The organism is Devosia crocina (assembly GCF_900116545.1).
GTDB classification, from domain to species: Bacteria; Pseudomonadota; Alphaproteobacteria; order Rhizobiales; family Devosiaceae; genus Devosia; species Devosia crocina.
Genome location: NZ_FPCK01000001.1, coordinates 964,808 through 1,195,493, shown reverse-complemented (window position 1 = coordinate 1,195,493; position 230,686 = coordinate 964,808). Strand labels below are relative to the sequence as shown.

The 230,686-nt window shown below is 60.8% G+C and carries 212 protein-coding genes, 2 tRNA genes and 2 other RNA genes (1 of these 216 only partly in view); 78 read left to right on the top strand and 138 right to left on the bottom strand.

Annotation, left to right across the window (positions count from 1 at the left end):
• Positions 1-35: 35 nt before the first annotated feature.
• Both uvsE and BM364_RS05545 read left to right on the top strand, forming a co-directional pair.
• Positions 36-1,070, top strand: coding sequence for a UV DNA damage repair endonuclease UvsE (gene uvsE, locus BM364_RS05550; protein WP_092421970.1), 1,035 nt, complete (start codon positions 36-38; stop codon positions 1,068-1,070).
• Between the two features lie 154 nt (positions 1,071-1,224).
• Entirely contained in the window at positions 1,225-1,644 is a 420-nt protein-coding gene (locus tag BM364_RS05545; RefSeq protein WP_092421967.1) for a YciI family protein, read from the top strand.
• Positions 1,645-1,733: 89 nt separating this feature from the next.
• Here BM364_RS05545 and dksA read toward each other — a convergent pair whose 3' ends face one another.
• The gene (gene dksA, locus BM364_RS05540; RefSeq protein WP_092421964.1) at positions 1,734-2,150 is read right to left on the bottom strand and encodes an RNA polymerase-binding protein DksA; all 417 of its coding nucleotides are present in this window, start codon (positions 2,148-2,150) and stop codon (positions 1,734-1,736) included.
• 163 nt (positions 2,151-2,313) lie between these two features.
• Positions 2,314-2,736 (bottom strand): flagellar assembly protein FliX, encoded by a 423-nt coding sequence (locus BM364_RS05535; protein WP_175528473.1) that lies wholly within the window; start codon positions 2,734-2,736, stop codon positions 2,314-2,316.
• A gap of 248 nt (positions 2,737-2,984) precedes the next feature.
• Here BM364_RS05535 and BM364_RS05530 point away from each other — a divergent pair, with 248 nt between their 5' ends.
• From BM364_RS05530 to BM364_RS05515, 4 genes are all read left to right on the top strand, one after another.
• Positions 2,985-4,109, top strand: a complete 1,125-nt coding sequence (locus BM364_RS05530; RefSeq protein ID WP_092421958.1) for a flagellar basal body P-ring protein FlgI — start codon at positions 2,985-2,987, stop codon at positions 4,107-4,109.
• Complete coding sequence (locus tag BM364_RS05525) at positions 4,109-4,426, top strand: rod-binding protein (protein WP_092421955.1); 318 nt, start codon at positions 4,109-4,111, stop codon at positions 4,424-4,426. Before BM364_RS05530 ends, BM364_RS05525 begins: the two co-directional genes overlap by 1 nt.
• Positions 4,426-4,896 carry a hypothetical protein gene (locus BM364_RS05520; RefSeq protein ID WP_092421952.1) on the top strand — a complete coding sequence of 157 codons (471 nt, stop codon included), beginning with the start codon at positions 4,426-4,428 and terminating at the stop codon, positions 4,894-4,896. The genes BM364_RS05525 and BM364_RS05520 overlap by 1 nt, the downstream gene beginning before the upstream one ends.
• 212 nt (positions 4,897-5,108) lie before the next feature.
• Positions 5,109-5,432 (top strand): hypothetical protein, encoded by a 324-nt coding sequence (locus BM364_RS05515; protein ID WP_139232489.1) that lies wholly within the window; start codon positions 5,109-5,111, stop codon positions 5,430-5,432.
• Positions 5,433-5,558: 126 nt separating this feature from the next.
• On the opposite strand, the gene BM364_RS05510 is transcribed toward BM364_RS05515, so the two are convergent.
• The gene (locus BM364_RS05510) at positions 5,559-6,359 is read right to left on the bottom strand and encodes a flagellin (protein WP_092421947.1); all 801 of its coding nucleotides are present in this window, start codon (positions 6,357-6,359) and stop codon (positions 5,559-5,561) included.
• A gap of 726 nt (positions 6,360-7,085) precedes the next feature.
• On the opposite strand from BM364_RS05510, the gene BM364_RS05505 reads away from it, so the two are divergent.
• The 3 genes from BM364_RS05505 (at position 7,086) to flaF (ending at position 10,060) form a co-directional block, all read left to right on the top strand.
• Complete coding sequence (locus BM364_RS05505; protein WP_092421944.1) at positions 7,086-9,146, top strand: flagellin N-terminal helical domain-containing protein; 2,061 nt, start codon at positions 7,086-7,088, stop codon at positions 9,144-9,146.
• Between the two features lie 166 nt (positions 9,147-9,312).
• Positions 9,313-9,750 carry a flagellar biosynthesis repressor FlbT gene (flbT, locus tag BM364_RS05500; protein WP_092421941.1) on the top strand — a complete coding sequence of 146 codons (438 nt, stop codon included), beginning with the start codon at positions 9,313-9,315 and terminating at the stop codon, positions 9,748-9,750.
• Positions 9,689-10,060, top strand: coding sequence for a flagellar biosynthesis regulator FlaF (flaF, locus tag BM364_RS05495; RefSeq protein ID WP_092421938.1), 372 nt, complete (start codon positions 9,689-9,691; stop codon positions 10,058-10,060). Before flbT ends, flaF begins: the two co-directional genes overlap by 62 nt.
• Positions 10,061-10,235: 175 nt before the next feature.
• Here flaF and BM364_RS05490 read toward each other — a convergent pair whose 3' ends face one another.
• The 4 genes from BM364_RS05490 to BM364_RS05475 all read right to left on the bottom strand — a co-directional run bounded on the left by BM364_RS05490 (position 10,236) and on the right by BM364_RS05475 (position 17,080).
• Complete coding sequence (locus BM364_RS05490; protein WP_092421935.1) at positions 10,236-12,401, bottom strand: hypothetical protein; 2,166 nt, start codon at positions 12,399-12,401, stop codon at positions 10,236-10,238.
• Between the two features lie 12 nt (positions 12,402-12,413).
• Entirely contained in the window at positions 12,414-14,279 is a 1,866-nt protein-coding gene (gene flgK / locus BM364_RS05485) for a flagellar hook-associated protein FlgK (protein ID WP_092421932.1), read from the bottom strand.
• Between the two features lie 214 nt (positions 14,280-14,493).
• Positions 14,494-15,828: a flagellar hook protein FlgE gene (locus BM364_RS05480; RefSeq protein ID WP_092421929.1), complete on the bottom strand. Its 1,335-nt coding sequence runs from the start codon at positions 15,826-15,828 to the stop codon at positions 14,494-14,496.
• A gap of 247 nt (positions 15,829-16,075) precedes the next feature.
• Positions 16,076-17,080 (bottom strand): LacI family DNA-binding transcriptional regulator, encoded by a 1,005-nt coding sequence (locus BM364_RS05475; protein WP_092421926.1) that lies wholly within the window; start codon positions 17,078-17,080, stop codon positions 16,076-16,078.
• 352 nt (positions 17,081-17,432) lie between these two features.
• On the opposite strand from BM364_RS05475, the gene BM364_RS05470 reads away from it, so the two are divergent.
• From BM364_RS05470 to BM364_RS05430, 9 genes are all read left to right on the top strand, one after another.
• A complete protein-coding gene (locus tag BM364_RS05470) occupies positions 17,433-18,377 on the top strand; it encodes a dihydrodipicolinate synthase family protein (RefSeq protein ID WP_210186388.1) in 945 nt (314 codons plus the stop codon).
• A 62-nt stretch (positions 18,378-18,439) separates the two neighbouring features.
• Positions 18,440-19,393 (top strand): phosphoglycerate dehydrogenase, encoded by a 954-nt coding sequence (locus BM364_RS05465; protein ID WP_092421924.1) that lies wholly within the window; start codon positions 18,440-18,442, stop codon positions 19,391-19,393.
• An 18-nt stretch (positions 19,394-19,411) separates the two neighbouring features.
• Entirely contained in the window at positions 19,412-19,957 is a 546-nt protein-coding gene (locus BM364_RS05460) for a TRAP transporter small permease (protein ID WP_092421921.1), read from the top strand.
• A complete protein-coding gene (locus tag BM364_RS05455) occupies positions 19,957-21,231 on the top strand; it encodes a TRAP transporter large permease (RefSeq protein ID WP_092421918.1) in 1,275 nt (424 codons plus the stop codon). The genes BM364_RS05460 and BM364_RS05455 overlap by 1 nt, the downstream gene beginning before the upstream one ends.
• A gap of 46 nt (positions 21,232-21,277) precedes the next feature.
• On the top strand, positions 21,278-22,282 hold the full coding sequence (locus tag BM364_RS05450; RefSeq protein WP_175528471.1) for a TRAP transporter substrate-binding protein: 1,005 nt from the start codon (positions 21,278-21,280) through the stop codon (positions 22,280-22,282).
• A gap of 143 nt (positions 22,283-22,425) precedes the next feature.
• Complete coding sequence (locus tag BM364_RS05445) at positions 22,426-23,292, top strand: ATPase (protein WP_092423913.1); 867 nt, start codon at positions 22,426-22,428, stop codon at positions 23,290-23,292.
• 69 nt (positions 23,293-23,361) lie between these two features.
• The gene (locus BM364_RS05440; RefSeq protein ID WP_092421912.1) at positions 23,362-24,270 is read left to right on the top strand and encodes a homoserine O-succinyltransferase; all 909 of its coding nucleotides are present in this window, start codon (positions 23,362-23,364) and stop codon (positions 24,268-24,270) included.
• A gap of 94 nt (positions 24,271-24,364) precedes the next feature.
• A complete protein-coding gene (locus BM364_RS05435; RefSeq protein WP_092423911.1) occupies positions 24,365-25,816 on the top strand; it encodes a YcjX family GTP-binding protein in 1,452 nt (483 codons plus the stop codon).
• Complete coding sequence (locus BM364_RS05430; RefSeq protein ID WP_092421909.1) at positions 25,813-26,844, top strand: YcjF family protein; 1,032 nt, start codon at positions 25,813-25,815, stop codon at positions 26,842-26,844. Before BM364_RS05435 ends, BM364_RS05430 begins: the two co-directional genes overlap by 4 nt.
• Here the strand turns inward: BM364_RS05430 and BM364_RS05425 are convergent.
• The 11 genes from BM364_RS05425 to BM364_RS05375 form a co-directional block, all read right to left on the bottom strand.
• The gene (locus BM364_RS05425; RefSeq protein WP_092421906.1) at positions 26,824-27,582 is read right to left on the bottom strand and encodes an EAL domain-containing protein; all 759 of its coding nucleotides are present in this window, start codon (positions 27,580-27,582) and stop codon (positions 26,824-26,826) included. The genes BM364_RS05430 and BM364_RS05425 overlap by 21 nt on opposite strands.
• 94 nt (positions 27,583-27,676) lie before the next feature.
• On the bottom strand, positions 27,677-28,000 hold the full coding sequence (locus BM364_RS05420) for a 2Fe-2S iron-sulfur cluster-binding protein (protein WP_092421903.1): 324 nt from the start codon (positions 27,998-28,000) through the stop codon (positions 27,677-27,679).
• A 217-nt stretch (positions 28,001-28,217) separates the two neighbouring features.
• A complete protein-coding gene (locus BM364_RS05415; RefSeq protein WP_092421900.1) occupies positions 28,218-29,243 on the bottom strand; it encodes an NAD(P)/FAD-dependent oxidoreductase in 1,026 nt (341 codons plus the stop codon).
• A 163-nt stretch (positions 29,244-29,406) separates the two neighbouring features.
• Positions 29,407-30,681 carry a phosphoadenylyl-sulfate reductase gene (locus tag BM364_RS05410; protein WP_092421897.1) on the bottom strand — a complete coding sequence of 425 codons (1,275 nt, stop codon included), beginning with the start codon at positions 30,679-30,681 and terminating at the stop codon, positions 29,407-29,409.
• 176 nt (positions 30,682-30,857) lie between these two features.
• A complete protein-coding gene (locus BM364_RS05405; protein ID WP_092421894.1) occupies positions 30,858-32,516 on the bottom strand; it encodes a nitrite/sulfite reductase in 1,659 nt (552 codons plus the stop codon).
• Positions 32,503-32,832, bottom strand: coding sequence for a DUF2849 domain-containing protein (locus BM364_RS05400; RefSeq protein WP_092421891.1), 330 nt, complete (start codon positions 32,830-32,832; stop codon positions 32,503-32,505). Before BM364_RS05400 ends, BM364_RS05405 begins: the two co-directional genes overlap by 14 nt.
• Entirely contained in the window at positions 32,829-34,223 is a 1,395-nt protein-coding gene (gene cysG, locus BM364_RS05395; protein ID WP_092421888.1) for a siroheme synthase CysG, read from the bottom strand. Before cysG ends, BM364_RS05400 begins: the two co-directional genes overlap by 4 nt.
• A 223-nt stretch (positions 34,224-34,446) precedes the next feature.
• Entirely contained in the window at positions 34,447-34,767 is a 321-nt protein-coding gene (locus BM364_RS05390; protein WP_092423909.1) for a 2Fe-2S iron-sulfur cluster-binding protein, read from the bottom strand.
• 87 nt (positions 34,768-34,854) lie between these two features.
• Complete coding sequence (locus tag BM364_RS05385; RefSeq protein WP_092421885.1) at positions 34,855-36,024, bottom strand: class I SAM-dependent methyltransferase; 1,170 nt, start codon at positions 36,022-36,024, stop codon at positions 34,855-34,857.
• Complete coding sequence (locus tag BM364_RS05380; RefSeq protein ID WP_092421882.1) at positions 36,021-37,622, bottom strand: peptide chain release factor 3; 1,602 nt, start codon at positions 37,620-37,622, stop codon at positions 36,021-36,023. The genes BM364_RS05385 and BM364_RS05380 overlap by 4 nt, the downstream gene beginning before the upstream one ends.
• 182 nt (positions 37,623-37,804) lie before the next feature.
• On the bottom strand, positions 37,805-38,200 hold the full coding sequence (locus tag BM364_RS05375; RefSeq protein WP_092421879.1) for an Hpt domain-containing protein: 396 nt from the start codon (positions 38,198-38,200) through the stop codon (positions 37,805-37,807).
• 331 nt (positions 38,201-38,531) lie between these two features.
• Here BM364_RS05375 and BM364_RS05370 point away from each other — a divergent pair, with 331 nt between their 5' ends.
• Positions 38,532-44,990, top strand: coding sequence for an apolipoprotein A-IV repeat region-like domain-containing protein (locus BM364_RS05370; protein WP_175528470.1), 6,459 nt, complete (start codon positions 38,532-38,534; stop codon positions 44,988-44,990).
• A 61-nt stretch (positions 44,991-45,051) separates the two neighbouring features.
• On the opposite strand, the gene BM364_RS05365 is transcribed toward BM364_RS05370, so the two are convergent.
• The 5 genes from BM364_RS05365 to acs form a co-directional block, all read right to left on the bottom strand.
• Positions 45,052-46,248, bottom strand: a complete 1,197-nt coding sequence (locus tag BM364_RS05365) for an MFS transporter (protein ID WP_092421873.1) — start codon at positions 46,246-46,248, stop codon at positions 45,052-45,054.
• Positions 46,249-46,351: 103 nt separating this feature from the next.
• The gene (locus BM364_RS05360) at positions 46,352-47,413 is read right to left on the bottom strand and encodes a glycosyltransferase family 4 protein (RefSeq protein ID WP_092423907.1); all 1,062 of its coding nucleotides are present in this window, start codon (positions 47,411-47,413) and stop codon (positions 46,352-46,354) included.
• Between the two features lie 90 nt (positions 47,414-47,503).
• Positions 47,504-48,289, bottom strand: coding sequence for a UDP-2,3-diacylglucosamine diphosphatase (locus BM364_RS05355; RefSeq protein ID WP_092421870.1), 786 nt, complete (start codon positions 48,287-48,289; stop codon positions 47,504-47,506).
• Positions 48,290-48,378: 89 nt separating this feature from the next.
• Complete coding sequence (locus tag BM364_RS05350) at positions 48,379-49,461, bottom strand: glycoside hydrolase family 3 protein (protein WP_092421867.1); 1,083 nt, start codon at positions 49,459-49,461, stop codon at positions 48,379-48,381.
• Between the two features lie 168 nt (positions 49,462-49,629).
• On the bottom strand, positions 49,630-51,582 hold the full coding sequence (gene acs, locus BM364_RS05345) for an acetate--CoA ligase (RefSeq protein ID WP_092421865.1): 1,953 nt from the start codon (positions 51,580-51,582) through the stop codon (positions 49,630-49,632).
• Between the two features lie 152 nt (positions 51,583-51,734).
• Here acs and BM364_RS05340 point away from each other — a divergent pair, with 152 nt between their 5' ends.
• Positions 51,735-52,301, top strand: coding sequence for a hypothetical protein (locus BM364_RS05340; protein ID WP_092421862.1), 567 nt, complete (start codon positions 51,735-51,737; stop codon positions 52,299-52,301).
• 138 nt (positions 52,302-52,439) lie between these two features.
• Here the strand turns inward: BM364_RS05340 and BM364_RS05335 are convergent, their stop codons facing one another.
• The 5 genes from BM364_RS05335 to BM364_RS05315 form a co-directional block, all read right to left on the bottom strand.
• A complete protein-coding gene (locus BM364_RS05335) occupies positions 52,440-53,762 on the bottom strand; it encodes a lipopolysaccharide biosynthesis protein (protein ID WP_092421859.1) in 1,323 nt (440 codons plus the stop codon).
• The gene (locus BM364_RS05330) at positions 53,759-54,928 is read right to left on the bottom strand and encodes a lipid II:glycine glycyltransferase FemX (protein WP_092421856.1); all 1,170 of its coding nucleotides are present in this window, start codon (positions 54,926-54,928) and stop codon (positions 53,759-53,761) included. Before BM364_RS05330 ends, BM364_RS05335 begins: the two co-directional genes overlap by 4 nt.
• A gap of 110 nt (positions 54,929-55,038) precedes the next feature.
• The gene (locus BM364_RS05325) at positions 55,039-55,734 is read right to left on the bottom strand and encodes a YjbE family putative metal transport protein (protein ID WP_092421853.1); all 696 of its coding nucleotides are present in this window, start codon (positions 55,732-55,734) and stop codon (positions 55,039-55,041) included.
• A gap of 203 nt (positions 55,735-55,937) precedes the next feature.
• Positions 55,938-56,013 (bottom strand) — tRNA-Lys (locus BM364_RS05320).
• 183 nt (positions 56,014-56,196) lie between these two features.
• Positions 56,197-56,409: a hypothetical protein gene (locus tag BM364_RS05315; RefSeq protein WP_139232488.1), complete on the bottom strand. Its 213-nt coding sequence runs from the start codon at positions 56,407-56,409 to the stop codon at positions 56,197-56,199.
• Between the two features lie 283 nt (positions 56,410-56,692).
• Between BM364_RS05315 and BM364_RS05310 the strand changes: the two genes are divergently transcribed.
• Positions 56,693-57,799 carry a pyridoxal phosphate-dependent aminotransferase gene (locus tag BM364_RS05310; RefSeq protein ID WP_092421847.1) on the top strand — a complete coding sequence of 369 codons (1,107 nt, stop codon included), beginning with the start codon at positions 56,693-56,695 and terminating at the stop codon, positions 57,797-57,799.
• On the opposite strand, the gene BM364_RS05305 is transcribed toward BM364_RS05310, so the two are convergent.
• The 8 genes from BM364_RS05305 to BM364_RS05275 all read right to left on the bottom strand — a co-directional run bounded on the left by BM364_RS05305 (position 57,793) and on the right by BM364_RS05275 (position 64,817).
• The gene (locus BM364_RS05305) at positions 57,793-58,731 is read right to left on the bottom strand and encodes an endonuclease/exonuclease/phosphatase family protein (protein ID WP_092421844.1); all 939 of its coding nucleotides are present in this window, start codon (positions 58,729-58,731) and stop codon (positions 57,793-57,795) included. The two genes, BM364_RS05310 and BM364_RS05305, sit on opposite strands and share 7 nt — an antisense overlap.
• 7 nt (positions 58,732-58,738) lie before the next feature.
• Entirely contained in the window at positions 58,739-60,298 is a 1,560-nt protein-coding gene (locus tag BM364_RS05300) for a 2-isopropylmalate synthase (protein ID WP_092421841.1), read from the bottom strand.
• A gap of 117 nt (positions 60,299-60,415) precedes the next feature.
• Positions 60,416-60,538 carry a hypothetical protein gene (locus tag BM364_RS18750; protein WP_280140622.1) on the bottom strand — a complete coding sequence of 41 codons (123 nt, stop codon included), beginning with the start codon at positions 60,536-60,538 and terminating at the stop codon, positions 60,416-60,418.
• A 95-nt stretch (positions 60,539-60,633) separates the two neighbouring features.
• Positions 60,634-61,518, bottom strand: a complete 885-nt coding sequence (locus BM364_RS05295) for a PhzF family phenazine biosynthesis protein (protein ID WP_092421838.1) — start codon at positions 61,516-61,518, stop codon at positions 60,634-60,636.
• Between the two features lie 6 nt (positions 61,519-61,524).
• A complete protein-coding gene (locus BM364_RS05290) occupies positions 61,525-62,016 on the bottom strand; it encodes a heme-degrading domain-containing protein (RefSeq protein WP_092421835.1) in 492 nt (163 codons plus the stop codon).
• A gap of 105 nt (positions 62,017-62,121) precedes the next feature.
• A complete protein-coding gene (ilvC, locus tag BM364_RS05285) occupies positions 62,122-63,141 on the bottom strand; it encodes a ketol-acid reductoisomerase (protein ID WP_092421832.1) in 1,020 nt (339 codons plus the stop codon).
• Positions 63,142-63,169: 28 nt separating this feature from the next.
• Positions 63,170-63,817, bottom strand: coding sequence for a TetR/AcrR family transcriptional regulator (locus tag BM364_RS05280; protein WP_244542777.1), 648 nt, complete (start codon positions 63,815-63,817; stop codon positions 63,170-63,172).
• 115 nt (positions 63,818-63,932) lie between these two features.
• Positions 63,933-64,817 (bottom strand): alpha/beta hydrolase family protein, encoded by an 885-nt coding sequence (locus tag BM364_RS05275; RefSeq protein ID WP_092421826.1) that lies wholly within the window; start codon positions 64,815-64,817, stop codon positions 63,933-63,935.
• Positions 64,818-64,960: 143 nt separating this feature from the next.
• Here BM364_RS05275 and BM364_RS05270 point away from each other — a divergent pair, with 143 nt between their 5' ends.
• Positions 64,961-66,085 carry an NADH:flavin oxidoreductase/NADH oxidase gene (locus BM364_RS05270; RefSeq protein WP_244542776.1) on the top strand — a complete coding sequence of 375 codons (1,125 nt, stop codon included), beginning with the start codon at positions 64,961-64,963 and terminating at the stop codon, positions 66,083-66,085.
• A 136-nt stretch (positions 66,086-66,221) separates the two neighbouring features.
• Positions 66,222-66,641: a hypothetical protein gene (locus BM364_RS05265; protein WP_139232487.1), complete on the top strand. Its 420-nt coding sequence runs from the start codon at positions 66,222-66,224 to the stop codon at positions 66,639-66,641.
• Positions 66,642-66,664: 23 nt separating this feature from the next.
• Here the strand turns inward: BM364_RS05265 and BM364_RS05260 are convergent, their stop codons facing one another.
• A complete protein-coding gene (locus BM364_RS05260) occupies positions 66,665-68,587 on the bottom strand; it encodes a potassium transporter Kup (protein ID WP_092421820.1) in 1,923 nt (640 codons plus the stop codon).
• A gap of 158 nt (positions 68,588-68,745) precedes the next feature.
• Positions 68,746-69,360, bottom strand: coding sequence for an NADPH-dependent FMN reductase (locus BM364_RS05255; RefSeq protein ID WP_092421817.1), 615 nt, complete (start codon positions 69,358-69,360; stop codon positions 68,746-68,748).
• A gap of 315 nt (positions 69,361-69,675) precedes the next feature.
• On the opposite strand from BM364_RS05255, the gene BM364_RS05250 reads away from it, so the two are divergent.
• The gene (locus tag BM364_RS05250) at positions 69,676-70,002 is read left to right on the top strand and encodes a hypothetical protein (protein ID WP_092421813.1); all 327 of its coding nucleotides are present in this window, start codon (positions 69,676-69,678) and stop codon (positions 70,000-70,002) included.
• 23 nt (positions 70,003-70,025) lie between these two features.
• Here the strand turns inward: BM364_RS05250 and BM364_RS05245 are convergent, their stop codons facing one another.
• The 3 genes from BM364_RS05245 to BM364_RS05235 form a co-directional block, all read right to left on the bottom strand.
• Positions 70,026-70,772 carry a pyridoxine 5'-phosphate synthase gene (locus BM364_RS05245; RefSeq protein ID WP_092421810.1) on the bottom strand — a complete coding sequence of 249 codons (747 nt, stop codon included), beginning with the start codon at positions 70,770-70,772 and terminating at the stop codon, positions 70,026-70,028.
• 89 nt (positions 70,773-70,861) lie between these two features.
• A complete protein-coding gene (gene ilvN, locus BM364_RS05240; RefSeq protein WP_092421807.1) occupies positions 70,862-71,416 on the bottom strand; it encodes an acetolactate synthase small subunit in 555 nt (184 codons plus the stop codon).
• Positions 71,417-71,437: 21 nt separating this feature from the next.
• Positions 71,438-73,207, bottom strand: coding sequence for an acetolactate synthase 3 large subunit (locus BM364_RS05235; protein WP_092421804.1), 1,770 nt, complete (start codon positions 73,205-73,207; stop codon positions 71,438-71,440).
• Positions 73,208-73,552: 345 nt separating this feature from the next.
• Between BM364_RS05235 and BM364_RS05230 the strand changes: the two genes are divergently transcribed.
• Complete coding sequence (locus BM364_RS05230) at positions 73,553-75,049, top strand: inorganic phosphate transporter (RefSeq protein WP_092421801.1); 1,497 nt, start codon at positions 73,553-73,555, stop codon at positions 75,047-75,049.
• Here the strand turns inward: BM364_RS05230 and BM364_RS05225 are convergent.
• The 4 genes from BM364_RS05225 to BM364_RS05210 form a co-directional block, all read right to left on the bottom strand.
• Positions 75,039-75,509 carry an NUDIX hydrolase gene (locus tag BM364_RS05225; protein ID WP_092421798.1) on the bottom strand — a complete coding sequence of 157 codons (471 nt, stop codon included), beginning with the start codon at positions 75,507-75,509 and terminating at the stop codon, positions 75,039-75,041. The two genes, BM364_RS05230 and BM364_RS05225, sit on opposite strands and share 11 nt — an antisense overlap.
• 95 nt (positions 75,510-75,604) lie before the next feature.
• Entirely contained in the window at positions 75,605-75,820 is a 216-nt protein-coding gene (locus tag BM364_RS05220; RefSeq protein WP_092423903.1) for a cold-shock protein, read from the bottom strand.
• A 287-nt stretch (positions 75,821-76,107) separates the two neighbouring features.
• The gene (locus BM364_RS05215) at positions 76,108-76,383 is read right to left on the bottom strand and encodes a glycine zipper domain-containing protein (RefSeq protein ID WP_092423901.1); all 276 of its coding nucleotides are present in this window, start codon (positions 76,381-76,383) and stop codon (positions 76,108-76,110) included.
• A 79-nt stretch (positions 76,384-76,462) separates the two neighbouring features.
• The gene (locus BM364_RS05210; RefSeq protein ID WP_092421795.1) at positions 76,463-76,816 is read right to left on the bottom strand and encodes a DUF423 domain-containing protein; all 354 of its coding nucleotides are present in this window, start codon (positions 76,814-76,816) and stop codon (positions 76,463-76,465) included.
• Between the two features lie 68 nt (positions 76,817-76,884).
• Between BM364_RS05210 and BM364_RS05205 the strand changes: the two genes are divergently transcribed.
• The gene (locus BM364_RS05205; RefSeq protein WP_092421792.1) at positions 76,885-78,300 is read left to right on the top strand and encodes an MATE family efflux transporter; all 1,416 of its coding nucleotides are present in this window, start codon (positions 76,885-76,887) and stop codon (positions 78,298-78,300) included.
• Here BM364_RS05205 and miaA read toward each other — a convergent pair.
• The gene (miaA, locus tag BM364_RS05200; RefSeq protein WP_244542775.1) at positions 78,293-79,189 is read right to left on the bottom strand and encodes a tRNA (adenosine(37)-N6)-dimethylallyltransferase MiaA; all 897 of its coding nucleotides are present in this window, start codon (positions 79,187-79,189) and stop codon (positions 78,293-78,295) included. The genes BM364_RS05205 and miaA overlap by 8 nt on opposite strands.
• Before the next feature lie 27 nt (positions 79,190-79,216).
• Between miaA and serB the strand changes: the two genes are divergently transcribed.
• Positions 79,217-80,089: a phosphoserine phosphatase SerB gene (gene serB, locus BM364_RS05195; protein WP_092421786.1), complete on the top strand. Its 873-nt coding sequence runs from the start codon at positions 79,217-79,219 to the stop codon at positions 80,087-80,089.
• A 425-nt stretch (positions 80,090-80,514) separates the two neighbouring features.
• Here serB and hflC read toward each other — a convergent pair whose 3' ends face one another.
• The 9 genes from hflC to BM364_RS05150 all read right to left on the bottom strand — a co-directional run bounded on the left by hflC (position 80,515) and on the right by BM364_RS05150 (position 87,286).
• Positions 80,515-81,663: a protease modulator HflC gene (hflC, locus tag BM364_RS05190; RefSeq protein ID WP_092421783.1), complete on the bottom strand. Its 1,149-nt coding sequence runs from the start codon at positions 81,661-81,663 to the stop codon at positions 80,515-80,517.
• A gap of 2 nt (positions 81,664-81,665) precedes the next feature.
• Positions 81,666-82,769, bottom strand: a complete 1,104-nt coding sequence (gene hflK / locus BM364_RS05185) for an FtsH protease activity modulator HflK (protein WP_092421780.1) — start codon at positions 82,767-82,769, stop codon at positions 81,666-81,668.
• Between the two features lie 63 nt (positions 82,770-82,832).
• Positions 82,833-83,357 carry a dihydrofolate reductase gene (locus tag BM364_RS05180; RefSeq protein ID WP_092421777.1) on the bottom strand — a complete coding sequence of 175 codons (525 nt, stop codon included), beginning with the start codon at positions 83,355-83,357 and terminating at the stop codon, positions 82,833-82,835.
• The gene (locus tag BM364_RS05175) at positions 83,354-83,839 is read right to left on the bottom strand and encodes a GNAT family N-acetyltransferase (RefSeq protein ID WP_092423899.1); all 486 of its coding nucleotides are present in this window, start codon (positions 83,837-83,839) and stop codon (positions 83,354-83,356) included. Before BM364_RS05175 ends, BM364_RS05180 begins: the two co-directional genes overlap by 4 nt.
• Before the next feature lie 11 nt (positions 83,840-83,850).
• Entirely contained in the window at positions 83,851-84,858 is a 1,008-nt protein-coding gene (locus BM364_RS05170) for a DUF4424 domain-containing protein (RefSeq protein WP_092421774.1), read from the bottom strand.
• Positions 84,859-84,936: 78 nt separating this feature from the next.
• A complete protein-coding gene (locus BM364_RS05165; RefSeq protein WP_175528469.1) occupies positions 84,937-85,266 on the bottom strand; it encodes a nucleoside triphosphate pyrophosphohydrolase family protein in 330 nt (109 codons plus the stop codon).
• Entirely contained in the window at positions 85,263-86,057 is a 795-nt protein-coding gene (locus BM364_RS05160) for a thymidylate synthase (protein ID WP_092421771.1), read from the bottom strand. The genes BM364_RS05165 and BM364_RS05160 overlap by 4 nt, the downstream gene beginning before the upstream one ends.
• An 88-nt stretch (positions 86,058-86,145) precedes the next feature.
• The gene (locus BM364_RS05155) at positions 86,146-86,700 is read right to left on the bottom strand and encodes a YkgJ family cysteine cluster protein (protein WP_139232486.1); all 555 of its coding nucleotides are present in this window, start codon (positions 86,698-86,700) and stop codon (positions 86,146-86,148) included.
• Between the two features lie 55 nt (positions 86,701-86,755).
• Complete coding sequence (locus BM364_RS05150; protein ID WP_175528468.1) at positions 86,756-87,286, bottom strand: thermonuclease family protein; 531 nt, start codon at positions 87,284-87,286, stop codon at positions 86,756-86,758.
• A 54-nt stretch (positions 87,287-87,340) separates the two neighbouring features.
• Here BM364_RS05150 and ssrA point away from each other — a divergent pair.
• From ssrA to BM364_RS05135, 3 genes are all read left to right on the top strand, one after another.
• Positions 87,341-87,697, top strand: a transfer-messenger RNA (tmRNA) gene (gene ssrA, locus BM364_RS05145).
• A 117-nt stretch (positions 87,698-87,814) separates the two neighbouring features.
• Complete coding sequence (locus tag BM364_RS05140) at positions 87,815-88,306, top strand: SspB family protein (protein ID WP_092421765.1); 492 nt, start codon at positions 87,815-87,817, stop codon at positions 88,304-88,306.
• A 7-nt stretch (positions 88,307-88,313) separates the two neighbouring features.
• Positions 88,314-88,547, top strand: a complete 234-nt coding sequence (locus BM364_RS05135) for a ribbon-helix-helix domain-containing protein (protein WP_092421762.1) — start codon at positions 88,314-88,316, stop codon at positions 88,545-88,547.
• Here BM364_RS05135 and BM364_RS05130 read toward each other — a convergent pair.
• On the bottom strand, positions 88,531-92,154 hold the full coding sequence (locus BM364_RS05130) for an AsmA family protein (protein ID WP_092421759.1): 3,624 nt from the start codon (positions 92,152-92,154) through the stop codon (positions 88,531-88,533). The two genes, BM364_RS05135 and BM364_RS05130, sit on opposite strands and share 17 nt — an antisense overlap.
• Before the next feature lie 315 nt (positions 92,155-92,469).
• Here BM364_RS05130 and BM364_RS05125 point away from each other — a divergent pair, with 315 nt between their 5' ends.
• The 3 genes from BM364_RS05125 (at position 92,470) to BM364_RS05115 (ending at position 97,540) form a co-directional block, all read left to right on the top strand.
• Complete coding sequence (locus BM364_RS05125) at positions 92,470-94,803, top strand: ATP-dependent helicase (RefSeq protein ID WP_244542773.1); 2,334 nt, start codon at positions 92,470-92,472, stop codon at positions 94,801-94,803.
• 78 nt (positions 94,804-94,881) lie between these two features.
• Complete coding sequence (locus BM364_RS05120; protein ID WP_092421753.1) at positions 94,882-96,627, top strand: GGDEF domain-containing protein; 1,746 nt, start codon at positions 94,882-94,884, stop codon at positions 96,625-96,627.
• Positions 96,628-96,670: 43 nt separating this feature from the next.
• Positions 96,671-97,540 (top strand): 50S ribosomal protein L11 methyltransferase, encoded by an 870-nt coding sequence (locus BM364_RS05115; RefSeq protein ID WP_092421750.1) that lies wholly within the window; start codon positions 96,671-96,673, stop codon positions 97,538-97,540.
• 191 nt (positions 97,541-97,731) lie between these two features.
• On the opposite strand, the gene BM364_RS18745 is transcribed toward BM364_RS05115, so the two are convergent.
• Positions 97,732-97,863, bottom strand: a complete 132-nt coding sequence (locus BM364_RS18745; RefSeq protein ID WP_268905699.1) for a hypothetical protein — start codon at positions 97,861-97,863, stop codon at positions 97,732-97,734.
• 118 nt (positions 97,864-97,981) lie between these two features.
• The gene (locus BM364_RS18740) at positions 97,982-98,116 is read right to left on the bottom strand and encodes a hypothetical protein (RefSeq protein ID WP_280140621.1); all 135 of its coding nucleotides are present in this window, start codon (positions 98,114-98,116) and stop codon (positions 97,982-97,984) included.
• A gap of 107 nt (positions 98,117-98,223) precedes the next feature.
• Here BM364_RS18740 and BM364_RS05110 point away from each other — a divergent pair, with 107 nt between their 5' ends.
• Positions 98,224-100,038, top strand: a complete 1,815-nt coding sequence (locus BM364_RS05110) for an aminopeptidase P family protein (protein WP_092423893.1) — start codon at positions 98,224-98,226, stop codon at positions 100,036-100,038.
• A gap of 52 nt (positions 100,039-100,090) precedes the next feature.
• On the opposite strand, the gene BM364_RS05105 is transcribed toward BM364_RS05110, so the two are convergent.
• From BM364_RS05105 to rsmH, 22 genes are all read right to left on the bottom strand, one after another.
• Positions 100,091-100,555: a DUF3828 domain-containing protein gene (locus BM364_RS05105; protein ID WP_092421747.1), complete on the bottom strand. Its 465-nt coding sequence runs from the start codon at positions 100,553-100,555 to the stop codon at positions 100,091-100,093.
• A 17-nt stretch (positions 100,556-100,572) separates the two neighbouring features.
• On the bottom strand, positions 100,573-102,774 hold the full coding sequence (ligA, locus tag BM364_RS05100; RefSeq protein ID WP_092423891.1) for an NAD-dependent DNA ligase LigA: 2,202 nt from the start codon (positions 102,772-102,774) through the stop codon (positions 100,573-100,575).
• 103 nt (positions 102,775-102,877) lie between these two features.
• Positions 102,878-104,548, bottom strand: a complete 1,671-nt coding sequence (gene recN, locus BM364_RS05095; RefSeq protein ID WP_092421744.1) for a DNA repair protein RecN — start codon at positions 104,546-104,548, stop codon at positions 102,878-102,880.
• Between the two features lie 211 nt (positions 104,549-104,759).
• The gene (locus BM364_RS05090) at positions 104,760-105,602 is read right to left on the bottom strand and encodes an outer membrane protein assembly factor BamD (protein WP_139232485.1); all 843 of its coding nucleotides are present in this window, start codon (positions 105,600-105,602) and stop codon (positions 104,760-104,762) included.
• Between the two features lie 87 nt (positions 105,603-105,689).
• Positions 105,690-106,646 carry a UDP-3-O-acyl-N-acetylglucosamine deacetylase gene (gene lpxC, locus BM364_RS05085; RefSeq protein WP_092421738.1) on the bottom strand — a complete coding sequence of 319 codons (957 nt, stop codon included), beginning with the start codon at positions 106,644-106,646 and terminating at the stop codon, positions 105,690-105,692.
• Between the two features lie 111 nt (positions 106,647-106,757).
• The gene (gene ftsZ / locus BM364_RS05080) at positions 106,758-108,431 is read right to left on the bottom strand and encodes a cell division protein FtsZ (protein ID WP_092421735.1); all 1,674 of its coding nucleotides are present in this window, start codon (positions 108,429-108,431) and stop codon (positions 106,758-106,760) included.
• Between the two features lie 285 nt (positions 108,432-108,716).
• Positions 108,717-109,196, bottom strand: coding sequence for a hypothetical protein (locus BM364_RS05075; RefSeq protein ID WP_092421732.1), 480 nt, complete (start codon positions 109,194-109,196; stop codon positions 108,717-108,719).
• A gap of 107 nt (positions 109,197-109,303) precedes the next feature.
• Complete coding sequence (locus BM364_RS05070; RefSeq protein WP_092423889.1) at positions 109,304-109,870, bottom strand: NADPH-dependent FMN reductase; 567 nt, start codon at positions 109,868-109,870, stop codon at positions 109,304-109,306.
• A 107-nt stretch (positions 109,871-109,977) separates the two neighbouring features.
• Positions 109,978-110,361: a winged helix-turn-helix transcriptional regulator gene (locus tag BM364_RS05065; protein ID WP_092421729.1), complete on the bottom strand. Its 384-nt coding sequence runs from the start codon at positions 110,359-110,361 to the stop codon at positions 109,978-109,980.
• A gap of 30 nt (positions 110,362-110,391) precedes the next feature.
• Positions 110,392-111,705, bottom strand: a complete 1,314-nt coding sequence (gene ftsA / locus BM364_RS05060) for a cell division protein FtsA (protein WP_092421726.1) — start codon at positions 111,703-111,705, stop codon at positions 110,392-110,394.
• Entirely contained in the window at positions 111,702-112,583 is an 882-nt protein-coding gene (locus tag BM364_RS05055) for a cell division protein FtsQ/DivIB (RefSeq protein WP_092421723.1), read from the bottom strand. Before BM364_RS05055 ends, ftsA begins: the two co-directional genes overlap by 4 nt.
• Positions 112,571-113,491 carry a D-alanine--D-alanine ligase gene (locus BM364_RS05050; protein WP_092421720.1) on the bottom strand — a complete coding sequence of 307 codons (921 nt, stop codon included), beginning with the start codon at positions 113,489-113,491 and terminating at the stop codon, positions 112,571-112,573. The genes BM364_RS05055 and BM364_RS05050 overlap by 13 nt, the downstream gene beginning before the upstream one ends.
• A gap of 178 nt (positions 113,492-113,669) precedes the next feature.
• On the bottom strand, positions 113,670-115,085 hold the full coding sequence (murC, locus tag BM364_RS05045) for a UDP-N-acetylmuramate--L-alanine ligase (protein WP_092421718.1): 1,416 nt from the start codon (positions 115,083-115,085) through the stop codon (positions 113,670-113,672).
• A complete protein-coding gene (murG, locus tag BM364_RS05040; protein ID WP_092421715.1) occupies positions 115,082-116,197 on the bottom strand; it encodes an undecaprenyldiphospho-muramoylpentapeptide beta-N-acetylglucosaminyltransferase in 1,116 nt (371 codons plus the stop codon). Before murG ends, murC begins: the two co-directional genes overlap by 4 nt.
• Positions 116,194-117,360 carry an FtsW/RodA/SpoVE family cell cycle protein gene (locus BM364_RS05035; RefSeq protein ID WP_342028839.1) on the bottom strand — a complete coding sequence of 389 codons (1,167 nt, stop codon included), beginning with the start codon at positions 117,358-117,360 and terminating at the stop codon, positions 116,194-116,196. Before BM364_RS05035 ends, murG begins: the two co-directional genes overlap by 4 nt.
• Positions 117,361-117,526: 166 nt before the next feature.
• Entirely contained in the window at positions 117,527-118,318 is a 792-nt protein-coding gene (locus BM364_RS05030) for a DUF4394 domain-containing protein (protein ID WP_244542772.1), read from the bottom strand.
• A 124-nt stretch (positions 118,319-118,442) separates the two neighbouring features.
• Positions 118,443-119,528, bottom strand: coding sequence for a phospho-N-acetylmuramoyl-pentapeptide-transferase (mraY, locus tag BM364_RS05025; protein ID WP_092421709.1), 1,086 nt, complete (start codon positions 119,526-119,528; stop codon positions 118,443-118,445).
• A 27-nt stretch (positions 119,529-119,555) separates the two neighbouring features.
• Positions 119,556-120,947 carry a UDP-N-acetylmuramoyl-tripeptide--D-alanyl-D-alanine ligase gene (locus tag BM364_RS05020; protein ID WP_092421706.1) on the bottom strand — a complete coding sequence of 464 codons (1,392 nt, stop codon included), beginning with the start codon at positions 120,945-120,947 and terminating at the stop codon, positions 119,556-119,558.
• Positions 120,948-121,139: 192 nt separating this feature from the next.
• Positions 121,140-122,585 (bottom strand): UDP-N-acetylmuramoyl-L-alanyl-D-glutamate--2,6-diaminopimelate ligase, encoded by a 1,446-nt coding sequence (locus BM364_RS05015; RefSeq protein WP_092421702.1) that lies wholly within the window; start codon positions 122,583-122,585, stop codon positions 121,140-121,142.
• Positions 122,585-124,321 (bottom strand): peptidoglycan D,D-transpeptidase FtsI family protein, encoded by a 1,737-nt coding sequence (locus BM364_RS05010; RefSeq protein WP_092421699.1) that lies wholly within the window; start codon positions 124,319-124,321, stop codon positions 122,585-122,587. The genes BM364_RS05015 and BM364_RS05010 overlap by 1 nt, the downstream gene beginning before the upstream one ends.
• On the bottom strand, positions 124,321-124,704 hold the full coding sequence (gene ftsL, locus BM364_RS05005) for a cell division protein FtsL (protein ID WP_092421696.1): 384 nt from the start codon (positions 124,702-124,704) through the stop codon (positions 124,321-124,323). The genes BM364_RS05010 and ftsL overlap by 1 nt, the downstream gene beginning before the upstream one ends.
• Positions 124,701-125,702 (bottom strand): 16S rRNA (cytosine(1402)-N(4))-methyltransferase RsmH, encoded by a 1,002-nt coding sequence (rsmH, locus tag BM364_RS05000; RefSeq protein ID WP_092421693.1) that lies wholly within the window; start codon positions 125,700-125,702, stop codon positions 124,701-124,703. The genes ftsL and rsmH overlap by 4 nt, the downstream gene beginning before the upstream one ends.
• A gap of 209 nt (positions 125,703-125,911) precedes the next feature.
• Here rsmH and BM364_RS04995 point away from each other — a divergent pair, with 209 nt between their 5' ends.
• From BM364_RS04995 to BM364_RS04985, 3 genes are read left to right on the top strand one after another with little or no spacing between them, the layout of a single operon-like run.
• Positions 125,912-127,405, top strand: a complete 1,494-nt coding sequence (locus BM364_RS04995; protein ID WP_092421689.1) for a sensor histidine kinase — start codon at positions 125,912-125,914, stop codon at positions 127,403-127,405.
• Positions 127,402-127,845 (top strand): response regulator, encoded by a 444-nt coding sequence (locus tag BM364_RS04990; protein ID WP_092421686.1) that lies wholly within the window; start codon positions 127,402-127,404, stop codon positions 127,843-127,845. Before BM364_RS04995 ends, BM364_RS04990 begins: the two co-directional genes overlap by 4 nt.
• Before the next feature lie 3 nt (positions 127,846-127,848).
• Positions 127,849-128,883, top strand: coding sequence for a histidine kinase dimerization/phosphoacceptor domain -containing protein (locus BM364_RS04985; protein ID WP_092421683.1), 1,035 nt, complete (start codon positions 127,849-127,851; stop codon positions 128,881-128,883).
• Between the two features lie 132 nt (positions 128,884-129,015).
• On the opposite strand, the gene BM364_RS04980 is transcribed toward BM364_RS04985, so the two are convergent.
• From BM364_RS04980 to katG, 10 genes are all read right to left on the bottom strand, one after another.
• Complete coding sequence (locus BM364_RS04980; RefSeq protein WP_092421680.1) at positions 129,016-130,296, bottom strand: saccharopine dehydrogenase family protein; 1,281 nt, start codon at positions 130,294-130,296, stop codon at positions 129,016-129,018.
• Positions 130,297-130,341: 45 nt separating this feature from the next.
• Positions 130,342-131,442, bottom strand: coding sequence for a carboxynorspermidine decarboxylase (gene nspC, locus BM364_RS04975; protein ID WP_092421677.1), 1,101 nt, complete (start codon positions 131,440-131,442; stop codon positions 130,342-130,344).
• 212 nt (positions 131,443-131,654) lie between these two features.
• Positions 131,655-131,792 carry a hypothetical protein gene (locus tag BM364_RS18380; protein WP_175528467.1) on the bottom strand — a complete coding sequence of 46 codons (138 nt, stop codon included), beginning with the start codon at positions 131,790-131,792 and terminating at the stop codon, positions 131,655-131,657.
• 148 nt (positions 131,793-131,940) lie between these two features.
• Positions 131,941-132,323: RNase P RNA component class A (rnpB, locus tag BM364_RS04970), an RNA gene on the bottom strand.
• A gap of 45 nt (positions 132,324-132,368) precedes the next feature.
• Complete coding sequence (locus BM364_RS04965; RefSeq protein WP_244542771.1) at positions 132,369-133,205, bottom strand: J domain-containing protein; 837 nt, start codon at positions 133,203-133,205, stop codon at positions 132,369-132,371.
• Between the two features lie 23 nt (positions 133,206-133,228).
• Complete coding sequence (locus BM364_RS04960; protein ID WP_092421671.1) at positions 133,229-134,107, bottom strand: hypothetical protein; 879 nt, start codon at positions 134,105-134,107, stop codon at positions 133,229-133,231.
• 120 nt (positions 134,108-134,227) lie between these two features.
• The gene (gene metF / locus BM364_RS04955) at positions 134,228-135,124 is read right to left on the bottom strand and encodes a methylenetetrahydrofolate reductase [NAD(P)H] (protein ID WP_092421668.1); all 897 of its coding nucleotides are present in this window, start codon (positions 135,122-135,124) and stop codon (positions 134,228-134,230) included.
• Complete coding sequence (locus BM364_RS04950) at positions 135,117-136,079, bottom strand: ArsR/SmtB family transcription factor (RefSeq protein WP_244542770.1); 963 nt, start codon at positions 136,077-136,079, stop codon at positions 135,117-135,119. Before BM364_RS04950 ends, metF begins: the two co-directional genes overlap by 8 nt.
• Before the next feature lie 129 nt (positions 136,080-136,208).
• Complete coding sequence (locus BM364_RS04945) at positions 136,209-137,345, bottom strand: DUF2336 domain-containing protein (protein ID WP_092421662.1); 1,137 nt, start codon at positions 137,343-137,345, stop codon at positions 136,209-136,211.
• 164 nt (positions 137,346-137,509) lie between these two features.
• Positions 137,510-139,726, bottom strand: coding sequence for a catalase/peroxidase HPI (gene katG / locus BM364_RS04940; RefSeq protein ID WP_092421659.1), 2,217 nt, complete (start codon positions 139,724-139,726; stop codon positions 137,510-137,512).
• Positions 139,727-139,819: 93 nt separating this feature from the next.
• Here katG and BM364_RS04935 point away from each other — a divergent pair, with 93 nt between their 5' ends.
• Complete coding sequence (locus tag BM364_RS04935) at positions 139,820-140,728, top strand: hydrogen peroxide-inducible genes activator (RefSeq protein ID WP_092421656.1); 909 nt, start codon at positions 139,820-139,822, stop codon at positions 140,726-140,728.
• Between the two features lie 120 nt (positions 140,729-140,848).
• Entirely contained in the window at positions 140,849-141,298 is a 450-nt protein-coding gene (locus BM364_RS04930; RefSeq protein WP_092421653.1) for a host attachment protein, read from the top strand.
• 122 nt (positions 141,299-141,420) lie between these two features.
• Here the strand turns inward: BM364_RS04930 and BM364_RS04925 are convergent, their stop codons facing one another.
• The 17 genes from BM364_RS04925 to BM364_RS04835 form a co-directional block, all read right to left on the bottom strand.
• Positions 141,421-142,254: an alpha/beta fold hydrolase gene (locus tag BM364_RS04925; RefSeq protein WP_092421650.1), complete on the bottom strand. Its 834-nt coding sequence runs from the start codon at positions 142,252-142,254 to the stop codon at positions 141,421-141,423.
• Positions 142,248-142,580 carry a hypothetical protein gene (locus BM364_RS04920; protein WP_092421647.1) on the bottom strand — a complete coding sequence of 111 codons (333 nt, stop codon included), beginning with the start codon at positions 142,578-142,580 and terminating at the stop codon, positions 142,248-142,250. Before BM364_RS04920 ends, BM364_RS04925 begins: the two co-directional genes overlap by 7 nt.
• On the bottom strand, positions 142,577-142,915 hold the full coding sequence (locus BM364_RS04915) for a hypothetical protein (protein ID WP_092421644.1): 339 nt from the start codon (positions 142,913-142,915) through the stop codon (positions 142,577-142,579). Before BM364_RS04915 ends, BM364_RS04920 begins: the two co-directional genes overlap by 4 nt.
• 140 nt (positions 142,916-143,055) lie before the next feature.
• Positions 143,056-143,433: a response regulator gene (locus tag BM364_RS04910; RefSeq protein ID WP_092421642.1), complete on the bottom strand. Its 378-nt coding sequence runs from the start codon at positions 143,431-143,433 to the stop codon at positions 143,056-143,058.
• Positions 143,426-144,868 carry a PAS domain-containing protein gene (locus BM364_RS04905; RefSeq protein WP_175528466.1) on the bottom strand — a complete coding sequence of 481 codons (1,443 nt, stop codon included), beginning with the start codon at positions 144,866-144,868 and terminating at the stop codon, positions 143,426-143,428. Before BM364_RS04905 ends, BM364_RS04910 begins: the two co-directional genes overlap by 8 nt.
• Positions 144,869-144,969: 101 nt before the next feature.
• Positions 144,970-145,548: a DUF6969 family protein gene (locus BM364_RS04900; protein ID WP_092421637.1), complete on the bottom strand. Its 579-nt coding sequence runs from the start codon at positions 145,546-145,548 to the stop codon at positions 144,970-144,972.
• A gap of 424 nt (positions 145,549-145,972) precedes the next feature.
• Positions 145,973-147,187, bottom strand: coding sequence for a YeeE/YedE family protein (locus tag BM364_RS04895; protein ID WP_092421635.1), 1,215 nt, complete (start codon positions 147,185-147,187; stop codon positions 145,973-145,975).
• A gap of 168 nt (positions 147,188-147,355) precedes the next feature.
• Positions 147,356-148,261, bottom strand: coding sequence for a sulfurtransferase (locus BM364_RS04890; RefSeq protein WP_092421632.1), 906 nt, complete (start codon positions 148,259-148,261; stop codon positions 147,356-147,358).
• Positions 148,262-148,605: 344 nt separating this feature from the next.
• A complete protein-coding gene (ettA, locus tag BM364_RS04885; protein WP_092421629.1) occupies positions 148,606-150,261 on the bottom strand; it encodes an energy-dependent translational throttle protein EttA in 1,656 nt (551 codons plus the stop codon).
• Between the two features lie 125 nt (positions 150,262-150,386).
• On the bottom strand, positions 150,387-152,558 hold the full coding sequence (locus tag BM364_RS04880) for an FdhF/YdeP family oxidoreductase (RefSeq protein ID WP_244542769.1): 2,172 nt from the start codon (positions 152,556-152,558) through the stop codon (positions 150,387-150,389).
• A 184-nt stretch (positions 152,559-152,742) separates the two neighbouring features.
• A complete protein-coding gene (gene ppk2, locus BM364_RS04875) occupies positions 152,743-153,678 on the bottom strand; it encodes a polyphosphate kinase 2 (RefSeq protein ID WP_092421626.1) in 936 nt (311 codons plus the stop codon).
• A 94-nt stretch (positions 153,679-153,772) separates the two neighbouring features.
• Positions 153,773-154,588 (bottom strand): ABC transporter permease, encoded by an 816-nt coding sequence (locus BM364_RS04870; protein ID WP_092421624.1) that lies wholly within the window; start codon positions 154,586-154,588, stop codon positions 153,773-153,775.
• Positions 154,585-155,376: an ABC transporter ATP-binding protein gene (locus BM364_RS04865; RefSeq protein WP_244542768.1), complete on the bottom strand. Its 792-nt coding sequence runs from the start codon at positions 155,374-155,376 to the stop codon at positions 154,585-154,587. Before BM364_RS04865 ends, BM364_RS04870 begins: the two co-directional genes overlap by 4 nt.
• A 154-nt stretch (positions 155,377-155,530) precedes the next feature.
• A complete protein-coding gene (locus tag BM364_RS04860) occupies positions 155,531-156,550 on the bottom strand; it encodes an ABC transporter substrate-binding protein (protein WP_092421621.1) in 1,020 nt (339 codons plus the stop codon).
• Between the two features lie 180 nt (positions 156,551-156,730).
• Positions 156,731-157,648, bottom strand: a complete 918-nt coding sequence (locus BM364_RS18735) for a hypothetical protein (RefSeq protein WP_210186387.1) — start codon at positions 157,646-157,648, stop codon at positions 156,731-156,733.
• Positions 157,649-158,060: 412 nt separating this feature from the next.
• Positions 158,061-158,987, bottom strand: coding sequence for a response regulator (locus tag BM364_RS04840; protein WP_092421612.1), 927 nt, complete (start codon positions 158,985-158,987; stop codon positions 158,061-158,063).
• Positions 158,974-162,345, bottom strand: coding sequence for a hybrid sensor histidine kinase/response regulator (locus BM364_RS04835; protein WP_092421609.1), 3,372 nt, complete (start codon positions 162,343-162,345; stop codon positions 158,974-158,976). The genes BM364_RS04840 and BM364_RS04835 overlap by 14 nt, the downstream gene beginning before the upstream one ends.
• Positions 162,346-162,585: 240 nt before the next feature.
• Here BM364_RS04835 and urtA point away from each other — a divergent pair, with 240 nt between their 5' ends.
• From urtA to urtE, 5 genes are all read left to right on the top strand, one after another.
• Positions 162,586-163,884, top strand: coding sequence for an urea ABC transporter substrate-binding protein (urtA, locus tag BM364_RS04830; protein WP_092421606.1), 1,299 nt, complete (start codon positions 162,586-162,588; stop codon positions 163,882-163,884).
• 176 nt (positions 163,885-164,060) lie between these two features.
• Entirely contained in the window at positions 164,061-165,668 is a 1,608-nt protein-coding gene (gene urtB / locus BM364_RS04825) for an urea ABC transporter permease subunit UrtB (protein ID WP_092421604.1), read from the top strand.
• Positions 165,669-165,825: 157 nt separating this feature from the next.
• Positions 165,826-167,016 (top strand): urea ABC transporter permease subunit UrtC, encoded by a 1,191-nt coding sequence (gene urtC, locus BM364_RS04820; RefSeq protein ID WP_092421601.1) that lies wholly within the window; start codon positions 165,826-165,828, stop codon positions 167,014-167,016.
• Positions 167,017-167,021: 5 nt separating this feature from the next.
• Positions 167,022-167,771, top strand: a complete 750-nt coding sequence (gene urtD / locus BM364_RS04815) for an urea ABC transporter ATP-binding protein UrtD (protein ID WP_092421598.1) — start codon at positions 167,022-167,024, stop codon at positions 167,769-167,771.
• A complete protein-coding gene (gene urtE / locus BM364_RS04810) occupies positions 167,768-168,472 on the top strand; it encodes an urea ABC transporter ATP-binding subunit UrtE (RefSeq protein WP_092421595.1) in 705 nt (234 codons plus the stop codon). Before urtD ends, urtE begins: the two co-directional genes overlap by 4 nt.
• Positions 168,473-168,527: 55 nt before the next feature.
• On the opposite strand, the gene BM364_RS04805 is transcribed toward urtE, so the two are convergent.
• Positions 168,528-168,881 (bottom strand): hypothetical protein, encoded by a 354-nt coding sequence (locus BM364_RS04805; protein ID WP_092421592.1) that lies wholly within the window; start codon positions 168,879-168,881, stop codon positions 168,528-168,530.
• Positions 168,882-169,108: 227 nt separating this feature from the next.
• Between BM364_RS04805 and BM364_RS04800 the strand changes: the two genes are divergently transcribed.
• The 13 genes from BM364_RS04800 (at position 169,109) to ureG (ending at position 177,869) form a co-directional block, all read left to right on the top strand.
• Positions 169,109-169,810: an urease accessory protein UreD gene (locus BM364_RS04800; protein WP_244542767.1), complete on the top strand. Its 702-nt coding sequence runs from the start codon at positions 169,109-169,111 to the stop codon at positions 169,808-169,810.
• A 9-nt stretch (positions 169,811-169,819) separates the two neighbouring features.
• The gene (locus BM364_RS04795) at positions 169,820-170,122 is read left to right on the top strand and encodes an urease subunit gamma (RefSeq protein ID WP_092421587.1); all 303 of its coding nucleotides are present in this window, start codon (positions 169,820-169,822) and stop codon (positions 170,120-170,122) included.
• Between the two features lie 10 nt (positions 170,123-170,132).
• Complete coding sequence (locus tag BM364_RS04790; protein WP_092421584.1) at positions 170,133-170,711, top strand: HupE/UreJ family protein; 579 nt, start codon at positions 170,133-170,135, stop codon at positions 170,709-170,711.
• Between the two features lie 11 nt (positions 170,712-170,722).
• A complete protein-coding gene (locus BM364_RS04785) occupies positions 170,723-171,028 on the top strand; it encodes an urease subunit beta (RefSeq protein ID WP_092421581.1) in 306 nt (101 codons plus the stop codon).
• Positions 171,029-171,127: 99 nt separating this feature from the next.
• A complete protein-coding gene (locus tag BM364_RS04780; protein WP_092421577.1) occupies positions 171,128-171,547 on the top strand; it encodes a hypothetical protein in 420 nt (139 codons plus the stop codon).
• 127 nt (positions 171,548-171,674) lie between these two features.
• A complete protein-coding gene (gene ureC, locus BM364_RS04775; RefSeq protein WP_092421574.1) occupies positions 171,675-173,384 on the top strand; it encodes an urease subunit alpha in 1,710 nt (569 codons plus the stop codon).
• Complete coding sequence (locus BM364_RS04770) at positions 173,384-174,517, top strand: tetratricopeptide repeat protein (RefSeq protein WP_092421571.1); 1,134 nt, start codon at positions 173,384-173,386, stop codon at positions 174,515-174,517. Before ureC ends, BM364_RS04770 begins: the two co-directional genes overlap by 1 nt.
• 105 nt (positions 174,518-174,622) lie before the next feature.
• Positions 174,623-175,051, top strand: a complete 429-nt coding sequence (locus tag BM364_RS04765; RefSeq protein ID WP_092421569.1) for an MliC family protein — start codon at positions 174,623-174,625, stop codon at positions 175,049-175,051.
• 6 nt (positions 175,052-175,057) lie between these two features.
• Positions 175,058-175,648, top strand: coding sequence for a hypothetical protein (locus tag BM364_RS04760; protein WP_092421565.1), 591 nt, complete (start codon positions 175,058-175,060; stop codon positions 175,646-175,648).
• A gap of 19 nt (positions 175,649-175,667) precedes the next feature.
• Positions 175,668-176,138 carry an urease accessory protein UreE gene (locus BM364_RS04755; RefSeq protein ID WP_092421563.1) on the top strand — a complete coding sequence of 157 codons (471 nt, stop codon included), beginning with the start codon at positions 175,668-175,670 and terminating at the stop codon, positions 176,136-176,138.
• Positions 176,135-176,791, top strand: coding sequence for an urease accessory protein UreF (locus BM364_RS04750; RefSeq protein ID WP_092421560.1), 657 nt, complete (start codon positions 176,135-176,137; stop codon positions 176,789-176,791). Before BM364_RS04755 ends, BM364_RS04750 begins: the two co-directional genes overlap by 4 nt.
• Positions 176,788-177,219 carry a DUF3995 domain-containing protein gene (locus BM364_RS04745; RefSeq protein WP_092421557.1) on the top strand — a complete coding sequence of 144 codons (432 nt, stop codon included), beginning with the start codon at positions 176,788-176,790 and terminating at the stop codon, positions 177,217-177,219. The genes BM364_RS04750 and BM364_RS04745 overlap by 4 nt, the downstream gene beginning before the upstream one ends.
• A 17-nt stretch (positions 177,220-177,236) precedes the next feature.
• Positions 177,237-177,869, top strand: a complete 633-nt coding sequence (ureG, locus tag BM364_RS04740; protein ID WP_092421554.1) for an urease accessory protein UreG — start codon at positions 177,237-177,239, stop codon at positions 177,867-177,869.
• Positions 177,870-177,882: 13 nt separating this feature from the next.
• Here ureG and BM364_RS04735 read toward each other — a convergent pair whose 3' ends face one another.
• From BM364_RS04735 to BM364_RS04695, 9 genes are all read right to left on the bottom strand, one after another.
• Entirely contained in the window at positions 177,883-178,611 is a 729-nt protein-coding gene (locus tag BM364_RS04735; protein ID WP_175528465.1) for a metallophosphoesterase, read from the bottom strand.
• Positions 178,608-180,617 (bottom strand): glycogen debranching protein GlgX, encoded by a 2,010-nt coding sequence (glgX, locus tag BM364_RS04730; RefSeq protein WP_092421548.1) that lies wholly within the window; start codon positions 180,615-180,617, stop codon positions 178,608-178,610. Before glgX ends, BM364_RS04735 begins: the two co-directional genes overlap by 4 nt.
• Before the next feature lie 10 nt (positions 180,618-180,627).
• Positions 180,628-182,259: an alpha-D-glucose phosphate-specific phosphoglucomutase gene (locus BM364_RS04725; protein WP_092421546.1), complete on the bottom strand. Its 1,632-nt coding sequence runs from the start codon at positions 182,257-182,259 to the stop codon at positions 180,628-180,630.
• On the bottom strand, positions 182,240-183,700 hold the full coding sequence (gene glgA / locus BM364_RS04720; RefSeq protein ID WP_092423879.1) for a glycogen synthase GlgA: 1,461 nt from the start codon (positions 183,698-183,700) through the stop codon (positions 182,240-182,242). Before glgA ends, BM364_RS04725 begins: the two co-directional genes overlap by 20 nt.
• Positions 183,700-184,971: a glucose-1-phosphate adenylyltransferase gene (gene glgC, locus BM364_RS04715; protein ID WP_092421543.1), complete on the bottom strand. Its 1,272-nt coding sequence runs from the start codon at positions 184,969-184,971 to the stop codon at positions 183,700-183,702. Before glgC ends, glgA begins: the two co-directional genes overlap by 1 nt.
• A 56-nt stretch (positions 184,972-185,027) precedes the next feature.
• Positions 185,028-187,217 (bottom strand): 1,4-alpha-glucan branching protein GlgB, encoded by a 2,190-nt coding sequence (glgB, locus tag BM364_RS04710; protein ID WP_092421540.1) that lies wholly within the window; start codon positions 187,215-187,217, stop codon positions 185,028-185,030.
• Between the two features lie 99 nt (positions 187,218-187,316).
• Positions 187,317-189,788 carry a glycogen/starch/alpha-glucan phosphorylase gene (locus BM364_RS04705; RefSeq protein ID WP_092421537.1) on the bottom strand — a complete coding sequence of 824 codons (2,472 nt, stop codon included), beginning with the start codon at positions 189,786-189,788 and terminating at the stop codon, positions 187,317-187,319.
• A 95-nt stretch (positions 189,789-189,883) separates the two neighbouring features.
• Positions 189,884-191,737 (bottom strand): monovalent cation:proton antiporter-2 (CPA2) family protein, encoded by a 1,854-nt coding sequence (locus BM364_RS04700; protein WP_092421534.1) that lies wholly within the window; start codon positions 191,735-191,737, stop codon positions 189,884-189,886.
• 97 nt (positions 191,738-191,834) lie between these two features.
• Positions 191,835-193,082, bottom strand: a complete 1,248-nt coding sequence (locus BM364_RS04695) for an AI-2E family transporter (RefSeq protein WP_092421531.1) — start codon at positions 193,080-193,082, stop codon at positions 191,835-191,837.
• A gap of 139 nt (positions 193,083-193,221) precedes the next feature.
• On the opposite strand from BM364_RS04695, the gene BM364_RS04690 reads away from it, so the two are divergent.
• The gene (locus BM364_RS04690; protein ID WP_092421528.1) at positions 193,222-194,163 is read left to right on the top strand and encodes a nucleoside hydrolase; all 942 of its coding nucleotides are present in this window, start codon (positions 193,222-193,224) and stop codon (positions 194,161-194,163) included.
• 13 nt (positions 194,164-194,176) lie between these two features.
• Here the strand turns inward: BM364_RS04690 and BM364_RS04685 are convergent, their stop codons facing one another.
• Complete coding sequence (locus BM364_RS04685; RefSeq protein WP_092421525.1) at positions 194,177-194,371, bottom strand: hypothetical protein; 195 nt, start codon at positions 194,369-194,371, stop codon at positions 194,177-194,179.
• Positions 194,372-194,433: 62 nt separating this feature from the next.
• Entirely contained in the window at positions 194,434-196,014 is a 1,581-nt protein-coding gene (locus BM364_RS04680; RefSeq protein WP_092421522.1) for an ABC-F family ATP-binding cassette domain-containing protein, read from the bottom strand.
• A gap of 182 nt (positions 196,015-196,196) precedes the next feature.
• On the opposite strand from BM364_RS04680, the gene BM364_RS04675 reads away from it, so the two are divergent.
• Both BM364_RS04675 and BM364_RS18370 read left to right on the top strand, forming a co-directional pair.
• On the top strand, positions 196,197-196,808 hold the full coding sequence (locus BM364_RS04675; protein WP_092421519.1) for a LysE family translocator: 612 nt from the start codon (positions 196,197-196,199) through the stop codon (positions 196,806-196,808).
• Positions 196,809-196,888: 80 nt separating this feature from the next.
• Positions 196,889-197,047 (top strand): hypothetical protein, encoded by a 159-nt coding sequence (locus BM364_RS18370; protein ID WP_175528464.1) that lies wholly within the window; start codon positions 196,889-196,891, stop codon positions 197,045-197,047.
• A gap of 16 nt (positions 197,048-197,063) precedes the next feature.
• Here the strand turns inward: BM364_RS18370 and BM364_RS04665 are convergent.
• Positions 197,064-197,139 (bottom strand) — tRNA-Ile (locus BM364_RS04665).
• Positions 197,140-197,327: 188 nt separating this feature from the next.
• Here BM364_RS04665 and BM364_RS04655 point away from each other — a divergent pair.
• Positions 197,328-199,853, top strand: coding sequence for a response regulator (locus BM364_RS04655; protein WP_244542766.1), 2,526 nt, complete (start codon positions 197,328-197,330; stop codon positions 199,851-199,853).
• A gap of 369 nt (positions 199,854-200,222) precedes the next feature.
• Here BM364_RS04655 and BM364_RS04650 read toward each other — a convergent pair whose 3' ends face one another.
• Positions 200,223-201,563: a DUF4214 domain-containing protein gene (locus tag BM364_RS04650; protein ID WP_175528463.1), complete on the bottom strand. Its 1,341-nt coding sequence runs from the start codon at positions 201,561-201,563 to the stop codon at positions 200,223-200,225.
• Positions 201,560-202,216, bottom strand: coding sequence for a zinc metalloprotease (locus BM364_RS18360; RefSeq protein ID WP_175528462.1), 657 nt, complete (start codon positions 202,214-202,216; stop codon positions 201,560-201,562). The genes BM364_RS04650 and BM364_RS18360 overlap by 4 nt, the downstream gene beginning before the upstream one ends.
• Before the next feature lie 201 nt (positions 202,217-202,417).
• Between BM364_RS18360 and BM364_RS04645 the strand changes: the two genes are divergently transcribed.
• From BM364_RS04645 to phoB, 7 genes are all read left to right on the top strand, one after another.
• On the top strand, positions 202,418-203,173 hold the full coding sequence (locus tag BM364_RS04645; protein WP_092421507.1) for an IclR family transcriptional regulator domain-containing protein: 756 nt from the start codon (positions 202,418-202,420) through the stop codon (positions 203,171-203,173).
• 270 nt (positions 203,174-203,443) lie between these two features.
• The gene (locus BM364_RS04640; protein ID WP_092421504.1) at positions 203,444-204,460 is read left to right on the top strand and encodes a PstS family phosphate ABC transporter substrate-binding protein; all 1,017 of its coding nucleotides are present in this window, start codon (positions 203,444-203,446) and stop codon (positions 204,458-204,460) included.
• A gap of 77 nt (positions 204,461-204,537) precedes the next feature.
• Positions 204,538-205,917 (top strand): phosphate ABC transporter permease subunit PstC, encoded by a 1,380-nt coding sequence (pstC, locus tag BM364_RS04635; RefSeq protein ID WP_092421500.1) that lies wholly within the window; start codon positions 204,538-204,540, stop codon positions 205,915-205,917.
• On the top strand, positions 205,914-207,269 hold the full coding sequence (gene pstA / locus BM364_RS04630) for a phosphate ABC transporter permease PstA (protein WP_092421497.1): 1,356 nt from the start codon (positions 205,914-205,916) through the stop codon (positions 207,267-207,269). The genes pstC and pstA overlap by 4 nt, the downstream gene beginning before the upstream one ends.
• 69 nt (positions 207,270-207,338) lie before the next feature.
• Positions 207,339-208,121, top strand: a complete 783-nt coding sequence (pstB, locus tag BM364_RS04625; RefSeq protein WP_244542827.1) for a phosphate ABC transporter ATP-binding protein PstB — start codon at positions 207,339-207,341, stop codon at positions 208,119-208,121.
• A 22-nt stretch (positions 208,122-208,143) separates the two neighbouring features.
• The gene (phoU, locus tag BM364_RS04620; RefSeq protein ID WP_092421494.1) at positions 208,144-208,854 is read left to right on the top strand and encodes a phosphate signaling complex protein PhoU; all 711 of its coding nucleotides are present in this window, start codon (positions 208,144-208,146) and stop codon (positions 208,852-208,854) included.
• Positions 208,855-208,959: 105 nt separating this feature from the next.
• The gene (phoB, locus tag BM364_RS04615) at positions 208,960-209,661 is read left to right on the top strand and encodes a phosphate regulon transcriptional regulator PhoB (RefSeq protein WP_092421491.1); all 702 of its coding nucleotides are present in this window, start codon (positions 208,960-208,962) and stop codon (positions 209,659-209,661) included.
• Between the two features lie 6 nt (positions 209,662-209,667).
• On the opposite strand, the gene BM364_RS04610 is transcribed toward phoB, so the two are convergent.
• The gene (locus tag BM364_RS04610; protein ID WP_092421488.1) at positions 209,668-210,807 is read right to left on the bottom strand and encodes a GGDEF domain-containing protein; all 1,140 of its coding nucleotides are present in this window, start codon (positions 210,805-210,807) and stop codon (positions 209,668-209,670) included.
• A gap of 187 nt (positions 210,808-210,994) precedes the next feature.
• On the opposite strand from BM364_RS04610, the gene BM364_RS04605 reads away from it, so the two are divergent.
• The gene (locus tag BM364_RS04605) at positions 210,995-211,921 is read left to right on the top strand and encodes an MYG1 family protein (protein WP_092421485.1); all 927 of its coding nucleotides are present in this window, start codon (positions 210,995-210,997) and stop codon (positions 211,919-211,921) included.
• Between the two features lie 122 nt (positions 211,922-212,043).
• Positions 212,044-212,286: a 30S ribosomal protein S21 gene (gene rpsU / locus BM364_RS04600; protein ID WP_092421482.1), complete on the top strand. Its 243-nt coding sequence runs from the start codon at positions 212,044-212,046 to the stop codon at positions 212,284-212,286.
• 52 nt (positions 212,287-212,338) lie between these two features.
• Here the strand turns inward: rpsU and BM364_RS04595 are convergent, their stop codons facing one another.
• From BM364_RS04595 to BM364_RS04580, 5 genes are all read right to left on the bottom strand, one after another.
• Entirely contained in the window at positions 212,339-212,590 is a 252-nt protein-coding gene (locus BM364_RS04595; protein ID WP_139232484.1) for a hypothetical protein, read from the bottom strand.
• Positions 212,591-212,738: 148 nt separating this feature from the next.
• Positions 212,739-212,993 carry a hypothetical protein gene (locus tag BM364_RS18155; RefSeq protein ID WP_139232483.1) on the bottom strand — a complete coding sequence of 85 codons (255 nt, stop codon included), beginning with the start codon at positions 212,991-212,993 and terminating at the stop codon, positions 212,739-212,741.
• 45 nt (positions 212,994-213,038) lie between these two features.
• Entirely contained in the window at positions 213,039-213,245 is a 207-nt protein-coding gene (locus tag BM364_RS04590) for a cold-shock protein (protein WP_092421476.1), read from the bottom strand.
• Positions 213,246-213,449: 204 nt separating this feature from the next.
• Positions 213,450-213,911, bottom strand: coding sequence for a YaiI/YqxD family protein (locus BM364_RS04585; protein WP_092421473.1), 462 nt, complete (start codon positions 213,909-213,911; stop codon positions 213,450-213,452).
• Positions 213,912-215,543, bottom strand: coding sequence for an MFS transporter (locus BM364_RS04580; protein WP_092421470.1), 1,632 nt, complete (start codon positions 215,541-215,543; stop codon positions 213,912-213,914).
• A gap of 214 nt (positions 215,544-215,757) precedes the next feature.
• Between BM364_RS04580 and BM364_RS04575 the strand changes: the two genes are divergently transcribed.
• Positions 215,758-216,255, top strand: coding sequence for a DMT family transporter (locus BM364_RS04575; RefSeq protein ID WP_092421467.1), 498 nt, complete (start codon positions 215,758-215,760; stop codon positions 216,253-216,255).
• The gene (locus BM364_RS04570; RefSeq protein WP_092421464.1) at positions 216,252-216,674 is read left to right on the top strand and encodes a DMT family transporter; all 423 of its coding nucleotides are present in this window, start codon (positions 216,252-216,254) and stop codon (positions 216,672-216,674) included. The genes BM364_RS04575 and BM364_RS04570 overlap by 4 nt, the downstream gene beginning before the upstream one ends.
• A 60-nt stretch (positions 216,675-216,734) precedes the next feature.
• Here the strand turns inward: BM364_RS04570 and BM364_RS04565 are convergent, their stop codons facing one another.
• On the bottom strand, positions 216,735-218,174 hold the full coding sequence (locus BM364_RS04565) for an aldehyde dehydrogenase family protein (RefSeq protein ID WP_092421461.1): 1,440 nt from the start codon (positions 218,172-218,174) through the stop codon (positions 216,735-216,737).
• 46 nt (positions 218,175-218,220) lie between these two features.
• Positions 218,221-219,372, bottom strand: a complete 1,152-nt coding sequence (locus BM364_RS04560) for a fumarylacetoacetate hydrolase family protein (protein WP_092421458.1) — start codon at positions 219,370-219,372, stop codon at positions 218,221-218,223.
• Between the two features lie 186 nt (positions 219,373-219,558).
• Here BM364_RS04560 and BM364_RS04555 point away from each other — a divergent pair, with 186 nt between their 5' ends.
• Positions 219,559-220,272 carry an SIMPL domain-containing protein gene (locus BM364_RS04555; RefSeq protein WP_092421455.1) on the top strand — a complete coding sequence of 238 codons (714 nt, stop codon included), beginning with the start codon at positions 219,559-219,561 and terminating at the stop codon, positions 220,270-220,272.
• A gap of 158 nt (positions 220,273-220,430) precedes the next feature.
• On the opposite strand, the gene BM364_RS04550 is transcribed toward BM364_RS04555, so the two are convergent.
• The gene (locus BM364_RS04550) at positions 220,431-221,261 is read right to left on the bottom strand and encodes a sulfite exporter TauE/SafE family protein (RefSeq protein ID WP_175528460.1); all 831 of its coding nucleotides are present in this window, start codon (positions 221,259-221,261) and stop codon (positions 220,431-220,433) included.
• Positions 221,262-221,263: 2 nt separating this feature from the next.
• Complete coding sequence (locus BM364_RS04545) at positions 221,264-221,683, bottom strand: secondary thiamine-phosphate synthase enzyme YjbQ (protein ID WP_092421449.1); 420 nt, start codon at positions 221,681-221,683, stop codon at positions 221,264-221,266.
• A 255-nt stretch (positions 221,684-221,938) separates the two neighbouring features.
• Between BM364_RS04545 and BM364_RS18730 the strand changes: the two genes are divergently transcribed.
• The 5 genes from BM364_RS18730 to BM364_RS04520 all read left to right on the top strand — a co-directional run bounded on the left by BM364_RS18730 (position 221,939) and on the right by BM364_RS04520 (position 227,380).
• The gene (locus tag BM364_RS18730) at positions 221,939-224,212 is read left to right on the top strand and encodes an OmpA family protein (protein ID WP_280140620.1); all 2,274 of its coding nucleotides are present in this window, start codon (positions 221,939-221,941) and stop codon (positions 224,210-224,212) included.
• A 272-nt stretch (positions 224,213-224,484) separates the two neighbouring features.
• A complete protein-coding gene (locus BM364_RS04535) occupies positions 224,485-224,835 on the top strand; it encodes a hypothetical protein (RefSeq protein ID WP_092421446.1) in 351 nt (116 codons plus the stop codon).
• Positions 224,836-224,981: 146 nt separating this feature from the next.
• Positions 224,982-225,668: a tellurite resistance TerB family protein gene (locus tag BM364_RS04530; protein WP_092421443.1), complete on the top strand. Its 687-nt coding sequence runs from the start codon at positions 224,982-224,984 to the stop codon at positions 225,666-225,668.
• Between the two features lie 112 nt (positions 225,669-225,780).
• Positions 225,781-226,821, top strand: coding sequence for an LLM class flavin-dependent oxidoreductase (locus tag BM364_RS04525; RefSeq protein WP_092423871.1), 1,041 nt, complete (start codon positions 225,781-225,783; stop codon positions 226,819-226,821).
• Position 226,822: 1 nt separating this feature from the next.
• Positions 226,823-227,380 carry a hypothetical protein gene (locus BM364_RS04520; RefSeq protein ID WP_092421440.1) on the top strand — a complete coding sequence of 186 codons (558 nt, stop codon included), beginning with the start codon at positions 226,823-226,825 and terminating at the stop codon, positions 227,378-227,380.
• Here the strand turns inward: BM364_RS04520 and BM364_RS04515 are convergent.
• The 6 genes from BM364_RS04515 to rpoD all read right to left on the bottom strand — a co-directional run.
• Positions 227,369-227,590, bottom strand: coding sequence for a hypothetical protein (locus tag BM364_RS04515; protein WP_092423869.1), 222 nt, complete (start codon positions 227,588-227,590; stop codon positions 227,369-227,371). The genes BM364_RS04520 and BM364_RS04515 overlap by 12 nt on opposite strands.
• 69 nt (positions 227,591-227,659) lie before the next feature.
• A complete protein-coding gene (locus BM364_RS04510) occupies positions 227,660-227,953 on the bottom strand; it encodes an HlyU family transcriptional regulator (RefSeq protein ID WP_092421437.1) in 294 nt (97 codons plus the stop codon).
• A 3-nt stretch (positions 227,954-227,956) separates the two neighbouring features.
• A complete protein-coding gene (locus BM364_RS04505) occupies positions 227,957-228,250 on the bottom strand; it encodes a DUF2442 domain-containing protein (protein ID WP_092421434.1) in 294 nt (97 codons plus the stop codon).
• Entirely contained in the window at positions 228,251-228,532 is a 282-nt protein-coding gene (locus BM364_RS04500; protein ID WP_092421431.1) for a DUF2442 domain-containing protein, read from the bottom strand.
• Positions 228,522-228,791, bottom strand: a complete 270-nt coding sequence (locus tag BM364_RS04495; RefSeq protein WP_092421428.1) for a DUF4160 domain-containing protein — start codon at positions 228,789-228,791, stop codon at positions 228,522-228,524. The genes BM364_RS04500 and BM364_RS04495 overlap by 11 nt, the downstream gene beginning before the upstream one ends.
• 14 nt (positions 228,792-228,805) lie before the next feature.
• A protein-coding gene (gene rpoD / locus BM364_RS04490; protein ID WP_092421425.1) for an RNA polymerase sigma factor RpoD crosses the window boundary here: on the bottom strand, positions 228,806-230,686 show its 3' portion. Its footprint extends 180 nt past the window's final position; the window shows 1,881 of its 2,061 coding nt (coding positions 181-2,061); its start codon lies beyond the right edge, outside the window — the gene reads right to left on this strand; it ends in the stop codon at positions 228,806-228,808.

Here is a 230,686-nt window from a genome sequence, read left to right as displayed (position 1 = left end):
GCAGCACCGGCATTGCCTCTTCTGGAGGTAATGCGATGATCCCCAATCCGCTCAGGCTCGGTTTTCCCGTCAAGGTTGTTGGAAATCCGGCGCTCAAAAGCAATGACACGCGCCGGTCCCAATCCAATCCGCATTTGCGAGTATCGCTGACCTATCTCGACGAGATCTTCGACTATCTGGTCAAGCATGACATCCGCATGTACCGCATGTCCTCAGATCTCGCTCCCTACGCCACCCATCCTGACATGCCGCAGTTCCATTCCATGGTGCAGGACTCTGCTGCCGACCTTGCTGCAATCGGAAAAAAGGCCAGGTCTCTCGATCTTCGCCTGTCATTTCATCCCAGCCAGTTCATCGTGCTCAACAGCCCCGATCCGGGCTTGATCCGTAAAAGCGTCGCCGATCTGGTCAGCCAGGCCGAGATGCTGGACCTTATGGAGCTGGGACCAGAGGCGGTGCTCGTTGTTCATGTCGGCGGCGTCTACGATGACAAACTCGCTGCACGCCAGCGCTGGATCGACACATGGCCCACACTGCCGGAACCCGTTCGCCGCCGCCTCGTGCTCGAAAATGACGACCTGCGGTTCTCCTGTGCCGATGTTCTTCACATTCACGAGCATACCGGCGTTCGCTTGATCTTCGATCATCAGCACTTCTGGTGCCTCAATCCCGAAATGCTCGACCTGCGGGAAACCGTGTCGAAAATGCTGGCCTCTTGGCCCTCCCATGTTCGACCCAAGATCCATTTTTCCTCACCGCGCACCGAACTGCGCCAGTTGACGCGCAAGAACCGCAAGACGGGCAAGAATGAGACCGTCAACGTATCCCCGGTCTGGACCGGCCACGCCGACTTTGTGAACCCATTTGAATTCACCACCTTCATGCGTGTCGCTGAGGGACTGGAATTCGATGTCATGCTTGAGGCAAAGTCCAAGGATCTGGCCCTCGTGCGCCTCCGCCCAGATCTCTTGCGCTACGCCCCGGACGTCGCGGCACGTTTCGGCCTTTCGGCAAACCAGCAGCAATCATTTGAAGCGGAAGAAGCCGGGCTGATGGAACAGGAGGCCTGAACGCCCGACTACGCACGTCCAGAAAAATCAGGCTGGCAGGATCAGCCTAGCGTTGATGGAACCTGCTGTGTTTTCTGTTTCGCTATTGTCGAAACCCGCTCCTCCGGTTCGTTGCCTATGATCAAACCACTTGCGGCGCCAAAAGGAGAACGAGATGCGTGTCATGGTATTCGTCAAAGCCACCGTGGAAAGCGAAGCAGGGATCATGCCCGAGACCAAGCTCCTCGAAGAGATGGGGCGCTTTAATGAAGAGCTGATCAACGCAGGCATCATGCTTGGAGGGGACGGCCTCAAACCGACCAAATACGCAAAGCGCGTCGAGTTCGACGGGCCGCGCCGCACGGTAACGGATGGTCCTTTCACCGAAACCAAGGAACTGGTCGCCGGCTACTGGATCTGGCAGGTGCGCGACATGGACGAAGCCGTCGAATGGGTCAAACGCTGCCCCAATCCGATGCTGTCGACGAGCGAAATCGAAATCCGCCCCGTCTTCGAAATGGCCGATTTTGCCGAGCAGATGTCGCCCGAGGCAGAAGCGATCCACGCTCGTACCAGCGAACGCGTGGGACGGTAACACCCGCGCGCACGCATCGACAAAAGGTCTTGTTGAGCGACTGACGATCGCCGCCAGCACAAAGAAAAGCCCGCTTGCGCGGGCTGATCTTATTCGTCGCGATAGACTTTTTCCCGACGCTCGTGCAACTCCTGAGCCTCCAGGCTCAGCGTCGCCGTCGGCCGGGCATCGAGCCGAGCGATACCGATCGGATCTCCAGTCTCTTCGCAATAGCCATAGGTGCCATCTTCGATGCGCTTGAGCGCGGCATCGATTTTGCCGATCAGCTTGCGCTGGCGATCACGCGTGCGCAGCTCAAGCGCCCTGTCGCTTTCCGAGCTGGCCCGATCGGCCATGTCCGGATGGTTCTGGCTTTCTTCCTGCAGGTTCTCCAGCGTCCCCCGGCTCTCGCGCAGAATATCGTCTTTCCACGTCAGCAGCTTTGAACGAAAATATTCGCGCTGCCGCGGATTCATAAACGGCTCGTCTTCACTCGGCCGGTATTCAATAACTTCAACCGAAGACATCAGCAGATTCTTCTCCAATGCACCCTCGGCGGCCTATATAGGCTTGCTATCACCACCGGGCAAGCGAACTTGTTACAAAGGCTTAACCAACAAAAGCCCCTACCTGTCAGGCGCATAGCGCAAGACTGACAACATTTGATGAACCTTAAGTTTTGCTCCCGCCCTAAAGCGGTGGAAACAGGCCCTGCTTGGCAAGCTCCACCCGCACGCGCAGTTCGATATCGTCGAGCACGGCATCAAGCCCGGGCTCTGTGCGATCGCGGAAAACACTGAGCTCCAACACCAAAGCCTCGAGCCGGTCGACGGTGATCTCACCCACAAGCAGGTCCGCCTTGATTCCATCAAGAAGATCGAGCAATGCCGACCCGTGCTTGACGGCCTTGCGGCGCCGCCCCGAGGTCGCGTCCTCCACGCCCTGAAGCGCGAGAATGGCATCGAGCGGAGCGACAGGCGCGACTGAACTGGGCCGGGCGGCGCGCTGCGGCGCTGCCACATCCGCCATGGTAAAGGTGCCCCCCGGGCTAAATTTCCCCACCGCGCCACGCGCAGATACATTGGCCATCCGATTGGCGGATTCAATACGCACGGACTGACTCACCCCCAGCAATTCCTGTCGCAGGCAAAATCTGCCCGACATGGTTAATGCCCGCTTAATGTCCCCGGCAAGAATTGCAGGGCACGGCGAAAAGCACCAGGTTCCGCAGCTGAAACGACTGAATTAGATCACGCAGATCAATTACTTAGCGACGTAGATTCACTCTGGCACGCTTCTGGCATTAGGTGTGACGAACTGCAGCGCCATGGGGATGGCACTGCCTCAGACCGGGGAACGTCATGCCGCACCATCTCTTCCGAAAAGGCCTTGCCGCAGCGCTCTGCGCCGCGCTTTGCCTCATGCCGACAGCCCATGCGTACGCCGCGCCGGCTCGCATCAAGGACATCGTCCAGGTCGAAGGCATCCGCGAGAATCAGCTGGTCGGCTACGGCCTAGTCGTCGGCCTCGACGGCACGGGCGATAGCCTCAACAATTCCCCGTTCACGCGCCAATCCCTGCAATCCATGCTGGAGCGCCTCGGCGTCAACACGGCCGGCGAAAACGTCCGCACGGCCAATGTGGCGGCCGTCATGGTCACTGCGAGCCTGCCGCCTTTTGCCGCGCAAGGCTCGCGCATGGACGTCTCGGTAGCCGCCCTTGGCGATTCCGATAGCCTTCAGGGCGGCACCCTGCTTGTGACTCCGCTGCTGGGCGCCGATGGCGAAGTCTATGCCATTGCCCAAGGGCCGGTTGCCATCAACGGATTCAAGGCTCAGGGCGATGCCGCCTCGATCGTATCGGGCGTTCCAACCACCGGCCGCATTTCTTCCGGAGCGCTGATCGAGCGCGAAATCGGCTTCGAGCTGGCCTCCCAGCACACCCTGCGCCTTTCCCTGCGCAATCCCGATCTCACCACGTCCCGCCGCATCGCCATGGCAGTCAACGATTTCATCGGCGCCCCCACGGCCGTGCCCGAAGATCCGGCAACCGTGCGCCTGACCCTGCCTCATGGCTTCAACGGCAATATCGTCGATCTTCTCACCGACATCGAACAGTTGATCGTCCAGACTGATCAGTCCGCCAAGATCGTCATCGACGAAAACAGCGGCATCATTGTCATGGGCAAGGATGTTCGCGTTTCCGCCGTCGCCGTGGCTCAGTCCAATCTCACCGTTAGCATCGCCGAAAATCCAGAGGTCGTGCAGCCCGCGCCGTTCAGCAATGGCGTCACCGCCGTCGAGCCGAATACCGAACTCAACGTCACCCAGACCGACACGGCCCTCCAGATGATCAACCAGACCGTGTCGCTTCAGGAACTGGTCGATGGCCTCAACGCACTCGGCATCTCGCCGCGCGATCTGATTGCCATTCTCCAGGCGGTCAAGGCCACGGGCGCCCTCCAGGCCGAAATCGAGGTGCTCTGATGGAAACCACCGTCCACGGCATCAAGACCACGCTGCCTCCAAACCAGATCGCACGCCTCCAAAAACAGGCCGAAGACTTCGAAGGCGTTTTCCTCAACCTCCTGACAAAGGAGATGTTCGCCACGGCCAAAAGTGAAAACGGCTTTGGCGGCGGCTTTGGCGAAGACACCTGGCGGTCGATGCAGGCTGAGCAACTGGCCAACACCATGGCCCAAAACGGCGGTTTGGGAATCGCCGATCAGATCCTGGGGGACATGATCGCCCTCCAGGAAGCCAACCAGAACAACAGTTCGCGTAACACGGGAGTATATCGTTAATGTCCGCAGCAGCAGATCGCATCGCCTCGCTTGACAGCCTGCCCGCGCAGGATCTGTGCAATCAGGCTGAAGAATCGCTTCAGGCCCTGGTCACCATCATGAACGAGGAAACCACCCTGCTCCGCGCCGGCCGTTTTCGCGATGCCGCAGGTCTCACCGCCCAGAAAACCCAGCTGGCTCAGGACTATGTGGTTTTTGCCCGCTCCGTGCAGCGCCAGACCGATCGACTGCTTGCCGAAGCGCCGGAATCGCTCGATCGGCTGCACCAGAACCACGACAGCCTTGCAACGCAGATGGCGGAAAACCTGCGCGTCATCGCCACGGCCAAGACACTGGCCGAAGATATCCTGGTCGATGTTGCCGACAGCGTCGGCGCCAAGGACCGTACCCGCACCTACGATCAGTCCGGCGAAGTGCGCCTGCCTCGCGCTGCATCCGCTCGGGGGATCGCGATCAACCGCGCACTATAAGTGAGGTTTGCCGCGGCGCTTCCACCCTTGTGGTAAGCCCTCCAGAAGGAGCGCGAGCAACGCTTTCGGCCAGGGGCCTTCGCAGAAGCGAGGGCCCTTTTTATTTGGGCAAAGCCGACAACTGTCTTCAAATGCCGTGGTTTAAGCCAATGCTCTTCAAACGAAACTGCCCATAGCCTGACTTCGGCCAATTCTGGCCGGAGGACAGGATTATGAGCGCCAGAATAGCGCCGCGAGCCGAAACGATGGGCATCGGCTTTTCGCCCCACCTGCCCCGTTTCGCGCGAAACAACGACCGCAAACCACCCACACCCGACGAAAGCCAAACGCAAGCTCGGCCTGATGCACCAGATCATGCTGTACCGAGCGCTTTCGAACACGACAGCATTCTGCCGGCGCAGACCCTCTTCGAAACTTCGCTTCTTGCCAACCGGAGCAGCACCGGCCATTTCAGCCCCGAAGACGCCTTCCTGCGTCTGCGCCAGGATTGGTCCCCGCCCCTCAGTTCTTTCCCGCTGACCGACAAGACCATCTAGAAGCGCTATCACCTAATCAACCAGCCCGGTCCTCTGACCGGGTTTTTTCTTGCCCGCTTGCGCACGCACAAACGAAAAAGGCCCACCATGAAGGTGGGCCAAGTTCGTCGCAGTAAGGCTTGCGATTTAGCGGAGCAGGCGCAGTGCGGTTGCTTCGTTGGACTGCATGATCGAGAGGGCGGTCGACGCCATCTGCTGGCGGGTCTGGAGCGCCATGAGGTTGGCAGCTTCAGCATCCATATCGGCGGCGGTCAGTTCCGACGCGCCTGTCTTCAGGATGTTTGAAAGCGCGTTGTTGAAGTCCTTGCGGACGCTGATCAGAGCCTGGCTGGTACCAAAAGAGGCAGCCGCAGTTTCAAGAGTGTCGCTGAAGGTGTTCAGGGCGGTGACAGAGGCCTTGATATTGTCCTCCGTCGCCCAGTCACCCGCCACAGCAGCGACGCTACCGACAGCGATGCCCTCGATTGTAGTCTTGCTGCTACCGTCTTCACTCAAGGTAACCGTGATATCCTCTTCATTGAGAAGGTTTGTTCCGTTGATCTTTGAGTCAGTCACCACTTTTGAGATTTCGGCAGTCAGGGTGGTGAATTGCGCGGCTAGTGCCTTGCGGGCATCAGCGTCGGAGGTGGAGAGGGCCTGACCAGTCAGTGCGCGAGCCTGCTTGACGATGCCCTGAATGCCCTTAATACCTTCACTTGCGGCCTTCAGCGCAGTCTGCGCATTGTTGACACCATCAGAAAGAGTATCGATTGCAGCAGCACGCCCATCCATCTTGGATGCAGTAAAAAACTTCGAAACGTTATCCAGAGCAGTATTCACTGCTTTACCAGTGGCCAGACGCTTCTGAGATACTTCCATCTGATCTGCAACATTACGGAGAGCAGTGAGACCGAAGCGGGTGGACGATGCGAGATTGACTGCGGACATTGTTTGGACTTCCTGTACCAGATCTTGTTTTCGTCCGGCGTTTCTTGCCGGCGAGATCAGGTTTAGGGTTCAAAACCTGCCTGCCCCTCTCGGCAAAACAGGCAAATTGATTCAAATTTTATCGATTGTTGGTCCGCAGCGTTTTGCCGGTCTGAGAGAGCAGCCACTCCCAGGGGCACGAAGAAGCTATCCATCTTGCTCCCGGCTCCAATGCCCTCCTCTATTATCTCCCCATCACCGGCGCGGGCAGGACTGCATGCGAACCAGGGCCGGTGAGCCAGCGCGCCCCGTTCGCATGGGGAAGCACGTTCTGGCACCGGCCGACCCTGCGATTCCGGAGCTGTCCGAAAAACCGGCGCCGGAGGCAGGTCTATCACTTCAAAAAAATCAATCAGAGGCGAACCTTCCTCCGGCCCTGACCGCCTGAGGAAAAACGGACGCGGCTGCGCTGTCCGGCGCTTCGCGCTGCCGATTCCATTCGCCCCGCTTCCGCCTCTCCCCGTCAGCAGCGCATGTTCACACAACTTCAACGTCGTGCGTTAAGGGACAGTCGTCCCGCAACACAGCCGGAAAGCAGCGCAAAACCTGCAATTCCCGCGGCGCAGTCGGGCTTTACGGACTGGGTAAAGACTTCCGCAATTTAAGAAGATTTTAGCGAGTTCGGGTCATTCTGCACATGCCTCAAGGATTGAGGCCTAGCACCACACGTCCAGAAGGAAAACCAGTATGGGTTCCGACGTCTCTCTCTCAAAAGCCGTTCGCGCGAATCTTTTGAGCCTCCAGAACACCGCCTCGATGATGGACAAGACGCAGTCGCGTCTCGCCACCGGCAACAAGGTGAATTCTGCCCTCGACAACCCGTCGAACTTCTTCACTGCCTCGGCGCTCAACAGCCGCGCCGCGGACATGAGCAACCTGCTCGACTCCATGGCCTCGGGCATCAAGGTCATCGAAGCCGCCAACAACGGCATTACCGCCCTGACCAAGAACCTGGAATCGATGCAGTCCACCCTGCGTCAGGCCCGTCAGGACAAGACCTTCCAGACCAAGTCCTTCGAAGTCAACGATCTCAGCGAGATCTCGATCTCCGGCGGCCAGTTTGGTGACGCAGCTGTCAACATCAGCCTAGCAGATGCGACTGTGCCCGGCGTCAAGGCCGAACTGACCACCACTGCAGCAACAGCTTACCTCGGACCTGTCTCGGCACCCGATAGTGCAGCTGGTGCCGGTGCACGCACCATGCTTGACAAGACAGGCATCGCTGACACCAACACCATCACTGTTGCTGGTGTGACCGTAACTGCCACAACGGCCAACCTGGCCGACGACACCACCTTTGCGGCCGCTATTCAGGCTGCGCTGGATGGCAGCGCCGAAGCTGGCAAGTACACGGCGACTGCCGGTACTGGCAGCAATGCAGGCAAGATCATCATCGAGTCCGTTGATCCTGCTGTGGAAGCCGCAGAAGTCGATGTCTCGGCTGCTGGGACGGTCGCTGTTAAGGGCGCTGCCGAGTTCAACTATTCTGACGTTCCCACCTCGATCACTGTGGGCGGCCGCACCATCTCGACCGGCGCCACTGCTGCCGAATTCGTTGCAGCTCTTAAGGCTGATGGGCTGGCTAACGGCTACGATGTTACCTATGACGCCGACAGCGGCGACATCAAGCTCGAGAACCTCGACTTTGGTGGCACTGCCCCCGTTGTTGCTGGCATCGATCCCGCCGATGTCGCCACGACTACGGTTGTTGCGGGCGCTTACACCACTGAAGTTGCGGCTGCGAAGCACGAGTTCACTGTGTCTTATGATGGTAAGACTGCAGACATCACCATCGGCGGCGTAAAGGCCGGCGCGAATGCGCTCGACATCAAAAACTGGCAGGATGCAACACTTGCCTCTGTCGCAACGCAGCTCGAAGCCAAGGGAATCAACAACGTCGTTGGCACCTTTGACGAAGACGGTAAGTTCTCGCTGGTCGCCAAAACTGCCGAAGCAAAGACCCTGGCTGTTTCAGGCCGTGACTCTGTCGCTCTCTTCGGCACCAATGGTGTAAACACCGGCGTTGCTGAAAAGAGCGAGCTGAACGCAACCAAAACCGTCGATAAGTTCGTGGAACTGATCAACCGCGATCATGGTGGCAAGGTTCGTGCTTCCAACGACAACGGCAAACTGCGTATCGAGAATCTCTCCACTCAGGAACTCGACATCGGCGTCGATCTCAACGGCAACGATGCACCGGTCGCCAGCAAGATCGATGGCAACTCGGTTCGCTCGAACCTGTCCAAGCAGTTCAACGAACTGCGCGACCAGCTCGACAAGTTGGCCGATGACTCCTCGTTCAATGGTATCAACCTGCTGCGTGGCGACAAGCTGAAGATCACCTTCAACGAGTCCGGCACCTCCTCGATCGATATCCAGGCCAAGGACAAGAACGGCAACGTTCGCGGTATCAACGCCTCGAACCTGGGCGTGGACAGCCTCGTGGCTGAAGATCTCGATACCGATGAAGCGATCGACGCTTTCCTCAGCAAGCTCTCTTCCGCTCTGACTGAACTGCGCTCGCAGGCTTCGGCTTTCGGCTCGAACCTGTCTTCGGTCGAGAACCGCCAGTCGTTCACCAAGAACATGATCAACACGCTGGAAACCGGCGCGGCGAACCTGACCTTGGCTGATACCAACGAAGAAGCAGCCAACCTGCTGGCCCTCCAGACCCGCCAGCAGCTGTCGTCCTCGGCCCTGTCCATGGCTTCCCAGCAAGACCAGGCTGTGCTGCAGCTGCTGCGTTGATCGCAACGGCATCTCAGGAACTGGAAGGCGGGCCACAAGCCCGCCTTCTTCTTTTTGCGCCATAGTCAGGGAGAATCGCCACACTGGCGCCGCAGCCATTCCGCTGCTAACTAATGAAAAAAGCCCGCCAGACGAGCGGCGGCATTCCCAGAACAGGAAACCAGACATGTCCCTCAAGGTCGAACTCAAGCCCGGCGAGCGCCTGATCATCGGTCAGTGCATCATCACCAATTCCGACCAGCGCACGCGCCTCTTTATCGACGGCAAGGCCCCTATCCTGCGCGAAAAGGACATTCTGACCATTGCCACGGCGGACACGCCGGCAAAACGCATCTACCTGGCCGTACAGCTGATGTATCTCGAGGACGATACCTCGCGACTGCGCGAAGAATATTTCAAGCTTGTCAACGAGATAATACAGGCAGCTCCGTCGATGATCACGCTGATCAACGGGATCAACAACGAGATATTAACCGGGGCGCTATACAAAGCTCTCAAGGCAGCCCGCAAGTTAATTCAGTACGAACAGGACCTTCTTGCAAATGTACCATCAGGGAGCGCAGGCATACCAACAGGTGGCCCGCAAAACGGAAGCCCCGCGTGATCGCGAAGCAAATTTGCTTTCCCGTGCGGCTTCGAATCTCCAGCTTATCCACGATGCCTGGGAGCTGAAGCAAGATAGCCTCAACGAGGCCCTGCTGTTCAACCGTCGCATCTGGAACATCTTCCTCACCTCCGTTACCCGCGAAGACAACCCGCTTCCTGCCCCTGTTCGTCAGAACATCGCCAATCTCGGCCTCTTTGTGATGAACGAAACCCGTGAGCTGCACATCGAGCCGGCCAAGGCCAAGCTCCTGCCGCTGATCAACATCAATCGCCAGCTGGCCGCCGGCCTGCGCGGCGCCGAGAGCTGAGTTTCTCCCTTATTCACGGTTGCCTAGACGCAACGATAATGGCCTCCGGATTGAACCGGAGGCCTTTTTGTATGCGCAGTCGCTGACATCATGACTCCCAGAGCAAAAAGAAAGGGGCGCCGCAGCGCCCCTGACCATGTCGAACCTTCTAGCCCTATATCGCGCCCTCTGGCGCTTACTTGAGGTAGTTGACGAGGCTGAGATTAGCCACCGAAGCGGTGGTTTGATAACTCGCTTCAAGACGCGTCTTGAGCGCCAGAAGCTGCATCGCCGTTTCCTCCATCGTCACGGTCTCGATATCGCCAAGCAAAGACTCAAGCTGCCCTGAATATGCGATATTGCGTTCGGAGGCGCGGCCGACAGTCGCCTTGGTGACACCCAGTTCGAGCGCGATGCGTTCCACCGAACCCTCATTGGTCGCCGTGTCGGCCGACATCGCCTTCATCTGCCGCTCGACCATCGCGCTGAAGCGACCTTTCGCAGTCGGATCATCGTTCCGATATTCCGCTACGCTCATGGCCGCCAGCGTCTTGACCATGGACAGCAAGCCATCTTCGTTGGCGCGAACGCCATATCCCACCTTGGTCGCATCATCGACTTGCGCGGTGGCAGACATGCGCGGATTGGTCGAGGCGATTTCTCCAGTGTACCAGACGACGGTTCTACTGGCACCGTTTTCGAGTGCGGTGCCCGCTGCGTTAACACGCTTTGGAATTCCATCTTCGGCGAAGAAATCGTTGGTCGCTGCAAAAGTCGAAGCAGAGACGAGCTCGGTCTTGGCGGTATCATCGAGCTTGAGGCGCAGCGCGGCAGCGAAGTTCGCAGCGGTTTCGGCAGGATCATCGGAGATACGGAACTGTCCAAGGCCAGGGTTTTCATCAACCGCAGACAGCTTGATGGTGGTCGAGGTGCCGTCAGGCATCTTGACGCCGAAGGAAACAGACTCTCCTGCCCGGACCTTGCCCGTGAATGTGATGCTCGGATTGGAAGCGGGGGTAACGGTCGACTCACCGACCGTAGTCGAGATCGAGGTGATCTCACTGAAGCCGAAGACCCCAGAGCTAGCACTCAGCGCCACGGTTGCGCCGGTCTGGTCAACATCCAGACGGCCGGTATGCACGCTGGCCTGAAGGTTCCCCAGCTGGTTCTTGATAGCAGCGTCGAGGGCTTGCATCGTTTCGGCACGTGTGGCGCCGATGGCGAACTCATTCGCCGCCGGCGTTCCCGATGCACGAGCAGTGAGTGTGATGGTCTCGAATGTCTTGTCAGGCTTCTGCACCGTTATACTCAGCGTTTCGCCTGCAACGGGATTGCTCGCCAATTTAATACCGAGCTGCGCGCTGCCATCGGCATCGCCCTTGATTGTGATGGCCGAGTTGTTGGTGGTGATCGAGGAGAAGCTGTCGAGATCGCCTTCGAGAGCGGTCAGGGCTTCGTGAAAGTTTTTCGCCGTGGCAGATGGATCCCCCGGCACGCGCACATATTCGCCGACCACCGCAGGGTCAGAAAGCGTGGTAACAGCCGTCATACTTCGGGTTTGCGCTGCGGTTCCATCCTGGCGCTTGAGAGTCACGATCACCGTCGCATCATCAGCAGGCACCGCCGAAAAATACGAACTGTGGTTGATCGGGTTAGCCGTCGGCCCCGACGTCTTGATACCGCTTGCTGCTCCGGGCGTGGGAGTGCTGGACGAAATCGAGGTCAGCTTGTAATCGAGCTTGTCGAACATGGCCGATGACACGCTCAGGTAATTCCCGTGAGGACCGCTGATCCGCGTATTCGGCAACCCCAGATCGCCGAGATCAACCGTCTCGGCTGTTCCCAGATCAGCCCGGTTCCGCTCATTGACGACTGTCTTGAAGCCATCGAGCGGTCCCTGACCATTCATGATCAGGTCCATCGACTTGACCGGCGGGGCGTCGGTCTTGTTGCCGCCCATCATATAGCGGCCAGCCACGCTCAGATTGAGCGTCTCGAGGAGCTGGGAAAGCCGGTTCTCTGAATCCTTCTGCAGGCTGGCCATAACCAGCCCGTTTTCGCCAAAGCTCGTCGGCGTCGCCGAGTTTCGCGTTTCTGACTTGAGGCTGTTGAGCGAGGTGAAGGCCTGGTCGAGGAAACTCAGGCGCAGGTTCACCGTATCGATATTGTTGGCGAACGAATCGAGCTTGGTCAGGCGCCCGCGCGTGGCGAGGGACACGGTGCGGTCATTGCCCATTTCAGCCAGGTTCTGCGCCTTCTGGCCATTGCCCAACTGCGTCTGCAGCTTGCCCAGCTGCCCCTGCATGGTCGAGATCGCGCTATAGCCAGCCTTGACCGGATACATGGATTTGTTGATCAGCATCTTTGCGATCCCTTACCTGAACGACTGCATTAGGGTGTCGAGCAATTCCTGCACGACGGAAGCGACCCGCGCATTGGCTGCATATGCGTTTTGCAGCTCCATCAACCGCGCCACTTCCTCGTTGATATCGACCCCATAATTGGCTTCCATGCGCGAGCTGATTGCGTCGAGCGTCTGCCGATTGGTCGCGTCGGCATTCAACGCTGTCTGGATGGTGCTGCCCTGGAACTCGACCAGCTGATTGACCATATCGGTCAATGTCCCACTCATGCGGAAGCCGCCATTCTTGGCGCCTGCGGACGAGTTCGAGCCGAAGCGTAGCGAGTTGAACTGATCGACGAGATACTCAACCCGCTTGCTGTCGCCCGACGCAGTATTGGCATCGTATTTAACGAGCAGGTTGTTGTCCTGAACGACCGCCGGATTGATGGTGATCCGCCCGGCAAAGCCGAGGCGCTGGCCCTTGCCACCAAGGGAATTGGTAAAAGGCTGACCATCGGCGTCGAGAAAGAGCGGAAGTCCGAGATCGCCATCAGCCAGATCGCTGGCCGTCCAGCGGGAAGTAGCCGATATAACCGTTGGCGCGCCGGCACTGCTGCGGATCTCCAGCGTCGAAGCAGGCGTGCCGGCCGAAAATTCTGGGCCAGAGTTTGTCGCGGACCAGCCATTGAGGCTCGTGAGGATGTCGTCCATGTGCGTTGCCGTCGGGAAGCCTGCCCCACCTTGGACGCCGATCACCTTCATGCCATTGCTGTCAGGCGACCTCAGCGGTAGCTTGGTCGGATCATCCACACGGACGATACGCGCCGAGTAGTCATTGCCGTCCGATCCACGATACTTGAAAACGACATCGTCTCCGTCCTGCAAATTGGACAGATCGACGTCAAAACCTGTTCCATTGGACGTTCCCGGCGTCTGCACAGTCGAAAACACCTGCGAGAGCCCCGCCGCAATATCGTCGAGCTGCCGCTGCGCTTCCTGCAGCGTCGTATCGCGCATTTGGACAAGCGCGCCCATAGTGCCGGACCGGATGGCACCCTCTTTGACGAGATCGACCCGCGTGCCGTTCGGCGTTTCGAGGATCAGCTTGCCGACGCCACTCTGGGAGTCATCGATACTGAATTCCGAAGTCGGGGTCAGCGAACCAGCCTGCTCGAAACGCAGGAGCGAGGGTTTGACGTCGAGCAGCGACGCACCTGACAGCGTTGCCAGCCGAACCGTGCCGTCTGGATTGTAATCGACCCGCAGGTCCATCATTTCGGAAAGGCCTGACACAAGGCGATCGCGCTGGTCGAGCAGGCTGTTGCGCGTATTCTTGTCCACGCCATAATCGGCGAGAACCATGTTCACATCGGCAAGTGAAGTGAGCATGGAATTGATCTGGTCGACATTGGAGGCCATGCGCGTCTCGGTCTCGCGGCGCATCGACTGCACCTCCTTCGAGAGTCCGTTCAGCGTATTGGCCATGTCCCCGGCCTTGTTCACCACCTCGGCGCGGGTAGCATAGTTGTCGGGACTGGTCGCCAGGGCATCGAGTGCGTTCTGCAGATTGCCCAGCATCGTGTCGAGCGAACCCGCACTGCCTGGCTTTCCGAGCGAAGTCTGCAGGCGATCAAGGAAAGTCGCCTGCGTTGCCGTGAACGCCGTCGTCGGCAGTTGCTTGGTGTAATAGTTTTGCAGGATCGGATCGAAAGCGCGGTTGACGTCTCCCGCGCGAACATAGGAATTGTCCCCGCGGCCAACCTCGACGACGTTAAGCGTCTGCTTGTGATAGCCGGGCGTGCCGGCATTGGAAATGTTGCGGGAAATGACTTCCAGCGCCGTCTGGCTGGCCTTGAGGCCTGAAAGGGCGTTCCCGATCGCGACTGTCAAACCCATTGCGGGTCTCCTTGGAAGCGCAGCCTCTGCAAGGCGCTATCGCACCAGCAGAATTCGCGAGGATTCACTGAAACAGCGAGTCCCGACGCAAGCGCCGGGACAGGGGAGAAAAAGGGAGTGGAAACGCATTGCAGGCCCAGGCGAGGCGTTGACCGGCCAGACAGCCCGTAAGGCCGGTCAGAAGATGCAATCCACTCCAAAGACATCGTAAGCCTCAGCGGATCATGCTGAGCGCTTCCTTGAGCATCTCGTCGGCCGCCGTCACGATCTTGGTGTTGGCCGAATAGGCCTGCTGGGTGACGATCAGCTTGGTGAATTCTTCGGAGATATCGGTGTTGGAGGCTTCGGTGGAGGAACCCACAATGCCCCGGCCGGTCTGATCCATGATCGGCTCGCCTGACTCGGAGGTCGCTGTGTAAGCACCGCCATCACCACGCTTGAGCGCGTTGGCGTTGGAGAAGGTTGCCGTCACGATCTGGGCGACTGCTTTGGTCTCGCCATTGGTGTACGAAGCCACGACCTGGCCATCATCGGAAATACCGACCGAAATGAATTCACCGGCACCAAAACCGTTCTGCTTCAGCGTGGTCGTCGTCGCCATACCGCTGTTATCGGCAAAGGAGGTCATGCCCTTTGAGCCGTGGCTGAGCGTTACGTCGCCAAGAAGGGCTCCGTTCACCTCAAGATCTTCGATGGTAACTGTTGCCGGATTGGGGGCCGCAGCCCCGCCTATCTGAGTAAGCACGCCGCCTTCATAGCCGTAGTCATTAACCTTCTTCCAAGCCACAAGCGCATCGGGATCACTGCTCGCAGCATAATAGAGAGACCACGTTTCAGGACTGTCGTTGGAAGTTTTAGCCCATCGCATTTGAACGTTGATAGGCTCACCCGTGGAGTTGTAAGTCGTAATGCCGCCCCCGGAGATCGACTGAGCAACAAAAGCGTCCGCTTGAGCACCAGCAGGGATTGCGCCCCCCAGATCCTGAATATCTTCAGAGAGAAGTTCGCTGCCCAACTCTGCAGGATTGTACGCCGTAGTCTTAGGCGTTTTGGGCAAGTTCAACTGATAGTCTATAGTGGTAGTCGCCTTCGCGGGCAGGAACGACTTCTCAATCTGGATGGGCTTCGCCACAGAGCCACTGACAACCCCGTTCTCCATATCCAGACCCGTCAACCGATACCCCGCGCCGTTGACGAGGAAGCCGTTCCGATCCACCTCGAAATCGCCGCGGCGGGTATAGAAAGTCCCCGGGCTACCATCAGCCTTCTGCGTGACAAAGAAGCCGTTGTTGTTGAGAGCCATATGGGTCTCGGTGTCGGAATTCTGGATGTCGCCGCGCACGGTATTCATGGAGCGCGAAAAAGCCGACACCGCGCCGGCAACCTGGGTCTTGACCGGCGCGTCGGGGATCATGTCGAGGAAGCTCGTATCGATGCGCTTGTAGCCGATGGTCTGCGAATTGGCGATGTTGCCGGAAATGTTCTCCATGGCGTGCGACTGAGCCTTGAGGCCCGAAACTGCACTTTGAAGAGCGCCAAAAATACCCATTTAAAACTCCAGTTCCCCAAAAGACGCAGCGAGCGCCTGTTTGCCCAGACCAATGCAAGGGGAATGCCAGACTTTTAAATCGTTGAATTCAAATGAAGATTGCGGCTTGGTCTGGTCGAGAAAGGCGCGACAGTCGGCAGAAACTGGACTCCAGGCTGGCAAGATTTGCCGTGTTCTCTCCGCTGCTGACACAAGGATCGGTGAGTGCTGCCACTACCCGCCTCGCCTTAGAGGCAAGACATCCCTGCTACCCGCGGTAGACCGTCAGGTCGGTGGCGATCAGAAAGGTATGATCGACCGGTTGTTCCTTGCGCATGAGGTGCGCCAAAGTGCTGAAAGCACGGCTTGCGATCTCCGTCTCGTTCTGGCGCACGACGAAAACCGGGTTGGGTAGGTAATCGATGATCGCCGAATAGGCGAATGTTCCAACAACCAGCGAAGCAGGGACAGCGCCGAGCCGATCGCGGACAGCGCGCATCGCGCCGTGAAAGATGGGCAGCGAGCCGAAGATCAAGCCGCCGGGCAGTTCACGGGCCTCGCCCAGCAAGTCGACGATCAAGGCATAGCCACCCTCTTCGCTGTCGATCATCGAAGGGCGTTTAGAAACCCTCACGCCGGACTGCTCCGCCGCAAGTGCCGTGCGTTCTATGCCCCTGGCACGCAGAGCAGTCGTCGGGTTGCTGAGCGGCCCTGAGAAAAAGACGATGTCCTTCGCGCCTGCAGAAAGAACATTCTCCGTCAGGACGCGGGCGCTAGCCAGATGATCACTGCTCACGAGGTAACCCTCGTCGCCCTCGAAGTGACGATCGATCCTGACGATCGGCATCTCGGCTTTCCGTCCTGCTCCGAGCCCTGTTCTAGGAGGCTCGCACGGGGTCAGGATCACGCCATCAACCCCGCGGGCAGCGAAATTTTCAATCGCCAGCCTCTCTACCGCAGGATCTTCGCCAGTGGATGCGGTAACGAGGACAAAGCCTTCGTGGCGACACTGGCGCTCGAGTGCAGAGGCTAGTCGGGCAAAGAAAGCATTTGCGATGTCCGGCACGATCAGCGCCACTGTGTGGCTCCTGGCGAGCTTCAGACTCCGCGCCGCCTGGTTATAGCGATAGCCGTGTTCGGCGATGAAACTCTCGATGGCGGCCTTGGCCTTTGGGCTGATCCTGTAGTCGTCGGCCTTACCATTGATGACCAGGGTGACGGTTGTTCGAGAATAGCCTGTCTCGGCGGCTATTTCCTTGATCGTCTTCGGCATGAAGTTTCAAATATCCATCTGGTCTAGACAGGCGCGCTCGCGATTTCCGCTTGCGGCTGCAACTTAATTTGTATTGGCGCAGCAGTCGCTTGGCAACGTTCGCCGCGGCACGTCCTGAACGAGTTTTCCCCGCCAAGGGTGGAGCCCTGGCCCTCTTGTCTTGCCGTGCCGTTTTCGCTAGAGAGCCTTTGCTAACTTGTGTGAGCAAGAATTAGCAGGTGAGGAGTTCATCTCAAAGCCCATCTGTGTTCGGCGCTTGAAAACGCTTCAGCACAGACGTGCTTTCGCCTTCCTAGAAGGACGAACTTGAATGGTCTTCACGCCTCTTCCGATGAGACATAGGTACGAACCGTTGACCGCTTCCGCTGCTGAACTTGACCGCCACTCCGGCATCTGGCCGGTTATGCTGACCCCTTTCCGGGACAACTTGGAGATTGACTGGCGCTCGCTCGAGCGGCTCGTCGACTGGTATATCGAGAACGGCGTGCATGGCCTTTTTGCCAACTGCCAGTCGAGCGAGATGTTCTTTCTCTCGGACAAAGAATCCGTCGAGCTCACACGTTTCATCGTGGACTATGCCGATGGCAGGGTCCCGGTGGTCGCTTCGGGCCATACCGGCAACACCTTCGCCCATCAGGTCGAGCAGCTTCATGCCATCGGCGAGACAGGCGTCGACAGCGTCATTTTGATCTCCAACCGTTTGGCGACAGCTGATCAGTCCGACGAGATGGCGCTGGAGTGGTTGCAGCGTCTGACCGAGGCAGTTCCCGAGCCCATGACGATGGGCGTTTATGAGTGCCCCTACCCCTATAAGCGCTTGCTTTCTGATGCTGCCGTGGAATGGTGCGCCAAGTCTGGCCGCTACACCTTCGTCAAGGACACGTGCTGCAACATCGACACCATCCGTCGGCGCCTCAAGCTGATCGAGGGGAGCAAGCTGCACCTGCTCAACGCCAATGCGCAGACCCTGCTCGACACGCTCAAGGCAGGCGGTCACGGCTATTCCGGTGTGATGGCGAATTTCCACCCAGCACTTTATGTGTGGCTGGTCGAGAACTGGCGCAATGCCCCTGAAAAGGCCGAGACGCTATCGGAAATCCTGACGCTCGCCGCCCTTACCGAGTATCTCGACTATCCGGTCAATGCCAAGGACTACCATAAGCAGATTGGCACCTTTGAAAGCCGGATCTGCCGCAGCCGTCCCATTGGCAGCTACGATGCCCTGCATTTCCCGACCACTGTCGCTCAGATGCAAAGCCTTGCTGCCCGCTGCAAGGACCTGATCGGTCTTTCCTGATCATGCGTGGCGGGGCCGCGAGGCCTCGCCCCCCTTCTGGTACAAGTTCCGAGGAAGCGATTTTGACACGTACCGTTCTAGTTACCGCCACCAATTACTCGCGCCTCTGCAGCGAGGGCAAGGCTCTGCTCGAAGCCAACGGCTGCCGTGTGATCGAGAATGACTTTGGTCGTCCCATGACGTTCCAAGAGCTGTCCGATCGAGTTGGAGATGCCGATGCAGTTGTCGCTGGTGTCGACACCTGGAACGACGATGTCTTCGCCATCGCACCTCGGCTCAAGGTGATTTCCCGCTTCGGCGTCGGCGTCGACAATATCGATGTGGAAGCCGCCCGGGCTCGCAACATCAAGGTGACCAATGCAGCAGGCGGCAACGCCAATGCCGTTGCCGAACTGACGATTGGCCTGATCATCTCGGCAATGCGCGGCATCCCGGAGCTGCACGCCTCGACACGCAAAGGGGCATGGGACAGGTTTGTCGGGGAGGAACTCATCGGCCGCACCGTTGGCATCCTCGGCTTCGGCAACATCGCGCAGAAAATTGCAAAGAAGCTGAAGGGTTTCGAGGTCAAGGTTCTTGCCTACGACAAATTCCCCAATGCGGAAGCGGCGAACGCTCTCGGGGTTGAACTCGTCGATGCCGACACAGTACTGACGCAGTCCGACATCGTCTGCACGATGCTGCCCAGTCTGCCGGAAACCCGCCAATTCATGAACGCGGATCGGTTCGCAATGATGAAGGACGGAGCTTACTTCATCAACACTGCCCGCGGTGCGCTGGTCGACGAGACGGCCCTCAAGTCCGCGCTCGACACCGGGAAACTGCGGGGCGCCGCAATCGACGTCTATGAGCGCGAGCCCACAGATGCAACAAATCCGCTGTTCCAGGCGGCCGGTCTCGTCACGACACCGCACACGGCAGCGGAAACCTACGAAACCTACAGCAGCATCGGCGTGCTGACAGCGCAGGCTGTCATCGATGCCCTAGAGGGGCGTGAGCCCCGTAATCTCCTCTGAACCCTTGAGGTGCGAGCCATGCCGGTTCTCACATTTATTGACCGCAAAACCGAAAACTACCTGCTCACCGCAATCCTTGTAACCATTTCGGTGGTTTTGGTGGTGCAAGTTTTCATGCGCTACTTCGTCAACAGCCCACTGGTCTGGGCTGAGGAACTGGCGCGATATCTGCTGGTTTGGTGCACCATGATCGGCACCAGCCTGGCGGTCCGTGAGTCCCGGCACATCGTTGTGGATTTCGCACCGGTCCTGTTCGGACCTCGATCGGTGGGGATCTTCCGGCTGATCTCCATGGCCGGTATCATCGTCTTCAGCATCGTCGTCATCTACTACAGCGTACCCTTCGTACAGCGCGTGCAGCAGATGAACCAGCTCTCGCCCTCGCTAGAAATCCCCATGTGGTGGGTCTATCTGGCTCTGCCGGTCGGAGCGGCTGCGTCGATCCTCCGCGCTATCCAGCAAGTCTACCTGCAGCTTCGCTATGGCCTTGCTACGCCAGAGCCAGAGGTGGCGGAGGTGCCGCCCGTCGCTGCATCGCAAATCCAGGACAAGGCAGGCCGCTGATGTATCCCGCTCTCGCTCTAGGTTCCTTCCTCGTCCTTCTCTTCCTGACAATTCCGATCGCAATCTCGATCGGCTTGGCAGCGTTTGTTCCTGGGTGGTTGGGGGCACCTGTCAATCCGAGTCAGGTGATCCGCACGATCGTCACGGCCCTTGATTCTTTTCCTCTACTCGCCGTGCCGCTCTTCATGGTGGCGGGCGACATCATGACCGCAGGCGGCCTGGCCCGGCGTCTCTTCAATTTCGCCGATGCGATCCTGGGCCGTTTGAATGGCGGTCTTGCAATTTCGACGGTTGCCGCGTGCATGCTGTTTGGGGCCATCTCTGGCTCCTCGCCTGCAACGGTCGCCGCGATCGGTGCAATGGCGATACCGCTCCTGACAACCAACGGCTATGACAAGCGCTTCGCCACGGTCCTCGTGGTGACCTCCGGCACGCTTGGGGTTATCGTTCCGCCCTCGATCCCCATGATCATTTACGGCATGGCAGCGAATGTTTCGGTCAGCGAACTGTTCCTTGCCGGCATTGGTCCCGCATTGGTCATCGGCGGTCTTCTGATGGCCTATGCCTTTTGGTACGGCACGCGCAACAAGCACAAGATCCGGACGACTGCTGGCGACATTCCGTTCTTCCAGGCGATCCGCAGCAGCTTCTGGGCGCTGCTTGCCCCCGTTGTCGTCCTTGGCGGCATCTATAGCGGCATTTTCACACCCACAGAAGCCGCAGCGATCGCGGTTGCCTATAGTGCCTTTGTCTCGATCTTCGTGTTCCGCGAGCTGACCTTCCCCGAATTGATCCGTGTCGTCGGACGCACGGCGCTAACCATCGCGCCGATCCTGATCATCACCGGCACTGGCGCGGCATTGGGACGAGTTCTCAATCTGCTGGGCGTCCCAACAATGCTCGGCAGTTTCGTGTCCGATATCGTCAGCGAGCCGTTGATGTTGCTGTTGCTTGTCAATGCCATCCTGCTGCTCGTGGGCATGGTGATGGAAACCCTGGCCGCGATCATCGTGCTCACGCCGATCCTCCTTCCCGTCATGCTGATGTTTGGCGTCGACCCGATCCACTTCGGTATCATCATGACCATCAACCTGGCGATCGGCTTCGTCACCCCGCCCGTGGGCGCAAACATCTTCATCGCCACTCAGCTGACCAAGCTGGGGCTCATCGAAATCTGCAAGGGCCTGCCAATCCCGTTGACCTTGCTGATCCTGGGTCTAGCCATCGTTACCTATATTCCAGCCGTCGCCCTTTGGCTGCCAGCGGTGTTCTAGGTCCCAATCATCCATGTCTACAAACAACCTAACCGGGAGAGAGACCTTGCGTGTTTCCAGTTTCATGATCAGCGGCGCCATGATGTCGGCCCTTGCCCTCGCCACGCCGGCCCTGGGTCAGGACTACACCATGATCATGGCGCACACCCTGTCTGACACCAACCACCCGATCTACCAGGCCTTCCAGCGCCTCGAGACTGAGATCGAACAGCGTACTGACGGCCGGATCGACGTTCTGGACCAGGGCGGCGGCGCACTGGGCAGTGATCGCGAGATCATGGAGAGCACCATTTTCGGTGACATCCAGTTCGGCCCCATGTCGAGCTCGGCTGCAGTGCAGTTCGTTCCCGAACTCGCCGTGTTTGACATTCCATACGTCATGCCCAGCGACACCGAAGCGCGCTACCAGCTGCTCAATCAGGGTCCGCTGGCCGACGCAATCGGCGCCGCCATGGAAGCCAAGGGGCTCAAGTTCATGGGCATCATGGATGGTGGTTTCCGTAACCTGACCACCAAGAACACTGAAGTGCACACGCCCCAGGATATCGCCAGCGCCAACCTCCGCGTGCGAGTCCAGGAGAACCCGATTCACATCGCGATCTGGCGTGACCTCGGCGCTGCGCCCACGCCCATCGCCTTCACCGAACTCTACGGCGCCCTGCAGCAGGGCGTGGTAGACGCGCAGGAAAATCCCTACGGCCATATCCTGAGCCAGCGCTTCTATGAAGTGCAGGACTACCTGATCAACACCAACCACATCCTGCTCGCCAATGTAAGCGCTGTGAGCCTCGAGTGGTACAACACCCTGCCCGAAGACCTGCAGGCCGCACTGGACGAAAGCTTCGAAGTTGCCACCCGCTACCAATGGGATGTGCAGGCCGAACTGCAGGACAGCCAGCGCGCCGAACTCGAGCAGCATCTCACCGTGATCGACCTCACCCCGGAAGAACTCGCCTTGTTCCAGGAACAGACTGCTGGTGTCGTAGATATGGTGCGCGAGCGTGCGGGCAACGAGATCGTCGACACGCTGATGAACAATCTCGCCGACTGATCCGGCGTTAGCTCTGTTCAGGATGGCGCGGATGATCTCATCCGCGCCATTTTCGTTTTGGCCACCGAGCATCTCCCCTACACTTGCCGGCACGCTTAGTTTAAGGCATGCGCGAGAAGACGCCTCTAGAGAAAAGCCCTGCAATGCTGTTTGATACGCCTGATCAGTTCATCAATGCGCCGCGCCGGGCTGTCACCGTCTTTGGCATGGCTGGCGTGGGCAAGACGCGACTTTCCAACCTGCTGAGGAGGGATCGCTGGTTTCATTTCTCCGTCGACTACCGCATCGGCACGCGCCACATGGGCGAATACATCGTCGACAACTTCAAGGCGGAGGCGATGAAGGTGCCGTTTCTGGCGCAGCTGCTGCGCTCGGACTCGATCTATATCTCGTCCAACATCACCTTCGACAATCTCGACCCGCTCTCCACCTACCTTGGCACACCGGGGGATCCACGAAAGGGCGGGCTCCCGCTGAGCGAATACCAGCGGCGGCAGGAACAGCACCGGGTGGCCGAGATTTCTGCCCTGCTCGATGTTCCTCACTTCATCGATAGGGCTAAGGCGCTCTACGGTTACGATGACTTCATTGCCGATACCGGCGGTTCCCTGATCGAGGTCATCGATCACAGCGATGCCGGTGATCCGGTGGTGCAAACTCTGGCGGCGAACACTCTGCTGCTCTACATCCGTGGAACGGACAAGGATGCCACTGAGCTGGTTCGGCGGTTTAAACAGAACCCCAAGCCCATGTATTACCGGCCAGCGTTCCTCGTTGAGAAATGGGCCGAGTTCAAGCACATGAACGGCATACTCGAAGACGATGATGTGGACCCGGCTCAGTTCGGCGCTTGGGGATTCGAAGCTTTGCTTCACGATCGCCTGCCCCGCTATCAGGCTCTAGCCGACAACTTCGGCTATACAGTTGAAGCATCGGATCTTGCGATGGTGCGCGATGGCGACGAATTCGTCGACCTTGTTGCGGCAGCGATCGAGAAGCGAATGCGCTAGCGCGTACCCTCATTAGGGACGCGCCAAGGCATTGAATCCGCACGCAACGACCGGTCCTGAGAGGCTTACATGCCCATCCGCATTCCCGACAACCTGCCTGCCCGCAAGACGCTGGAAGAAGAGGGCGTCAACGTCATGGATTCCAGCCGTGCTGCACGGCAGGATATCCGCCCGCTCGAAATCGGCCTCCTTAACCTGATGCCAAATAAGGAGCGGACCGAAACCCAGTTTTCACGGTTGATCGGCGCCACTCCGCTGCAGGTGAACCTCAGCCTAGTTCGCATCACCGACCACCAGGCCAAGAACACATCCGAGGAATATCTCAAAACCTTCTACCAGACCTGGGACGAAGTCCGGGGACGCAAGTTCGACGGCTTCATAGTGACCGGGGCGCCTATCGCGCACATTCCTTTCGAGGAAGTACGCTACTGGAACGAGATGCTGGAGATTATGGCCTGGACCCGCACCAATGTGCACCACACCATGTTCATCTGCTGGGGTGCCCAAGCGGCGCTTCACCATTTCCATGGGGTCAGGCGCTACCGGATGGAAGAAAAGGCGTTTGGCGTTTTCCGCCACCGGATCGTTGGGCCGCGATCGCCCTTTTTGCGTGGCATGTCCGACAGCCCGATGATCCCTGTTTCGCGCTACAACGATATCGAGCGCACGAGCGTGGGCGATGATCTCGAAGTGCTGATCGACAGCGATGTCGGTCTTTGCATGCTCGGCGCCAAAGAAGGACGTTCGGTATATTTCCTGAACCACCTTGAATACGACAATCGCTCGCTGGCTGACGAATACGAGCGCGATGTGAAGGCAGGGCTCGATCCTGCGCTGCCAGCCAACCTCTTCCCTGAGGGAGATGCATCGCTTGAGCCGGAAAACCGCTGGCGCAGCCATGCTCACCTGTTGTTCCAGAACTGGATCAACGAAATCTACCAGTCGACCCCCTACGAGCTGGAAGCGATCGGGCGCTAGAGGCGGGATTTGATGGCACCGGCGCTGCCAGGAGCGGCGCTGGGCTTGATCCGTGTCCGCACCGTCCTATCTTGTCAAAGAAGAGGACATCAGCTTGCCCCAACCGCCGACGACCATCACCGACGAGCTGGGCATCGCCCTTGCCAATCTCACCGACAGTGCAACCGGGGTTTTAACGCCCACATTGCGCCTGGGCGTGACTGGTCTCAGCCGCGCAGGCAAGACGATATTCATCACGGCTCTGGTCCACAATCTGCTCACCCAAGGACGGCTGCCCGGGTTTGGCCCTTTGGCCGAAGGTCGGTTCATCGGCGCCAGGCTTGCCGAATACCCCGACGCCACCATACCCCGCTTTGCCTATGAGCAGCACCTGGCGGCCCTCACTGGCCAACCTGCCGTATGGCCGGAAAGCACACGGCGCATTTCTCAGCTGCGCATCGTGCTCAAATACCAGTCTGCCAAGTGGTGGAGCGGACTGTCGGGGCCTGCAACGCTCAACCTCGACATCGTCGATTACCCGGGCGAATGGCTGCTGGACTTGCCGCTCCTGGGGAAAAGCTTCAGCGAGTGGAGCGGCGAGGCGCTTGAGCGGGCACGCCAGCCTGGGCACGCCCAAGAAGCGGAAGGCTTTCTGACCGAACTCGAAAGCACCGACCCACTCAAGTCCGCCAACGATCCCGATGCGGAACGGCTGGCGGCAGCCTTCACCTTCTATCTGCGCCGCAGCCGCGAACACGGTGCCCTCTCTACACTGCCGCCGGGTCGCTTTCTCTTGCCCGGAGATCTAGAGGGATCACCGGCATTGACCTTCGCGCCGCTGCCGCGGCCGGCCCAGCCGATCCGTGGTACGAGCCTTTACGCAATGCTTGAAAACCGGTTCGAAGCCTATAAGGCGCAGATCGTGCGCCCGTTCTTCCGTGATCATTTCGCTCGTCTCGATCGGCAGGTCGTGTTGGTCGACACCCTACGCGCCCTCAATACTGGAGCCGTAGCCGTTGCCGATCTCGAAACCGCCCTCACTGCCGTCTTGGCCTGCTTCCGGCAAGGTGACGCTAACCCCCTCCTCCGGCCGTTCAGCCGCCGTATCGACCGTATCCTTTTCGCTGCCACGAAGGCGGACCATGTGCATCACAAGAGCCACGACCGGCTGGAAGCGATCCTCAACCGTCTTGTCGGCAACGCTGCCAAGAGGGCCAGGTTCGCCGGCGCCGCAACGCGCTCGCTCGCTATCGCCGCCATACGTGCGACCAATGAAGGCACGATCCGCGAAGCAGGCGAGTCATTGCCGACCTTGATCGGCACTCCGATCGCCGGCGAGAAGCTCGATGGTACCGTCTATGACGGCAAGACGGAAATAGCGCTGTTCCCCGGAGACTTACCAGAGCGTCCTGATTCACTTTTCGAAGATGGCACACCCGTCGCGTTGAACTTCCTTCGCTTCACGCCGCCGCAGAAACTGGAAAGCAATGCCGACGGAGAACCGGTGCTGCCGCACATTCGCTTCGATCGTGCACTGGACTATCTCATTGGAGACCGAATGGCATGAAGCGTCCAATTGCCCGACCGACAGAGGTCTCTCAATCGCCAGTTGCCCCATCGCGCGCGCCCCGAGCCTTTTCCGCCGCTGAAGCCGAGCTGGTCGAGGCGTCGTTCGAGGAGGGACCCGAACCTGATCTCGTTGGGCCGCCGCCGCGCCGGATGGGGTGGCTAGGCAAACTTGCCTGGGCTTCGGGCGGTATTCTGATGTCCGCGGGAGTGGCTCTCGCGGCTGACAGGCTGATCCGGGACCTGTTCTCACGCTATGAGTGGCTTGGCTGGGCCGGGCTAGGGATACTCGGCGCCTTTATCGTTGCCATCGCCGCTTTGATTGCACGAGAGATATTCGCGCTTCGACGACTACGGGTTCTTGATACCCTCAAGTCGGAAGCGGCGCTCGCGAGAGCCAATGACGATACGAAACTTGCCGTGGGTGTTGTCGATCAGTTGCTAGCCATCTATGCCGACCGGCCGGACCTCGCCAAAGTCCGCGAAGCGGTCAAGACCAACGTGCCGCACATGTTCGATGGCGCCGAAATGGTTGTCCATTCTGAGCGCAGCCTCATGTCTCCCCTGGATGCACGAGCCAAAGCGCTCACCGCTGCATCGGCACGGCGGGTCGCTTTGGTCACGGCCGTGTCACCCCGCGCGCTGATCGATGTAGCCTTCGTCATCTACGAGAGCGTGCGTCTGGCTGGGGCGATTGCAGCGCTCTATGGAGCACGGCCAGGACTGTTGGGTTTCTGGCGCCTCACAGGCTCGGTGCTCGCGCATCTAGCGGTCACAGGCGGCTTGGTACTTACTGACGGCGTCGTCGAGCAATTGGTAGGCCAGGGCATTGCGGCGAAGCTATCGGCTCGACTCGGCGAGGGCGTGGTGAACGGCTTGATGACGGTTCGCGTCGGCATTGCCGCCATGCGCGTCGTCAGACCGCTCCCCTTCTCCACCCTGCCCCAGCCTATGGTGCGCGATTTCATCCCCGAACTGGTTAAGGTGACCAGCGATATGGGTCGGGGCTCAAGCAGCGAGCGGCAATAGCGGCTGCTCGAACCTTTCCAACTGCGGCCGGGCGAAATAATAGCCCTGGAACAGCGAGATACCGGCGCTACGCAGCGTCATCAGTTCAGCTTCGGTCTCCACCCCTTCGGCCAGAACGGCGATATCCATCTGACGCGCCATGGTGACGATACTTGCGATGATCGCCTGGCGCGCGGATGAGGCGTCGATGCCGCGAAGCAGTTCCATGTCGATCTTGATGAGGTCGGGCTGGAATTTGGCCAGCAGCCCAAGTCCGGCATAGCCGGCGCCGAAATCATCGAGCGCCGTCATGAAGCCCATGCGTTTGTACTCGGCAACGATGTTGGCGACATGGTCCGCATCGGTCATGCGCTCGTTTTCCGTGAACTCGAACATGAGCCGGTTGGGATTGAACTGTACGCGCGCGGCTGCAGCCAGTGTCGCGCGAATGCACGCTTTCGGCTCATAAACTGCATTCGGCATGAAGTTGATGGACAAGCGCGCGTCCGACGCGGCCGGGAGGTTCAAACCGGCAAGCTCGATAGCTTTGACCCGGCATGCCTGATCGAAAACATAGCGGTTGGCTTCGGTCACAGCGGAAAGCACGCTGCCGGCGCCCTGGCCTTCCGTTCCGCGCACAAGTGCTTCGTAGCCCCAGACCTTGCCGGCAGCGAGGTCTATGATGGGATGAAACGCCATAGTAAATGCGACGGGAAAATCTTCGCCGCCGCGGCAGCCTTGGCATGATGTGCCGGACATTTATAACCTATGTTATTATTCTGATTGAGTATTCTCTCAATCATGAAGCATAGGTCTTAATGCTTACCGAAGGGGCGGCGAACGTCTTGTTCAATCAACCGTCCTTGGCGGCGCTCTGTGCCAGGGTCAGCTTGAGCCCATCCAAAGCGTCCGAGCACAATATCTGGCAAGAAAGGCGCGAGTTCGGCTTCACGTCGCCGACGCTGTCGAGCATGTCTTCCTCCTCATCGCTTGGCGCGCCCACTGCATCGAGCCAGTCCGGATCGACATAGCAATGGCACGTCGCACAGCTCAGAGCGCCACCGCACTCCGCCTTGATGTTGAGGCCCCAGTCTCGAATGACTTCCATGACGCGCCAGCCTTCGAGCCCTTCGAGCTCGTGCACGTCGCCTGCCTGGTCGGTAACGGTAATTTTCATGGAGCGCTCCTCAACAGCGCGAAGGCCTTAGCCTTCATAGGGGCGAGAAGGCAAGTAGGACATTGGTTTTTGGCGTTGCAACACGGCATCACGCATTACGATCCTCCGGCGGTCACCCCGGCGCAGGCCGTGACCCCATCTTGATATCTCGGGATGGGCCCCGGCCTGCGCCGGGGTGACATCGCATGTGGGGTAGGATCGAGCGACTTGGTAAGGCTTACGCCACGCCGAGCTTCTTCTGCAGCTTGGTGGAGCTGGTGGTGTACTGGAACACGACGCGCTCGCCAGGCGAGACGATCGCTTTTGCAGCCTGGGCCATCAACGCCGCTTCGTGGAAACCCGAAAGGATGAGCTTGAGCTTTCCGGGATAGGAGTTGATGTCGCCAATTGCGAAAATGCCGGGAACCGAGGTTTCGAACTTTTCCGTATCGACAACGATGGTGTTGTCGTTGAGTTCAAGGCCCCAATCGGCAACTGGGCCCAGTTTCATGGTCAGTCCGAAGAACGGCAGGAGGCGCGTCGCCGGAATGGAAAGATCGCCCGCCTCGGTCGTGAGGTGCACGTGGTTGATCTGGCCGTTCTCGCCGTCGAGCTTGGCGATCTGGCCGAGCTGAAAGTTGACCTTACCCTCGGCTACAAGTTCCTTCATCTTGTTGACCGAGGCCGGTGCTGCCTTGAAGGCATCGCGACGGTGCACCAGCGTAAGTGTGCGCACGATGGGCTGCAAATTGAGCGTCCAGTCGAGCGCGGAGTCACCGCCGCCGACGATCACGACATCCTGCCCGCGAAAATCTTCCATTCTGCGGACGGCGTAGAATACCGACCTGTTTTCGTACTGCTCGATTTCGGGCACTGGAGGACGCTTCGGCTGGAACGAGCCTCCTCCGGCTGCGATGACGACAACCTTGGTGAAGAAGGTTTCGTCAGCGTCGGTCTGAAGCTTGAACGAGCCGTCGTCGAGTTTCTCGATCGAATTGACCATGCGCGAAAAATGGAACTCTGGCGAAAACGGCGCGATCTGCGCCATCAGGTTGTCGGTCAGCTGCTGGCCGGTGACCACCGGGAAGCCCGGAATGTCATAGATCGGCTTTTCGGGGTAGAGTTCGGCGCATTGGCCGCCCGGGCGATCCAGAATGTCGATGAAATGGCATTTGATGTCGAGCAACCCGAGTTCGAAAGCCGCGAACAGGCCGCAAGGGCCAGCGCCGATGACGACAACGTCGGTGGTGATCTCAGTGCTCATTTATCTCTGCCTTGGCGAACTTCAGTCCGCGATCATATTTGGCGTCATTCCCGCGGAAGCGATCATCTCCTTGCGCGAGGAGAGAGATGCCGATTTAGCGGGGATGACGCAGTGTAAGAAGGAAATCCGGGATGGATTACCTGAACAACGCGCTCCACTTAGCCTAGGAAACGCGGCGAAGGAAGGGGCGCGTCCCAACCGGTACTTCGGCAACGCCGACAGGCTGGTAGAACAGCGCCATCTCAGGCAAACGGTTCTCGATCAGCGCCTGGCGGGTCGGCTCGTGGGTCACCACGAGAGCATTGAATCCACAGCGGCGCATGTGTGGAATCTGATCTTGAAGGACATCGCCTATAGCCCTGATTTCACCAGCATATTTGAAGCGTTCGACAAGAAGCCGCGCCGTCGAATACCCGCGCCCATCCGTGAAGGCCGGGAACTTGATCGCGACCGAAGCGAAGCGCGCGAGATCGTCTGCAACTTCCTCGATCTTCTCGCCGGGTGAGACTAGGAGGCCCAACGGATGAGGGTTGGCGAGATAGTCGGCACGGTTGGCCAGGAACTCGGGCAGTGGAACGTGGACGTAACGCGCTTCGGACGCCTTCGTGCCTTCTACCCAATCCTTGAATGGATCCTGGATGAAGGCACCATCTTTCCAGAGCGTGTGGCGGGAAGCTGCAGTCATCGGGTTCGCGATCGCTCCACTGAAATCGTAATGGATGCCGCATTCCTTTTTGTTGAGGCCGCGCCACCGTCCGGCACGCGGATCCTCTCCCTCGGCAACGATCGAGGTGCAGGGTGCGCAGCCAATGGATTTGTAGCCTTTGGCATAGAGCGGATGCTCGGGCAAGTTGTGCTTCTGGCGGTACTCGATGACATCGGCGTCCGAGAAATAGGCGAGCGGATTGACCTTGATGCGATCATCGCTCGTCAGCTCGAAATGCGGCAGCACGCCGCGTTCCCTGGTTTGGTAGCGCTTACGCCCCGTGACCCAGCCGCCATATTGTTCTGTGACGGGCTCAAGCGGCTCAGTCTTGCGGATGTGGCAGCACGAATCGGGATCGCTCTCCCAGAGGTTGCCATTAGGATCGAACCGCGCCACGTCATCGGCACTGGGATGAATGGCGTGCACATTGATCAAGCCAAACTGCTTTTTGAGGGTCTCGACATAGGCCAGTGTCTCGGGAAAATGCTTGCCGGTCTCAAGAAAATAGACCGGCATTGATGGATCGACCTGGGCCACAATATGAAGGAGCACCGCCGAGTCAGCACCGAAAGACGAGACGATGGCGAGATCTCCCGGCAGCACGTCGGACACTGCGTATCGCAGCACGCCCGCGGCGTCCATTTCGTCGAACATGCCGTTGAGCGCGAGGATCCCCAGCGCCTTGAGCTTGTCATGAGCCGCTTGCGCGGGAGCAAGTTTAGGCAGTCCCATGGGATTTCTCCATAAGCACGGAGCCTTCAATTCTTCTCCCCCTCGGGGAGAAGGTGGCGCGCAGCGCCGGATGAGGGGGACGCTTCAGCGAGAGTGGAGAAATCCCCCTCGCCGACTCGGCTTTGCCGAGCCACCTCTCCCCGAGGGGGAGAGGAACAGAAGCATCGCGTGTGCCGTTAAGCATTGCCGTACAACGCCTCCTTGAACGGCGCTTCCCCTACGCGGCGGTATGCGTCGATGAACGTCTCGCTCTCGCTGGTTCGCTGCGAAATATAGAAATCGACCAGCTTTTCGATGGCGCCCGGCACGTTCTCCGCTTCAAATCCCGGTCCGATGATCTTGCCGACTGAAGCCTGCTCGGTGGCGTCGCCGCCTAGCGTGATCTGATAAAGCTCGCCGCCCTTCTTTTCCACGCCGAGGATACCGATGTGGCCCACATGGTGGTGACCACAGGCGTTGATGCAGCCCGAGATCTTGATCTTGAGTTCGCCGATTTCCTTCTGGCGTTCCGGCTCGGCGAACTTCTTTGAAATTTCCTGCGCGATCGGAATCGAGCGGGCGTTGGCCAGCGCGCAGAAGTCGAGGCCTGGGCAGCAGATCATGTCGGTGATCAGATTGTTGTTGCCCTCGGCGAGACCTGCCGCCACCAGCGCGTCGTAAACCCTGCGCAGATCCTTGAGCGCAACATGGGGCAGAACAAGGTTCTGTTCGTGCGTCACCCGCAGTTCGTCGAACGAAAACTGCTCGGCCAGATCGGCGACAACCTCCATCTGCGCATCAGTCGCATCGCCCGGAGCGCCGCCTACCGGCTTGAGGGAGATCGTCACCGAGACGTAGCCAGGCTGAATGTGCGCGTTGATGTTGTTGTCGAGCCAGCGGCCATAGGCGGGGTCGACAATGGATTCGTAGGCGACATCGATCTGGGTCAAGGCCTGCGGCTCGAAAATCGGCGGCGCAAAATAGGCGCTGATACGATCAACTTCTTCGCTCGGGAGGGTCAGGACGCCGCCACGCACTTCGGCAAACTCGGCTTCGACCTGGCCCTTGATGCTTTCAAGGCCCTCTTCATGTACCAGGATTTTGATACGCGCCTTGTACTTATTGTCCCGGCGACCATAGCGGTTGTAAACGCGCATGATGGATTCGAGATAGGCCAGCAGGTGCTCGTTCGGGACGAAGCTATTGATGAGCTTGGCGATCATCGGGGTACGGCCGAGACCGCCCCCCACCCAAACTTCCCAACCGATCTCTCCGGCAGCATTCACCGCCGCTTGTAGGCCGATATCGTGGAAACGAATGGCCGCGCGGTCATGTGGCGCACCGGTGATGGCAATCTTGAATTTGCGCGGCAGATACGAGAACTCGGGATGAAGGCTCGACCATTGGCGCAAGATTTCTGCCACCGGCCGTGGGTCGATGATCTCATCGGCAGCAGCGCCGGCAAACTGGTCTGTCGTGACGTTGCGAATGCAATTGCCGGACGTCTGGATCGCGTGCATCTCGACCGAAGCCAGCTCCTCGAGGATCACAGGGATATCCTTGAGCTTGGGCCAATTGTACTGAATATTCTGGCGCGTGGTGAAGTGGCCATAGCCGCGATCGTAGACACGCGCGATGTGGGCGAGCTTCCGCATCTGGCGGCTCGACAGCGTGCCATAGGGCACCGCGACACGCAGCATATAGGCATGCAGCTGCAGATAGAGCCCATTCATGAGCCGCAGCGGACGGAACTGGTCCTCCGAAAGCTCGCCGGTAAGGCGACGCTTCACCTGATCGGCAAATTGCGCTGTGCGACCTGCGACGAATGCCGCGTCGAATTCGTCATATCGATACATGACCGTCCTCACCCAAATGCTGGCGGTCGTAAGCCTGCCCATTGAGACTAAGCGGCGCGGTGGGGCCTGCCGCACGAATACGTTCGCGGAGACGCTTCGGCACGATCTCGCCGTCGACCACCTCCACTTCCTCGATCTCGAGGCTGATGATGCGGCCGGTCGCCTTGGTAGCGGCCAGAGCAGCATCGCGCTCGGCTACGTCTTCTTTGGCGAAGAGGCGAGCCAAATGGAGGCCCTCCACCCATGTGTCACCCCTCGACAGATAAACCGTCGCGCCGGACGTCAACTCGTTGCCGGTTAGAATTTCCTTGCTCATGCTACTTTGAAACTTTCCGCATTCCTGGCTACGGCCTCAACCCAATCGCCATGCGCGACAGCACGGCCGACGAGGATAACGGCAGGACCGTCATCGAACTCGACCGCGCCTTGCGCAAGATCACCCAAACTTCCTGCATAGGACCGGCTATCCGCCCGTCCTGCGTTCACTACGATACCGATCGGCAGATCCGCCTCTGCACCAGCCGCCAGAAGGCGGCCCGCTGTTTCCGCCGCGATCGACTTGCCCATGTAAAGCGCAAGCGTCAGCCCGGTTAGCGATAGCGCCGCCCAATGCGCCAACTCACTGTCTTCAGCACCATGTGCGGTAGCCACTACTAGCCCCGTGGATACCTTCCGCAGCGTCACCGGCGTTGCTGTGTCTGCTGCAGCCGCGAGCGCCGCTGTGACACCGGGAACGATCTCGAAACCTATTCCAGCGCTCTGCAGCGCATCAATCTCCTCGCCGGCACGGCCAAAGACCATGGGATCACCGGATTTGAGGCGCGCCACCTTTTTACCTTCACTGGCAAACCGCACGATCAAGGCGTTGATCTGCCCCTGGGTAAAGCTGTGATTGCCCTTGGATTTACCGACAGGGATCTGCTCGGCATCGCGGCGTCCCATCTGGACCACCTCTGCCGGCACAAGCTGATCGTGAACGATGACGTCCGCTTGCTGGAGATAGCGTTGCGCGCGCAACGTCAAAAGGTCGGCAGAGCCGGGACCGGCCCCGATCAACCAGACAACGCCCTCTTGCTTTCCACCGTCGAGGTGTCGCACAAGCATCGCATTGGCGACGTCGTGACCATCCCCCTTGTCGAGAGCACTCTGGATTTCAGGGGACGCCACAAGGTCCTCGTAGAACCGGCGTCGCGACGGGCCATCCTGAATCAAGCTCTCAACCTTGCCGCGCAAAGCACCGGCAAGACTCGCGATTTTTCCGATCCCCGGCGCCAGCAAGGCTTCAATCTGCGCGCGGACCAGTCGGGCAAGCACCGGCGCATCGCCTTCAGTCGAAATAGCGACTACCAGTGGGGCACGATCAACGATGGACGGGGTATAGAAGTCGCATTCGCTTGGCACGTCCACGACGTTCAGGGGAATGTTGAGCCGGCGCGCCTCAGTCATGGCCAGAGCGCCGTCCGGCCCCTCATCGGCTACAAAAACAAGCGCCGCACCGGCAATGTCTTGTGCGACGATAGGGCGCTCGAAAACGGTTACCTCATAGCCCGTGAAATCAGTCTCCACGTGCCGCGCGTAAATCTCTATAGAAGCAGTAGTCTTAGAGACCAACCGGACCTTGTTAAGGGCTTCGTCGGTGCCGCCGACGATAATGATACGCTTGCCCTTGACGATGAAGCTCAACGGAAATGTGTTGAGGCGGGTCATTCTGGTCCTAGTCTGAGAGTTGCAGCAAATTATTCCATCGCCGGCTGGTGCTGCAAGCTGCTGATAATCAGAAGCTTTTATATTTCCTCCCGCACAGGCCGCTTAGAACACCTCCAACGTCAGCGTACGGCCGCGAGTAAAATAGTTCGACAAAAGAGGACGTCTTGAAACGCCGAAGGCGCCCATAGGCGCCTCATTCACAGGTCAGCAGTAAGCAGTCTGCTTAGCCCTGGCGGCTCGGCACATGAAGAACCAGACCGTCGAGTTCATCGCGCACCTTGATTTGGCAGGAAAGCCGGCTTGAATCCTTCACGTCGAATGCGAAGTCGAGCATGTCTTCTTCCATCATGGAGGGTCCACCAACTGCTTCGCGCCAATCGTCCCCAACATAGACGTGGCAAGTGGCACAAGTGCAGGCACCGCCGCACTCGGCGACGATTCCAGGCACAGCGTTGATGATGGCCGTTTCCATCACTGTGGCGCCGTTTTCGGCTTCCGTTTCGATACGTTCGCCGTTGGTTGTAACAAAGGTGATCTTGGTCATGTGTCTTTCGGCTTGCTGTTCACAGCCGATATAGCCGCTCAAGAGGATATGGGAAAGACGCTGACGGCATAGGCGCCCATCACCGCATCAGACACCCAGCAAGCCTTCGAGATAGTGCTTCTCGATGCCGAACATCGCCTTGACCTCCCCCACGCGTCGCATTGCTGCCTCTCGCGAGCCTGCGCGGCCCTTTTGCGCAACAATCAGATTGTTCTTCGGCGTATGGGCATCCGAAACGAATTCAAACACTTTGGTTCTGTATCCAGACGCTTCAAGCAACAGGGCGCGTAATCCGTCGGTCACCATCTCCGCCTGCTTCTCCAGGAAGGTGCCATGGCGGAGCAGGAAGTCGAGGCGAGTGTCCGCTGTACCCTCTTCCATCTGACGCCGCACCTGCTTGTGACAGCAAGGCGCAACCGCGATCAGTTCCGCACCGGCGCGAATGCCTTGGTAGATCGCATCGTCAGTGGCCGTATCGCAGGCGTGAAGAGCAATCACAGTGTCAGCACCAGTTGCGTCATAGTCGAGGATCGAACCAGGCACGAAATGCAGATTGCTGAAGCCGCTTTCCTGCGCCAGACGATTGCCATCCTCGACCAGCTGTGGCCGGAGTTCGACACCGTAAATCTCAGCTCTTGTGGCAGTCCTCTTGAAATGGTCGGCCAGGGCGAAGTCGAGATAGCCCTTGCCCGCGCCCATATCCACAATTCGTGGATGATCAGGGGAAAGCTCCTGAATCAAAGGCGCAAAAATTTCCACCATCTTGTTGATCTGGCGGAACTTGTCCTGAGAGGCTGCGAGGATCTTTCCGTCGGCGCCAGCAAGACCCAGCGCCTTCATCCACACCTTGCCACCGCTTGCAAGCGGGCGGTTCTTGGCGCGGTCATGACTTGCCTCAACCGCGTCACGCCCGGTGACTTCGGTTTTCTTCAGTCGGTATTTATCACCCTGGCGCTCGAACTGCAGATCGTAATCCGTCGTTTCGATCCTGGCGCTTCGATATTCTCCAGAGAGGCCGCTCCGTACAAAGCTCATGGCTTCATCGACGGTCAGGTTCTTGGTGATGTCCCGAGTCTTGTACCGATAAACGAAACTAAGCCGCTCCCCGGCATTCAAAAGGACCTTGCGCGCCTCGATACCCTTCAGCTCCGCCTCCGGGCCATGATAGCCGCCAAGCTTCAAGCGCGTGATGGACCCGTCGATGAAGGCGGTTTGCAGCGCCAGAACGAATTCTTCGATGCGATCGGGTGCGCTCAATGTCGCTCCTTTGTGGTGAGAAAATCGATCTTCGGCCAATCCTGTTTGGCTCGATCGGCCCACCACGCGTTCTGCGCAAGGAAGACCGGAGCATTGTTCCGATCCTCTGCCATGTTCATCTTCTGGGCGGTGATGAAGCGCTTGAGCTCGTCTGGATCGTCACACTCGACCCAGCGCGCCACCTCATAGCCCATGGGCTCAAACGTAATCGGCACGCCGTATTCCTTGGCGACACGGCTGGCCAGAACTTCGAGCTGGAGCTGACCGACAACGCCAACGATCCAGTCCGCACCCACCATGCGCCGGAACACCTGCGTGACGCCCTCCTCTGCGAGATCGGAAAGCGCCTTCGACATCTGCTTGGTTTTCATGGCATCGGTAAGGCGCACGCGACGGATGATTTCGGGCGCGAAATTTGGAATACCCGTGACATTGTATGTTGCGCCTTCTGTAAGCGTATCGCCGACCGACAGCGTGCCGTGATTGGGGATGCCTACGATATCGCCGGCGACAGCTTCTTCTGCCAGTTCGCGATTATTGCCAAAGAAGAACATCGGATTGGCCACGGCCATGTCCTTGCCGGAACGAACGTTCTTCAAGCGCATGCCGCGCGTGAACGTTCCCGAACAGAGCCGGACAAAAGCGATACGGTCGCGGTGATTAGCATCCATGTTCGCCTGGACCTTGAAGACAAAGCCGGAAACCTTCTTCTCATCGGGCGAAATCGGCGAGGGCAAAGCCGGCTGCGGACGAGGCTCCGGCCCCCAATCCCCCAGCGTGCGCAACAATTCGGCGACACCAATACCCTTGAGCGCTGAACCGAACAGGACCGGGCTCATGTGCCCTTCATGAAAGGTCGTGAGATCAAACTCGGGCAGCATGGCGCGGGCCATCTCGAGAGTTTCGAGCGCTGTCAGAAATACTGGATCGTCAACAAGGCTCTCGACCTCAAGCAGATCTTCCAGCGCCTCGAATTCAGCGAGCGTCTTCCCCTGAGGCGTTACGACTCGCTTTTCCAGAAGATCGATATAGCCGCGAAAATCGACGCCCTGCCCCACTGGCCACAGGACGGGGGTCAGGTCGAGCGCAAGCTTGCCCTGGATTTCATCGATCAAGTCGAGCGGCGCCAGACCCTCACGATCTACCTTGTTGATGAATGTGATGATCGGAATATCGCGCAGGCGACACACCTCGAAGAGCTTCAGCGTCTGACTTTCGATACCCTTAGCCGCGTCGATCACCATGATCGCTGCGTCAACGGCCGTCAGCGTGCGGTAGGTGTCCTCGGAAAAGTCAGAGTGACCCGGCGTGTCCAGCAGGTTCATGGTGAGCCCATCGAACTCGAAGGTCATCACCGAGGATGAGATCGAGATGCCGCGCTGCTGCTCCATTTCCATCCAGTCCGACCGGGTGGAGCGGGCACCGGATTTGCCTCGCACTGCGCCAGCTTGCTGGATCGCACCGGCAGCCGACAGCAGTCGCTCGGTCAGCGTGGTCTTGCCTGCGTCCGGGTGCGAGATGATCGCGAAGGTCCGGCGGGTGCGGAATGGTTCGAGCGTGTGCCGGGCGTGACCCTCGGCGGCGGTGGACAGGGACATGAAATCTGCTGAATGCTATGTCGCATGCGCAACGGCGCAGCGAAGACCAAGATCATATGGGGCGCTCTATAGAATCTGGCAACCGCGCGGTCAAACGCGGCCTCGAATTCCCATAAGTCTTGTAGAAGGCATAAGAGAGAGCAGGATCACAGTCCAAAGGCTGCGGATCGGGACTCGGCTTTTCAGGCCTCTTCTGTCGCTAGAACCCGATCGATAAAAGCTCGCACGTCTTCGATCACGAGACCAAGATCGTCAATCCGCTCCTGAGTCAGCGGGCGTCCGCTGCGTATCTCGCGTTCCATTGACTTGGTCGTTTCGGCCAGCCCTGATGCGCCGACCCCGCCCGCTGCGCCCTTGATTGAGTGGAGGATCAAGGCAATGTCGTCGAAACTGGCGGCCAGACGCAAACGCGCATGATAGTCCCCCAGAGTGGCATCGAAGAGCCGCAGCATCTCGCATTCGAGCGCGTGGTCGCCGAGGCACTGCTTGGCCAGGTGCACGAGATCAACAGGCCGGGTGGCAGGCGAATAATCGCCGAGCGCCGTATCTACCTGCACCGCAACGCTACCGGAAGCCATCTTGCCTGCTCCTTGCCCGGAATGGATGAGGGTTATGCTAACGGGTGCTCATAAACAGCTCCTTAAGCCCCAACTTTGCCTTTCTTTCACGGTTTGAGGCTACCGTTTCCACGCGAAAATTAACCTTTAGGTAGGAAATCGTTCGGTTTGCATCAAATTGGATGTAATACTGAATGGTGAACGAGCGCGCGGCGGCGGACGAGTTCAGGATAGCGATGCATTTGCATCGAATTGTTCCTGTTTGGCCATGAGCCCGGAAACGGCTCAGGGTCTATTCTCCTTCGAAATCCCGCCATGTCGCTGTGGTGCCGACGCGAGAGTTGTAAAGAGTATGGCCAATAATCAGAACACCCAGAACGACCCAGCCGCGTTGGCCTTTTCGGCGGTTGAAGACGCCCTCAAGGATTCGGTGTTCAGCCTCGACCCCGCCAACAAGCCCAAGCAGGACCGCAAGCCTGCCGATCAGCCGCGCACCGAGCGCCTGCGGGCAGCCGACAAGATTGCGCAACAGGCCGGTTCGGTGGCAAATGACGATCGCGCCTCCACCGCTCGCCTTCTCTATGGATTGCAGAACCGTTCTTCGGCAACACCCACATGGCTGGCAACGGTCCTCTCCATTCTCTGGATCGCTGTAGCCGGCACCGCTGCGGCCTTCCGCTATGGACCGGAGATGGCCAATTTCGGCCAGTTCGCGGGGTCTATAGAGTTTATCGCTATTGTCGCGATCATCGTTCTGCCGGTTCTTGGCTTCTTCGCTGTGGCGACCCTGATCCGTCGCGCGCAGGACCTGCGCAACGCTGCTTCTTCCATCACCCAGGCAGCTATCCGCCTTGCCGAACCCGAAGTCACGGCTGCCGATAAGGTCGCGTCCGTTGGTCAAGCCGTGCGCCGCGAGGTCAACGCTCTTGGTGACGGCCTCGAGCGTGCGCTTTCGCGCGCCGGCGAGCTTGAGGTGATGATCCACAACGAAGTGACCGCGCTCGAACGGACCTATTCGGATAACGAGTCGCGAATGCGCGCACTTATCGCCGAACTGGCCAGCCAGCGCGAAAGTGTGCTCACCAATACAGAGCGTGTGCGCGAAGCGATCACTGAGAGCCATACAGGACTCGTTTTCGATCTCGACATGATCAGCCAGCGCATCGCCGGCACGATCGTTGAAAGCGGCGGCACCCTCACCCGCGCACTCGAAAGCGGTGGTGAAGCACTGAACACCGCATTCTCCGAGCGATCGGAGAACTTCACCCAATTGATGGACAACCGGTCCACCGATTTCCTTGCAGCACTGGATCAGACCTCCGACCGCGTCAGCGGCGTCGTTGGCGATGCCGCCGCAAACGTTACGACCAACTTCGAGACGCACACGCGCAATTTTACCGCTGCCATCGAGCGCCACATCCAGGCACTGACCGAAACGCTCGACAGCCGCGCGGAAACGATCGGCGGTTCGCTCGACTCTCAAACTGTGATGCTGACTTCGGCAATCGAAGACAAAACAGATGCCCTCGCCAACCTCCTGGCGATCAATAGCAACCGCCTCATCGAGCAATGGGGTGAACGCGGCGACATGATCAATCAGGCTCTCGCTGCGCTTGGCAACCGCGTGGGCGATGACGTGACCGGGCGCGCTCGTGAAGCCGAGGCCATGCTTGGTGCGCTCTCGCGTCAGCTGGACGAATCCGTGTCTATCCAGCTCAACGCGCTTGAAAGCCGGCTACAGTCTGCCCTGATCGAAATCAACGGCGCTCTGGATGATACGTCCGAGCGCGCCCGGGTCACCCTGTCCTCGGCAGGCGCAGACTCGCTGAACCAGTTCGATAACCGCATGAGCGAAATCACCGGCTTGCTGGATGATCGTCTCGGGGCCCTCGACAATGTCATTGGCGACAAGGGAGAGCAGTTGCTGAACCGGCTCGAAGCGCATGGCACGAGCTTCGAAACGCGGGCCAATGTCCTCGAGATGGCGTTGAACGAAGAATCTGGCCGCTTCAACGACGTTGTTACGCAGCGTACCCGCGAGATGAATGAAGTGATCGGCGCAAAGACTGCCGCGATCACCGAAAATCTCAACAGCCGCACGCGTGAGATCTCCGAACGTCTTGATACCTACGCGGAAACACTCAATGAGGCTCTCGACAGCAGGACTGGCCGTATCGACACGGTGCTCAACACGCGCGTCGAAGAAATCGGCCAGGCAATTGCATCCGGTGCCGAGACGCTGGAGCACACCCTTGCCGGACGTGGTGGCGAGCTCAGCGAAAGCATCCGCCGCCGGTCGGAAGAGCTTGGCACCACGCTCGTTAACACCACACAGGCGTTCGATGAGACTATCGCTGCGCGCAGCCAGCAGCTCAGCGACTCGCTGTTGCAGCGATCCCAGGCGCTTGGTGAAACGCTTGCCAGCAGCGCCCAGTCGATCGACCAGACGATTGCAGCGCGTAGCCAGGAGCTCAGCAGCTCCCTCCTCCGCCGTTCGCACGAGTTGAGCGAAACGCTGGCGACCAATGCACAGTCCCTTGATCAGACGCTCGCTCTGCGCAGCGAAGAACTGACAGGTTCGCTGGCTCAGCGCAGCCAGGAACTGAGCGAAACGCTCGCGACCAATGCGCAGTCCCTTGATCAGACGCTCGCTCTGCGCAGCGAAGAACTGACCGGTTCGCTTGCTCAACGCACTCAGGAACTGAGCGAAACCCTGGCGACCAACGCACAGTCGCTTGATCAGACGCTCGCACTGCGCAGCGAAGAACTGACTGGTTCGCTTGCTCAACGCACTCAGGAATTGAGCGAAGCGCTCTCGACCAACACCCAAGCTCTCGACCAGACAATTTCTGCTGGTAGCCAGCAGATCACCGAAGCACTCGTTCTTCGCTCGCAGCAACTCGGCGAGACCCTGACAACCAATACTCAGGCTCTCGACCTGACCCTTGCTGCGGGCAGCCAGCAGATCACCGATGCACTGATGCTTCGTTCCCAGCAGCTGGGTGAGACCCTCGCCGAGAATACTCAGGCTCTCGATCGGACGATCACCTCGGGTACCGAGCAACTTGGCGCAGCACTGACCCAGCGTTCCCAGGAACTGGGCGACACGCTCAGCACCACGGCCCAGTCTCTCGACCAATCCATGAGCTTCCGCAGCCAGCAGCTGCGCGATTCCCTTGTTCGCCACACCCAGGAAATCGGAGACACGCTCGCGACCAACACTGAGTCGCTTGACCAGACACTTTCCTTGCGCAGCCTCGAACTCACCGAGAATCTGCGCCAGCGCGCAGATGAACTCAGCGAGTCGCTGTCGACCACCACCCAGTCGCTCGATTCCACCATTGCCGCACGGAGCGCTGAGTTGAACGAGTCGATCCGCCAGCGTTCCGAAGAGCTCGGCCAGACCCTGACTGTCAGCACGCATACGTTCGATCAGGCCATCGCGGGACGAACCCAGCGCCTTGCGGACACCCTCTCCGAACGCACGAATGCGCTCTCGCTCGAAATCGAAAGCCGCACCGGCACCCTGGCTGGTCAGCTGCAAGAGCGGACGGAAACGCTTGCCAGCACGCTTGACGAAAAGCAGGCGCAGTTTGCCGCTGCGGTTGACGAACGTGCAGGCCGCTTCGTCGCCGATCTTGATACGCGCGCCGACGAAATGACTGGCGCGCTCGACACGCGGACTGCTGCAATGACGGGCGCTCTTGATGCTCGTACTGCGGCAATGACGGCTGCGCTTGAAGCTCGCACCGCCACCATGTCCGGTGCTCTCGACACCCGCACCAGCGAACTGAACTCCTCGTTCGAGCGCACCACTGCCGAACTTGCCGAAGTTCTTGATAGCCGTACACATGAACTCGCAACCACCGTGGGCACACGCACCCAGCAGCTGTCCGCCGCCCTTGCCGTTCGGACGCAGGCCCTGTCTGATACCCTTTCTACCCACACCAACTCCATGGGTGAGACGATTGGGCTGCACACCGCCGAACTCGCCCAGACGCTGGATCAGCACAGTGCCGCCGCACGCGAGTCGATCGATGCTTCCCTGCGCGGCGTGACTGAAACCATGTCGACGCGCCTCGGCGAGATGTCGGACACCGTGGCTGGCAAGGTGGCCGAAGTCGGTACCGCCATGTCCGATCAGTTGACCTCCGCTCTTGGCAGGGTCGATGTGGCACAGGCAGGCGTGACCTCGCGCATCGAAGCGGCCAGCGCCAGCTTCGATGAGAATGTGCGCCGCGCGACCGAGATCGTCGAAACCGGCGTCAATGCCGCGCGCCAGTCCATGGTCGATCTTGTCGACAAGCGGCTGGGCACTCTACCCGAGGCCATCACTGCCCGCGCCGATATCACGGCCGAGCGCCTTGCCTCGCTTAATGCTTCGATCAACACCTCCATCACTCAATCGATGGCGGATCTCGAAGCCGGTGCCGACCGGATCGAAGAAACCATTGCAACACGGATCACGTCGGCAACCCACGCGATCTCCGACGACGTCGAGGCAACGGCAAACCGCATGGACACTGCTGTGCGTGGTGCTCTCGAACAGATCCGTCTCGCCGCCGGCTCCATCGACGACATCGTCTCAGTTCGCGCCGTCAACACGGTCGACTCCATCGAACGCCGCCTCAGCGAGATCAACCAGTCCGTCGAGAGCCATACCGGCGAATTCGCAGCCCTTGTCGATCAGAAGTCGAACGAGCTGCAATCCGCTCTTCGCGGCCACGGCAACCTGCTTCGCGAAGCGCTCGAAAACAACTCGCGCGACGCCGAAGAGCTTATGGCCGCCTCTTCGAGCCGCATCCTCACCGACGTTACCGCAGCACTCAACAAGCTCAACGACTCGAACCTGCTGCTTCAGCGCGTTCTCGATGCCTCGACCACGAATCTGGCAACGCTCGAAACCTCGATTGCCCAGCAGACTTCGAACTATGCCTCGACCATGCGCGACGCCATGGGCCAGACTGAAGAGGCGGGCTTGATGGTCAGCCAGCATGTGGGTGCTCTCCAGAACACCATCCGCGGCATGGTGGACGAATTCGCCAACATTCTGGGTAAGCTCGATGTCGAAGTAGTCAGCATGTCGCAGGCTTCACGTGCACTCGAAACCACAAGCTCCGACGCGCTTGAAACGCTTGAGGAACGCCGTGGCGCCATGGACGCCCTCGCCCACTCCTTTGCCACGCGCGCCGACGATATCGACAACCGTATGCGGCTGTTCGCTCAGTCCATCGCCGACACCGTCAACGACACGGAACGCCGCATGATTGCAGCGCGCCGCGCCATGGACGAGGCACTGCAATCGACCAGCCTCACCGTCAGTGACACTCTGGCGAACACGACCAACACGATCACGGAAGCGCTCGAGACCGCCAGCAGCCGTGTCAACGATTCGCTCTATGTCACAAACGAGCGGTTTACCTCGACGCTCAACGAGCGGACGGCTCAGGTTGATGCTGCAGTGCAGCAAGCCGCCGAGGCTGCAGCCATGGCACTCAATCAGACCTCCTCCTCTGTCCGCTCTGCGCTGTCCACTCAGACCAGCCAGGTCAATGCGGCTCTGGAAGACAATGCCAACCGCGTCAGCGATCTCCTCGCTTCGACGGCGGGCGGTGTCACCGATGTCCTCGGCACCACCACCAGCACCTTGGCCGACACGATCGCAGAAACCAGCCAGTCGGTTCGGGGCGCCATCGCGGCCAACACCGGACAACTGCGCCAGGCCATCGATCAGTCCACCAGCGTCTTCCGCGAGGCTCTCGACTCGACTTCCGAAGACGTCAACGGGCGCCTTGGCGATTTCCGCGAGACGGCGGAAGGCGAAAGCCGCCGCGCCAATGCAGCACTTCAGGAAGCTCAGCGCCGCCTGGTCGCCGAGATGCAGCAGGCTATCGAAGAAGCAACGCAGCGCTTCGGCGAAACCGCACGCGCCATGCGCGAAACAGCCCGCGAGGTTGGTCACGAACTCGAATCGACCCGTGCTGAACTCGCTCGCGGCGTGAACGAGTTGCCCGAGGAGACACGCGCCAGCGCTGCCGCAATGCGTCGCGTCGTGGCCGAACAGATCGAGGCACTTTCCGAGCTCAACGCCATTGTCCGCAGCCAGCCTGCTACCCACGATCTCACCGATCGTCGGGGCACGGCACCCCGCGCTTCAGCACCGGCACAGCAGCCTGAACCGGCGCCTTACCAGCCACCTCGCCAGGCCGAAACCGAGCAGCGCCGTGCAGAGCCGTCTGCCCAGACGCTGGTCGATCCAATCCGCACCCGCGTTGCCGCCGAACCAGTTCGTGCGACAGCTCGCCCCGCTACGCCGGTGCAGCCAACGCCGGCTCCCGCGCAGGCACAACCGCAGCCCGCTCAGCGCCCGGCTGCTCAGCCGCAGCGCCAGGAAACCGAAAACGGTGAAGGCGGTTGGCTGCGTGATGTTCTGCGCAACGCGTCGGCCAGTCAGGCAGGCGCACAGCAGCCAAGCCAGGGTCTTTCCACGCTCACCGAAGACATCGCACGCGCGATCGACGATGCCGCGTTGTCGGATGCTTGGGGCCGATATCAGGCGGGCGAGTCAAACGTGTTCTCGCGTCGGATCTACACCCTCACGGGTCAAGGCACCTACGATGAAGTTCGCAAGCGCCTCCAGCGCGACGCCGATTTTGCTCGTACCGCGCAAGCCTATATGAGCGACTTCGAGCAACTGTTGAAGCGCGCTGCAGCCGGTCCGCGCCCCGCAGCCGAAACTCGCGAATACCTTCTGTCTGATCGCGGCAAGGTCTACACGACCCTCGCACACGCGAGCGGACGTCTCAGCTAGGCTGAGAGCAGCAAACAAAAGGCCCCGGAGCGATCCGGGGCCTTTTTCATGCAGTGGACTCTCAGCGCAGTGCATCTTTGGGCGGACGCAGCCGCAGCGACAGCAATACGCAGCCGATGGCGATGGTGCACATCACGGTGGATGAGAAAAACGCTGCTGCGCCGAACCACTCGACCAACCAGCCGAACGCGATCAGCATCACCATGGCGGCGGCCTGATTGAGCATGTTGGCAAAGCTCTGCGCCTCAGCGGCATTGGATTCGTGGGTCCAGTTGGCGATGAAGTGCACAACCCCGAAATAGCCGAGACCGAAACTGAGCGCGTGCAGCAACTGCACCGCGAAAAGCGCTTCGACAGGTGGGGCAAAGGCGAGGATGGTGAAGCGCACCAAACCCGCAACACAGGCCACCAGGATCATGTTGCGCGCGGTCACCCTGCCGCCGAACCGCCGCCATGCAAACATCAGCACAGCCTCGCCAACTGCGGCAGCACCCAAGAGCGGACCCAGAAAATAGTTGGCGATCCCCTGCTCGTGCCACAGCAAGGCGCCGAAACTGCCCATCACCGAATTGCTCGAGTTCACAAGCGCAAAGGCTACGAGAGGCAACACGAACCAAAGCTGCAGGGAGTCGCTCAGCTTGGCGCGTGTCTGCGGCGCGGACTCCACGCCGGCAATGGTTGGTTGATGAGCTGGCGCCCTGAAGCGGGGCAGCAAGAAACCGATAGCAGCGCGAAGCAGCGTCATTGCGAAGTAGAGCGTGACGAACGCACCTGAGCCCCAAAAGGTCAACAGAAGACCCAATCCCGTGGCGCCAGCGATGTAGCCGACAGTCGCCCATGCGCGCACGGCGCCGAAGTCTGTGCCGTTACGCTGCGTCATGCGCACCGTTGCCGCATCCATGATCGGGGGGACCAGGCCATTGCTCATGCCCGCCAAGGCCCAGATCAGGAGAATGCCCCAGAATTCGGAAATGAAGTAAAGCCCGATTGGCGCAATGGCCGAGGCCACGGAAATCACGATGATCGCCGTGCGCCAATCGTCGGCTCGATCCGCAACCCGCCCGATGATCATGTTGAGCAAAAGCAAACCCAACATGGGCAAGGCGTTGATGAGGCCGATTTGATCGGCTGGAATGCCGTGCTCGCTCAGCCAGATACCAAGAAAAACCGAGGCCACTGCCCCCGGAAGATAGACGGTAAATTGATAAAGAGAAGCACGCGCTTCAGGTGAGGAGAGGCGCGACGAGACGGAAGACATGGGACAGGACTCCGAGGCACGACCAGCGCCCCGTATCCTTCACTGCCCCGCAGCGTCTTTCATTGCAAGAGCATTCCCGCGCTCAAGTGCAACGTTTTAAATTCTAGATCGCCGTCGCCAAATGAGGCAATCGAGCGGTGGCGGGCACGAGCCCATCGAGGAATTGCCGGGCGCTTGCAGCCCAGGTGAAACTCTGTGCATGCGCGCTGGCATCTTCCCGCTTGAGCAGCAATGCTTGTCTTACGGCGCTTTCGAGATTTTCATCGACGACCCCTGCCCGTTTGTCTGTCAGAACGTCTCTCGGACCGGTGACCGGAAACCCAGCAACCGGGATTCCGCAGGCGAGCGCCTCGGTGATCACGTTACCGAACGTATCGGTGCGGCTGGGAAAGACGAGAACATCGGCGCCCTGATAGGCCTCGACAAGCGCCGAACCGTGCAGGTAGCCACAAAAGATTGCATCCGGGTAGAGCTTTTCAAGGCGGGCGCGATCTGGCCCATCGCCTACCACGATTTTGGTGCCGGCTATCTCCAGGGAGAGAAACGCCTCTATGTTCTTTTCGGCCGCCACGCGCCCTACATAGAGAAGTCGTGGACCTCGAAAGTGCTGGAAAGTGGCCGACCTGCCCGGTTTGAACCGCTCCATGTCCACACCGCGCCCCCAGAGTTGGAGATGCGGGAATCCGCGCGCAGCCAGGTCATCGCGGAGCGACGGTGTCGGCACCAGTGTATTCCCAGCCGGCTCGTGGAACCAACGCAAGTAGCCGTAGCTCCACTCCTCCGGCACTGGTAACCGCGCCGATACATACTCGGCGAAGCGGGTATGAAAGCTGGTCGAGAAGCCCTTGCCACGTTCGATGCAAAATTGCCGCGCCAGGAGACCAAGCGGCCCCTCTGTCGCGATATGGATATGGTGAGCTCTCGCATGCGCCATACGGTGAAACACCGCCCGGCGAGACGCTAGCGACAGGCGGATCTCTGGATATGTCGGAACTGGAACAGTCCAGAAAGCTTCGGGAGTCAGATAGTCGACCTGATGGCCTCGCTGCCGTAGCTGCTTGCCCACGCTTTCCAATGTCCGGACGACACCATTGATTTGAGGTCGCCAAGCATCCGTAACGATGAGAATACGGCGGGGTGGAACAAGCGAAACGAGATTGGCCATGGCGGCACCGCGCAAGCTGATTCAGGCTTGGCCAGCCTGCACCCGGCAAATTGCGCTTCCGTGACCGATCCGCGACAATGGGGCGAAGGCTCAGCGTGCCCGTGCACGGCGCGCTTCGCCCACTACCATCTCCGTCCACTTGATCAACTCGAACGTGCCGTCGTGATTTTCCGCCACGGCCGTGCAGCTCTCGACCCAATCGCCCGTATTGATGTAGTGGATGCCCATGCGATCGTGCATGTCAGCGAAGTGGATGTGCCCGCAGATGACGCCATGAACACCTGATTCCCTGGCCTCGTGGACTAGAGCCTCTTCGAAGCGCCCAATGACCGAGACGGCGTTCTTGACCTTCTGCTTGGCCCAGGCGCTGAGCGACCAATATTGCAGCCCCAGACGTCGGCGCACCCAGTTGATGACGATATTGACTCGCAGCGCCAGGTTATAGGCCCAGTCGCCCACATGAGCGAGCCACTTGGCGTTCATCACTACGACGTCGAATTGATCACCGTGAATGACGAGATACGTGCGTCCCGTTGCCGACGTATGCACGGTGCGGTCGACGAGCTCGATTTCACCGAAATAGGTGCCCAAATACTCGCGCAGGAACTCGTCGTGATTACCCGGGAGATAAACAATGCGGCTACCGGCCGACGCTTTATCGAGCAGGATCTGCGTCAGGACGTTGTAGTCCTCTGGCCAGTGCCAGGCCTTGGCGAGGCGCCATCCGTCAAGGATATCGCCAACAAGATAGATTGTCTCGGCATCGTGGAGCCGGAGAAAATCGATCAACTGCCGCACCCGTGTCGGCTTCATGCCTAGATGCACGTCGGAGAGGAACAGCGCCCGGACGCGCCGGACCTCGCGGTCATCCGTCATTGCCCTCTGCCCTCCAGATTACCGGCGCACCTTATATTCGCACGGCAACAGAAGGAACCGGCCTGCGCACAAAGAGGTGGAAAGCTTGATTAGTTCAGGCTTTCCTTGAGAGACACAATGCGCCTGTAGCTCTGTTCGATCCGCTGGGCGAATTCGGGATCAGACGCCGCCTCGTCAACCAGGATCTGCAAAACTTCGCCGGAGAGCCCGGGCCGCTGATAGCCGGTATTGGAAAATAGCAGAATATCCATGCCTGCCTTGACGCCCTCGATCACCGTCTCTTCAAGAGTGAAGTGGTCGCGGATCGCACCCATCTCGAGATCGTCGCTGATGACGACGCCATCGAAACCGAGATCGGTGCGCAGCACGCCTTCGATCCACCGGCTCGATAGCGAGGACGGAGTTTCACCGTCACCATCTGCATAGGTGTCATGGTAGAGGTGCCCAACCATCACCATGTCCACAACCCCTTCCCCAATCAGCTCACGATAGGGCTCGAGTTCAGCTTCGTCCCAGGTCTTGCTGATATCCACAAAACCCTCGTGGCTATCGGCTGTAGAAGACCCATGGCCGGGAAAATGCTTGAGCGCAGTTGCTAGGCCCACGGAATGGTGTGCATTAATGAAAGCGCGATCATAGGCGATCACGGTTTCCGGATCGGCACCGTAAGCGCGGCCGAACTTGGCGATCACCTGGTTATTGGGATTGGTGTTAAGGTCGGCAACCGGACCGAAATTGACCGTAAAGCCATTTTCGGCGATGCCCTCCGCCATCCGGGCATAGATCGCCTCGGCTGCGGCGGGATCGTTCTGGGTCGCAATGACTGAAGCGCGTGGGATCTCTGTGAACCCTACATCCTCCGTCAGCCTTTCGACCGCGCCACCCTCCTGATCGAGCGTGATGAAGGGAGGCAAGTCAGGCGATGCAGCCCGGAAGGCCTCGTTCATCGCCTGAACATTAGCAAGACTCGTGACGTTCTTTTTCAGATACATCACACCCCCGAGACGACCCGCAGCAAGCTCATCCACGATTGCGCCTACGCTGGCATCATCGGCCGAAGTTCCGTCGAAGCCGATGACGATCATTTGCCCCGCCATTTCCTCGATCGTAGCGGCATGAACCGGAGCAACAAGGACAAGGGCAGCAAAGGCTGTAGCGAGATAGGGGCGCAAGGGCGGGCTCCGGGCGAATCTGTTCGCGCAGAGTGATCACGAAATGGGGGCGAGACAATGGTCTCTTGCAGGCGTGGTCCGCCAGCCAACTCTCCAATTGATGTCACGTTAGCTGAATGAGGCGAATGGCCCCCGGAACAAATCCGAGGGCTACCCTTTTTGAGCCGATCAGCCTTCAGGGCGATTCTGGCGATTGGCGATAAGATCATCCACCACGCTGGGATCAGCCAGGGTCGAGGTGTCGCCCAAGGACTGGTAATCATCCTCCGCAACCTTGCGCAGGATGCGACGCATGATTTTTCCGGAGCGGGTCTTTGGCAGGCCCGGCGCCCATTGGATAAGATCAGGCGTCGCGATGGGACCGATTTCCTTGCGCACCCAATTGCGCAGTTCGGCGCGCAGATCGTCCGAACTGGATTCGCCCGCCATCAGCGTGACGTAGCAATAGATCCCCTGCCCCTTGATATCGTGAGGATAGCCGACGACCGCTGCCTCGGAGACTTTCGGATGGGCGACAAGAGCGCTTTCGACTTCCGCCGTTCCCAAGCGATGGCCCGAGACATTGAGCACGTCGTCCACACGGCCCGTGATCCAGTAGTAGCCATCTTCGTCGCGACGACAGCCATCGCCGGTAAAGTAATAGCCCTTGTACTGGCTGAAATATGTTTCAACGAACCGCTGGTGATCGCCATAAACGCTGCGCATCTGGCCCGGCCAGCTGTCCTTGATAGCCAGCACGCCTTCGGCCTTGGTCTGCTCCTGAACCTTGCCCTCCGGCGAGAGGACCACCGGCTGCACGCCGTAGAAGGGCATGGTGGCGGAGCCGGGCTTGGTCGGTATCGCGCCCGGGAACGGTGCAATCATGTGCCCACCGGTCTCGGTCTGCCACCAGGCATCGACTACGCTGCAGCGCTCCTTGCCGACATGCTTGAAGTACCAGAGCCAGGCTTCCGGATTGATCGGCTCGCCAACCGTGCCAAGAAGGCGCAGGCTCGGCATGTCGTACTTGTCTGCAAATTGCGAGCCGGCACCCATGAGCGCGCGGATGGCGGTCGGGGCGGTGTGGAAGATGTTGACCTTGTGCTTTTCAACGACCTGCCAGAAACGGCTGGCGTCCGGGTAACTGGGCACGCCCTCGAACATCAATGTCGTCGCGCCGTTAGCGAGCGGACCATAGACGATATAGGTGTGGCCCGTGATCCAGCCTACGTCCGCCGTGCACCAGAAGACCTCGCCATCGCGATAGTCGAAGCTGAGCTGATGAGTGAGAGAGCCGTAGACGAGATATCCGCCTGTCGTATGGAGCACGCCTTTCGGCTTGCCGGTCGAGCCGGAGGTATAAAGGATGAAAAGCGGGTCTTCCGCGTTCATCGGCTCGGGGGGGCAGTCCGCGCTGACCTTGGCGGCTTCGTCCTCGTACCAGACGTCCCGGCCCTGCTCCATGTTCACCGCATTGCCAGTGACCTTGACGACGATGACCTTATCGACGCCGCCGACCTTGGCCAGAGCCTCGTCGACACATTTCTTGAGCGGAATGATCTTGCCGCCACGACGGCCTTCGTCGGCGGTCAGGATGACCTTTGAGCCGCAGTCCTCGACGCGGCCGGCGATGGAATCGGGGGAAAAGCCACCGAAGATCACCGAGTGAACCGCGCCAATCCGCGTGCAGGCGAGCATGGCAACCGCAGTGTCGATGACCATCGGCATGTAGATGGTGACGCGATCGCCCTTCTTGACGCCATTGGCCTTGAGCACATTGGCGTAGCGGCACACGCGCTCGTGCAATTGCCGATAGGTGACCTTGCCGTCAGTGCCGGGGGTGTCGCCTTCCCAAACGATGGCGGTCTGATCGCCGCGCTTGTCGAGGTGCCGATCGATGCAATTGTAGGAGACGTTGAGGATCCCATCTTCGAACCATTTGATCGAGATATCGGGATAAGCGTAGCTCGTGTTCTTAATCACGGTGGGAAACTTGACCCAGTCGAGGCGCTTGGCCTGCTCGGCCCAGAAGCCATCGGGGTCGTTCACCGAACGCTCGTAGAGCGCGGCATACTGCTCCGCCGTGGTGTGGGTTTGCGCAACTGCAGCCGCGCTTGGCTGGAACAAGAGCTGTTCGCTCATTGTCATCCTCCCTAGTCTCTCCCGATCCCGTTCTAATGCACCCCCCTGTCCTGCCGCAAGCCCTTGACCTCATGACCGAAACGCGCAGCGACGCTCCATTAACGGTCATAGGCTAAATTGGACGGCGTCGCGCACCGATTGGGAGCAGTTCCGTGGCCGAAATGACGATCCGCCCGGCAGGGCGCGCGGATATCGATCTCGTCCACCACGAACTGATGGATGTGATCAGCACCTCACCCTTTTACAGCGAGCGCTTCAAGGCGCACGAAAAGGGGCGGCTAGATAAGGTTTATCTCCAAAACCTGCTCGCAATGGATCCGTGGCACATTATGATCATGTGTGCCGATGGCGTGCCCGGCGGCGCCATGGTTTCGGGGCCGGAGTTCGGTGCGGTTTTCCGCTACTGGAGCTGGGTGTTTCCGTCCCACCGGCAGACCAAGCTCGGCATGTTCGGCATGCGGGCGTTCGATCAGCACTGGGACAACAACCGCTTCCACAAGGCTTTCACCTTTGTCCGTCCCGACAACGAGGTGGCTCGCATGCTGCTGCGTCGCTACGGGTATCGGGAAACCGCGCTGCTCGAACAGCATATCTTCGGGGAAGACTATCTGCTGATCGAAAAATTCTACACCAAGGCCGAGGACGGCTATGACAGCGGCGTCAATGTCGGTCGGCTGGGGCGGCTCAGGAACAGCATCAGGGGTCTTGTGGGAGGCTGAAAGCGCCCCTCGCGCTAGCCCTCTCCCCGAAGGGACGAGGGAATCGCTGCGGTTCCCTGGAAAGGAATCTGCCTCAAACTGAATGCCATCCCCTCGCCCCTATGGGGAGAGGGTTAGGGTGAGGGGTATTTTTCGCTTCTACTCTGCCGCAAAGAGAGCACGTCTCGACCTGAACCATTGCAGGATCGAGACGTCGAGCTTGGCCATGTGAAGCGCGGTGAGCCAAAGGGCCAGCGACCAGACGCTGATAGCGACGACGGCGGCGATCGCTGCGCCGATCAGTCCCATTTGCGGCACAAGAAGAAGATTGCAGCCGAACAACGTAGCAAGTCCAAGACCGATAGCCGGCAGACTGGCCCATGGCCGGTCGTGAATGGACAAGACGATCGAGGCGGGCCCCGCGGCGGAGCGTACAACAAGCGACAGGCACAGGACTGCGAGGGGCACGGCACCTGCAGAAAATTCTGGCCCGAACAGCATCAAGGCGAACGGTGCTCCAAAGACTGTGCCGGTAAACACCAGGATGGCAACGAGGCTTGCAACAACGTTGGCTTCGCCCACCTTGCGATTGAACGTGACGCGGTCAGCCTTGGCTTCGCTCTCGAATATGTCGGGCATGGTCACGGCATATACAGCCGCCACACCGAATGAGGCCAACGAGAACATCCGGGTGCAGACGCCGAAGATCGCCAACTCCTCGCGCGTCAGCAAGTGGCTGAGAAGCAAGAGGTCAATGTCGAAAAAGAAATCGGTCGCAAGGCTGATGACGACCCATGGCATGGCAAAGCGCCACCAGCGGCGGGCTTGCGGCGCCTCCGGTTCGGACGACGGGGCGATCTCGGGAACGCTCTGGAGAACGAAGGCGAATTGAACAGCCGAGACAATGACGTAGCCAACGCCGATCATCCACAGCATTTGGGTGAACCCGACGTCGGCAATGCCGCTTCCCAATGCGAGAAGAAATGCCCCGAGAACAATCATGGGGCGCAGAAGGGTGTCGGCAAAGAAGCCTGCAAATGGCCGCTTCAGCCCAATGAGTGCAGCACTATTGACGTAGACGATGGCTGTCCCAAGGGTCAGGAGAGCGAACGGCACGAAATGCATGCCGACTGCCCCCTGCCCCAGCCCGAATGCATCCAGCACCAGCGGACCGACAAGCACGAGACCAGCAAAACTCAGGGCAACGAACCCATATGACCGCAAGAGAAAAGCGATCATCTGTTCTCGCTGGCCCTTGGCTCGATATTCAGCGGCGAAATAGGTACCCACGGTGTGGTAGCCGAGCGGCATGACCACGGAAACGAGATTGACGCTGGCCACAACGAGCAGGAATTCGCCGAGGATGCCGGCGCCCCAGAACCGGGCGATAAGCGCCTGCGCGACGAAGATGAACCCAGCGCCGAAAATGCGAGCGGCGAAAATGATGAACGATTGGGACGCTAGGCGCCGCGCAAGGCTCATCTGAGATACTCGTCCCAGACATGCGGCTCCTGATCAGGCTTGGCCTTGTGGCTCGAAAGTTCGTTGATGTACCGCCGCATATGCTGGAAAGCATCTCGCGCGGCGAAAGCGCCGTTCCCGAAAACGCGTGCCCACGGTTTGGCGGCAAAGTTGAGGACCGGCGGGACGGGTCGGATGATCCCCTGTTCACCGACCATGCCCTTCTTGAACTGGTGCAAGCCTTGAAAGCCGTCAGTTCCGCCGAGGTCGTACCAGCGGGCGGTAGTATTATCGCGCAGCCAGCGGATGGCATGATAGTGCAGGAAGTAACCCGCCCGGATCGGCAAAGCCCGGTCGCTTGTCGCACCATAAAGGTATACGGCCCGCTCACCTGCCTTGAAGATCAGCGCGCCGGCGACCGTCTCCTGCCCCTCGCGCACGAAGAAGAGTTCGGGCCGTAGCGGTTCCTCAAGCGCCATGAGCGCATCGAGCGTGTCATAAGCGGAATGATCCGGAAACTGCTTGCGCTCGCTCATGGCTGAATAGAGCGTCTTGAATGTGTCAATTTCGGTTGGCTCGGCACGGCGGAAATCGAGCCCTGCCTTCTCCGACTTGTTCAGATGGTATCGCCACTTCTGAGCGAAGCTCTTGCGCAAAGCAACATCATCCAGGCGGAGATTGACCATATACCGATTGGGAAACATCAGGACCGAGCCGCGCTGAAAGCCCTGTGCCCGCAGGTCGAGATAGCCTTGATTGATGGCTTCAGGCGCCGCGTGCAGCAACACCGACAGCATCATGCCCCGGCGCTCGGCATATTCGCCCATCAGTTCCTTGACCATGGACCGGCGCAGGAGATCGGCATCCGGCCTATCGCGCACGGCCAACATAGGTGCCCATTTGACGACCGCAATCTTGCCTACCCCGAAGGGCAGCGGCTGAATCATGACGAGGGCTCCGCCCACAAGCTCGCCGCCACTGTGAAAGACGACGGGTTCCTGCGCCACCCCAGGCCACCGCACAGCGGCAAAGGCATGCATCTGCTCCTGGCAGACCTCATCGAAACCGCCGATGATCGCATCCCAATCAGAGCCCGAAACGCGCCGCGTAGTCAGAGCTAATGTGTGCCGTTCCGCACCCAGGGTCTGCGGGGCCGCATCCAGCAGTGTTTCAGCAACAATGGACATCAAAAGCCCCGCAAATTGTACTTTTGCGGAGCATATTAGGGACTTGAAGTGATCAATTCGCTATCGCGAACCGACAAATGCGCCGGAACTGAACACTTGGTTAGCGAATCCTAATGGCCAACCGCGGCAGCTGCATGGGGCGTGTAAAGCAGCGGTATGGGTGGGATGGTCAAAAACTGTCCGGCGCCGTCGATCAGCATGCGCACGGCCACGAACAGTATGATGGCCAAGCCCACCCAGGCGATCCAGCGGAAGCGATGCAGCAGGCGCGCGATGAAGCTGGCCGCAACGCCCATCATGATCACCGAAAGCACGAGCCCGAAAACCAGAGCTTCGAAGTGGTGCTGCGCCGCCCCGGCAACGGCGATAACATTGTCCAGTGACATCGAAACGTCAGCAATAACGATCTGCGTGACTGCCTGCCGGAGGGACTTTCGAGGCGCTGTTGCGGCAACCGAACTGTCCGCGTTCTCGCCGTTGCCGTCTAGCACCTCGGTTGCTGCACCCTCCTCGGCGGCGCTGACCGTGAGCTCGCGGTACATCTTCCAGCAAACCCAGAGCAGAAGGAGGCCACCGGCGATCAGCAAACCGCCGCCAAGCGAAAGCAATTCGGTGGTGATCAAGGCAAAGCAGATGCGCAGCACCGTGGCGGCAAGAATGCCGATCAGGATGGCCTTACGCCGCAATTCTGCGGGCAAGCCGGCTGCTGCAAGGCCAATGACGACAGCGTTGTCGCCCGCCAGAACCAGATCGATTAGGATGACCTGGAACAGCGAACTCAGAAAACTCGGATCAAAGCCGAACATGAGGGGAGCTTTCCATCAAGAAGACTGCAGCGCTATACGCCCCAGGATGGAAGGAAGAAAGCCGCTGCTCCGTATACCGACGCGGATTTTTTGCGAGGAGCGATGAAAGTGATCAAAGCCATCTGTGAGTGAGGCAAAGCCAGAAACGACGAAGCCAGCCCGTAGGCTGGCTTTCGTGAGATCGTCATCTCATTGAGATACTTTGGTGGGTGCACAAGGGCTCGAACCTTGGACCCGCTGATTAAGAGTCAGCTGCTCTACCATCTGAGCTATGCACCCGTCTTTGTTGACCGGCACCAAAGTGAGGCGCTTTTAGCAAAGGGATTTTGGCCTGTCTAGCGCCCAATTCCGTACCCTGTGGATAAAGTTGAAAATCCTTCTGGATCTCCAGCTTGGCCGGGGCCTGCTCCGTCTACCTCCCGGGTTCCGCCGCGCTGTCCGACATCATCTACAGGCAGGCAATCAGAACGAGTTCCCCCCGCGAGCGGCTCGACGGTAAGCAGCCATGTCATAGACATTTGCCGGCGTTGCTGGCTCTTCGGCGGTCCTGTCGTCCATCAAGCCGATCGTGCGTTCGATGATGTGGCGGATCTGGCGGGACCGTTGGTCGCTGCCCTGCAAAATGACTGCTGCTCTTTGCAAATGGTCTCGAGCGAGCAAATAGGTAGGGTTCATCGTCTGGCTCCGTGGTGAGGTTTCGAGGCGGTGAATCACCTTGCGAAACTTACCCCGAGGGTGGACGCTCATAGTTTTCCGCAACTTACTGAAAAGGTTAAACTTTTCTGCAAATTGTAGATGCTGGCAAGGCGTGTGGAGACGTCCGCATCAAGGGGCCCCCAACGCATTCAACAGGATTCCTGCCTGTTAAGAACTCGATGCATTCCCCAACGATCTTCTCATGCGTTCGCCTAAGAGTTCAGGTAGAAGCGATTCTACAGTGAACCGCCCGGAGCGCACGATGCCCCTGCCCCCATTCACCGAAATCGCCGAGAAACTCCCCGAGACTGTACCCTTCGTGGGACCGGAGTCCATCGAGCGTCGGCTTGGGCGTCCATTCAAGGCCCGGATCGGTGCCAATGAATCCGGCTTCGGCCCGAGCCCGAAGGTTCTCTCAGCGATCCGCGATGCGGCGGGAGACATCTGGAAGTACCCTGACCCGGAAAATCATGAGCTACGCCATGCTCTGGCAGGCTTTCACAAGATTGCCCCGGACGAGGTCAGCATTGGCGAAGGCGTAGATGGTCTCATGGGGCTTGTCGTCCGCTTGTTTATCGGGCCAGGCGATGTTCTCCTCACATCTCATGGTGCCTACCCCACGCTGAACTATCACGTTGTCGGCTTTGGGGGACGCCTGGAATTTGTTCCCTATGCCGGAGTGCATGAGGATCTCGATGCACTTGCCGAGGCAGCGCAGCGGCTCAGGCCGCGGATCGTTTACGTCGCCAATCCGGATAACCCGATGGGCTCCTATTGGGGTCCGGAAGCGATTCAGGATTTTATCGCCCGCATCCCGGAAGACTGCCTGATCATGCTCGACGAAGCCTATGGTGAACTCGCTCCCGCGGGCACACTGCCGCCTCTCGACACGGCCAGGACAAACCTTCTGCGGCTACGCAGCTTTTCCAAGGCATATGGCTTGGCTGGGATCCGCGTCGGCTATGCCATGGGTCCTCGCAGGATAGTCGGTGCGTTCAACCGGGTCCGAAACCATTTCGGCGTCAACCGATTGGCACAGCAGGCCGCGCTGGCGGCCCTTGCAGATCAAGATTATCTCGCGGCCGTAAAAACGCAGATCGAACAGTCACGGAAGCAGATTACGCAGATCGCCCAGGAGAATGGCTTGAGCGCTCTGCCATCCGCCACGAACTTCGTTGCGGTTGATTGCGGTCGTGATGGCGCCTATGCCACGCGCATCCTGGAAGAACTCGCCCATCTGGGCATCTTCGTTCGCAAGCCCGGCGTGCCGCCGCTTGATCGGCACATCCGCATCAGTGTCGGCCCTAATCCAGAGATGGCTGCGCTATCGGAAGCAATGCCACGCGCCATATCTGCCGCAGATCAGTAAAGCCCTATGCGAGCCAGTAGATAACGATGGTTCGAGCCGTAGCTGTCGTCTCCGGCCTCTAGGGTTTCGACGCGCGCATTGCCTCGTGTCAGCACATTGTCGATCGGCACGCCGAGCGGACCCAATTCCACCGGCCAGGTCGCCGGATAGTTGGGTGGCGGGATCAACTCCGCCCCCCGTCCGAACCACCGCATAGGCCCTGACCAGATGGCGCTGTTGAAGTCGCCCGCCAGGACAACCGGCCCTTCGATCCCTTGAAGAACACGCTGCACGTACCAGAGCTCCTGCAGCGAGGCTTCGTCGAAATAGGGTTTGGACAGATGCATGCCCACAATGGTCACGCCAACGCCGTTCACGTCAATAGGGGCAAGGGCAAGACGCAGGCGGCGGAATGGCGGCAGCTCGCGCACCTCCCCGCCGATAATCGGGTGGCGCGAAAACAGCGAAATATCGCACCGCGCGCTCTGTTCACACCCGATGCGATAGGGCAACGCCGTTTCGATCTTTGCCAGGTGATTCTCGATACCCGGCGTCTCCATGATCAAAGCCACATCTGGCGCCAGGAGGGTAACGAAATCGACGAGCCTGTCGGCCTGGCGGTTAGATGCGAGAACGTTGAAGTTGAGCAACGTCAACTCGGCGCGTAATGGCCCGGCCGGCTCTGTTCTCCGGCTCGCGTAGTCAACGACATGGTAGAGACCATGGGCAAGCGCTATGGCCAGGAAGCCGACAAACAGCAGTGCGCGCCACTTGGCACCAAAAACGACCAGAAGGAAAGCGAGAACAAAGCCAAGCGCCACGAGGTGGAAGCGCAGAGTCTGCAACAGCAGTTCCCCGGGCAGGCCCGGGGTTACCGAGGTGATAATCAGGATCAGCGCAACGACGCCCGAAAGGGCTAAGGCCGCGCCACGAAGTTCAGCACGGCCCCACATCCTCCCTTTAACCGGCCAGAGCGCCCTGAGCGGCAGCGCCCCGCTCGATCATCACACGATTGAGCGCGTTGAGATATGCGCGCGCTGAAGCCACCAGCGTGTCCGGCTCGGCGGCATTGCCCGAGGCGATGCGACCGTTCATTTCGAGGCGAACATGGGCCGAAGCCTGTGCGTCGGTGCCGCCGGTGACGCCATCGATTGCGTAAAGCACCAGATGTGGGTTCTGCCCAACGCCTTCCTTGATGGCGTTGAAGATCGCGTCCACAGATCCCGTCCCCTCATAGGTAACGGCGCTCTCCACTCCATCCACGGACAGCGTTATGCTGCACTTGTGCGTCCCGCCGGTCTTTGAGACCACTTCCATATCGACAAGCTTGATCCGATCGCCCACCGAGCCGACTTCGTCATCGACCAGAGCTACGATGTCCGCATCATAGACATGCTTTTTCCGGTCGGCGAGATCCTTGAAGCGCTGGAAGGCTTCCTGGAAGGCGTTATCGCCCAGCTCGTAACCCAGCTCCTTGAGCTTGTCCTTGAAGGCAGCACGCCCAGAGTGCTTGCCCATCACCAAGGTGGTTTCCTTGATGCCCACGCTGGCCGGGGTCATGATCTCGTAGGTTTCCGCATTCTTCAGCATGCCGTCCTGATGGATGCCGCTTTCATGCGCGAAGGCATTTTTGCCCACGATGGCCTTGTTGTACTGCACCGGGAAGTTGGACGCGGCCGATACGATGCGGCTCGCGCGCGAAAGTTGTGTCGTCTCGATGTCAGTGTAAAACGGCATGGCATCGCCGCGCGTGCGCAGCGCCATGACAACCTCTTCGAGTGCCGCATTGCCGGCGCGTTCGCCCAGACCGTTGATGGTGCACTCGATCTGGCGCGCACCACCCGCGACACCGGCGAGCGAATTGGCAACGGCCATGCCGAGGTCATCATGACAGTGGACCGAGAAGATCGCCTTATCGGCATTCGGCACGCTCTCGATGATGGTCTTGAACATGCGGAAATGCTCTTCCGGAACCGCATAGCCTACCGTGTCGGGCAAGTTGATCGTCGTCGCGCCCGCCTTGATCGCGGTATCAACGCACCGTTTCAAAAACTCGAGCGGAGTGCGCGTCGCGTCCATGGCCGACCACTCGACGTCATCAACGAGGTTGCGAGCCTGCGCGACAGTGCGCGCAATAATCTCAATGACTTCGTCCTCCGTCTTTTTCATCTGGTGCGCCAGGTGAATCGGCGAAGTGGACACGAATGTGTGGATGCGCCCTTGCTGGGCATGGCGCACCGCCTCGCCTGCCCGATCGATGTCGGCGGTAATGGCACGAGCCAGACCAGCGACACGCGCCTTCTTCACCTGCTTGGCGACGGCAACGACAGCTTCGAAGTCGCCATTGGAGGCGATCGGAAAACCGGCTTCGATGATGTCGACACCCATGTCGTCGAGCGCTTCGGCTACCTGCAGCTTTTCTTCGAGCGTCATCGTCGCGCCGGGCGATTGCTCGCCGTCGCGCAGGGTGGTGTCGAAAATGAAAACGCGTTCTTTGTTGCTGTTGTTGGCAACGGACATTTCTAAGCTCTTTCCTATCGGCCCCGAGGCAATGGCTCGTTGGACCGGACATTTCTCGATGTTCGGTTTATGGCGCAATCCCCTGACGACCCGCTCGCTAAGCCGAGCTGCCGGTGATCAGGGGCTGATAAGAAGGAGAAGGAGCGCAGGCAGCAGCAGCAAGCCAGCCGCAATCACCAGCCGGGTCTGGACGACCTGCTGCTGTGCGATGGCGATAGCTTTGGCGCGACGGCGCTGCATAGGAAACTCTCTGATTTGTCTGTACCATGCGTGAATTTGCCAACGGGCGCAAGTGTGACAAGCGCTACCGAGATTACTTTCTGAAACCTGAGCGCTCAGCCCAGATCCAGTTCCCCTTCTCCCACGACGACGGCATGCCCGCCGATCGCGCCATGGGTGATCACCTCGTTTTCCTTGCGCAACTGCAGCGAAATACGGCACAGCCGCCCCATCTCCTTGCCTTGACGCAAGACATAGTCCGCCTGCCCCGCGGCAAAATCCGCATGATCCGACAGCATGCCGATCAGCGCGGCAGCAGCAGAGCCGGTACCAGGATCTTCCCCCAACCCCATGCCGAACATGCGCGCGGCGAGATGGTTCTCGGCGTCCTCAGGCGTCAGCGTGAACACATAAGCCGAGTGCCGATCGTGAGGAAACACATCTGGGAAAAGCGTGTGCCTGGGGCTGAGGCGTTTCAGCACGCCCGCATCGCGCACCGGGATCAGATGAAACGTCACACCGGCAGAATAGACGGCGGGCGCGAAGAACCCGCAGCCGATCTCCTCGATCTCAATGCCCAATGCCTGCGCGATTCCCAGCCGGTCGGGCAGGTCAGCAAGCTTGGAAGGCAGCTTGGGCAAGGTGAACCTCGCCTCGCCTGCGCGAGCGCCGGTTTTCTCGAAAAGTGCGGTGACGAGGCCGACCTTTTCCTCGAGCCGAACCGCGCTTACCTTGTTCTGAAGACCCAGAACCACGGCTGCACCCACCGTAGGATGACCAGCAAAGGGAAGTTCCTGATAGGGTGTGAAGATCCGCACATTGGCAGAGTTCCGCTCCCCTTGCGCCTTGCAGAGGAACACCGTCTCGCTCAGGTTGAACTCGCGCGCAATTGCCTGCATCTCGTTGTCGAGCAGACCATCACCCTTGGTGACTACAGCCAGCGGATTGCCTTGCAACCGCTCCTGAGTGAAGACATCAAGCAGCAGGTAATGCAGCTTCATCTTGCATCAGCCCTCCGCCAACGCATAGTCGTGGCGATCGCGGCCCAGATGGTCGCAGAGAGCATCGACGGCCACCCCATGGTCCCGTCGCCCGGGCAAACCTGAAATAGTCAGAGAGCCGATGATCCCTGCGCCATGGACACGCAGAGGGAAACCGCCGCCAGCTATGACATAGTCCGCTGGGTCAGCGCCAGATTGCACCGAGAACGGCTCCTCACCCCGCTCAAGCACTAGCCGATAGCTGGCGCGCTGAAACCGCCGTACGGAGTTGACCTTGCGGCGCACCCACTCCGCATTATCTGCGCTGGTCCCCGGTGTGGCAGAAAAGAACAACTGCCGGTCCCAAGTGCGAATGTCCACAACCAGCGACAGCCCTTCGGTAACCGCGCGCTTGCGGATCGCCGCGCCGACCTCGAAAGCGACCCCCTCATCGAGCGAAGGGAGCACCAGCTCAAGCTCCTGCCGCTTAACGCGGGCAATATCGTCTTCTTTGCTCATCCATCAATCCCTAATCGATGACCGATCTACCTGCAGCCGGCTCGAAGTCGACGTTCTGACCCTTTACGGGTCAGAAGAAAACGGGGGCCGCAGCCCCCGTCCCGATTAGTTCTTTGCCTTGTCGACCAGCGCGCCGGCCTTGATCCAGGGCATCATGTCACGCAGCTTGGCGCCGACTTCCTCGATCGGATGCTCGTCGGCCAGGCGACGGGTCGCCTTGAAGCGCGAAGCGCCGCCCTTGTATTCCTGCATCCAGTCCGAGGTGAACTTGCCCGACTGGATGTCATGCAGCACGCGCTTCATCTCGGCCTTGGTTTCCGAGGTGATGATGCGCGGGCCGGTGACATATTCGCCCCACTCGGCGGTGTTGGAGATCGAGTAGTTCATGTTGGCGATGCCGCCCTGATAGATCAGGTCGACGATCAGCTTCACTTCGTGCAAGCACTCGAAATAGGCCATTTCCGGCGCATAGCCGGCTTCCACCAGCGTTTCGAACCCGGCGCGGATCAGCTCGACGAGACCCCCGCAAAGCACGGCCTGTTCGCCGAAGAGATCGGTTTCGCACTCTTCGCGGAAGTTGGTTTCGATGATGCCCGAACGGCCGCCGCCAACGCCCGAGGCATAGGCGAGCGCGATGTCATGAGCATTGCCCGACGCGTCGTGATGCACAGCGATCAAGCACGGCACGCCACCGCCGCGCTGGTATTCGCCGCGAACCGTGTGGCCGGGGCCCTTCGGCGCGATCATGATCACGTCGACGGTCGACTTGGGCTCGATCAGGTTGAAGTGCACGTTAAGGCCGTGAGCGAAAGCCAGCGCTGCACCATCACGGATATTGGGCTCGATGTCCTTCTTGTAGATATCGGCCTGCAGTTCGTCGGGGGTCAGCAGCATGATCACGTCGGCCCAGGCGGAGGCCTCGGCAACCGACATGACCTTAAGGCCCTCGCCTTCAGCCTTCTTGGCCGACGGCGAGCCGGGACGCAGGCCCACGGCTACGTCGGTGATGCCCGAGTCGCGCAGGTTAAGCACATGGGCGTGGCCCTGCGAACCATAGCCAATGATGGCGACCTTCCGGGACTTGATGATGTTGATATCGGCATCACGATCGTAATAGACGCGCATGGGTATCTCCCCTCAACTGCGTTTTTCTTTAGAGGTTTGCCTTGGCCCCATAGAGAGCCAGGAATTGATCCGTCGCGGCCTTCACATCGACTTCGATATTGGCTTCGACATTGGATTGGGTGAGACCACTGTCGCCGAGCAGCAGACGGATCTGCACATCGCGCACAACAAGGCCGAAAAAGGTCCGATAAGCATCCTCGCTGGCGGAAAAGCGCAGAAGTCGTGCATCGCGCGCTGCCTCAAGGATTGGTTTGAGGCGCCGGCGAATGGCCAGCGGTCCATTTTCAAGCACGATATTACCCAGACTGTCCTTTTCCTGCGCCGCATGGGTGATGGCTGTGCGGTTGAGGGTGATGGACACTTCGCCGATTATCGTGGTGAGTAAATCGCGCGCGAACTGCTCGAGGCTTTCCCGCAGCACCTTCGCGCTGAGGTGGCTGCGATCGACAGTGGGCATTCGGACCTTTGCGGCCTGCCACTGGACAGTTGCCGTCAGCAAGCCGTCGCGATCACCGAACCATTTGTAAAGCGTTTCCTTGGAACACGAAGCACGCCGTGCAACGGCGGTCATGGTGATGCCGTCGCCATTCTCGACAAGCAGATCGAGCGCTGCCGTCAAAACAGCCTGCTGCCGCGGCGTGAAGGTCTCTTCGCTGATCTTGATCGGTACGGGCAAGAGCCATCCCCGTTGGTTCCCAGCCGAACGCTTTCGGCTACTTTCGTCCGCAGCCGTACCGTACGGTACGGTTCTAGGCAAGTGGGATTCTGCAGGTGATGACTGTTTTGTGCCTCTACTGCAGTTGGCGATTGAAAAACTGCAGGACTGCTGCACGCATGGTCTCGGTTTCCCGATGACCGACACCAGGCTCGCTGATCTTTTCCAACATGGTCTCTGCGCCGGCATAAGCTGGCACAAGTTCGTTCCAGGCACGCTCGACGGCCAATGGCGGGCTGAGACGGTCTGCTTCCCCGACGCAGATCAGTTGTGGCCGCGGGGCGATCAGCCCCGCGATGGTTCCACCATCAGCTTCGCGTAGCAGTCCTGGAACCGTGAGATAGATGCCGTGCCCGTCATGCGCGCCAAGTTCAATCATGGTGCGAAAATCGGCAAAGCAGCACAGGTGCGCGACAGCTGCGATTCTCTCGTCTAGCGCTGCCAGCCAATAGCTCAGTACGCAGCCCATCGAAATTCCGAACGCGCCGACCCTACTCGGATCGACATCGTCGCGGCTGGTTAGATAAGTCAGCGCCGCAGCATGATCGGACAACATGGCTCCGAAGAGCGAACGGCCATGCCAGAGCAACGCTTTTGCTGCATAACTCTCGCTTACGCTTGCCCGTTCGCCGAAGATCGGCATGTCAATGCTAAGGGTGACGTAACCAGCACGGGCAAAGACCGGGCCGAACGGATCAAGAAGGTATTCCCGGCCATCGAGCAGTTCCTGCGCCCCGATCGCGTATCCGCCGCCATGGGAGTGCCCATAAAGGATGGCAGGCAGCTTCCGATCTGCCCCTTCAGGGCGGGTGAGAATTCCGCGCACGTCGGTGTTCCCGATCTGGAACCGGAGATGCTCGATGACATAGTCGTCCACATGCTCTTGCGTGCTTGAGATCAGCCGGAATTCAGGCTCTGCAAACCCAAGCAGTTCAGCGAAACGCGCTCTGGTAATCGCCACTTCGATCTTCCCCCAATGCGGCGCGGACCCTAGCCCGCGACGATTTGGCTTGGCAACTCAGCATTCTTTCATCGCCACTTGCCGATGAAGCTGGGAATGTGCATCTATCTCGCCAGCCGCATAAGGACCAGTACGAGACCTTGATGACACTTTTCTCTCCTATTTCCCTGCGCGATATGACAATGCGCAACCGCACTGTAGTCGCGCCCATGTGCCAGTATTCCTCGGTAGATGGCTTCGCCAACGACTGGCACTTTGCCCATCTGTCACGTTTCGGCATTGGCGGCTTCGGCCTTGTCGTGTTCGAAGCGACGGGTGTCGTGCCTGAGGGGCGGATCTCCTATGGCGATCTCGGGCTGTGGAAAGACGAGCATATCGCGCCCCTCGCCCGCATCGTCGATTTTCTTCATAGCCAGGGCGCCAAGGCAGGCATTCAGCTGGCGCATGCGGGCCGCAAGGCCTCGACCCCAGTATCCTGGCGTGGCGAAGCAGATCTGGCGACGGGCGAACAACGCGCCGCGGCAGGCTACGAGCATTGGCAGCCGGTTGCCCCAAGCGCTGTATCGCATGATCCGGCAGACCCAAGCTTTCAGGTGCCGCTGGCCCTCGACAAGGCGGGCATCCAGCATATCATCGACGGCTTTGTCGCGGCGACGCTGAGAGCTGAAAAGGCAGGTTTCGACACCGTCGAAATCCATGCAGCCCACGGCTATCTTCTGAACCAGTTTCTCTCGCCTCTTTCCAATCACCGGACGGATGAATATGGCGGCAGCCGCGAGAACCGCATGCGCCTCGTGCTCGAAGTAACAGAGGCAGTCCGCAAGGCTTGGCCAGAGCATAAGCCGCTCCTGGCGCGCCTTTCCGTCAGTGACAATGCCGAGGGCGGCTGGACGACCGAAGACAGCGTCGTGCTGTCGCGCGAACTCAAGGCACGTGGCGTAGACGCGATCGACTGTTCGAGCGGCGGGTTTGCGGAGGGGCGCATTTCATCTGCAGCTGCCTACCAGGTGCCTTTTGCGCGAGCGGTAAAACAGGGTGCTGATATCCCCACCATGGCGGTCGGCCTGCTGGGTGATGTTCATGAAGCCAATGCGATTCTCGAGAATGGCGAAGCGGACATGATCGCCCTTGCTCGCGGAGCGCTGAACGACCCCAATTGGCCGGTCCATGCGCAGCGTGCCCTGGGCAGCAAGGACTATTCGCTATGGCCGATCCAGGCGCGCCGTGTTTCGGACCATGATCGCATTCTCGGCCTTCAAGTCGCGTAAGCTCAACCGGGGCAGGCGTTTTCGTCTGCCCCGCTTTCCTCTGATCATCTTGGCGAACCAAATTTTGCCGCAACCTGCCAGCAAGTTTGGCAAACATGTTGGTCATACCCATGACTGGCACTTGAGGGACATGACCATGGACACTAAAGCAGCCATCATCGCACTGCTGTCGGTTTGGGGTGTCGGCACGGCGGGTTGCCTGCCCACAATGGCGCAGGAACCCGTGCTGGAAGACGAGGAAGATACGAGCAATCCTCTGCTCAACAAGGTTTGGGTCCTTCAGGGCGAAAACGGCGGTCCTGGCGCCATGCAGATCTTCCTCGCCGACGGAACGTTGGTCAGCGACAGCTGCTGGGAAACCTACCGGCTTTCGAAATGGCAGCAGATCTCGGAAACCGCCATTTCGTGGGAAGAGGATGGCATGACCATCAATGCGGACATCTCTGCGCTGAGTGCCGACGAACTTGTTCTCTCGCTCAAGCTCGGTAGCGAAGTTCTCGAGCAGCGTTTCGCCCCCGCCGAGGTGCCGACGGTGTGCCCGGACATCCCGCGCTAGTCACGCGGCCTGCCCACTTCAGTCTAAATAACGACCTGCGTCCCGATTTCCACGACCCGGCCCGTCGGAATGTGGAAGTACTCTGTAGCATCGCTAGCATTGCGCGCCAGACGCACGAACAACCGATCCTGCCAGAACCGTAGCGGCCCACTCTTCTGCCCGAGCTTGAGCGAACGACGCGAGAGGAAGAACGATGTCGACATGATGTCGAACTTCCAGCCGAGCTTGCGCGCGAGCGCCAGCGCCTTGGGGATATTGGGACTTTCCATATAGCCGAAAGTGACTACCACGCGGAAGAACAGCTCGTTATAGGCGTCGATCGTAACCTTTTCATCATCCGGCACGCGCGGCGAGGTCGACGTGCGCACCGTCAGGATTACGTTCTGCTCGTGCAGAACCTTATAGTGCTTGAGCGAATGGAGCAGCGCAGTCGGGGCTCCCTCGATATCGCTGGTCAGAAAGATCGCTGTACCGGGAACGGTGGTGGGCTTTTTCTTGGCAAGGTTGTCTACCAGGAATTGCAGAGGCACCTCATCACGGCGCGTCTTGTCGGCTAGGCGGCGGCGCCCTGCCATCCAGCTCCACATCACCAGAGCCACCATGATGGCCACTGCCGCCGGCACCCAGCCACCTTGGAAAAGCTTGGCAGCATTGGCAGCAAAAAAGCCCCCGTCTATCAGCGCGTAGACGATACCGAACCCAATAACGGCTAGAGGGTGCCACTTCCAGTTGCGCCACATCACGACCACCAGCAGCGCCAGCGTGACGATCATGACGCCTGATACGGCGATACCATAGGCGTTCGACAGGGCTTCCGAACTGCCGAAGGCCGCCACCAGCACCAGCACGCCGATCAGCAGCATGGAGTTTATCTGCGGCATGTAGATCTGGCCGCTCTGCGTCTCGGACGTGTGATGCACCACCATGCGCGGCAGCATGTTGAGAGCGATAGCCTGCTGCGTAAGGCTATAGGTCCCTGTGATCACCGCCTGGCTGGCGATAATGGTTGCCATGGTTGCGAGGATAACAAACGGCAGGAGACCCCATTCCGGAATCATCTCGAAGAACGGACTCTGCACATTGCCGACCCCATGGCTCAGCACGAAGGCGCCCTGCCCGAAATAGTTGAGCAACAGGCAAGGAAAGACGAGGCCGAACCAGGCAAGAACGATCGGCTTGCGCCCGAAATGGCCAAGGTCGACATAGAGCGCTTCGGCACCGGTGACGGCCAGGAAGATGGCGCCGATTACCACAAATGCAATCGCTGCGTGGGTGACCAGGAACTGGATCCCGAGGATCGGGTTGAGCGCCGCCAGCACGCCGGGATAGGCGATGATGTGCGATATTCCTGCTATCCCAAGCGTCAGGAACCAGACAGCCGTGATGGGGCCGAATACGGCGGAAACTTTCGCCGTTCCGAAGCGCTGCACCGCGAAAACGCCCAGGATGATCACCAATGTGATCGGCACGATCCAGCGGTTCATGCCGGGGCGCACGAGTTCCATGCCCTCTACCGCCGACAGAACGGAAATCGCTGGGGTGATGATGGCGTCACCAAAGAACAGCGCCGCGCCCAAGACGCCGAGCGCCGTGATCCACATGGGAGGATTGGTGAAGGTCTTACGGGCCAGCGCCATGAGCGACAGTGTACCGCCCTCGCCATTATTGTCTGCGCGGGTCACGAAGAAAACGTATTTGACGGCGACCGTCAGCGTCAGTGCCCAAACGATCAGCGAGAGCAAGCCGAGCACTTCGATGTCCGACGCGGCAGCGCCGGGACGCACCTGCATAGCCTGTCGAAATGCATAGATCGGGCTCGTGCCGATATCGCCATAGACCACGCCGACCGCACCAAGCGTCAGCATAGGAAGATTACCGTGGCTATGTCCGGCCTGGTCGGTCGCTACGCCACCGGCGCCATGGCCGGTCGTATCCGCTTGCGTCATGAGCTTTGGGGCTCTCGCTGTTAAAGGCGGGCGCCGCTATACACCCGCCACCCCCTGCACACAACATCATAACTGTAACAGAAGTGAAAACGCCAACGGGGAGCGCTCCTTGCGGAACGCTCCCCGTCGGGCAAACGCGACTGGAGGTCAGCGTATGATTATTCGGCAGCCTGGGCGTTGACAGTCTCGTTTTCACGAGCATCCTTGGCAGCCTGGCCCCACCAGATCAGCTGGTCGAGCATTTCCTTGGTCGAATTGCCGATGGAGGGCTCGATGTCGGACATCGGCTTGTTCTGCTGACCGAGCGGATGCACGGCAAAGAAATCTGCGCCGGCAATATGGACGGCAGAACGGGTAGAGACCATCTGCAGTTCAACACCGATGGTGCGCAGATTCTCGATGGCGCGAGCTGCACCCACCGTACCGTAACCGATGGCGCCGAACGCCTTCTTGTTCCAGTTCACATAAGCCTGGTCGATAGCGTTCTTGAGAGCACCGGTGATGGCGCGGTTGTATTCGGCGACTACGAAGATAAAGCCGTCAAATTCGGAAATCTTGTTCTGCCAGCGGACTGCTTCAGGGTTCTGCGAAGGCATCCAGGCGTTGGACGCCATCTCGTCGAAGAACGGCAGGTCGAAATCACGAAGGTCGATCAGTTCAGCTTCGATCTCCGGACGCTCATTGGCCTTTTCGAGGATCCACTTGGCCGGCACATCGCCGAAACGAGTAGGACGAGTGGACGAGATAATGACGCCGATCTTGAGCTTGGACATTTGGTGCCCTCCTTGGTAACAAATCGTAACTGAGGCGATATATGTGCCCACACTCCGAAAGCCTCAAGAGGGCACGCGCTTGTCGCCCAGAGACATGGGGGTGCCCCGGTTACAGGCGTGTAAGTTTCCGAATTTGCTGGCTTTCAGAAGAGCGAAGAAGCGCAACCCGAGTTGTTTCTGCGATCTGGCATCCGCCGCCTGACAGACTGTTCAACGGACGACAACGAACGCTGTTGAGCAGTGCTCATAAGCCAGCTTGACGGCCCATGGCCTTGGGATAACGTCCAATGCGTGGGGCTACTCTCGGGGACAAAATTGAAAATCACGCATATTGCGCTCGCCATCGCTTTTCTCGCGATTGGCATAAGTTCTACGGCGGCACTCGATCGCCGCGTCAAGATCAACAACAAGACCTCTTATGATATCATCGAGTTCTATGCATCGCATCGCGATGCCAAGAGCTGGGAAGAGGATATTCTCGGACGCGACATCCTGCCAGCCGGCAGCAGTGTCATGATCAATATCGATGATGGCACCGGTTACTGCGTCTTCGACTTTAAGGCCGTGTTCTCTGACGGAGACGAACTCGAGAAGTACGGCAACAATGTTTGTGAGCTGGCAGAATTCAACTATACCGAATAAGAACAAGGGGCGCCAAAGCGCCCCTAAACATCTTCAAGGGCCTGAGAATAGGCCCTTACCGCCTCTGCAAAACCCATCAGCAAGGCATCCGAGGTTATGCCGTGTCCGATGGAGACTTCTGCAACGCCCGGCACAGCCACCTGGAAGGCCGGGAGATTGGCCAATGTCAGATCATGGCCGGCATTCACCTTGAGACCCGCAGCCAGCGCAGCAACACATGTATCGGAAAGTTTCGCCAATTCTTCTTTGGCGCGTGCAGGCTCATCGAAGCACGCGCCATAAGGCCCGGTAAATAGCTCCACACGCTGGGCTCCAGTAGCCTTCGCCGCAGCTATCCCCGAAGGCCCAGCGTCAGGGTCGCAGAACAGCGACACGCGCCGCGTCGCCGTCTGAAGGCGCTCCACAACCGAACCGAGCAACTCCCCGTCTCGAACGAAGTCCCAGCCATGATCCGATGTGGCCTGGCTGGGATCGTCGGGCACCAGCGTCACCTGTTCAGGGTTCACCGCTTCCACCAGCTGAAGGAAATCTTCGCTTGGATAACCCTCGATATTGAACTCGGCATGAGGATAGTCACGGCGCAACAAAGCACTGAGATCGCGCACGTCTGTGCGGCGAATATGTCGTTCGTCCGGCCGCGGATGCACAGTGATGCCGCTTGCGCCGGCATCGAGAACTATGCGCGCAATGCCGGTAACGCTAGGCCATGGCAGGTCACGGCGGTTTCGCAACTGGGCGACGGCATTGAGATTGACGGAAAGCAGGGTCATGGCGCGGACTCGGTCAGAGGATACATTCTCCTATACCGGATCGCCCGCGCCGCCCAATCGAACCTTGTGATAGGTTCGATGCAAGTAGCTTACATGGCTTCTGGACCACGTCCGATGGCAGCAAGCCCGGTGCGTACGACTTCAACGAGGCCAAGCGGCGACATCAAGGCGATAAAGCTGTCGATCTTGTCCGGCTTGCCGGTCACCTCGAACACGAAGCTTTCCACAGTGGCATCGACGATATGGGCGCGGAAGGCATCGGCAAGGCGCAGCGTCTCGGCGCGGTGCTCGCCCGAGCCCTTGACCTTGATCAGCGCAAGTTCGCGCTCGACATAATTACCCTCTGCGGTCAGGTCATGCACCCGATGCACCGGCACCAGCCGTTCGAGCTGAAGCTTGATCTGCACAAGCGTCTTGGGCGTCGCGACGACAACAACGGTGATGCGACTAAGTCGCCGCCCGTGTTCGGTCTCGCTGACAGTCAAACTCTCGATATTATAGCCGCGCGCCGAAAAGAGCCCGACGACCCGAGCGAGAATGCCTGGCTCATTGTCGACAAGCACCGACAGGGTATGCCGCTCTGTCTGTTGCGTTTCCTGAGTCAGGAAATAGGCCGAGCCGGTGGGCTGGAGATGTGCGTTCATGTCTTTTCCTCCGCCCTGGGCCTAGACCAGCTGGCGTCCCTTCTCGTCGATGATCGAGCCCAGATTGGCAGTGTCGGGCAGGATGATTTCATTATGCGGCTTGCCCGAGGGGATCATGGGCAGGCAGTTCTCGTCCTTCTCAACGATCACATCGAACAGCACAGGACCGTCGTAGTCGATCATCTCGGCAATGGCGGCATCGAGCTCGGCTGGGTTCTCGCAGCGAATGCCCTTGCCGCCATAGGCCTCGGCCAGTTTCACGAAATCGGGCAACGATTCCGAATAGGAATGAGCGTAGCGCGATCCATGCAGCAGGTCCTGCCACTGACGCACCATGCCCATGCGCTCATTGTTGAGGATGAAGATCTTGACCGGCAGCCGGTACTGAACCGCCGTTGAAATCTCCTGCATGGTCATCTGCACCGATGCCTCTCCGGCGATATCGATCACCAAGGCATCCGGATGCGCCACCTGCACGCCGACAGCAGCGGGAAGGCCATAGCCCATCGTACCAAGGCCACCCGACGTCATCCAACGGTTTGGCTTGTCAAAGTGGAAGTGCTGCGCCGCCCACATCTGGTGCTGGCCAACCTCGGTCGTGATGTAGACGTCCTTTGACTGCTTTCTTGTCGCTTCATAAAGGCGCTGGATCGCCCATTGCGGCTTGATGACGGCATCCGAGTTCTTGAAGTTGAGCGAGCCGACTGCACGCCACTTCTCGATCTGGTTCCACCACGGTGCAATGGCTTCGGTGCGCGGCTGATTGGTCTTGCTGCGCCAGATGCGGATCATCTCCTCGAGCACGCGATTGCAATCGCCAACGATGGGAATATCGACCCGGATGATCTTGTTGATCGAGGACGGATCGATATCGACATGAATTTTGCGGCTATTGGGCGAAAAGGCATCGATGCGGCCCGTGATGCGATCATCGAAACGCGCACCAATATTGATCATGACGTCGCAATCGTGCATCGCGAGATTGGCTTCGTAAGTGCCGTGCATGCCCAGCATGCCCATCCACTGGCGATTGGACGCGGGGAAGGCGCCGAGGCCCATCAGCGTCGAGGTCACCGGAAAGCCAGTCAGCTCGGCCAGCTCGCGCAGGTTCTCGGATGCCTCGGGACCGGCATTGATCACGCCGCCACCGGTGTAAAAGATCGGCCGCTCAGCTTTGAGCATCAGGTCGACCGCAGCCTCGATTGCCCGAACGTCGCCATCGACCTGCGGGCGGTAGGAGGCGTGCCGCAAGGTGCCGTTCTCGGGCTTGTAGTATTCCCCGACTGCGAACTGGATGTCCTTGGGAATATCGACAACCACAGGGCCGGGACGGCCGCTGGTCGCAATATGGAAAGCCTCGTGCAGCACGCGCGGCAAATCGGCAACGCTTTTGACCAGGTAATTGTGCTTGGTGCACGAGCGGGTGATGCCCACCGTATCGCATTCCTGGAACCCGTCCGTTCCGATCAGCGTTGTCGGCACCTGCGCAGTGATGCAGACCATCGGAATGGAATCCATCAGCGCGTCGGTCAAACCCGTCACGGCATTGGTCGCACCCGGTCCAGAGGTCACAAGCACCACGCCGGGTTTTCCGGTCGAGCGCGCATACCCTTCAGCCATGTGCGTCGCGCCCTGCTCATGACGCACCAGGATGTGCTTGACGAAATCCTGCTGGAACATCGCATCGTAGATCGGCAGGGCGGCACCACCAGGATAACCGAAGATATGCTCAACACCCTGATCCGCGAGCGCCTGGATCACCATTTCCGCGCCGGTCATTTTTTCGGCCATTTGCGCTTTCCTACTCCTCGGGCCCGCCGTACCGGGCGTTACGTTCCTTCACGCCTTAAAACCGTTTCAGCGGAAAAAAGGCAATAAAAAAGGCCCCGTGTGGGACCTGTTTTCGGCGCATCAGCTATCGCGCGGGGTTCTACCCCACGTTGCCGATGCGCCTACCTACTACGAGAATGCTTGCCCGCACGGGACCACTCCAAAAATATTCGGCCCATTGATAAAAGCTTCGGCGCAAATCTGTCAAGTCGAGTTCACGCTTGCCTTGCAAGGTCAGTTTTGGGGCTGGCAGGCCACTCCTGGGATGATAAAGGCACGTGAACCTCATTGTGACAGATTGATGACATGGCTAATGCACTCGACAAGGACCTGAGCCAGGTTGAAGGCATCGAAGCGGCAACCCACAACCTGTCGCGCACGCTAGCGGCGCCCGGTCTCGCGCTCGTCTTCCTGCTCGCGGTCGGCGTCTGGGTGGCTTTCGCTTTCGGACAAGGCCCAACCACCTACGTAATCGTCATAGGCGCGGTAATCGCCGGTTACATGGCGCTTAATGTCGGCGCTAACGACGTAGCCAACAATATGGGCCCCGCTGTGGGCTCGCGCGCCATATCGATGACTGGCGCCCTGATCATCGCTGCCATCTTCGAAGCGGCCGGGGCGCTGCTGGCCGGGGGCGATGTCGTGTCTACGGTAGCCCGAGACCTGCTGACAGTCCCGGACATGGATAGCCGCTCCTTTGTCATGGTGATGATGTCCGCCCTTTTGGCCTCGGCCCTGTGGGTCAATCTCGCGACATTCATCGGCGCTCCGGTCTCGACGACACACGCGGTCGTCGGGGGCGTCGTCGGCGCCGGCATCATGGCAGCCGGGTTTTCGGTCGTTGCCTGGCCCGTGATCGGATCCATTGCCGCAAGCTGGGTGATCTCCCCGGTCATGGGTGGCATCGTCGCGGCGATCTTTCTGGTTATCGTGCGCGCAACGATCACGACCAGGCTCGATAAGATCACGGCCGCTCGCTTGTGGGTACCGATCTTTGTTGCCGTGATGACGGGTGTCTTCGCGATGTATCTGGCGACCAAGGGCCTGAGCCGCGTTTGGAAGCCGGGTCCGGCCGTGACTTTGCTGCTGGGCGCTCTTTTCGCCGGGCTTGGCTGGATTGTTGCCATGCCCTGGGTGCGCAAGAAGTCCTTGCACATGGAAAACCGCAAGAAGCACGTGGCGGCCCTCTTCCGTCTCCCGCTGGTTTTTGCGGCTGCACTACTCTCGTTTGCCCATGGCGCCAACGACGTCGCCAATGCCATCGGTCCGCTTGCTGCTGTGGTGACAAGCCTTGAGACCGGCCATAGCGAGATTGCCGGCGTCGCCCTACCCTTTTGGGTGCTAGCCATTGGCGCGGTGGGACTGTCGCTCGGCCTTGCTTTATTCGGCCCCAAGCTGATCAAGACGGTGGGCGAGCACATCACGCGCCTCAATGAAATCCGCGCCTACTGCGCGGCTCTGTCGGCTGCTGTCACGGTGCTGATCGCGTCCGCACTCGGCATGCCCGTTTCTTCGACCCACATCGCGGTGGGCGCAATCTTTGGTGTCGGTTTTTTGAGAGAGCACATTTCTCGCCGGGACATGGAAGGCTCGGCCGTCCCGACCAATTCGCGCTTCGTTGATCCTGACACCCTTAATGCGACGCCTGAACAGGCTTTGGCCAACATGCGCAAAACCGAGCGGCGACGGCTCGTGCGCCGTCAACATGTCTACAGCATCGCGGCAGCCTGGGTCGTGACCGTCCCTGCAGCGGCGGCGCTCTCGGCTGTCGTCTATCTCGGGATGAATCTGTTTATCGGGTAGCGGCGCTACGGTGCATCGCCTCGACCTTTTCTGCAAGCCGGGACAGTGACCGGTCAGCGAGGAGCCGCTTGGCCTCCTCAAGGGTGGCCCAATGCCGGAGACGCTGACCTTTTTCGCGCCACTCATCGAGTTGCTCAGTAACGCGCAGAGGGTAGAGATCAACGTCGATCAGCGTCGCTCCGCTGCCACCGGAACTGGCGCGGTAGCTGCCAACGGTTACCTGCGAAATCTCGCCGATGACACCAGCCTCTTCGAGCGCTTCCATGGCGGCGCTATCCCATGGCGTCATATCAGGCTCGATCCGGCCTTTCGGGAAAATCCACCGTCCGGTTTTTCGAGTAGTGATCAGCAGAAAAGCGAGGCGACCTTCCACTACCGCATAGGGTAACGCTCCGGCCTGGCGGAGGCCATCAGGGGTCTCGACCCGGGGGCTCCAGTTACTCAGAAACTCACGCAACATGGCGGTACTCCAAACCCGGCAGGACCGGCCAAAACGATTCAAGGGGCCCAAGGCCCCTTGAACAAACTCACTTTGCCGCGATTCGCCTGTGGCGATTAGCTCAAAAGCGCGAGATTTGTCGCGGAAACCTTGCCATCGCGGCCGGTCTGCAGTTCGAAGGTGACCTTGTCGCCTTCAAACAGACCCTGAAGGCCGGAGCGCTGAACGGCGGAGATATGCACGAATGCGTCCTTCTCGCCGTTGTCGGGCGAGATGAAGCCGTAGCCCTTGGTGGTGTTGAAGAACTTCACGGTGCCCGTGATGGAAGACATGGACATAGATCCTCTAGGTCTGGCCGAAGCTCGGCACAAGTTAAGTCTGGCCGCGTGGCCCGACCCTACGATGCACCAGATCAGGAGGTAGCCTAGTTTCCGGAAGCCCGGTTGTTCAGGTAGCGCAAGACAAGTGGCATGTACGGAAGCGGAGTATTGCGGTGCTCCGTGAATTTTTCAAGACCATATTGAGGCTTACAGCAGAACACCCGGTCGGTGGGGGCTCCGACCGGGTGTTCTTCGCACCACACAGACGATTTGGGGACGTAAACCGCCTCTGTGTAACCTTAACCGCGCGGACAGGTGTCGACGTAGCGGGTGCCGTTCGGACGCTGGTAAACGCAGCGATCGCTGCTGCCATCTACACGGCCCAGAACGTCGCCTGCCGCTGCACCGACAACGCCGCCAATGCCGGCACCGACTGCAGTACCGATCACGCTACCACCCGTTGCACTTGCCCCGACAACCGCACCGCCCAGGGCGCCAACGGTTGCACCCTGCTGGGTGGACGTACAGGCAGCCAGCGAGAGAGCGGTTGCGGCGATAATCAGGAACTTGTGCATGGGATCCTCCAGAAAACTGATCGGACGCATAATGCCCCGCCGATCTTCTTGGTTCCGGCGTTCCACACAAAAGTTTGAATCAATTCCTAACGAGGGCCGAGATGGCGATCACGATCCAGCCAAGAAGAAGTGCGCCGCCGCCCAGTGGGGCAGCCCCGGGGAACAGTGCAACCGCTTGCCATTCACGCATCGCAAGATCGCCGATGAACAGGGTGCACCCCACCACCAGAACCGCACCCGCGACCATATGAACACGTCCCCTGCCCGCCAGAGCCAGCGCGAGAAGAACCGGCGCATGCGCCAATGCCATGGCAGATATCGCCGCGAGGTTCCGCGCCTCCATGCTGTGCGAAGCCATTGCTGCGCTCATCACTCCCAGCGCACCGAGTAGCCCGGCGGCGGCGAGGAGCACCCGCTTCGTCGTTTCGATCATGAGTAAGCTCCATCTTCCAAGCGGGTCTGCATTGGACTAGACCAAGCCGGTACGCGTGGGAAATACAAATGACTGAAGATGTCGTGTCGCCGCAGCAAGCGGCCAGCCGAACTCACCCTTCTCCGACAGGGTGGGCCCATGAGATGCGCGCGACGTTTGCCCTGGCCTGGCCACTGGTGGTGGCCCAAGTGGCGCAGAATGCGATCAACACCACCGATGTGATCATGATGGGTTGGCTCGGCCCCGAAGCACTGGCCGCAGGAACCCTGGCATCGACCTTCATTATGCCTTTTCTGGTTGGCGGCATCGGGCTCGTTGGCGCTGTTGCGCCACTTACGGCTCAGGCAAGGGGCGCGCGTGACATCAAGGCCGTGCGCCGCTTCGTGCGACAAGGCTTCTGGATCGGCATCCTGACAGCGCTGGTTCTGGTGCCGTTGATCCTGCAGGTTCGCACCATTATGGGGTGGCTTGGACAGGATCCTGCTCTGGCGGCTCGGGCGGAAGAGTATACCCAGATCGCGGCATGGATGCTGTTTCCGGGTTTTGCCATCGTCGTTCTGCGCTCGCTGCTGTCCACCTTCGATGCCGCGCGCGTCATTCTGCTCGTCACGCTGGTCGGCGTGGCCGTGAATGCGCTCGGCAACTACCTGCTGATGTTCGGCAACTGGGGCTTTCCCCGGCTGGAACTGCGTGGGGCAGCAATCGCCACAATCCTCACCAATCTGGCCATGTTCGCAGCACTCTTGAGCTTCGTGCTGACGCATAGGCGTTTGCGGCGCTTCCACATTCTCATGCGGTTCTGGAAACCCGATTGGCAGAAGTTCCACCAGATTTTCGCTCTCGGCCTGCCAATTGGCTTTACTGTGCTGGCGGAAGTCAGCCTTTTCACCGCAGCGGCCTTGCTGATGGGTCGGCTCGGCACTGATGAGGTGGCGGCTCATGCCATCGCTCTTCAGTGCGCCTCCCTCGCATTCATGGTGCCTTTGGGTGTCGGCATGGCGACCACCGTCCGGGTCGGCATAGCTTATGGCCGGAATGATCGGGCGGGTATTGGATACGCCGGGTGGAGCGGCATGACGCTTGGCACCGGCTTCATGATCGTGTCTTGTCTCGCCTTTTTGACTCTTGCCCCGTTTATTGTGAGAGTGTTCCTCGATCCCACCAAACCCGAAAACCTCAATGCCTTGGCGCTGGCGGCAACCTTCCTGATCGTGGCGGGTATTTTCCAGCTGGCAGATGGAGTTCAGGTCGTGGCCGCCCACGCACTTCGCGGCATCAGCGATGCCAAGGTGCCGATGATCGTCGCCATTGTCGGCTATTGGCTTGTCGGCCTGCCGGTTGCCTATGTGCTTGGTCTGGTGGTCGGGTGGCGTGGCGTCGGCATCTGGATCGGCCTGGCTTGCGGGCTGGCCTTTGTTGCCGCCATTCTTCTGGCGCGCTTTGCCTGGCGTGAACGGCTGGGGCTCGTCAAGATCGTCATCTAAGCGGCTGGCCTTCGAGACCTAATCTCGGCCAATCCCCCATGCGATTGCGGAACCAGGTCCGTTGGCGCTTGGCATATTGATGGGTTGCTATCGTGGCGAGCGTGATCGCTTCCTCGCGTCCGTGCAGCCCATCAAGCCAGTCGCCGATTTCGCGCACCCCGATCGCTTTCATGACCGGCAGAGATGGATCGAGCCTTTTGGCAAGAAGCGCCTCAACTTCCTCAACGGCACCGCTCGCAAACATCTGTTCAAACCGCGTGGCAATTCGGGCGCGCAAAACATCGCGGTCGGGCGCAAGCACGAAACGCTCGATGCGCCAGCCCTGCAGCGGCCCCTCCTGCAGATCATCCTGAAACGATGAAAGACGCCGCCCCGTTGCGCGGTGCACCGCAAGGGCACGAGTAACCCGCTGCGGGTCGGCCACCCCAAGGCGCCGGGCTATTTCCGGATCCACTTCCACGAGCATCGCCATGCGGCCAGCCTCATCAAGAGGCTCGAGCTCCTGCTGAACCTGCAAGGTCAGCTCGGGCGAGATCTCGGGAACTTCGGCGAATCCGTTTATCAAGGCATTGAAATAGAGCCCTGTTCCGCCGACGAAAATCACCTCGCGCTCGATATCAGTATGCGCAAGAATTTCCGTTACGGCACCGAGCCACTGGCCGGTCGAAAAGCGTCGGCTGGCGGGCACCGTGCCATAAAGACGATGCTCAGCGCGCCCTTCGTCCTCAGCCGGCGGCCGCGCCGTAACCACGCGCACGGTGTCATAGACCTGCATGGAATCAGCGTTGACGATGAGACCACCGCGCTCCTCAGCCCGCGCCAGCGCCAGCCTCGACTTGCCGCTGGCGGTGGGACCCGCTATCAGGACGGCGCTTCTCTGGCGCGTCACTCCACCCTCCCGAAAGACATCGTTGCCATGCCGGTTCTCAGCCTTATCGCCAATCCCGCCGATTCCGATCTCGACGTGTCGCTGGCCGCCGCAGTGGTGCAACAAACCGGCGGAGAACTCAACTGGCTCAGCCATCAGGTGGCGTGCGACATTATCGAGCCCAAGGCGCCCGATGCGCTCGCCATAGCCCGCGATCTCATCGGCCAGCGGCGTGTCGATGCCAACATCGTGCCGACAGATGGCCGGCGCAAGCTGCTGCTGATTGCCGACATGGATTCCACCATGATCGAGCAGGAATGCATCGACGAACTTGCCGCCGCGCTCGATCTCAAGCCGCAGGTTGCCGAGATCACCGAACGAGCAATGCGCGGTGAACTTGATTTCGGCGCGGCGCTCGATACCCGTGTTGCCCTGCTCAAGGGTCTTGAACGCGCGACCATCGAGGCGGTGCGCCGCGAGGCGATTACGCTGACACCTGGCGGACGAACGCTGGTGCACACGATGAAAGCCTATGGCGCGTATACTTCGCTCGTCTCGGGCGGCTTCACCTTTTTTGCCGATTACTTTGCCAAGCGCATCGGCTTCGACGAGGCAGTGGCCAATGTTCTCCTGTTCGAGGGCGAGCAGCTGACAGGCACGGTGCGAAAGCCCATCGTCGACAAAGACACCAAGCGCATCCGGCTCGAGACCCTTGCGGCAGAGCGGGGCCTTTCCCTCGGTCAGACACTTGCCGTAGGCGATGGAGCCAATGATCTCGACATGATCGGGATCGCGGGCTTTGGTGTCGCGCTTCACGCCAAACCGGCAGTGTCTGCCGCCGCCGCATACCGCGTCGATCACGGCGATCTCACTGCCCTGCTCTATCTGCAGGGCTATGAAGAAGACGAATTCGTGCGTTGATCTGCGCCAGCCTGCGCCCCGCATTCGAAGCTTGTCCTGCCTGTGAAGCAGGAGAAAGCAACCACGCATGCGAAAGTCCCGGTTGGCTAGGCGCCTCCGGCTGGTGCATCCGTGAACAGGACCGGAGGCAGGTCTGCCTCTGATTGATTTGTTTTTTGAAGAGACAGACCTGCCTCCGGCGCCGGTTTTTCGGACAGCTCCGGAATCGCGCCCATTGATCGCTCCTCGCAGGGTCGGCCGGTGCCAGAACGTGCTCCCCCATACGAAAGGGGCGCGCCGGCTCACCCGCACCGGTGATGGGGAGAGACTATCGGAAATTTCTGAGGCCGGGAGTAAGTTCCCGCCTTTGCTCACGTCCGTAAGCCGACACTGAGCGGCTCAACACTGCAAAAACAAAGCCCGGCACAATGGCCGGGCTTTGAGACTTATTGCGCGGTGGAGGGCGCCGGAGTTGTGGCCGAAGCCTCAGGAGCAGGCGCTTCGGCAGGCTCCGGTGGCGTCGTTGGCTCGATCTCGATTGGAGCCGGCGCCTCTGTCCCGATGGTGGGCGTCAGCTCTGAGCCGTCCTCAAGCGTAATGGCCGGAGGTGCAACGGTCTCTTCGATCCCCAATCCATCGAGCGCTGGCTCGGTGCTCGGCGTGGCGCTTTCCGGCAGTTCCTGCGGAGCCAGCGGCGGCGCGAAAGTCGTGTTGGCCGCAGGCAATTCCCCGCTCGAGCCGAAGTAGCGGAAGAAGGCGCTATCGGGCGAGAGAACCATGGTGGTGCCGGTATTGGCGAGGGCTGCACGATAGGATTCCATCGAGCGGTAGAACTCGAAGAATTCGGCATCCTGTCCATAAGCCGAAGCGTAGATGCGGTTGCGTTCGGCATCGCCCTGACCGCGAATGATTTCGGCATCGCGCGTTGCAGCCGCAACGATTTCAACGGCCTGACGATCGGCGATGGCGCGCAGGCTCTGAGCCTGTTCTTCACCGCGGGCACGAAGGAGCGCAGCTTCTGCAAGACGTTCAGCGCGCATACGCTCGAAAGTGGTTGCCGAAACGTCTTCGTCCAGATCGGTGCGCAGGATACGCACGTCCACGACGTCGATGCCGAGTTCTGCCAGGTCCGGACGGATCAGCTCGCGGGTTTCCTGCATCATCTGGCCGCGCTGGTCGGACAGGGCCGCGCTGAATTCGCGCAGACCGTAGACCTGGCGCAAGGCGGCATCGAGGCTGGCCCCGATACGGTCTTCGGCAACCGAAAGCTGACCGGTGGCGCGCTCGCGGAACAGGCGCGCATCGGCGATGCGATAGGTCAGGAAAGCATCGACCTGGTAGAACGCATTACCCGATACCTGCACACGCATATTGGCGATGTCATAGCGCAGCAGGCGATCTTCGATGATCTGGACGCTATCGACGATATCGGTCGGAACCTTGAAGTAGAGGCCTGGTTCGGTACGGACATCGGTGATCTGGCCAAAGCGCATGACGATAGCCTGCTCGCGCTCGTCCACAACGTAGAGCGAGGAGAAGAGGACATAGAGGGCCGCAATGATGACGGCGCCGATGATAAAGAGGCGATTCGTCATGATCAGTTCCCCGTCGTGTTCGTGTTGCCCGGACGCAGTTCAGGCAGCGGCAGATAGGGCACCACGCCGGAACCACCGGCACCGCTCTCGATCAGCACCTTTTCGGAAGCGCCAAGCACTTCTTCCATGGTTTCGAGGAACAGACGCTTGCGCGTCACCTCCGGCGAATTGACGTATTCGGCATAGACAGCGTTGAAGCGCTCTGCTTCACCGGTCGCTTCCTGCACCACGCGGTTGGTGTATGCGGCCGCATCTTCCCGCAACGCTGCCGCGCGACCGCGGGCATCGCCGAGAAGGGTATTGGCATAGGAACGCGCTTCTTCCTGAAGACGCGTCTCGTCCTGACGGGCACGCTGCACTTCGTTGAAGGCGTCGATGACCTCCGCCGGAGGACCGGCATTTTCGATCAGGATCTGATTGACCGAGACGCCGAGGCCGTAGCTTTCCAGCGTAGCAAGCGTGATGCGCTGCACTTCGGCGGAAATACCGGAACGGTCATCCGAGTAGATGTCCTGCGCCGGACGGCGGCCAACCACTTCGCGCATGGCGCTTTCAGCGGCATAGCGAACCATGGATTCAGGATCACGGACGTTGAAGAGGTAGGCGACGGGATCGTTGATCGCCCAGAAAACCGAGAACTGGACGTTGACGATGTTCTGGTCGCCAGAAAGCATCAGACCGTCCCGAACGCCGCCGGCGCGATTGCTGTTGGGATTGGCAATGCCGATCTGTGTCTGGTTCACAGTTGTGGTCGCACGCTCAACCGTTTCCACCGGCCAAAGAAGGAAATGCAGACCCGGACCGGACAATTCAGGCTTGGGCTGGCCGAACCGCAGTTCGACGCCGACTTCCTGCGGATTGATGGTGTAGACCGAGTTGACGCCCCAGAATGCAAGCAGCGCAACGATGCCGCCAACGATGGCCCAACGGCCGCCCGGAACGCCGCCGCGAAACTGATCGCGACCGCGATTGAGGATGTCCTCGAGATTGGGAGTGTTTCCACCGCCGCCAGGACGGCGCGGGCCGCCGCCACCTCCGCCGGGTGCCTGGCCCCAGGGGCCGCCATTATTGCGGCCACCTCCGCCTCCATTATTCTCCCAAGGCATCGCTTTCCTTTCGGCTTTTTCGAAATCTGGTTGGAACCATATATAAGCAAGCGCCCAATGCGATCAATGCGCGGCAGGCCGGCGCCGCTCGTAGATTGAAATCGTGTAGCTTGCCTGGTCCTTTTCGTTCGGCGTTACCTCGGGATGGCCGGTGATCTCCCAGATTTCGGGGTCGATGACCGGGAAATGGACATCCCCTTCCGGGGTGAGGCGCACATGGGTGATGTAGAGCCGGTCGGCCACCGCGATCGCCTGCGCGTAAATGTCGCCCCCTCCGATCACCATGATTTCGCCGGTTTCGGCAGCTTCGGGCAGGCTAGAGGCCTGACGAAAGCCTTCCTCTAGGTCGTGCACCACCAAGGCGCCTTCGACTTCATAATCGCTTTGACGCGTAACGACGATATGCGGACGACCTGCGAGCGGCTTGGGGAAAGTCTCGAACTGCTTGCGCCCCATGATCATGGGCTTGCCCATCGTCATGCGCTTGAACCAGGCAAAGTCTGAGGGGATGCGCCAGGGCATATCCCCATCACGGCCAATCACACGGTTTTCGGCAACAGCCGCTATCAGGGAAATGCGCTGCTTCAATGCCGGCCAAGCGCAAGCAGCGCTTCCCCGTCAAGCCGCACCTTGGTCCATTCGTCCTGCATGATGCCGCCCTGTCCTTTATAGAACTCGATGCTCGGCTCGTTCCAGTCGAGTACCCACCACTCGAAGCGCCCAAGCCCTTCGCGGACACAGCGGCGCGCCAAATGAATCAGCAACGCCTTGCCGAACCCCCTGCCCCGCATCGTGGGATCGACGTAAAGGTCTTCGAGCCAAATGCCGTGCCTGCCCTGGAAGGTGGAATAGGTATAAAACCAGAGCGCGAAGCCGACCGGCTCGCCCGCAAACTCCGCGATCTCGCAGAAAACCTTGGGCGTCGGACCGAAGAGGTCCCGCAGGATATCGGCCTCGGTCGCCTTCGCCTCGTGGGCAAGCTTTTCGTACTCGGCGAGCGCTGCGATGAGGCGCACGATCAGGCCCGCATCTGCAGGGATTGCGGAGCGGATGGTCAGGTCTTGGTCAATCACGGAAGTCGTCACATATCCGGTTGGCGTTCGAGGATGAGGATGTTGAGCTCCTGCTCGGGCCAGAAATCGGTTCTAACCATTGCAAAGGTCGTAGGTCCGATCTTGCTGACCCCTTCGCCACAGAAGGACACGAGGTTTTGGGGGCTTCCCTTGTCGACGACTAGCCGGAAGTTCTCAATGGCGCCACCGGCCCAATTGCCGCCCGTGGTCAGAATGTAGGAGATCCAGCTCTCGTAAAACGGTGCGGACCACGGCTCGTTGGGGTCGCGCAGCGACTTGCGCACAGCGGCCTTGAAGGCATCGTCGGTGCAGTAGCGCGTCCTGTACTCCTCGGCCGGATCATATCCCTCGAACGGCTCGGAAAGAAGAGCGACACCCACTGTGCCGCCAACGCTTGGCACGTAGCGGTGCTCGACCGTTACCGTCTCCCCGGCCGGGAACGTCGCTTCCCAGGTATAGGTCGCCTTGTAGGTCCAGCTTGGCCAATAGCGGGTTTCCCAACCCTCGCCCATGTCGAACTCGTCGGGCATCACCAGCCCATAAAAGAGCAGCTTCTCGAGTTCTTCAGCCCCAAGAGCTGCAGTCTTCTCGGTGGCTGCATCTCCCATGGGATAGAGTGGCAGGTCGAGCTGGCGCAGAAGCTTGGTGCGGTCGACGCCGGATGCATAGGCATATTCGTGAAGCTCCACAGCAACGGGTTCGCCATTGAAGGTGGTCTCGAATTCGAAGAGGTTGTCCTCAGGCCCCGTGGGATACGCCACGGGCGAAAAGTGATCGGGAACGATCTCGGGCATGGGAAAGGCCACAAGGATCGAATGGTCCTCCGTGCCATCGTTGCGGAACCGGTAGGTAACGCGGATTTCTTCGCGCGAAATGAACAGTTCCTCGCTCTCCATGGCGATCTCGCCATGGCTGACGAACTCGAGGCCGCCCGTCGTCATCTGTGCCGTGGTGTCATTGGCAAACACCGGCACGGTGCAAGAGGCTAGAAATGCAACCCACCCGATCAAACGCATCGATCCGTCCCATTCCTCAACAAAAACAGATGTCTAACTTTGAAACCGGACTCTCCAGCCGAGCTTGAGCGTAGCAGTTTAACCGCTTTCCGTGTCGGGGCGAAGATAGGCGAACCATTTCCGTTCGAGCGCCGCGTCAAGGTCGATGCCGTTGTGCTGGGCATAAAGCAGAAGAAAGGCGAGCAGGTCTGCGGCCTCATCGTTTCGAGCCGCGACGATTGCTGCTTCATCGAGACCCTTTTGCCGGCCGCGACCGGTCAGGCGCAGGTGTTCGGCGATCAGCTCGCCCAATTCTTCCTGCATCTTGAGGGCAAACCAGTCATCATCACGCCGCACGCCGGTTTCGCGCGCATACATGTCCGACACCTGGGACACGAGCGCGGTCAGTTCGGCAAGAGAGCGCGTCATACCGAAACGTCGGCTTTGATGTGGGGATGAGGATCGTAGCCCTGGAAGCTGAAATCCTCGAAGACGAAATCTTCAAGCCGTTTGCGCTCCGGGTTCATCACCAGCTTCGGCAAAGGCCGGGGCTCCCGCGTCAGCTGCAGGCGAGCCTGCTCGAAGTGATTGTTGTAAAGGTGCACATCGCCAAAGGAATGGACGAAATCACCGACTTCGAGGCCAGTCACCTGCGCCATCATATGCGTGAGCAGGGCGTAGGAAGCGATATTGAACGGCACGCCAAGGAACGTGTCGGCGGAACGCTGATAAAGCTGGCAGCTCAACTTGCCATTGGCGACATAGAACTGGAACAGGCAGTGACAAGGCGGCAAGGCCATGTCGTCGACCTCAGCCGGGTTCCAGGCGGAAACAATGTGGCGGCGGGAATCGGGCTTGTTGCGGATGGAGTCGACCACCGCGGCGAGCTGATCGATATGCCGGCCTTCGGGCGCGGGCCAGCTGCGCCATTGGGAACCATAAACGGGGCCGAGATCGCCATTCTCGTCCGCCCACTCATCCCAAATCTTGACGCCCCGCTCCTGCAGCCAGCGCACATTGGTTTCGCCGCGGATAAACCAGAGCAGTTCATAGATGATGGACTTGAGGTGCAGCTTCTTGGTCGTGACGAGCGGAAAGCCCTCGGCAAGATCGAACCGCATCTGATAGCCGAAAAGGCTGCGCGTGCCCGTTCCGGTTCGATCCGACTTGTCGGCGCCGTGTTCAAGAATATCGGACAGAAGCTGAAGATAGGGCTGCATCCCTCAAGGATAGAGCGATTCGCGTCCACTCCGAGCCCGCTGCAGCAACTGTGCACAGGTCACGCGAAAACCCGCGCCGGGGCAGCAGTTAAGCCCGCAAATGGCTGAGCATGGGCGTGCTGTCCGCTTCCCATTCATGGGTGTTATCGATGTGGGCAAGCGACCAGGCGAAGAGCTTTTGCATCTCCCGCAGGTCGCGGGCGGCGACCGCGTCTACGAGAAGTTCATTGATCCGCATCTTCGCTGGCAAGTGTGCAGGCGGGCCAAGCCGCTCGAACTCCACTCCAATGTCTGCCTCGATCCACCCCCCTACCGTCGCCGCGAACTCTTCGGATACAAGGAACGGCGACAGGCGCAGGATCAGCAGGGTAACCGCGTTGTCCTCGAAGGATTCAGAGCGCAGCACGATGCCGCTGTTGTTCGGATGCCACTCCGGGCCGAGTTCGGGCAGGAAAAACCATCCGCAGTAGAAGCCTCGGCATACCGTGGGGCGTGCGGAATAGACGGAGCACCCGCCGCCTTCCACGCAGTGCACACAAAGCGTATTGGCCGGCTTTCGCAGCTCTTCGGAATGGATCGGGGGAAAGGCACAGCAGGCGGTGCAGCCGTCGCAATCCCTACCGCTTATTGGTGACAACGCCATGCCGAACGCTCCTTCTGCCCGAAATGAGCGCAAGGCTCCGGCATTGTCCAGTCTGTCAGCACCAGTTCTCGCGGTGGCCACGCCAAGGATGGGCCAGTCCTTCGCTTACGAGAACATCGCCCAGCGATCGGCCATTGCGCTCGACCACGCGGAGTTTGCGCCCATATTGGTCCTCGTCCCTGCCGGCGCGTACAAGATCGAAATCGCCTGCGCTGAGAAGCTCGCGGAGGCGGTGTTGTGCAAGCCGGCCAAGCTGAGCTTCCTCGGAACAACTCGGCTGGCCGATCTCGGGCGTGTTGATATCGGCGATGCGAATCTTGACCCCATCAAGCCAGAAGGTGTCGCCGTCGACCACGCAAGTCTGCCGGTTTCGCCCGGCGCAGATAGGAAAAGTCTGGCTGGCCACTGCCCAACCCGATTCGCCAAGAAGCCGCCCGGCCCATCCGCTTTCGGTTAGCACGACCGCCCCGATCCCACCCACTGCTGCGGCCATTGCCAGGGAAACCGGGAAGAACAGCCGGCGCGCTCTGTGGCGCCACCCGCGCTTGCCAATGTTCTGCCGGATCGTATCGCGCGAAAAAGCCATGTGCACCCTCTTTGGAGAGGATGGACGGGAGGCGTTAAGGCGAATTGAACGGAGACATTTGCATCTGCCGGATGGCTCACCTATATAGGGTGTGCCCGCAAGGGCTATGGCGATAAACTGTCATTGTAATAAACCCATCGGACCCGGGGGCAGTACCCGGCGTCTCCACCATCTCCCCTCTCTAAGAGGAGCCAATGGGGACGAAACAGGATCGACGAGGGCGTAAAGAGTGTGCTTTCGCTCGGCATGGTACCGCCGTTATCGGGCTAAAACTTATAGTTGCTAATGACAACAATAAGGCTCCGGTCGCTCTCGCCGCGTAAGCGGTGCTAGCACTGGGAATTAAAGTCCTCCACTCCTAGCCGGGTGGCAGGCGGGGTTCGCAGGCACCTGGCAACAGAAGCCTGCACTCACTTTTCCCGTCCTGCTCAGCTGACTTGTTCGCCTTTGTCCTTGAATTCTTCGGGAACGTAAGGCTGATATGGACCGTTCGGATTCGAACGGCATAGCGACGACCAAGGGACGAAAATGGCCGAAGATCACCTGCGTTACGACATTCTCGCCCAGGAAGCCCTGCGCGGCGTCGTTCGGAAGGTGCTGGCCGAGGTTTCGCGCACCGGCCTGCCCGGCGAACATCACTTCTTCATTTCCTTTGCGACACGCGCGCCTGGCGTGCGGCTGAGCGAGAAATTGCTCACCCAGTACGACAAGGAAATGACCATCGTGCTGCAGAACCAGTATTGGGACCTCAAGGTCACTGAGACAGGGTTCGAGGTCGGCCTCAGCTTCGACGGCGTACCGGAAGTTCTGGTTATCCCCTTTGCTGCCATCAAGGGATTCTTCGATCCCTCCGTGCAATTCGGTCTGCAGTTTGACCCCGCCACAGCGCCGCGAGAAGACGGGTCCGAAGAAGAAGCGGCCGATGCCGCCGCCGAACGCACCGAAAAGGGCGACACGGATGCTGGCGAGCAGAGCGGCGAAAAGGTCGTGAGCCTCGACGCCTTCCGCAAGAAGCCCTGACAAAAGCATGCAGAAGCGATCCTTTTCGATCGCAGGACATCGCACATCCATAGCGCTGGAACCGCAGTTCTGGGCTGGGCTGGAGGACATCGCGGCACGCCGCGACCTCAGCATGGCCGCACTCGTGCGCGAGGTCGACGAGAGCCGGGAGACGACGAATCTTTCGTCTGCCCTCCGGCTTGCGGTTCTGGCCTGGTATCGGGATGGCGCCGCCGCAGCAGCGGCTAGCGCGGAACGTTGACCGGTTCGCCGCCGAAAACGTTGAACGGCGGCGGATAGGTGAGATCAAGCGGCGTGCCGGACGGCGCGACTGGATTTGCAGGGGGCGCTGGTTCAAGCGGCCCAAGCACTGGAGGCGCCTGCTGTTCCGCCGCTTGCCGCGCTGCCTCTTCTGCTGCTGCCCGGGCGGCCGCCTCTTCGGCTGCCCGGCGCTGTTGTTCGGCGATCAGCCGATTGCGCTCCTCGGCGGCCGCGCGCTGCCGCGCTTCATCCTCAAGTTGCAGGGCTTCAAGCCGATCGACCTCCAGTTCGTTGGCCCGCACCTGCACGGCCGCTACCATTTCCGAGGTGTCGATGGACAATTGCGGGGCCGCCAGCGTTCCTGTCAGCCGCGCAAGCACACGCGCATTTTCTCCCTCGATCAGCCCACTGGGATCGGCAAAGCCGCGCGGGGTGAGAACGAATAATCCATCGAGGCCAAGAGTTGGGAAGGCCAGATTGACTCCGCCTGCCAGGCGAGCCCCACCACCATCCACAAGCAGATTGCTGAGGCGCAACGTGCCGCCTGCGATCCGGAATGCTCCCGTAGCGGTGGGCGCCGCAAAGTCGCCTTGGGTCAGAGCCTGATCGATCAGGATCGTCAGCACGTCCGTGTCCATGTTGAGAACATCATCAAGCGCGGAAACCGTGGGATAGACCTCGGGGCTGAGCCGCGGAATTCTCAGATCGCTCAGCGTGAGATTGCCCTCGCCGGCGAGACTGGCGGCGATGTCCGACAGCGACGCGCCCGTGCCTTCAAAGCTGGCGCTCCCCGACACGCTGCCTGAGACTCCGGACATGGCGGTCGGCGCCAGGGCGTCCACAGCAACATCTTCAAGCGTCAGCCGGCCGGTCAGTGTACGGTCCAGCAAGGGGCCGGAGCAGCATTGGCTAAGGGTGCCAGTAAGCCTGCCACCACCGATCGAGCCGCTGAGGTCGGCGATCGCGAGCGTCTGCTGGTCCCAGTTGAGCGTGAAACCGGCATCATCGAGGCGCGCTTCGCCGAAGTCGATCTCCCGCGCCGTCACAGCGATGCTGCCGCGGGTAGATCGAGGACTCGTACTGCTCGCGAGCGGCCCGTCGGGCCACGAACCGCCTCCGGCCACCAGCGCCGCAGGCGAAAAAACGGCAGCGGCGAGCCCCTCGATCGGGAGCGTGTCAAACTCCAGAGCACCCTGGATGCTAGGACGCTGGGCCACGCGTTCTATCGATACTTCGCCTGAAAAGGCCGCAGCGTCCGTTTCCCCCACAAGGCTCGTCACCGCAATGGACTGGAGGCCATAGAAATCGAGGCTGCCCGTGGCTTCGAAGCCCCCGAGCCCGATGCCGGTACCGCCCACAAGATCAGCCATGCCGGAGCCATCGGTGAGCGACAGTTCGATCATCCCGGTGCCGGTCAGTTCGCCCGATGGCAACAAGGACAGTTCGCCGGAATAAGCGGCCAGCTCGCCAGACTGGCTCAGGGACAGCCGGGTATCGAACCGCGTCTCGGCAGACCCTTCCGCGAAAAGGCTGAGCAGTGCCTCGCCAGAAGCGGCAAAGGGCGCGGTCTCGGCGAGGCCGAGCTGGCGCATCAGGCCGGCCGTGTCGTCTGTTTCCAGTGAACCGATGACGCGCACGCGATCAGCGCCAAGGCCGGAAAGGCCTCCTGCCATCTCGAGGGAAAGCTCGAGCCGTGAACCGGCGAGGTCTCCGCGAAGCGCCAGAAGCTGTGCTTCTGCCGTGTCATCCTCGGACAATTCGACCTCGAGCGCCGCCGGAAGCGATTGCGAGAAGCCTGTTTGCCAGACCGCAGGGACGCCCAGAAAACTGTAGAGCCGCGCCAGAGCCGGCGCATCGGAGCGGTCGACTTCGAAGCGACCGGCGCCGGTGATCACTGGTGCTGCAAGCGTGCCGCGGAGCTGCCCACTCGCATTGAGCGCAATGCCGCCCCAATCGGAGCTGACAAGCCTTGAGAAGCGAAGGCCGGAGGAAGACCAGTTGCCCTCGGCCTGGAAATCGGCCGCCTCAAGACCCAGCACGCGAATGGCCTGGCTGCGAAGCGAGAAGCTGCCCTGGGGAAAGCTCACGCCAAAGGCGGCGTCTGATGCCGGATCGGGGAAGATGGCCGACAGGATAGCGCTATCGCCCGGTGCAAGAGCGTCCAGCCGCCCCACGAGATCGAGACGAGCCTCCTCGCCAAAGCCAAGCCGGGCTTCCACCGCATGGGTCTTGCCGTTGAGGCTCAGCAGGCCATGGGAAAAGCCAAGCGCGTCGCCTGCGAGCATCAGCTGGCCGGAGAGCTGTGCAGGCACGTTGAATAGCGGGCTATCTTCACGCGCCCGCCGCCAAAGCTGGCTCAAGGCATCAAGCCGGGTCGTGGTGAGCTCGACATTCCCGTTGAAGCCCAGAAGTCCCCCATCATTGCGCAGCGAGCCCGACAGCGTGAGCTTGGAATTACCAGGCAAGTCCGCTTCGGCTCGGGTCAGGGTCCAGATCATGCCATTGGTCGTGGCATCGATCCGCACATTGCGAAGCCCTGCGCCACGAAGGCCGATCTCCGCAAGATCGACACCGATCTGGCCCGGGATCGGCGGAATGGGCGGCGCAGGCAGTTCGCCGAGAAGACGCACCAGCTCATAAGGCATCTGGCTCGCATCTTCCTCGGCATCACGCGGGGGCAGATTGAACACACCGCCCGATACCACCGCTTCAAAGCTGTTGCGCGCGCCAAGTTGCACGCTTGCAGCACCAGTCAATCGCACACCGGCGCGGTTTTCGTCCGGAACCAGCGTGTAGCCATTGAGAACGATGCGATCGGTGGAAGCGGCGATCTTGCTTTCAAAAACCAGATTGCCCCGGATCTGCTCGGCGCGCGCTGCAGCCGGCGGGGATTGACGCAGGACCACGGTTCCATCGAACTTGGGCGCCGGTCCGGTCTGCATTGCGCCATCAAGCGTGAACGAGCTCGAACCGGAAGCATCGGCAATGAAGGCAGACACGCGGCTCGAGCCAGCCTCGTCGACGACGCCGCTATTAAGGCGCAACGCATAGGCCTCCCCGTCATAGATCGCATTGCCCTGAAACTGGAAAGGACCGGCAAAACTGCCAAGGCGCAGGTCCCCATTGACTTCGGAAAGGCTATAGCTATCGCCGGAGCGGCGATCGATGAGGTTGATTTCGCCCTCTTCGATCCGGGCCTGCTCAAGGGCGACACCCTGCCCCGCGCCTGAGAGATCAACGCCGCTGACAAGTAGGCCGTTTTCGTCGAGCTCAAATGCAATGGACGGCGATTTCATAACGAGCGCCGAGAGATTGTAGCGGTCACGCAGGAAGTCGAGCAGAGCGAAGCGCGCCTCGATACTGCCAACGGTCGCGACCGGTGCGTTTTCTGCTCCCACGACGACATCGGCAAAGGAAAGACGGGGCTCGGGCAAGAGGGTGAAGTCGATATCGCCGCGTATATGGACGTCAGTGCCAAAAACACTTTCGGCAAGCACTTCCATGCGGTCGCGATAATCCCCCCAGTGGATGAAGCGCGGCACGATGAATGCGCTCGCCAGTGCCAGAATGGCGAGCAGCCCAACGACGATGTATATCCTATTGAGCACGGCTTTTGGTCTGCCTCAGAGTCTTGGCGCGAAGTGTAGGCACTTGCTTTGCCCGTGCAAGGGCGGGCACGCTATATCTTGCATCAGAATGCCACTTGAGCGCGCCAAATAGTGGAAAGCTCGCTCGGTTGCGAGCAGGACGGGTTCACAACCACGATACATCGATAGCGACTGGCGGTCCTCACGCTTTACTGACTCCAGCTCTGCGCTTCTATACACCGCGGCCTGCGATCCCTATATTGCAGACGAGAACAAAAGAAGATTCGTCAAGGCTGGACCGCGTCACCCCAAGCGTGGCCCATGGATTATTTGCGCATGGCCGATACTGCTCCCCTGCCCCGTCCTGTTGGCGGGCCGATCACCAGTCAATTGAACCGGCAGGCACCGGACTATCTTGCTGGGCTCAATCCGGAGCAGCGCGACGCAGTCTTGACCACCGAAGGACCGCTTCTGGTGCTGGCGGGCGCCGGCACCGGCAAGACGCGGGTGCTGACGACGCGTATCGCTCATATTCTCAACCAGCGCATGGCCTGGGGGAGCCAAATTCTGGCGGTGACCTTCACCAACAAGGCTGCCAGCGAAATGAAAAGGCGCATCCACGAGATCGTGCCCAATTTCGATGGCTTGCCATGGATGGGCACGTTCCATTCGGTTTCGGCCCGTATCTTGCGAGCGCATGCAGAGCTTGTCGATCTCAAGCCGGCTTTCACTATTCTGGATACAGACGATCAGATCCGGCTGATCAAGCAGTTGCTTGAGGTCGAGAATATCGATGAAAAGCGCTGGCCCGCGAGGCAGTTCGCCGGCATTCTCGATGCCTGGAAGAACCGTGGCTGGCTGCCCAAGGACGTGCCCGCCTCGGAAACGGGTCACTTCGCCAATGGCAAGGCCGGAAAGCTCTATTACGATTATCAGGCGCGGCTGAAAACGCTCAATGCCGCCGACTTCGGCGATCTGTTGCTCGAGTGCATCCGGCTTTTCCGGGAAAATCCGGAAGTGCTCGCCGAATATCACCGCAAGTTCAGATATATGCTCGTGGATGAGTATCAGGACAGCAACACCGCCCAATATCTGTGGCTGCGTTTGCTGGCCCAGGGCAAGCCTGCTCCCGAAGCCAATATCTGCGTTGTGGGCGACGATGACCAGTCGATCTACGGCTGGCGCGGCGCGGAGGTGGACAATATCCTGCGCTTCGAAACGGATTTCCCTGGCGCCAAGGTCATCAAGCTTGAGCGCAATTACCGCTCGACCGCCAATATCCTCAAAGCCGCATCGACGCTGATCGCCTTCAACGAAGATCGGCTTGGCAAGACGCTCCACACCGATATTGCCGAGGCCGGCGAACCGATTTCCTTCACCCAGGTCTACGATTCCGAAGAGGAGGCGCGCACTGTCGGCGAGGAAATCGAGCAATATCAGCGCCAGGGAGAGTCACTCAACTCGATCGCCATTCTCGTGCGGGCATCATACCAGATGCGCGAACTCGAAGAGCGCTTCATCACGCTCGGCCTCAACTACCGTGTTGTCGGTGGCCCGCGCTTTTACGAGCGCAAGGAAATCCGGGACGCGCTCGCTTATCTGCGGCTGGTGGCTCAGCCGGCCGACGACCTCGCGTTCGAGCGCATCATCAACGTGCCCAAGCGGGGCCTTGGCGATTCGACGGTCAAGCTGCTGATCGAGGCCGCACGGCACCAGAATGTGCCTCTGCTTTCAGCGACACGCATGCTCACTGAAACAGAAGAGCTCAAGCCCAAGCAGCGTTCGACCCTGCGCGCTTTGGTGTCGCAATTTGATTCCTGGGCCTACCGCGCCGAGAACCTGCCGCCTTACCAGCTGGTCGAGCAAATTCTTGAGGAATCGGGCTATATGGACATGCTGACGGCCGACAAATCGGCGGAGTCGCAGGGCCGCAAGGAAAACCTCAAGGAACTCAGCCGTTCCATGGAAGAGTTCGAGTCCCTTGGTGGCTTTCTTGAGCATATATCCCTCGTTATGGATCGCGACAGCGCCGATGCGAGCGATGCGGTGACCATCATGACGCTGCACTCGGCCAAGGGGCTCGAATTCAACACCGTCTTTCTCACCGGCTGGGAGGAAGGCACTTTCCCCAGCCAGCGCTCGATGGACGAAAGCGGCAAGGCCGGGCTCGAAGAGGAACGGCGCCTTGCCTATGTCGGCATCACGCGCGGCCGCAACCGCGTCCGTATCTCGGCGGCGCAGAACCGCAGGATCCACGGTCTGTGGCAATCGGCCATGCCTTCGCGCTTTGTCGACGAACTGCCGCCCGATGCCGTGGTGGTGACCGATCGTGGCTCCGCTTATGGCGGCTATGGCTATGGTGGCGGCGCAACGAGCCGCTTCAACAAGGCCGATCCGTTCGAAAGCCTTTATGAGACGCCCGGCTGGCAGCGCGCCCGCGCCAATCAGGCAACGCGTAAGGGCAGCGGCCCATTGACCATCGAAGGCGAGTTGGTCGCCCGGTCAGTGGACCTTGGCGGGCAGTCGAGCGGCTACAAGGTTGGCGAACGCGTGTTTCACCTCAAATTTGGCTATGGCGAGGTGATCAGCGTTGAAGGCAACAAGCTCACGATCGATTTCGAAAAGGCCGGCACCAAGAAAGTGCTCGAGAGTTTCATCCAGCGCGGCTGACCGCGCAAGCCGTTAACCACGCACGTTCACCTGTTGTCAGATTTCCCTGTGCCATCACTATCGGATCAGGGGACCGACGTGTTTCGCATTCAACAACTTCAGTGGCTTGGCATCGGCGTGGCTGCAGTCGGCTGTGTGCTGCTGGGCGCCGCCTCCACCATGTCGAACCTGGCGGAGCATGACCGCCACAGGCATGGCGCAAAGGAGCTGGCCCGGTTCGTCGTGCTGCTCGATGCAGCCAACGCGGTATCGGCAGAACGCGGCCCATCCAACTCCGCGATGGGCGCTGAGCGCTCACAAGCGGGTCACATGAATCAGGTCCTTGCCGTGCAGCGCTTGCAGACGGATAGGGCTATCGCCAAAGTGGCGGAAGAGTACCACTCGTATATGGCAACCGAGGACGGCGAAGCTGCCTTTTCTGCCCTCATGTCCGAGCTTGCCCAGGGACGCGCCGCTGTCGATGCTGTGACGGCAACGGACTATGACCAGCGCACGACGGAACAGGCAGCTACGGCAATCATGTCGATGTTTGACGCCGCCGATCGCGCCGCCGAGATTCGCAACATCGTCAGCGACTATATCGTGGCCCAAGTGCCCCAGTTGGCCGGCGAGATCATGCTGGCCAATCACGCCAGCGCCTTACGCGAGCATGAGGGCCGGCTTGGATCCTACGTAGTGCTGGCGCTGATGTCCGCGCCCAATCAGGACGAGCGCTTTACCCAGCTGATGGGGCAGAGCGAGGGGATCGTCCACAGCCTCTGGATGACTGGCCTGAGTATGGCCGACGACCTTCTCGGCACGCCTGCGGTCAAAGCCTTGATCGAAGATGTTCAAGCCGACTTTTTCCAGGGCTCGCTGGTGCTGGCTCATGAGACCATCGAAAAGCATGCCGGACAAAACACCCTCTCACCCTGGGATTTCACCGCAAAGTTCATGCCGGGGCTGCGCAGTTCCGAGCTGTTACGCACCGCAATCGTCGAAGCCGCAATCGACGCGCTCGATGCCGATGCAGACAAGACTATGCGGAGCGTGATCAATTCCGTCACCCTGACGACGCTCGTGCTCCTGGCGCTGATCTCGGCCGCTATCTTGCTGCGCAGAATGCTCTTCGCGCCCCTGATGCAGCTACACGAGCATGTTCTGGCTCTCGCGCGCGGCGATCTCGGCGAACCGGCGCCCATAGGCGGCGTGGCCCGGGAAGTTAGCGATATCGCCGACGGGCTTGCTACGCTCCGCAAGCACCAGGCCGAAAAGCGCGCTCTCGAACAGGAGCAACGTCAGCTCAACCGGCAGCTGCGCCGCATGGCCGACACAGACACCCTGACCGGGCTGCTCAACCGGCGGGCTCTGCTCAACCGTGTCGATGCGATCTTCAGGCGTGCAGACCGGATCGGGGAGAGCGTTGGCGTCGCGCTTTTCGACATCGACCACTTCAAGGCGATCAACGACACCCATGGCCATGCCGTGGGCGACGAAGTGCTGGCCGGCGTGTCCCGGCTGATCAATGGCGCGCTACGCACTGGCGATGCCCTGGCCCGCATCGGCGGAGAAGAATTCGTGCTGGTGCTGCGCCATGTCGATGAAGCCAAGGCGATGGACCTGCTCGAGAACTACCGGCAATTGCTGGAAACCACCGCCGTCCAGCGCAAGATGGGCATCAAGGTCACAGCCAGTTTCGGCGTTGCCATACGCCAAGCCGGCAGCCGCTTGAGCTGGGACGAAATCTTCTCTATCTCGGACCAGAGGCTTTATGTTGCCAAGGGCAGCGGCCGCAATCGCGTCATAGCAAGCGGCTATTCCTCCGCAACGCGGCGCCGCGCCTGATCGGCCTGCCTCACTTGAAGCCATTTCTTTCACGGGAATTTCCATGTCGGTCGACCAGCTCTCTGCACCTCTTTCCAAGGAACAGGCCTACGCCCTGGTCGATGCCGTAATGGAGCGCGACGATCTGGCGTTGACGGCCTCGGCACACGAAAACGAGGAAACAGGCGAGTGGTTTTTTGAAGCCACCTGCGACAGCCCGCCGGATGTCGACGCCTTCGTGGAACTCGCAAAGCAGGTGCTGGGCGGGGCAGTCGATTTCTCCGTCGATGCGATCGACCCTGAAATCAATTGGGTCGCCAAGTCGCTTGAAGGCCTTGCCCCGGTTATCGCCGGAGGCTTCTATGTCTATGGCAGTCACGAAAGCGCGCCTGTGCCCGAGGGCCTCACACCGATAAAGATCGATGCTGCCCAAGCCTTTGGCACCGGCCATCACGAAACGACTACCGGGTGTCTGGAGGCGATCGAGATGCTTCTCAACCACACGACGCCCAAAGCCATGATCGACATCGGCACCGGCACTGGTGTTCTCGCCATCGCCCTTGCCAAGCGCGTCGGGGGCAAGGTCCTTGCAACCGATATCGATCCTGTTGCGGTCACCACCACGATTGAAAACGCGCAGGAAAACGGGGTTGGCGAAAACATCGATGTGGTCGAGGCGACAGGCCTCGACCATGCCGAGATTACGGCCCGCGCACCCTATGATCTGATTGTCGCCAATATCCTTGCAGGTCCGCTCACCGAGCTTGCGCCTGGAATGGGCGGCATCGCCCAGAGCGGGGGCACTGCCATTCTTTCGGGCATTCTCAACACCCAGGCCAATGGCGTGATCGCTGCCTATGAAGCAGCAGGGTTCCGGCTGGCAGAACACCTGGTTCGCAAGGACTGGTCCACGCTTGTGCTGCAGCGGCGGTGAGCCGATCGGTTCTTCAGCACTTGCCGGTCGCGACGGCGCCTGGCGCTGCGCCGTCGCTGATGGCACGCGCTCGTGTTGCTTTCTCCTGAAGCGAAAAGAGCGCCTCGTGGACCCCGGCAGACGCCCAAAAAAGCAAAATCCCCGACGCGAGCTCCGGGGATCGTCAGATCGTCGTAGGTCCTAGCTGCCGCTTACGGGCGCTTGGTGACGGCGCCGATCAGCTGGTGCTGCATGCGGTAGCTGACCTGGCGTGAGGCTTCGCGACCACGAGCGTCGATCAGACCACCCAAAGCGCTGCGGAAACCATTCTTGCTCTCAGTCATCTTCAACTCCATGCGACGCAGGGTCTATTGCCGAGCGTCTGGTTGGGTTTTACCGATTCTTTCAGCCCTGCGTTAGGGGCTTGTCGGCAGACCAGCCATGCCGATTGCGCAAGGCAGATTAACGGTCCGTATTCTTGTTGCGCAGGTGAGCGTGAGTACGCTCGAACTCGGCGACATAACGCTGGGCCTGACGCTGACGACCTTCTACAAGTGCGTTGAAAGCGCGGCTGATAAGGTTGTTTTGCTTGTCCATTTTCATCTCCATCGTCTTGACCATAAGATAGTGTCTGATCGCGCGATAACCAGCGCCAATCCCTCAACGCAGCCATGCCCGCGATGCACCCCGGCCAGGAAAGCTCCATGACGTCTCAGTCCTTCCCGCCCACCAAGTTCCAGAGTTTTGAAGAAAAGTCCGACCCTTCTCAGGTGGCGCCGCGGCTGGCCGCATTGCGCAAGGCAATGAAGGCAGCCGGTATCGATCACTTCCTCGTCCCGCGGGCGGATGCGCATCGCGGCGAGTCCGTGCCTGCAAGCGAGGCGCGTCTCGCCTATCTGACGGGTTTCACGGGCTCGGCCGGTCTCGCCGTGGTGGGCCTCGACAAGGCGCATCTGTTTGTTGATAGCCGCTACACGCTCCAGGCACCCGCACAAACGGACACAGCGCTGGTCGAGGTCCATGAGGTGGCAAGCTTTGCCATCGACGCCAGGGCACTCGTCGCCAAAGGCGATGTGGTAGCTTACGATCCTTGGCTCCATACGCCCACCGAAATCCGCGACCTCGCCGAAAAGCTCAAGGGCCATGCCAAGCTGGTGGCGCGCGACAATCTGGTCGACGAAGTCTGGGACAACCGCCCTGCCCCACCAGTTAGCGCAATCGAAATCTTGGGGGACAATCGAGCTGGCCGTTCGGCAACCGACAAGATCACGGAAATCCAGAAGACCCTGGCCGATGACGGCGCCGATGCTGTGGTGCTGACGCTGCCGGAATCGATCTGCTGGCTCCTCAATATTCGCGGCCGGGATGTGCCCAACACACCTTTCGTCTTGGGCTTCGCCGTCGTGCCGAAAAAGGGCGAGCCGACGCTGTTTCTCGATGCGGCCAAAATCACCGACGAGCTCGAGAACGCACTTGCGGGCGTTGCCACTATTGCAGCTGCCAAAAAGCTGCCCAAGGCGCTTGAAAAACTCGGCAAGTCGGAAAAGACGGTGATGCTCGACCCCGCCTCTGCGCCGGCGGCGGTTGCCGAATTGCTGATTGAGGCCGGAGCAAGCCTGGTCGAGAAGCGGGACCCAGTGCTTCTGCCCAAATCGCGCAAGAACGAGGCAGAACTTGCCGGCATGCGCGAGGCGCACCAGCTCGACGGCGTGGCGCTCGCCAAGTTCCTCTCCTGGTTCGATGCCGAAGCTCCCAGCGGCGAGCTGACTGAAATCGCCATCGTAACCGCTCTCGAGGCCTTCCGACGCGAGGAAGAAAGCTGCGTCGATGCAAGCTTCGACACCATTTCCGGCGCAGGACCGAACGGGGCCATCGTGCATTATCGCGTGTCTGAAAAGACCGACAGGCGCCTCAATGCCGGCGAGCTGATGCTGGTCGATAGCGGTGCGCAATATCTCTCGGGCACCACCGACATCACCCGCACGCTCTTCACCGGTTCAGCAACACCGGAACAGAAAGACCGCTATACGCGTGTGCTTAAAGGTATGATCGCCGTCTCCATGGCGCGTTTTCCCAAAGGCACGAGTGGGGCGCAGATCGATGTGCTGGCGCGTCAGTTTCTTTGGGCCGATGGCGTCACATACAGCCACGGCACCGGTCACGGCGTCGGCGCCTATCTCGGTGTGCATGAAGGGCCCATCGGCATTTCTTCGCGCTACACGCTGCCGCTCGAAGAAGGCAATGTGCTCTCAAACGAACCGGGTTTCTACAAGGCAGGCGAATATGGCATCCGTATCGAGAACCTGCTGGTGGTCAAACAATCCAGCTTCCCCGGCTATCTTGAATTCGAAACGCTGACCCGGGCACCCATCGACGTGCGGCTGATCGACATGGCGCTTCTGACCGAAGCGGAGCGCCAGTGGCTCAACGCGTTCCACGGCGAAGTGTGGAACGATATCGGCCCACGCCTGTCAGGCGCCGCCAAGGACTGGCTGCACGCAGCAACAGCGATGATCTAGCAAGTCCTCAAGTTCCCGCGCCTTCGGCGGAAGCGACGGCGCGGGATCTGGCCTATCGATCAGCCCTGGCCTCGGCGAAAATCTGGCTGAGCCGATAGGGATGCTCGGCATCTTCGTTGGCGACATCATCGATCAGCCAGCTGCCGTTCTCCCTCACCAGGTCGTAGATGATATCCCGCGGTTCACCGAAATTGGTGAAGCTCACCACCACCTGAGCTTGGTCTCCTTCGATGATCGGATCGCCGATCGAGAAATCGGCTATCATGAAGTCCTGACCGTCCACATAGGGGTCGAACTCGATGGCGCCGATATCCCCCTCTTCGGTGCTTTCGGCATCTTCCTCGTAAAGCGCGTTCAGCGCATCTGACCGGAACGCCGCTTCGTTCTCAGGAATTTCGTCCGCCAGGTATGGGGCATAAAAGGCTGCAATCAATTCCTGCGGCGTTTGGAACGGCTGTGCGACGGCCGGCAGGCCGAAGGCGGCGACAGAGGCAAGGATAGCGAGAAGCAAACGCATAGCAGTCTCCAGTGAGATCAACGTCCAACGCGGGCGAACCACTCGTCCTCGCTGATGACTTCGACGCCAAGGTCCTGCGCCGTCTTCAGCTTCGATCCCGCGCCCGGTCCCGCTACTAGGATATCTGTCTTGGCTGAGACCGACCCGGCCACCTTGGCACCCAGGCGCTCGGCCATGGCCTTGGCTTCCGATCGCGACATTTTTTCGAGCGTGCCGGTGAACACCACGGTCTTGCCGGCAACGACGCTGTCCGCCGAAATCGTCACGACATAATCCTGGGGCGTCACCTGCTCTAGCAGCCGGTCAAGCGCGTCGACATTGCGCTGGTTGGCGAAAAAGCTCACCAGCGCCTCCACAACAGTGCTGCCGATGCCATCAACTGATGGAAAAACGCTCATCGGATCCTCGGCCTTCACCATCTCCTTGCCTGCTTCTTCAAGCTTGCCGATAGACCCAAAGGTGCGAGCCAGCACTGCGGCCGTTGTTTCACCGATATGCCGAATACCGAGCGCGAAGATGAAGCGATCGAGCTCTGGATTGCGGCGCGCATCAATGGCGGCAAAGAGCTTGTCGAGGCCCTCGTAATTACGATCCTCGACGCTGCGAACGTTCTTGCGCGCCTTGCCGGAAACCGCCTCGCGGGCACGCGCCTGCTCCTCGCGCCGCTCGGCAAGGGCGCGCTGCACCTCCGCGCGACGATCCCGCAGGGTGAAAATATCTGCGGGGCTGCGGATCAGTCCGGCATTGAAGAAAAGGTCGATGTTTTCTGCGCCAAGTCCCTCGATATCGAGAGCGCCCCGCGACACGAAATGTCGAAGGCTTTCGACGGCTTGAGCGGGGCAGATCATCTCGCCCGTGCAGCGGCGGCGGGAATCTTCCTTCCCCGTTTTCTCGTTCACCTCGCGCACGGCGGGGGAACCGCAGACAGGGCAAGTTTGCGGCATCTGATAGGGCTGCGCGCCTGCGAGCCTTTTTTCGATCACGACATCGACGATCTGCGGAATAACGTCCCCAGCGCGCTGAATGACCACGGTGTCGCCAACGCGGATATCCTTGCCCTCCCGGATCGGCATGCCATTGCTGTCGCGGCCGCCGATATAGTCCTCGTTGTGAAGCGTCACATTGACCACGGTTACGCCACCGACGCTGACCGGATCGAGCCGGGCGACGGGCGCAAGGGTGCCGGTACGGCCGACTTGGATTTCGATATCGCGGATCACGGTTGTCGCGCGTTCGGCGGGGAACTTGTGCGCGATGGCCCAGCGCGGCTCACCAGTGACAAAGCCCCAACGCCGCTGCAGCTCAAGCTGGTCCACTTTGTAAACGACACCATCGATATCATAGCCGAGCGCGGCGCGCTGCTCCTCGATCCGATGATAATGAGCGATCAATTCCTCGACCGACCGGGCCCGCTCCATCAAGGGGCTGATCTTGAACCCCCATGCGGCAAATCTCTGCACCGCGTCATACTGGGTGGGGGCCGGATCCTCTGTTGTCGCACCCCAGGCATAAGCGAAGAACTGCAGGTTGCGGCTGGCGGTCACCGCCGGATCCTTTTGCCGCAATGACCCTGCCGCCGTATTGCGCGGATTGACGTAATCCTGCCCACCACTCGCAGCGGAGCGCTCCTTGAGCGCCTGAAATTCGGCGTAGCTCATATACACTTCGCCGCGGATTTCGATGCTTCTGGGCCAGCCACTGCCTTTGAGCTTGTGCGGAATATCGGCAATGGTCCGGAGATTAGCCGTGATGTCCTCGCCCACGGCACCATCGCCGCGTGTGGCACCACGAACGAAAACACCGTCCTCATAAAGCAAGGAGGCCGAAAGCCCGTCGATCTTGGGCTCTGCTGTAAAAGCGATCTCGAGCCCTTCGTCCTTTTGGAAAAAGCGGCGGCCACGCTCGATAAAATCGACCACGTCCTCGTCGGTATAAGCCTTTGCAAGGCTCAGCATAGGCACAGCATGTCGCACCTTGGCGAAGCCTTCCGCCGGAGCTGCACCGACCTTGCCGGTAGGCGTATCGGTTCGAACGAGCTCCGGGAAAGCTTCTTCGATCTCGCCATTGCGGATCGTCAGCGCGTCGAACTCGGCGTCGGTGATCTCGGGGGCGTCGTTCTGGTGATACGCGATGTTGGCCGTGGCTATGCCCTTGGCCAGCCGCTCAAGCTCCTGGCGAGCTTCGTCTTCGGAAAGGTCGGCAACGGGCTTGTGAGACAGGTCGGACATGGCTTACTCGAGAACTGATATGTCTATTTAGATAAAGGCGCAGCTCCATCAAAGCGGGAACGCTTGTTGAAACAAGCGGCACGAAGCCGAAATCCTATTTCACTGCGCCAAGCAGTTTCTTGGCAGCAGCACGCGCTTCGCTGGTGATCTCGGCACCGGCGAGCATACGGGCGACCTCTTCCTGGCGTGCGGCAGGCTCGAGCGGGCGCACATGGGTGCGCATGAAAGCGCCCTCCTCCACCATCTGCTTTTCGATCAACAGGTGACGATTGGCGCGTGCTGCCACTTGTGGGGCATGCGTCACCGTCAACACTTGAACGGTCTTGGCGAGGCGCGCAAGGCGCCGGCCTATGGCATCAGCCACCGCGCCACCGACACCTGTGTCGATCTCGTCGAAAATCAGGACGGGCGCCGATCCGCGATCGGCCAGAACCACCTTGAGCGCGAGAAGAAAACGGCTCAGTTCGCCCCCCGAGGCCACCTTAAGCAGTGGCCCGGCAGCGGTGCCAGGATTGGTCTGAACATGGAAGGCAATCTGGTCGAAGCCCGCGGCGGCAACCCGATCCTTTTCCACTGCGTGATCAACGATAAAGCGAGCGGCGCCGAGCTTGAGATCGGGCAGCTCCGCCTCGACGGCGGTGCTGAGCGCCTTCGCAGCCTCGGCGCGGCCAGCCGAGAGAATGTCGGCAGCTTCCCGATAGCGCGCACGTGCCTGGGCCTCCTCGGCTTCAAGCACCTTGAGCCGGCTCTCGCCACTCTGAAGCGTATCGAGATCGGATTGATATTTCTCCAGAACCGCCGGCAACTCGTCTGGAGTCGACTGATGCTTGCGAGCGGCAGCGCGCAGCGCAAACAGGCGCTCCTCGACTGCTTCGAGCTCAGCGGGATCATAGGCCATTTCGCGCTGCAGGTCGGCCAATGCCTCTCCGGCCCGATCAAGCGTTACAAGCGTTGCGTCAATCGCATCGACGATGGGCTGGAACAGTTCAGCACCACCATCGACCTTGCGCAGGAGGCGCCGCATCAGGCCAGCAAGCGCTGGCGACGGCGCGCTGGGGCCGTTGAGGATTTCTTCGATCTCGACCAGATCCGACGCGGACTTTTCTGCCTGCTGCAACTGCTGGCGGCGCTCTGCAAGCTCATCCTCTTCACCGACCAGCGGCTTGAGCTTGCCCAGTTCTTCCACCGTGTGGCGCGCATAATCCTCGGCCGCAACGGCTTCGGCTACTCTTGCCTGCTGCTCGCGCACCGCTTGCTGCACTTCGACAAGATCAGCCCAAGCCTCGCGAACGGCTGCGGACGGCGCGGCCAGCTCGCCGAAAGCATCGAGCGCTGCACGGTGGGTTGCAACATCGACGAGAGCGCGGTCGTCATGCTGGCCATGGATTTCGATGATCTGGCTGCCGACCTTTTGCAGCAGCGAAGCAGAGACCGGCTGATCATTGATGAAAGCACGGGTGCGGCCATCGGCAAACTGAACGCGGCGCAGGATAACTTCATCGTCATCCGCTATGGCATTGTCGCGCAGCACGCCACGTGCGGGATGGTCTTTGGGCAGTTGCACCATGGCGACCACCTGACCGTTTTCCTGTCCCTGCCGCACGAGCGAAGCATCGCCCCGCCCACCCAGCGCCAGTGTCAGCGCGTCGAGCAGGATCGACTTGCCGGCACCGGTTTCGCCGGTCAAAACGGTCATGCCAGTGTCGAGTGCCAGATCGAGTTGATCGATCAGCACGATGTTGCGGACCGAAATCGCGTTCAGCATGCGGGTTCCATCCAGAGCCTTGCGGGCCGGGTCATAGCATTTGCGACAGAGCCGGGATCAGCGGCAATTCACTTTCGCACAGGATAGCCGAAAAGAACAAATTGGCAACTGAATGGTGAGGAAGAATCCGGCCTCAACTTCACGCGACGATCATGTACGCCAAATGAAAAGGGCCCCGCGGGGCCCTTTGAAATGCTCATTTCGCGAAAATTCAGCTTCGATGGGCTGCAAGCCAGCTGCCGGAGTTAAGTTGCGGAGCAAGGCCTTGCTTGCCGAGAAGCTCGAAGGCGCGCTTGTACCAGTCGCTCGAGGGGTAATTATGCCCCAGGACAGCGGCGGCCGACATGGCTTCATTGGTGAGGCCGAGAAGCAGATAGCCTTCAGTCAGACGGAAAAGCGCTTCTTCGATGTGGGTTGAGGTCTGCCACTTCTCCACCACTTCGCGGAAGCGGTTGATGCCGGCGGTATACTGCCCACTGCCGAGATAGTAGCGGCCGACCGACATTTCCTTGCCGGCGAGCTGGTCATAGGCGACGAGCAGCTTCTCCTTGGCGTCCTTGGCGTGCTCGGAATTGGGATGGTTGGCGATCAGCAGATTATAGGTGTCGATCGCGTCGCGCGAGAGCTGCTGATCGCGAGTAATGTCTTTGATCTGAGCGAAGTAGGACGTGCCCTTGAGCCAGAGAACGTAAGCCACGTCCTTGCCATTGGGATAAAGCGCCACATAGCGATCGGCAGCCAGAATCGCATCGTTGAACTTGCCGATGCGATAATTGGCATAGACCTGCATCAGCTTGCCCTTCTCCGTGATCGGATCACGCGGGTGCTGACGCTCAAGCTGCTGCAACTTCTTGATCGCAGTTTGATAATATTGCCGGTCCATATCATCCAGCGCGCCCTGGTAGAGGGCGGCGGCTGGAACGATCGGCTCTTCCCGCATCTTCTGCGGGCCAAACAGATTGCCGGCGCAAGCCGTGAGCACGACTGCAAAAAGACCCATCGCGGCAAAACGGGCAACCCGGTTTGTCAGCTGGCTAACGACTTGACGTGTCACGAAGTGCCCCGTTCTCAAACAACCACAATTGCTTGCGGCGTAATTATCAAATCCATCAAAACTGTGGCGCGGCTGCGGTGGGCACCGTCAGCGCACGGACCGCAGGTAGTGGCGTACACCCAAGCCTTCCGGCTGGTCGTCGAAGGCTTCGACTTCCAGCGGCAGGTCTTCGGCATTGACTATCTCATAATTGGCTTCGCTCGAAAAGAGACCGGTCAGCACATGCGCATTGAGCGCGTGCCCGCCCTTGTAGGAGCGGAAACGGCCGTAGATCGGCAGGCCGCCAAGAGACAGATCGCCGATCGCATCGAGAAGCTTGTGGCGGACGAACTCGTCCTCAAACCGCAGCCCGCCGGGATTGACAACCCGGTCTTCGTCCACAGTGATGGAGTTGTCGAGGCTCGAACCCAGAGCGTAGCCGGCCTGGCGCAGGATCTTGGCGTCGCGTGCGAACCCGAAGGTGCGGGCACGGGACACGTCATCGAGATAGCGGCGCGGCGTCCAGTCGAAGATCATGCGCTGGCGGCCGATGACCTTGGAATCGAAGTCGATCTCGAGATCGAGCGCACGGCCGTTATAGGGCTCGAGCGCGGCGAAGGCGTCATTATTGCGCACCGTGACGGCGCGGATGATCTTGAGAAATTTCCGTTGGGCCGGCTGGATTTCAAGACCCGTTTCAAGAATCGCGGAGGCGAACGGATAGGCGCTGCCATCCAGGATCGGGCATTCCGGACCATCGAGGGTGATCAGCGCATTATCGACACCCATGCCAGAAAGAGCCGAGGTCACGTGCTCGATCGTTGCTACGCTGACGCTGTCGCCGAGGTCGAGCGTTGTACACAGGGTGGTGCGACTGACGCGCGAAAAATGCACTGGAACCGGTTGGGTCAGACGCCCCTCACCCAGGTCGCGGCGAATAAGGAAACCGCTGTCGGCAGGGGCCGGAGACAGGGTCAGGGTAACTGGCGCCGCAGAATGCACACCGTAACCGGCAAAGCTGACTTCGCCGGCAAGCGTGCGCTGGCGCGTGGACGTTTTCTTCATACTCTTCTTACTCCACCCCGAGGGCCTCACGCTGGCTCGAACTGTTAGCCAAAAAAAACTCGGCGCGAAAGCCGCGCCGAGTCACCTTTTCAGAGCTTCATAAGCCCGTGCTCAACCATGCTTGCGCAGGAAAGCCGGGATCTCGAGGCTATCCTTCTGCTGCGCGGCAGGCTGGCTGCGACCATGGTTGTCGAGCGAGCCGCGGGCACCCTCGCCTGCTGCCGGAACGCGGGAAGTCCTTGCGCCACCAGCTTCAATTGCGCTGCGGGCAGCCGCATCGTCTGCCATGCTCGGGCCGGGTTCACGGCGCGGCTCGGCCTGCTGCTGACCCAGATTGAGACCGACATTGGACGCAAGGCGCTTGAAGAGGGCACGCGCATTACGCGGCTCTTCGTCGTGACGTTCCTGAGCCGGCTGTGGCTGGCGCGCAACAACAGGGAGTTCCTCGGTACGCGGCATCCGGCGATAGCCATCGGGACGCGCAGCATGGGACGGCACGTAAACGCTTGGGATTGGCTTTTCTTCGACAGCCGGGGCTTCTTCTGGCTCGGCCATGGCTTCAGCGGCGGGCACATAGGGCTCGACCACGATGCCATCGTCTTCCATCATCTGCGGCTGGCGTGCGGCAGCAGCAGGACGCTCGGCAGCAAAAGCCTGAGCGACAGCCGATTCGACTTCGAAGGCGATGTCTTCGGCAACCGGCTGAACAGGCTCAGGCTGCTGTGCACGCACTGGCTCGGCAGGAGCTGCGGCAGGACGGCGAACGGCCAGCGGCGTACGCGACGCGTTCGGCTTGGGCGGCTCCATGGCCTGAACCATGGTTGCGTCGGTGCCGGTAGCAACCACCGACACGCGAATCGTGCCGGAGAGGTCGGGGTCGTAGGTCGCACCAAGGATGATATTGGCGTCGGAGTCGACTTCCTCGCGGATACGGCTGGCTGCCTCATCGACTTCGTAAAGGGTCAGGTCCGGGCCACCGGTGATCGAGATCAGGAGGCCGCGGGCGCCATGCATCGAGACGTCGTCGAGCAGCGGATTGGCAATGGCGGCTTCGGCAGCATGGCGAGCACGATCCTCACCCGACGCCTCGCCGGTACCCATCATCGCCTTGCCCATGCCGCGCATCACGGCACGAACGTCGGCGAAGTCGAGGTTGATCAGACCCTCTTTGACCATCAGGTCAGTGATACAGGCAACACCCGAGAACAGCACTTGGTCGGCCATCGCGAAAGCGTCGGCGAAGGTCGTCTTCTCGTTGGCGACGCGGAACAGATTCTGGTTGGGGATGACGATCAGCGTATCGACATGACGGTGCAGCTCGTCGATGCCATCCTCGGCCAGCCGCATGCGGCGATTGCCTTCGAAATTGAACGGCTTGGTGACCACGCCAACCGTCAGTATTCCCTGCTCGCGGGCCGCGCGGGCGATAACCGGAGCAGAACCCGTGCCAGTGCCGCCACCCATGCCTGCGGTGATGAACACCATATGCGAGCCGGAAAGGTGATCGTTGATTTCATCCCAGCTCTCTTCAGCCGCTGCGCGACCAACTTCCGGGTGCGAACCGGCACCAAGGCCTTCGGTCACACCCACGCCGAGCTGAATGATACGCTGGGCCTTGGAAAGAGCTAGGGCCTGGGCATCCGTGTTGGCCACCACGAAGTCGACACCCGAAAGGCCCGACTCGATCATGTTGTTAACGGCATTGCCCCCGGCGCCGCCAGCACCGAATACGGTGATGCGGGGCTTGAGTTCCTGAATATCGGGGATCGTGAGATTGATGGTCATGTAAGGATTGGCCCCATAGGTGGCGTGGTTGATTAAGATTTACCCTCCAATTCGTTAACCAGCCCCTAACAATTGAGCCAAATCCGTTAACCCTCGCGCAAAATGCGAGACGGCCAGACATCCCGTTCACAGCCCATTAACCGCGCAGACGGCCGAAAACCCGGCTTTCGGGCCGGGTATTGAATCATCAGCAGAATTGAAAATGGCCTCTCAGCCATTCGTTAAGAAAAGCTATCGTGATCGATGGTTGGGCAGCAACGGGACGATCTACGCGATTCTCCTGCCTTAATGCCGCACTTCGAGCGGGGAGCCTTCAACCAGGCTAGGATTGGCTATTGCCAGACCGCTCCCGACCACGAGTGCGTCTTCAACGAGGCCGCTGGGAGTTTGACCGACCTTGGCCATGGTCGCCTTGCGCATGCTCAGCCCTATATAGGAGGACACCATCGCCGCCGCGACCGCAACGGCAGCGCCAGTTACCTGCTGGCCACGTGGCGCGAGAGCGGCACCGGCATAAGCAGCGGTGATGGCGCGGACGCCCAAGCCGATCGGAATCGTGCGATCGGGTGCCGACTTCATCTTGTCGCCCGCCAGCTCGGCTGCAGCAAATGCCACCGCCCCGGCGGTGACGATAGGGTTGTGGAACAATTTCTGCAGGGGCAGGTTATCGGCGACTTCACCGCGATAGGTTGCAACACCAATGCTGGCGAGGGGAGTGATTCCGCGTTGTCCGGCTACAAGACCGATCAGAAAAGAACGAAGCATGAGCAAGCCTCCGAAAAATATCGGAGGATGAACGACGTCGGCGACTAAAACGATCCGATGTCGTGAACGAGGCGGATGCCCCCGTATCAGCGGTGCAGCCTCTCCTTTCATGCTGCACGCGCGACCTTTAGTGCACCGGCCCACCAGGCCAGTTGATCCAGCATCGTCTTGGCTGCATCTCCAAGATAGGGAAAGTCGGAGAAATCCTTCTCGTTCTTCATCAACGGCACGAACTCGTTGGCATTGATATGAACGGCATGCTTGAGCGTAGCAATCTGCAATTCAGCCAGAATCAGCCGCAGTTGCTCGACTGCCCGCGCCGCGCCCACGCCGCCATATCCGACAAAGGCTGCCGGCTTGCGGTTATATTCGGCATGGGCATGATCGAGAGCGTTCTTGAGCACGCCGGGTATGGAGTGATTATATTCCGCGGTCACGAAGAGATATCCGTCGAGCTCGGCCATTTTGGCTGCCCATTTGGCACCGGCGGGTGCACCATTGTCGGTGATCGACTCATCGTAAAATGGCAGCGGATAGTCGCGCAGGTCGACGATCTCCACTTCCAGATCGTCGCGCTCTTCCGCGAGGCGCCTGATCCACTCGGTGGGCCGATCTGCAAAGCGGGCGGCGCGGGTGGAACCGATGATGATGCCGATGCGGGGTCTGTTATTCATGGTGCGATCCTGACTGGTTTTGCTTGCCAGTCCAGAGATGGTCGTTGCTGCCACGCCTCCTCAAGATTGGGAGATTTTTGTTCGGGACGAACAAAAATGTTCGTGGGTCACACGCCGCCTTCGTCAAAGCGGCGCCGGGACTCAACTATGCCTTCGGTGTGCTGACTGGCCCATTCGTGCAACGCGGTTAGCGGCTGCATGGCGCTATGGCCTCTTTCGGTCAATGCGTAATCGACGCGCGGTGGAATTGAAGGGGTCACATGGCGCGAGACATACCCGTCCCGCTCAAGGCTTCTAAGCGTCAGCGTGAGCATGCGCTGGGAAATGCCCTCGATGCTTTCCTCCAATTCGCTGAAGCGCCGTGGGCCGTGTTGCAGAGCGCCGAGAACGAACAGAAACCACTTGCCGCCGAACTGGGCCATGACATCCACCGTGGGCCGGCAGAACTCCGGAACATGGGCGGCACGGTCTTTGAAGATATGCTTGCTCATGGGAGCAAATCTAGGCGCAGGCGGACGGGATTAAAAGCTCGAACGCAGCCAATTGCCCACGCGGGCGAAATAGCCATCGGTTCCCGTCAGCTTTCGCGAGCCGCGGGGTTCGGAATATTCCTGTGCGCAGACCTGCGGGTAAACGAGCATACCGGCGACGGCAGAGAAGGCAGCGCTCTTGGCAATCTCCGGCAGTCCGGCAATGCCCATCGGGCGGCCGTTGCGGACATTACGTGCCAAGGTGCGGCGTGCCACTTCCGGCAACCCAGTCAACTCGCTCGCGCCTCCGGTCAGCACGAAACGGCGGCCGCAGACATCCATCATACCCGTCGCCTGCATGCGATCCCGTATGGCGGTGAGGATTTCTTCGATGCGCGGACGCATGATACGGGTCAGAACGGAACGCGCCACCTGCCCGGGTGCTTCGTCGAGCGCGGCGCCCACGGGCTGAATGGCGATCATGTCGCGCTCATCGGCCTGTCCGGGCAAAACCGAGCCATAAAGCGTCTTGAGGCGCTCGGCATCGGCAACGCTCACCGACAGCTGGCGGGCGATATCGAGCGTCAGGTGATGGCCACCAATTGCAAGCGCGTCGGCATAAACCAGATGACCGTCATTGAACACCGAGACAGTCGTGGTCGCACCACCAAAATCGATGCAAGCGACACCAAGTTGCGCCTCGTCATCCACAAGGCTTGAAAGCCCGGATGCATATGGTGTTGCAACGAGCGCCTCGATCTGCAGGTGGCACCGGTGCAGCACCAGTTCGAGATTGCGCATGGCAAGCGTTTCAGCACTGACCACCGCCACATCGACGCCGAGCTTTTCACCCACCATCCCCTTGGGATCGCGGATACCCTTTTGCCCATCCAGGGCGTAACCGATCGGCAACGCGTGAACGATCGATCGCTCGGGACGCACTGAGCGTGAATTGACCGCCTTGAGCACGCGGATGATGTCGGTTTTTTCCACTTCCTGCCCATCGAGCGAAACGGCAGCGGAAAAGGTTTCCGAGCCCAGCCGACCGGCGGTGACGTTGACCAGCACCGATTCCAACGTCACGCCCGCAGCACGCTCAGCCATACCTACAACGGTACGGATCGCGTGCTCCGCCTTTTCGATGTCCGTGACGACGCCGCTCTTGACCCCGGCCGAGGGGCCATAGCCGAAGCCGATCACTTCGGCCTGGTGCGAGCGGCCCCGCAGCGCCTTGCCTTCGGGACGCGGGACGAGTCGCGCAATGACGCAACAGATCTTGGTCGAGCCGATATCGAGCACGGCGACAAGCGTCGTCTTGCCAGGCTGGACAGGTCTGAGCCGAGAGGTCATCGCATCGGTCATCATGATTTTTCAGGGTCTTCACGTTTGGTGGGGCGAACAGCGACGACGGCATCGACGCGCAGATCGATCACAGTGATATCGCGATCGAGAAGCTGATATTGCGATTGGTAACGGGTCAGTTTCGAAAGCGCCTGAGCCACCCCTTGCTCCGGCAGCTGCACGCGCAAACCCGTCTCGTAGATCATGTCCCAACGCCGATCGGCGATGCGCGACAGCGCCACCAGCCCATCCTGCAGTTGAGGAAAATTGTTGAGCGCCATGATCATCACCATGGCATCGTCCGCCGCACCATCCCCGATCACAAGCGGCAGGTCACCATAGGCGCCGAAATCCTCGCCGATCTGGCTACCCGTGGCATCGATCACAAAGGTGATGCCGTCCACGCGCCAACGGGCGACCGGCTCCTTCTCGGTTACCGATACAGCCACTTCGGCAGGATAGGTCTTGCGAACCGTTACGGTATCAATGGCAGGCAGCTCGGCGATGCGGCCCCGCGCTGCTTCGACATCGAAAGCCAGGGTGGACGTCTCCGGCTGGATGCCAAGCGCATCGAAGATCGCCTGTTCGGACGTCAGGGTCTGGCCGGAGATCGAGATTTCCCCGACAGCCAACCCCACCTCGGCGAAGCCGCCCTGGGTCAGTGTCGTCAGAGCAGACAAACCAAAGCCGATCGGCTCGCGCACCTGGTAAAGGCCGCCGAGCGCAGCCAAGGCCAGAACGGCCATGCCGGCGCGGCGCAGGGCCGTACCATGCAGCACCAGTGTGCGATTGAAGCGATTGTTGAGCCGCTTGAGCGGCGAGCGGCGTGCAGGAACAGGAAGGGCGCGGGGATCGACGGGGCGGGCTCCGACGAAAAATGCCTCGCTCTTTACCTGTTGCAACTCGCATCCTCCACCAGCCACGCGCACAACTCTTGATAAGAGTGGCCCGCATGGGCAGCTTGTTCCGGGGCCAGCGACACCTCGGTCATACCCGGCTGGGTATTGATCTCGAGAAGCACCAGTTCACCATCCTCGCCTGCCGCATCGTTGTAGCGGAAATCGCACCGCGTCAGACCGCGACAGCCGAGAGCCGCATGGGCAGCCAAGCTAAATTCTTGCACTTTGTCGTAAATTTTCGGTTTCAACTGCGCCGGCAACACGTGCACCGCACCGCCATTTGTGTACTTGGCTTCGTAGTTGAAAAACGTGCGATCGGTAACGATCTCGGTCACCCCAAGGGCGACATCGCCAAGCACGGCGCAGGTGAGCTCCCGGCCAGGAATGAACCGCTCAACCATCAGCTCCTCCCCGCTGGTCCAGTCTTCGCGCAGCAATTCCTGCGGCGGATGGCTGGTCTCGGCCTTGACCACAAAGACCCCGAAGCTCGATCCGTCGGCCACCGGTTTGATCACATAGGGTGGCGCCATGACATGAGCGCGCGCTGCTTCGGCGCGCGGCACGACCACATGGTCTGTCACCGGTATGCCCGCCGCCTTGAACAGGATCTTGGCCTGGTGCTTGTTCATGGCCAGCGCCGAGGCGAGCACACCAGAATGGGTATAGGGAATCTCAAGCAGTTCGAGCACTCCCTGAATATACCCTCCTTCGCCGAATGGGCCGTGAAGGGCATTGAAGGCCACGTCAGGCTTGAGGCGCGCCAGAACGTCGGCGACATCGCGCCCCACATCGACTTCGGTGACCTCGTAACCGGCGCGACGGAGCGCGGCAGCGCAGCCTGCACCAGTCATCAGCGAGACGGGGCGTTCGTTATTCCATCCGCCCATGAGAACGGCGACGTGCTTGGTCATGGGTTGGCTCCGTTGATGTTCTGAGCGTGGAAAAATTCCCCCTCACCGACTCGGCTGCGCCGAGCCACCTCTCCCCGAGCGGGAGAGGAATAAGAGGAACTCGCTGATCTTTTCTTCTCCCTCTCGGGGAGAAGGTGGCGCGCAGCGCCGGATGAGGGGGCGGCAAAGGTGAGCGCGCTCATTCTTCCCCAAGACCCAGCGCTTCCAGCTCTCCCGGCAAGGCTCCAGCCCATTGGGTGATGTTGCCGGCGCCAAGACAGACGACGTAGTCGCCATCGGCGACGCGCGACGCCAAAAGAGGCGCAAGGGCTTCAGGGCGGTCGATGACGCGGGCGTCGCGATGGCCGCGGGCGCGAATGCGGTTGACGAGTTCTTCGTGGGTGACGCCCGGCAAGGGCTGCTCGCCGGCTGCATAGATGGGCGCGACGATGACGGTGTCCGCATCGTTGAAGCACGCGGCGAAATCGTCGAAGAGGTCGTGGACGCGCGAAAAGCGATGGGGCTGGACCACGGCAACCACGTCGCGCCGGGCCGATTGACGCGCGGCCCGCAGCACGGCGGAGATTTCGACCGGGTGGTGACCATAGTCGTCAATGACGGTGACGCCACCGACTTCTCCGGTTTTGGTGAAGCGGCGCTTTACGCCGGTAAACCCCTTGAGGCCGCGACGGATTGCTTCGGCTGGAACATGAAGCTGGTCGGCAACGGCAATGGCTGCCGTGGCGTTGAGCGCGTTATGAACCCCCGGCATCGGTAGTTCGAGACCGTCGATACGCAGCTGCGTCTGGCGAATGCGATCCCGGATCTCGACCGAGAAATGCTGCACGCCGTCGCGGTTTTCGAGATCGACCAAGCGAACATCGGACTGGGGATTGCGGCCATAGGTGATGACGCGACGATCACGGATTTCGCCGACCAGCGACTGCACCTCGGGATGATCGAGGCACATCACGGCAAAGCCGTAGAACGGGACGTTTTCCACGAACTGGTGGAAGGCCTTCTTGACCCCTTCGAAGTCGCCATAGTGGTCGAGGTGCTCGGGATCGATATTGGTGACGACGGCGACATCGGCTGGCAGCTTTATGAAGGTGCCGTCGCTCTCGTCGGCCTCGACGACCATCCATTCCCCTGCCCCTAGGCGCGCATTGGTGCCATAGGCATTGATGATGCCGCCATTGATGACGGTGGGATCGAGATTACCGGCGTCGAGAAGCGTCGCAACCAGTGTCGTTGTGGTCGTCTTGCCATGCGTGCCGCCAATGGCGATTGCGGTCTTGAAGCGCATGATTTCGGCGAGCATTTCGGCACGGCGCACGATGGGGAGAGCCTTGGCGCGGGCCGCGACCAGCTCGGGATTGTCCTTCTTGATGGCCGAGGAGACGACCACGACCTCGGCCTTGCCGAGATTGTCGCCGTTCTGGCCGATCTCGACCTTGATCCCCATGTCGAGGAGGCGCTGCACATTGGGGTTGAGCGAAGCGTCCGACCCTTGGACCGTATAACCCTGGTTATGCAGGATTTCGGCAATGCCGCTCATGCCGATGCCGCCGATGCCGATAAAGTGGACCGGGCCGATATTGCGGGGCATTTTCATGAAGCGGATTCCAATGTGCTGGTGCCCTGTCCGGCAAGGCTTTCGGCGAGGTCGGCGAGCTTTTCGACCGCGTTGAGCTGGCCGAGACTGCGCGCGGCAGACGCTGCGGCCACCAGCTGCGACGGGTCGGTGAAGAGTTCGGTGAGGCGAGTGGCAAGCGATTGCGGCGAAAGCGCGGCCTGGTCCATGACCCATCCCCCGCCGGCCGCCTCCACCACAGCCGCGTTGTTCTTCTGATCTGCATCGAGCGCCCCAGGCAGCGGAATGAGGATCGATGGGCGGCCGATCACCGTCAGCTCGGCGATGGTCGATGCGCCGGAGCGCCCGATCACGAGGTGACTTTGCGCAATGCGTTCGGGCAGATCGGTGAAGAAGGGCGCTAGTTCAACGCTGGTGCGGGACTGCCGGTAGATTTTGGTGACGCGATCGAGGTCTTCCTGGCGCGCCTGCTGAACGATTTGCAACCGCGCACGGATCGCATCGGGCAAGAGGCCGATGGCCTCGGGAACGATATCGGAAATGGCACGTGCGCCCTGGCTGCCGCCGAACACCACAAGCTTGATCGGGCCGGTTTCGACAAGAGAGGGATAAGGCGTGGCAGCAATCGCGCGGACCCGATCGCGAACCGGATTGCCGGTCAGCACCTTGTCGAGCCCCTGCTCATCGGCAAAGCGCGTCTTGGCAAAGCTGAGCGCGAGCACATCGGCAAACCGGCTGAGCGCACGGTTTGCGCGCCCCATGACGGCATTCTGCTCATGCAAAATGCCGGGCACGCCGAGAAGGCTCGCGGCGATAAAGGGCGGGAAGGTGGGATAGCCACCAAAGCCGATCACCGCGTCTGGACGAAGAGCGCGCAAGATACCGAAGGATTTGGCGACGCCGCGCGCAATGGTGAAGCTGGCCCCAGCAAACTTCAGAGGATTGGTCAAGCTCGGGGTTGCCGACGGCACCATATGGATGCGCCTGGCCGGAAAATCCTGGCCGTAACCTTCAACGCGATGATCGGTCATCAGCTCGACGCCATGGCCGCGGCGGAGCAATTCCTGCGCCAGCGCCATGGCAGGGAAGAGATGCCCACCCGTGCCGCCGGCCATAAGAACAAAGGTCTTCATTCGGCGGGTGCAACCACGGCGCTGCGATAGGATGGGATGCCGGTTGTCATGCGCTCCTCGGGTTTGGTTCTTGTCATTGCGAGCATCAAGCCCATGCCGAAGGCAACGGCAAGCATGGAGGTGCCACCATAGGAAACGAATGGCAGGGTCATGCCCTTGGGCGGGATCAAGTTGAGATTGACCGCCAGGTTGATGCCGGACTGCATCGCAAACTGTATGGCGATCGTGGAAGCGGCAAGACGGGCGAAGAGGCTTTGCTGACGCTGAGCGCCTATCATGGCGCGCAGGACGATAAAGGCAATGAGGCCGACAAGCGCCATACAGAACAGGATGCCGTATTCGCCGGCAGCAGCGGAAAACACATAGTCGGCGTGCGCGTCAGGGATCAGTTTCTTGGCGATTGATTCACCGGGACCGCGGCCTAGCCACCCGCCTTCTGCAAGCGATTCGAGCGCACGGTCGATCTGGTAGGTGTTCCCGCCCCCTTCAGGGTTCAGGAAGGTGTCGATGCGGCGAGCAAAGTGCGGAAAGAAAAGATAGGCGCCCATCAGGAGGCCGCCCGCAGCGCCCGCAAGGCCGAAAATGATCCACCATGAGATGCCGGACAAAAACAGCAGCACGGCCCAGGTCGCCAGAACCAGCGCAGTCTGGCCAATATCGGGCTGCAGCAGCAGGCCCGCAACAATAACGACCATGATCAAGGTCGCGATGGCGCGTCCGGGCACATTGCGGTGAATCATATATTCCGAGAACAACCAGGCACCAATGATCGCAAAGGCCGGCTTCACGAATTCTGATGGCTGCACCGACTGTCCGGCAAAGGCGATCCAGCGGCGCGCGCCTTTCACCTCGGCACCGAAGCGCAGGGTTGCCCACAGAAGAACCACCATGACGATGAGCGTGCCAAGCGCCGCAAATCGGGCCTGGCGGTGGCTCATCATTGAGGTGACGAGCATGATCGGCACCGCGATCATGCAGAACATGGCGTGACGGATAACGAAATGCCACTCGTTCAGGCCGATACGCTCAGCCACCGGCGGGCTGGCTGCCAGCGACAAAACCATGCCCAGAACGAGTAGAAGGATCAAACTCCCGAGCAATTCGCGGTCAATCGACCACCACCATTCGGCAAGAGGCGTCTTCTCGGCGCGGGAAAACATCATGAAACGGGGCCGGGCACTCGATACAAACTGACGCAAATTGTACCCGGCTTTGGTTACCGATTTGGTAAGGGTCTCGCGTTTTGCGACAATCGCACAACAGAAGAGGCGGCCTTGCGGCCGCCTCACTATCACCTCGCACGGGGGAAAGAATGCGAGGCTGAAAGCCTCAGTTCATGACGGTGATATCAGTGATCGTGCCGTCAACGCCTTCGATCATGCCCCAGCTTTCTGCAGCGCCGGTTTCGAGATCGACAGTGTAAAGAGTGTTGTCGACCACGAGATAGGCCGTGTTGGTCATGTCTTCCGTGGTGTGGATATCAAAAGCATAGTTCGAACCGCCCTCGATGCCGAGTTCGCCGACAGCTGCAAGTGTCCCGTCATTGGGCGACACCTGCTGGAGCAGCGCTGCGAGCGTGGCGTCAATGTCGTACATTGCTGTCTCTTCAGGACTGCCGATTGAATTGGTGTAGGCAGCGTCGACAACTGCAGGCGTTTCGCCGGCATGCATGTCTTCGGCATCAAAGGCCAGCGAACCATCGACCGTCACGGCACCATCGTCGACATTGACGCGGTGATTTGTTCCGTCCGTGCCCATGAGGCGGAGCCGGTCCGCAACAGGATTGAAGTCGACAATCGCACCATCATAGCTGGGCAGCTTCTCGGAAAGCTCGGCGCCCATCGTGGCCGCACCGGTCGAGGTGTCGATCGTAACGATCTGACCAGACAGGCTCACGCCATAAAGCATGCCGTCGGCGGGACGAATATCGATGCCAGCGAGCCCGTCGACCCCACTCACTTCGAGCGTGCCTGTGACAGCACGGGTTTCAGTATCCACCATGGCAAGCGAAGTGCCGTCTATCAAAGCAACGGCGGTGGCGGCATGGGTCGCGCCGACGCCAATGGCGGAAGCTACGAGAGTAAGGCTGGTCGTCATGAAAAAACGGGCGGTAGCAGGCAATGCGGGTCTCCTTGATGGCCGGAATGCGACTATGCGAACGGCGTTGCTGGGGACGATTGCTATCGTCTCAAGCAGTTACGGGAGACAGGCGAAAAAGTTTCACGGCTGGCGCAGCCGTGAACAATTAACGGAGCTTCAGGCTCGACAAACCGATCAGCGCGAGCACGAAAGAGATGATCCAGAACCGGATCACCACCTGGCTTTCGGTCCAGCCTAGATGTTCGAAATGGTGGTGAATGGGCGCCATACGGAACACACGTTTGCCGGTCAGCCGGAAACTGGTCACCTGCACGATCACCGACACAGTTTCGAGCACAAAGAGACCGCCGATAATGGCCAGAACGATCTCGTGCTTGGTGGCAACGGCGATGGTGCCAAGCGCGCCCCCCAGTGCCAGCGAGCCGGTGTCACCCATGAAGATCTGGGCCGGCGGCGCATTGAACCAAAGAAAACCAAGGCCAGCCCCGATCAACGCGCCGCACACCACGGCGAGTTCGGCCGTGCCCGGAACGTTGTTGAGAAGCAGATAGTCGGCATAGTTGGTGCTGCCGACAAGATAGGCAATGAACCCGAAACACGCCGCTGCAACCATCACCGGCACGATCGCGAGGCCATCGAGCCCGTCAGTCAAATTCACCGAGTTCCCTGCAGCGACCACCACGAAGCCGCCAAAAAGAATATAAAAATATCCGAGGTTTACCGCCAGGTCCTTGACGAAGGGGAACAGCAGCGACGTGCCATAGGCGCCAACGGCCAATTGGGAAATGGCAAAGGCCGCGATGAAGCCGATGATCGCCTCAAGCAGCAGGCGCTGCTTGGAGCCAAACCCCTTGTGGCTCATCCGCTTGACCTTGAGATAATCGTCGTAAAAGCCAATGGCGCCAAAGCCGAGCGTGACAAACAGCACCACCCAGACATAACCGTTGGATAAGTTCGACCACAGCAGCGTCGAGATGACGGTCCCCGAAAGGATCATCAGCCCCCCCATGGTGGGAGTGCCCTTCTTGGTCAGGAGGTGCCCCTGCGGGCCGTCTTCGCGGATAGGCTGTCCCCTGCCCTGCTTGACGCGCAAAAGCGCGATCATGCCGGGGCCAAACATGAACACGAAAAACAGCGCCGTGATCACCGCACCCGCGGTGCGGAAAGTGATGTAGCGGAAGACGTTGAACGCGGCGAGGGTGTCACCCAACTGGCCGAGAAAATAGAGCATGTTCTCTAGGTGTCCTGGTTGGGGCGCTTAACGCTGCTGGAACTTGTCCTTCATGGCGGCAACGAGACGCGACAGTCCCACACCGTTGGACCCTTTGACCATAACTGCATCCCCATAGGCAAGGGTGGCGAGAAGGTCCGCCTGAGCCTCGTCAACAGTTGTGAAGTGCTGGGAAAACATACTTTGTGGCAATGCGCGCTGCAGATGTTGCATATTCTCGCCCACGAGATAGACGGCGTCTGGCCCACTGCCGGAAACCGCCCCGGCAAGGCTTGCATGAAGCTCCCGGCCTGCCTCTCCGAGTTCGAGCATATCCCCCAGCACCACTATTTTGCGGCCCGAAGGGGAAGACACGCTCGCAAAAACCTCGAGCGCCGCAATCATCGAGGCAGTGTTGGCATTATAGCTTTCATCGATCAACATAAGCGGCTTGTCGCCACCGCCGAGCAGCACACGCTGGCCACGGCCAGGCTGTGGGCCGAAACCGGCCAGGGCGCGCAAGGCAATTGCCGGCTCGACGCCAGCCAGACTGGCGGCAGCCAGCGCCGCCGTGGCGTTGCTCAGCATGTGCCGCCCAGCCACCGATATGACCAGACTATAGCGGTCCTCGCCATGAACAACGGTGGCGAAACTCCTCTCGCCGGCCATTTCCGGTTCGATGATCTGCCAGTCGGCGCCGCGAGCAAAGCCAAATGTCACGACGTGGCCTACGCCGGCTTCCGCTGCCGCTTCCAGCAACTGGCCAAGCTGGGGGTGATCGGCATTCACAAGCGCAGTGCCGGCTGGCTCAAGCCCTTCGAAAATTTCCGCCTTAGCGTCGGCTATGGCTTCTATGCTGCCCAGCTTCTCCAGATGCGCCGGCGCTATGGTGGTGATCACCGCGATATGCGGCCGCACGAGCTGGCTCAGCGGACGGATCTCGTCCGGTGCGTTCATCCCCATCTCGAAGACGCCGAACTGGGCTGTTTCGCTCATGCGAGCCAGCATCAGCGGCACGCCCCAGTGATTATTGAAGCTCTTGATCGAGGCGTGTGTCTCGCCTGCCGCCTCGAACACGGTGCGGAGGGCTTCCTTGGTTGTGGTTTTGCCCACACTGCCGGTCACCCCGACGATCAACGCCTCGCTGCGCGCCCGTGCCGCGCGCGCGATGTCCACAAGTCCACCCAAGGCTTCGGGAACAATGATGCGCCCAGGCCCTTCCCCTCGGCTGACCAGCGCCGCCGCGGCACCGTTTGCAAGGGCGGCGTCAACAAAATCATGACCGTCGAAGCGATCGCCCTTGATTGCAACGAAAAGCGATTCGGGCCCGATCTCTCGCGAATCGATGGTGATGTAGTCGAAGGATTTGGCAGCAACCTGCTCGGCTCGACCGCCCGTGGCGGCAAGGATGGCGTCGAGAGTAAAGAGAGGTTGGGTCATATCGCCTTCTGCGAACGGGAATACACGGTGTCGTCGGCTGGAGCCGGATGACTACCCGCGGTTTATAGCGCAATTCTGGCGGGGACCAGCAGATTGGTGGGGTTAGCGTGATCCCCCCCCACCCACCCCCCCTTCCGGAGGGGGAGGTTAGGTAGGGGTACCGGGGCCCGGATACTACGTGTTAGGCTGAACTCAGCCCCTCACCGCTTCCATCACCACTTCATGGTCTGAAAAGTGGTGCTTGGTCGTTCCGATGATCTGGTAGGTCTCGTGGCCCTTGCCGGCGACCAGCAATACGTCGCCTTTTTGCAGCGATCTCACCGCTTCTTCGATGGCAGCCTTGCGATCCGCGATTTCGCGCGCGCCTTTTGCCTCGGCGAGGATCTGGGCGCGGATGGAGGCGGCGTCTTCAGTGCGCGGATTGTCATCGGTAACGATGATGTCGTCAGCCAGCTCACTGGCGATTGCGCCCATTTGCGGCCGCTTGCCTTTGTCGCGATCTCCGCCGCAGCCGAAGACCAGCCGCAGCTTGTTGGGTGCATAAGGGCGCAGGGTATTGAGCGCCGTACGCAAAGCTTCGGGCTTGTGCGAATAATCAACGAAGATGGCCGCTCCGTTATGCTCGGCAACGAGTTCGAGCCGGCCTACGGCGCCGACAAGCTTGGGGAGCGCGGCAAAGGCGTCGTTCTTGTCCACGCCGGAGGACATCGCAAGGGCCGCTGCGATCAGCGCATTGGATACCTGGAACTCGCCCGGAATATGCAAGTGGAAGTCCACGAGTTCGCCGATATGCCGGATCTGCACCCGCTGCCCATAGGCTTCGGGCTCGATCGAGATGATTTCGATATAGGCGCCTTCCCGGCCGACGGTCAAAAGCGTGGCATTGGCCGAAAGCGCTGCGAACATGAAGGGCTCATATTCAGGATCGTCGACATTGACGATGGCAGCCCCGCCATCGACCAGCAGGTCGGTAAACAGGCGCAGCTTGGCATTGCGGTATTCGTCCATGTCGGCATGATAGTCGAGATGGTCGCGGCTCAGATTGGTGAAGGCAACGGCTTCGAAGTGGATACCGTCGAGACGCCGCTGATCAAGGCCATGGCTCGAAGCCTCGAGCGCGACATGGTCGATCCCCTGCGCGCGCAATGCGCGCATGGCCTGATGCAGGGTGCGCGAATCCGGCGTCGTCAGCGCGCCTTCTATGGTGCGATTGGCAGTCTGCACGCCAAGCGTACCGATGCTGGCGCCGGGCAGACCAGCATGGTCCCAGATCTGGCGTACGAAAGAGGCGACCGAGGTCTTGCCGTTGGTTCCGGTTACACCGACGGCGATTTCGGGCTGGGGCTCGAAAACGCGTGATGCCGCGCGCGCGTAGGAGGCGCGCACATCCTTGACCACGATCACCGGCACACCGGGATCGCCTACCGGGGATAGATCCGTAACAACCGCCAGCGCACCGCGATGAACGGCGTCCGCGATGAACTCATTGCCGTGCACTTTCTGCCCGGGTAGCGCGAAGAAGATGTCCCCCGGCTCGATGCGCCGGCTGTCGGAATTCAGCCCAAAGACTGTGCCCAGGCCCTTTTTGGGGCGGGCGCCAGAGCCTTCGAGCAGTTGCGAAACGCTGATGGACACCATCAATATCCTTCTGGAAAGATCCGCCTGACTTCGGGCGGTACGATCTGCTGATCAAGCAATTCGCCGAAATCCGGCGCAATGCCAAGCATGGGTGCCACGCGCTGCACCACGCGCCCGGTCAGGGCACCGGCATTCCAGCCGGCGGTCGTGCCCGACTGCGGGTTTTCGGCCTTGGGCTCGTCAACCATGATCACCATGGCATAACGCGGATTATCGAGCGGGAATGCCGAAGCGAAGAAATTGGTCACCTTGCTGGACGAGTACCGTCCATCGACCACCTTCTCCGCAGTACCGGTCTTTCCGCCAACGCGGTAACCCTGCGCGAGCTTATTCATCTGCGAACCCGAGCCGCCCACAGAGATGGCATTGAGCCGCATCAGGTAGCGCATATAGGCGCTGGTCTGGGGTTGCAGCACCCGTTCATAGAAAGGTTCAGCCTCGGCGATGGAGCGCTTATAGAGCGTTGGCGAGATATAGTTTCCGCCATTTACGAACGCGGCATAGGCGGTCAGCATGTGCAGCGGCGACACCGACAAGCCGTGCCCAAAGGATGCCGTGGCGGCGCCCACTTCCGAAAGGCTTTTGGGAACCGATGGCACGCGCATCTCCGGCAGTTCGAACTCGACACGCTCGTCAAACTTCATACGACTGAGAAACTCGCGGAAGTTGTCCTTGCCCATGGCCTGCATGATGCGGATCGTGCCGATATTGGACGAGTACTTGTAGACTTCGGGCAGGCTGAGGATACGGTTCTTGCCATGGAAATCGGAGATCGTGTAGCGGCCGAAGCGCACGCCATAGCGCGCGTCGAAGTCATCCGTGATCCGCACGGCGCCGGCATCCAGCGCACCGGCAAGCGTCACTGTCTTGAAGATCGAGCCAGGCTCGAAAATGCCTGAGGTCACGCGGTTGAACGTGTCCTTGACGAGAGCCGAGGCTGGATCGTTGGGGTTGAAGTCAGGGAGCGAAGCGAGTGCGATAATCTCGCCCGTATAGATGTCCATGATCGCGCCGGCCGCTGCGATCGCCTGGTAGCGCGTCATCGCGTCAAGTAATTGATCGTGCATCACATGCTGCACGCGCATGTCGACGCTGAGCTCGACAGGGGTCAGCTTGTTTCCGCGCGCCAGGCCCAGCTCCTGCAAAAGCGCGATGGATTCGCGATCCATGTGCCGCTCGATGCCGGAAATCCCCTGATTGTCCACATTGGTCGAGCCCAGGATATGCGCCGCTTCATTCATGCCGGGATAGAAGCGCTTGGATTCGGTGATGAAGTCGATGCCCGGGATACCGAGACGCATTATCTGTTCTTCGATGGCAGGCGTCAGTTCGCGCTGCACCCAGACAAAGCCGCGGTCTCCACTCAGCCGGTTGCGCAACCAGGCTTCGTCGAGATTGGGCAGAACGGTGCGCAGCTTGGTTACCGCTTCGTCAACATCGATGATCCGGCGTGGCTCGGCAAATAGCGAGGGCACACGGATATCGACGGCCATTTCAAGACCATTGCGATCCAGAATGGGCGGCCGGGTGGCAGTAATGGCGTCACGCGCCTGGCCTTCGATTGTCGTATCTGTCTCGACCATGCCCAGTTGAACCAACCGGCCACCGACCGCGCCGAAGCCGATCACCAGCGCCAGGATCATCCAGCGGATACGGGCCTGGGTCAGGTTCCCGCGCGCCTTTCGCACACCGTCAAGGGAAATGGTGGGGGCCAGATCTTCAGCAGTCACGGCCATTATTCGATGCCCTCCAGCTCAAGAATGGCATCAATGGGGTCGATGCCGGCGTCGATTGCCTGAAACAGAGCATCCATGGCCGAAGTGTCAGGCTCTGCAGGACGCATCGGCAAATCCGCAAAAGAGCCGAACTGCTCCTGCTTCACCTGCTCAACTGCCAGTTCGGCCTGGTGACGCCGCACGATGGGTTCGACATAGCCAGGCTGATTGAGAACTGCCCAGTCGGCTTTGAGCGTGGAGAGCTCGCTCTCCTGCTCGGCGATATGGGCTGTCATGGCCGAACGTTCGGATGCCGTACCTTCGATGGAGAACTTGAGCATATAGACGCCCACGAGCATCGCAATACTGGTGACGATCAGAAAGAAATTGAGGCGACGGATCATGAAGCACCCCTCACGACCGGAACGCCAAGCTGGTCATAGACCGGCTCGCGCGCCGGTTCGGCGGTTCGGATGCCGCTGCGCAACACCGAGGATCGTGCGCGCGGATTGCGATCGAGTTCCGCCGCACCGGGTTTTACGGCTTTGGAAACGGGATCCCAGCGGCGCGGATTGATCTTGACCTGAGGCAGGTGGCGCGACTGAGCCGGACCGCCCTTGTCCGGATCAAAGAAGCGCTTGACGATACGGTCTTCGAGCGAATGGAAGCTGACGACAGCCAGCACGCCACCCTCGCCAAGCAGGCGCTCGGCAGCAAACAGCCCCTCGACAAGCTGCTCGAATTCACCATTGACGGCAATGCGCAGCGCCTGGAAAGTGCGCGTTGCCGGATGCGCATCACCCGGTTTGCGGCCAATGGCCTTTTCGACCACTCGCGCCAGCTCCAGAGTTGTCGTTATCGGCGCCTGCTCGCGGGCAGCCACAATGAACTGGGCGATACGGCGCGATTTGCGCTCTTCACCGAAGGCATAAAGCAGATTGGCGAGCGCATCCTGCTCCAGCTCGTTGACGAGGTCAGCCGCGCCTTCACCCGACTGGCTCATGCGCATGTCGAGAGGTCCTTCGCGCATGAACGAAAAGCCGCGCTCGCTCTGGTCGAGCTGCATTGAGCTGACGCCAATATCGAGTACCACGCCGCCGATCGGACCAAATTCCTGAGCGAGGATATCGAGCTTCGAGAACGTCCCCGTCACGAACTGAAAGCGGCCGGGAAACTCTTCAGCGAGCCGGTCGGCATGCACGCGCACAGTTGGATCGCGATCGATCGCCACCACATCGGCACCGGCCGCCAGCAGGGCGCGGGAATAACCACCCGCACCGAACGTACCATCCACCACGCGACGCCCGGCAAGCGAGGAAAGCGCCGCCACAACCTCGTCCAGGAGAACGGGCACATGGGGCACATCAGGCGGCTGGGAACCGGGCAGGTCAGGCTTGCCCATAGTCACGATAACTCCACGTTCGGGCTGCGAAAACCATGCCGCAGGCCCGACGCACCATTGCATGTGGACGTTTAAGATTTTGTTTCCCATGCAATGGCGGCGGCGCGCAAGCTTCACTAGATGTTGGGAAAAGCACCGGGCAGTAACCTATTTTTATTGCCCCGCCGTTCGGAAACGGCGAAGAAGGCTGGACGTTCACGGGACAAACAATGCCGATCACCAGCAAGACCTTCGTACGGTCCACAGCTCTGCTTCTGCTTGTGGGCCTTCTGGCCCTTCTGGGTATCGTCGGAACCAATATCTGGCTCGTCGAACGCAGCCAGGTCTATTTCAATGAAGTGGTTGAAGCCCGTGTCGCCCGTCGTGTCGCAGTGGACCTCCGCGCGCAGATGCAGGATCTTGAAAGCGCACAACGCGGCTTTGTCATCACCCTCGACGACGAATATTTGGCGCCTTATCGCGAGACCCTGCCGCTGATCGACACCCAGCTCCAGGAATTGCGGGGCGTGCTGGCCCCCTACCCCGTAGCCACCGAGCCGCTCGCAACACTGGAAAGCGACATCGCCTTCAAGATCGAGGAGATGAACCGCACCATTGAGATTGCCGAGACGGGCGACCGCGATGCCGCAATAGCAATGATCTCCACCGACGACGGCAAGCAGGCGATGGACCGCATCCGCGCCTTCGTTGAAGGGCTGATCGATGCAGTCGATGCCCGCCTGATCGAGGGCGTGGGCAATCAGAACCGCACGATCGACACCCTGCGCTGGGTATCGGTTATCGGCGGCATCGTGATTCTGCTGGTCGTTTCCGGCGCCATCTGGGCCGTGTTGTCATACACGCGCGAACTGACAGCCGCGCGGCGCGAAATCGAAGAAGCAAATTCCGGCCTAGAAGAGCGCGTCAAGGAGCGCACGGCCGATCTTGGAAAAGCGAACGAAGAGATCCAGCGCTTCGCCTATATCGTGACCCACGACCTGCGGGCCCCGCTCGTCAACATCATGGGCTTCACTGCCGAGCTTGAAACCAGCGTCAACACGCTGCGCGACTACATGGCCGACAAGCCCGATGAGAAGGATCCCATCCAGGCCGAAGCCAAGCTGGCCGCCACAGAGGATCTGCCTGAGGCGATCTCCTTTATCCGTGCCGCAACGCGCAAGATGGACGGCCTGATCAACGCCATTCTCAAGATCTCGCGCGAAGGCCGCCGCCGGCTCAAGCCCGAACTCGTTGATATCCGCGAGGTCGCGGAGAACTCTGCCGCCGCCGTCCACCACCAGGTGGCTGAGAACGAAGGTTCGATCACAACCGATATCCGGCTGGGCAAGGTGATCACCGACAAGCTGTCAATTGAGCAGGTCTTGGGCAACCTTCTCGACAACGCCATCAAATATCAGCAGCCCGGCCGGCCTCTTGCGGTGAAAATCCGCGCCAGTCACGTGCCCGGTAATCGTGTACAAATCGAAGTCGAAGATAATGGCCGCGGCATCGCCGACACTGACCACGAACGTGTCTTCGAACTCTTCCGCCGCTCCGGTGCCCAAAGCCAGCCCGGCGAAGGAATCGGCTTGGCGCATGTGCGCACAATGGCGCGCTCGCTTGGGGGCGATGTCACATTGAACTCGAAACTGGGCGAAGGCACCACTTTCATAATCAACCTGCCGCGCGACCTGCGGACCTACCTTGGGACAACCACACAATGAACGACGCACGGCCAGTTACCATCATCATGATCGAGGACGATGAGGGGCATGCCCGGCTCATCGAGAAGAACATTCGCCGCGCAGGCGTCGCCAATCAGATCGTGCCCTTCCTCAATGGCACAGACGCCCTGGCCTATCTGCTTGGGCCGGATGGCACGGGCGCGGTCAACAAAGGCCGGCAATTGCTGGTTCTGCTGGACCTCAACCTGCCCGACATGACCGGCATCGACATCCTGGAAAAGGTCAAGGGCAACGAGCACACGAAGCGCTCCCCCGTCGTGGTTCTGACTACCACCGATGATCAGCGCGAGATCCAGCGTTGCTATGATCTTGGCGCCAATGTCTACATCACCAAACCGGTGGACTACGAAGGCTTCGCCAATGCCATCCGGCAGCTGGGCCTGTTCTTCTCGGTCATGCAGATCCCCGAGGCCGAATAGACGATGACCAACCGCACGCCGCATGTGCTCTACATCGATGACGATTCGGGACTGGCACGGCTGGTCCAGAAAGCCATGCAGCGTCGCGGTTATGACTATCATCATGCAACGAGCGGGGAAGAAGGCATCGACCTGATCCGCCAGGGGGGCGTCGATGTGGTCGTGCTCGACCACTATCTGCCCACTGGCACCGGTCTCGACGTTCTCGCCGGCATTGCCGACGTGGAAGACCGCCCGACCGTCGTCTATGTCACGGGCTCCGCGGAAACAGCTGTGGCTGTAGCCGCCCTCAAGGCCGGCGCGACCGACTATGTGCCCAAGACGCTCAGCGAGGAGTTCATGGAACTGCTCGTGACCGCAATCGAGCACGCGATCGAGCATTCCCGGCTGAACCGCGCCAAGGCCCGGGCGGAGCGCGAGACCCTCGAAGCGCGTGAACGTGCCGAAATGCTGCTGGGCGAGGTCAACCACCGTGTTGCCAATTCCCTGGCCATGGTGGCAGCTCTCGTGGGCCTCCAGGCCAATGCGGTGACAGACGCTGAGGCCAAGAGTGCACTTGCCGAAACGCAGGCGCGTATTCATGCCATCGCCGGTGTGCATCGTCATCTCTACACCTCCGACGACGTGCGATCGGTGCAGGTTGCAGACTATATCCACTCATTGGTCGCCGAACTCGAAGCATCGGTGCAACTCGAGGGTCAAACCCCCAGCCTCCGCGTCGAGGTCGAGCCCTTCCCCATGGCGACCGAAAAGGTCGCCTCGCTCGGCGTGATGCTCACCGAACTCGTCACAAACGCACTTAAATATGCCTATACCGGCCGGCCAGCCGGCGAGATCCGCATCCATATGCGCCGCGCTGAGGAGCAGATCGAGTTGCGCGTGGAAGATGACGGCATCGGTTGGTCCGGAAGCGGAAAACCGCAAGGCACAGGCCTCGGCAGCCGCATCGTCAAGGCCATGGCTCATAGCCTGGGCGCCACTGTGGGCTACGAAACCGACCGCGGCGGCACAACGGTGCGTGTGGTTTTCGAAGGCTGAAGCGCTTCACTCCGGCTCCGTATTCCGTTCCTTTCCCTTGATTGCTGATGCACAAACACAACCGCCCCCGGATGGATCCGAGGGCGGTAGAAACCGTCAGGCTATCGCTTAAGCACCATAACGCTGCCTGAGTTACGAAACTCCGAGACGGGCCTGCTTCTGTGCCGGTAGCTTCTCATCGGCGAAGCTGCGGTCGCCAGCAGCATCGCGCAGACGCGTTGGCAGGCCCATGCCTTCGAGCAGGCTCAGGAACGGCACAGGCGGCAGTTCCTCGATATTGGCCATGCGGTGGCAATCCCATTCACCGCGGGCGATGAGCATGGCCGCCGCGACAGCCGGCACACCGGCCGTATAGGAAATCGCCTGGCTTCCAGTCTCGGCAAACGTCTCTGCGTGATCGCAGATATTGTAGACCAGCATCTCGGTCTCGACGCCCTGGCGCGTGCCCTTCATCAGATTGCCGATAAAGGTCTTGCCTTGGTAATCCGGTGCCAGCGATGCCGGATCGGGCAACACAGCCTTGACCACCTTGAGCGGTACGATTTCCTGCCCTTCGGCGGTCAGCACAGGCTGCTCGGAGAGAAGGCCCAGATTCTTCAGCACCGTGAAGACGTTGATGTAGTGCTCGCCAAAGCCCATCCAGAACCGGATATCAGGCACACCCAGGTTGGCGGAGAGCGAGTGCACTTCGTCATGCCCGGTCAGATAAGTCTTATGGGTTCCCACGACGGGCAGATCGTCGCTACGAGACACTTCGAACATGGCATTGGCCGTCCACTGGCTATTCTGCCAGCTCCAGACCGTTCCGGTGAACTCGCGAAAATTGATCTCCGGGTCGAAATTGGTCGCAAAATAGCGGCCATGGCTACCCGCATTCACATCGATGATGTCGATGGAATCGATCCGGTCGAAATAGTGCTCAGCGGCCAGTGCTGCATAGGCGTTGACAACGCCAGGATCAAAGCCTGCGCCCAGAACTGCCGTAATGCCTTTGCGCTCGCACTCGTCGCGGTGCTTCCACTCATAGTTGCCGTACCACGGCGGCGTCTCGCACACCTTGGAAGGATCTTCGTGAATGGCAGTGTCGATATAGGCGGCGCCGGTCTCGATGCAGGCGCGCAGCACCGACATATTGAGGAAGGCCGATCCGGCATTGAGGACGATCTGGCTTTTGGTGCGCCGGATCAGGTCCTTGGTCGCTTCGATGTCGAAAGCGTCGAGCTGATGTGCAGCGATCAGCCCGGGTCGCTTGAGCGCCTGGCGCGCAAGCACGTTCACGATGATTGAGTCGCACTTTTCAAGGGTGCGGGAGGCGATGTTGATGTCACCGAGGACATCGTTGTGCATGGCTGCCTTAACGGCAGCAACCTGCGCCACACCTCCGGCACCGATAATCAGAATGTTCTTTTTCAATTGGCACGAAACACCTTTTTGCGGGTGGACGATATCAGCCTGCCCTCAGGACAAGCTGGCGACGTAATCGGCATAGCCGAACTCGCGCACGAGATCGACTGCTCCGTTTCTCCGGCGTATGGCGATCGCTGGCATGGCGACGCCGTTGAACCAGTTCTTTTTGACCATGGTATAGCCGGCTGCATTGAGCAAAGAGATGCGGCTACCGATGGTGAGCGGCTCGGGAAAAGAGAATTCCCCGAACACATCACCGGCAAGACACGACTTGCCGGCAATGACATAGCTGTGCGTTCCGGCGTCGGGCGCTACCGCAGCGCTCTGCCGATAAATCAGCAAATCAAGCATATGGGCCTCGACGGCGCTGTCGACAATGGCGATCGCCTTGCCGTTATCCACGACGTCGAGCACACTGACTTCAAGCGTTGTCGTGTCGGTCACCAGCGTGTCGCCGGGCTCGAGATACACTTGTACGCCAAAGCGTTCGGCGAAAGCGCGCAACCGGGCGGCAAGCGCAGCGATCGGATATCCGGGCTTGGTGAAGTGAATGCCACCACCAAGGCTCACCCAATCAAGTCGCTCAAGCAGATGCCCGAGCTTGGCTTCGAACTGATCCAGCAGCGCGGCAAACGCCTCGAGGGAGTCATTCTCGCAATTGCAATGGAGCATGAACCCGGAGACGCGATCGATCACCGCTTCGATCCGTTCGATATCCCACTCGCCCAGGCGGCTATAGGGCCGTGCAGGATCAGCCAGATCGAAATGCGAGTGGCTGACACCGGGATTGACCCGCAAGCCCACGGGAATATGCGCGGCTTTGGCGCCATACCGCTCGAACTGGCTGATCGAATTGAAGATGATCTTGTCTGCATTGGCGATGGCTTCGTCGATCTCGCCATCGGACCACGCCACCGAATAGGCGTGCGTCTCTCCGCCGAACTTCTCACGGCCCAGCTTGACCTCGTTGAGCGAGGAAGATGTCGTGCCATCAAGATGCGGAGCGATCTGCTCGAATGTCGACCACGTGGCAAAGCACTTGAGCGCCAGCAGACACTTCGCTCCCGAGGCCGCCCGCAATCGATCCACGAGCGCCAGATTCCGGTCCAGCGCCGTCTCGTCGATCAGGTAGAATGGGGTCGGCAAAGGCATGCTGGCGGACGCTCCGGAAGTGCCGGTTGCGGCCGGCAAAAAATGAAGGCCCCGGTCTACCCAGATGCAAGGGGGACTGCAAGGGAAAGCCGCGTGAATCCCGCCCAAGTCGCTGTCATATCAGCCATGTGGCGGCACACGAGCGGCAAAACAGAGCCCCCGGACACGGTCCGGGGGCGACTATGGTCAAATCTGGAACGACGAGACCGAGATCAGTCGGAGTAGCTGACCAGCGATTCCGAAGTGCACAGATTCACGTCCTTGAAGGCGCAGGTTTCAGCTGCGAAGGAGGGAGCGGCTGCACCAGCAACCATTACCGAGGCGAGAACGAGAGCGAGGATCTTCTTCATTTGCAGTGTCTCCGTGTGTTGTTGACAGACACACACTAGCCGTGCGGCCATTGCCGCAACATTGCGGATATCAGAAATTATGCAGAGAAATCATGGCCTTATGGTAATGCGCCGGCAATCTAAGTGACGCCAACGTTGCATGGAGATCGACGCCAGTTGACCTATAAGCCGGGTTCTGTAAGGCCGCGCGAGCGCGACGTGGTGACCATTCATCTGTGGCGCCTGTTGCCAGGACGCTCATGCAACCAACCCGGATGACTGGCCTCAAAACTGGCTGGGGCGAGCCCCGCGTCATCCCTATTTGGTCTTGCTCCCGGTGGGGTTTACCGTGCGGTCTCTGTCGCCAGACACCCGGTGCGCTCTTACCGCACCCTTTCACCCTTACCCCGGCAAGCCGAGGCGGTTTGCTTTCTGTGGCACTTTCCCTGGGGTCGCCCCCGGCGGCCGTTAGCCGTCACCGTGTTTCGAAGGAGCCCGGACTTTCCTCTCGCAGCAGGTTACCCCACTGCCAGCGGCCACCCGGTCAACTGGCGCGCCGATGTAGGGGTGCGCCCTGCCCCGCGTCAAGCGCGAAGATCAGGCAAGCAACGGTTGCGGACGTGGCTTGGTAATCGCCTGATAGGCGAGGTTGATGGCGGCCATGCGCGCCGTTGCCACCTCGATCAGTTCTTCCGGAACGCCCTTGGCGATCAATCGATCCGGGTGATGCTCGGCAACGAGGAGACGATAAACCCGGCGAACCTCCTCGGGGGGCGCATCGTGCGAGAGCCCCAGAACCTTATAGGGATCAACGCCATCGTCGAGCAGCACATGCTGGGACGCAATCTGTTCGAATCGAGCCTCGTCGAAACCGAAGATGGTGCTGACGGTGCGCAGATAATCGAGCTCTGCCTCGTGCACGAGGCCATCGGCCGTTGCGATGAAGAACAGGCTATCGAGCACATGTTCGAGCGTTTCAGGCGCATCAGCAAAGAAACGGGCAACCTTGCGGGCGTAGGATTCGTACCCTGCGACATCCTGCTTGGCGAGATTGAACAGGCGCTCGACCTGCGATTCCTGACCTTCGGCAATCTCCACCGTCGCGTTGAATGCCCGCACCTCCGAAGCCGTCACGGCTCCATCCGAAACCGCCATCTTCGCCGACAGGGCTATGAGAGCCAGGGTAAATGCAGCATCCTTGCCGCCGGGCAGCCAGGTATCGGGATCAAGCGCATTGGCGATATGGCCGGCAAGGCCGGTGCGTCGGGAAAACGAGCCGAGGAAGGCCGACAACTTGTGCCAGACATCGCGATTTTCTTCAGCCTTGCGTACGCAGCACAGCATGGAACAGCCCTCTTGCCGTAGTCCGGCCGCGAAGCGACCGGCGCGCAGACTATCGGGACGCGCAGCCCGGGTCCATGCCCTGATCGGCATGGGAGCTACCCATGCCATCGGCGTCAGTACGGCAGATAATAAACGCGATCATCAGACGGATACTGCCCGAACTGACCCTCGTTCTGCGGTCCTTCGTCCAGCCAGAAACCGTTATTGCCGCCATAAGCCGGCTCATTCTGTTGCACCTGATAAGTCGCGCTGCTGCGCGAATTGCGCTGGGCAAGGAAATCCGAAAGCGGTCCCGATTCCCAATCGCGCAGGTCTTCAGCCGTGACGAAATTGGGCTCTGCAGCAGTTGGAACAGGCGCGGGCGGCGGCGTGCTCGGCCTGTCGATCACCAACGGCACATCGCCGCCGGCATTTGCATTGGCAAGCGGAACGGTAACAGGACGCGGACGCATCGACAAAGGCATGGGCACAGGGGCCACCTGAGCCGGCGGCAAAGCAGCAACCTGCTCGGCAGGTTTTTCAATCTGCGGCGCGGCCGCTGGCTGCTGGGTGACCGCCTGCTGCTGCGGCGGGTGTGTGGCAGGCAGGTTGCTCGTTGCTGCCGGTGTTGCAGGCTTGGGAGTCATGGCGGCCTGCTCGGTGGCCCCACTGCCCGAGATATAGCTCGGCAACGGCTTGCCCGATTGCAGGAACGTGTCCACGGCATTGCCGGCATCGGCTGCAACGGCAGCCGGTTTGCTTTCCACAGCAGTAGGCTGCGGGGCAGTCGCGATTTCCGGCTCGGCGGCTATGGTGGGCCGGGGAGCCGGCGGCGGCGCCTCTGCTACCGCAGGCGCAGGCGTCTCGGTTTCAACTTTGGCATCGACAACCGCGACACTGGGCTGGGCAGCGCCGGAAATCGCACCAATAGCGAAATCGGCCGCGGGAATGCCAATGACAAGCAGCGCTCCGGCCCAGGCCAGACCATTGCTCAAACGGCGATCCATCTTCATGTCTTTGTTTGGCTCCGCATTGCGTCGCAAATGATCCGCCCTTCAAGGCGAACTTGGTGGCCATTTTATGAACCACCTGTTCACATGTCTGCGCGCATTCGCCTGAACGCAGGCTGAACGTCAGTTGGGGCGACGGCCCAGCAGCCGCGCAAGCGCCAGAACCAGGTTCGATCGGTTGAGCGTATAGAAGTGAAACTCGGTCACGCCCTCGTCCAGAAGTTCGGTCACCTGTTCGGCGGCTACGGCTGCGGCCACAAGGGCATGGGTTTCCGGGTCTTCTCCGAGCCCCTCGAAGCGGTCGGCGAGCCAGTCTGGGATCGATGCGCCGCAGCGCTCCGCAAACCCGGCAATTTGCTTGAAGCTATGGATCGGCTGAATACCCGGCACGATAGGCGCAGTGATCCCGGCACGGCGAGCTCGCTCGAGAAAGCGCAGGTAGTCCGCATTGCGGAAGAACATCTGCGTGATGGCGCGATTGGCACCGGCATCGAGCTTGCGCTTGAGATTGTCGATATCGGCGTCCCAGTCGGCGCTCTGCGGGTGCTTTTCGGGATAGGCGGCAACCGAGATGTCGAAATCGCCAAGTCTGCGAATGCCGGCCACAAGATCGGCCGCATTTTGGTACCCTTGAGGATGAGGCACGAAAGGCTTGCCAACCCCCTCTGGCGGATCGCCGCGCAGGGCAACGATGCTTTTGACGCCTGCTTCGGCAAAGCCGCGCACGACCTCGTCGACCTCGTCGCGTGACGCCCCGACGCAGGTCAGGTGCGCAGCCGCAGGCACACCGGCATCGGAGGTGATATGCCGCACCATGCGCAATGTCCGCTCACGGGTCGAACCACCGGCGCCGTAGGTTACCGAAACGAAACGCGGCTTGAGCGGCGCAAGCTTATGGATCGACTCCCAAAACCTTTCCTCCATCGCATCGGTTTTGGGCGGAAAGAACTCAAAGGAAATTTGCAGGTCCGGGCGTTCATCGGCCGTCTTGCGGCTGGCGCGGTGGTCGTCGTCAATCATGAGTCTTGTCCGTATTGCGGGGCTCGCCGAGATGCCAGAGGCATACTGTCAGCCCGCCCTCCCTTGTCTTGCTGGGAAAATCTTTGACCGACAGTACCTCTAGCCCTGTCGCTTCGGCCCAGCCATTCATCTGTTCGCGCGAAAGACCGAGGCGGCGATGGGCATGCTCGGTGCGCAGAAATTCAAGATCGTGCGGAGCAAAATCGACGATCAGAATCTCTCCCCCGGCTTTGAGAAGCCGCCGCGCCTGCGCCAGCATGCGGCCGGGATCGTCAAAATAGTGCAGCACCTGATGGATCACGACCATGTCGGCGGGGCCGATGGTGATATCGAGATCGGCAATGTCGCCCAAGCGCACCTGCGCCTGGCTCAGCCCCGCAGCCGACAGGCGCGAACGAGCTACAGACAGCATCTCCCGACTTGAGTCGACCCCGATCGCCCGCTTATAGGCCGGCGCCAGCAATTCCAGCATGCGGCCAGTGCCTGTGCCGAGATCCACAAGCAGATCGATCGATCGGCCGGAGATGCCTTCCAGCAGGGCAGCCTCGACCGCTTCTTCGGGAACATGCAAGGTCTTGAGCAGATCCCAGCTCTCGGCAACCTGGGCGAAGTAGGCGGCGGCCTGCGCCTGCTGCGCCGCAAAGGCGGCTGCTTGCCGCGCGCGATCGCGCCGCCGTCCCGGCTCGTCATTATCGATGCGTTCGACGAGCCATCGCGCCAGTTCCGCGCCGTGTCCACTCGGCGCAAGACCGTAATAAGCCCATGCCCCTTCAGCGTGACGTTGGACAAGGCCGGCATCGGCCAGCAGCTTGAGATGTCGCGAAACCCGTGGCTGGCTTTGGTCGAGGATTTCGGTTAGGTCCTTGACCGAATGATCGCCATCCGACAGCAAGGCCAGCAGCCGCAAGCGCGTGCTCTCGCCTGCCGCCTTCAAAATGCCAACCAATCCAGACACACCGTCACTCCTGAGATATAAAGATATCTTTATATCTGGAGCGATTAGTGGTCCAGTGTTTTTTCCGCGCTAGGCGAGAGCCAAGCATCTGAACTTGCCTCGTCCGCCAGTCGTCCGCGTCAGACTGAATTAGGCACTCATCGCCTGGCGTTCTTCCGCTGCAGCCGCGTTGCGCCGGCGGAAGGAGTGCGCGCGCCAAAGCTCGAAGATGTTGCGCGCCTCTTCTTCTTCAAGCGCCACAAAGCGGCTGACAATCATCTGCTGGTGTTCGGGCGTGGGCAGGTCGCGCCACGGCAAGGTCGGTGCGATGGCGCCAAAAAGTTCGGACGTAAAGCCTGCTGCGCGCAGGGCAACCGTTACGGCAGCATAGTCCTGGCTCGCGAGCCACTTCACGACGATTTCCGGCGTGACCCGAAGGGTTACGGCAATGGCAGCGGCAGCATGGTGGCCGTAGCCGAAACGGGCGAAGCGCGCGAGGGCACGATCATCGAGCTGCTTGCGATCGGCCAGCGCCCGCACCTGATTGTATGCGACCTTCCACTCCTGCGCGTTGAACCCGGCGCGATTGCGCATACGTTTGTAGACGACGGCATTGACCTTGCCGGCGGTGATAGGATCGAACCGTCCATCCACCTCGCCCAGGCTCTCGAGCACCTTGTCGGCCACCGAATCGATCTCGCCGCGGAGCGAGCGCCAGTCGATCTCGGCACGATTGCGCAGGTCCTCGGCGATCGCAGCATCCGTGCTGGCGCGCTCGACGAGCTTTTGCAGCGTCGAGCGCCCGATCTCTGCATTGGCATTGCGAACGAACTTGATGACAGAGCCGGTATCGCCGTGCTGGACAATAGCCTCCCCTACCCGCTCTGTGACGCTCGCGCGTCCCGCGATGGCGAGACGGTGCTCCTCGGACTTGTTCTCGATGATGTCGATCAGGTCGTCATCACTGAGCACATTGGAGAATTCAAGCAGCGGGCGGGCAACTTCGATCTCGTCATTGGCGAGCTTGACGACCACTGTTCCGGGCGCGCGTTGCAGCGGCGCAAGCAGCTTGGCGACATGCGCCCGCGCTTCCACTTCCACCAGTTCCGCAAGCAGGCACAGCGCCTCGTCATACTGCACCACCTGCTCGTCTTCGCACCGGTCGGAAACGAAGCTGAAGAGCTTGGCCATGTTGCGGAACAGCTGATCGCGTTCGGAGTGGCTGTCCTCGCCATTCAGCACGCGGAAACTGGCAAAGGCTCGGTGGCCGGATTCAAATTCGCTCATAACCTTCTCCGGTCGTGGGGCCGTAGTGAAGGTCAAAGTGCAGGGTAAGTCGCTTGGGAGAGCTAAAGGCTCTTTCCGGCAATTAACTCAAATTGCGAGACGCTTAATGAACAAAGGCCCCGGAACACTGTTCCAGGGCCTTTGATTTGCATGCAATGCGTCGCTTACTGCGTGCGTGCGTTTGCGTTCGGGTGCAGATCGAAACGGTCCGCGTTCATCACCTTGACCCAGGCAGCAACGAAGTCGCGCGTGAAGCGGGCGGCAGAATCCACCTGCCCATAGACCTCCGCATAGGCCCGCAACTGCGAGTGCGAGCCGAACACGAGATCAACCCGCGTGCCGGTCCACTTGACTTCACCGCTCTGGCGGTCGCGGCCCTCGTAGAGGCCGTCTTCCTCTGCCTTGGGGCTCCACACCGTGTCCATGGTGAGAAGGTTGAGGAAGAAGTCGTTGCTCAGCGTCTGGGGCCGGTGGGTGAAGAGACCGTTCTTGTTGACGCCGATGTCGAGCACACGCAGGCCGCCGAGCAGCACCGTCATCTCCGGCGCCGTCAGCCGCAGCAGTTGTGCGCGGTCGATCATCGCCTCTTCCTGCTTCATGAAGGCGCGATCGGTATAGTAGTTGCGGAACGCATCGGCGCGCGGCTGCAGGGCCTGGAAGGACAAGACATCCGTCTGTTCCATCGAGGCATCCATGCGGCCTGCTGTAAACGGCACGACGATGTCTTGTCCGTTCGCCTTGGCTGCCTTCTCGATCCCGACACCGCCTGCAAGAACGATCACGTCGGCAAGCGATACTTTCTTGCCACCCGACTGGTTCGCATTGAAATCGGAGACCACACCCTCGAGCTTGCCAAGCACCTTTGCAAGCTGATCGGGCTTGTTGACCTCCCAGTCTTTTTGCGGAGCGAGCCGAATGCGCGCGCCATTGGCGCCACCGCGCTTGTCCGAAGCGCGGAATGTCGAAGCCGAAGCCCAGGCGGTGCCAACCAGCTCGGAAACGGAAAGCCCGGTCTCCAGGATCTTGGCCTTGAGTGCAGCGATGTCGGCGTCATCGACCAGCGGGTGGTCGACAGCAGGAATGACATCCTGCCAGATCAGGTCTTCCGCCGGAACTTCCGAGCCGAGATAGCGGACCTTCGGGCCCATGTCACGATGGGTCAGCTTGAACCAGGCGCGGGCAAAGGCGTCGGCGAACTGATCCGGATTTTCGAGGAACCGGCGCGAGATCTTCTCGTAGATTGGGTCGAATCGCAGCGACAGGTCCGTGGTCAGCATGGTGGGGCGATGCTTCTTGTCCGGATCGAACGCGTCGGGGATAACCGCGTCACTCGTCTTGGCCACCCACTGCTTGGCTCCCGCGGGGCTCGCCGAGAGTTCCCAATCATACTTGAAGAGGTTCTCGAAGAAGTGGTTGCTCCACTGAACCGGGGTCTGCGTCCAGGTCACCTCTAGCCCGGACGTGATGGCATCCTTGCCAACGCCAGTGCCGAACTTGCTCTTCCAGCCAAGGCCCTGATCTTCAAGGTCGGCCCCTTCCGGCTCCGCTGCGATCAGCGACGGATCGCCCGCACCATGGGTCTTGCCGAAGGTGTGGCCGCCCGCGATCAGCGCAACGGTTTCCTCGTCGTTCATGGCCATGCGCGCAAAGGTCTCGCGAATATCGCGGGCTGCCTTGATCGGATCCGGATCGCCATTCGGACCTTCCGGGTTCACATAGATCAGACCCATCTGCACGGCACCGAGCGGCTCGGACAGCTGGCGTTCGCCCGAATAGCGCTCGTCACCCAGCCAGGTGCCTTCCGGGCCCCAGTAGAGTTCTTCCGGCTCCCAAACGTCGGCGCGACCGCCGGCAAAGCCGAAGGTTTTGAAGCCCATCGACTCGAGCGCGACATTGCCCGTCAGAATCATGAGGTCGGCCCAGGAAATGGCCTGACCGTACTTCTGCTTGATCGGCCAGATCAGGCGCCGCGCTTTGTCGAGGCTGGCATTGTCCGGCCAGGAGTTGAGCGGGGCGAAGCGCTGCTGACCCATGCCTGCACCGCCGCGACCATCGGTGATGCGATAGGTGCCGGCGCTATGCCAGGCCATGCGCACGAACAGGCCACCATAGTGGCCGAAGTCGGCCGGCCACCAGTCCTTGGAGTCGGTCATCACGGCGCGCAAGTCGGCCTTGATGGCTTCGAGATCGAGCTTCTTGAACTCTTCGGCATAATCGAAATCGGCGCCCATCGGGTCCGAAAGTGCGGAATTGGTGTGCAGCTTCTGCACGTCGAGGCTGTTCGGCCACCACTCGCGATTCGAGCGGCCGGGCTTGCCGTGATTGACCGGGCACTTGCCGGCGGGGGCTTCACCATGGGGGGTGGATTTGGTGTCTTCCATGAGAGGGCTCCTTTGCTGCTGAGCGCCTTATAAGGGCGTGACATCCATTAGGCCAATCGATTATTCTTTGCCTGTCGATAGGGTAAAATTATCGTGGCAATCACACTGAAGCAGATGCGCTATGTTCTGGCCGTCGCGCACACCGGACACTTCGGGCAGGCGGCGCATGAATGCGCCGTGTCTCAGCCAGCTTTGTCCCAGCAGATCCAGGCACTCGAGACGGCCTGCGGCAGTGCTCTCTTTGATCGGCTGAGGTCCGGTGTAAGGCTCACGCCCTTCGGCCGGGACTTTGTTGAACTTGCCCGCACCACGGTCAGCGCCGCTGATGCGCTTGATGATTTCGCCTTGCACAGATCCGGCTCACCGGATCGCCCGATCCGCTTTGGGCTCATTCCCACGGTCGCGCCTTACCTTTTACCCGAGATTTTCCCGAGGCTGACCCGGCAACTACCGGAGCTGCGGTACACTATCAGCGAGAATCGAACCGAGGATCTATTGTCCGCTCTGGCAGATGGCAGCCTTGATGTGGCGCTTATCGCATCGGATCCGCCCGCTGGAGGGCCGCGGCTCGCGGTCACGCCGCTCTTTGAAGATCCCTTCGTGCTCGCCACGCCGCGCAACGAGACGACAGCTGAGCCGGTCTCGCTCGCAGCTCTCGCACCGGAGCGAATTCTTCTTCTCGACGAAGGCCATTGTTTCCGCGATCAGACCATTTCGGCCTGCCGGCTCGAAGGCGACCGCGCGCCGCGCACCTTCGCGGCAACGTCGCTCTCGACCATTGTGGAATTCGTTGCCAATGGCCAGGGTGTGACGCTGCTGCCCCGGATCGCCCTGCGCAAGGAAGCAAGCGATCCGCGCATTTCCATTCACCGGCTTGATGACCCGGGAGCCGGCCGTCTTCTTACTCTTGTGTGGCGTGAGGCCAACCCGTTGAGCCCAGTGCTGGCCGAGATCGCAAAGGTCATTCGCGGCGGCAATACCATTCCAGACGAACAAATGTGATCGGCCGAGGCGGCAAAGACCGGCTGCCGATCAAACCTTTCCACGCATTGGACGTTTGGGGAGCAGGGTTCCGGTCAACCTGGCCGGGCACCAGCCCGAAACAACTTGCAGGAGCAGCAGATGAAAAAGACCGTCACCTGGATCTTGATCGCCGATGGCACGCAGGCCCGTGTGCTCGAACATAATGGGCCGGGAAAAGGGCTGGCCGCCGTGAAGGGTCTTGAATGGTCCATCGCCCCGCTCCAGAGCCAGGATATCGACACCGATCGTCCAGGGCGCAGCCATTCTTCCGTCGGCCCTGGCCGCTCCGCCATCACGCCCAAGACCGACCCGGCAGAACACCGCGAAGCCGAATTCGTGCGCTCGGTTGCCGCCGAGCTAGATCGGAAGGCCAAGGAAGGTGCGTTCGACCGCATCGTCATCGCAGCCGCACCTATCGCGCTGGGGCATTTCCGCAAGAACCTGTCCGATCATGTGAAGAAGGCCATCCTGGCCGAACTCGACAAGGACCTTACGAACCTTCCCACACAAAACATCGACAAGCACCTCGACGGCATCATCGCCGTCTAGGGGCAGGATCGAACCGAGCCTACGAGAAAGCCGGCGCTATCGCCGGCTTTCTTATTCATTATAGAGAGTTAGACGCAAGCGCGGACTCATTTCCGCAAGCGCTTGATTCAGTCCTCCAGGTCTTAGTCCGCGTCGTCGTCTTCATCCTCGAACGCTTCAAGATATTCCTCGAGCATGCGGTTGATGAGGTCGGGACGCTCGATGCTGGGGATATGCGCAACACCTTCGAGCACGGCCGCGAAGGAATTGGGCATCGTTTCCGAAAGGTGCTCGTGCCGGTCTATAATGGCGGAAAAATCCTCTTCACCCACGATCAACATGGTTGGCGCCGTTATCTGCTCAACGCGGCGCCAGGCACCAGGCCGTTCGATCTCCGCCGTCAGCGTCGGCTTCGCCAAAGCCTTGGCATTCATGTCCAGAAACAGCTCTCGTGCCGCCCCTGTTACGCGACCACTACGGCTACGTGGGCCATCGAGCCATTCGTGAGCCTGCACCTTGTTGAGAAGATCGAGATCGCCACGCTCCCAGGCATCCTCCTCGGCCATCTCGATCGCACTTTCCTCTTCTGTCGCACTCCAGGGAGCACCGGTAACCGAGGTGCCGATCAGTACAAGCCCAATCACGCGCCCGGGGTGCCGAAGCGCAAAGTCGATTGCCAGCCCGCCGCCCATGGAGCAGCCGACAAAGATGGCGGCATGGATATCGAACGAGGCCAGCACGGCCTCGAGATCGTCGAGATGACTGAACGCCACATCCTCGGACTTTGCCTCGCCATATCCCCGGCGATCATAGGCGATCGCGTGCCAGCCCATCTCGGCGGCAAGCTGCATCTGCTCGCGCCACATGCGATGGTCGCAAACACCTGCATGGAGGAAAACGACAGGCAGCCCCTCGCCCATCTCGACGCCGCTCAGCGTCCCGCCATCGACCGGGATGGAAAAGGCTTTTTCTACCACGCGCAGATTTCCGTATCGGTTTCGTCGCTTACCCAGCAGGCGCGATCCTTTTTGGAGCGGACATAGGTGCCCGGCAAAGCCACCGAGCGTCCGCCAGGGGTAAACGTCGCGCTGGCAAAACCCTCGCCCTCACCCTCGATCCAGAGCTCGAAGGTGGGCTTGTCCGGTGCAGAAATGCGGAAGCTGCCAGCGTCATCGAGGCGCTTGAAGCTGCACGCATATTCTCCATCATCGCTCGTGAAGCAGGTTGCATCCTTTGCTGTCGCGATCGAGCCCACGGTCAGAACTGTAGCCCCAACAAGGCTTGCCATCACATATCGCTTCATTCGAATACCAGCGCACAAAATGTGAGATCCCTATCCTTGGCCAGCCAGCAGCCTGGCTGATCGGCTTGCGCCTCGAACGATCCAATCTCCACCGGCGGGCGTCCCGGTGCTGCATCCGCTGCGATCAAGTAGCCCTGACCCTCGCTTTGGTCTGTCACGGCAAAAGCAAAGACCTGTCCGTTGGGCAGACCGAAAGCCAGTCCCCCGCCATCGAACTGGATGTCACACGCGAATGTATCGAACCCGGTAAAGCTGCACTGGCCAGGCGCGGCCCATGCTGGAATTGCGAGGGCAAGGCTGGCCAGCAGCATCGTCCCCGTCGTCAACCTCTTCATGCATTCCCCCAGAACGCCAAAAGCGCACGAGGCACAGGCCCCGGCGCTTCAACTTACGGCAGAAACCGCAGCAAAACCAAAGATTTTATTGCGCTTTGACGACAATGGTAAAGCGCGGCGCTCCTGAGGATCGGAAGCAGTCAGGGCTGGCTCGCAGCCTCGAGCAGCGGCGCCAGCGCACGTTCGACGTCACTGGGCGAATAGGGTTTAACGATCACCGCCTGGTCCTGCCATTCGACCGGCAGGCCCTCTCGGCCATAGCCTGTGGCAAACAACAGCGGAATGCCCTTTTCTGCCAGAATTTCTGCGACCGGAAACACTGTCGTGCCCCCGATATTCACATCGAGAATGGCCACATCGACATCATTTGCAGCCTGCGCCAGCGTCAGGGCCTGTTCGAGCCGCATCGCCTGAGACACGACCTCGCAGCCGAGCTCGGCCAGAATGTCTTCGAGATTGAATAGAACAAGCGTCTCGTCCTCGACTACGAAGACACGGCTTCCGGAGAATTTAGCCAAGGGTCAACTCCTGAGCGATGTAGCCGACAGGTGGGATGGAAAGCCGGGCAATCAAGCCGGCAGGATCGTAGCTGAGATCGAGGTGTCCCCCGAGTTCGCCCGACACGATCGTGTCGAGAAGGCGCGCACCGAAGCCACGCTTGTCGGGTGCTGTCACTGCCGGCCCGCCCCGCTCGCGCCATTCGAGCACGAGATTGTCCGCATCGTCCTCACGCCAGGCGACATCGAGACGCCCCTCTGGTTGGGACAAAGCCCCGTGACGCACCGCATTGCTGGCCAATTCATGCAAAAGCATGGCCAGGGCGATCGTCGCCTTGGAATTGACCATCAGCATCGGACCATTATAGCGGACCTGATTGGTATCGAAAGCATCGAGTTCCTGTCGCACGAGGCGCCCGATTTCGGTCGTGTGCCACCGCCGGTCGCTGAGCATGCCGTGAGCCTTGGAAAGCGCCGCGATCCGCGCCTGAAACGCATTGCGCGCGACAACGGGATCGCTGGTGCTGCGCAGGGTCTGGCTGGCAATGGATTGCACCGTCGCCATCGTGTTGTTGACCCGGTGATTGAGCTCATCGATCAAAAGGCGCTGCAATTGCGCCGCCTTGACCGCCTCAGTCCTATCGGTTCCCTGCACGAAAACGCCGGTGATTTCGCCGCTGGGATCACGGATCGGATGGTAGGAAAAATCAAGATACGTTTCTTCCGGCTCGCGTCCAGGCGTTCTTGCCAGCATCAGCCGGGCGCTTTCCGCCTGGTGCACATAGCCCTCGGAATAGACCCGGTCGAGCAGGTCGACAAAACCTTGTTCGACCACTTCGGGCAAGGCATCTGCAACTGTCCGTCCCAGGACGAGGCGCCCCCCGACAAGGCGTAAATAAGAGTCGGAAGCGAAGGTGAAGATATGGCGAGGGCCGGATAGGATAGCGAAAAAGCCGGGCGCCTGTTGGAACAGCCTGCGGAAGTCGGCGTTCGAAGCCTCTGCCTCCCTCGTACGCTCGATCAGGCGTGCTTCTGCAGAAAGCGTTGCGAACGGCACTGTGGAAGCAGCACGGATGCGGGCGAACTCACTCACATCGACAGTGTTTTGCATCACGAACTCGACCTCCCCCGCGTCGTTCAAAATGGGCACATGCACAGCGGTCCAATAGCGATATTCCAGGTCGCCATCAGCACGCGCTATGGGATAAGGCAGGTAAGCCAGAGTGTCCGGTTTGCCTGTTGCCACAACCGTTTCGAGCGAGTGCTTCAAGCGCCTGCCACTCTCGCCGGTATTGGGAAAAAGCTCGAAAATCTGCCGCCCGAGCAGAGTCTCGAGCGTTCGGCCTGTGGTTTCCACATAGGCCTTGTTGGCCGCCACATAAACTAGATTTGCATCGAGGATCATGAACGGGCTGGGGAGCACGTCGAATATGCGTGCATAGTCAAGCTCCGCCATGTGCAACTTGTCCCCCGGCCTGCCCGGCCTCATTCGGCCGACATACCCAAACGCAACATTTGCGTGACAGTTCCGCGGTGCACTGAAAATTTTTAGATGGCTCAGGCTCTCGCGGGAAAGACCATCTCTGAAGTGACTTCGATCGTCCGGTCGCCTCGCATGTCGCGGCCGAAGGATTGCAGCAGCCTATCGCGTTCGCGCACAAGCTCGGCAATCTCGCAGCCATAGGCGACAAAGATCGCAGTGAGCCAGCGATTGACGAGATATGAAGGAGTGGGCATCTGCATGTCGAAGGATCCGAGGAGCGGAACCGTCGCTTCCGCGCTGGCCCAGTCGTCGCCCACCACCCACTGATTGACGGTGAAGATCCGTGTCATTCGCCCGCTAGCGTCAACGCCGATGGCGGCGAGATGGTGGATTGGACCGCACGGCCCCTGCGGCCTCATGAAGCAATGGAAATGCCCATGCTCTTCGGCACCCTCTTCGGCTGGATGGCAGTGGTAGAACCACTGGCCATTGCTTGAGGGATCGAACACGTCTCCGGGCGGGTAATGCTCCCAAGCCGTGATGGCATCGACGCCGCGGAACGTGTCGCTGAGCACGGTCAATCCGCCCTTTTCCCAGATCGACTGGCAAAAGGCGATTTCAGCCAGCGCCTGTTCGCGCGCGCCATGGCTCATCAGGCGCCACCAACCACCAGGTCCGGCGCTTCCTCTCCGGCCGACTTGGTGAGCGGCGGCGGTGGAGGCGCTGCCTTTTCGCTCGGCGGTGAAGGCGGTGTCGCGGGCGGAGGGGGTGGTGCAATCTTCTCCGGCGCAGCCGACGGAGCCGCTGGCGGTGGTGGCGGCGCAGCCTTGGCCGGAGCCCCCGCAGCACAAGGTGCTACAGCGGGTGGAGGAGGCGGCGCGGCACGCGTCGGCGCGCCCGCAGCACAGGGAGCACCCGCAGCGCATGGTGCAGCCCCTGCCGCACAGGGTGAACCGCCCGCCGGAGCAGCCGTCTGCGCAGCCGGGCGCGGCGGCACTGGCTTGGTCACATGGTCGTAGGCAATCGCAGCCGTGGAAACAGCCAGCGCCGCGCCGAAAAGCAGAGTGTTGCGAGCGCTCATTTCTTTGCGAACCCATCAAGACCAAAGAACGGGCGGGCCCAGACGCCGGCGAGTGACCCCACAAAGGCTGCGGCAAACCATAGCCACCCATGCAGGCTGCCGGTGGCAATGCCCGAGAACAGCGCACCGATATTGCAGCCGAACGAGAGCCGCGCGCCATATCCCATCAGCAGTCCGCCCACGACCGCCGCAAGCAGCGACCCCAGCGGCAATTTCGCCTTGGGAGCAAACTTGCCCGCGATTGCCGCCGCAGCTGCAGCACCCAACACAAGGCCGAAATCCATCACTGAAACGCTGTCGGCCAGCACCGAGGAGTTCAGAGCCTGAGCCTGAGCTGGCCATGTCCAGAACTCCCAGCTGGCCACGGGAATGCCCACCGCATCGGCGAATTTGGCGCCCCAAAGTCCGAAGCCATAGGTGATGGACCAGGGATGGCCTGCCAGCAGCAGCGTCGCAATGTTGAGAAGCGCCAGCATCAGCCCTGCCCCGACGAGGGGCCAGGGACCATAAAGGATCCAGCTCCAACCCTGCCGGGCCGGCGCCGGTTCCGGCTCGATATTGCCATGGACGCGCTTCTCGATGACGGCGGTGATCAGCGCCACCAGAGCAAGTCCGGCCACCGTTGCAGCAATCGCGAAGCCGACGCCCAGTTCCGCTCCGAGGCTGATCGCCGGAAGAGCCGGCTGTTCGAGCCAAAACGGCAGATGCGCGGTGCCCACTACGGCGCCAACGATAAAGAACACCAGCGTTACCAGCATTCGAGCCGAGCCCCCTCCCACTGTGAAGAGGGTTCCCGAGCCGCAGCCACCGCCCAGTTGCATGCCCAAGCCGAAGATCGCAGCCCCCAGCAGAACCGAAATGCCGACCGGTGCCATGGCACCCACAATGCCCTGTCCGCCGATATTGCCAGCCGCAACGAGAGGAATCATGGCTAGTGCCGCAACCCCGATGGTCAGCATCTGCGCCCGCATGCCACGGCCGCGCTTTTCAACCACCATGCGCTTCCAACCGCCGGTAAACCCGAACGACCCGTGGTAGAGCGCCACGCCCAGTCCTCCGCCGATCAGAAACAGCGTGCCTTGGCGCAGGTCGACCTGCCAAGTGATAAAGGTGAAGCCAGCCAGCAGCATGGCGGCGGCAACAACGAGTGGCCAGCGGTCAACCGCGGCGGGCGGCAGAAACTTCGGCGCGGATGCGGAAATATCGCTCATGATTCCCAGAATTCTAAGGCGTCTAAAGACTTTGGATGCTGCACCCATCAGGCGCAACATCCACACTATCTATCGTGAGTGGCCGTCATCACCCAACGCGTTCGGGTGGTCTATCCCAATCGATGACTTTCCCGGACAAGCCGGGCAATTACAGCACTAGGCGGGCAATCACTGTATCGGACGCGCCGGATCGGCAGCCCATTCGGCCATGGAACCATCATACATGGCCGAATTTTCATTGCCGCCGACTTCGTGCAGCGCGAACCAGGCGATTGAAGCCCAATGGCCGGTATTGCAGAAGACGATGTTCTCTTCGTTTTCTGCAAGGCCCACGCCCTGTGCCAGCGCGGCAATGGTTTCAGGCAGGGCAAAGCTGGCATATTCCGCACTATAAAGGGTCGAGTGCGGGATGTTCACCGCACCGGGGATCGTCCCTTCGATGCGCACGACCGGGCTCTTGGACTGGCCAAGGAACTGCTCTTCGGGTCGTCCATCCACAAGCTTGACGCCATTGGCAAGCGCGGCTTCCACGTCAGCCGTGGTGGCGCGCAGCTCGGGGCGGACATTGGCCACGAACTCGGCTGCAATCGGAACTGCAGCTTCGGCAACGCGCTCTCCGCCCAGGGCATCATACTGGCGCCAACCGCCATCAAGGATCGAAACGGCGTCATGGCCAAGATATTTAAAGGTCCAGTAGACGCGGGTCGCGCCACCGAACTCTGAGGAGTCGGTGCCCCACGGCACGATCACCACATGATCGTCGGCATCGACGCCCAGGCTTCCGATCAGTTCGGCAATCTGCTCTGGCGCAGGGATCTGCCCCGGGACGCCATCCGTCTCGGTGCGCCAGCCGGCGCTGGCATAGGGAGCAACGGCCGCATGCGCGATGTAGGGCAACTCGCCAAGATCTGTGCCATCGATATTGTCGCGGATGTCGATGATGGCGATATTTTCATCGCCAGCATGCGCCTTGAGCCATTCAGCCGTGACAAGCGGCGTGACTTCCTGGGCAATGGCAAAAGCGGGAACAACGGCCACAAAAGCTGCGGCGGCGACGAACGATGCAAAACGCATGCGAGCCTCCAATAGGGAATTAGAGGCAATCTATAGAGACACGGTAGAGAAATCGAAGTCGCGTCGACCAATTTCGCATCGGAGCGTGGAAAAAACACCGCGGTGCGAACCGACCTCAGGGCAGTATTTTGCCGGAACTAGGTTTGCGTCCCAACGCAAAGGCCCCTCACCCTAGCCCTCTCCACAGAGGGGCGAGGGGATCGGATCGAGTTTGAGGCGCCATCTGACGAAAGCCACAGGTTTAGTCCTTCGCCCCTCTGGGGAGAGGGTTAGGGTGAGGGTATCCTGCGTAAAGCCCTCCGGCAATCACCCTACACTCGCCGGAAAACCGCAATCGAAACCGCTTATCGCGTCAGCGGCTTGTAAGTCGCGCGCTTGGGGTTGACCGCATCGGCACCCAGGCGACGCACCTTGTCCGCTTCATAGTCCTGGAAGTTGCCTTCGAACCATTCCACGTGGCTGTCGCCTTCAAAGGCCAGCATGTGCGTCGCCAGGCGGTCGAGGAACATGCGGTCGTGGCTGATGATCACGGCGCAACCGGCAAATTCCTCCAGCGCCTCTTCAAGAGCGGCAAGAGTTTCGGTGTCGAGGTCGTTTGTCGGTTCGTCGAGCAGCAGAACGTTCGATCCTGCCTTGAGCATCTTGGCTAGGTGAACGCGGTTGCGCTGGCCGCCGGAAAGATTGCCGACCTTTTGCTGCTGGTCCCCGCCCTTGAAGTTGAAGGTCGAGGTGTAAGCGCGCGAGTTCATCTCGCGCTTGCCGAGCATCAGAATGTCGTCACCGCCAGAAATTTCTTCCCAGACGGTCTTGTTGCCATCAAGCGCATCGCGGCTTTGGTCTACATAACCGAGGTGGACGTTTTCCGCGACCGTAATCTCGCCGGAGTCAGGTTTTTCCTGGCCGGTCAGCATCTTGAAGAGCGTGGTCTTGCCCGCCCCGTTGGGCCCGATGATGCCGACAATGCCTCCCGGTGGAAGCTTGAACGAGAGATTGTCGATCAGCAGGCGATCACCGAATGATTTTGAGATGCCTTCGACATTGATCACGTTCTGGCCCAGGCGCTCGCCCGGCGGAATGATTATCTGCGCCGTGTGCGACTGGGTGCGTTCTTCGTTGATCTTGACCAGTTCATCATAGGCCTTGATACGGGCCTTTGACTTGGACTGGCGGGCCTGCGGGGACATGCCCATCCAGGCCTTTTCGCGTTCCAGCACCTTTGCGCGGGCCGCGTCTTCGCTCTTTTCCTGGGCGAAGCGCTTAGCCTTGGCGTCGAGATAGGCCGAATAATTGCCTTCGTACGGCACGCCGCGACCCCGATCGAGCTCGAGAATCCAGCCCGTGACGTTGTCGAGGAAGTAGCGGTCGTGGGTAATGATCAGCACCGCGCCTTCGAATTCGCGCAGGTGCCGTTCGAGCCAGGCCGTGGTTTCGGCGTCGAGATGGTTGGTCGGTTCGTCGAGCAGCAACAGGTCGGGCTTGGAAAGGAGCAGCGCACAAAGTGCCACGCGGCGCTTTTCACCGCCCGAAAGATTGGTCACGTCCGCATCGGCCGGCGGGCAGCCGAGCGCTTCCATGGCAACTTCCACCTGGGATTCGAGATCCCACAGGTTCTGGCTGTCGATGATGTCCTGGAGCTTGGTCGCTTCGTCGGCTGTCTCGTCGGAATAGTTCATCATCAACTCGTTGTAGCGGTCGACGATGTCCTTCTTTTCCTTGACGCCCATCATCACGTTGCCGAGCACGTTCAACGCCGGATCGAGCTGCGGCTCCTGGGCGAGATAGCCCACCTTGGCGCCATCGGCTGCCCAGGCTTCACCTGAAAATTCAGTGTCGATGCCGGCCATGATCTTGAGCAAAGTCGACTTGCCTGAGCCGTTCGGGCCGAGAATGCCGATCTTGGCATCGGGGTAGAAGGAGAGATGGATGTTGTCCAACACCTTCTTGCCGCCGGCATAGGCCTTGCTCATTCCGTGCATGTGATAGATGAATTGGCGCGCCATGGGCCTCTGACCTCTTCGAACGAGTTCGGGAATTGGCGCCTATGTAGGGCATGCCCGCGCAAGGGGCAACGGGGGCAGGCAATGCAAAGCTGCCAACCGCCCCTCGACCGCACATCGCCATTTCACTAGGCCGCCATCACCTCGACCGGCACAGATTTGAAGGCCGGCGTCTTGCTGCGCGGATCGACCGCGGTCGGGATCAGCACATTGGCCTCGGGATAGTAGGCAAGCACCGATCCCTTGGGCAGGTCGAAGCCGACCGCCACGCCCTCCATTTCTCCCACCTCGGACCGCACACGCACGCGCTGCCCCTCGACAAGGCCGCGGTCGGCCATATCGAGGGCGCTCAAGAACACCGAATAGCGCCCCGCCTTGCCGCGATAGCTGTCCGTTTCCTCGTAGATGATCGAGTTGAATTGTCCCTCGCTGCGCACCGAGGCCAGCAAGAGCTTGCCCGGCTCCACGCGCGGAATCGGGGTGACCACGAAATGCGCCCTGCCGTCCAGCGTACCGAACTCGGGCACATGCAACACCCGGTTGCGGATGTGGAATTCGCGTTTGGCAACATCGATATCAGCCAGTTGCTCCATGCCCGGCACGATCGCGGCAATGGCATTCCGCAGCTTTGCGTGCCCGGAAAACGCCTCGAAGTCGATTGGCGATCCGGGCATCATGCGCTTGCCGAGTTGACCCAGGATCCAGCTCTCTGGCCGCACCGTCGCGATCCGCTCGATACCGCCATCCGACAAGCGCACATAGTTGAACATCGATTCCTGCGTTGTCGGCTCCCATTCCTCGTCCCGCGCAGTTACCGGCAGGATCAGCACCTCGCCGTCGCCAAGTCCATGCACGTGCCCTTGGTTCAGTGTGGTGGTGAGAAACAGCTTGAATCCGATCGCGCCCATGGCGCGGCTGGAAAACGCGGTGTCGGGCGTCGCCGCCCAGAGATTGCCACCCATGATCACGGCTGCATCGACTGAGCCTGCCTCCGCGCGTTTGAGGCAAGCCATGGTGTCGAGGCCCTTCTCCTCGGGGAAGCTGACGCCAAACACCTCTTGCATGCGTGAGAGCACATCATTGGCGAGCACCGGCTTCACGCCGATGGTGCCGATCCCCTGCACATTGGAATGTCCGCGCAGCGGTAGAAGCCCGGCAAAAGGCTTGCCGATCATGCCGCGCAGGAGCGCCAGATTGGCGATAGCTTCGACATTTGCCACGCCATGAACATGGTGGGTCATCCCCATGCCCCAAGCAAAGACCGCATTCTTCGCTCGCCCATAGGTCGCGGCCACGCGCCTGATTTCTGCCTGCGACAGGCCGCAAGCGTCGGTGATCTCGTCCCAACCAAGCGCCTCGATATCCCGTTGAAACCCTGCAAAATCCGCCCCGTGGGCAGCGATAAAGCCTCGGTCTTCCGTTCCTTCTTCGAGCACCGCCTTGGCCAAGCCCTTGAACAAGGCGATATCCGAACCGATCCGAGGCTGCAGATAGTCCGAGGCGATCTCGCTTCCGCCCTTGAGCATCGAGAGCGGAGATTTCGGCACCGCGAATTTCACCAGCCCCGGCTCTCGAGCCGGATTGATGACGATCACCTGCCCTCCCCGCTCGCGGCAATTTTTGAGCATGTGAATGAAGCGCGGATGATTGGACGAGGGGTTTGCGCCGATCACGAAGATCAGGTCAGCACCCGTCAGGTCCTCGAGCTCGACTGTCGCCGTGCCCTTGCCGATGGTCGTGGCTAGACCCTCGCTGGTCGCCTGGTGACAATAGTAGGAGCAGTTGTTGACATTGTTGGTGCCATAGGCGCGTGCCAGCAGCTGAAACAGAAACCCCGCCTCGTTCGATGACCGGCCGGAGGAATAAAAGAACGTGCGGTTCGGATCAGTCTCGGCCAGCCGATGAGCGGCATGGTCGAGTGCGGCGTCCCAATCGAGCGGTTCGAACTGCTCGGCGCCGGCCCGGCGGAAAAGCGGCGTGCCGAGCCGTCCAAGCTTTTCCATTTCACGCCCGGTGAGTTCGCGCAACTCGCTCAGCGTATGCTCGAAGATCGGCAGCGGAATCGGAGGCTGTATATCGGTCGATTGCGCCTGCACCGATTTGTTGCAGACCGAAGGAAACTCGTCGAGCTCATTGGTCATGCCGCCATGCTGCCCGCCCATGCCATAGGCACAGGCCTTGCAGGTATTCTTTGCCGTCAGCGCCTTTGCGGCCTTGCCCACGCCCATATTGCCGATGGTGGCGAGGGTATAAAGAACCTTTTTGGGGCCGCCGCCCACGATTGTGCTGGTATCGGCCACGCCGCGTCTCCTGATTTGGCGGCATTTTCGTTCCGATCGGGGCGAGAGACAAGCAAGCTTTTGCCGACGCCAGAGATAGGCGGGACTTGTGCGGTCGAGGGTGGAGAGTGCCCGAAGACCTCGTGGTGACACGAGGTCGGGGGGCTGGATAGTGCCACAACCGCGTCCCTGGGGCGCGAGAGGGCTAATAAACCGCCTTCACATACATGTCCTGCGGCACGGGTCCGCGGATGTAATCGGGATGGCGGATGCGCTCGGGCAGCACGATCTCGGATTTGGGCACGTCCTCATAAGGCACCGCCTCCAGCAGATGAGCGATGCAATTGAGCCGAGCGCGTTTCTTGTCGTCCGCCTGCACCACCCACCACGGCGATTCCGGAACATGGGTGCGAGCCAGCATATCTTCCTTAGCCTTGGTGTAATCCTCCCAATGCCGGCGGGACTCCATGTCCATGGGCGACAGCTTCCACTGCTTGAGCGGATCCTGGATGCGCATGCGGAAGCGGAATTCCTGCTCCTCATTGGTGATCGAGAACCAGAACTTGATCAGGATAATGCCCGAGCGGATCAGCATCTTTTCAAATTCCGGTACCGAGCGGAAAAACTCCTCAAGCTCGTCGGGCGTGCAAAAGCCCATGACGCGCTCGACCCCGGCGCGGTTGTACCAGGAGCGGTCGAACAGCACCATTTCGCCGGCCGCCGGCAGATGCGGAACATAGCGCTGGAAATACCACTGCGTCTTTTCGCGGTCCGAAGGCGCGGGCAGAGCTACAACGCGGCACACCCGTGGATTGAGCCGCTGCGTGATCCGTTTGATCGCGCCGCCCTTGCCGGCGGAATCGCGACCTTCGAAAATCACCGCAACCTTCAGTTTGCTATGGGCAATCCAGTCCTGGAGCCGCACCAGTTCGTGCTGCAGGCGGAACAACTCGCGGAAGTAGATGTTGCGATCGAGCGACTGCCGCCCTTCCCGCTCGCTGCCATCGGCAAAGGCCTCGAGCTGATCGTCCTCGAACTGCAGCTCCAGCTCCTCATCGAAGCTATCGGTGATCTCTTTGCGGATACGGTCGAGCTCAGCCTCGAAATTGTCGAAGCGGGCGGATTGGTCGAAATCGTTCATCAGAGCGCACTCCTGGTCCGGTCCTCATTGGCCACACCAGGATTGCATTTTCGTGACAGCTTGGCGCCCCGTAATACAGCGCGCCTGCAACCGGCTAATTGGCCATGGTCGAGCGATGCGCCCAGCCCGTCATGCGTTTTTCAACCCATGCCATCAGCGCATACATAACGATACCTTCCACCGCCAGCATCAGCAGCCCGGCAAAAACGAGCGGCACGTTGAAGTTGGATTGTGCCGAGGCCATCATGTTTCCAAGGCCCGAATTGGAGGCCACGGTCTCGCTCACCACCGAGCCCACAAAGGCGAGCGTGATCGCCACCTTGAGCGAGCCGAAGAAATACGGCATCGAGCGCGGAATACCCACCTTGAGCATGATGTCCATTTTCTTGGCCCCGAGGGCCCGCAGCACGTCCTCGGTCTCTGGCTCGATCGTCGCAAGCCCCGTGGCGACATTGACGACGATGGGAAAAAAAGAAATCAGGAACGCCGTGAGCACCGCCGGCACCGTCCCGATTCCGAACCAGATGACGAGGATCGGCACAAGCGCGACTTTGGGAATGGCATTGAACCCGACCATGATCGGATAAAGCCCGGCATAGATGGTCTTTGACCAGCCGATGAACAGCCCGATACCGAGCCCCGCAACCACTGCAATGAGAAATCCGAGCACGGTCGTATAAAGCGTCTGCATCGAGTTCTTCCAGATCGGGGACCAATACTGGACTATGGCTTCGAAGACGCGTGTGGGTGTCGGCAGGATCGTATGCGGCAGGCCTGAGATGCGGACGCCTACCTCCCAGAGCACGAACAGACCGATCGTATAAAAGAGAGGCGCCAGCCGCACCCAGTTGATCCGCACGGCCGGCCGTGGCGGCGCAGCGATCGGCGCAGTCTCGTCGAGCGTCGTCATGCTGCAGCCCTCGCCGTTGCAATTTCCCCGTGCAGCTTTTGCACCATCTCGTTGAATGCTGGCTCATAAAGCAAGTCGAGCTGCCGCGGTCTCTCGAAGGGCACCATGTGCTCGGCGATCACCCTGCCCGGTCTGGCGCTCATCACCACGACCTTGTCGGCCAAAAACACGCTTTCGCGCAGATCATGTGTCACGAGAACAATAGTCACGTCCTGGCTGGCGTGAAGATCGCGGATGACGCACCAGAGTTCCTCGCGCGTAAAGGCATCGAGCGCCCCAAACGGTTCGTCGAGCATCAGCAGTTCCGGCTCGTGAATCAGCGCCCGGCAGAGATTGGCCCGCTGCTGCATGCCGCCCGAGAGCTGCCAGGGGAACTTGTCGCCGAATCCCTTTAGCCCAACTGTTTCGAGCAGCTTTTCGGCCTTGGCGACGTATTCCGACTTATGGCTGCGCAGCCGGCGCCGATGCTTCTCGACGATTTCGAGCGGCAGCAAGATATTTTCGAGCGTTGTGCGCCAGGGCAGCATGGTCGGATTCTGGAACGCCATCCCCACGATTGAAACAGGCTTGGTCACCTGGCTATTGGCGACAATCACCGACCCGCCCTGCGGAATATGCAGCCCGGTAGTAAGCTTCATCAGCGTGGACTTACCGCACCCCGAAGGCCCCACCACGGCCACGAACTCACCACGCCCGATCCGGAGATTGAGCCCACTTACCGCCAGCGTGCCACTAGGCCCGCCATAGCGCATATCGACATTTTCGATGGAAACCAGCGGCGATGCCATGCCCGATCCTCGTGGAAGCAAAAGGACCGCTCCGGGCCAATCCCGTTCCCTCGGAAGAACGGCCCGGAGCGGAAGACCCAGGCGCCCTTTTCGCCCGGGATAGAGCGCTCTCTCCCCGTCAATCAGGGAGAAAGCAGAGGTCGCGTTTGCTGTCTTACGGCAGCATGCGCTCTTCTGCCGGTGGCAGATACTGTGCGTCGAAGACGTCGGCAGCGGTGACATTGCCTTGCAGGCCCATCGAAATCTTCAGCGTCTCGATGGAGGCGGAGAGCCGTGCTTCATCGATGCCGCCAAAACCGTTCTCGACCACATAGGGAGTTCTGATGTTCATCTCGTTCGCCATGGTCAGGCGTTCGGTCTCAGTGTTGATGTCGAGCGTTTCGTTGCGCGCGAGAACCGCCGCCGCGCCTTCTTCGGGATTGCTGACAGCATCGGCAAAGCCCTTGGCCAGCGCACGGAGGAATCCGGTAACCGCTTCCGGGTTTTCCTCAGCAAAGGTTTCGTTGACCATGATGGCGTTGCCGTAGAGGTTGAGCCCGTTATCGGCAAACAGGATCGTGGCAATGTCATCGTCCGGCACGCCATTGGCCTTGAGATTGAGGATCACCGAAAAGGCAAAGCCGAACACGGCATCTACGTCGCCCGAAGCGAGCATCGGCTCACGTACGGGAAACCCGATGGATTCGAGGGTGATCCCCGATGTATCGATATCGGCTGCTTCAACAAACGCAGCCCACTGCGCGAAAGCGCCGTCCGGCGGTGGCGCGCCCAGCGTCTTGCCTTCGAGCGATTTGGGATCTTCCGTAACGCCCTGCGACTTTCGGCCGATCACCGAAAACACCGGCTTGTCATAGACCATCATGATGGCCTTGACCGGCTGGCTGCTGTCTTCATCGAGGAACTTGATCAGCGAATTGATATCGCCAAAGCCGAACTGGTAAGCACCGGTTGCGACACGCGGGATCGCTTCCACCGAGCCATTGCCGGTGTCGATCGTGACATTAAGCCCTTCCTCGGCAAAGTACCCCTTGTCCTGCGCCAGCAGGAAACCGGCAGCCGGCCCCTCGAAGCGCCAGTCGAGCGTCAGCTTGACATCAGACTGCGCGACGGCAGGCATCGAAAAGGCGAGCGAGCCGAGCAGCAGAGCGGCAGTAATGTGCCTGCGGTTGAACATGAAAAATCATCCCCAAGGTAAGTTCACCAGGGAGACAATCTCAGCCACAGCATGCGCGCAAGTCTTTTGTGCTTATTTTGAAGACAGAATTTACATCTGCCCACATAAGCGCCACCTTGCTGCCCGAATTGGCAGCACATGTGGGAGGAGGGCCGGTTGTAACCGGCCCTCTTGCTGTTGCTAGTACACGAACATCGTCAGCTGGTTACCGCGATGCTGCACGGCGAAAACCCGGTCCACACTGTAGCTCGAGCGCGTCAGCGATGCGCTGAGCAGGCCATCACCCTGAATGGCCGAATGGAGAGACGGCCCGAGACCCGTGGCTGCAAGAGATGCCGCCAGCCAGCTCTGCACTTCCGGGCAAAGCTCGACGCGACGGATCTGCACGTTGCTGGCCCGCTGCCAGCCTGCGCCGATGGAAGTGCCACGCAGAAGACGTTCGATCTCGCGCGGCGAGGTGCCAGCGCACGCGGCGCTGCCGTTATTGCCGGAGCTACCGATGATGGAGCCACCGCTACCGCCGCCATTGCCGCCACCGCCGTTGCCGCCACCGCCGTTGCCACCGTCACCATTACCGCCGCCGTTACCACCGCCGCCATTACCGCCCCCGCCGCCATTGCCGCCGCCACCGTTGCCACCGCCGCCGCCGCCACTGCCGCCGCCGCCACTGCCGCCGCCGCCGATGCCCACGCCAACAGTCGCCAAGCTGCCGCCACCAACGGTAGCATCCACACGGATATTGTTGTTCAGGAGATCGACGTCCGCGTCCACCAGACTACTGCCGCCGACCGTGGCTCCGACATTGGCCGCGTTGCCGAGCACATTTGCATCGACTCCGAGAATGGAGCCACCGCCCGAACCGACAGTTGCGTTAACCACATCGGTTTGCCCGCCCACCTGAACGTCGACAAGCTGACCGCCGCCGCCGCCCACGCCAACATTGACGAGGCCGGAATCCGAGGCGCTGCCGGACCCGATAGTCACCAAAGCGCCCGAGTCTCCATCACCGACAATGCCAAGCAAACTGTCGGCCTGAACCGGAATGCTCACTCCTCCCAGCAAGACGAAGGGAAGAAATGAGAGCGCATGTCTAATCATAGCTCTTCTCCATCCTTGCGGCTGATTGCCACAGCAGAAGGTACGATCTGAAGCGAACTATCGTTGCACTCATACGTGTTCACCACGCATCCTGGTTAACCAGGTTAGTACACGTACAACTCAAGTGAATCTAAATTGTAGCAACAAACAAAAAGGCGCGGAACCGGAGTTCCGCGCCCCATCGGGGCTACAGCAAAGGAGCGTCAACCTTCCTGCCACCGCCGACTTTCCGGGCTGATCCGCATCTGGGATCGCCGCATGACCACCGCAGTTCTTGCGGGTTCGCGATCAGAACGGGTGTGTCACGTATCAGTTCCCGAACATGCAATCACATCGCCTGTGATAGGAATGACCACGCATCAGGTTGATGCTGCGAGATTATCCTGCACGTACAAACGCGGGCCGACAGCGCCTATAGATCGTATCCAACCTGCATGGTCTGTATTGCCTTGATGGCGGCCGAGGCGCGGTTTTCCACCCCCAGCTTGGTGTAGACCTGCTCGAGGTGCTTGTTCACCGTGCGTGGGCTGAGCCCAAGGATCTCGCCGATATCGCGGTTGGACTTACCCCGCGCAATCCAGAGCAAAACCTCGCTTTCCCGCTGCGTCAGCCCAAAATGCTGCCGTAAACTATCCTCCTGACCTTCGTCCTGCGCTCCGGCGAGCCGGAACAGATATTCCTCCCCACCAACGACACCGAGAAAGGAGAACTGCAACTTTGGCGCGCCGGGCTGTGAAAGATCGAACCCGCTTCCGGGTGTCCCTTCGCCGTGCTCCTTCCGCCATGCAGTGAACGCTTCGGACATGTCCTTCTGGCGCGAAGGATCGAATCCGGATCGCTCGAGCAGCTTGTTGGCCTGTGGCGTCGACCACAGAACCGCACTGTGGCCTGAAAAGGCGACCAGATGGCGCCCCGCAGCATCAAGGGCGATCCGCGCGCTTTGTGCCCTGCGCGCATTGGCTAGGTGCACGCGAATGCGGGCGCGCAACTCATCGACATCGATGGGCTTGGAAAGATAATCGACACCGCCGCTCTCAAGCGCATGAACGATGTGCTCGGTGTCTGTAAGGCCGGTCATGAAGATGACAGGCACATGAGTCAGCGGCGCCATGGCTTTGAGCCGGCGGCAGGTTTCGAACCCGTCGAGGCCGGGCATGACAGCGTCCATCAGCACCACGTCTGGTGTGATCCGCTGCGCGATACCGAGCGAGGCCTCCCCGTTCCGCGCCACTAGTACGGTGACTCCTGCGTCTTCAAGCGCCGTGGTCAAAAACCCCAGCGACTCCGGGGAGTCATCCACCAGAAGAACGATATCCTGATCTTTTTCAATCCGGCTCATGGCTGATCCGTTCGAGAAGCTCGGCATAGGCATCGAAGTCGAAGGCACTCAGGTGACTACGTAGGGCACGAACGAGCGGCTCATTGCCGGGCTCGCCCGCCAACGCGTTGAGCTTGGCTTCGATCCCGCGCACATGGCCGATCTGCCCCAGATTGGCCAATTCGCGCAAGTGCTCGATACCGGGCGAGCGCAACTGACCGGCAAATGGCACAGCGCCGCTCTCGGGCTCTGCGTAGGTCCAGTCGAGGCCAAGCAAGGCGCCGATCTTGTCCAGCAATTGCGTGAGATCGAAGGGTTTCGCCAAGGCGTCATTGTGCCCCGCATCCCGGCTTGCCGGTCCAGCCCCATCCCCAATATTGGCCGAGAGCATTACGATCGGCTCGGCCACACCCCGGTCGCGCAGCGCCGCGACCAGATCCCAGCCGCTCATGCCAGGCATACGGATATCGACAAAAAAGATGTCTGGTCGCTCCATCTTGAAAAGATCAAGACATTGACGCCCACCGCTTGCTGTCACAACAACGAAGCCGAGTGGCACCAGCATGTCGCGCGTCAGTTCGCGATGGTCTTCATTGTCGTCGACCACCATCACCTTGCGTACCGAGCCGCCATATCCAATCACGCGTCGCGGATCGATCAGCCGCTCGGCCGGACGTTCCACCTTTGTCAGCATCAGCCGCGCCTGGAAGCGGGTTCCCTCGCCCACCACACTCGACACGGTGATCTCCCCGCCAAGCGTTTCCGTCAAAAGCTTGGTTATGGTCAGCCCAAGGCCCAGCCCCGGCGTGAACCGGTTATGCTCCGCCTCGCCGCGCACGAAGGGCTCGAAGATATGCTCAAGATCCTGCGTCGAGATACCGCTGCCGCTGTCGCTGACCATGAAAGTCGCCACCTGCATGCGGTAGCCAACCTCGAAACTGACATGTCCGGAAGAGGTGAACTTGATGGCGTTCGAGAGCAGATTGACCAGGATCTGCCGCAGCCTTTTCTCGTCGGTGCGGACATAAACCGGCAATGCCTTCGCTCTTGCATGCCGGAACTCCAGCCCCTTGGCGGCAGCCTGCAGCCGGAACATATCGACGATCTGGTCGAGGAAGTCCTGGATGTTGATCTCGTTGGAGTAGACATGCAGCCGGCCCGCCTCGATCTTTGAAATGTCGAGCAGCCCGTCGATCAACCCGGAAAGATGCTCGGCGCTGCGGCGGATTACCTGCACCGAGCCGCGCCGGTTTTCCGGCACCCCGGGGTCTCGCTCGAGAATCTGTGCATAGCCCATCACCGCATTGAGCGGGGTGCGCAATTCATGGCTGAGCCCCACCACATAGCGGCTCTTGGCCTGATTGGCGGCCTCGGCCTTCTCCTTGGCGCGCTGCAATTCAGCATCGGTGCGCCCGTGCGCGTCGATCTCCTTGAGCAAAAGAGTGTTCTGCCGGCTGCTTTCTTCTTCGGCCACGAGCCGGCTGTCATGCGCCAGCACCAGGAACCAGGTCATGATCCCGGCCGCCACCGCAAACACAAAAAACACCACCAGCAGCGTTCCGCCCACCACATCTGCGGTGTTCGGTGCCGAGCGGCTGGCAAAGGAGTAGATCAGGCCCAAAATGCTCCCGAGAATTGCCGTGGCGATACCCATCGACAGACTGTAGCGCCCGAGCCGCGTCTGCAGTTTGGCGATGGCCCAGGGCGGCAGGATGCTCGCCGCCACCGCATGCGTCTGGGCGCGGAAATGCGCATGCGGCTTGCACATGTCATGGCACCGCGCGTCGAGCGAACAGCAAAGCGAGCAGATCGGGGCAGCATAAGCCGGACACCACGCCATGTCTTCAGGCTCGAACGGATGCTCGCAGATCGAGCAGGTCAGGGTGCTTTTCGACCGCCACGACTTTCGCGGCTTGCGCGCCAGGTAATACTTTCCACCTGTCGCCCAGGCGATGGTGGGCGAGGCGATAAAGCAAACGACCAGGGCGACGTAAGGGGCTAGAGCCGCCGCCATGTCCCCGAAGGCTCCAAAATGCGCCGTCAACGCGATGCTGACAGAGAGCAGCATCGAACCGACCCCGACCGGGTTGATGTCGTAAAGATGCGCGCGCTTGAACTCGATGCCCGGAGGAGCCAGCCCGAGCGGCTTGTTGACGAAAAGATCGGCCGAGATCGAACAGAGCCAGGCCATGGCGATAATGGAAAAGATGCCGAGCGTCTCTTCCAGAAGCCGGTAGATGCCCAGTTCCATGAGCAAGAGCGCAATCGCCACGTTAAACAGCAGCCACACCACGCGGCCGGGATGGCTATGGGTCAGCCGCGAAAAGAAATTGGACCACGCGAGCGACCCTGCATAGGCGTTCATCACATTGATCTTGAGCTGGCTCACAACGACGAACACAGCCATCAGCATCAGCGCGAGCAGTTCGTTGGGGATCATGTAACCGAACGCGACCGCGTACATGTACCCGGGCTCGGCGGCATGCTCGGGTGAAATGCCCGCCGAAAGCGCGAGGAACGCCAGAAACGATCCAGCGATCAGCTTGGGCGCGCCGACCACCACCCACCCTGGCCCGGCAAGGAAGATGCCCAGCCGGTGCCGCCATTTCGGAGCACCCTCCGCCGGCAGGAAGCGCAGGAAGTCCACCTGCTCGCCGATTTGGGTCATCAACGCGAGGATCACCGCCGAGGCGGCCCCGAACTTGGCGATGTCGAATGGCGCGATCGTGCCCGCTGCACCTTCCGGCTGCCCTAGCCCGGCAAAGGCCCGCCACAGGTCGAACTTCTCCCAATCGAGAAATGCGATGAAGATGAAGGGCAGGATGTTGAGCACGATCCAGACCGGCTGCGTCAGCACCTGAAAACTAGAGATCATCCTGATCCCGTGCGTCACCAACGGAATGACGATAAGCGCCGAGATGATATGTCCTATCCAGAGCGGAATACCAAAAGCCAGCTCCAGCGCGCTCGACATGATCGAGGCTTCGATGGCGAAAAGGATGAAGGTGAAGCTGGCATAGATCAGCGATGTGACTGTGGATCCGATATAGCCAAAGCTCGCGCCGCGAGTCAGCAGATCGACATCGACGCCATGCCGCGTCGCATAGCGTGAGATCGGCAGACCCACCAGCAGAATGGCGATCGAGGCGATGAGGATCGCGATCAACGCATTGGTCGTGCCATAGGAGAGCGTGATGCTGCCCCCGATCGCTTCGAGCGCCAGAAAAGAGATGGCGCCGATGGCGGTCTGCGAAATTCGATCGCTTGAAAAGCGCCGCGCCGACTTGGCCGTGAAGCGGAGCGCATAGTCTTCCAGCGTCTGGTTCGCCACCCAGCGATTGTATTCGCGCCTGATGGGGATGATCCGCTGCCGCGCCATTGGTCGCCCAAGCCTTAACCAGAATTCTGTGCTGCTCAAAAATTCGCCAACGGCCTTGTAGCACGACTTCAGCCAAAATCACGCGGTTTTTCAGGCGCTTCCGCAGCAAAGCGGATTCAGCTCCGCAGCTGGTTACGTCAATCGACGTATAGGGCAGCAAAAAAAAATCGTCTCACTTGCCCCTATCGAGGCGCCTCCCTTGGCTGTCTCCCCGAGTCAACACACTAGAGGGACGATCACATGAACTTCTCGCGCACCAAGAGCGCTCTGCTTGCTGCAGCACTCGCCGGCGGCATTGCTTTGCCCATTGTTCCCGTCCTGGCGCAGGACGACACCATCAAGGTCGGCATCCTCCATTCGCTCTCGGGTACGATGGCGATTTCGGAAACGACGCTCAAGGACACGATGCTGTTTCTGATCGAGCAGCAGAACGCCAAAGGCGGCGTGCTCGGCAAGCAGCTCGAGCCGGTGGTCGTCGATATCGCATCGGATTGGCCCCTCGCAGCCGAACTGGCTCGCCAGTTGATCGAGGTCGATGGTGTGGACGCGGTCTTCGGCTGCTGGACCTCGGTTTGCCGCAAGTCGGTTCTGCCGGTCTTTGAAGAACTCAATTCGCTCCTCTTCTACCCCGTTCAGTACGAAGGCGAGGAATCCCAGCGCAACGTCTTCTATACCGGCGCCTCTCCCAATCAGCAGGCCATCCCGGCTGTCGACTACCTGATGAACGAAGAAGGCGTCGAACGCTGGGTTCTTGCCGGCACGGACTATGTCTATCCCCAGACCACCAACAAGATCCTTGAGCAGTACCTGCTCGACAAGGGTGTCGCATCGGACGACATCATGATCAACTACACCCCCTTCGGTCACTCCGATTGGCAGACCATCGTCTCCGACATCAAGACCTTCGGCTCCGCCGGCAAGAAGACAGCCGTGGTATCGACCATCAATGGCGATGCCAACGTTCCCTTCTATCGCGAGCTCGGCAATCAGGGCGTGATGGCCGAGGACATTCCCGTGGTCGCCTTCTCGGTGGGTGAAGAGGAGCTTTCCGGCTTCGACACCACCCCGCTGGTCGGCCACCTTGCGGCCTGGAACTACTTCATGTCGGTTGATACGCCCGAAAACGAGGCGTTCATCGCCGATTGGCAGAGCTTCATCGGCTCCGAGGACCGCGTCACCAACGATCCCATGGAAGCCCACATGATCGGCTTCAACCTCTGGGTGAAGGCCGTCGAAGCTGCCGGCAGCACCGATGCCGACGCTGTCATCGACTCCATTGTTGGTCTCGAAACGCCGAACCTGACCGGCGGCACGGCAACCATGCTGCCGAACCACCACATCACCAAGCCTGTGCTGATCGGCGAAATCCAGGACGACGGCCAGTTCTTCGTGGTCTGGGAAACTGAAGACCTGGTTCCCGGCGACGCATGGTCCGACTTCTTGCCCGAGAGCGCCATGCTGGAAGCCGATTGGACCGCCCCGATCAACTGCGGCAACTACAACACCGAAACCCAGACCTGCGGCGGCACTGCGCAGTAAGGGGTCACCCACCTGTCCTCCCCCTCCAGAAGGGGGAGGAACTGGCTGGTGACCGGGCCAGAACATCGCCCGATCACAAATCTTCTCCTCCCCCTTCTGCAGGGGGAGGCCGGGAGGGGGTAGCGACCAGCACCACTCTCTCTGACATCTCAACCGCGACAAGGACTTCCCAAGCGATGCTGACTCATTTTCTCCGCCTGGCGCTTCTCACCCTGTCGCTTCTCCTGCCCGCGCAGTTCGCACAAGCGCAACCCACTGACATCCCGGCGCGCATCGCCGCTATGGGCGAAGCGAACCTGCGTGAACTCACATCCATCGTCACCGACCTCGCCGCCACCGGCGACCCTGCGGTCGTGCCAGTTCTGACAGCGCTCGGCGGCGGCAATCTTTATCTCGACGAAACCTCGGGACGGATCGTCATTCAAGGCCGCTCGGCGATCACCGACCCTCTGACCGGCGAAGAAGTCGACCTCGGCGCCGGCGCCGATCTCTCCCGCATCAGGGTCAATAACAGCCTGCGCCGCGACATCGCATCGGCCCTGGCGGGCATGACGCTGATGAGCGACAATCCCGCAACGCGCTTCTCTGCCGCTCAGGGCTTTCTCGCCAAACCCGATCCCATCAATATTCCCCTGCTCGACGAAGCCATCGCCGCCGAAACCGACAGCAACGTCCTGCGCCTCATGCAGGCCGCCCGCGCCGTCACCATCCTGTCCGACAGCGAAGCCGGCATCGAGGACCGCCGGGCGGCCGTTCCCGGGGTCGTCGCTGGTGCTGGCCGCAATGCCATCACGATTCTGACAGGCGCTCTCGCCAATGCACCCGATGAGCTGCGCCCCACGATCGAGGCCGCTCTGGCGGGACTCGAACAAAGCCGTGCCGTCTGGTCGGCTCTTCAAAATGTCTGGTTCGGCGTTTCGCTCGGCTCCGTTCTTCTGCTTGCCGCCATCGGCCTTGCCATCACCTTTGGCGTCATGGGCGTCATCAACATGGCCCATGGCGAGATGGTCATGCTCGGCGCCTACACGACCTTCTTGGTTCAGCTGGTGATCCGCCAGAGCTTTCCGGGGCTTCTCGATTATTCCCTGCTCATCGCTCTGCCCGTCGCCTTCCTAGTCACCGGCGCCATCGGCGTCGGCATCGAGCGCGGCATCATCCGCTGGCTTTATGGCCGCCCGCTCGAAACGCTCCTTGCCACCTGGGGTCTCTCGCTCATTCTCCAGCAGACCGTGCGCTCGATCTTCGGCCCCACCAACCAGATGGTCATCGCCCCCACCTGGATGTCCGGCTCCACCGACTTCTTCGGCCTCGCCATCACCTATAACCGCTTCTGGATCGTTATCTTCGCGCTGATCGTCTTCTTCATGCTGCTGCTGATCCTCAACCGCACCCCGCTCGGCCTGCAGATGCGCGCGGTGACGCAAAACCGCCGCATGGCGTCCTCGATGGGTATCCGCACGCCCTTTGTCGACGCCATGACCTTCGGCCTCGGCTCCGGCATTGCCGGCCTTGCCGGTGTCGCCCTCACCCAAATCGACAACATCTCTCCCAATCTGGGGCAGAACTACATCATCGACTCTTTCATGGTCGTCGTCTTCGGCGGCGTGGGCAATCTCTGGGGTACCTTTGTCGGCGCGCTGACGCTGGGCATCGCCAACAAGTTCCTCGAACCCTATGCCGGCGCGGTCCTCGGCAAGATCCTGATCCTTGTGCTGATCATCCTCTTCATCCAGCGACGTCCCCGAGGACTGTTTGCGCTCAAGGGTCGGGCGGTGGAGCAATGATGGTGAATGTCCCCTCACCCGTCTCGGGCTACGCCCGATCCACCCTCTCCCGAAGTGGGAGAGGTATGGTGCCCCCCTCTTGTTCTTCTCCCTCTCGGGGAGAAGGTGGCGCGCAGCGCCGGATGAGGGGGACTCTGTCCATAACTGGAAATATCTTATGCTGACCCAAGCCCTCCTCCGTGCCCTCGACAAAAAAGCCGTCTGGGTCATCGGCATCTTTCTCGCCGTGGCCATCCTCGTGCCGATGGCCAACCTGCTCATCCCGCCGGGACAATTCGGCCATGTGCCCACCTACATGGTGTCGCTCTTCGGCAAATATCTCAGTTACGCCATGCTGGCGCTGGCGCTTGACCTGGTCTGGGGCTATTGCGGCATTCTCTCGCTCGGGCATGGCGCATTTTTTGCGCTCGGTGGCTACGCAATGGGCATGTACCTCATGCGCCAGATCGGATCGCGCGGCGTATATGGCAATCCGGTGCTGCCCGATTTCATGGTGTTCCTCAATTGGAAGGAACTGCCCTGGTACTGGCTCGGCTTCGACAATTTCTGGTTTGCCATGGCCATGGTAGTTGTGGTTCCCGGCCTTCTCGCCTTCGTCTTCGGCTTCTTCGCCTTCAGGAGCCGCGTCACCGGCGTCTATCTTTCCATCATGACCCAGGCGATGACATTCGCCCTGCTCCTCGCCTTCTTCCGCAACGACATGGGCTTCGGCGGCAACAATGGCCTGACCGACTTCAAGGACATTCTCGGCGCCCCGGTTCAGGCGCAGACCACACGCGTTGCGCTTTTCGCCGCAACGGCGGTGGCGCTGGCCCTGTCGGTGCTCGTCTGCTCGATGATCGTCAATTCCAAGCTTGGCAAGGTCATGATCGCCGTTCGCGACGCCGAAAGCCGGACCCGGTTCATCGGCTACCGCGTCGAATACGTTAAGCTCTTTGCCTTCACTGTCTCCGCGATCATGGCCGGCATCGCCGGCGCCCTCTACGTTCCACAGGTGGGCATCATCAATCCCGGCGAATTCGAGCCCGGCAATTCCATCGAGGTGGTCATCTGGGCAGCAGTTGGTGGTCGCGGCACTCTGGTTGGTCCGATCATTGGCGCCATCGCAGTCAATCTCGGAAAATCATGGTTCACAACGGCCTTTCCCGAGTTTTGGCTCTTTGCCCTCGGCGCGCTCTTCATCTTTGTGACGCTCTTCCTGCCCAAAGGCATCGTCGGGCTCTGGCAGCAGATTTTCGAACGGCGCCGCAAGACCCCTGCCCCACCGTCGCCAAGCCAATCCGCCGATGTGGAGCGCGGGAAAGATCCTGCCAGCTTCAGCAATCCCCAACCCAGGCCCGCGGAGTAGCGCCGATGAGCAAAGCCCAGGATACGATGCTCTACCTCGATGGCGTCTCGGTAGCGTTCGACGGCTTCAAGGCGATCAACAATCTTTCGATCATCGTCCGCCCCACAGAGATGCTGGCGATCATCGGTCCCAATGGCGCGGGCAAGACGACGATGATGGACATCATCACCGGCAAGACCCGCCCTGATACGGGCGACGTCATGTTCGACGGTCGCACCGACCTCACCCGGCTTGACGAGGCCGCTATCGCCAATCTCGGGATCGGGCGCAAATTTCAGAAGCCGACCGTGTTCGAAAGCCATACGGTCTGGGACAATCTGGAAATGGCGCTCCGCAAGCCGCGGGGCATTTTCGCCGCGCTTTTCTATACCCCCAGTGATGACGACATAGCCCAGATCACCGGCATTCTCGAAACTGTACGTCTCCTGCACCGCAAAGATGAACTCGCCGCCAATCTCAGCCATGGGCAAAAGCAGTGGCTCGAAATTGGCATGCTGCTTGCACAAGATCCCAAGCTTCTGCTGGTCGACGAACCCGTCGCCGGCATGACCGACAGCGAAACAGGGGAGACGGCCAAATTGCTGCGTGAAATCGCCCAGACCCGATCCGTGGTCGTCGTCGAACACGACATGAGTTTCGTACGCGAACTGGGCTCGCGCGTGATCTGCCTGGCCGAAGGCGCAGTGCTGGCCGAAGGCTCGCTCGATCAGGTCAGCGCCAATCCTGTTGTCATCGAAAGGTATCTGGGACGATGAGCCTTGCTCTGTCAGTCAAGACGGTCGACCTCCACTATGGCGCCGCCCAGGCGCTCAAGGGCATTTCCATCGACTGCGCACCGGGACGAATCACGGCAGTGCTCGGCCGCAATGGGGTGGGCAAATCCTCCACGCTCCGCGCCATCACCGGCATCAATCACGTTTCCTCGGGCACCATCGCGTTTGGCGAGGATACCTTGAAGCGCACACCGCCGTATAAACGCGCCAGGATGGGCATCGGCTATGTGCCGCAAGGGCGTGAGATTTTCCCACTGTTGACGGTGAGGGAGAACCTCGAGACCGGATATGCCGGCCTTGCCCGGAATGAGCGCAATATCCCCGCTTATATTTTCGAGCTCTTTCCCGTACTGAAATCCATGCTCGGCCGGCGCGGCGGCGACCTGTCGGGCGGCCAGCAGCAGCAGCTCGCTATCGGTCGTGCGCTGGTTACGCGTCCCAAGGTACTGGTTCTCGATGAGCCGACCGAAGGCATCCAGCCCTCGATCATCAAGGATATCGGCCGCGCCCTGCAATTCCTGCGCGATGAAAAAGGCATGACCATCCTGCTTGTCGAGCAGTTCCTCGATTTCTGCCGCGAAGTAGCGGACGACATCTACGTCATGGACCGCGGCGAGATCATGCATACCGGTCCCGCCAGCGATCTCGATCGAGCGGACGTGCGCAAGCATCTGATGGTCTAAAAAAAAAGCACCCGGCAAATGCCGGGTGCCCTGAAAGGCTGCGATGAGCCAGTTCTTACATGGTGACGAAACCGCCATCCACACAAGCCTGCAGGCTGATCGTTTCGAGGTCGATGGTGGAGGTAGCGTTTGCAGCCTCGTTCACGCCAGGAGCGTTTTCGACCAGGGCATCGTTGCCGGCAGTACCTTCATTGGTGTTGCTGCCGATCGAGTTGCTGTTGGCATCGCCCGAGGTCGCGCTCAGCGACTCGGTGGCTTCAGCATTGGCGAGGCCGTCACAACGCTCCTGAACCAGCGGCACTTCGTTCTCGGGAACGGTGGTGCCATTGATGGTCATGCCTTGGGCGAAAGCAGCACCGGAGAAAGCAACGGTAAGAGCGACAACGGACAAAGCAGATTTGATAGTCATTCCAATAACCTCTTGAAAAAACTCTATGAAAGAGCGCTTGCTCGGCTATACAACGACGCTTCCCCGGGATCGTTGCAATGAATTTCGCGCTTATGCCTCAAGATCAGGCATATCTGCCTACTCCCACCTTGCAGCGGGCACGTGGCATCGCGCGCATAGGCACGCAGCAACGCGACGGAAGGACTTGTCTCAAAACGCTTTTTCAGGAAGGCTGTTGCAAGATCCGCATGCCGAAGACGCATTCTTCGGCTCTCGAAGCCGTGTTCATCAACACCGCTGGTGGCATTACCGGCGGCGATCACCTGCAATGGGGCGCAAGCGTTGCGCCACAGGGCCGGCTTGTGGTCACCACCCAGGCCTGTGAGCGCAGTTACCGCTCGACCGGCGACACCGCACATGTCCATACCAGGCTTCGTGTTGGCGCGGGCGCTCATCTTGACTGGCTGCCGCAGGAGACGATCCTCTTTGAAGCCAGCAAGCTCGATCGGCAGCTCGATATCCACCTTGAAGAAGACGCGACGCTCACCGCCATCGAAGCCGTCCTCCTCGGCCGCGATGCCATGGGCGAACAAGCCCTTTCAGCAGAAATCTCGGACAATTGGCGCATCCGCCGGAATGGCCGCCTCGTCCATGCCGAAGCAACCCGCATCCGCGGCGGCATCGATGAACGCCAATCGCTATCCCTGCTCGCAGGGAACCGCGCCTTTGCCTCGGTCGTGCACATCGCGCACAATGCCGATGCTGCGGAGGCCCTTCTCCGCCGCGTTCGAGCGCGCGATGGCGAGGGCATGATCGGCGCAAGCACAACCGGCGAGCGACTGGTAGTTCGCGCAATGGCCCAGACCGGGCTTGCGTTGCGCCGCCTTCTTGTTCCAACCCTTGTCGAACTGACAGGCGCTGGTGCCCTGCCGCGCCTTTGGCATCTCTAGGACCGACCGATGAATCTCACCCCCCGCGAAAAAGACAAGCTGCTGATCGCCATGGCGGCCATCGTCGCCCGCAAGCGTCTCGAGCGCGGCGTCAAGCTCAACCACCCTGAAGCGGTGGCGCTGATCACCGATTTCGTGGTCGAGGGCGCACGCGATGGCAGACCGGTTTCCGAGCTGATGGAAGCCGGAGCTCATGTCATCACCCGCGATCAGGTCATGGAGGGCATTGCCGAAATGATCCACGACGTCCAGGTCGAGGCCACCTTTCCCGACGGCACCAAGCTCGTCACCGTTCACCAACCCATCCGCTGACAGGACCATCATGCTCAAGCGCACCCTTCTCGCCCTTGCCATCGCCGCGACCGCCACCGTTCCCGCCTTCGCGCATCTTGATCCAGTCGAGCATGGTTCCTTTGCGGCCGGCTTCGATCATCCCCTCCATGGGCTTGATCACCTGCTCGCCATGGTCGCGGTCGGCCTTTGGGCTGCAGCCCAGAGAGGCCGCGCCATCTGGCTGGTTCCCGCAGCCTTTGTCGGCACCATGGCTCTGGGCTTCGTCGCCGCGACCATCGGCATGCCCCTGCCCCTCGTCGAACCAGCGATTCTGGCTTCGGTGATTTTTATCGGCATCGCCATCGCACTGGCTTTGCCTATCCCCACTCCGGCCGTCGCTGCGCTCGTCGCTTTCTTTGCGCTGTTCCACGGCCATGCCCATGGCAGTGAACTTGGCCATGCCGGCGCCCTTGAATTTGCCGCCGGCTTCGTGCTCGCCACCGCTCTCCTTCATGCCGTGGGCATCGGCATCGGCCTGCTCTTTAGCCGGTTGGGCGGCAAGCTCCTCGGCCGCATCGCTGGTCTTGCTACGGCGCTGAGCGGCGTCTGGCTCGCCTTCATCGCATAGAGGACTGATCCATGATCCCGGGCGAAGTCATCACCACGACAGGCGACATCGAACTCAACGAGGGGCTCGATCAGACCGTGCTGGAGGTCGCCAACACGGGCGATCGTCCGATCCAGGTCGGCTCGCATTATCATTTCTATGAAACCAATGCCGGCCTCAGATTCGATCGCGAAAAGACCCGCGGCATGCGGCTCGATATCGCAGCCGGCACTGCCGTGCGCTTCGAGCCGGGCCAGAGCCGGGAGGTGCGGCTCGTGCCGATCGGCGGCGCGCGCCAAGTCTTCGGCTTCCGCCAGAAGATCATGGGAGCGCTCTAGCCGTGTCGCTGCGCTTGGGCGATTTACCCCTTCCACCATGGCCATCCAGGCCGATTGATGCTTTAAGCGTCATCGATCTTTGCTGCCTTCTGGATTGCCATGACTGCCCAAGCTCCCGACACCGCAACTCGCAACGCCGAATTCAAGCAGCGCTTCGCCGCTGTTCTGGCCGACATTCAGCAAACCGGCGGCCAGGATGGCGAGTCCATGGCCCTGATCGGGAGCCTGGCTGCGGAACTTTCGGCCAATCTGCAGCAACCAAATTGGTCTTCTGCCAAGTCGGTGATGTCTCGCCAGACATACAACGATCTGCTCAAGATCTTCGAGCAACGCGGCAACGAACATCACTCCGCCGGCCGCGACAGGCACGCCTATGCCATCCAGGCCCTGGCCATGTCTCTCGTTGCATCCACCATGCGCGCCGATCCGCAGCTGGCGCAGGGCGAGAAAATGCTCGATGCGGTGATCGACCGCTCGGTCGCCGTTTTCCAGACCCAAGCCTTGAAGTCGCGCCACTAGCACGTAGCAGAGCTATACCGGCCCTCCCCTCTCTGAGGTCCGCCGACTCTTTGTGCCCCTTTTCCCGCACGGTCCTGACAGGCCGGGCGCTTTTCCCGTTTTCTCCAGTTAGCCCCGGAGTTCGCCCATGCCTGCCCGCATTTCCCGCGCCACCTATGCCGACATGTATGGCCCCACGACGGGCGACAAGGTGCGCTTGGCCGACACCGAATTGTTCATCGAGGTCGAAAAGGACTTCACCACCTATGGCGAGGAGGTCAAGTTCGGCGGCGGCAAGGTCATCCGCGACGGGATGGGCCAATCCCAGCGCACGCGGGCCGAAGGGGCCGTCGACACCGTCATCACCAATGCGCTGATCGTCGACTATACCGGCATTTACAAGGCCGATATCGGCCTCAAGAACGGTCGCATCGCCGGCATCGGCAAGGCCGGCAACCCGGACACCCAGTCCGGCGTCGACATCATCATCGGCCCCTCGACCGAAGCGATCGCCGGCGAAGGCAAGATCGTCACCTCCGGCGGCATGGACGCCCATATCCACTTCATCTGCCCCCAGCAGATCGAGGAAGCCTTGATGTCGGGCGTCACCACCATGCTCGGTGGCGGATCCGGCCCCGCCCATGGCACCCTTGCGACCACCTGCACCGGCGCCTGGCACATCGAGCGCATGATCGAAAGCTTCGACGCCTTCCCGATGAACCTCGCCATTGCCGGCAAGGGCAACGCGGCCGTCCCTGCCCCGCTCGAGGAAATGATCCTCTCGGGCGCCTCCTGCCTCAAGCTGCACGAAGACTGGGGCACCACCCCAGCGGCCATCGACAATTGCCTTTCCGTCGCCGATGCCTTCGACGTGCAGGTGATGATCCATACCGACACACTCAACGAATCCGGTTTTGTCGAGGACACGGTCGGCGCCTTCAAGGGCCGCACCATCCACGCCTTCCACACCGAAGGCGCCGGCGGCGGCCATGCCCCCGACATCCTCAAGGTCGCGGGCCTGCCCAACGTCATTCCCTCCTCGACCAATCCGACCCGTCCCTACACGGTCAACACCATTGCCGAGCATCTCGACATGCTCATGGTCTGCCATCACCTCGATCAGAACATCCCCGAGGACGTCGCCTTCGCCGAGTCGCGCATCCGCAAGGAGACTATCGCTGCCGAAGACATCCTCCACGACATGGGCGCCCTCTCGGTCATTTCATCGGACAGCCAGGCCATGGGCCGGGTCGGCGAAGTGCTGATCCGCACCTGGCAAACCGCCGACAAGATGAAGCGCCAGCGCGGTAGCTTGCCCGAGGAAACCGGCGACAACGACAATTTCCGCGTTCGCCGCTATATCGCCAAATACACAATCAATCCCGCCATCGCCCATGGCATGAGCCAGCACATCGGCTCGGTCGAAGTCGGCAAGCGCGCTGACCTCGTTCTCTGGAACCCGGCCTTCTTCGGGGTCAAACCCGAAATGGTGCTGATCGGTGGCTCGATTGCCGCTGCGCCCATGGGTGATCCCAATGCCTCGATCCCGACGCCCCAACCCATGCATTACCGCCCCATGTTCGCCGCCTATGGCAAGCTGGTCAGCCGGTCCTCCGTCACCTTCATCTCGCAGGCCGCTCATGATGCGGGCCTCAGGAATCGTCTCGGTGTCGACAAGGATCTGCTACCCGTCTGCAACACGCGTGGCGGCATCGGCAAGGCGGCCATGAAGCTCAACACCGCCACTCCCAACATCGAAGTGCACCCGGAAACCTATGAAGTGCGTGCCGATGGTGTACTTCTCACCTGCGAACCGGCTACGGTGCTGCCGATGGCACAACGATATTTCCTGTTCTGATGAAAAAGCCGGTCGGCACACTGCCCCGAGGTCTTCCGACCGATCCGATCCTCGCCCTCCGCGCGCGGGAACTGCTGGCCAGCGCCCAACAGTTGCAGGAGCAGGGCAAGATTGCCGATGCTGCCCGCCTCAGCGCCCAGTTGGTGAATGTCGCGCCAGATCTGGCCGAGGGTCATCAACTCATGGGCAACCTCGCCATGCGCACCGGCGCGACCGAGATTGCCACTGTCAGCTTTGGACGCGCCCTCGCCCTCAAGCCCCGTTCGGCTGATCTCCACATTGCCCTTGCTCAGGCCCTTCTCGCAGCCAAAAAGCCGCAAGCCGCGGCTGAGCTTCTTGAAAAGGGCCGCAAGCTTCATCCCAATAACGCCGGCATCTTCCGTGAGCTAGGTCAGGCCCAGCTCGATCTCGGCCAGCCCGCAGCAGCCCTCAAGAGTTTTTCCCGCGCCACCAAGCTTAGCCCGTCCGATCTTTATTCGAGCCACATGCTGGCAGCGCTCAGCCAGGACGGCGCGCCAGACACCGCCTATGTCGCCGAACTCTTTGATTCCTACGCCGACACCTTCGATGCACATCTCACCGGCACCCTAGACTATCAGGTCCCCCAAGCTCTGGCTGGTCTCGTCGCCAAACACGGGCCGGCGCGCGCACCAACTCTCGACGTCGGCTGCGGCACCGGCCTCATGGGCGCAGCTCTGCCCGAGACTCACCGCCCGCTTGATGGCATCGACATCGCGCCTAAGATGATCACCAAGGCCGGCGAACGCGGCATCTACCGCCATCTCGCCGCAGGCGATGCGCTTGCCGTTCTCCAAAGCGACGGGAATTTCGCCGGCCCCTATGGGATGATCGTTGCGACCGATGTGTTTATCTATATCGGCGACATCGCCCGCCTCTTCGCCGCCTTGGTTTCTCGCCTCCAGCCTGCCGGCCTTCTCGCCTTTTCGGTTGAAAGTCACGACGGCGAAGGTCTCGCCATCCGCTCGAGCGGGCGCTTTGCGCATGCCGGGGCCTATGTGCACGATCTGGCTAAAGCCAACGGCCTGACGCCCCTTGAAGAACAGGCCCATCCGATCCGCCTCGAGCGCAACACGCCTATCCCCGGAACGCTGTTCGTCTTTCGGCAGGATTAGAGCCAATTCGGAGGCGCAACAGCTTGCAAGAACAATCAATCACCACGATTGTGGCTATCTATTCGGTAGTGCTTCGCACCACACCAAATAACCCGAGCTAGAGCCATGATCGATCTCAAGACTACCCTGGCCGTCGGACTTGTTGCCTTCGCCACCGTCCCACTCGCAGCTCAGGAAGCTGCACCCGCCGTCGCGCCTGCAGAGGCCCCCGCCCCTCCCCTCGTCAGCGCTGGCATCACCCTCACGCTTGAAAGCGAGACCGATATCGAGCGCCGCGTCGTCATCTACCAATGCGACAATGGTGAGGGCTTCCGCGTGCAATACATCAATGCTGCGCCCAATTTCCTCGCCATTCTGCCGGTCGAGGGCGAGACGCACCTGTTCGCCACCGCGCTCTCGGGCTCCGGCGCGCGCTATGTGTCGGGCCCTTACGAGTGGTGGAGCAGCGGAGACGAAGCAACGCTTCGCGACGTTCAGTCCGACGAGGATGCCGCCCCGCTTGCCACCTGCCTTGCTGCCCGCAATACCCCATAGGCCGCCATGGACCCGACGCCGACTGCCGCCGAGATCTTCCCCCATATGCGGGTTGTCATGGGCACTGTCGTCGGGCTGGGCATCACCCGGCTGCTGATGACCTTTGCTGGCATGATCCAGCATCCCCATCGCAATCGGTGGTCCACCCTGCACCTGCTCTGGATGGGCTCGCTCCTGCTCGAGCTCATTTTATTCTGGTGGTGGGAATTTGCGCTGTTCAGGCTCGAATTCTGGACCTTTGGCGTCGCGCTGTTCCTGATCGGCTATGCCATCACGCTGTTCCTGCTCGCAGCGCTGCTCTCGCCGGACAATATTGCCGACTACGACGGCTACGAGGATTTCTTCCTCAAACGCCGCCGCTGGTTCTTCTCCATTTTGGCCGGCACGTTCGTTCTCGATACCGTCGACACCCTGATCAAGGGCGGCCGACACCTGGAGCGTTTCGACTGGAGCTACTTCGTCCAGGTGCCCGTCGGCATGGTTTTATGTGTGCTCGCCTGGCGCTATGCCGATCGGCGGTTGCACCTTGCCATAGTTGGCATACACCTCCTCCATCAGTTCTATCTCACCATCCGCTTCTTCACCTTCGCAGGTTGACCGAGGACCCCCGCCTTCAATGCTCCGCGCCAAAGCTCATCTCCCCGCCGGCCACGGCCACGACGTCATCGACACCATCACGCTCGCCCATGACGAACGCCGGCTGCGCCGCAAGCTGCTGACCGGGCGGAATGGCACCGAAGTCACGGTCGACTTCCCGAACACCGTCACGCTTGACCATGCCGGCGCTCTCGAACTCGAAGACGGGCGCCGCATCGGCATCCTTGCCGCCAGTGAACTCCTCTATGCCGTTAGCGCTCGCGATACCGCGCATCTGTTGCGCCTCGCCTGGCATATCGGCAATCGCCACACCCCAGCCCAGCTCGAAGCCGGACGCATTCTGATCAAGCGCGATCATGTGCTCAAGACCATGCTGGAGGGCCTGGGTGCCACCGTTGCCGAAGTGACCGAGCCCTTCTTCGCCGAGCATGGCGCCTATCACAGCCACAGCCATGCCGAACCCTCGCACGCTCTGCTTGCCCGCAAGTGAGTGCCGATCTGCAAAAACTGCTGACCTGGCTCTCGCCTGCCTTTCCGGTGGGGGCTTTCGCTTGGTCTGCAGGCCTTGAGACGGCCATCGTCTCCCGTCTCGTCCATGATCGCGCAACCACCGAAAACTGGATAAGCGGCGCTCTCGGAAACGGCAGCATCAAGACCGATGCCATCATCCTCGCTCATGCGCATCAGGCCCATGGCGATCCGCAAGCCGTGCAGGACCTCGCAGATCTTTGCCTGGCGCTCACGCCATCCCGCGAACGCTTGTCGGAAACCACGATGACCGGTAGCGCCTTTGCTACCGCATCCGCTGCATGGCCGCTGGTCGCCGCGCCGGTTCTTCCTGATCCCTGCCCCTACCCCGTTGCCGTTGGGGTCCTGGCCGGAGCCCATGGCATCGACAGGCGCGACACTCTTCTCGCCTTTCTTACCGCAACGGTGCACGGGCAAGTCTCGGTCGCGGTGCGTCTCGTCCCCATCGGACAGACCGATGGCCTGGCCATCATGGCTGCACTCGAGCCGGCGATCGCAGCGCTTGCCGATCTGTGCCAGCATGCCGCACTGGACGAGATCGGCACCGTCGCCTATGGCGCAGACATCGCGCAGATGCAGCACGAAACGCTGCCCACAAGGATTTTCCGCTCATGAACATGTTCATCGCCTCGCTGATGTTCATTGCTCTTTTCGCCGTCTCGCTGGCGCATTTCCTGTGGTCCCTCGGCCGCACCTGGCCGATCCGCAATGAAAAACTCCTCGCCCAGACGGTTGTTGGCTTTCGCGACATCGAACGCATGCCGCCGCGCCTCGCCTCCTTCGCGATTGCCCTCGGCTCATTTGCCGCGGGCACATACGCGCTGGCCCTTGCCGATCATGACAGTGGCGGCATCTGGCTCAATCTTGGCGGCCTGGCGCTGGCCGCGCTGTTTCTCGCCCGCGGTATTCTCGGCTTCACGCCCTGGTGGCAGCAACTCACCCCCGAAGCGAATTTCCGCCTCAACGACCGCCGCGTCTATTCCCCGCTCTGCCTCGCTCTGGGGCTCGGCTTTCTCGCCCTCGTGTTTTTCCGCCTCACCTGATCCCGGAGGACCTCGTAATGAACAAAAGTCTCAACGGCCCCCTCCGAATCGGGATCGGCGGTCCCGTCGGCTCGGGCAAGACGACCTTGTGCGAAATGCTGCTCAAGGCCATGCGTGACCGCTATTCCATGGCCGTCGTCACCAATGACATCTACACACGCGAAGATGCGCTGATCCTGTCGCGGGTTCAGGCCATATCTGAAGACCGCATCGTGGGCGTCGAAACCGGCGGCTGCCCGCATACCGCGATCCGCGAAGACGCCTCGCTCAACCTCGCCGCCATCGATGACCTCAATCGCAGGTTCCCCGATCTCGATATCATCCTGATCGAGAGCGGCGGCGACAATCTTGCAGCCACCTTCTCACCCGATCTTGCTGATCTGACGATCTATGTGATCTCCGTTGCCCAGGGCGAGAAGATCCCGCGCAAGGGCGGCCCCGCCATCTCGCGATCCGATCTCCTCGTCATCACCCATACCGATCTCGCTCCACATGTCGGTGCGAGCCTCCAGGTGATGGAAAGCGATACCCAGAAGGTGCGCGAAGGTCGGCCCTATGTCTTCACCGATCTCCTGCGTCGCGAGAGTCTGGACCAGATCATCGGCTTCATCGAAAAGCACGGTGGCTTCGAGGCAGTGGCTGCCGAGTAGCCGCCGCTCGGCTCTAGCCCACCATCACCACATGGCTCACCAGCCGGCCCTCGCTCCAGTGATGCAGCAATAGCCCAGGCGGATCGACGACAGCGCTTTCCCGGCCATCGAGCCGCAGCATGTTCGCTTTTTTGATCGAAGGCGCCATGGTCGCATGCCGTCCGGCAAACCGCGTAAAAAGCGCCCGATGGACATGGCCGCAGGTCAAACCGATCACGCTGTCTCCCGCGCTCTCGATCACCTCCGCCAAGGCATCGCCGTTGAAGCAGACGTTTCGATCCTTGCCGTCGATCCCGGTCGGAAACGGGTGCTGATGCTGGAAAATCAGCGTCGGCAGCATCTCGCTTCGTAGCTCGTCGGCCAGCCAGTCGAGCACGGGCGCCGCATCGCCATGATGAGCACCCTCCACCGTCACATCGAGGCCGATGATCCGCAGGTCCCCGACGACGCCCGAGACGTTGAGCGGCCAGTCACGGCTCCATCCGAATCGGCGCCCGAACACGTCCCGCATCTCGGCATGATTGTCGACATTGCCCGGCACGACAAAATAAGGACAGCCAAAGCCTTCGAGCCGCTTTTGAACGGCCCGATAGCTTTGGCTGAAGTCGTCCTCGGCGAGGTCGCCGCTCACGATCAGAATGTCAGGCTGCATCGGCATCAGCCAGTCGACCACCGCGTCCAGCCGCTCGAGCCTTTCGCTCGAGCCGTTGGCGTGGATATCGCTCAGTTGAGCAATGATCATTGCGGCTGGGTACGCACCAGCGCCAGTACGGAGCGTGCTCCGATCTGCACCTGACCGTCTTCGATGGTGACTTCGGTGTCCGGATCGGAATCGATCCCCACAGTCCATTCACCCTCTGGCAGCTGTGCCGCAACACTCTCGATCCGGCGGTTGAACCAGACCAGCACTTCGTCATCCTTGTGGCGGATATGCATGCCGAGCACCGAAGCGCCGCTGTCGTTCCAGTCGCCTTCGTTCATTTCCCTTCCGTCGGGATGAAGCCAAACGACGTCCTTGACCCCGTTGCGTTCCTCGCCGGAAAGGAAATGGTCGTGGCTGACGGCCGGATGCTCCTTGCGGAACGTATTGATCGCCGCAACGAAATCGACGAGCGTGCCGTCTGCGCCTTCCCAATCCACCCAGGAGATCTCGTTGTCCTGGGCATAGGCATTGTTGTTGCCCTGCTGGGTGCGATACATCTCGTCGCCCTGCTGGATCAGCGGCGTACCGCGCGAAAGGAACAGCGTGGCGAGCAGCGCCCGCACGTCGCGCTTGCGTGCGGCGATGATGTTGGGATCGTCCGTCTCGCCTTCGACGCCGCAATTCCACGACTGGTTGTTGTTGTGCCCGTCGCGATTGTCTTCGCCATTGGCCTCATTGTGCTTGTCGTTGTAGCTCACGAAGTCGCGGAGCGTGAAACCGTCATGCACGGCCAGCATATTCACGCCGTGGCTCGGCTTGCGACCGGCCACGTTGAACACCTCGGCCGATCCCGCCACCTTGCCGGCGAGTGCACCGATCTTGGCCGGCTCGCCCTTCCAGAAGGCCCGGATTTCGTCGCGATAGGTGTCGTTGTGCTCCTGGAATTCTTTCCCGAATTTACCGAGCGCATAGCCGCCCGGACCCGGATCCCAAGGTTCGGCAACAAGGATCGCCTTGCTCAGCACCGGATCGGCCTTGATCTTCTTGAGCATCTCGGCGTCAGGGTTGAACGCGGGATCGCGCCCCAGCACCGGAGCAAGGTCGAACCGGAAGCCGGAAACGCCCATCTCCTCGATCCAGTAACGCAGGCTTTCGATCACGAGACGCTGTACCGCCGGATGATCGCAACGAAGCGTGTTTCCGGTACCGGTATCGTTGATCAGGTGCTGCTTTCCATCCACCTCGACATAGCGATAGTAGGTGTGCGCATCGAGACCCATCATGCTGAGCATAGGGCCCTGCGCATCGCCTTCGCCGGTGTGGTTGTAGACGACGTCGAGGATCACCGAGATGCCGTTCTTGCGGTAAAGATCGGTCATCACCCGCAATTCCTGCGGACCCCGCGGGGCAAGGCGCGGATCGATGGCGAAATACGTCACCGGATTGTAGCCCCAGGCATTGGTCAGCCCCAGGGCTGGCAGGTGGCCTTCGTCGATCCAGGCGGCGGTCGGCATCAACTGCACGGTGTCGACACCGAGATACTTGAAGTGGTCGATCACGCGTTTGGTGGTCAGCGCCGCAATCGTTCCACGCAGAGGTCCCTGCACGCTCGGGTGGCGCATGGTGAACCCGCGCACATTGAGCTCGTAGAACAGGTTCGGCGCCTTTTTGCGCGGCAGGATGGTTTCAGTGCCTTCACCGACAACGATCGCCTTGGGCATCAGCGGCGCGGTGTCCACAGCCTCTTCGCGAGGCAGGCGCAAACGCGGCGAGCGCACGAACACCCGGTCCAGCCGGCGGGCATAGGGATCGACAAGCAGCTTGTTGGGATCGAAGAAATAGCCCTGGTCCGGATCGTAGCGGCCATCGGCCCGCAGGCCGTAGCGCGCACCCGCCCCGATGCCGGCGATCAGGCCGGCATGGATATTGTCTTCGTGCACATCCAGTTCGAACCGGTCGATTTCCTGGTCCTGCTCATCATAGAGCGAAACCCAGATCGCGCTGGCAGCTTCCGAATAGACCGCGAAATTGACCCCGTCGGGCGTGATCGTGGCACCGAGTTTGTCGATGGTCCCGGCGCCGGGAACGAGTTGCGGACCGGTCATTGCGGTGCGCTCAAGTGATGACACTGGGTTCGGTGCGGCCGGTTCGGGCTTTGATCCCAGCAAGGGATTCGGCGATCCCGATGAGGGGGGCAAGGGCATGCTGGGTATCGAGGTCGTGTTGTCCATCGGTGGGCTCATAGCGTTCGAGGTAGACCCGCAACGTGGCCCCTACGGTACCGGTTCCCGACAGCCTCAGCACAATCCGCGAACCGTCTGCAAACCCTATGCGCACGCCCTGCATGGAACTGGTCGAGCCATCCACCGGATCATGATAGGTAAAGTCATCGGCATAGGCGACCTCAAGCCCCTCAAGCACCTGTCCCGCCAGCGCTGGCAGCCGCCCGCGAAGATCCGTCATCAGCGCATTGGCGATGGCGCTGTCCACTTCTTCATAGTCGTGCCGCGTATAGTAGTTGCGCCCGTAGCTCGCCCAGTGCTCGCGCACGATCGCATCGACACCCTGCTTGCGCACCGCAAGGATGTTGAGCCAGAGCAGCACCGCCCATAACCCGTCCTTTTCGCGCACATGGTTGGAGCCGGTTCCGGCGCTTTCTTCGCCGCAGATCGTCACCCGGCCTGCATCGAGGAGGTTACCGAAAAACTTCCAGCCTGTTGGGGTCTCGTGCATCTCGATGCCGAGCTTTTCTGCCACCCTATCCGCCGCAGCGCTCGTCGGCATGGAGCGGGCGATGCCTGCGATACCATCCTTGTAGCCCGGCGCCAGATGCGCATTCGCAGCCAGCAGCGCCAATGAATCCGAAGGGGTAACGAACCGGTTCTTGCCGATGATCAGGTTGCGGTCCCCATCCCCGTCCGACGCCGCCCCGAAATCGGGTCCGTCCTCGGTCATCAGCAGGTCGTACATATCCTTGCAATAGACTAGATTGGGATCGGGATGACCGTCGTTGAACGATGGCGACGGCGTGCCGTTGATCACCGTACCCTTGGGCGCACCCAGCATGTCTTCGATTATCGTGTGCGCGTAGGGCCCCGTGACCGCATGCATGGCGTCGAACGTCATGCGGAAACCACTGGCGAACAGCGCGCGGATCGCCTCGAAATCGAACAGCTCCTCCATCAGGGCGGCATAGTCCTTGACCGGGTCGATCACCTCGACCGTCATGTCGCCAACCGTCTGCGTGCCGATTGTGCCAAGATCGATATCTGCGGTGTCGAGCGTCTTGTAGCTGTCGATCACCTTTGTTCGCGCAAAAACGGCATCGGTGATCTTTTCAGGTGCCGGGCCGCCATTGCCCACATTATACTTGATGCCGAAATCGCCTTCCGGGCCGCCCGGATTATGGCTGGCGGATAGGACCAGGCCCCCGAAAGCCTTGTACTTTCGAATGACGTTGCTGGCCGCCGGCGTCGAGAGAATACCGCCCTGCCCCACCATCACCTTGCCAAAGCCATTGGCTGCGGCGATGCGGATGGCCTTCTGAATGGCGACATCGTTGAAAAAGCGGCCGTCGCCCCCGATCACCAGGGTCTTTCCCGCAAAGCCTTCGAGACTGTCGAAAATCGACTGGACGAAGTTCTCGACATAATTGGCCTGCTGGAAGACCGGCACGCGCTTGCGCAAGCCCGATGTGCCCGGCTTCTGGTCGGTATATGGCGTAGTGTTAATGGTCTTGATCGTCATCGAGCTTCAGTCCTATCAGCGAGGCATAGAGCTGGGCGTAGCGGGCAGCGCTGGTTTCCCAGCTCACGTCCGATTTCATCCCGCGCCTCTGCATTTTCTTCCATGATTTCTCATCGGCATAGAGCGCCAGCGTGCGGCGGATGGCATTGGCCAGCCCATCCTGGCTCGGTGGGGCAAACTGCACCCCTGTTGCCACTTCCGCCTGCAGCGCTGCCACATTGGCGTCGATCACCGTGTCGTTGAGCCCGCCGACGCGGCTCACCAGCGGCACGCAGCCATAGCGCAGCGCATAAAGTTGGGTGAGGCCACACGGCTCGAACCGCGAGGGCACCACGATCACATCCGCCCCGCCCTGCAGCAAATGGCTGAGCTGTTCGTTGTAACCGGTCACAAGCCCCACGCGCCCCGGATGGGCGACGCTGGCCGCCCGGATCGCGTTTTCAAGCTCGGCTTCGCCTGAACCCAGAACCGCAAGCTGCGCGCCATGAGACACCAGTAGCTCGATACACCCGGCCAGGAGGTCGATGCCCTTTTGCCAGGTGAGGCGGCTGACCACGGCAAAAAGCGGACCATTGGACGGCTCGAGCCCGAATGCTTCCTGCACAGCCGCCTTGTTCAAGTTGCGGCTGCCGAGCGAATTGACCGAATAGGTGGAGCGCAGGCTCTGGTCCGTCGAGGGATTCCAGGCGTCCATGTCGATGCCGTTGAGCACGCCGAACACGGTTTCGCTGCGGTTGTTCAGCAGCCCATCGAGACCCATGCCGAAATCTGGTGTGCGGATTTCGGCGGCATAGGTGGGGGACACGGTCGTGACCACATCGGCGCACTCGACGCCCGACTTGAGATAGCCCACGCCCCCGTAATACTCGACGCCCTCGAGCGAAAACGCATGCGGCGGCAGACGCAATTGTCCGAAAATGTCGGAGCCGAACGTACCCTGGAACGCCATGTTGTGAACGGTCATCACTGTCTTCAGCGTCGAGGACGGACCGTATTTGACATAGGCGGGCACGAGCCCTGCCTGCCAGTCATGAGCATGGATGATATGAGGACGGTAGCCCTCGACCAGTCCCAGCCCCAGTTCCGAAGCCACCCAGGAGAGCGCCGCAAATCGCTTCCAGTTGTCCGGCCAGTCCCACCCCTCCGGGCCCACATATGGATTGCCCGGGCGATCATAAAGCGCGGGAGCATCGAGCATGATGATGTCGAGCCCGCCCGCGCGGCCCGCAAAGAGCCGCGCCTCAACCCCGAAGAGATCGGCAAAGTAGTAGACCTCGCGCGAGGGACCCATCTTGGCCTTGACGGCAGGATAGCCCGGCACCAGCGTGCGCATGGAGACGCCATTCTTGCTCAGCGCCGCCGGCAGGGCGCCGGCGACGTCGGCCAGCCCGCCCGTCTTGATCAGCGGATAGATTTCCGATGTGACGGAAAGAACCTCGATCATCGATCGGCCAGGTAACGATTGACCATGGGCTGGGTGATCAGCGTCACGCCATCCTCGGTGCGCCGGAACCACTTGTCGTCGAATTCGGGATCTTCCCCGACCACCAGTCCCTCGGGAATGGACACGCCACGATCGATGACGACCTTCTTGAGCCGCGCATTGCGCCCGATATCGCAATAGGGCAGCACCACAGCCTGATCGAGCACCGAGTAGGAATGAACACGCGAGCCTGTCGAGAGCAGCGTCTGCTGCAGGTGACCGCCCGAGATGATGCAATCCCCCGACACCAGCGAATTGACCGCCGAGCCGCGCCGCCCGTCGAAATCATGCACGAACTTGGCCGGCGGGGTAATTTCCGCATGGGTCCAGATCGGCCAGTCACGATCGTAGAGATCGAGCTGCGGCGTGATATCGGTCAGATCGATATTGGCTTTCCAATAGGCATCGACCGTACCCACATCGCGCCAATAGGAAACCGACTCGTTACTGGACCGGACGCAGGAGCGTGGAAAGCGATGCGCCCAGGCCGTGCCGTTCTTGACGATATAGGGGATGATATCCTTGCCGAAATCCCGGCTCGAGCCTTCCGTCGCCGCGTCCCGGCGCAGCTGTTCCATCAGGAACCGGGTCTCGAACACATAGATGCCCATCGAGGCAAGCGCCATGTCCGGCTTGTCCGGGATACCTGGCGGATCCTTGGGTTTTTCGACAAAATCGACGACGCGGTCGCGCCCGTCGACATGCATCACGCCAAAGCCCGTGGCTTCCATGCGCGGCACTTCGAGGCAGCCGATGGTTACATCGGCGCCCGTGTCCACATGCTGGCGCAGCATGATTTCGTAGTCCATCTTGTAGATATGGTCGCCGGCCAGCAGCACGATATAGCGCGCGCCGTAATCCTCGATGATGTCCATGTTCTGATAGACCGCATCGGCGGTCCCGGCATACCACATGTCTTCCTTCACCCGCTGGCTTGCGGGCAGCACATCGAAGCTTTCGTTGCGCTCGGTCCTGAGGAAGTTCCAGCCACGCTGCAGGTGGCGGATAAGACTGTGCGCCTGATATTGCGTTGCCACCGAAATGCGGCGAATGCCCGAATTTATGGCATTGCTCAGCGCAAAATCGATGATGCGCGACTTGCCGCCAAAGTAGACCGCCGGCTTGGCGCGCCGATCGGTCAATTCCATCAGCCGCGTTCCCCGGCCACCCGCCAGCACATAAGCCATGGCTTCGCGCGCCAGCGGAGACGGTACCCTGTAATCAGCCATTTACTTCCCTCCACTCGTGCCCGCCTGCCGCGGGACGTATTGCACCCAAAACCGGATCACTCCGGCTCATACTTCAGAAACAGTGTCGCAAGCGGCGGTAGATAAAGCTCGAGTTCCGCCGCCATGTGCCGGCCTTCCACCGGCTTGGCGATCACTGCACCCTGATTTCCCGTATTCCCGCCGGCATACCAGCCGGCATCGGTATTGATCCGTTCGACCCAGCGCCCTGCAATCGGCGCGGGCACTTTATAGTTGCTGCGTGGCACTGGCGTGAAGTTGGCGATCACCAGCACCGGATCGGCGCCCTTGCTCTTGCGCAGCCAGGCATAAACCGAATTGGCCTGGTCATTGCCGATCAGCCATTCGAAGCCGTCCGGCTCGCAATCGCGCTCGTAAAGCGCGGGCAAGCTGCGATAGGCCGCGTTGAGATCGGCGACCAGCCGTCGCATCCCTTCATGAGGCGCTGCATCGAGCAGCCACCAGTCAAGGCCACGCGCTTCCGACCACTCTTCGCGCTGCGCGAACTCCTGACCCATGAACAAGAGCTTCTTGCCCGGATGCCCCCACATGAAGGCGAGATAGGCGCGCAGATTGGCAAATTGCTGCCAGTCGTCGCCCGGCATTTTTTCCAGCAACGAACCCTTGCCGTGCACCACCTCGTCATGGCTGAGCGGCAGCACGAAATTTTCCGAGAAGGCGTAAACGAGACCAAAGGTCATGTCGCCGTGGTGGTAGCGCCGGTGCACCGCCTCCCGGCTCATGAACCGGAGCGTATCGTTCATGAAGCCCATGTTCCACTTGAACCCGAATCCGAGCCCGCCGGCATAGGTCGGGTGGCTTACCCCCGGCCATGATGTCGATTCCTCGGCGATCATGAAGGCGCCGGGAAACTGACGATAAACCTCGGCATTGACGCGCTGCAGGAAGGCCACGGCCTCGAGGTTTTCATTGCCGCCATGCTTGTTGGGCACCCATTGCCCCGGCTGGCGCGAGTAATCGAGATAAAGCATCGAAGCCACCGCATCGACGCGCAGGCCGTCGATATGGAACTGCTCGAACCAATAGAGCGCGCTATTGGTCAGGAAGGCCGAAACCTCCTTGCGCCCGAAATTATAGATCGCCGTATTCCAGTCCGGGTGGAAGCCCTGTCGCGGATCCGCGTGCTCGTAAAGCGCGGTGCCGTCGAAATGCGACAGCCCGAATTCGTCGGTCGGGAAATGCGCCGGCACCCAGTCCAGGATGACGCCGAGCCCGGCCTCGTGCGCCGCATTGACGAGCCGCGCAAATCCAGCGGGATCGCCGAACCGGGCCGTCGGCGCAAACAGGCCCGTCGGCTGATAGCCCCAGCTTGGATCGAACGGATGCTCGGACACCGGCATGAATTCGAGATGGGTGTATCCCATATCCGCGGCATAGGGCACGAGCTGCTCGGCCATCTGGTCATAGCTCATGAATGTGCCATCGGGCCGGCGCCGCCAGGACCCCAGATGCACTTCGTAGATAGACATGGGCGTGCGCCGCCAGTCCTTGGACGCGCGCTCTTCCATATAGGCCTGGTCGCTCCAGGTGAATGGCGTGGGGTCGGGAACGACCGAGGCATTGCGCGGGCGCAATTCCGATTGCCGTGCAAAGGGATCTGCCTTGAGCGGCAAGACCTGGCCATTGGCGGCCACGATCTCGTATTTGTAGATCGTTCCCGTCCCCAGAACCGGAATGAACACTTCCCAATAGCCGTTGCGATTGCGCATGGGATTGCGCCGGCCATCCCAATCGTTAAAGGGCCCAACCACGGAAACGCGCCTGGCATTGGGAGCCCAGACGGCAAAGTGCGTGCCGTGCACGCCCTCGAATTTCATCTCATGGGCGCCTAGCTTGTCGAAGAGCCGCAAGTGGCTGCCTTCGCCCATGAGGTAGTCGTCCATCGGACCGAGCACTGGCCCAAACGAATATGGATCGAGAACGTCCCACTCCCCGCCCGCATTTCGGGCACGGAGCCGGATCGGCTGCCGTTCTCTGGTCTTGATCGGTCCTTCGAAGAACCCGCCGCCATGCCGGGGGATCAGGTGTCCGAGTTCCTCGCCCGCCAGCGTATAGGCCGTCACGGTTTCGGCATGGGGAATAAAGGCACGCAGCACCCAGACCCCACTGACCTCATGCAAGCCTAAAACGCCGAAGGCATTGCCATGGCGCCCCGCGACAATATCTTCAACGTCGCGGCTTTCGGCCTGCCAAACTTCCCTAGTCACGCCTCACCCCCTGGTCCCGCGAGCACTCGGCCCGCGGTCGATAACGGAAGAGGCGACAATCGGTTCAGCCCACCGACGCCGTCGCCTCTTTTATTTGCTTCAGGCTGTCTGGACGCCCCAGATATCGGCCGCATATTGCCGGATCGTGCGATCGGACGAGAAGAAACCGACATTGGCCGTGTTGCGGATCGCCATGGCGTTCCAGCGCTTTCGGTTGGTCCAGAGTTTTTCCACCTCGACCTGGGCATCCCAATAGGCGTCGAAATCACGCGCCACCATGAACCAGTCATGGTCATAGAGCCCGCCGATCAGGTCCCGATACCGGTTGGGGTCATCCGGCGAAAACACGCCTGAAGCGATCGCCTCGAGCGCTTCGCGCAGACGCGGAGACTTGTCGATCGACGAGCGCGGCACTTCGCTGCGGCTCCGCTTTTCCGCCACTTCTTCGGTCGTCATGCCGAAGATGACGATGTTGTCGTCACCCACTTCCTTGTGCATCTCGACATTGGCGCCGTCCATGGTGCCGATGGTGATCGCACCATTGGCCATGAACTTCATGTTGCCCGTACCGGAAGCTTCCATGCCTGCGGTCGAGATCTGCTCGGAAAGATCGGCTGCCGGCACGATGGTTTCGGCAAGACTGACATTGTAGTTGGGCAGGAAGGCAACCTTGAGAAGGCCCCGCACCGCCGGATCGTGGTTCACGACCCGCGCCACGTCGTTGATCAGCTTGATGATCAGCTTGGCGTTCCAGTAGCTCGGCGCCGCTTTGCCGGCAAAGATCTTGACCCGCGGCACCCATGTGCGTTCGGGATGAGCGCGGATCTCGTCGTAAAGCGCCACGGCATGGATGATGTTGAGCAATTGCCGCTTGTATTCGTGGATGCGCTTGATCTGCACGTCAAACAGCGCGTCTGGAGAAACCGAGATATTGAGCCGGTCCTTGATGACCCGGACCAGCCGCTCCTTGTTGGCGTGCTTGACGGCAGCGAACTGCTTCTGAAAGCCCGGATCCTCGGCATGCGGCGCCAGGGCATGAAGCTTTTCGATATCGTCGAGAAAGTCGGTGCCGATCCGCTCGCTGATCAGTTTGGTCAGCGCCGGATTGCATTGCATCAGCCAGCGACGCGGCGTGATGCCGTTGGTCTTGTTGTTGATGCGCTCGGGATAAAGCTTGTGCAGGTCCGCAAAGACGGTCTGCTTCATCAGGTCCGTGTGGAGGGCGGAAACGCCGTTTATCGAGTGCGAACCGACAAAGGCGAGCTGCCCCATGCGTACCCGGCGTCCGCCATGCTCGTCGATCAGCGACACATTGGCGATCTGCTGATCGTTGAACCCGGCTTTTTCCCGGGCTTCCTTCAGAATGTCTGCATTGATCTGATAGACGATCTGCATGTGGCGCGGCAAAAGGCGCTCGAGCAGCGACACCGGCCAGCTTTCGAGCGCCTCGGGCAAGAGCGTATGATTGGTATAGCCGAACGTACCCTTGGTCAGGGTCCATGCATCGGCCCATTTGATCCCGTTTTCATCAACCAGGATACGCATCAGTTCGGCGACCGAGATTGCCGGATGGGTATCGTTGAGCTGGATCGCCACCTTGTCCGGCAGCGAGCTGAGATCGCCATATTGCTGCAGGTGCCGGCGGATGATGTCCTGGAGCGAGGCCGAGGAGAAGAAGAATTCCTGCCGCAGCCGCAGTTCCTGCCCTGCCGGAGTTGAATCGGCTGGGTAAAGAACCCGCGTAATCGCTTCTGCCTTCGCGCTTTCTTCCAGTGCGCCGATATGGTCCCCGGAGTTGAACTTGTCGAGCAGGATCGGGTCGATCGGCTGCGCACTCCAGAGCCGCAGCGTGTTGACGCGCGATCCGCGCCACCCCACGATCGGCGTGTCGTAGGCGACCGCCAGCAGATGCTCGTTCGGCCGCCATTCCTGCCGCACCTCGCCATCGGGATCGCTGATCGGCTCCACATGGCCGCCGAAACCGACCTCATAGGCGCTTTCACGGCGCTCGAACTCCCAGGGGTTGCCGTGAGCCAGCCAGTCCTCCGGCAGTTCGACCTGCCAGCCCTCGCTCATTTCCTGCCGGAAGAGGCCGTGCACATACCGGATTCCATAGCCATAGGCCGGAATCTTCAGCGACGACATGGATTCAAGAAAACACGCCGCCAGCCGGCCGAGACCGCCATTGCCGAGCGCCGCATCGGGTTCGAGATTGATCAGGTCCCCCAGATCGACATCGAGATTGCGAAGCGCCTGCTGCACGGGCTCCATCAGCCCCACATTGCTCATCGCATCGCGCATCAGGCGACCAATCAGGAACTCAAGGCTCAGATAGTAGACGCGCTTGTTCGAGGTTCGCCAGGTTTCCCGCGAACTCTCCATCCAGCGATCCATCACCCGGTCGCGCACCGCCAGGATCGTCGCGCGCAGCCAATCATGCGGGCGGGCAACAATGGGATCCTTGCCGACCGAATAGATCAGCCGTTCAAGGATTTCAGCCTGTATGGCTTCAACGGTGGTCGCACGCGGCTGGGGCGTAGGAGCATCGTAGACGATCGGTTTTTGCGGCATGTCGCAATCCAGTTTTCATGACGATGTTCCCCTCATAAGCCGTCACTGTTGCACTTAATCGGTGCCCGTGAAAGCCCTTTATAGAGGGAGTTCAGTTAGTTGCCTGCTACCACTGCCGAGCGGGCGACGGCGGATTCGGCCACGGTTTCTGGAACGTTGACGCCACTCTCGCGCGCCTGTTCCTGGGCATTGCTGATCAGCAGGCGGTCGAGATTGCGCCAGTCTTCGCCTCCCAGTTGCAGCTCGAAGCGCTGCTGGTCCCGGTTGCGAACACCCTCGATGACATCTGCAGCCTCTTGTTCGCTGGCGCCGAGCAGGTTGATCGCCGCACCACCGAACGCCACGGCCGACTCAAAGGTTTCCCTGTGCTGATATTCGACCCCGGCCTGCACCAGTTCGATCGCGTGCGAACGGTCATAGGCGCGCGCCATCACCCGGGCCAGGGGAAACTCGTCCCGCAGCAACTCGGCAATGCGCGTCGTCTGAACCTTGTCGTCGGTGCACACCAGGATCAGGTCCGCTGTTCCCGCGCCTGCCGCCCGCAGGATATCGAGCCGCGTGCCATCCCCATAATAGACCTTGAACCCGATCTGGGCCGCAGCCCGGATCATGTCGGTATCGTTGTCGATGATCGAGACCGAGTGGCGCATGGCAAGAAGCGGCTGGCTGGCGATCTGTCCGAAGCGCCCGAAGCCGATGATCAGCACGCGCCCGGTCAGGCCGTCCGCTGCCTCGACGCCGTCCATGGATTGCACGTGTCTGGGCATGAAATAGCGCATCCCAATCAAGGCAAAAGGCGTCAGCACCATCGAGATGATAACCGTTGCGGTGAAGATGGCATTGGTCGGCCCGTCGATGATCCCGGCCGAGACGGCGGTGGTATAAAGCACGAAGGCGAATTCACCACCCTGTCCCATCAGCACGGCGCGTTCCAGCGCCTCGCCATGGCTCGAGCGCAAGACGCGCGCGATCGCATAGATCGCGAACCCTTTGACAAGCATGAAGCACAGGACGCTGAGCGCGATGATCTGCCAGTTGCCGAGCACGATGCCGAGATCAAGCGACATGCCCACCGCCATGAAGAACAGCCCCAGAAGCAAGCCTCTGAACGGCTCGACATCGGCTTCGAGCTGGTGCTTGAAGGTCGAGGTCGACAGCAGCACACCGGCCAGAAACGCGCCCATGGCCATGGAAAGTCCGCTGACCTCGAACAGCAGCGCCGCCCCCAGCACCACGAACAGGGCCGCCGCCGTCATTACCTCCCGCACCTTGGCCGAAGCCAGCAGCGCAAAAAACGGGTTCATCACCCTGCGCCCCAGGATGATCAGCAGCAAAACCGCTCCGATTGCCGCCGCAAAACCGATCGTACGCGCCAGCATGGATTGATCTTCGCCCGTGGGCGCCAGAAGCGCCACCACAGCCAGCAGCGGCACGATCGCCAGATCCTCGAGCAGCAGCACTGAAACGATCTTCTGCCCGCTTTCGCTCGAAAGCTCGCCACGCTCCCCCAGGATCTGCATGACGATAGCCGTGGAGGTCAGCACAAATCCCATGCCGAACACGAATGCCACCACCGGCGCGAACCCGAGAAGAATTCCGATGCCGGTCAGGAGCACGCCGCATCCGCCGACCTGGAGCATCCCGAGCCCAAAAATCTGCTTGCGCAAGGCCCAGAGCCGGCTCGGCTCCATTTCGAGCCCGATGATAAACAGAAACATCACGACGCCGAGTTCGGCCAGATGCAGGATCGAGGCAGGATCAGCGATCAGCGCAAGCCCGGATGGGCCGAGCAACAGGCCCGCCGCAAGATAGCCGAGTACCGAGCCGAGCCCGAAGCGCTTGAACAGCGGCACGGCCACCACGCCGGCCGCCAGCATTGCGACCACGGGAACGAGGTCGATGGCTCCATGCGCTGCATCGGCTGCATGCGCCACAGCTTCGCCTGCCATGATTCTACTCCGGTCGCTCCGTTTAGGCGCGACAGTGTGGCGCGGGGGGAGATCCCGTCAAGCCACCCGGATGCATCGGTGCCCTGCGGATGCTGGATCAGGTTTTCGCTTCGATTCCGGTCGGCGCCGTGCCATCGGGCGGCTCGAGCCGCTCCTGCTTACGCTGCTCGTTGTCGTTGGTCTCTTCTTCGCGCTGTTCGCGGATGACCTGGGCAGCATTGGCCAGCAGTTCCTCGCGCTCGGTCATGTAGCGCGTGCGGCGCACCGGCCTTTTGGGCGCCACCGGCTTGCTCGGCAGCGTATGGGTCAGAACCGAAGTGGCGATCAGCAGCGTCGGGACCGCGACAAGTCCCCCTACCGGTCCCCAGGCCCAGAGCCAGAAGGTGATCGAGAGAAAGATGATAAACGGGTTGAGCGTCATCGTCCGGCCGATAAAATGAGGCGTGATGATCTGCCCCTCGACGAAGTTGACGCCCATGTAGCAAAGAGCCGGCAGAAGGATCTGCTGGATGTTGGTCTGCGTACCCAGTCCTACCGCGAGCAGGATCAGGATCATCGTGCCCTGCCCCACATAGGGGATATAGTTGAGCACGGCCGCCAGGGCACCCCAGAGGATCGGCGATGGCATGCCGATGATCCACATGATGAGCGTCACCGCGCATCCGACGCAGAGATTGATGAAGGTGATGGAAAGCAGAAACCGGCTCACCTTGTTTTCGACATCGCGAAATACATGCGCCGTGCGCCACCGCATGCGGCGCGTAACGCACAGCGACAGCACCGAAATGCGGATATGATCGCGCGTTGCCACAAAAAAGTAGAGGCTGGCGAGAAAGATCAGCATCTGCGCCAGCACAGCCGGCGCCAACAGCGCCACGCTCGCCATGGCGCCGCCATCCTCCACATTGACCCGCATCGCAGTGTCACCACCCCAGATATCGTTGAGCTGCGTCTGGAACTGAGAAAACGACTCGAGCGGCTCCTTGAGATTGGCGAGCTGGGCCTGCAGCTTCTCCCAGATCAGTGGCGCCCGCGCGACCCACTCGCTCAGCGGCAAGGCAAAGACCACGATGCCACCGGCTATAATGCCAAGGAGAAGCAAAACGACGATAGCGGCTGATAGCGCCGGCGGCACCCCGAACGACTCGACCCGATCCGCCACCGGCCCGAACATCAGCCCCACCACGATCGCCAGTGTCACCGGCGCGAGAAACACCTGCCCTGCCTGCAGCACGACAAGCAGCACCACACAGCCCATGGCCACGATGGCGAGCCGCGCCGCGTTGTTGAGGACGCGCTCGAACTGACTTTCGCTCATGGCTTCGGAGTGCGGCCGTATCGGCATGGCTTGAACTCACCAGTGGTGACTGCCGCATACAACGTTGCCTTAACCTTTATGTTCCGTCCGCAAACGCCCGGTCGACCGATGGCTTCGCGCCCGCTAAAGTCCGCCTGTTTTCAACCGGTTCGCCTCAGGATTACCCATGCCGCGCAAGATCATCATCGATACCGATCCGGGACAGGACGACGCCGTCGCCATTCTTCTGGCGCTCGCCTCGCCTGAAGATTTCGAGGTGATGGGCGTCGTCGCGGTCGCGGGCAATGTGGGCCTTCACCACAATGCCACCAACGCGCGCAAGGTGGTCGAGCTTGCCGGCCGCAAGGATGTGCCCGTTTATGCCGGTTGCGCCCGCCCCATGCGCCGAACTCTTGTCACAGCCGAACACGTCCATGGCGACACCGGGCTCAACGGACCCGACCTGCCCGCCCCCAGCTTCGAGTTGCAGCCCGAGCACGGCGTCGACTATCTCATTGAAACCTTCATGCAGGCCGACCCCGGCACCATCACGCTCTGCACCCTGGGCCCTCTGACCAATGTCGCCATGGCGCTCGTTAAGGAGCCGCGCATCGCCGAGCGGATTGCTGAAATCGTCATGATGGGCGGGGCCTATTTCGAAGTCGGCAACATCACGCCGGCTGCCGAGTTCAACATCTATGTCGATCCCGATGCCGCCGACATCGTGTTCCGCAGCGGCATCAAGCTTACCGTTCTGCCCCTCGACGTCACCCATCAGATGCAGGCGACGCCGGAGCGGCTTCAAGCCTTTCGCGCCATCGGCAACAAGGCCGGCCAGGCCGTCTATGAAATGCTCAGCTTCTCGCAGGGCTTCGATCTCGCCAAATACGGCTGGGCAGGTGCGCCGCTCCACGATCCCACCGTTATCGCCTACCTCATTGACCCAGGCCTGTTCGAGGGACGCCTGTGCAATGTCACCATCGAGACGGCAAGCGAGCTTACCATCGGCATGACCGTCACGGACTACTGGCACGTCACGGACCGGCCCCGGAACGCCACCTATATCCGGTCGGGCAATGCCGAAGGCTTCTATTGTCTTCTCACCGAAAGGATCGCGCGCCTGCCCTAGGGCGCGGAAGAGTCTAGTTGTTCCAAAGGTAGAACATCGTTCCGCACACGATGATGAAAACACCGATAGCGATCACGAGGCGCACCATGCCGCCTGATCCCATCGTGCCCATCACCGCCCTCTCCGCCGGGCCGGCCCCTTGATCGTCAAGGTTCGGCCGCTTGGCCGGATCGGTGAAATCGACATTGGGTCTGTCAGGATCGGCCATGGTGCGCGCCCTCGTCTTGCATCACTGGCCGACCAACGACACGAAGGGGCAATGGTTGCCCTTCAGCCCAGCACCACCTCACGCGTTATGGCGATGGCATCGAGAAAGGCGCGATCGTGGCTGATCACCAGCAGCGCCCCGTCGAAGGCCCGTAATCCTGCTTCCACCTGCTCGACGGCCTCGACATCGAGGTGATTGGTGGGCTCGTCCAGCACCAGCAGGATCGGCGGGGTCTTTCCACCCAGCGCACAGGCAAGTCCAGCCCGCAGCATCTCGCCCCCGCTCAGCGTCCCCACCCTTTGCAGAGCCGCGTCGGCCCGGAAGCTGAAGGCGGCCAGCAAGGCCCGGCAGTCATTCTCCGAGCTGTCGGGGTTGAGCCTGCGGAAATTGCCGAGGATGGTTTCGCTGCGGTCGAGCAGGCCAACCTGCTGGTCCAGCAATGCAAAGGGGCCACCTATATGCACCGCCCCGGCAAAAGGCTGCAATTGGCCGGTGAGCAACTTGAGCAGCGTTGTTTTCCCCGCGCCGTTCGGACCGGTCAGAGCCACGCGTTCCGGCCCGGTCATCTCGAACGCAAAATCGCGGATAATCGGCGCGTCCCGGTCGTAGCCACCGGTCAGTTCGCTCGCGCGCAGCACCACCTTTCCCGCCGGCAGATGGCTCGGCGCGAGCTTGACCGCAAAGGGCGTCAGCACCTCTATCTTTTCGCGGGCCGTGCGAGCCTGCTCCGCGGCAGCGCTGGCCTGCTTTTCGGCAAGCGTATCGAGGCCACCCGCCGTTTCCTCGGCTCGCCGCTTCAAGCCGCCTGCAACGATCTTGGGAATGTCGCCCCGCGCACCCTTGCGCCTGCCTCCAGCATCGCGCCGGGCCTGCTTTTCGCGTGCATCCTGCGCCTTGCGCGCCGCCTCCCGGATCTGGCGCTCGGCCACATCCCGATCATGCTCCGCTGCGGAAAGCTCGAGCGCCTTTCGCTCCCGATACTGCGTCCAGCCCCCGCCATAGCTCGTGGCACCCAGGCTCGTCAGCTCGACTATGGCATCAACCGTTTCGAGCAAGGCCCTGTCGTGACTCACGATTATCGCCGCCCCGCGCCACCGCGCCAGAAGGTCGGCCACACCGGCCCGACCTTCGGCATCGAGATTGTTTGTCGGTTCGTCGAGAATGATCAGGTCCGGCTCGGCAAAAATCAGCGCTGCCAGCGCCGCACGCGTCCGTTGTCCGCCAGAAAGCGTCAGGAGGCGGGTCTTGTCGGTCACCGCAAGGCCGAGTTGGCCGAGCGCTTCCTCAAGCCGCGCCTCGAGCGTCCAGTCAGCTGCACTCAGCTCATCGAGCGTGGCTTCTCCTCGCCCCGCCCGCTCGAGCAGGTCGATCCCCTCGCGAACCCCGAAGAGGTCGGCAATGGTGTCCTCCGGCCCCGGCTGAACCTCCTGGCGCAACACGCCGATGCGCCCCGTGCCGGAAACGGTGCCGCTCGTGGGCGTCAGCTCGCCGGCAATCAGCCGCAGCAGCGTCGTCTTGCCCACGCCATTGCGCCCCACAAGGCCGGTGCGCCCAGGACCGAATGTCAGGTCGAGATTGGAGAAGAGTGTCTGGCCGTCAGGGCCGGCGAAGGAAAGACGCGAAATCGTTACGGATACGGGCATGGAACAAGGTTTCTCCAAGGGCAAGGCAGGTCGGCATTGCGTTGGAGAGACGTTCCATCAGGCACCATCCGGTCGAGTTGCGATCTCATAAGTGTAGCGCGCCCACTGCTGGCGTCAACCGCCACTGGTCAAGTCCGGTCGCCAGCGCTAGTGTCCGGCTCTCGCTGCGCCGGACTGCCTCCATGGATCTTCTCACCCTCGCCACCTTTACCCTTGCCTATGCCATCGCCGTGCTCGTGCCCGGTCCGGGTGTCGCCGCCGTGGTTGCTCGCGCCCTCGGTGGCGGGTTCAAGGGCGCCTTTCCCATGGTGCTGGGTATTCTCGCCGGCGATCTTGTTTATTTCGTCTTCGCCGTTTTCGGCCTTGCCGCCATCGCGACGCTCTTCTGGCCGGTCTTTGTCGTCGTCCGCTGGGCCGGCGCTGCCTATCTTCTCTACATCGCCTGGAAATTCTGGACCGCCAAACCCGGCACCGAGCAGATGAAACCTCGCAACGAGAACGCCTGGAAGACCTTTCTCGCCGGTTTCTCCCTCACCATGGGCAATCCCAAGACCATCGTCTTCTACCTTGCGATCCTGCCCACGGTCATTCCGCTGCACCAGATGACCCCGCTCGCCTTTGTCGAACTCACCGCTATCGTGGTGGTCGTCCTGTTGCTGATCGGCTGCGGTTATGCCTGGCTCGCCTCGGCCGCCCGCGAGATGTTCCGCAGCCAAAAGGCGCTGGGGCGGCTCAACAAGACCGCAGGCGCCATGATGGCCACGGCCGCCGGCCTTGTCGTTCTCCAGCACTGATTAAGCAGCCGCTAACCCTCCTTTGCCATTGTGCGGTTATGGCAAAGATCGGCTCTTCCCAAGGTTCAGCTTGGCAAAACATGCAAACCTGGCGCGCCCGCCGCAAGGCAGCCTTCGAGCGCACCCAGAATTTCGCCGCCACCGCCAACGCCCTCAACTCGATCAAGACCCAGGAATCGATCGGCAAGGGCAACGTCGTCTCCCGCGTCGCCATGCAGCGCCTGTCCAAAAAAGCCTGATCCGATCTGGGGAAAATGGTGCGCCCACCAGGACTCGAACCTGGAACCAGACCGTTATGAGCGGTCGGCTCTAACCATTGAGCTATAGGCGCATCGCTTGCCTCTTAGCAGGGTCGCAGCGGCTGTCAAAGGGGTCTGGGTGCTTTGCCCTGCCATCTCGCCACCCTACCCCAATATTTTGCACCTGGAGAAACGGTCCGCCCGCCCGCACGTTTGAGAGTCGCGCCGGGCTCCAAGACCCGCTATGCAGTGCCAGCCCAGCTGATCGGACAAAGAGTAAGTGACCGGAACGACCAACCCTATCTGCCCCGCAGCCGCCGAAATCCGGAACACAGACTGGTCGGACACTCCCCTGGGCAGCATGGACAGCTGGCCCCCGGCGCTGAGCACCATGGTCTCCTTCATGCTCGATGCCAATGTTCCGGTCTGGCTCGCCTGGGGTCCCGAGCTCACTTTTCTCTTCAACGATGCCTACCGTCCCCTTCTCGGCGACAAGCCGCACGCCCTTGGCAAGCCGCTCAAATCTGTCTGGGGCGAGATCTGGGACGTTGTCGGCCCGCTGATCGAGCAGACCCTTGCCGGCGAGAGCGTCTATATCGAAAACGCTCTGCTGCGGGTCGAGCGCGGCCACGGCGTTGAAGATGCCTGGTTCAGCTTCTCCTATACGCCTCTCCGCCAGGATGGCGCCATCGCCGGCCTGATCTGCTCGGTCTGGGAAACCACCGGGCAGGTTCTGGCCCGTCAGGCACAGGACTTTCTCAGCCAGCTCGAGGAGGAACTGCGCGTCCTCAGCGATTCCGCCGAGATCATCCAGCTGTCCCAACGCCGGCTCGGCGAACATCTCAAGGCCAATCGCGTCGGCTATGGCTCGGTCGATGTGACCGAACGCTTCTTCATCACCGACAACAACTGGACCGATGGCCAGGTCGACAACTTCAACGGCACGCACGATCTTGCCGCCTTTGGTCCCGAAATCCATGGCGCTCTCAAGCGTGGCGAGCCACTCACCGTTGATGATGTCAATGCTGACCCCCGGATAGAAGAAGGCGGTCAGGCCGCTTTCGCCTATCTCCAGACCCGCGCTGCCTTGACCGCCAGCCTCGTCAAAAACGGTCGCATGATCGCCGCCTTCTATGTTCACTGCCGTGACAGCCGCAAATGGACGTCAGCCGATACCCACCTCGTCCAGGACGTTGCCGAACGCACCTGGTCGGCTCTTGAACGCGCACAGGCGCAACATGCGCTCGAACGGGCCAATCGCGAACTTGCGCAGCGTGTTGAGATAACGACCCGCGACCATGACCGCCTCTGGCGGATTTCGCAGGAACTGATGCTGGTGGCTGACCACTCCGGCCGGATCACATCGGTCAACCCATCAGCCCGACGCATTCTCGGGCTTGAACCGGATGCCATGGCCGGGCGTCTGCTCACCGATTTCATCCACCCCGACGATATCGACTCCACCGGGCAGGAGATTGAAAAACTCGCCCAGGGGCACACCACCCTCGCCTTCGAAAACCGCTACCGGCATGCCGATGGCAGCTATCGCACCCTCAACTGGACTGCCGTACCATTCGAAGCGCACATCCATGCGGTAGGCCGCGACGTCACGGCCGAGCGTGAGGCGAACAAGGCTTTGCGCGATACCGAGGATGCGCTGCGCCAGGCTCAGAAGATGGAAGCCGTAGGTCAGCTCACCGGCGGCATTGCGCATGATTTCAACAACATCATCGCCGGCATCGTCGGCAGTCTCGAACTGATGTCGATCCGCCTTGGCCAGGGCCGCTTCAACGAGATCGAACGCTATCTCACCGGCGCATCCGGCGCGGCCAAGCGTGCGGCGAGCCTCACCCAGCGCCTCCTCGCCTTCTCGCGCCGCCAGACGCTTGAGCCCAAGCCCACAAGGCTCACCAATCTGATCGGCGGCATGCTCGAATTGGTGCAGCGCAGCGTCGGCCCCGAGATCGACGTGCGTACGGTGGCGACCGACCAGGTCTGGACCACCTTCATCGATGCAGGACAGCTGGAAAACGCGCTGCTCAATCTCTGCATCAATGCGCGCGACGCCATGCCGACCGGTGGCACGATAACCATCGAGACTGCCAATGTCGGAATGGGGCGTGAAGAGGCCGCCCGCAAAGGCCTGACATCGGGCGAATATGTGTCGCTCTGCGTCAGCGACACGGGCGTCGGCATGGCGCCCGAAGTGCTCGAGCGCGCCTTCGAGCCCTTCTATACCACCAAGCCCATCGGCCAGGGCACGGGGTTGGGCCTGTCCATGGTTTACGGATTTGCCGGCCAGTCGGGGGGCGCTGTCCGTATCCAGTCGGATCTGGGCAAGGGTACTACGGTCTGTCTTTACCTGCCGCGCTATGCCGGACCGGATATTCCCGAGGATACCGCGCCGCAAGAGACCGAACTGCCGCTCGCCAAGGGCAAGGAAACCGTTCTTGTCGTCGACGACGAACCGCTCGTACGCATGATTGCCGTCGAGGCGCTTGAGGAGCAAGGCTATACGGTCCTCGAAGCCGACGATGGCGCCACCGCGCTGAGGGTTCTCGAAATGGACCGGACCATCGATATCCTTGTCACCGATGTGGGCCTTCCTGGCGGCATCAATGGCCGCCAGGTGGCAGAAGCCGCTCTCGTCAAGCGCCCGGATCTCAAGGTCCTTTTCATCACCGGCTATGCCGAGAACGCCGTCCTCAACCACGGCCATCTCGCCCGCGGCATGCAGGTGCTGACTAAACCCTTCCAGATGGAAGCCCTCATCGAGCGCGTCAGCGACCTGATAGCACTCAAATAATTCACCCGCGCAACCTGCGCGATTTTTCCCTGGATGTCTTATGGGACGCCGGAGTCTGTGGCAAAATCGAGCCGCGGCCAGAAGGACCACAGCCATGCCGGAACACCAACCCAAACTGGTTTTCAGCTTCGAGGTGATCGAACGCTTCGCCCGTGCCTGGGCCAGCATCGATGGCCGGCTCGACGATTTCGAACGGGAGCGGGACAAGGCTCTGCCCCCCTCCCCGGAAGATTGGGACAGCGAAAACTGGACGGGTCACTATCTCGGCTACATGGCCGAAGCGCGTGATTTGCTCACGCGCGCCGGCTGCTATGTCTCCACCGAGCCGTTCCCCATCGATGTCGAAACGATTGAGCCCAGCCCGACCCTTCAGATCTTGGCCCAGATCGCAGCCCAGTCGGTCTTGCTGATCGCGACGAACCCGAACTCGTCCGCCTGGGGTGCTGCGCTCTGCCGGTTTTCCTCGCTGAAGGCGAAGGCAAGCAGCAGATCGGCCTGGTTGGTGCTTCCGCTCGACAGTTTCTGCGTCCAGTAGTTCAGACCCTCGGCCTCTCCTTCGCGATCAAGGATATTGCGGTAGAGCACACCCACATAGTCGGCAGCAGCCATGTTATCCGAGGTACCGAACCGGTGCTCGAATTCGTCGCTGTCAAGGAAGGACAGGGCGACCTCCCGCAGGTCGGCCTGAGAATGAACCTTGTCGGTCCAGTAGGCGAGGCCTGGTGCATCCGCGCTGCGCCCGAAGCCGGCCTGATAAAGCAGCGCCACGTCGTCGCCGAAGCCACCATCTGCGGCCGAGGCCGGCACGCTGCCGTCGAGCGCAAAAATGCCGTCACGGAGCGCCAGGATCTCGACACCGGACATCTTCACCGAACCACCAGCATAGACGATGTTCATCACACCATCGACAGAGGCGGTTATGGTCAGCGCGTCGCGATTGAAGTCGAGCACAACCGTATCGGTGCCGCCGCCGCCGCGCACTTCATTGTGCCCGAGACCGGGCACGAACAGATCATTGCCATTCCCACCCACGAGCACGTCATTTCCTCCCGTGCTGACCTTGGGCAGGTCGACCGCGATGACCTCCGACTGGCGCAGCCCCACAATCGAGAATTCGTTGCCCACGCCATCGCCGATGAGGATATTCTGCCCGCCGACACCGTAGATCGTGTCGTTGCCGGCGCCACCGACCAGCACATTGCCTGCCACATTGCCGGTGATCCGGTCATCGCCCGTCCCGCCAATGGCATTTTCGATCAGCCTGGCCGGATTACCTTCAAAGAGGTAGGCCACGGCGACATTGCCCGGAGCCATCTGCCCGTTGCCCAGATTGGCGCGCTGATTGTTGTTGAAATTGGTCCAGCCGCCGGGCGTCAGGTCGATGGTCAGCGCCGTCGAATAGTTGGAAAGGTCGAACGTATCGACGCCGCCACCATCCCAGATCGTTTCGAAGACTTTATTGCCGCCCGGGGCGCCCTGTCCGACGCCGTTGATGAACTTTTCGCCCGTCGAGGTGCTCCAGCGATAAACCGTGTCACCCGACCGCGTCTCGTAGTTGGCACCATAGAGGTACTGCATCGCCGCGATATCGCGCGCCATGGGCGACTGGGCATAGCCGAATGTTTCGTTGGTGTAGCCCGTAGTTACAGCCTGCCCCTCAAAGGAGCGATAGCTCATGACGGTATGGGCCATAGCGTCGTTAGCTGTCACCGGTGCATTGCTAGCTGCCCCACCCGCTCCCTGCCCATGCAATGCGCCAGCGCAGCAAGGACACAGCGCATCTTCGACACCACCTGCGATTTCGCCGTTCCCGGAAACCGTAATCTTTTCATGCGGATGCCGCAGGCCGAGCGCGTGACCGATCTCATGCATGATGGTGAAATAGGCGTAGTTACCCAGATCTGGCGAAGCGAGGTATCGCGTCCCGAGCCAGACGTCCCCGCCATGTCCGAGGAAGAAGGCAGATAGGCCCAGGCCGTTGCCGGGCTCGATGAAACCGCGACGCGCAACTCGGCGTCAGGACTGGAGGAAAGCTCGATGTTCAGGTTGGAGACCTCGCTCCACTTCTTCATGGCTTGGATGGTCGCATCGCGCTGCAGCGCGTTCACCGGTGCAAACGTCTTTGCTTCGCCACTGCCATAGGTATTGCCATACACAGCGGCTGACTGACTGAAGCTGAACCGAACCGTATCAAGGTTCCATTTGGACGCTGCAAGAACGCATCGATATTGCTGCCGCCAGAAGAGTAAACCCGAGTAGTCGCTGCCATTTCCAACCCCGCCCCAATGGAGTGCCGTGTTGGAAACTGTCTTAGAGATCAGGGTTTTAGGCCCCTTTTGGAAAAATGCTGGCATTTGCAGCATCGGTTTATCGCTTCGTTAGCCATGTCTGGCCGGGCACATTGAGAATGCTCAAAATTTTCCCCGCAACCGTCCGCATAAAAGATTCACCTTGATACAAAAGCGATCGTTTTTTCGCGGCGGGGCGGCACTCGCTGCAGCCCAGAAACCCCTTCCCGCCTGCCCCTTCTTGCCCTAGGACAATCGGGGAGGAACGGGGCGATCATGCGCGAAGGCGACATCATTCACGGCTTGGCACGGGGGCTTTCGGTCATCGAGTGCTTCGACGAGCAGCATGCACGCATGTCGATCACCGAGGTTGCCGAAAGGACGGGCCTCGAGCGCGCCACGGCCCGGCGGTGTCTCTTGACCCTCGTTCACCTCGGCTACGCTACCTATGACGGCAAGTTCTTTGCCCTCACCCCGCGTGTGCTCAATCTCGGCCACTTCTATCTTGCCGCCAACACGCTGCCGGGCATGATTCAGCCCTTCCTCGAAGAGCTGTCGACCGCCACCAACGAGAGCACATCGGCCGCGGTCCTAGATGGCACCGACATCCTCTATGTCGCCCGCGCCTCCAATCGCCGCGTCATGTCGATCAATCTCAATCCGGGCGCGCGGCTTCCCGCTTACTGCACCTCGATGGGCCGAATCCTGCTCGCTGCGCTCCCTGCCGAAGAAGCCCAGGCCATTCTCGATCGCTCCGAGCTGATCGCCTATACCGCCCGCACCAAGGCGGACCTGCCCACCATCACGACAGAGCTCGCCGTGGTCGCGGCCCAGGGCTTTGCGGTGATCGATCAGGAGCTGGAGCTTGGCCTCTGTTCCATCGCTGTCCCGCTCTACAATGCGTCCGGCCGCGTGGTCGCTGCCATCAATATCGGCGCCCAGACGGCTCGCGCCTCCACATCGCGTATGATCGCGAGTTTCCTGCCGCTCATGCGCAAGATCCAGTCGGACCTGCGCCCCCTTCTGCGCTAAGCGTCGGCCTGCTGTCACAAACCTCGTCTAGTCTGCGCCCGCTAGCCCGCCTCCAGGTAGTTCCCATGGAGTCACAAAGCGCGTCACATTCCGCGCTTCCGCAGGGCACCTCCTACACAAAATCCAACAACAACAACGGTTTGCACTGTCACAAACCAGTCACTGAACTGCAATAAAACCGTTGCCGGGCGCCAATATGGTCTGCCGCGTCACAAGGCGGCCCCAAGCAGTGGCTGGCCATTTGAGAACCGAATTCCGAAAGGGACTTTCATGAAGACCGCAATCTACGCCAGCGCCGCCGTCGTCGCGCTCGCCGCCTTCGGCACCACCGGTGCTTTCGCCCAGTCGCGCGACACCATCCAGATCGCCGGCTCCTCGACGGTCCTCCCCTTCGCGTCTATCGTCGCTGAAGAGTTCGGCGCCACCTTCCCCGAGTTCAACACCCCGGTCGTGGGTTCGGGCGGCACCGGCGGCGGCTTCCGTCAGTTCTGCGAAGGCGTTGGTGAAAACACCATCGACATCGCCAATGCCTCGCGCCCGATGCGCGACAGCGAGCGTGAAGCTTGCGCCGCCAATGGCGTCAGCGACATCCGCGAAATCCAGTTCGGCTTCGACGGCATCGTCTTCGCCTCCTCTGCCAATGGTCCCGATTTCGCCCTGACCCCGGTTCAGGTCTTCAAGGCAATCGCTGCCAAGGTTCCCGTTGATGGCGAACTCGTCGACAATCCCTACACCACTTGGGACCAGGTCGACTCCTCGCTGCCGAACCAGCCGATCGCGCTCGCGATCCCCGGCTCCAACCACGGCACCCGCGAAGTGTTCCAGGAACGCGTCGTGACCCCCGGCGCCGAAGCTGCCGAACTGCCCGAAGGCCTGTCCGACGAAGAGATCGAAGCCGTCGAAACCACCTTCCGTCAGGACGTGGTCGTCGAAATCGCTGGTGATTACACCGAGACCCTGGCTCGCCTGACCTCGGACCCGAACACTGTTGGCGTTTTCGGTCTCTCCTTCTACGACCAGAACCGCGACACCCTCAAGGTTGCGACCGTTGACGGCGTCACCCCCTCGCTCGAAACCGTCGCCGCTGGCGAATACCCGGTCTCGCGTCCGCTCTTCTTCTACGTCAAGGGCGAGCACATCGGCGTCATCCCTGGTCTCGCCGAATTCACCGAATACTTCCTCTCCGAAGGCATGTCGGGCATGGGCGGCACGCTTGAATCGGCCGGTCTGATCCCGCAGCCGGCAGAAACCACTGCCGAAGTCCTGGCCGCCTTCCAGGGCCAGTAATCGAGCCATCCTCGGGCCGCTGTCAGCAATGACGGCGGCCCATCCCCTTCCGGGCCGCCTCAGGAAAGCCTCCTCAAGTGAACACCTTGATCGTCGCTGCATTGCTTCTCGTTCTGCTGGGGCTGGCCTATCAGCTCGGCTGGTCCAAGAGCCGCAACCTCGCCACCGCCAATGGTGCGCGCGTTCATTCCCGCTCCCAGTATCACGGCTCCCTGGCCGTTCTCTGGACCATGCTGCCCGCTCTTTTGGTGCTTGCGGTCTGGGCTTTCTTTTCCCCCGGCGTCCAGCACTGGTATGCCGTTTCCCAAATTCCCACCGACATTCTCACCTCGCTCAATCAGACCCAGCTCAACCAGCAGCTTCAGCGCCTCAACGATCTGGCCTCGGGCTATGGCGTTACTGGCGAACTGCAGCCCTTTGAGCAGGCCGCGGGTGAAAATATCGGCCGCTTCCAGCTGCTGAGCTTTCTGATCATGCTCGCCGCTGCCGCAGGCCTGGGCGTCCTCGGGCTCATGCTGGCGCAGCGCCGCATCACCCCGCGCCTGCGCGCCCGTACCGAAGTCGAGCGCGCCATTTCGCTGCTGCTGATCGCCTGTTCCGCCGTCGCCATTCTCACCACCGTGGGCATCGTCGCTTCCCTCGTCACCGAGGCGCTGCGCTTTTTCAGCTTCATCAATCCGCTCGATTTCTTCTTCGGCACTGTCTGGGCGCCGCGCTTCTCCTCGACCGGCGCCGGCGATGCGGGCCAATATGGGCTCCTGCCGCTGTTGACCGGTACCCTGATGATCTCCGGCATCGCCATGCTGGTGGCCGTGCCCGTTGGGCTGATGGCTGCCATCTACCTCAACCAGTATGCGCACCGCTCGGTCCGCGCCGTGGTCAAGCCGATCATCGAGATTCTGGCTGGCATCCCCACCATCGTCTACGGCTTTTTCGCCCTCGTCACCGTCGGCCCCTTCCTTCGTGATTTCGGCAATGCCATCGGGCTCTCGATCAGCGCCACCAGCGCCCTGACCGCCGGCCTCGTCATGGGCGTGATGATCATCCCGTTCATCTCTTCGCTCTCCGATGACATTCTCAATCAAGTGCCCCGCAGCCTGCGCGACGGCGCTTATGGCCTGGGAGCCACCCAGTCCGAAACCATCCGCAACGTGCTGCTGCCTGCAGCCCTCCCCGGCATCGTCGGCGCCTTCCTTCTCGCCGTCAGCCGCGCCATCGGCGAAACCATGATCGTGGTTCTTGCCGCCGGCAATGCGCCGATCCTGCGCGGCAATCCGCTCGAGCCGGTCTCCACCATCACCGTGTCGATCGTCAACCAGCTCACCGGCGACACTGATTTCACCGGTCCCCAGTCCCTGGTCGCCTTCGCCCTTGGCCTGACGCTCTTCATTATGACGCTGTGCCTCAACGTCGTCGCCCTCTACATTGTCCGCCGCTTCCGGGAGCAGTATGAATGACCAGCACCACCCTCGATACGGCTGCTGAACGGCGCAAGCTGGTGCGCGCGGGCCTCTCCCGCCGCCATGTCGGCGAAAAGATGTTCCGCTTCTTCGGCGTGGTTGCCATCGTCCTGGCGCTCGGCTTCGTGGCGATCCTCTTCGCCGATGTGCTGCGCAAGGGCATCCCGGCTTTCACCCAGTCCAACATCCACCTGTCGGTCACCTTCGATCCCGAAGCGCTCAATGTCGATCCGGCTCCCGTGCGCGAGCCCGGTCAGTCCGACGCAGCCTTCAATGCCGCAAATCTTGCCTGGCAGCGCCAGGTGGCCATGCTCAACTGGAACACGGTCATCGAGGCGGCTCTGCGCAACGCTGCGCCGCAAGGCTTCGATATCGACAGCCGCCAGATCCTGTCCATCGTGGAAACCGATGCACGCCACCGCGTTCGCGAAGTTTTTGTGAGAGATCCCAGCCTTCTCGGGCAGACGGTCGAGGTCGATCTGCTCGCCTCCGCCAATGCCGACAACTGGGTCAAGGGCAATATCAATCGCGATCTCAGCGACACCCAGCAGCAGCTCTCGGCGCCCGCCCGTGCCCTTATCGACACATTCGAGGAAAACGGCACGATCCGTCAGGGCTTTGCCTGGTCGCTCCTGAGCAATGTCGATAGCCGCTCCGCCCCTGCCTCTGCCGGTCTTCTCGGCGCACTCATGGGCTCCTTGTGGATGATGCTGATCGTGGTCGTCCTCGCCGTTCCCATCGGGGTCGGCAGCGCCATCTATCTCGAGGAATTTGCCCCAAAATCCCGTCTGACCGATCTCATCGAGGTCAACATCAACAACCTGGCCGCCGTGCCCTCCATCGTCTTCGGTCTCCTCGGTGCAGCGGTTTTCATCAACTGGTTCCGCCTGCCGCTGTCCGCGCCACTTGCCGGTGGTCTGGTGCTGACCCTGATGACGCTGCCCACCATCATCATCGCCACCCGCGCCGCTCTCAAGGGCGTCTCACCGGCCCTGCGCCAGGCGGCCCTCGGCATGGGTGCCTCGCGTACGCAGATGGTGTTCCATCACGTCCTGCCGGTCACCTTCCCCTCGATCCTGACCGCCACCATCATCGGTGTGGCCCAGGCTCTGGGCGAAACCGCCCCGCTGCTCCTGATCGGCATGAACGCCTTCGTCGCGGCCGTTCCGGGCACCCCGGTCGAGCAGGCCACCGCCCTCCCCGTCCAGATCTATCTCTGGCAGGGCAATGAAAACCGCAACTTCTTCGAAGCCCGCACCTCGGCTGCCATCCTTGTGCTGCTCGGCTTCATGATCACCCTGAACGCTATCGCGATCTTCCTGCGCTCGCGCCTCGAAAAGCGCGCATAAGAGGAGTAGGACCAAATGGATATGCTTGCCGGCAAAGTGAAAACGACTCAGCAGACTGTGAACACGGCCATGAACCCGACTGACGCGCTCGAACGCCCCATTCGCCTCACCGCTCAGGACGTCACCGTCCACTATGGCGCCAAGCAGGCCCTGCATGGGATTTCGATCGACATTCCCGATCGCGCCGTCACCTCCTTCATCGGACCTTCGGGCTGCGGCAAGTCGACCTTTCTGCGCTGCATCAACCGTATGAACGACACGATCGAAGGCGCCAAGGTCGGCGGCACGATCAAGCTCGACGGCGAAGACATCTATGCGGCCGACCTGGACGTGGTTGAGCTGCGCGCCCGCATCGGCATGGTCTTCCAGAAGCCCAATCCCTTTCCCAAGTCGATCTACGACAACGTCGCTTATGGCCCGCGTATCCACGGCCTCGCCCGCTCCAAGAGCGATCTTGACGAAATCGTCGTCTCGTCGCTGCGCAAGGCAGGCCTGTTCGAAGAAGTGAAGGATCGTCTCAACGAGCCCGGTACGGGCCTGTCCGGTGGTCAGCAGCAGCGCCTCTGCATTGCCCGCGCCATTGCCGTCGGTCCCGAAGTGATCCTGATGGACGAGCCCTGCTCGGCCCTTGACCCGATCGCCACCGCCATCATCGAAGAGCTGGTCGACGAACTGCGTGAAAACTACACCATCGTCATCGTAACGCACTCGATGCAGCAGGCCGCCCGCGTTTCCCAGCGCACCGCCTTCTTCCACCTCGGAAACCTGATCGAGCAGGGCAACACCGAAGACATCTTCACCAATCCGGTGAACAAGCAGACCCAGGACTACATCATGGGCCGCATCGGCTGATCGCGGACAGAGGAACACGAAAATGCCCGGTACCGCTTCGGACCACATCGTCTCGTCCTTTACCGACGAACTCAACAGCCTCGCCCAGGCCATTGCCGAGATGGGCGGTCAGGTCGAAGTCGCCATCGAGAACGGCACCAAGGCCCTTCTCAAGCTCGACCGCGAGCTGGCCGATCTCACCATCATCGCCGATCAGCGCGTCGACGACATGCAGCGCCGGATCGACGACATGTGCGTCTCGATCATCGCCCGCCGCCAGCCCATGGCCAGCGACCTGCGCTCGATCGTCACCGCCATTCACGTCGCCAACGATCTCGAACGTGTCGGCGACATGGCCAAGCAGCTTGCTCGCCGCTCGCTCAAGCTCGAAGGCATCAACCTTCAGCCGACCTTTTACAACGGCGTCAAAAACATGACCGCCCTGGTTCTGCGTCAGCTCAAGGACGCGCTCGACGCCTATGCCAATCGCGACGCCGCCGCCTCCGTGGAAGTGTGCAATCGCGATGACGAAGTCGACGCCATGCACACCTCGCTCTTCCGCGAGCTTCTGACCTACATGCTCGAAGATCCGCGCAACATCACCACCTGCACCCATCTCCTGTTCTGCGCCAAGAACCTTGAGCGCATCGGCGACCACGCGACCAACATCGCCGAACGCGCCTACTACCTCCAGACCGGCAAGCAGCTCACCGCCGACGTACAAGACCTGCACCGGACCCAGATCAAGGCCTAGCCCTTTCTTCTCCTCCCCCTCCCTGAGGGGGAGGCCGGGTGGGGGCCTCACCACAAAATCAGCATCCCGGCGACCTTGCGGATCGCCGATCGATGGAGCACGCCTATGCCCGCGACCATTCTCGTTGTCGAAGACGAGGGCGATATCGCCATTCTCCTGCGCTACAACCTTGAAGCCGAAGGCTTCCGCGTCGTCACTGCCGAAACGGGCGACGAAGCCCAGCTCGCCATTCAGGACAAGCTGCCCGACCTGATCCTGCTTGACTGGATGCTGCCCGAAATTTCGGGCATCGAACTCTGCCGGCGCCTTCGCGCGCGCGATGAAACCTCGCGCATCCCCATCATCATGCTCACCGCCCGCGGCGAAGAAGAAGAGCGCGTCCGCGGCCTGTCGACCGGCGCCGACGACTATGTGGTAAAGCCCTTCTCGGTGCCCGAACTCGTTGCGCGCATTCATGCCCTCCTCCGCCGCGCCAATCCCAATCTCGTCACCGCCGCCCTCAAGGTCGGCGATCTCGAGCTTGACCGCACCACCCATCGCGTGCGCCGCTCCACCCGCGACGTGCATCTCGGCCCCACCGAATACCGCTTGCTCGAATATCTCATGCGCCACCCCGGCCGCGTTTATTCACGCGAGCAGCTCCTTGATGGCGTCTGGGGCAATGACGTCTATGTGGACGAGCGTACGGTCGACGTCCACATCGGCCGCCTCCGCCGCGCCATCAATCGCGGCCGCGAGAGTGACCCCATCCGCACCGTCCGCGGCGCCGGCTATGCTTTCGACGAACGCTTCGGCCAGCCGGCCTGAAATCCCTCAGGCCGCCGCGACCTTCTGCTCCGGCGCGGGCTCGGAAACCACAACCGTGTTCCGCCCCTGGGCCTTCGCGCGGTAGAGCGCAGCGTCGGCGCGTGAAAAAGCCTGCCGCGGCTCCTCGCCCGGTTCATAGCCCGCAACGCCGAAACTTGCGGTGATCCGCAGATCGCCCGGCATGTCGGCAAGATCGAGGTCGCTCAGCCGCTTGCGCAGTCGCTCCGCCTCGATCTTTGCGGCCATCGGGCTCAGGCCTGGCACGATCAGCGCGAATTCCTCGCCCCCCACACGCCCCGCCTGATAGCCGCTGGCCTGCAGGAGATCGGCAAAGGCGCACAGGGCGACATCGCCCGCCTGATGCCCAAACCGGTCATTGATGGACTTGAAATAGTCGAGATCGCACACGACGACGCTGCCGCCGGTCTTCCCGGCGCGCGAAGCGACCCGGTAAAACGCCTGATGGTTGAGCAATCCGGTCAGGCTGTCGCTTTCCGAGCGCAGCCGATAGGTCACGATCACCCCGTTGATGATCTGCGCCAGCAGCACGAACACCGCCACAACCGAGCACAGCGCCGAAATCGTGAGCGTCATCCGCTCCGCTCCGCCCGCACGGATCGCGCTATACTCCGTTCCCATGGGATAGATAAACGGATAGGTGACGCCGCGAAAAACATAAACGCCCATCATCACGACCATAACGGCAAGCAGCGCCCATTCGAGCCCCCCGCGGACCCGGTGAACATAAAGCCGCTGCACGATGTCAAGCACCGCCAGCGCACACGCCAACTGAAACACACTCGTCCGCGACACAAACGGCACGCCAGTCAGCTTAAGCACCACCGAGCCGATCGAAAGGGCCAGCACCGCACCATAAATCGGCCAGTTCTGGTGGCGCTGGTTGAGAACCGCCCGCACAGCCTGCGCGAAGCACAGATAAACAAGCGGGGTCAGCATGGTCACCACCACGGAGCTTGTGGCACTCGTGTCCATCTCCGCTAGAAACAGCGTCTCGATGGTCCCCAGCACCATGGTCGCTGCCAGCCAGCCGAGCGAGGTCATGCGGCGCATCCCAATGAACACGCAAAAACACAACAAGGACAGGAAGGCAAAGCCCCCTGTCGCCACCCAATAAAGGCTGATCATGGCGTCCCCATGGTTTGGGCCGGCGAGGCGGCGCCCAATGCCTTGGGTAACGTCCCGCAGCTTATCTGTTCAGGCATAGAGCGAAACGGTTAAAGGAGACCTTACCGGATAGTTACCATTGCAAGTTTGGTGCGAAGCAGGCTAGCTGTGCGGCACCGAGCGCAGCCCCAGCAAAGGCCCTTCTGGCATGTCCGTCACTCACCTCGTCACCCATTCGGGTGGCTTCCATGCCGATGAACTTTTGTCGAGCGTGGTGCTGACCCGGCTTTTCCCTGAAGCCGAAATCGTGCGTTCCCGCTCGCCCGACTGGATCACCCCCGCCCCCGGCCGCATCATCTACGATGTGGGCGGCGCCTATGACGCGGCGGCCAATATCTTTGATCATCACCAGCGCGGCGCACCCAGGCGCGACGATGGCCAGCCCTATAGCTCCTTCGGGCTTGTCTGGAAGCATTTTGGCCGCGACTATATCGCCGCGCTCGGCGTGCCTTCCGACCATATCGAAGCCGTGCACACAGCCTTCGATACCAGTTTCGTTCTGCCCATAGATCTTGTCGACAACGGCGCCCTCAGCCCAACCGGGCCGCTTGCCGGCCTCTCGCTGTCCTCGCTGCTCGAGACTCTCAAGCCTGATTTCGACGACACCGACCCCGATGCCGACCGGCGCGCCTTCCATGCCGCGCTCGTCGTCGCCCGCAGCTTCGTCGAAGCCGGCATTGCCCGCAACGCTGCCAAGCTGCGCGCCGAAGCGCTGGTTCTCGCCGCCATTGCCGCCGCCGGATCGGACCAGGTGCTGGAACTGCCCATGGGCATGCCTTTCCGCGCCGCCGTGGTGAAAGCTGGCGCCGACCACCTGCTGTTTGTGGTCCATCCGCGCGACAAGGATTGGTGCCTCACCGGCATCCGCCGCTCCGAGGAAGGTTTTGAACTGCGCGCCGATCTGCCTGCGGCCTGGGCAGGCCTTGTGAATGGCGATCTCGAAGCGGCGTGCGGGGTGCAAGGCGCAACCTTCTGCCACAATGGTCGTTTCATTGCCGCCGCCAAGACACGCGAGGCGGCACTGGCCATGGCGAACATCGCCGTCAAGCAAGCGGTGGGCAGCCAGGCCGCATAAACCGCTACTTCGCCGGTCAGGGTTGGCATCGCCGCCCGAGGCTGATAGTCACGGGGCACCGATCGTCTGGTCGGCTCCGCCCGCCACGTCGGCCGGGGCGAGCATCAAGTTAGGAATTATTTTTGCAGGTTCAGGTACGCGACAACAACGTCGACCAAGCCCTTCGTGTTCTCAAGAAGCGTCTTCAGCGCGAGGGCGTCTTCCGTGAGATGAAACTCCGCAAGTATTTCGAGAAGCCCTCCGAGGAGCGCGTGCGCAAGAAGGCCGAGGCCGTTCGTCGCAATCGCAAGGCGGCTCGCAAGCAGGCCATCCGCGAAGGTCTGATCGCCGCTCCCAAGCGTCCGGCTGGCGCCTTCAAGCGCTGAGCCTTCCGCTCGGATTAGGGACTGAATGCGCCGGCCATTATGGCCGGCGTTTCTATTGGTGCGACCGGCGCGCCTGGCCGATCTTTTCCATCTGCCGATGCAGCGAACGGATCTGGTCCGGCCCCAGGGATTCTTCGCCCACCAGCAGCATCGCACCGCGCAGGCTCACGGGTGCTGCCTGTTCCATGGCGAAGCGGACGGCCTTTGCAGCCGAGGAAAAGCGCCGGGCGCCGAGGGCGCGGGCGGTCTGGATGTCGCTCCCGAGGAACAGATGGCCCGGAGCGCTGAGATTATGCGTATTCATGTCAAACTTTCTGCCGGCTTGTGCCGGTTCTGGCGCGCCGCGACTCGCGGCGGCAGCGGGCTGGCTCATATTGGCGCGCGCAATGTCTCAAGCGCATGACAGAGCCTTTCGGCTCCGGCGCTCGAAGACAGCTGGCGCGTTAAGGCGCTTACCGCTTGGTGATGGCGATGCTGAACGCGGTTGCGCGTTCGCTTTCTGCCGGTTTGCGCGCGTCGCTGGGCGAAAGGTCGCCCTCTTCGACAACGCGCTCGATGCTCTCGCCCTGTGACCGGACCCGGTAGAGCACCGGTCCGTTTTCATGCGGCAGGCGAGAAATGACTTCGCAAGGGCCAGAGGGCCTGTTGCTGTGTCGGGGTGCGGAACGCAGCTCGAGCATCTGGCCGATAATGTACCGATGAGACATCAGACGTTCCTTGTTGGCGGGGCAGGCTGGCTGCCCCGGCCGAAATCAGGCCAGCTGCACGTTGACAGCGGACTCGCGGCCATCGCGGCCCTTGTCAAGGTCGAACGTGACCTTCTGCCCATCGGCCAGGCCGGAAATGCCGGCGCGCTCGAGAGCGGAGATATGGACAAAGGCATCCTTGCCGCCATTGTCAGGCGAGATGAAGCCGAAGCCCTTTGTAGTGTTGAAAAATTTTACGGTGCCGTTGATCATGGCGTCCTCAGGATTGGGCTCGCGACTATGCAAGCGATGGAGTTCCCGGTGCAGCACGCACAGGGAATGAGATAACGTTTGCAGTTTCGAAGGAAAGCCAAAATCGGCCGGGCCGATAGGTAGATCGCCAACATGGGCAGAAAACGTGTGATCAGATAATCGGTGTTGAATACGTCAAAGTCAAGGCTGGCGCCGCAAATCGCCTCAGGCCCCTGCCGCGTCGCGCTTTGCCCTTTGGATCAAAGCGTCGAATTCCTGCAGGAAACGCGAGCGGTCTTTGGCGGTGAAGCTGGCATTGAGCCCCCGGCTCTCGCCGGTTTCCCGCAGGTGCTGGTTGAGATCGCGCATGGCCAGCGCCATGCCTATGGAGTCGGCGGTAAAGAGCTTCCCGGCCGGCCCGATCGCGACAGCCCCTTTGGCAAGCACCCGGCTTGCAAGGGGAATGTCCGAGGTTACGACCACATCGCCCATTTCTGCATGGTCCACGATCCAGTCATCTGCCGCATCCGCCCCCTGCGGCACCATCACGTGCCGCACCATGGGGTCGCGCGAGGGCCTGAGCCCGAAATTGGCGACATAGGTGATCACGAGGCCATGTCGCTCGGCAACGCGAAGCGCTTCGTCCTTGACCGGACAGGCATCGGCATCCACGAAAACCGCGACCATCTATGGTGCCACTTCCGGGCTGTCGCGCAGCGGCGTGCGATCATCGAGCGGCACGGTCTGCCGTTCGATCATCCGGTGCACCACCGGCAGGTCCGCGCCCTGATGTAGTGCCCGCAACTGCTCGATATTGTCGGCATCGGCCTTGGTGCGCCGCAGGTTGTGGCGCACATAGTCGACCCATGTCGGCACGTGGTAGCTTTCGACCCACAGGTCAGGCTGTTCGAGATCGCGCAGCAGCGACCACTGCCTTGCCCCGTCGCGGATGCGAATGCGCCGCCTCTCGCTCATCAGCCCGAGAAAGCGCGGGATATCGCTCTGGGCGATCCGATAATCCACCATGATCAGGATCGGCCCGCTGCGCGGCCGCAGGTCGAGCTTCAGCATCGGCTCGTTAAACGTATCGAGCGGGTTGAGATCGCGATCGTTGAACTGCGGCAAAGGCAGGCGCAGGCCCACGGCAGCGCACAGCACCAGCACGCAGGCCGCCGCCACCAGTGCCCAGTTCGGACCCCAGGCATCCGCCGTGATGCCCCAGATCCAGCTGCCTGCGGCCATGCCGCCGAAGGTCGCCGTCTGATAGAGCGAGAGTGCTCGCCCCACCACCCAGCGCGGCGCGGAAAGCTGGATCGAGACATTGAAGAGCGACAGGGACAACACCCAGCAGGCGCCCGCCGGCAAGAGCACGAAGTGGCTGAGTAGCGGATCCCGGCTGAAGGCCAGCCCCACCATCGCCGCGGCAAAGCCGAGCGAAGCAAGCCGCACGATCGCTTCATTGCCGAAGCGCGCGCGCATCCGACCGTTCAAAAACGCCCCGCCGATGGCGCCAAGCCCAAACGCTCCGAGCAGCGTTCCATAAACCAGCGCGCCGCCGCCCACATATTGCTCTGCAACGACCGGCAGCAGAGCGAGCACCACAATGGCCGCAAAGCCGAACAGAAGCCCGCGAAACAACACCGTCAGCAGGTTCGGCGACATTGAGACATAGCGAATACCCGCGCCCATGGCGCTCCCGAGCGTTTCGCGCGGCAAGCGCGGCTTGCTCCGTTCCGGTTTCCAGCGCAGCAAGGCTGCGATCAGGCCCATATAGGTCGCCGCATTCACCGCAAAGGCAGCGCTCGCCCCCGCAAAGGCCACGATCAGCCCGCCTACCGCCGGTCCCACGCTGCGCATCATGTTGAAGCCCATGGCGTTCAGCGTTACCGCCCCCGCCAGATCCTCGCGCGGCACGATATCGCCCATGCTCGCCTGCCAGGATGGGTTGAACAGCGCCGTGCCGCAGCCGATCAGAAAGGTGAAGGTCAGGAGCAGCCAGGGATTGAGCAATCCCATGAATGCCGTCACCGCAAGGGCCAGCGACACCATCGCCATCCCGCACTGGGCCACCAGCATCACGCTGCGCCGGTCGAAATTATCCGCAAGAGCGCCCGCTGCGATCGAAAAAACCATGATCGGCAGCGTGTTCGAGGCCTGCACCAGCGCCACCATATTGTGCGAGGTGGTCAGCGTCGTCATCATCCACCCCGCGCCCACCGCCTGCACCAATCCCCCCAGATTGGAAATCAGCGTGCCCAGCCACAACATGCGAAACGTGTCGTGGCGGAAGGGCGCAAGAATGGACGCGCGCTCTGTCATGGTTGCTTAAAACTCCTTCCCCTCTCATGGTTCACCAAACATCCTAAAGCAAGCCGCATCTCGTTCGCGAAAGAGTGCCCGTGAGCCACCGCACGATCCCTTCCCCTTTTCTGTTGTGAGGTCAGGTGGGGGCTCCTTCACTCGACCGCCAACGTTTCCTTCCCTCGCCGCTTGCCGCTACACTGCGCCGACCTCCGACTCGGATCTTCCCCTGATGACCTCCTCGACGCCCCAGCGGACCAATCCGCTGCATCTGGTTGCCGCCTTCGGGAGCGGATGCCTGCTCACGCTCGCCATTTTCATCAATGGCGAAGCCGGCCGCTATGGCGGCGCCCTTTTCTCTTCCTGGATCGCTCACACGGTCGGCACCGTCGTCGCCGTCATACTGCTAGCCCTGATCTGGCGCCGACAGCGCGCCGAAGCGCAAACCGCCACCGTCACGTACGGCCAGCCGCCGCTCTGGTCCTATCTCGGAGGGGTGTGCGGCGCAGTCACGGTGATGCTGACTTCGACAGCGGTAAACTCCCCCCTCGCCCTTGCGGGCACTCTGGCGCTGGGTCTCGCCGGACAGGTCGTCCTGTCGCTCGCCGCCGATTTCTGGGGCCTCCTCGGCCTCCCCCGGCGCCGGCTCGACCTGCGCGACGCTGGCGCGGTCATCCTCATTGCTGCCGGCTCCCTTCTCATCATCCTGTTCGGATTGGGTGCCGCATGATCCTGCCCATCGTGGCCGCCTTCGCAGCCGGCCTCCTCGTCATCCTCAGCCGCCAGGTCAACGGCCGTCTCTCCCTCTCGACCACTCCGATGATTTCCTCGTTCTGGAATCACATCATTGGCGCCGTGGTGCTGACCGTACTCGGCCTCGCCTTGGGCAATTTCATTCCGGCCGACATCGCCACCTTCCCCTGGTGGATCTATCTCGGCGGCGCCATCGGCGTCGTTTTCGTCGCTTCCGGCTCCTGGCTCATCACGCGCATCGGCGCGGTCAATTCGACCTTGTTGGTCATCTCCGGCCAGATGGTTTCGGGCGTGATTTTCGACCTTGTGCGCGGCGCACCCGTGACGGTCTGGGCGAGCGCACTCGGCGTTCTCCTGATCATAGCCGGAATGGCGCTTACCCAGCGGTCGCGCTAACCGGATGCTAACAAAACGGGGCCCAATGGGCCCCGTTTCACATCAAATCTGCGCCTCTGTTTAGCCGGCGGCGGTGTAGGCGGTCTTGACCACAGTGAAGAACTCGGCGGCGTACCGGCCCTGCTCGCGCGGACCATAGCTCGAGCCCTTGCGACCACCGAACGGCACGTGGAAATCGACGCCAGCCGTAGGCACATTGACCATCACCATGCCCGCTTCCGAGTTACGCTTGAAGTGCGTCGCATGCTTGAGCGAGGTGGTGACGATCCCGGCGGAAAGACCGAATTCGGTGTCGTTGGAAGTTGCTAGCGCCTCTTCGTAATCCTTCACCTTGATCACGGCAGCCACAGGTCCGAAGATTTCCTCGCGCGCGATGCGCATCGAATTGGTCGCCTCGGTAAAGAGCGTCGGCTGCAGGAAGTAGCCTTCATTGGCCGACGTTACGCGATCGCCACCAGCTACCAGCTTGGCGCCTTCGCCCTTGCCGATCTCGATATAGTCGGTGTCCTGCTTGAGCTGGCTGGGATCGACCACGGGGCCGATTTCCGTATTCTTATCAAGGGCATCACCCACGCGCAGATTGCGGGTGCGCTCGGCCAAAGCCTCCACGAATGCATCGTGGATGCCTTCGGTCACGATCACGCGCGAAGCCGCCGTGCAGCGCTGGCCGGTCGAGAAGAACGCCGACTGCGCAACGGTTTCGACAGCCACCTTGAGATCGGCATCATCGAGCACGATGGTCGGGTTCTTGCCGCCCATTTCGAGCTGGAACTTGCGATTATGCTCGATCGAAGCCGCGGCAACGCGCTTGCCTGTGCCCACCGAACCGGTGAACGAAATTGCGGTCACATCCTTGCTGTCCAGCATGGTCTGGCCCACGACTGAACCCTTGCCCATCACCAGGTTCAGCACGCCCTTAGGCAGGCCCGCACGCACCAGGATATCGACGATAGCCCAGGTGGAAGCCGGTACAAGGTCAGCCGGCTTGATCACGACGGTGTTGCCATAGGCGAGCGCCGGCGCGATCTTCCAGGACGGAATGGCGATCGGAAAATTCCACGGCGTGATGATGCCGATGACCCCGATCGGCTCGCGGGTGATTTCGACACCCACGCCCGGACGAACGGACGGCAGCACTTCACCGGCAAGGCGCAGCACTTCACCGGCGAAAAAGTCGAAGATCTGGCCCGCACGGGTCACTTCGCCGATACCTTCGGGAAGCGTCTTGCCTTCCTCGCGGCTCAGAAGCTCGCCCAGTTCCTGCTTGCGCGCCAGGATTTCGTCGGCCGTCTTGCGCAGAATGGCGTGCCGCTCGAGAATGCCCGAACGCGACCATGCCGGGAAAGCGGCCTTGGCGGCAGCAATGGCCTGCTTGGTTTCTTCAGCCGTCGCGCGGGCATAAACGCCCACGACTTCCTTGATATTGGAGGGGTTGATGTTCTCGACCCCATCGGATCCCACCCACTCGCCGTTGATCAGGTTCTTGTGCAGTTCGGTCATGTCGAGGCCTTTCGCATTCGCGCTCGGGAGGAGTTAAGCGCTGGATTTAAAGAAGGTCAGCGCGGGCGAGATCCCGCAGCAGATGGCTCGTGCCATAGGTCCAGGGCGGACACTGGGTGGAGAGGTTGACGGTGTTGGTCAGCGTACCGAGCGATGGCGTCGAAATGGAGACAGTGTCGCCAATCTTATGGGTAAAACCCTTGCCCGCCCCGTCGCGATCCTTAACCGGAGCAAACATGGTGCCGAGGTAAAGCACCAGTCCATCAGGATATTGGTGATGCTCGCCGATGGTTGCGGCCACCAGCGATTCCGGCGTGCGCGAGATTTGACACATATTGGACGCGCCCTCGAGCACGAAGCCATCCGTGCCTTCCACATGAAGGGCGATCTCGGCCTGCTTGACGGTCTCAAGCGTAAACTCGCCATCGAAGAGCCGGATGAACGGTCCAAGGGAAGCGGACGCATTATTGTCCTTTGCCTTGCCCAAAAGCAGGGCCGAACGGCCTTCGACATCGCGCAGATTAACGTCATTGCCGAGAGTTGCGCCCACGATCTCGCCCTTGCTGGTGACCAGCACCGCAACTTCCGGTTCGGGATTGTTCCAGCTGGAAATAGGATGGAGGCCGACTTCGGCACCATAGCCGACCGAACTCATCGGCTGGCTCTTGGTGAAGATCTCCGCGTCCGGCCCGATGCCGACCTCGAGATACTGGCTCCAGACACCCTTTCCAATCAGCGCGGCCTTGACCTTCATGGCCGGCTCGGAGCCGGGCACGAGTTGACTCAGATCGGTGCCGATCAGTTCAAGAATTTCGCTGCGGAGGGCATCGGCGCGGGACTTGTCCCCGCGCGCCTGTTCCTCGATCACCCGCTCGAGCAGCGAGACCACAAAGGTCACGCCCGAAGCCTTGATCGCCTGCAGATCGATAGGCGAGAGCAGCACCGGCACATCGTCACCGCCTTTGCCGGCAACGGAATTGGCCAGAACAGCATCAATATCGGCCAGCTCAGTTCCCGGTGCCGTCCTGACATGCTCCGCCGCCTTGCCGCTCTCGGCAATGTCGCGCACCGTCGCAAAGCCCTTGGCGGTGATGTCCACAAGCTTGCCATCGCGCACGGTGACCACGCGCGGCAGGGTCTGGCCAGGCACGCGGGCTCGACCGAGAAGGATGCCGTTTGGAATGATGTTCGTGCCCATGTGGTCCCCAGCTAAAATGTTAGCCGTGACTAACCCGGTGACACGGCCGGGCGCAAGTCCAACCTTGGGATAGTCAGACCTATAGCCAACCCCGCCCTGAAGGCTTCATTCAAGCTCCGTTCATCTGCGCCGCAATACTGACGCATTGGGTGGGATAGAAATGCCCACCATCGACAGGAGTTTACAATGCGTCTCGCCCTTGCCGTCGCCCCCCTCGCGCTTCTCGCTGCCGCCGCTCCGGCGCTGGCCGGCTCCATTACCATAGAAGGACGTGGCGAGGTGCGCGCCGCACCCGATATGGCCCTCATCAATTCGGGCGTGACCACCCAGGGTGCCACGGCCCGCGAAGCGCTCGACGCCAATACTGCCGCCATGTCCGAGCTGATCGAGACACTCAAGGAAGCCGGCATTGAGGCACGGGATATTCAGACCTCGGGGTTCACGGTCAACCCCAACTATGTCTATTCCGAAGAGCGCGACGAGAACGGCTATACCCTGCCCCCCAAGATCAACGGCTATCAGGTCGCGAACTCGGTCACCGTAGCTGTGCGCAATCTTGAAGAGCTGGGGTCGATCCTCGATAAATCCGTTGATGTCGGCGCCAACACCATCAATGGCATCAGCTTCTCGGTCGCCGATCCGAGCGCCCTCCTTGATGAAGCGCGCAGGGAAGCGTTTGCCGATGCACGCGCCAAGGCCGAACTCTACGCCACCACGGCCAACGCGACCCTTGGCGAGCTTGAATCGATCAGCGAAAGCCAGGGCTTCGATGCGCCGCAGCCCTATCCCATGTACGCACGCGCAGAAATGGCCTCGGCCCCTGTGCCAGTGGAAGCAGGTGAAATGAGCTTCTCCATCACCGTCAAGGTCGAGTGGGATCTGGAAGACACTCGAAACTAATCGGCATTAGCGCTCTTGAACCCTTGAGGGCCGATCCACATTTGCATCTTTCAGCGTCTCGGTCCGCCGGGACGCAGCCTCCGTTTTCCCCATCGGGAACTCGGATGGTGGGGGCGGTTTCCGTAGTCACCCGCCCCCGCCGGCTTTTCCGGACGAGATCAGCCGGCCAGAACCTTCCAGAGCATGTTGAGTCCAACGGCCACGAGAAAGCCGGCAAAGACATATTTGAGCGTCTTCTGGTCCATGCGATGCGCCAGGGCAGCGCCGATCGGCGCGCACACCGTTGCCATGCCCCCAACGAGCACCAGCGCCACGAGATTGACGTAGCCAAGGCTCAGCGGCGGCAAGTTGCTCACGCCCTGCCCTGAGATCACGAAACCCAGAGTACCCGATAGCGCGATGGCAACTCCAATGGCCGCCGATGTTCCCACCGCCTTATGCATGCTCTGGCCGAACGCGACGAGCGTCGGCACGGTGAGCGAACCGCCCCCGATCCCCATCAATGACGAGAGATAGCCCACCACCAGCGCTGCGATGCGATGGGTGGGCTTCGACTCATGCAGATGTCCCATCAGCCTGGTCTGGAAAGAGAAAAGGATATTGGCTGCGATCACGAAGGCAAGCACGGCAAACACCACGCGCAGCGTATCGCCCGAAAAGAGCCCCGCCATCAGTCCGCCGATAAAGGTGCCAGCGACGATAAACGGCGTCCAAAGCTTGAACACTTCCAGATCGAGTGCGCCACGCTTGTGATGGGAGCGGGCACTCATAATGCCGGTGGGGATGATGATGGCGAGCGAAGTGCCTACGGCAACGTGCTGCACCACTTCGGGATCAAAGTTCATCAACAGGAGCGCATTGCTCAGCGCCGGAACGATAACCGCGCCGCCCCCAATGCCGAGCAGGCCCGCCGCCACACCCGAAACCACGCCGGTAGCCAGCATCCCGAGCACGAAGGGCCAGTAATCGATCAGCGTGTTCCAATCCATGATCATTCTCCGATGATGTGCATCGCCACCTGACGCCGGTGTGGGGCGTGGCGATGTTCAAAAAGGTAGAGCCCCTGCCAGGTGCCGAGCACCGGCCGGCCCTCTGTGACGGGGATGCCGATGGAAACCTGTGTCAGTGCCGACTTGATATGAGCCGGCATGTCATCGGGCCCTTCGGTTGTGTGGACGAGCCAATCCATGCTTTCGGGCACGAGACTCCGGAAAAAGCCGAGCATGTCGGTCTGAACATCGGGATCGGCATTCTCCTGGATCAGCAGCGAACAGGAGGTGTGGCGTACGAAGACAGTCGCAAGACCATCGACGACACCGCTTCGCTCGATGAAGCCGCGCAACGCGCGAGTGAAGTCGTAGAGCCCCTGCCCTTGCGTGCTGATGACGATCTGTTCTCTGGTTTGGCGCATGGTTGCCCCTAGCATGATCGAGACCGAAGGGCGAAGCCCGAGTCTGTGAAGAAGCGTCCATCTGCCCCAGATCGGTCACGATCCCGCCGGCACCTGTGTCCGAAGAGCATCGGGAACCCGCCTCAAATCCGCAGCGTTCTGGGCCTTACAGGAATATCGGGCGCATCAGCGCGCGCAGCCATCGCATTCAGCCTGCGTTCAGAAAGAGCCCTCGATGCTTGGTACAACGTGTCATCACACGACGAAGGAAAGAATATGCGCCTCAAGAATTGGCTCTTCGCCGGCACCAGTCTCACGCTGCTCAGCATGGCGCCCGTAGCGGTAAACGCTCAGGACGGTGCCGCGCTGCCGCAGGCATGTGTGGATGCTGGTTTCACGACCATCGAGGATTGTATCGCGGCTCAGCCCGCAGGCGGCGGTGAACAGCCACCGGCCGCAGCGCCTGCTGAAGAAGCGGCTCCTGAAGCTCCGCCTGCCGAGGCGCCCCCTGAAGAAGCGCCGGCTGAACAGCCGCCTGCGCCTGAAGCGGTCGAACCTGAACCGCCTGCTGCAGAAGCGCCGCCTCCGGAAGCGCCTGCACAAGAAGAACCCGCACCCGAAGCTCCGGCCCCAGAACCCGAGCCGCAGCCTGAAGCACCGGCCGAAGCCCCGGCTGAACCTGCGCCCGAGCCCGCTGCAGAACAGCCCGCTGAACGCGCCCCCGTGCCCGAAGAGGCTCCAGCACCACGCGCTCCCGCTGCCGAACAGGCCGCTCCGGAGGAACCTGCACCTGCAGAAGCTGCCCCCGAGCAGCCAGCGCCAGAGCAGCCGGCTCCTGAAGCTGAACGCGCACCGGCCGAAGAGCCCGCACGCGCTCAGGATGTTTCCGCTGCCCTCACCGCTCAGGTCGATGCCCACAACGCTGCTGTCGCCGAAATCGCGGCCGGTGGCGATTCAAGCGCTGCCCGGGCCCGCATCGATGCTGCGCTTTCCGAGATCAATGCAATCTGCTCCAATGCGGGCTTTCCCGATGCAGCCAGCTGCCTTGCTCCCCTTGGCCTGACGCTATCGACCGTGCCAGACGCTGCGGCACAGCCGGTCGAAGCGCCCGCTCCTGAAGCACCTGTCGTGCCTGCTCCGGCAGATCAGCCTGCAGTCGTTGACCCCAACGCTGCTCCCGCAGCCGACGCCAATGCCGGTCAGGTCGATCCGGCAGCGCCCGTCACTGCCGATGGTCAGCCGGCCGAGGTTGTTGAAGAGCTGCCACCCGGCATAACGCAGGAGCAGCTTGCACCCGTGCTCGACAGCGCCAAGGATGAATCGGCTGCAGCCCCGGTTCCCGCTGCCGCCGATGGCACGCAGCCTGCAGCGCCTGCGCCCACGCCTGAACAGCCTGCCGCTGAAGCCCAGGCTGCCCCCGTCGCTCCGCCTGAGGATGACCGCGCTGCACAGTCCCGCTTCATCCAGACTCTTGCCGCCGAACCGCTGCCGCCGGTTTCCGCTGAAGAGGGCACTGCTATCCAGGCAACGGACAGCACAACGGTGAACCAGACCGTGGTGAACAACTACGTCAACAACATCACCAATATCAGCAACGTGACCAACAACGTCACGAACAATGTCACCAACAACACCCAGAACAATATCGGCCAGCAGAACAACGTGACCGTTGTCGAGCAGGTGCCGGTGCGTCCCGCCAGCGCTGGCGATGTCATCACGCAGGTGATCCTGCAGGTCGGCACGCAGCTCGTGGTCAATTCCATCGGACAGGACACCGATCGCTTCTACAACCCGCAGCAGGACGAGGTTTACTACGAGAACCTGCCCGGCGACCGGGTACGCGAGGTTATCTCCCGTCCTGACGGCAGCCAAGTCGTTACGGTTCGCAACCGCTATGGTGACATCCTGCGTCGTTCGCGCATCACGCCTGACGGTCGGGAAATCGTTCTCGCCTATTTTGATGACCGCTATGACCAGGATTTGGTCGTCTGGCGCGATCCGGGCCAAGACCTGCCCCCGCTTCGCCTCAACATCCCGGTCCGGGACTACGTGCTCGACGCCGCCTACGCCGATGAGTCCGATGTCCAGACCTTTTTCCGTCAGCCTCCCGTCGAACAGGTGGCGCGCCTCTACTCTATCGACGAAGTGAAGCGTTCGGCACGCGTTCGTGACTCCGTGCGCCGTCTCGAGGTGGGTAACCTGACCTTCGACACAGGCGCCGCCACCATCGATCGCGATCAGGTTGGCGCCCTCTCCGGCGTTGCCAACGCCATGCTGGCTCTGCTGGAAACCAACCCCGCCGAAACGTTCCTGATCGAAGGTCATACGGACGCGGTGGGTTCGGATATCTCCAACCTGCGCCTCTCGGACCTGCGCGCGGCGACTGTTGCGCGTATCCTGACCGACTTCTACGGCGTGCCGCCGGAAAACCTTGCCACCCAGGGTTACGGCGAACGCTATCTCAAGATCCGCACCGAAGCTGCGGAGCGCGAAAACCGTCGTGTTACGATCCGCCGGATCACGCCGCTGATCACCGTCGCCAGCAACTGACCTGGCGCTGATGCAAGAGACAAGGGGCCGGACGTCAAGTCCGGCCCTTTTTTATTGTCCGGCACCTGCCAGCTTCTTTGTTGATCCGACACAGAGCATCAAACAACGGGGAAGTTACGGATCATGACAGTTGAGAAAAGACAAGCAACCGCTTCAGCCGCCAGCGTCTTTTTCGTGCCACAATTGTTTTTGCGATGTGATCACAAAAAACGGAACTGTCTTCGAATACGTCGCGTTCTTCAGCCAGGTTTTTCACTTGTAAGGAGCACAAAATGGCTACCCCAGAACGTGATACGATTTATACCAACGACGGCAACCGCACTGTCTACACCCGTGAAAGCAATGGTACAGGTTGGTTTGTCGGCATCATTGTGGCTCTGGCCCTTCTGGCCATCGGCTATCTCGTATTCTCGGCCAATTCGGGTCCGGCAACATCGGTTGATGTGAACGGCGCCCCTGCGGTCGAAGCACCGGCAACTGATCCGGCCCTTGCCCCGGCCCCGATGACCGAAGCCCCGGCAGCCGCACCTGAAGCCGCTCCGAGCACCACGGCCCCGGCTGCTACCGACACTGTCGCTCCGCCGGCCGCTGAGCCTGCTGCTCCGACCACCCCGGCTACCTAAGGGTACCCCTCCAGCCTCGACCCCTCCCATCGAGGCTACAAGGCCCCGGTTCACTGAACCGGGGCTTTTTCGTGCTCAAGCAAAGTCGCTAGCTTGCAGGGCCGTCCACCAGTCCCCATCTGTCTGGAAACCACAAGGGAGCCTCCATGTTCAATATCGATCAGATCATCAAGGCCATGCAGTCCGACCCGAACACGAAGCGGACGGCGATGACCGGTGCTGCTGGCCTTGCGGCGGGCATGCTGCTCTCAGGCGGCAAACCCACAAAGATGCTGGGCAATGCGGCTCGCCTGGGCGCCATGGCTGCCGTGGGTGGTCTGGCCTACAAGGCTTGGCAGAGCTATCAGGAAAAGCAATCTTCCAACAGCAGCATGCCGGGCGAGGACGCCTTCATTCCCGCCCCTGGCAACGAGGCTGCGCAAGAAGAGCTCGGCAAGACTCTCGTCCGCGCCATGATCGCAGCCGCCAAGGCCGATGGCCGCATTGACGCCGAGGAGAAGGAGGCGATTTTCGAGCGCCTCAAGGCAATGCCCCTGTCCGCTGAGGAAAAAGCCTGGGTTTTCGACGAACTCTCCGCACCGCTCGACATCAACGCAGTTGTCGCGCGGGCCGATACGCCGGAACACGCCGCGGAAATCTATGCCGCGTCTCTGGTTGCAATCACCGCCGACACACCGGCAGAACAGGCCTATCTCCAGGCCCTTGCGGCCAAGCTGCGGCTCGAGCCCGCCCTCATCACCGAAATCCATAAAGCCGCTGGCGAAAAAGCACCACAGGCCGCGCCGACGCCGCCTCAGCCCTGGGCCTACACGCCCTCGAACAGCAACGTGTGATAAGGGGCTCGGCACTGCCGGGCCTTTCAGTTTCCCCTCGCGCCGGTAACACCGGTGTGCGTTCTTGCGGCAGCCCCTGACCACCGCCATGTCTGCGGGCAAGGAGAATGCCATGGAACTCGGACTTTATTCATTCGCGGAAAACACGCCTGACCCGCTCAATGGCAATGCGCTGCAGTCCCCTGCCGAGCGCCTGCGCGATCTGATCGAGGAGATCGAGCTGGCCGACCAGCTGGGCTTGGCCTTCTATGGCCTTGGCGAACATCACCGGCCCGACTATGTCGCCTCATCCCCCGTCACGATCCTGGCCGCCGCTGCTGCCCGCACCAAGTCGATCCGCCTTTCGACGGCGGTGACGGTGCTGTCCTCGGAAGATCCGGTGCGCGTCTGGCAGCAATTCGCCACGCTCGACCTGATCAGCAGTGGCCGCGCCGAGATCATGGCCGGCCGCGGCTCCTTCATCGAGAGCTTTCCGCTCTTCGGCTTCAAGCTCGACGACTATGACGCCTTGTTCGAGGAAAAGCTCGAAATGCTGCTGAACATTCGACAGGGCGGCAAAATCACCTGGCCGGGCAGCACCCATACCCAACAGATCCCCGGCATCGCCATCCATCCCGAGCCTTTGCAAAACCCCCTGCCCCTCTGGATTGCCGTAGGCGGAACGCCCAATTCGGTCGCGCGTGCCGCCTATTATGGCCTGCCCCTGATGATCGCCATCATCGGCGGCCGCCCGCGTCAGTTTGCTCCGCTCGTGGACCTCTACCGCCAGACGGGCGAGAAGATGGGTCACGATGCGCGTCAGCTCAGGCTCGGCGTTTCAGGCCACGGCTTCATCGCCGCAGAGAGTCAGGATGCACGCGACATCGCTTTTCCCGCCCATAGTGCGGTGATGAGCAAGATCGGCGCCGAACGCGGCTGGCCGCCAACCACGCGCGCCCAGTTCGATGCAGGCGCCACCCCGGACGGCGCTTACTATATGGGCTCGCCGCAGGAGGTGATCGACAAGATCCTGATGCAGCACGAGTGGTTTAAACACGACCGCTTCGGGCTTCAACTCAGCGTCGGCACCCTGCCTCACGATAAGGTCATGAAGGCGATCGAGCTCTACGGAACTGTGGTCAAACCCGCTGTTGATAAGGCCCTGGAAAAATAACATGACGGCGGCGCCCTACGGCGAAATCGTCAGGCGCCGCCGTGCATTTTCGTGGCCGGGCTATTTGAGCTATGCCGATGCGGGCCTTGATGGCGCCTGGGTGACACCCTATCACCTCGCCTCGGCCAGCCCGTCCGGCCCCGTGCTCCTGACCTACAACTATCTCGACGCGCCAACCGCATTCCTGCAGTGCGAGCATCTGCGGCGCACCGGCTACTTGCCGGAAATGGCATTCAATAAAGTGCTCGACCTTGCATTGGTCCGACTCGGCCTTACGCGAGCCGATCTCTACGTCACCCACTGCTTCCACCTTCTGGCGCAAAGCCGCTCGGAGGCATTGCCGCTTGCCGCCGTGGACGCCTCGTTTGAAGCTGTCGCGCGATACGAGCTAGAAGGCCGTGTGGTCATTGCCCTGGGACGCGAGGCGAGGCGACAATGCACGCGGCACGGCATGGCTCACCTGCCCGCCCGCCATCTCAGCGCCCGCGGGCAGAGCTACTTGGAACGTGCTACGGCCTTGGCCGCAACACTGCAGAAGGCGTTGCGCCTACTTGCCTGAGCGCTTGATCGATTTGATCGCCAGCGGCGGAACGCCGGACTTTTCGGAAATTGCCCGATCCTGCTCTTCGATGGCGGTGCGTGCCGGTTCATCGCCGTCCAAACCACCGAGGAGGTTGGCATCGACCTTGCGGTTGGAGCGCTGCGAGCCGTCTTCATAGACGACGTCGAACATCACGAATTCAGTGCGGGCGGTTGGCTTCTTGGCCATGATGCGATCCTTCAAAAACAGACCGCGAGCCGAGGGGCCCGCGGTCGAAAAGCAAATCTGCGAGTGAGGTCAGCGGAAGATCGCGTCCCCCTGTTCATCGATGATCTGGCGCCCCTTGCCGATGGCTAAGGCAATCAGATCATCCTTGGAGCTCATCCGGTCGGCGCGGATGAACTTGTATGTTTTGAGCTCGCCATCGAGCTCTTTCTCGATCGTGCCGGCCAGTTGATATTCGCTGCCGGCCTTCATCTCGATGGCTTTGATCAGAAAGCCCTTGTGCGTTTCTTCACCGAGCACCTTGTCGCCAGCCGGGGCGGCCTGATTGTCTTCACCGCCACCAAAGATCTTCTTCCAGAACGACATGGGCTACTCCGTTATCATGCGACGCACAGGCTTGGGACGCTCGAGTTCGCCCCGTTTCTCCATCTCCTCCTGCAGCCAAAGCGGCGAGATGTCAAAGTAGTTGGGCCAAATCGGCTTGCCGTTGACGAGTTCGACCTTGGCAAAGTACCGCCTGTCGCGCAGCGGCTCCGTTCCTTCGCCGCGCTCACCAAGCATATCGGCAGCGTTGAACGTGCCGAACGTGCCATCCGAGAACGTCACCTGCAGCTTGAACGGCACGCTGGCCCGCAGCGCGGTGACTTTGACCGGTGCGCCCAACTACTCAGCCGCCACGGGATGGGACAGAAGGCCACGTTCAGCCAGTTCCAGTCGCAAGTTCGTCGGATCGAGCTGAAGACCATTGGGCCAAGTCGGAACGCCATAGGTCAGAAACGCTTTGCGGAATACCGCCTCGTCGCGCAGCGGCGAGATCATCGGACCCGCATCTTCCAGAATATCGGAGAAGTCCCTGATACCCTCATCGCCATTGCTGAACACAAGATGGAGACGGTAGTCAGGCAACGCCTTCAAAGAAGCAACCGTCACATATTCAATCGTCATAGTCGGCTCCCTGGATTGAGTTGAACGGCATTTGAAGCCTACCGCGATCCCAATTCTCCAGCAATTCGGTGCGATGGGTTGCCGTCCAATCCCGGAGCAACCGTTTGGCGGTCTTTGGTAAATTACCGGCGATCAACTCGCCGGTCTCAATGGCAATACTGCCCTCATAGCCTTGGTAGAACACGTGGAAATGCGGTGGCGCGTGGTCGCGCCAGTACATCTGGACAACCATGCCGAAGAACAACGCAATCGTCGGCATAGTCAGCCACCTACTCAGTTGTCGAGGAAGCTCCTCAGCTTCCGGCTCCGGCTCGGATGCTTGAGCTTGCGCAGCGCCTTGGCTTCGATCTGGCGAATACGTTCGCGGGTAACAGAAAACTGCTGACCCACTTCTTCAAGCGTGTGGTCGGTATTCATGCCGATGCCGAAACGCATGCGCAGAACGCGCTCTTCGCGCGGGGTGAGCGAAGCGAGCACGCGCGTCGTCGTTTCACGCAGGTTGGACTGGATCGCCGCATCGATCGGCTGGATCGCATTCACATCCTGGATGAAATCGCCGAGGTTGCTGTCCTCTTCATCGCCGATCGGCGTTTCCAGCGAAATCGGCTCCTTGGCGATCTTGAGCACCTTGCGGACCTTGTCGAGCGGCATCTGCAGCTTTTCGCTCAGCTCTTCCGGCGTCGGCTCGCGACCAATTTCGTGCAGCATCTGGCGCGAGGTGCGGACAATCTTGTTGATCGTCTCGATCATATGCACTGGAATACGGATGGTGCGCGCCTGATCTGCGATTGAGCGGGTGATCGCCTGCCGGATCCACCAGGTCGCATAGGTCGAGAACTTGTAGCCGCGGCGATACTCGAACTTGTCGACCGCCTTCATCAGGCCGATATTGCCTTCCTGAATGAGATCAAGGAACTGCAGGCCGCGGTTCGTGTACTTCTTGGCAATCGAGATCACGAGGCGAAGGTTGGCTTCCACCATTTCCTTCTTGGCGATCGCAGCTTCCCGCTCGCCCTTCTGCACCTTGTGCACGATGCGGCGATATTCGGCGATATCAAGGCCGGTTTCGGTAGCAAGCGTTGCGATCTCGTGACGGATATCGCGCACGGTATCGACTTCGCGACGGGCAAATTCCGCCCAACCCTTGCCATCGAAGCCTTCGAAGGAAGTTTCCCAAGACGGGTCGAGTTCCCGACCATAGTAATTCTGGAGGAAAACTTCGCGCTTGACGCCATAGCTCTCGGCAAGGCGCAGGAGGCGCCCTTCAAACCGCACAAGACGCTTGTTGATGTCGTAAAGCTGCTCGACGAGGCTTTCGATACGGCTGGTATTGAGCGAGAGCGACTTCACGTCGGCAATCACTTCGCCACGCAGCGCCTCGAGCTTCTTGGCTTCGGTATCGGAAACTGTAGCAGTACGGTCCTCGGCATGCCGGTCCTGCATCACCCGCATCTGGCCATAGGCTAGGGCGATACGATCGAAGGTTTCGACAACCTGCGGCTTGAGCTCGGCTTCCATGGCCGACAGCGACAAGGCGTTGTCGAATTCGTCGTCTTCTTCCTCGACCGGATCCTGCGGCGCTTCGGGCTCTTCGGGCACGTAGTCGTCGTCTTCGCCGGAGGCGGCGCGGCGCGGCGCGGGCTTTGCCTTCTCCTGCTTGGCGGGCTCTGCGGCAGCAGGCTTGGCGGGCGCAACGGGAATCTCGGGCGCAGCCTGCTTGGCGTCTGGACCAGCATAGGTGGCTTCAAGATCGATGATGTCGCGCAGCAAGATCTCGCCTTCAGCGAGCTGGTCGCGCCAGATGATGATGGCCTGGAAGGTCAGCGGCGACTCGCACAGACCTTCGATCATGGTCTCGCGGCCGGCCTCGATGCGCTTGGCGATGGCGATTTCGCCCTCGCGGCTGAGCAGTTCCACCGAACCCATTTCGCGCAGATACATCCGCACCGGGTCGTCCGTGCGATCCGAGCCGGACTTGGTGTTCGACGTATTGGCCAGCGCAGTGCCACCCGAGGGGGCGACTTCGGTGCCGGTATCGTCCTCGTCCTTTTCGACCTCGGTCTCTTCAACCTCGTCTTCGTCGACGACATTGATGCCCATTTCCGAGAACATGGACATGAAATCTTCGATCTGCTCGGACGTGGTTTCGTCCGA

Coding starts and splice junctions, on each gene's coding strand:
- uvsE (WP_092421970.1), top strand. CDS start 36: ATGATCCCCAATCCGCTCAGGCTCGGTTTTCCCGTCAAGGTTGTTGGA.
- BM364_RS05545 (WP_092421967.1), top strand. CDS start 1,225: ATGCGTGTCATGGTATTCGTCAAAGCCACCGTGGAAAGCGAAGCAGGG.
- dksA (WP_092421964.1), bottom strand. CDS start 2,150: ATGTCTTCGGTTGAAGTTATTGAATACCGGCCGAGTGAAGACGAGCCG.
- BM364_RS05530 (WP_092421958.1), top strand. CDS start 2,985: ATGCCGCACCATCTCTTCCGAAAAGGCCTTGCCGCAGCGCTCTGCGCC.
- BM364_RS05525 (WP_092421955.1), top strand. CDS start 4,109: ATGGAAACCACCGTCCACGGCATCAAGACCACGCTGCCTCCAAACCAG.
- BM364_RS05520 (WP_092421952.1), top strand. CDS start 4,426: ATGTCCGCAGCAGCAGATCGCATCGCCTCGCTTGACAGCCTGCCCGCG.
- BM364_RS05515 (WP_139232489.1), top strand. CDS start 5,109: ATGAGCGCCAGAATAGCGCCGCGAGCCGAAACGATGGGCATCGGCTTT.
- BM364_RS05510 (WP_092421947.1), bottom strand. CDS start 6,359: ATGTCCGCAGTCAATCTCGCATCGTCCACCCGCTTCGGTCTCACTGCT.
- BM364_RS05505 (WP_092421944.1), top strand. CDS start 7,086: ATGGGTTCCGACGTCTCTCTCTCAAAAGCCGTTCGCGCGAATCTTTTG.
- flbT (WP_092421941.1), top strand. CDS start 9,313: ATGTCCCTCAAGGTCGAACTCAAGCCCGGCGAGCGCCTGATCATCGGT.
- flaF (WP_092421938.1), top strand. CDS start 9,689: ATGTACCATCAGGGAGCGCAGGCATACCAACAGGTGGCCCGCAAAACG.
- BM364_RS05490 (WP_092421935.1), bottom strand. CDS start 12,401: ATGCTGATCAACAAATCCATGTATCCGGTCAAGGCTGGCTATAGCGCG.
- flgK (WP_092421932.1), bottom strand. CDS start 14,279: ATGGGTTTGACAGTCGCGATCGGGAACGCCCTTTCAGGCCTCAAGGCC.
- BM364_RS05480 (WP_092421929.1), bottom strand. CDS start 15,828: ATGGGTATTTTTGGCGCTCTTCAAAGTGCAGTTTCGGGCCTCAAGGCT.
- BM364_RS05475 (WP_092421926.1), bottom strand. CDS start 17,080: ATGCCGAAGACGATCAAGGAAATAGCCGCCGAGACAGGCTATTCTCGA.
- BM364_RS05460 (WP_092421921.1), top strand. CDS start 19,412: ATGCCGGTTCTCACATTTATTGACCGCAAAACCGAAAACTACCTGCTC.
- BM364_RS05455 (WP_092421918.1), top strand. CDS start 19,957: ATGTATCCCGCTCTCGCTCTAGGTTCCTTCCTCGTCCTTCTCTTCCTG.
- BM364_RS05445 (WP_092423913.1), top strand. CDS start 22,426: ATGCTGTTTGATACGCCTGATCAGTTCATCAATGCGCCGCGCCGGGCT.
- BM364_RS05440 (WP_092421912.1), top strand. CDS start 23,362: ATGCCCATCCGCATTCCCGACAACCTGCCTGCCCGCAAGACGCTGGAA.
- BM364_RS05430 (WP_092421909.1), top strand. CDS start 25,813: ATGAAGCGTCCAATTGCCCGACCGACAGAGGTCTCTCAATCGCCAGTT.
- BM364_RS05425 (WP_092421906.1), bottom strand. CDS start 27,582: ATGTCCGGCACATCATGCCAAGGCTGCCGCGGCGGCGAAGATTTTCCC.
- BM364_RS05420 (WP_092421903.1), bottom strand. CDS start 28,000: ATGAAAATTACCGTTACCGACCAGGCAGGCGACGTGCACGAGCTCGAA.
- BM364_RS05415 (WP_092421900.1), bottom strand. CDS start 29,243: ATGAGCACTGAGATCACCACCGACGTTGTCGTCATCGGCGCTGGCCCT.
- BM364_RS05410 (WP_092421897.1), bottom strand. CDS start 30,681: ATGGGACTGCCTAAACTTGCTCCCGCGCAAGCGGCTCATGACAAGCTC.
- BM364_RS05405 (WP_092421894.1), bottom strand. CDS start 32,516: ATGTATCGATATGACGAATTCGACGCGGCATTCGTCGCAGGTCGCACA.
- BM364_RS05400 (WP_092421891.1), bottom strand. CDS start 32,832: ATGAGCAAGGAAATTCTAACCGGCAACGAGTTGACGTCCGGCGCGACG.
- cysG (WP_092421888.1), bottom strand. CDS start 34,223: ATGACCCGCCTCAACACATTTCCGTTGAGCTTCATCGTCAAGGGCAAG.
- BM364_RS05390 (WP_092423909.1), bottom strand. CDS start 34,767: ATGACCAAGATCACCTTTGTTACAACCAACGGCGAACGTATCGAAACG.
- BM364_RS05380 (WP_092421882.1), bottom strand. CDS start 37,622: ATGTCCCTGTCCACCGCCGCCGAGGGTCACGCCCGGCACACGCTCGAA.
- BM364_RS05375 (WP_092421879.1), bottom strand. CDS start 38,200: ATGGCTTCCGGTAGCGTTGCGGTGCAGGTAGATACGGCGCTCGGCGAT.
- BM364_RS05370 (WP_175528470.1), top strand. CDS start 38,532: ATGGCCAATAATCAGAACACCCAGAACGACCCAGCCGCGTTGGCCTTT.
- BM364_RS05365 (WP_092421873.1), bottom strand. CDS start 46,248: ATGTCTTCCGTCTCGTCGCGCCTCTCCTCACCTGAAGCGCGTGCTTCT.
- BM364_RS05360 (WP_092423907.1), bottom strand. CDS start 47,413: ATGGCCAATCTCGTTTCGCTTGTTCCACCCCGCCGTATTCTCATCGTT.
- BM364_RS05355 (WP_092421870.1), bottom strand. CDS start 48,289: ATGACGGATGACCGCGAGGTCCGGCGCGTCCGGGCGCTGTTCCTCTCC.
- acs (WP_092421865.1), bottom strand. CDS start 51,582: ATGAGCGAACAGCTCTTGTTCCAGCCAAGCGCGGCTGCAGTTGCGCAA.
- BM364_RS05335 (WP_092421859.1), bottom strand. CDS start 53,762: ATGAGCCTTGCGCGGCGCCTAGCGTCCCAATCGTTCATCATTTTCGCC.
- BM364_RS05330 (WP_092421856.1), bottom strand. CDS start 54,928: ATGTCCATTGTTGCTGAAACACTGCTGGATGCGGCCCCGCAGACCCTG.
- BM364_RS05325 (WP_092421853.1), bottom strand. CDS start 55,734: ATGTTCGGCTTTGATCCGAGTTTTCTGAGTTCGCTGTTCCAGGTCATC.
- BM364_RS05315 (WP_139232488.1), bottom strand. CDS start 56,409: ATGAACCCTACCTATTTGCTCGCTCGAGACCATTTGCAAAGAGCAGCA.
- BM364_RS05310 (WP_092421847.1), top strand. CDS start 56,693: ATGCCCCTGCCCCCATTCACCGAAATCGCCGAGAAACTCCCCGAGACT.
- BM364_RS05305 (WP_092421844.1), bottom strand. CDS start 58,731: ATGTGGGGCCGTGCTGAACTTCGTGGCGCGGCCTTAGCCCTTTCGGGC.
- BM364_RS05300 (WP_092421841.1), bottom strand. CDS start 60,298: ATGTCCGTTGCCAACAACAGCAACAAAGAACGCGTTTTCATTTTCGAC.
- BM364_RS18750 (WP_280140622.1), bottom strand. CDS start 60,538: ATGCAGCGCCGTCGCGCCAAAGCTATCGCCATCGCACAGCAGCAGGTC.
- BM364_RS05295 (WP_092421838.1), bottom strand. CDS start 61,518: ATGAAGCTGCATTACCTGCTGCTTGATGTCTTCACTCAGGAGCGGTTG.
- BM364_RS05290 (WP_092421835.1), bottom strand. CDS start 62,016: ATGAGCAAAGAAGACGATATTGCCCGCGTTAAGCGGCAGGAGCTTGAG.
- ilvC (WP_092421832.1), bottom strand. CDS start 63,141: ATGCGCGTCTATTACGATCGTGATGCCGATATCAACATCATCAAGTCC.
- BM364_RS05270 (WP_244542776.1), top strand. CDS start 64,961: ATGACACTTTTCTCTCCTATTTCCCTGCGCGATATGACAATGCGCAAC.
- BM364_RS05265 (WP_139232487.1), top strand. CDS start 66,222: ATGGACACTAAAGCAGCCATCATCGCACTGCTGTCGGTTTGGGGTGTC.
- BM364_RS05260 (WP_092421820.1), bottom strand. CDS start 68,587: ATGACGCAAGCGGATACGACCGGCCATGGCGCCGGTGGCGTAGCGACC.
- BM364_RS05255 (WP_092421817.1), bottom strand. CDS start 69,360: ATGTCCAAGCTCAAGATCGGCGTCATTATCTCGTCCACTCGTCCTACT.
- BM364_RS05245 (WP_092421810.1), bottom strand. CDS start 70,772: ATGACCCTGCTTTCCGTCAATCTCAATGCCGTCGCCCAGTTGCGAAAC.
- ilvN (WP_092421807.1), bottom strand. CDS start 71,416: ATGAACGCACATCTCCAGCCCACCGGCTCGGCCTATTTCCTGACTCAG.
- BM364_RS05235 (WP_092421804.1), bottom strand. CDS start 73,207: ATGGCCGAAAAAATGACCGGCGCGGAAATGGTGATCCAGGCGCTCGCG.
- BM364_RS05230 (WP_092421801.1), top strand. CDS start 73,553: ATGGCTAATGCACTCGACAAGGACCTGAGCCAGGTTGAAGGCATCGAA.
- BM364_RS05225 (WP_092421798.1), bottom strand. CDS start 75,509: ATGTTGCGTGAGTTTCTGAGTAACTGGAGCCCCCGGGTCGAGACCCCT.
- BM364_RS05220 (WP_092423903.1), bottom strand. CDS start 75,820: ATGTCTTCCATCACGGGCACCGTGAAGTTCTTCAACACCACCAAGGGC.
- BM364_RS05215 (WP_092423901.1), bottom strand. CDS start 76,383: ATGCACAAGTTCCTGATTATCGCCGCAACCGCTCTCTCGCTGGCTGCC.
- BM364_RS05210 (WP_092421795.1), bottom strand. CDS start 76,816: ATGATCGAAACGACGAAGCGGGTGCTCCTCGCCGCCGCCGGGCTACTC.
- BM364_RS05205 (WP_092421792.1), top strand. CDS start 76,885: ATGACTGAAGATGTCGTGTCGCCGCAGCAAGCGGCCAGCCGAACTCAC.
- serB (WP_092421786.1), top strand. CDS start 79,217: ATGCCGGTTCTCAGCCTTATCGCCAATCCCGCCGATTCCGATCTCGAC.
- hflC (WP_092421783.1), bottom strand. CDS start 81,663: ATGACGAATCGCCTCTTTATCATCGGCGCCGTCATCATTGCGGCCCTC.
- hflK (WP_092421780.1), bottom strand. CDS start 82,769: ATGCCTTGGGAGAATAATGGAGGCGGAGGTGGCCGCAATAATGGCGGC.
- BM364_RS05170 (WP_092421774.1), bottom strand. CDS start 84,858: ATGCGTTTGATCGGGTGGGTTGCATTTCTAGCCTCTTGCACCGTGCCG.
- BM364_RS05165 (WP_175528469.1), bottom strand. CDS start 85,266: ATGACGCGCTCTCTTGCCGAACTGACCGCGCTCGTGTCCCAGGTGTCG.
- BM364_RS05160 (WP_092421771.1), bottom strand. CDS start 86,057: ATGCAGCCCTATCTTCAGCTTCTGTCCGATATTCTTGAACACGGCGCC.
- BM364_RS05155 (WP_139232486.1), bottom strand. CDS start 86,700: ATGGCGTTGTCACCAATAAGCGGTAGGGATTGCGACGGCTGCACCGCC.
- BM364_RS05150 (WP_175528468.1), bottom strand. CDS start 87,286: ATGGCTTTTTCGCGCGATACGATCCGGCAGAACATTGGCAAGCGCGGG.
- BM364_RS05140 (WP_092421765.1), top strand. CDS start 87,815: ATGGCCGAAGATCACCTGCGTTACGACATTCTCGCCCAGGAAGCCCTG.
- BM364_RS05135 (WP_092421762.1), top strand. CDS start 88,314: ATGCAGAAGCGATCCTTTTCGATCGCAGGACATCGCACATCCATAGCG.
- BM364_RS05125 (WP_244542773.1), top strand. CDS start 92,470: ATGGCCGATACTGCTCCCCTGCCCCGTCCTGTTGGCGGGCCGATCACC.
- BM364_RS05115 (WP_092421750.1), top strand. CDS start 96,671: ATGTCGGTCGACCAGCTCTCTGCACCTCTTTCCAAGGAACAGGCCTAC.
- BM364_RS18745 (WP_268905699.1), bottom strand. CDS start 97,863: ATGACTGAGAGCAAGAATGGTTTCCGCAGCGCTTTGGGTGGTCTGATC.
- BM364_RS18740 (WP_280140621.1), bottom strand. CDS start 98,116: ATGGACAAGCAAAACAACCTTATCAGCCGCGCTTTCAACGCACTTGTA.
- BM364_RS05110 (WP_092423893.1), top strand. CDS start 98,224: ATGACGTCTCAGTCCTTCCCGCCCACCAAGTTCCAGAGTTTTGAAGAA.
- BM364_RS05105 (WP_092421747.1), bottom strand. CDS start 100,555: ATGCGTTTGCTTCTCGCTATCCTTGCCTCTGTCGCCGCCTTCGGCCTG.
- recN (WP_092421744.1), bottom strand. CDS start 104,548: ATGCTGAACGCGATTTCGGTCCGCAACATCGTGCTGATCGATCAACTC.
- lpxC (WP_092421738.1), bottom strand. CDS start 106,646: ATGAAGAAAACGTCCACGCGCCAGCGCACGCTTGCCGGCGAAGTCAGC.
- ftsZ (WP_092421735.1), bottom strand. CDS start 108,431: ATGACCATCAATCTCACGATCCCCGATATTCAGGAACTCAAGCCCCGC.
- BM364_RS05075 (WP_092421732.1), bottom strand. CDS start 109,196: ATGCTTCGTTCTTTTCTGATCGGTCTTGTAGCCGGACAACGCGGAATC.
- BM364_RS05070 (WP_092423889.1), bottom strand. CDS start 109,870: ATGAATAACAGACCCCGCATCGGCATCATCATCGGTTCCACCCGCGCC.
- BM364_RS05065 (WP_092421729.1), bottom strand. CDS start 110,361: ATGAGCAAGCATATCTTCAAAGACCGTGCCGCCCATGTTCCGGAGTTC.
- ftsA (WP_092421726.1), bottom strand. CDS start 111,705: ATGATGACCGATGCGATGACCTCTCGGCTCAGACCTGTCCAGCCTGGC.
- BM364_RS05050 (WP_092421720.1), bottom strand. CDS start 113,491: ATGACCAAGCACGTCGCCGTTCTCATGGGCGGATGGAATAACGAACGC.
- murC (WP_092421718.1), bottom strand. CDS start 115,085: ATGAAAATGCCCCGCAATATCGGCCCGGTCCACTTTATCGGCATCGGC.
- murG (WP_092421715.1), bottom strand. CDS start 116,197: ATGAAGACCTTTGTTCTTATGGCCGGCGGCACGGGTGGGCATCTCTTC.
- BM364_RS05035 (WP_342028839.1), bottom strand. CDS start 117,360: ATGATGTTTTCCCGCGCCGAGAAGACGCCTCTTGCCGAATGGTGGTGG.
- mraY (WP_092421709.1), bottom strand. CDS start 119,528: ATGCTCTATTTTCTCGGCCAGTTGGGTGACACCCTCGCCGCGTTCAAC.
- BM364_RS05020 (WP_092421706.1), bottom strand. CDS start 120,947: ATGACCCAACCTCTCTTTACTCTCGACGCCATCCTTGCCGCCACGGGC.
- BM364_RS05015 (WP_092421702.1), bottom strand. CDS start 122,585: ATGGTGTCCATCAGCGTTTCGCAACTGCTCGAAGGCTCTGGCGCCCGC.
- BM364_RS05010 (WP_092421699.1), bottom strand. CDS start 124,321: ATGGCCGTGACTGCTGAAGATCTGGCCCCCACCATTTCCCTTGACGGT.
- ftsL (WP_092421696.1), bottom strand. CDS start 124,704: ATGATCCGTCGCCTCAATTTCTTTCTGATCGTCACCAGTATTGCGATG.
- rsmH (WP_092421693.1), bottom strand. CDS start 125,702: ATGGGCAAGCCTGACCTGCCCGGTTCCCAGCCGCCTGATGTGCCCCAT.
- BM364_RS04995 (WP_092421689.1), top strand. CDS start 125,912: ATGCCGATCACCAGCAAGACCTTCGTACGGTCCACAGCTCTGCTTCTG.
- BM364_RS04990 (WP_092421686.1), top strand. CDS start 127,402: ATGAACGACGCACGGCCAGTTACCATCATCATGATCGAGGACGATGAG.
- BM364_RS04985 (WP_092421683.1), top strand. CDS start 127,849: ATGACCAACCGCACGCCGCATGTGCTCTACATCGATGACGATTCGGGA.
- nspC (WP_092421677.1), bottom strand. CDS start 131,442: ATGCCTTTGCCGACCCCATTCTACCTGATCGACGAGACGGCGCTGGAC.
- BM364_RS18380 (WP_175528467.1), bottom strand. CDS start 131,792: ATGAAGAAGATCCTCGCTCTCGTTCTCGCCTCGGTAATGGTTGCTGGT.
- BM364_RS04965 (WP_244542771.1), bottom strand. CDS start 133,205: ATGCCGATCAGGGCATGGACCCGGGCTGCGCGTCCCGATAGTCTGCGC.
- BM364_RS04960 (WP_092421671.1), bottom strand. CDS start 134,107: ATGAAGATGGATCGCCGTTTGAGCAATGGTCTGGCCTGGGCCGGAGCG.
- metF (WP_092421668.1), bottom strand. CDS start 135,124: ATGATTGACGACGACCACCGCGCCAGCCGCAAGACGGCCGATGAACGC.
- BM364_RS04945 (WP_092421662.1), bottom strand. CDS start 137,345: ATGAGCGAATTTGAATCCGGCCACCGAGCCTTTGCCAGTTTCCGCGTG.
- katG (WP_092421659.1), bottom strand. CDS start 139,726: ATGGAAGACACCAAATCCACCCCCCATGGTGAAGCCCCCGCCGGCAAG.
- BM364_RS04930 (WP_092421653.1), top strand. CDS start 140,849: ATGAAAAAGACCGTCACCTGGATCTTGATCGCCGATGGCACGCAGGCC.
- BM364_RS04920 (WP_092421647.1), bottom strand. CDS start 142,580: ATGAAGCGATATGTGATGGCAAGCCTTGTTGGGGCTACAGTTCTGACC.
- BM364_RS04915 (WP_092421644.1), bottom strand. CDS start 142,915: ATGAAGAGGTTGACGACGGGGACGATGCTGCTGGCCAGCCTTGCCCTC.
- BM364_RS04905 (WP_175528466.1), bottom strand. CDS start 144,868: ATGGCGGAGCTTGACTATGCACGCATATTCGACGTGCTCCCCAGCCCG.
- BM364_RS04900 (WP_092421637.1), bottom strand. CDS start 145,548: ATGAGCCATGGCGCGCGCGAACAGGCGCTGGCTGAAATCGCCTTTTGC.
- BM364_RS04895 (WP_092421635.1), bottom strand. CDS start 147,187: ATGAGCGATATTTCCGCATCCGCGCCGAAGTTTCTGCCGCCCGCCGCG.
- BM364_RS04890 (WP_092421632.1), bottom strand. CDS start 148,261: ATGCGTTTTGCATCGTTCGTCGCCGCCGCAGCTTTTGTGGCCGTTGTT.
- ettA (WP_092421629.1), bottom strand. CDS start 150,261: ATGGCGCGCCAATTCATCTATCACATGCACGGAATGAGCAAGGCCTAT.
- ppk2 (WP_092421626.1), bottom strand. CDS start 153,678: ATGAACGATTTCGACCAATCCGCCCGCTTCGACAATTTCGAGGCTGAG.
- BM364_RS04870 (WP_092421624.1), bottom strand. CDS start 154,588: ATGACGACGCTCGACGAGACTGCGCCGATCGCTGCGCCGCCACGGCCG.
- BM364_RS04865 (WP_244542768.1), bottom strand. CDS start 155,376: ATGGCATCGCCGCTGGTTTCCATCGAAAATGTCGATATGCGCTATGGC.
- BM364_RS04860 (WP_092421621.1), bottom strand. CDS start 156,550: ATGTTCAACCGCAGGCACATTACTGCCGCTCTGCTGCTCGGCTCGCTC.
- BM364_RS18735 (WP_210186387.1), bottom strand. CDS start 157,648: ATGATTAGACATGCGCTCTCATTTCTTCCCTTCGTCTTGCTGGGAGGA.
- BM364_RS04840 (WP_092421612.1), bottom strand. CDS start 158,987: ATGAGCCGGATTGAAAAAGATCAGGATATCGTTCTTCTGGTGGATGAC.
- BM364_RS04835 (WP_092421609.1), bottom strand. CDS start 162,345: ATGGCGCGGCAGCGGATCATCCCCATCAGGCGCGAATACAATCGCTGG.
- urtA (WP_092421606.1), top strand. CDS start 162,586: ATGAACTTCTCGCGCACCAAGAGCGCTCTGCTTGCTGCAGCACTCGCC.
- urtB (WP_092421604.1), top strand. CDS start 164,061: ATGCTGACTCATTTTCTCCGCCTGGCGCTTCTCACCCTGTCGCTTCTC.
- urtC (WP_092421601.1), top strand. CDS start 165,826: ATGCTGACCCAAGCCCTCCTCCGTGCCCTCGACAAAAAAGCCGTCTGG.
- urtD (WP_092421598.1), top strand. CDS start 167,022: ATGAGCAAAGCCCAGGATACGATGCTCTACCTCGATGGCGTCTCGGTA.
- urtE (WP_092421595.1), top strand. CDS start 167,768: ATGAGCCTTGCTCTGTCAGTCAAGACGGTCGACCTCCACTATGGCGCC.
- BM364_RS04805 (WP_092421592.1), bottom strand. CDS start 168,881: ATGACTATCAAATCTGCTTTGTCCGTTGTCGCTCTTACCGTTGCTTTC.
- BM364_RS04800 (WP_244542767.1), top strand. CDS start 169,109: ATGCCGAAGACGCATTCTTCGGCTCTCGAAGCCGTGTTCATCAACACC.
- BM364_RS04795 (WP_092421587.1), top strand. CDS start 169,820: ATGAATCTCACCCCCCGCGAAAAAGACAAGCTGCTGATCGCCATGGCG.
- BM364_RS04790 (WP_092421584.1), top strand. CDS start 170,133: ATGCTCAAGCGCACCCTTCTCGCCCTTGCCATCGCCGCGACCGCCACC.
- BM364_RS04785 (WP_092421581.1), top strand. CDS start 170,723: ATGATCCCGGGCGAAGTCATCACCACGACAGGCGACATCGAACTCAAC.
- BM364_RS04780 (WP_092421577.1), top strand. CDS start 171,128: ATGACTGCCCAAGCTCCCGACACCGCAACTCGCAACGCCGAATTCAAG.
- ureC (WP_092421574.1), top strand. CDS start 171,675: ATGCCTGCCCGCATTTCCCGCGCCACCTATGCCGACATGTATGGCCCC.
- BM364_RS04770 (WP_092421571.1), top strand. CDS start 173,384: ATGAAAAAGCCGGTCGGCACACTGCCCCGAGGTCTTCCGACCGATCCG.
- BM364_RS04765 (WP_092421569.1), top strand. CDS start 174,623: ATGATCGATCTCAAGACTACCCTGGCCGTCGGACTTGTTGCCTTCGCC.
- BM364_RS04760 (WP_092421565.1), top strand. CDS start 175,058: ATGGACCCGACGCCGACTGCCGCCGAGATCTTCCCCCATATGCGGGTT.
- BM364_RS04755 (WP_092421563.1), top strand. CDS start 175,668: ATGCTCCGCGCCAAAGCTCATCTCCCCGCCGGCCACGGCCACGACGTC.
- BM364_RS04745 (WP_092421557.1), top strand. CDS start 176,788: ATGAACATGTTCATCGCCTCGCTGATGTTCATTGCTCTTTTCGCCGTC.
- ureG (WP_092421554.1), top strand. CDS start 177,237: ATGAACAAAAGTCTCAACGGCCCCCTCCGAATCGGGATCGGCGGTCCC.
- BM364_RS04735 (WP_175528465.1), bottom strand. CDS start 178,611: ATGATCATTGCTCAACTGAGCGATATCCACGCCAACGGCTCGAGCGAA.
- glgX (WP_092421548.1), bottom strand. CDS start 180,617: ATGACCGGTCCGCAACTCGTTCCCGGCGCCGGGACCATCGACAAACTC.
- BM364_RS04725 (WP_092421546.1), bottom strand. CDS start 182,259: ATGACGATCAAGACCATTAACACTACGCCATATACCGACCAGAAGCCG.
- glgC (WP_092421543.1), bottom strand. CDS start 184,971: ATGGCTGATTACAGGGTACCGTCTCCGCTGGCGCGCGAAGCCATGGCT.
- BM364_RS04705 (WP_092421537.1), bottom strand. CDS start 189,788: ATGCCGCAAAAACCGATCGTCTACGATGCTCCTACGCCCCAGCCGCGT.
- BM364_RS04700 (WP_092421534.1), bottom strand. CDS start 191,737: ATGGCAGGCGAAGCTGTGGCGCATGCAGCCGATGCAGCGCATGGAGCC.
- BM364_RS04695 (WP_092421531.1), bottom strand. CDS start 193,082: ATGCCGATACGGCCGCACTCCGAAGCCATGAGCGAAAGTCAGTTCGAG.
- BM364_RS04690 (WP_092421528.1), top strand. CDS start 193,222: ATGCCGCGCAAGATCATCATCGATACCGATCCGGGACAGGACGACGCC.
- BM364_RS04685 (WP_092421525.1), bottom strand. CDS start 194,371: ATGGCCGATCCTGACAGACCCAATGTCGATTTCACCGATCCGGCCAAG.
- BM364_RS04680 (WP_092421522.1), bottom strand. CDS start 196,014: ATGCCCGTATCCGTAACGATTTCGCGTCTTTCCTTCGCCGGCCCTGAC.
- BM364_RS04675 (WP_092421519.1), top strand. CDS start 196,197: ATGGATCTTCTCACCCTCGCCACCTTTACCCTTGCCTATGCCATCGCC.
- BM364_RS18370 (WP_175528464.1), top strand. CDS start 196,889: ATGCAAACCTGGCGCGCCCGCCGCAAGGCAGCCTTCGAGCGCACCCAG.
- BM364_RS18360 (WP_175528462.1), bottom strand. CDS start 202,216: ATGCTGCAAATGCCAGCATTTTTCCAAAAGGGGCCTAAAACCCTGATC.
- BM364_RS04645 (WP_092421507.1), top strand. CDS start 202,418: ATGCGCGAAGGCGACATCATTCACGGCTTGGCACGGGGGCTTTCGGTC.
- BM364_RS04640 (WP_092421504.1), top strand. CDS start 203,444: ATGAAGACCGCAATCTACGCCAGCGCCGCCGTCGTCGCGCTCGCCGCC.
- pstA (WP_092421497.1), top strand. CDS start 205,914: ATGACCAGCACCACCCTCGATACGGCTGCTGAACGGCGCAAGCTGGTG.
- pstB (WP_244542827.1), top strand. CDS start 207,339: ATGAACCCGACTGACGCGCTCGAACGCCCCATTCGCCTCACCGCTCAG.
- phoU (WP_092421494.1), top strand. CDS start 208,144: ATGCCCGGTACCGCTTCGGACCACATCGTCTCGTCCTTTACCGACGAA.
- phoB (WP_092421491.1), top strand. CDS start 208,960: ATGCCCGCGACCATTCTCGTTGTCGAAGACGAGGGCGATATCGCCATT.
- BM364_RS04610 (WP_092421488.1), bottom strand. CDS start 210,807: ATGATCAGCCTTTATTGGGTGGCGACAGGGGGCTTTGCCTTCCTGTCC.
- BM364_RS04605 (WP_092421485.1), top strand. CDS start 210,995: ATGTCCGTCACTCACCTCGTCACCCATTCGGGTGGCTTCCATGCCGAT.
- BM364_RS04595 (WP_139232484.1), bottom strand. CDS start 212,590: ATGAATACGCATAATCTCAGCGCTCCGGGCCATCTGTTCCTCGGGAGC.
- BM364_RS18155 (WP_139232483.1), bottom strand. CDS start 212,993: ATGTCTCATCGGTACATTATCGGCCAGATGCTCGAGCTGCGTTCCGCA.
- BM364_RS04590 (WP_092421476.1), bottom strand. CDS start 213,245: ATGATCAACGGCACCGTAAAATTTTTCAACACTACAAAGGGCTTCGGC.
- BM364_RS04585 (WP_092421473.1), bottom strand. CDS start 213,911: ATGGTCGCGGTTTTCGTGGATGCCGATGCCTGTCCGGTCAAGGACGAA.
- BM364_RS04580 (WP_092421470.1), bottom strand. CDS start 215,543: ATGACAGAGCGCGCGTCCATTCTTGCGCCCTTCCGCCACGACACGTTT.
- BM364_RS04575 (WP_092421467.1), top strand. CDS start 215,758: ATGACCTCCTCGACGCCCCAGCGGACCAATCCGCTGCATCTGGTTGCC.
- BM364_RS04570 (WP_092421464.1), top strand. CDS start 216,252: ATGATCCTGCCCATCGTGGCCGCCTTCGCAGCCGGCCTCCTCGTCATC.
- BM364_RS04565 (WP_092421461.1), bottom strand. CDS start 218,174: ATGACCGAACTGCACAAGAACCTGATCAACGGCGAGTGGGTGGGATCC.
- BM364_RS04560 (WP_092421458.1), bottom strand. CDS start 219,372: ATGGGCACGAACATCATTCCAAACGGCATCCTTCTCGGTCGAGCCCGC.
- BM364_RS04555 (WP_092421455.1), top strand. CDS start 219,559: ATGCGTCTCGCCCTTGCCGTCGCCCCCCTCGCGCTTCTCGCTGCCGCC.
- BM364_RS04550 (WP_175528460.1), bottom strand. CDS start 221,261: ATGGATTGGAACACGCTGATCGATTACTGGCCCTTCGTGCTCGGGATG.
- BM364_RS04545 (WP_092421449.1), bottom strand. CDS start 221,683: ATGCGCCAAACCAGAGAACAGATCGTCATCAGCACGCAAGGGCAGGGG.
- BM364_RS18730 (WP_280140620.1), top strand. CDS start 221,939: ATGCGCCTCAAGAATTGGCTCTTCGCCGGCACCAGTCTCACGCTGCTC.
- BM364_RS04535 (WP_092421446.1), top strand. CDS start 224,485: ATGGCTACCCCAGAACGTGATACGATTTATACCAACGACGGCAACCGC.
- BM364_RS04530 (WP_092421443.1), top strand. CDS start 224,982: ATGTTCAATATCGATCAGATCATCAAGGCCATGCAGTCCGACCCGAAC.
- BM364_RS04525 (WP_092423871.1), top strand. CDS start 225,781: ATGGAACTCGGACTTTATTCATTCGCGGAAAACACGCCTGACCCGCTC.
- BM364_RS04520 (WP_092421440.1), top strand. CDS start 226,823: ATGACGGCGGCGCCCTACGGCGAAATCGTCAGGCGCCGCCGTGCATTT.
- BM364_RS04515 (WP_092423869.1), bottom strand. CDS start 227,590: ATGGCCAAGAAGCCAACCGCCCGCACTGAATTCGTGATGTTCGACGTC.
- BM364_RS04510 (WP_092421437.1), bottom strand. CDS start 227,953: ATGTCGTTCTGGAAGAAGATCTTTGGTGGCGGTGAAGACAATCAGGCC.
- BM364_RS04500 (WP_092421431.1), bottom strand. CDS start 228,532: ATGACGATTGAATATGTGACGGTTGCTTCTTTGAAGGCGTTGCCTGAC.
- BM364_RS04495 (WP_092421428.1), bottom strand. CDS start 228,791: ATGCCGACGATTGCGTTGTTCTTCGGCATGGTTGTCCAGATGTACTGG.